Source organism: Amycolatopsis decaplanina DSM 44594, assembly GCF_000342005.1.
Taxonomy (GTDB): Bacteria; Actinomycetota; Actinomycetes; order Mycobacteriales; family Pseudonocardiaceae; genus Amycolatopsis; species Amycolatopsis decaplanina.
Genome location: NZ_AOHO01000055.1, coordinates 171120 through 401805 on the forward strand (window position 1 = coordinate 171120; position 230686 = coordinate 401805).

At 68.1% G+C, this 230686-nt stretch carries 211 protein-coding genes, 2 tRNA genes and 1 pseudogene (1 of these 214 running past the window's edge); 96 read left to right on the top strand and 118 right to left on the bottom strand.

Annotated elements, in window-relative coordinates:
- The first annotated feature begins 12 nt into the window (after nucleotides 1-12).
- Nucleotides 13-1023: an asparaginase gene (locus tag H074_RS17995; RefSeq protein WP_007031467.1), complete on the top strand. Its 1011-nt coding sequence runs from the start codon at nucleotides 13-15 to the stop codon at nucleotides 1021-1023.
- 38 nt (nucleotides 1024-1061) lie between these two features.
- Here the strand turns inward: H074_RS17995 and H074_RS18000 are convergent, their stop codons facing one another.
- The 3 genes from H074_RS18000 to H074_RS18010 form a co-directional block, all read right to left on the bottom strand.
- Nucleotides 1062-1541 carry a cysteine dioxygenase gene (locus H074_RS18000; RefSeq protein WP_007031468.1) on the bottom strand — a complete coding sequence of 160 codons (480 nt, stop codon included), beginning with the start codon at nucleotides 1539-1541 and terminating at the stop codon, nucleotides 1062-1064.
- 278 nt (nucleotides 1542-1819) lie between these two features.
- Nucleotides 1820-2845, bottom strand: a complete 1026-nt coding sequence (locus H074_RS18005; protein ID WP_007031469.1) for an NAD(P)H-dependent glycerol-3-phosphate dehydrogenase — start codon at nucleotides 2843-2845, stop codon at nucleotides 1820-1822.
- Nucleotides 2845-3588, bottom strand: coding sequence for a lysophospholipid acyltransferase family protein (locus tag H074_RS18010; protein ID WP_007031470.1), 744 nt, complete (start codon nucleotides 3586-3588; stop codon nucleotides 2845-2847). The genes H074_RS18005 and H074_RS18010 overlap by 1 nt, the downstream gene beginning before the upstream one ends.
- 66 nt (nucleotides 3589-3654) lie before the next feature.
- On the opposite strand from H074_RS18010, the gene cofC reads away from it, so the two are divergent.
- The 3 genes from cofC to H074_RS18025 are packed head-to-tail and all read left to right on the top strand — an operon-like array spanning nucleotide 3655 to nucleotide 7596.
- Entirely contained in the window at nucleotides 3655-4284 is a 630-nt protein-coding gene (cofC, locus tag H074_RS18015; protein ID WP_007031471.1) for a 2-phospho-L-lactate guanylyltransferase, read from the top strand.
- A gap of 58 nt (nucleotides 4285-4342) precedes the next feature.
- Nucleotides 4343-6664: an RNA degradosome polyphosphate kinase gene (locus tag H074_RS18020; RefSeq protein WP_200865790.1), complete on the top strand. Its 2322-nt coding sequence runs from the start codon at nucleotides 4343-4345 to the stop codon at nucleotides 6662-6664.
- Nucleotides 6661-7596, top strand: a complete 936-nt coding sequence (locus tag H074_RS18025) for an NUDIX hydrolase (RefSeq protein ID WP_007031473.1) — start codon at nucleotides 6661-6663, stop codon at nucleotides 7594-7596. The genes H074_RS18020 and H074_RS18025 overlap by 4 nt, the downstream gene beginning before the upstream one ends.
- A gap of 534 nt (nucleotides 7597-8130) precedes the next feature.
- Here H074_RS18025 and H074_RS18030 read toward each other — a convergent pair.
- The 3 genes from H074_RS18030 to leuC all read right to left on the bottom strand — a co-directional run bounded on the left by H074_RS18030 (nucleotide 8131) and on the right by leuC (nucleotide 11154).
- Nucleotides 8131-8847 carry an HU family DNA-binding protein gene (locus H074_RS18030; protein ID WP_007031474.1) on the bottom strand — a complete coding sequence of 239 codons (717 nt, stop codon included), beginning with the start codon at nucleotides 8845-8847 and terminating at the stop codon, nucleotides 8131-8133.
- A gap of 253 nt (nucleotides 8848-9100) precedes the next feature.
- Nucleotides 9101-9703, bottom strand: coding sequence for a 3-isopropylmalate dehydratase small subunit (gene leuD / locus H074_RS18035; RefSeq protein ID WP_007031475.1), 603 nt, complete (start codon nucleotides 9701-9703; stop codon nucleotides 9101-9103).
- A 32-nt stretch (nucleotides 9704-9735) separates the two neighbouring features.
- Nucleotides 9736-11154: a 3-isopropylmalate dehydratase large subunit gene (gene leuC, locus H074_RS18040; RefSeq protein ID WP_007031476.1), complete on the bottom strand. Its 1419-nt coding sequence runs from the start codon at nucleotides 11152-11154 to the stop codon at nucleotides 9736-9738.
- A gap of 80 nt (nucleotides 11155-11234) precedes the next feature.
- Here leuC and H074_RS18045 point away from each other — a divergent pair, with 80 nt between their 5' ends.
- A complete protein-coding gene (locus tag H074_RS18045; RefSeq protein ID WP_007031477.1) occupies nucleotides 11235-11936 on the top strand; it encodes an IclR family transcriptional regulator in 702 nt (233 codons plus the stop codon).
- Nucleotides 11937-12162: 226 nt separating this feature from the next.
- Here the strand turns inward: H074_RS18045 and H074_RS18050 are convergent, their stop codons facing one another.
- The 4 genes from H074_RS18050 to H074_RS18065 form a co-directional block, all read right to left on the bottom strand.
- Nucleotides 12163-12555 carry a hypothetical protein gene (locus H074_RS18050; RefSeq protein WP_038509490.1) on the bottom strand — a complete coding sequence of 131 codons (393 nt, stop codon included), beginning with the start codon at nucleotides 12553-12555 and terminating at the stop codon, nucleotides 12163-12165.
- A gap of 185 nt (nucleotides 12556-12740) precedes the next feature.
- Nucleotides 12741-13406 carry a winged helix-turn-helix domain-containing protein gene (locus H074_RS18055; protein WP_007031479.1) on the bottom strand — a complete coding sequence of 222 codons (666 nt, stop codon included), beginning with the start codon at nucleotides 13404-13406 and terminating at the stop codon, nucleotides 12741-12743.
- Nucleotides 13407-13513: 107 nt separating this feature from the next.
- The gene (locus H074_RS18060; protein ID WP_007031480.1) at nucleotides 13514-15163 is read right to left on the bottom strand and encodes a right-handed parallel beta-helix repeat-containing protein; all 1650 of its coding nucleotides are present in this window, start codon (nucleotides 15161-15163) and stop codon (nucleotides 13514-13516) included.
- Nucleotides 15163-15816: a helix-turn-helix transcriptional regulator gene (locus tag H074_RS18065; RefSeq protein WP_007031481.1), complete on the bottom strand. Its 654-nt coding sequence runs from the start codon at nucleotides 15814-15816 to the stop codon at nucleotides 15163-15165. Before H074_RS18065 ends, H074_RS18060 begins: the two co-directional genes overlap by 1 nt.
- 159 nt (nucleotides 15817-15975) lie before the next feature.
- Here H074_RS18065 and H074_RS18070 point away from each other — a divergent pair, with 159 nt between their 5' ends.
- Together H074_RS18070 and H074_RS18075 are read left to right on the top strand one after the other, a co-directional pair.
- A complete protein-coding gene (locus tag H074_RS18070) occupies nucleotides 15976-16641 on the top strand; it encodes a response regulator transcription factor (RefSeq protein ID WP_007031482.1) in 666 nt (221 codons plus the stop codon).
- The gene (locus H074_RS18075) at nucleotides 16638-17891 is read left to right on the top strand and encodes a sensor histidine kinase (RefSeq protein ID WP_007031483.1); all 1254 of its coding nucleotides are present in this window, start codon (nucleotides 16638-16640) and stop codon (nucleotides 17889-17891) included. Before H074_RS18070 ends, H074_RS18075 begins: the two co-directional genes overlap by 4 nt.
- Before the next feature lie 5 nt (nucleotides 17892-17896).
- Here the strand turns inward: H074_RS18075 and H074_RS18080 are convergent, their stop codons facing one another.
- The 4 genes from H074_RS18080 to H074_RS18095 are packed head-to-tail and all read right to left on the bottom strand — an operon-like array spanning nucleotide 17897 to nucleotide 25415.
- Nucleotides 17897-18367, bottom strand: a complete 471-nt coding sequence (locus H074_RS18080; protein ID WP_007031484.1) for a hypothetical protein — start codon at nucleotides 18365-18367, stop codon at nucleotides 17897-17899.
- Nucleotides 18364-24699, bottom strand: coding sequence for an NAD--arginine ADP-ribosyltransferase (locus H074_RS18085; protein ID WP_007031485.1), 6336 nt, complete (start codon nucleotides 24697-24699; stop codon nucleotides 18364-18366). The genes H074_RS18080 and H074_RS18085 overlap by 4 nt, the downstream gene beginning before the upstream one ends.
- A gap of 12 nt (nucleotides 24700-24711) precedes the next feature.
- A complete protein-coding gene (locus tag H074_RS18090; protein WP_152521439.1) occupies nucleotides 24712-25035 on the bottom strand; it encodes a hypothetical protein in 324 nt (107 codons plus the stop codon).
- A 5-nt stretch (nucleotides 25036-25040) separates the two neighbouring features.
- The gene (locus H074_RS18095; protein WP_152521440.1) at nucleotides 25041-25415 is read right to left on the bottom strand and encodes a YbaB/EbfC family nucleoid-associated protein; all 375 of its coding nucleotides are present in this window, start codon (nucleotides 25413-25415) and stop codon (nucleotides 25041-25043) included.
- A gap of 115 nt (nucleotides 25416-25530) precedes the next feature.
- On the opposite strand from H074_RS18095, the gene mycP reads away from it, so the two are divergent.
- A complete protein-coding gene (gene mycP, locus H074_RS18100) occupies nucleotides 25531-26817 on the top strand; it encodes a type VII secretion-associated serine protease mycosin (RefSeq protein WP_039922731.1) in 1287 nt (428 codons plus the stop codon).
- 60 nt (nucleotides 26818-26877) lie between these two features.
- Here the strand turns inward: mycP and H074_RS18105 are convergent, their stop codons facing one another.
- Together H074_RS18105 and H074_RS18110 are read right to left on the bottom strand one after the other, a co-directional pair.
- Nucleotides 26878-27180, bottom strand: a complete 303-nt coding sequence (locus tag H074_RS18105; RefSeq protein ID WP_007031489.1) for a WXG100 family type VII secretion target — start codon at nucleotides 27178-27180, stop codon at nucleotides 26878-26880.
- Nucleotides 27181-27191: 11 nt separating this feature from the next.
- On the bottom strand, nucleotides 27192-27545 hold the full coding sequence (locus tag H074_RS18110; protein WP_007031490.1) for a hypothetical protein: 354 nt from the start codon (nucleotides 27543-27545) through the stop codon (nucleotides 27192-27194).
- Nucleotides 27546-27676: 131 nt separating this feature from the next.
- On the opposite strand from H074_RS18110, the gene H074_RS18115 reads away from it, so the two are divergent.
- The 5 genes from H074_RS18115 to H074_RS18135 all read left to right on the top strand — a co-directional run bounded on the left by H074_RS18115 (nucleotide 27677) and on the right by H074_RS18135 (nucleotide 35242).
- The gene (locus H074_RS18115) at nucleotides 27677-31654 is read left to right on the top strand and encodes a type VII secretion protein EccC (RefSeq protein WP_007031491.1); all 3978 of its coding nucleotides are present in this window, start codon (nucleotides 27677-27679) and stop codon (nucleotides 31652-31654) included.
- 97 nt (nucleotides 31655-31751) lie between these two features.
- Nucleotides 31752-32168, top strand: a complete 417-nt coding sequence (locus tag H074_RS18120; RefSeq protein ID WP_007031492.1) for a hypothetical protein — start codon at nucleotides 31752-31754, stop codon at nucleotides 32166-32168.
- Between the two features lie 31 nt (nucleotides 32169-32199).
- On the top strand, nucleotides 32200-33585 hold the full coding sequence (locus H074_RS42075; protein WP_007031493.1) for a hypothetical protein: 1386 nt from the start codon (nucleotides 32200-32202) through the stop codon (nucleotides 33583-33585).
- Between the two features lie 11 nt (nucleotides 33586-33596).
- On the top strand, nucleotides 33597-34022 hold the full coding sequence (locus H074_RS18130; RefSeq protein WP_007031494.1) for a hypothetical protein: 426 nt from the start codon (nucleotides 33597-33599) through the stop codon (nucleotides 34020-34022).
- Between the two features lie 11 nt (nucleotides 34023-34033).
- Nucleotides 34034-35242 (top strand): hypothetical protein, encoded by a 1209-nt coding sequence (locus tag H074_RS18135; protein WP_007031495.1) that lies wholly within the window; start codon nucleotides 34034-34036, stop codon nucleotides 35240-35242.
- An 84-nt stretch (nucleotides 35243-35326) separates the two neighbouring features.
- Here H074_RS18135 and eccB read toward each other — a convergent pair whose 3' ends face one another.
- Nucleotides 35327-36760: a type VII secretion protein EccB gene (gene eccB, locus H074_RS18140; RefSeq protein ID WP_007031496.1), complete on the bottom strand. Its 1434-nt coding sequence runs from the start codon at nucleotides 36758-36760 to the stop codon at nucleotides 35327-35329.
- Nucleotides 36761-36764: 4 nt separating this feature from the next.
- Nucleotides 36765-38147 carry a type VII secretion integral membrane protein EccD gene (gene eccD / locus H074_RS18145; protein ID WP_007031497.1) on the bottom strand — a complete coding sequence of 461 codons (1383 nt, stop codon included), beginning with the start codon at nucleotides 38145-38147 and terminating at the stop codon, nucleotides 36765-36767.
- A 102-nt stretch (nucleotides 38148-38249) separates the two neighbouring features.
- On the opposite strand from eccD, the gene H074_RS18150 reads away from it, so the two are divergent.
- On the top strand, nucleotides 38250-39656 hold the full coding sequence (locus H074_RS18150) for a serine/threonine protein kinase (RefSeq protein WP_007031498.1): 1407 nt from the start codon (nucleotides 38250-38252) through the stop codon (nucleotides 39654-39656).
- Nucleotides 39657-39716: 60 nt separating this feature from the next.
- Here H074_RS18150 and H074_RS18155 read toward each other — a convergent pair whose 3' ends face one another.
- From H074_RS18155 to H074_RS18170, 4 genes are read right to left on the bottom strand one after another with little or no spacing between them, the layout of a single operon-like run.
- Nucleotides 39717-41897, bottom strand: a complete 2181-nt coding sequence (locus H074_RS18155; RefSeq protein ID WP_007031499.1) for a transglutaminase TgpA family protein — start codon at nucleotides 41895-41897, stop codon at nucleotides 39717-39719.
- On the bottom strand, nucleotides 41894-43021 hold the full coding sequence (locus H074_RS18160; protein ID WP_007031500.1) for a DUF58 domain-containing protein: 1128 nt from the start codon (nucleotides 43019-43021) through the stop codon (nucleotides 41894-41896). The genes H074_RS18155 and H074_RS18160 overlap by 4 nt, the downstream gene beginning before the upstream one ends.
- Before the next feature lie 2 nt (nucleotides 43022-43023).
- Complete coding sequence (locus tag H074_RS18165) at nucleotides 43024-43977, bottom strand: AAA family ATPase (RefSeq protein ID WP_007031501.1); 954 nt, start codon at nucleotides 43975-43977, stop codon at nucleotides 43024-43026.
- Nucleotides 43974-46118 (bottom strand): fibronectin type III domain-containing protein, encoded by a 2145-nt coding sequence (locus H074_RS18170; RefSeq protein ID WP_039922734.1) that lies wholly within the window; start codon nucleotides 46116-46118, stop codon nucleotides 43974-43976. Before H074_RS18170 ends, H074_RS18165 begins: the two co-directional genes overlap by 4 nt.
- A 129-nt stretch (nucleotides 46119-46247) precedes the next feature.
- Here H074_RS18170 and H074_RS18175 point away from each other — a divergent pair, with 129 nt between their 5' ends.
- Nucleotides 46248-47564, top strand: a complete 1317-nt coding sequence (locus H074_RS18175) for a type VII secretion protein EccE (RefSeq protein ID WP_152521441.1) — start codon at nucleotides 46248-46250, stop codon at nucleotides 47562-47564.
- On the opposite strand, the gene H074_RS18180 is transcribed toward H074_RS18175, so the two are convergent.
- On the bottom strand, nucleotides 47557-48033 hold the full coding sequence (locus H074_RS18180) for a TspO/MBR family protein (RefSeq protein ID WP_007031504.1): 477 nt from the start codon (nucleotides 48031-48033) through the stop codon (nucleotides 47557-47559). The two genes, H074_RS18175 and H074_RS18180, sit on opposite strands and share 8 nt — an antisense overlap.
- Before the next feature lie 120 nt (nucleotides 48034-48153).
- Here H074_RS18180 and H074_RS18185 point away from each other — a divergent pair.
- From H074_RS18185 to H074_RS42080, 3 genes and pseudogenes are all read left to right on the top strand, one after another.
- A pseudogene (locus tag H074_RS18185) lies at nucleotides 48154-48749 on the top strand (nucleotidyltransferase domain-containing protein); the annotation flags it as partial.
- 64 nt (nucleotides 48750-48813) lie between these two features.
- On the top strand, nucleotides 48814-49245 hold the full coding sequence (locus tag H074_RS18190; RefSeq protein ID WP_007031506.1) for a pyridoxamine 5'-phosphate oxidase family protein: 432 nt from the start codon (nucleotides 48814-48816) through the stop codon (nucleotides 49243-49245).
- A gap of 82 nt (nucleotides 49246-49327) precedes the next feature.
- Entirely contained in the window at nucleotides 49328-49453 is a 126-nt protein-coding gene (locus H074_RS42080; RefSeq protein ID WP_007031507.1) for a hypothetical protein, read from the top strand.
- A gap of 550 nt (nucleotides 49454-50003) precedes the next feature.
- Here the strand turns inward: H074_RS42080 and H074_RS18195 are convergent.
- A complete protein-coding gene (locus H074_RS18195) occupies nucleotides 50004-50192 on the bottom strand; it encodes a hypothetical protein (RefSeq protein WP_007031508.1) in 189 nt (62 codons plus the stop codon).
- A 68-nt stretch (nucleotides 50193-50260) separates the two neighbouring features.
- On the bottom strand, nucleotides 50261-50875 hold the full coding sequence (locus H074_RS18200) for a hypothetical protein (protein WP_007031509.1): 615 nt from the start codon (nucleotides 50873-50875) through the stop codon (nucleotides 50261-50263).
- Nucleotides 50876-50981: 106 nt separating this feature from the next.
- Here H074_RS18200 and H074_RS18205 point away from each other — a divergent pair, with 106 nt between their 5' ends.
- The 3 genes from H074_RS18205 to H074_RS18215 all read left to right on the top strand — a co-directional run bounded on the left by H074_RS18205 (nucleotide 50982) and on the right by H074_RS18215 (nucleotide 52671).
- A complete protein-coding gene (locus tag H074_RS18205; protein WP_007031510.1) occupies nucleotides 50982-51422 on the top strand; it encodes an Hsp20/alpha crystallin family protein in 441 nt (146 codons plus the stop codon).
- A gap of 78 nt (nucleotides 51423-51500) precedes the next feature.
- Nucleotides 51501-51881: a DUF6292 family protein gene (locus tag H074_RS18210; protein WP_007031511.1), complete on the top strand. Its 381-nt coding sequence runs from the start codon at nucleotides 51501-51503 to the stop codon at nucleotides 51879-51881.
- Between the two features lie 52 nt (nucleotides 51882-51933).
- Nucleotides 51934-52671: a maleate cis-trans isomerase family protein gene (locus H074_RS18215; RefSeq protein ID WP_007031512.1), complete on the top strand. Its 738-nt coding sequence runs from the start codon at nucleotides 51934-51936 to the stop codon at nucleotides 52669-52671.
- Here the strand turns inward: H074_RS18215 and H074_RS18220 are convergent.
- Nucleotides 52661-53512, bottom strand: coding sequence for a SigB/SigF/SigG family RNA polymerase sigma factor (locus tag H074_RS18220; protein ID WP_007031513.1), 852 nt, complete (start codon nucleotides 53510-53512; stop codon nucleotides 52661-52663). The genes H074_RS18215 and H074_RS18220 overlap by 11 nt on opposite strands.
- A gap of 136 nt (nucleotides 53513-53648) precedes the next feature.
- Here H074_RS18220 and H074_RS18225 point away from each other — a divergent pair, with 136 nt between their 5' ends.
- The 3 genes from H074_RS18225 (at nucleotide 53649) to H074_RS18235 (ending at nucleotide 55728) form a co-directional block, all read left to right on the top strand.
- Nucleotides 53649-53870, top strand: a complete 222-nt coding sequence (locus H074_RS18225; protein WP_007031514.1) for a DUF6480 family protein — start codon at nucleotides 53649-53651, stop codon at nucleotides 53868-53870.
- Between the two features lie 71 nt (nucleotides 53871-53941).
- Nucleotides 53942-54274: a hypothetical protein gene (locus H074_RS18230; protein ID WP_007031515.1), complete on the top strand. Its 333-nt coding sequence runs from the start codon at nucleotides 53942-53944 to the stop codon at nucleotides 54272-54274.
- 11 nt (nucleotides 54275-54285) lie between these two features.
- Nucleotides 54286-55728, top strand: a complete 1443-nt coding sequence (locus H074_RS18235; RefSeq protein ID WP_039922740.1) for an aminotransferase class I/II-fold pyridoxal phosphate-dependent enzyme — start codon at nucleotides 54286-54288, stop codon at nucleotides 55726-55728.
- Here H074_RS18235 and H074_RS18240 read toward each other — a convergent pair.
- Nucleotides 55680-56069: an STAS domain-containing protein gene (locus tag H074_RS18240; RefSeq protein WP_007031517.1), complete on the bottom strand. Its 390-nt coding sequence runs from the start codon at nucleotides 56067-56069 to the stop codon at nucleotides 55680-55682. The two genes, H074_RS18235 and H074_RS18240, sit on opposite strands and share 49 nt — an antisense overlap.
- A 57-nt stretch (nucleotides 56070-56126) precedes the next feature.
- Nucleotides 56127-56678, bottom strand: a complete 552-nt coding sequence (locus H074_RS18245) for a hemerythrin domain-containing protein (RefSeq protein WP_007031518.1) — start codon at nucleotides 56676-56678, stop codon at nucleotides 56127-56129.
- An 89-nt stretch (nucleotides 56679-56767) separates the two neighbouring features.
- Here H074_RS18245 and H074_RS18250 point away from each other — a divergent pair, with 89 nt between their 5' ends.
- Nucleotides 56768-57145: a VOC family protein gene (locus H074_RS18250; RefSeq protein WP_007031519.1), complete on the top strand. Its 378-nt coding sequence runs from the start codon at nucleotides 56768-56770 to the stop codon at nucleotides 57143-57145.
- 95 nt (nucleotides 57146-57240) lie between these two features.
- Nucleotides 57241-58023, top strand: a complete 783-nt coding sequence (locus tag H074_RS18255) for a GAF and ANTAR domain-containing protein (RefSeq protein WP_007031520.1) — start codon at nucleotides 57241-57243, stop codon at nucleotides 58021-58023.
- Nucleotides 58024-58096: 73 nt separating this feature from the next.
- Here H074_RS18255 and katG read toward each other — a convergent pair whose 3' ends face one another.
- Together katG and H074_RS18265 are read right to left on the bottom strand one after the other, a co-directional pair.
- Entirely contained in the window at nucleotides 58097-60331 is a 2235-nt protein-coding gene (gene katG, locus H074_RS18260) for a catalase/peroxidase HPI (RefSeq protein WP_007031521.1), read from the bottom strand.
- Nucleotides 60332-60359: 28 nt separating this feature from the next.
- Nucleotides 60360-60782, bottom strand: a complete 423-nt coding sequence (locus H074_RS18265) for a Fur family transcriptional regulator (RefSeq protein ID WP_007031522.1) — start codon at nucleotides 60780-60782, stop codon at nucleotides 60360-60362.
- A 124-nt stretch (nucleotides 60783-60906) separates the two neighbouring features.
- Here H074_RS18265 and H074_RS18270 point away from each other — a divergent pair, with 124 nt between their 5' ends.
- A complete protein-coding gene (locus H074_RS18270; protein WP_007031523.1) occupies nucleotides 60907-61872 on the top strand; it encodes an NsdA family TPR-like regulatory protein in 966 nt (321 codons plus the stop codon).
- Here H074_RS18270 and H074_RS18275 read toward each other — a convergent pair.
- From H074_RS18275 to H074_RS18290, 4 genes are read right to left on the bottom strand one after another with little or no spacing between them, the layout of a single operon-like run.
- The gene (locus H074_RS18275) at nucleotides 61848-63230 is read right to left on the bottom strand and encodes an MATE family efflux transporter (protein WP_007031524.1); all 1383 of its coding nucleotides are present in this window, start codon (nucleotides 63228-63230) and stop codon (nucleotides 61848-61850) included. The two genes, H074_RS18270 and H074_RS18275, sit on opposite strands and share 25 nt — an antisense overlap.
- Entirely contained in the window at nucleotides 63227-64285 is a 1059-nt protein-coding gene (locus H074_RS18280; protein WP_007031525.1) for a cysteine synthase family protein, read from the bottom strand. The genes H074_RS18275 and H074_RS18280 overlap by 4 nt, the downstream gene beginning before the upstream one ends.
- A complete protein-coding gene (locus tag H074_RS18285) occupies nucleotides 64282-65637 on the bottom strand; it encodes a type III PLP-dependent enzyme domain-containing protein (RefSeq protein WP_007031526.1) in 1356 nt (451 codons plus the stop codon). The genes H074_RS18280 and H074_RS18285 overlap by 4 nt, the downstream gene beginning before the upstream one ends.
- On the bottom strand, nucleotides 65628-66611 hold the full coding sequence (locus H074_RS18290; RefSeq protein WP_007031527.1) for an ornithine cyclodeaminase: 984 nt from the start codon (nucleotides 66609-66611) through the stop codon (nucleotides 65628-65630). Before H074_RS18290 ends, H074_RS18285 begins: the two co-directional genes overlap by 10 nt.
- Before the next feature lie 141 nt (nucleotides 66612-66752).
- Here H074_RS18290 and H074_RS18295 point away from each other — a divergent pair, with 141 nt between their 5' ends.
- The gene (locus tag H074_RS18295) at nucleotides 66753-68042 is read left to right on the top strand and encodes an amidase family protein (protein ID WP_007031528.1); all 1290 of its coding nucleotides are present in this window, start codon (nucleotides 66753-66755) and stop codon (nucleotides 68040-68042) included.
- A 5-nt stretch (nucleotides 68043-68047) separates the two neighbouring features.
- On the opposite strand, the gene H074_RS18300 is transcribed toward H074_RS18295, so the two are convergent.
- Nucleotides 68048-68917 (bottom strand): LysR family transcriptional regulator, encoded by an 870-nt coding sequence (locus tag H074_RS18300; RefSeq protein ID WP_007031529.1) that lies wholly within the window; start codon nucleotides 68915-68917, stop codon nucleotides 68048-68050.
- Between the two features lie 94 nt (nucleotides 68918-69011).
- Between H074_RS18300 and H074_RS18305 the strand changes: the two genes are divergently transcribed.
- The 3 genes from H074_RS18305 to H074_RS18315 all read left to right on the top strand — a co-directional run bounded on the left by H074_RS18305 (nucleotide 69012) and on the right by H074_RS18315 (nucleotide 71903).
- Nucleotides 69012-69554 (top strand): cysteine dioxygenase family protein, encoded by a 543-nt coding sequence (locus tag H074_RS18305; protein ID WP_007031530.1) that lies wholly within the window; start codon nucleotides 69012-69014, stop codon nucleotides 69552-69554.
- Between the two features lie 315 nt (nucleotides 69555-69869).
- Nucleotides 69870-70553, top strand: a complete 684-nt coding sequence (locus H074_RS18310; RefSeq protein ID WP_007031531.1) for a TetR/AcrR family transcriptional regulator — start codon at nucleotides 69870-69872, stop codon at nucleotides 70551-70553.
- A 153-nt stretch (nucleotides 70554-70706) separates the two neighbouring features.
- Nucleotides 70707-71903, top strand: coding sequence for a DUF418 domain-containing protein (locus H074_RS18315; RefSeq protein WP_007031532.1), 1197 nt, complete (start codon nucleotides 70707-70709; stop codon nucleotides 71901-71903).
- 18 nt (nucleotides 71904-71921) lie between these two features.
- Here the strand turns inward: H074_RS18315 and H074_RS18320 are convergent, their stop codons facing one another.
- Nucleotides 71922-72542: a CBS domain-containing protein gene (locus H074_RS18320; RefSeq protein ID WP_039922744.1), complete on the bottom strand. Its 621-nt coding sequence runs from the start codon at nucleotides 72540-72542 to the stop codon at nucleotides 71922-71924.
- A 575-nt stretch (nucleotides 72543-73117) separates the two neighbouring features.
- Here H074_RS18320 and H074_RS18325 point away from each other — a divergent pair.
- The gene (locus H074_RS18325; RefSeq protein ID WP_007031535.1) at nucleotides 73118-74461 is read left to right on the top strand and encodes a nicotinate phosphoribosyltransferase; all 1344 of its coding nucleotides are present in this window, start codon (nucleotides 73118-73120) and stop codon (nucleotides 74459-74461) included.
- A 461-nt stretch (nucleotides 74462-74922) separates the two neighbouring features.
- Here the strand turns inward: H074_RS18325 and H074_RS18335 are convergent, their stop codons facing one another.
- The 3 genes from H074_RS18335 to H074_RS18345 form a co-directional block, all read right to left on the bottom strand.
- A complete protein-coding gene (locus H074_RS18335; protein ID WP_007031537.1) occupies nucleotides 74923-75381 on the bottom strand; it encodes a DUF6292 family protein in 459 nt (152 codons plus the stop codon).
- A 631-nt stretch (nucleotides 75382-76012) separates the two neighbouring features.
- Entirely contained in the window at nucleotides 76013-76156 is a 144-nt protein-coding gene (locus H074_RS40760) for a hypothetical protein (protein ID WP_161630683.1), read from the bottom strand.
- 218 nt (nucleotides 76157-76374) lie between these two features.
- Nucleotides 76375-76749 carry a hypothetical protein gene (locus H074_RS18345; RefSeq protein ID WP_007031539.1) on the bottom strand — a complete coding sequence of 125 codons (375 nt, stop codon included), beginning with the start codon at nucleotides 76747-76749 and terminating at the stop codon, nucleotides 76375-76377.
- Nucleotides 76750-77129: 380 nt separating this feature from the next.
- Between H074_RS18345 and H074_RS41040 the strand changes: the two genes are divergently transcribed.
- Together H074_RS41040 and H074_RS18355 are read left to right on the top strand one after the other, a co-directional pair.
- On the top strand, nucleotides 77130-77351 hold the full coding sequence (locus H074_RS41040; protein ID WP_007031540.1) for a DUF2933 domain-containing protein: 222 nt from the start codon (nucleotides 77130-77132) through the stop codon (nucleotides 77349-77351).
- A complete protein-coding gene (locus H074_RS18355) occupies nucleotides 77348-78805 on the top strand; it encodes a multicopper oxidase family protein (protein WP_007031541.1) in 1458 nt (485 codons plus the stop codon). The genes H074_RS41040 and H074_RS18355 overlap by 4 nt, the downstream gene beginning before the upstream one ends.
- A gap of 79 nt (nucleotides 78806-78884) precedes the next feature.
- Here H074_RS18355 and H074_RS18360 read toward each other — a convergent pair whose 3' ends face one another.
- On the bottom strand, nucleotides 78885-81227 hold the full coding sequence (locus tag H074_RS18360) for an ATP-binding protein (protein WP_200865791.1): 2343 nt from the start codon (nucleotides 81225-81227) through the stop codon (nucleotides 78885-78887).
- A gap of 184 nt (nucleotides 81228-81411) precedes the next feature.
- Here H074_RS18360 and H074_RS38785 point away from each other — a divergent pair, with 184 nt between their 5' ends.
- Both H074_RS38785 and H074_RS18375 read left to right on the top strand, forming a co-directional pair.
- Entirely contained in the window at nucleotides 81412-82254 is an 843-nt protein-coding gene (locus H074_RS38785; RefSeq protein WP_007031543.1) for an MEDS domain-containing protein, read from the top strand.
- Between the two features lies 1 nt (nucleotide 82255).
- On the top strand, nucleotides 82256-83290 hold the full coding sequence (locus tag H074_RS18375) for a sensor histidine kinase (protein ID WP_007031544.1): 1035 nt from the start codon (nucleotides 82256-82258) through the stop codon (nucleotides 83288-83290).
- 75 nt (nucleotides 83291-83365) lie between these two features.
- Here the strand turns inward: H074_RS18375 and fxsT are convergent, their stop codons facing one another.
- From fxsT to H074_RS18430, 13 genes are all read right to left on the bottom strand, one after another.
- The gene (gene fxsT / locus H074_RS18380; RefSeq protein WP_235096803.1) at nucleotides 83366-85909 is read right to left on the bottom strand and encodes an FxSxx-COOH system tetratricopeptide repeat protein; all 2544 of its coding nucleotides are present in this window, start codon (nucleotides 85907-85909) and stop codon (nucleotides 83366-83368) included.
- A gap of 95 nt (nucleotides 85910-86004) precedes the next feature.
- Nucleotides 86005-87825 (bottom strand): ABC transporter ATP-binding protein, encoded by a 1821-nt coding sequence (locus tag H074_RS18385; RefSeq protein ID WP_007031546.1) that lies wholly within the window; start codon nucleotides 87823-87825, stop codon nucleotides 86005-86007.
- Complete coding sequence (locus tag H074_RS18390; RefSeq protein WP_007031547.1) at nucleotides 87822-88250, bottom strand: lasso peptide biosynthesis B2 protein; 429 nt, start codon at nucleotides 88248-88250, stop codon at nucleotides 87822-87824. The genes H074_RS18385 and H074_RS18390 overlap by 4 nt, the downstream gene beginning before the upstream one ends.
- Nucleotides 88247-88501, bottom strand: coding sequence for a lasso peptide biosynthesis PqqD family chaperone (locus tag H074_RS18395; RefSeq protein WP_007031548.1), 255 nt, complete (start codon nucleotides 88499-88501; stop codon nucleotides 88247-88249). The genes H074_RS18390 and H074_RS18395 overlap by 4 nt, the downstream gene beginning before the upstream one ends.
- On the bottom strand, nucleotides 88498-90294 hold the full coding sequence (locus H074_RS18400; RefSeq protein WP_235096805.1) for an asparagine synthase-related protein: 1797 nt from the start codon (nucleotides 90292-90294) through the stop codon (nucleotides 88498-88500). The genes H074_RS18395 and H074_RS18400 overlap by 4 nt, the downstream gene beginning before the upstream one ends.
- Before the next feature lie 69 nt (nucleotides 90295-90363).
- Complete coding sequence (locus tag H074_RS42365) at nucleotides 90364-90492, bottom strand: lasso RiPP family leader peptide-containing protein (protein ID WP_152521443.1); 129 nt, start codon at nucleotides 90490-90492, stop codon at nucleotides 90364-90366.
- Between the two features lie 662 nt (nucleotides 90493-91154).
- Nucleotides 91155-91781 (bottom strand): AfsR/SARP family transcriptional regulator, encoded by a 627-nt coding sequence (locus H074_RS18405; RefSeq protein WP_007031550.1) that lies wholly within the window; start codon nucleotides 91779-91781, stop codon nucleotides 91155-91157.
- A gap of 123 nt (nucleotides 91782-91904) precedes the next feature.
- Complete coding sequence (locus H074_RS38790) at nucleotides 91905-92708, bottom strand: hypothetical protein (protein ID WP_007031551.1); 804 nt, start codon at nucleotides 92706-92708, stop codon at nucleotides 91905-91907.
- A 17-nt stretch (nucleotides 92709-92725) separates the two neighbouring features.
- Nucleotides 92726-93202, bottom strand: a complete 477-nt coding sequence (locus H074_RS18415; protein WP_007031552.1) for a poly-gamma-glutamate biosynthesis protein PgsC/CapC — start codon at nucleotides 93200-93202, stop codon at nucleotides 92726-92728.
- A 3-nt stretch (nucleotides 93203-93205) separates the two neighbouring features.
- Nucleotides 93206-94474, bottom strand: a complete 1269-nt coding sequence (gene pgsB / locus H074_RS18420) for a poly-gamma-glutamate synthase PgsB (protein WP_338022502.1) — start codon at nucleotides 94472-94474, stop codon at nucleotides 93206-93208.
- Nucleotides 94431-96563: a cache domain-containing protein gene (locus H074_RS18425; RefSeq protein ID WP_161630684.1), complete on the bottom strand. Its 2133-nt coding sequence runs from the start codon at nucleotides 96561-96563 to the stop codon at nucleotides 94431-94433. Before H074_RS18425 ends, pgsB begins: the two co-directional genes overlap by 44 nt.
- A 151-nt stretch (nucleotides 96564-96714) precedes the next feature.
- Complete coding sequence (locus H074_RS39350) at nucleotides 96715-96912, bottom strand: DUF397 domain-containing protein (RefSeq protein ID WP_007031555.1); 198 nt, start codon at nucleotides 96910-96912, stop codon at nucleotides 96715-96717.
- A gap of 5 nt (nucleotides 96913-96917) precedes the next feature.
- Complete coding sequence (locus H074_RS18430) at nucleotides 96918-97772, bottom strand: helix-turn-helix domain-containing protein (protein WP_039922752.1); 855 nt, start codon at nucleotides 97770-97772, stop codon at nucleotides 96918-96920.
- Between the two features lie 730 nt (nucleotides 97773-98502).
- On the opposite strand from H074_RS18430, the gene H074_RS18435 reads away from it, so the two are divergent.
- Together H074_RS18435 and H074_RS18440 are read left to right on the top strand one after the other, a co-directional pair.
- Nucleotides 98503-98931 (top strand): hypothetical protein, encoded by a 429-nt coding sequence (locus H074_RS18435; RefSeq protein ID WP_051071951.1) that lies wholly within the window; start codon nucleotides 98503-98505, stop codon nucleotides 98929-98931.
- Nucleotides 98932-98987: 56 nt separating this feature from the next.
- On the top strand, nucleotides 98988-99290 hold the full coding sequence (locus tag H074_RS18440; RefSeq protein WP_007031558.1) for a hypothetical protein: 303 nt from the start codon (nucleotides 98988-98990) through the stop codon (nucleotides 99288-99290).
- 126 nt (nucleotides 99291-99416) lie between these two features.
- On the opposite strand, the gene H074_RS18445 is transcribed toward H074_RS18440, so the two are convergent.
- Both H074_RS18445 and H074_RS18450 read right to left on the bottom strand, forming a co-directional pair.
- Nucleotides 99417-100070, bottom strand: coding sequence for an RlpA-like double-psi beta-barrel domain-containing protein (locus H074_RS18445; protein ID WP_007031559.1), 654 nt, complete (start codon nucleotides 100068-100070; stop codon nucleotides 99417-99419).
- A 37-nt stretch (nucleotides 100071-100107) separates the two neighbouring features.
- On the bottom strand, nucleotides 100108-101334 hold the full coding sequence (locus H074_RS18450) for a glycosyltransferase (RefSeq protein WP_235096807.1): 1227 nt from the start codon (nucleotides 101332-101334) through the stop codon (nucleotides 100108-100110).
- A gap of 472 nt (nucleotides 101335-101806) precedes the next feature.
- Between H074_RS18450 and wecB the strand changes: the two genes are divergently transcribed.
- The 18 genes from wecB to H074_RS18535 all read left to right on the top strand — a co-directional run bounded on the left by wecB (nucleotide 101807) and on the right by H074_RS18535 (nucleotide 123545).
- On the top strand, nucleotides 101807-102973 hold the full coding sequence (wecB, locus tag H074_RS18455; RefSeq protein ID WP_338022503.1) for a non-hydrolyzing UDP-N-acetylglucosamine 2-epimerase: 1167 nt from the start codon (nucleotides 101807-101809) through the stop codon (nucleotides 102971-102973).
- Complete coding sequence (locus H074_RS18460) at nucleotides 102973-104637, top strand: polysaccharide deacetylase family protein (RefSeq protein WP_007031563.1); 1665 nt, start codon at nucleotides 102973-102975, stop codon at nucleotides 104635-104637. Before wecB ends, H074_RS18460 begins: the two co-directional genes overlap by 1 nt.
- Before the next feature lie 62 nt (nucleotides 104638-104699).
- Entirely contained in the window at nucleotides 104700-106283 is a 1584-nt protein-coding gene (locus H074_RS18465) for a DUF2334 domain-containing protein (RefSeq protein WP_007031564.1), read from the top strand.
- Between the two features lie 61 nt (nucleotides 106284-106344).
- Entirely contained in the window at nucleotides 106345-106707 is a 363-nt protein-coding gene (locus H074_RS39355) for a helix-turn-helix domain-containing protein (RefSeq protein ID WP_007031565.1), read from the top strand.
- A 103-nt stretch (nucleotides 106708-106810) separates the two neighbouring features.
- Nucleotides 106811-107395, top strand: coding sequence for a lamin tail domain-containing protein (locus H074_RS18470; RefSeq protein ID WP_007031566.1), 585 nt, complete (start codon nucleotides 106811-106813; stop codon nucleotides 107393-107395).
- 202 nt (nucleotides 107396-107597) lie between these two features.
- Complete coding sequence (locus H074_RS18475; RefSeq protein ID WP_039922758.1) at nucleotides 107598-109364, top strand: fatty acyl-AMP ligase; 1767 nt, start codon at nucleotides 107598-107600, stop codon at nucleotides 109362-109364.
- Nucleotides 109361-111160: an acyl-CoA dehydrogenase family protein gene (locus H074_RS18480; RefSeq protein ID WP_083920444.1), complete on the top strand. Its 1800-nt coding sequence runs from the start codon at nucleotides 109361-109363 to the stop codon at nucleotides 111158-111160. Before H074_RS18475 ends, H074_RS18480 begins: the two co-directional genes overlap by 4 nt.
- A complete protein-coding gene (locus tag H074_RS18485; protein ID WP_152521444.1) occupies nucleotides 111157-112854 on the top strand; it encodes an acyl-CoA dehydrogenase family protein in 1698 nt (565 codons plus the stop codon). The genes H074_RS18480 and H074_RS18485 overlap by 4 nt, the downstream gene beginning before the upstream one ends.
- A 36-nt stretch (nucleotides 112855-112890) precedes the next feature.
- Nucleotides 112891-113139, top strand: coding sequence for an acyl carrier protein (locus H074_RS18490; protein WP_039922850.1), 249 nt, complete (start codon nucleotides 112891-112893; stop codon nucleotides 113137-113139).
- Nucleotides 113136-116048 (top strand): type I polyketide synthase, encoded by a 2913-nt coding sequence (locus tag H074_RS18495; RefSeq protein ID WP_200865792.1) that lies wholly within the window; start codon nucleotides 113136-113138, stop codon nucleotides 116046-116048. Before H074_RS18490 ends, H074_RS18495 begins: the two co-directional genes overlap by 4 nt.
- 13 nt (nucleotides 116049-116061) lie before the next feature.
- Nucleotides 116062-117087: a 3-oxoacyl-ACP synthase III family protein gene (locus H074_RS18500; RefSeq protein WP_007031572.1), complete on the top strand. Its 1026-nt coding sequence runs from the start codon at nucleotides 116062-116064 to the stop codon at nucleotides 117085-117087.
- Complete coding sequence (locus H074_RS18505) at nucleotides 117084-119018, top strand: HAD-IIIC family phosphatase (protein ID WP_007031573.1); 1935 nt, start codon at nucleotides 117084-117086, stop codon at nucleotides 119016-119018. The genes H074_RS18500 and H074_RS18505 overlap by 4 nt, the downstream gene beginning before the upstream one ends.
- Nucleotides 119015-119242, top strand: a complete 228-nt coding sequence (locus tag H074_RS18510) for a phosphopantetheine-binding protein (protein ID WP_007031574.1) — start codon at nucleotides 119015-119017, stop codon at nucleotides 119240-119242. The genes H074_RS18505 and H074_RS18510 overlap by 4 nt, the downstream gene beginning before the upstream one ends.
- A complete protein-coding gene (locus tag H074_RS18515; protein ID WP_007031575.1) occupies nucleotides 119239-120009 on the top strand; it encodes a 2-oxo acid dehydrogenase subunit E2 in 771 nt (256 codons plus the stop codon). The genes H074_RS18510 and H074_RS18515 overlap by 4 nt, the downstream gene beginning before the upstream one ends.
- Nucleotides 120009-121061, top strand: a complete 1053-nt coding sequence (locus tag H074_RS18520; protein WP_007031576.1) for an alpha/beta fold hydrolase — start codon at nucleotides 120009-120011, stop codon at nucleotides 121059-121061. The genes H074_RS18515 and H074_RS18520 overlap by 1 nt, the downstream gene beginning before the upstream one ends.
- A gap of 19 nt (nucleotides 121062-121080) precedes the next feature.
- Nucleotides 121081-122271, top strand: coding sequence for an FAD-dependent oxidoreductase (locus H074_RS18525; RefSeq protein ID WP_007031577.1), 1191 nt, complete (start codon nucleotides 121081-121083; stop codon nucleotides 122269-122271).
- Nucleotides 122272-122401: 130 nt separating this feature from the next.
- A complete protein-coding gene (locus tag H074_RS18530; RefSeq protein ID WP_007031578.1) occupies nucleotides 122402-122638 on the top strand; it encodes a hypothetical protein in 237 nt (78 codons plus the stop codon).
- A gap of 160 nt (nucleotides 122639-122798) precedes the next feature.
- On the top strand, nucleotides 122799-123545 hold the full coding sequence (locus H074_RS18535; RefSeq protein WP_161630686.1) for an alpha/beta fold hydrolase: 747 nt from the start codon (nucleotides 122799-122801) through the stop codon (nucleotides 123543-123545).
- A 2-nt stretch (nucleotides 123546-123547) separates the two neighbouring features.
- On the opposite strand, the gene H074_RS18540 is transcribed toward H074_RS18535, so the two are convergent.
- The 3 genes from H074_RS18540 to H074_RS18550 all read right to left on the bottom strand — a co-directional run bounded on the left by H074_RS18540 (nucleotide 123548) and on the right by H074_RS18550 (nucleotide 126776).
- Entirely contained in the window at nucleotides 123548-124573 is a 1026-nt protein-coding gene (locus H074_RS18540; RefSeq protein ID WP_039922855.1) for a helix-turn-helix domain-containing protein, read from the bottom strand.
- A gap of 281 nt (nucleotides 124574-124854) precedes the next feature.
- On the bottom strand, nucleotides 124855-125775 hold the full coding sequence (locus H074_RS38795) for an SDR family NAD(P)-dependent oxidoreductase (protein WP_083920446.1): 921 nt from the start codon (nucleotides 125773-125775) through the stop codon (nucleotides 124855-124857).
- A gap of 512 nt (nucleotides 125776-126287) precedes the next feature.
- Nucleotides 126288-126776 (bottom strand): sigma-70 family RNA polymerase sigma factor, encoded by a 489-nt coding sequence (locus H074_RS18550; RefSeq protein ID WP_007031582.1) that lies wholly within the window; start codon nucleotides 126774-126776, stop codon nucleotides 126288-126290.
- 337 nt (nucleotides 126777-127113) lie between these two features.
- Between H074_RS18550 and H074_RS18555 the strand changes: the two genes are divergently transcribed.
- Nucleotides 127114-127542: an SSI family serine proteinase inhibitor gene (locus tag H074_RS18555; protein ID WP_051071952.1), complete on the top strand. Its 429-nt coding sequence runs from the start codon at nucleotides 127114-127116 to the stop codon at nucleotides 127540-127542.
- Between the two features lie 77 nt (nucleotides 127543-127619).
- Here the strand turns inward: H074_RS18555 and H074_RS18560 are convergent, their stop codons facing one another.
- The 5 genes from H074_RS18560 to H074_RS18575 all read right to left on the bottom strand — a co-directional run bounded on the left by H074_RS18560 (nucleotide 127620) and on the right by H074_RS18575 (nucleotide 134558).
- Nucleotides 127620-131531 (bottom strand): S8 family peptidase, encoded by a 3912-nt coding sequence (locus H074_RS18560; RefSeq protein ID WP_083920447.1) that lies wholly within the window; start codon nucleotides 131529-131531, stop codon nucleotides 127620-127622.
- Nucleotides 131532-131753: 222 nt separating this feature from the next.
- Complete coding sequence (locus tag H074_RS18565) at nucleotides 131754-132656, bottom strand: hypothetical protein (protein WP_007031585.1); 903 nt, start codon at nucleotides 132654-132656, stop codon at nucleotides 131754-131756.
- A gap of 593 nt (nucleotides 132657-133249) precedes the next feature.
- Nucleotides 133250-133696, bottom strand: a complete 447-nt coding sequence (locus H074_RS18570; RefSeq protein ID WP_007031586.1) for a hypothetical protein — start codon at nucleotides 133694-133696, stop codon at nucleotides 133250-133252.
- 13 nt (nucleotides 133697-133709) lie between these two features.
- The gene (locus H074_RS40290; RefSeq protein ID WP_152521445.1) at nucleotides 133710-133895 is read right to left on the bottom strand and encodes a hypothetical protein; all 186 of its coding nucleotides are present in this window, start codon (nucleotides 133893-133895) and stop codon (nucleotides 133710-133712) included.
- Nucleotides 133896-134093: 198 nt separating this feature from the next.
- Entirely contained in the window at nucleotides 134094-134558 is a 465-nt protein-coding gene (locus tag H074_RS18575) for a hypothetical protein (protein WP_007031587.1), read from the bottom strand.
- Nucleotides 134559-135485: 927 nt separating this feature from the next.
- Here H074_RS18575 and H074_RS18580 point away from each other — a divergent pair.
- Nucleotides 135486-136337: a helix-turn-helix domain-containing protein gene (locus H074_RS18580; protein ID WP_235096809.1), complete on the top strand. Its 852-nt coding sequence runs from the start codon at nucleotides 135486-135488 to the stop codon at nucleotides 136335-136337.
- 245 nt (nucleotides 136338-136582) lie between these two features.
- Nucleotides 136583-136846, top strand: a complete 264-nt coding sequence (locus H074_RS18585) for a hypothetical protein (protein WP_007031589.1) — start codon at nucleotides 136583-136585, stop codon at nucleotides 136844-136846.
- A gap of 340 nt (nucleotides 136847-137186) precedes the next feature.
- Here the strand turns inward: H074_RS18585 and H074_RS18590 are convergent, their stop codons facing one another.
- Nucleotides 137187-137735 (bottom strand): lamin tail domain-containing protein, encoded by a 549-nt coding sequence (locus H074_RS18590; protein WP_152521446.1) that lies wholly within the window; start codon nucleotides 137733-137735, stop codon nucleotides 137187-137189.
- Between the two features lie 397 nt (nucleotides 137736-138132).
- Here H074_RS18590 and H074_RS18595 point away from each other — a divergent pair, with 397 nt between their 5' ends.
- Entirely contained in the window at nucleotides 138133-139470 is a 1338-nt protein-coding gene (locus H074_RS18595; RefSeq protein ID WP_007031591.1) for a phosphoribosyltransferase, read from the top strand.
- A gap of 139 nt (nucleotides 139471-139609) precedes the next feature.
- Here H074_RS18595 and H074_RS18600 read toward each other — a convergent pair whose 3' ends face one another.
- Complete coding sequence (locus tag H074_RS18600) at nucleotides 139610-140029, bottom strand: CBS domain-containing protein (RefSeq protein WP_007031592.1); 420 nt, start codon at nucleotides 140027-140029, stop codon at nucleotides 139610-139612.
- 446 nt (nucleotides 140030-140475) lie between these two features.
- Between H074_RS18600 and H074_RS18605 the strand changes: the two genes are divergently transcribed.
- Nucleotides 140476-141108, top strand: a complete 633-nt coding sequence (locus H074_RS18605) for a DUF2267 domain-containing protein (protein ID WP_039922868.1) — start codon at nucleotides 140476-140478, stop codon at nucleotides 141106-141108.
- Nucleotides 141109-141607: 499 nt separating this feature from the next.
- Complete coding sequence (locus tag H074_RS18610) at nucleotides 141608-141985, top strand: nitroreductase/quinone reductase family protein (RefSeq protein WP_235096810.1); 378 nt, start codon at nucleotides 141608-141610, stop codon at nucleotides 141983-141985.
- 612 nt (nucleotides 141986-142597) lie between these two features.
- On the opposite strand, the gene H074_RS18615 is transcribed toward H074_RS18610, so the two are convergent.
- From H074_RS18615 to H074_RS18625, 3 genes are all read right to left on the bottom strand, one after another.
- Nucleotides 142598-142670 (bottom strand) — tRNA-Glu (locus H074_RS18615).
- A 131-nt stretch (nucleotides 142671-142801) separates the two neighbouring features.
- Nucleotides 142802-142873: transfer RNA gene (locus H074_RS18620), tRNA-Gln, on the bottom strand.
- 51 nt (nucleotides 142874-142924) lie between these two features.
- Nucleotides 142925-143659 (bottom strand): HAD family hydrolase, encoded by a 735-nt coding sequence (locus H074_RS18625; protein WP_039922767.1) that lies wholly within the window; start codon nucleotides 143657-143659, stop codon nucleotides 142925-142927.
- Nucleotides 143660-144214: 555 nt separating this feature from the next.
- Here H074_RS18625 and H074_RS18630 point away from each other — a divergent pair.
- Nucleotides 144215-145453 carry an FAD-dependent oxidoreductase gene (locus tag H074_RS18630; RefSeq protein WP_007031596.1) on the top strand — a complete coding sequence of 413 codons (1239 nt, stop codon included), beginning with the start codon at nucleotides 144215-144217 and terminating at the stop codon, nucleotides 145451-145453.
- Nucleotides 145454-145527: 74 nt separating this feature from the next.
- On the opposite strand, the gene H074_RS18635 is transcribed toward H074_RS18630, so the two are convergent.
- From H074_RS18635 to H074_RS18660, 6 genes are all read right to left on the bottom strand, one after another.
- The gene (locus H074_RS18635) at nucleotides 145528-146298 is read right to left on the bottom strand and encodes a fumarylacetoacetate hydrolase family protein (protein ID WP_039922768.1); all 771 of its coding nucleotides are present in this window, start codon (nucleotides 146296-146298) and stop codon (nucleotides 145528-145530) included.
- Nucleotides 146299-146317: 19 nt separating this feature from the next.
- Entirely contained in the window at nucleotides 146318-147943 is a 1626-nt protein-coding gene (cimA, locus tag H074_RS18640; protein ID WP_007031598.1) for a citramalate synthase, read from the bottom strand.
- Nucleotides 147944-148418: 475 nt separating this feature from the next.
- Nucleotides 148419-149462 carry a 3-isopropylmalate dehydrogenase gene (locus H074_RS18645; protein ID WP_007031599.1) on the bottom strand — a complete coding sequence of 348 codons (1044 nt, stop codon included), beginning with the start codon at nucleotides 149460-149462 and terminating at the stop codon, nucleotides 148419-148421.
- A 236-nt stretch (nucleotides 149463-149698) separates the two neighbouring features.
- On the bottom strand, nucleotides 149699-153103 hold the full coding sequence (locus tag H074_RS18650) for a S8 family peptidase (RefSeq protein ID WP_007031600.1): 3405 nt from the start codon (nucleotides 153101-153103) through the stop codon (nucleotides 149699-149701).
- Between the two features lie 330 nt (nucleotides 153104-153433).
- Nucleotides 153434-155032: a phosphoglycerate dehydrogenase gene (serA, locus tag H074_RS18655; RefSeq protein WP_007031601.1), complete on the bottom strand. Its 1599-nt coding sequence runs from the start codon at nucleotides 155030-155032 to the stop codon at nucleotides 153434-153436.
- 101 nt (nucleotides 155033-155133) lie between these two features.
- Entirely contained in the window at nucleotides 155134-155718 is a 585-nt protein-coding gene (locus H074_RS18660) for a TetR/AcrR family transcriptional regulator (RefSeq protein ID WP_007031602.1), read from the bottom strand.
- 101 nt (nucleotides 155719-155819) lie between these two features.
- On the opposite strand from H074_RS18660, the gene H074_RS18665 reads away from it, so the two are divergent.
- Nucleotides 155820-156761, top strand: a complete 942-nt coding sequence (locus H074_RS18665) for an NADP-dependent oxidoreductase (protein WP_007031603.1) — start codon at nucleotides 155820-155822, stop codon at nucleotides 156759-156761.
- 101 nt (nucleotides 156762-156862) lie between these two features.
- Here the strand turns inward: H074_RS18665 and H074_RS18670 are convergent, their stop codons facing one another.
- The 4 genes from H074_RS18670 to H074_RS18685 all read right to left on the bottom strand — a co-directional run bounded on the left by H074_RS18670 (nucleotide 156863) and on the right by H074_RS18685 (nucleotide 160690).
- Nucleotides 156863-157126 carry a DUF397 domain-containing protein gene (locus H074_RS18670; RefSeq protein WP_039922872.1) on the bottom strand — a complete coding sequence of 88 codons (264 nt, stop codon included), beginning with the start codon at nucleotides 157124-157126 and terminating at the stop codon, nucleotides 156863-156865.
- A gap of 75 nt (nucleotides 157127-157201) precedes the next feature.
- On the bottom strand, nucleotides 157202-158215 hold the full coding sequence (gene ilvC / locus H074_RS18675) for a ketol-acid reductoisomerase (RefSeq protein ID WP_007031605.1): 1014 nt from the start codon (nucleotides 158213-158215) through the stop codon (nucleotides 157202-157204).
- 97 nt (nucleotides 158216-158312) lie between these two features.
- Entirely contained in the window at nucleotides 158313-158819 is a 507-nt protein-coding gene (gene ilvN / locus H074_RS18680; protein ID WP_007031606.1) for an acetolactate synthase small subunit, read from the bottom strand.
- Nucleotides 158816-160690 (bottom strand): acetolactate synthase large subunit, encoded by a 1875-nt coding sequence (locus H074_RS18685; protein ID WP_039922770.1) that lies wholly within the window; start codon nucleotides 160688-160690, stop codon nucleotides 158816-158818. The genes ilvN and H074_RS18685 overlap by 4 nt, the downstream gene beginning before the upstream one ends.
- A gap of 322 nt (nucleotides 160691-161012) precedes the next feature.
- On the opposite strand from H074_RS18685, the gene H074_RS18690 reads away from it, so the two are divergent.
- Together H074_RS18690 and ilvD are read left to right on the top strand one after the other, a co-directional pair.
- Nucleotides 161013-161483, top strand: a complete 471-nt coding sequence (locus H074_RS18690) for a PH domain-containing protein (protein WP_007031608.1) — start codon at nucleotides 161013-161015, stop codon at nucleotides 161481-161483.
- A 63-nt stretch (nucleotides 161484-161546) separates the two neighbouring features.
- Nucleotides 161547-163391 (top strand): dihydroxy-acid dehydratase, encoded by a 1845-nt coding sequence (ilvD, locus tag H074_RS18695; RefSeq protein ID WP_007031609.1) that lies wholly within the window; start codon nucleotides 161547-161549, stop codon nucleotides 163389-163391.
- Nucleotides 163392-163416: 25 nt separating this feature from the next.
- Here ilvD and H074_RS18700 read toward each other — a convergent pair whose 3' ends face one another.
- The 3 genes from H074_RS18700 to H074_RS18710 form a co-directional block, all read right to left on the bottom strand.
- A complete protein-coding gene (locus H074_RS18700; protein ID WP_007031610.1) occupies nucleotides 163417-163959 on the bottom strand; it encodes a DoxX family protein in 543 nt (180 codons plus the stop codon).
- A gap of 150 nt (nucleotides 163960-164109) precedes the next feature.
- Nucleotides 164110-164934, bottom strand: a complete 825-nt coding sequence (locus H074_RS18705) for a DUF72 domain-containing protein (protein WP_007031611.1) — start codon at nucleotides 164932-164934, stop codon at nucleotides 164110-164112.
- A 32-nt stretch (nucleotides 164935-164966) separates the two neighbouring features.
- Nucleotides 164967-165872: a 2-hydroxyacid dehydrogenase gene (locus H074_RS18710; RefSeq protein ID WP_039922873.1), complete on the bottom strand. Its 906-nt coding sequence runs from the start codon at nucleotides 165870-165872 to the stop codon at nucleotides 164967-164969.
- A 62-nt stretch (nucleotides 165873-165934) separates the two neighbouring features.
- Between H074_RS18710 and H074_RS18715 the strand changes: the two genes are divergently transcribed.
- Nucleotides 165935-167158, top strand: coding sequence for a PQQ-dependent sugar dehydrogenase (locus tag H074_RS18715; protein ID WP_007031613.1), 1224 nt, complete (start codon nucleotides 165935-165937; stop codon nucleotides 167156-167158).
- A gap of 74 nt (nucleotides 167159-167232) precedes the next feature.
- Here H074_RS18715 and H074_RS18720 read toward each other — a convergent pair whose 3' ends face one another.
- The 5 genes from H074_RS18720 to gatC all read right to left on the bottom strand — a co-directional run bounded on the left by H074_RS18720 (nucleotide 167233) and on the right by gatC (nucleotide 172541).
- Nucleotides 167233-168639, bottom strand: a complete 1407-nt coding sequence (locus tag H074_RS18720; protein WP_007031614.1) for a DUF6351 family protein — start codon at nucleotides 168637-168639, stop codon at nucleotides 167233-167235.
- 84 nt (nucleotides 168640-168723) lie between these two features.
- The gene (locus H074_RS18725; RefSeq protein ID WP_007031615.1) at nucleotides 168724-169233 is read right to left on the bottom strand and encodes a hypothetical protein; all 510 of its coding nucleotides are present in this window, start codon (nucleotides 169231-169233) and stop codon (nucleotides 168724-168726) included.
- Nucleotides 169226-170731 (bottom strand): Asp-tRNA(Asn)/Glu-tRNA(Gln) amidotransferase subunit GatB, encoded by a 1506-nt coding sequence (gene gatB / locus H074_RS18730; RefSeq protein WP_007031616.1) that lies wholly within the window; start codon nucleotides 170729-170731, stop codon nucleotides 169226-169228. The genes H074_RS18725 and gatB overlap by 8 nt, the downstream gene beginning before the upstream one ends.
- Nucleotides 170728-172245: an Asp-tRNA(Asn)/Glu-tRNA(Gln) amidotransferase subunit GatA gene (gene gatA, locus H074_RS18735; RefSeq protein WP_007031617.1), complete on the bottom strand. Its 1518-nt coding sequence runs from the start codon at nucleotides 172243-172245 to the stop codon at nucleotides 170728-170730. The genes gatB and gatA overlap by 4 nt, the downstream gene beginning before the upstream one ends.
- Nucleotides 172242-172541 carry an Asp-tRNA(Asn)/Glu-tRNA(Gln) amidotransferase subunit GatC gene (gene gatC, locus H074_RS18740; protein WP_005162012.1) on the bottom strand — a complete coding sequence of 100 codons (300 nt, stop codon included), beginning with the start codon at nucleotides 172539-172541 and terminating at the stop codon, nucleotides 172242-172244. Before gatC ends, gatA begins: the two co-directional genes overlap by 4 nt.
- Before the next feature lie 244 nt (nucleotides 172542-172785).
- Between gatC and H074_RS18745 the strand changes: the two genes are divergently transcribed.
- Entirely contained in the window at nucleotides 172786-173439 is a 654-nt protein-coding gene (locus H074_RS18745) for an ACT domain-containing protein (RefSeq protein WP_007031618.1), read from the top strand.
- Between the two features lie 72 nt (nucleotides 173440-173511).
- Here H074_RS18745 and H074_RS18750 read toward each other — a convergent pair whose 3' ends face one another.
- From H074_RS18750 to H074_RS18765, 4 genes are read right to left on the bottom strand one after another with little or no spacing between them, the layout of a single operon-like run.
- Nucleotides 173512-174009 (bottom strand): GNAT family N-acetyltransferase, encoded by a 498-nt coding sequence (locus tag H074_RS18750; RefSeq protein WP_007031619.1) that lies wholly within the window; start codon nucleotides 174007-174009, stop codon nucleotides 173512-173514.
- Nucleotides 174002-176137 carry an NAD-dependent DNA ligase LigA gene (gene ligA, locus H074_RS18755; protein ID WP_007031620.1) on the bottom strand — a complete coding sequence of 712 codons (2136 nt, stop codon included), beginning with the start codon at nucleotides 176135-176137 and terminating at the stop codon, nucleotides 174002-174004. Before ligA ends, H074_RS18750 begins: the two co-directional genes overlap by 8 nt.
- A 10-nt stretch (nucleotides 176138-176147) precedes the next feature.
- The gene (locus H074_RS18760) at nucleotides 176148-176852 is read right to left on the bottom strand and encodes a hypothetical protein (RefSeq protein ID WP_039922772.1); all 705 of its coding nucleotides are present in this window, start codon (nucleotides 176850-176852) and stop codon (nucleotides 176148-176150) included.
- A gap of 22 nt (nucleotides 176853-176874) precedes the next feature.
- Nucleotides 176875-177912 carry a methionine synthase gene (locus H074_RS18765; RefSeq protein ID WP_007031622.1) on the bottom strand — a complete coding sequence of 346 codons (1038 nt, stop codon included), beginning with the start codon at nucleotides 177910-177912 and terminating at the stop codon, nucleotides 176875-176877.
- A 120-nt stretch (nucleotides 177913-178032) separates the two neighbouring features.
- Between H074_RS18765 and H074_RS18770 the strand changes: the two genes are divergently transcribed.
- From H074_RS18770 to H074_RS18780, 3 genes are all read left to right on the top strand, one after another.
- Nucleotides 178033-178839: an LURP-one-related family protein gene (locus H074_RS18770; protein WP_039922773.1), complete on the top strand. Its 807-nt coding sequence runs from the start codon at nucleotides 178033-178035 to the stop codon at nucleotides 178837-178839.
- Between the two features lie 184 nt (nucleotides 178840-179023).
- Nucleotides 179024-180061, top strand: coding sequence for an MBL fold metallo-hydrolase (locus tag H074_RS18775; RefSeq protein ID WP_007031624.1), 1038 nt, complete (start codon nucleotides 179024-179026; stop codon nucleotides 180059-180061).
- A complete protein-coding gene (locus H074_RS18780) occupies nucleotides 180058-180501 on the top strand; it encodes a GNAT family N-acetyltransferase (RefSeq protein WP_007031625.1) in 444 nt (147 codons plus the stop codon). Before H074_RS18775 ends, H074_RS18780 begins: the two co-directional genes overlap by 4 nt.
- A gap of 78 nt (nucleotides 180502-180579) precedes the next feature.
- Here the strand turns inward: H074_RS18780 and mnmA are convergent, their stop codons facing one another.
- The 4 genes from mnmA to H074_RS18800 are packed head-to-tail and all read right to left on the bottom strand — an operon-like array spanning nucleotide 180580 to nucleotide 185591.
- A complete protein-coding gene (mnmA, locus tag H074_RS18785) occupies nucleotides 180580-181671 on the bottom strand; it encodes a tRNA 2-thiouridine(34) synthase MnmA (RefSeq protein ID WP_007031626.1) in 1092 nt (363 codons plus the stop codon).
- 5 nt (nucleotides 181672-181676) lie between these two features.
- Complete coding sequence (locus H074_RS18790; RefSeq protein WP_039922876.1) at nucleotides 181677-182873, bottom strand: cysteine desulfurase family protein; 1197 nt, start codon at nucleotides 182871-182873, stop codon at nucleotides 181677-181679.
- 48 nt (nucleotides 182874-182921) lie between these two features.
- A complete protein-coding gene (locus H074_RS18795) occupies nucleotides 182922-184316 on the bottom strand; it encodes an MFS transporter (RefSeq protein WP_268744767.1) in 1395 nt (464 codons plus the stop codon).
- A gap of 18 nt (nucleotides 184317-184334) precedes the next feature.
- Nucleotides 184335-185591: a helix-turn-helix transcriptional regulator gene (locus H074_RS18800; RefSeq protein WP_007031629.1), complete on the bottom strand. Its 1257-nt coding sequence runs from the start codon at nucleotides 185589-185591 to the stop codon at nucleotides 184335-184337.
- A gap of 133 nt (nucleotides 185592-185724) precedes the next feature.
- Between H074_RS18800 and H074_RS18805 the strand changes: the two genes are divergently transcribed.
- Nucleotides 185725-186612: an NADP-dependent oxidoreductase gene (locus H074_RS18805; protein ID WP_007031630.1), complete on the top strand. Its 888-nt coding sequence runs from the start codon at nucleotides 185725-185727 to the stop codon at nucleotides 186610-186612.
- A gap of 137 nt (nucleotides 186613-186749) precedes the next feature.
- On the opposite strand, the gene H074_RS18810 is transcribed toward H074_RS18805, so the two are convergent.
- The 4 genes from H074_RS18810 to H074_RS18825 all read right to left on the bottom strand — a co-directional run bounded on the left by H074_RS18810 (nucleotide 186750) and on the right by H074_RS18825 (nucleotide 190377).
- Nucleotides 186750-187652, bottom strand: coding sequence for a lysophospholipid acyltransferase family protein (locus H074_RS18810; protein ID WP_039922775.1), 903 nt, complete (start codon nucleotides 187650-187652; stop codon nucleotides 186750-186752).
- Nucleotides 187649-188431, bottom strand: a complete 783-nt coding sequence (locus H074_RS18815) for a GNAT family N-acetyltransferase (protein WP_007031632.1) — start codon at nucleotides 188429-188431, stop codon at nucleotides 187649-187651. The genes H074_RS18810 and H074_RS18815 overlap by 4 nt, the downstream gene beginning before the upstream one ends.
- Before the next feature lie 174 nt (nucleotides 188432-188605).
- On the bottom strand, nucleotides 188606-189565 hold the full coding sequence (locus H074_RS18820; RefSeq protein ID WP_007031633.1) for an electron transfer flavoprotein subunit alpha/FixB family protein: 960 nt from the start codon (nucleotides 189563-189565) through the stop codon (nucleotides 188606-188608).
- Between the two features lie 26 nt (nucleotides 189566-189591).
- Entirely contained in the window at nucleotides 189592-190377 is a 786-nt protein-coding gene (locus tag H074_RS18825; protein WP_007031634.1) for an electron transfer flavoprotein subunit beta/FixA family protein, read from the bottom strand.
- Between the two features lie 243 nt (nucleotides 190378-190620).
- On the opposite strand from H074_RS18825, the gene H074_RS18830 reads away from it, so the two are divergent.
- The 6 genes from H074_RS18830 (at nucleotide 190621) to H074_RS18855 (ending at nucleotide 195887) form a co-directional block, all read left to right on the top strand.
- Nucleotides 190621-191472, top strand: coding sequence for a DegV family protein (locus tag H074_RS18830; protein WP_007031635.1), 852 nt, complete (start codon nucleotides 190621-190623; stop codon nucleotides 191470-191472).
- Between the two features lie 67 nt (nucleotides 191473-191539).
- Complete coding sequence (locus tag H074_RS18835) at nucleotides 191540-192313, top strand: class I SAM-dependent methyltransferase (RefSeq protein ID WP_007031636.1); 774 nt, start codon at nucleotides 191540-191542, stop codon at nucleotides 192311-192313.
- Nucleotides 192310-193821: a 1,4-alpha-glucan branching protein domain-containing protein gene (locus H074_RS18840; RefSeq protein ID WP_007031637.1), complete on the top strand. Its 1512-nt coding sequence runs from the start codon at nucleotides 192310-192312 to the stop codon at nucleotides 193819-193821. The genes H074_RS18835 and H074_RS18840 overlap by 4 nt, the downstream gene beginning before the upstream one ends.
- 12 nt (nucleotides 193822-193833) lie before the next feature.
- The gene (locus tag H074_RS18845) at nucleotides 193834-194322 is read left to right on the top strand and encodes a glutathione peroxidase (protein WP_007031638.1); all 489 of its coding nucleotides are present in this window, start codon (nucleotides 193834-193836) and stop codon (nucleotides 194320-194322) included.
- A gap of 276 nt (nucleotides 194323-194598) precedes the next feature.
- On the top strand, nucleotides 194599-195660 hold the full coding sequence (locus H074_RS18850) for a chymotrypsin family serine protease (RefSeq protein WP_039922879.1): 1062 nt from the start codon (nucleotides 194599-194601) through the stop codon (nucleotides 195658-195660).
- Complete coding sequence (locus tag H074_RS18855) at nucleotides 195660-195887, top strand: hypothetical protein (RefSeq protein WP_007031640.1); 228 nt, start codon at nucleotides 195660-195662, stop codon at nucleotides 195885-195887. Before H074_RS18850 ends, H074_RS18855 begins: the two co-directional genes overlap by 1 nt.
- Here H074_RS18855 and H074_RS18860 read toward each other — a convergent pair.
- The gene (locus H074_RS18860; RefSeq protein WP_039922777.1) at nucleotides 195875-197641 is read right to left on the bottom strand and encodes a glycoside hydrolase family 2 protein; all 1767 of its coding nucleotides are present in this window, start codon (nucleotides 197639-197641) and stop codon (nucleotides 195875-195877) included. The two genes, H074_RS18855 and H074_RS18860, sit on opposite strands and share 13 nt — an antisense overlap.
- Nucleotides 197642-197749: 108 nt before the next feature.
- Between H074_RS18860 and H074_RS18865 the strand changes: the two genes are divergently transcribed.
- A complete protein-coding gene (locus tag H074_RS18865) occupies nucleotides 197750-199003 on the top strand; it encodes a glycosyltransferase family 4 protein (protein ID WP_007031642.1) in 1254 nt (417 codons plus the stop codon).
- 379 nt (nucleotides 199004-199382) lie between these two features.
- Here H074_RS18865 and H074_RS42085 read toward each other — a convergent pair whose 3' ends face one another.
- The 3 genes from H074_RS42085 to aceA all read right to left on the bottom strand — a co-directional run bounded on the left by H074_RS42085 (nucleotide 199383) and on the right by aceA (nucleotide 202882).
- Nucleotides 199383-199514 (bottom strand): hypothetical protein, encoded by a 132-nt coding sequence (locus tag H074_RS42085; protein ID WP_268744768.1) that lies wholly within the window; start codon nucleotides 199512-199514, stop codon nucleotides 199383-199385.
- Nucleotides 199515-199866: 352 nt separating this feature from the next.
- On the bottom strand, nucleotides 199867-201471 hold the full coding sequence (gene aceB, locus H074_RS18870) for a malate synthase A (protein WP_007031643.1): 1605 nt from the start codon (nucleotides 201469-201471) through the stop codon (nucleotides 199867-199869).
- A 124-nt stretch (nucleotides 201472-201595) separates the two neighbouring features.
- Nucleotides 201596-202882: an isocitrate lyase gene (gene aceA, locus H074_RS18875; RefSeq protein WP_007031644.1), complete on the bottom strand. Its 1287-nt coding sequence runs from the start codon at nucleotides 202880-202882 to the stop codon at nucleotides 201596-201598.
- A gap of 228 nt (nucleotides 202883-203110) precedes the next feature.
- Between aceA and H074_RS18880 the strand changes: the two genes are divergently transcribed.
- Nucleotides 203111-204547: a short-chain fatty acyl-CoA regulator family protein gene (locus tag H074_RS18880; RefSeq protein ID WP_007031645.1), complete on the top strand. Its 1437-nt coding sequence runs from the start codon at nucleotides 203111-203113 to the stop codon at nucleotides 204545-204547.
- Between the two features lie 63 nt (nucleotides 204548-204610).
- Here H074_RS18880 and ilvA read toward each other — a convergent pair whose 3' ends face one another.
- A complete protein-coding gene (gene ilvA / locus H074_RS18885) occupies nucleotides 204611-205867 on the bottom strand; it encodes a threonine ammonia-lyase IlvA (RefSeq protein ID WP_039922778.1) in 1257 nt (418 codons plus the stop codon).
- 105 nt (nucleotides 205868-205972) lie between these two features.
- On the opposite strand from ilvA, the gene H074_RS18890 reads away from it, so the two are divergent.
- Nucleotides 205973-206539, top strand: coding sequence for an NADAR family protein (locus H074_RS18890; protein ID WP_200865793.1), 567 nt, complete (start codon nucleotides 205973-205975; stop codon nucleotides 206537-206539).
- A 103-nt stretch (nucleotides 206540-206642) separates the two neighbouring features.
- On the opposite strand, the gene H074_RS18895 is transcribed toward H074_RS18890, so the two are convergent.
- Nucleotides 206643-207401 (bottom strand): acyltransferase, encoded by a 759-nt coding sequence (locus H074_RS18895; RefSeq protein ID WP_007031648.1) that lies wholly within the window; start codon nucleotides 207399-207401, stop codon nucleotides 206643-206645.
- Nucleotides 207402-207454: 53 nt separating this feature from the next.
- Between H074_RS18895 and H074_RS18900 the strand changes: the two genes are divergently transcribed.
- The 4 genes from H074_RS18900 to H074_RS18920 all read left to right on the top strand — a co-directional run bounded on the left by H074_RS18900 (nucleotide 207455) and on the right by H074_RS18920 (nucleotide 211538).
- Entirely contained in the window at nucleotides 207455-208414 is a 960-nt protein-coding gene (locus H074_RS18900; RefSeq protein WP_007031649.1) for a nucleoside hydrolase, read from the top strand.
- Nucleotides 208414-209541, top strand: a complete 1128-nt coding sequence (locus tag H074_RS18905) for a C40 family peptidase (RefSeq protein WP_007031650.1) — start codon at nucleotides 208414-208416, stop codon at nucleotides 209539-209541. The genes H074_RS18900 and H074_RS18905 overlap by 1 nt, the downstream gene beginning before the upstream one ends.
- Before the next feature lie 330 nt (nucleotides 209542-209871).
- The gene (locus tag H074_RS18915) at nucleotides 209872-211032 is read left to right on the top strand and encodes a right-handed parallel beta-helix repeat-containing protein (RefSeq protein WP_007031651.1); all 1161 of its coding nucleotides are present in this window, start codon (nucleotides 209872-209874) and stop codon (nucleotides 211030-211032) included.
- On the top strand, nucleotides 211008-211538 hold the full coding sequence (locus H074_RS18920) for a hypothetical protein (RefSeq protein WP_007031652.1): 531 nt from the start codon (nucleotides 211008-211010) through the stop codon (nucleotides 211536-211538). The genes H074_RS18915 and H074_RS18920 overlap by 25 nt, the downstream gene beginning before the upstream one ends.
- A gap of 79 nt (nucleotides 211539-211617) precedes the next feature.
- Here the strand turns inward: H074_RS18920 and H074_RS18925 are convergent, their stop codons facing one another.
- Entirely contained in the window at nucleotides 211618-212973 is a 1356-nt protein-coding gene (locus tag H074_RS18925) for a carotenoid oxygenase family protein (protein ID WP_007031653.1), read from the bottom strand.
- 119 nt (nucleotides 212974-213092) lie between these two features.
- Between H074_RS18925 and H074_RS18930 the strand changes: the two genes are divergently transcribed.
- Nucleotides 213093-213617 carry a TetR/AcrR family transcriptional regulator gene (locus H074_RS18930; RefSeq protein ID WP_007031654.1) on the top strand — a complete coding sequence of 175 codons (525 nt, stop codon included), beginning with the start codon at nucleotides 213093-213095 and terminating at the stop codon, nucleotides 213615-213617.
- 1 nt (nucleotide 213618) lies between these two features.
- Here H074_RS18930 and H074_RS18935 read toward each other — a convergent pair whose 3' ends face one another.
- Entirely contained in the window at nucleotides 213619-214755 is a 1137-nt protein-coding gene (locus H074_RS18935; protein WP_007031655.1) for an FAD-dependent oxidoreductase, read from the bottom strand.
- Nucleotides 214756-214884: 129 nt separating this feature from the next.
- On the bottom strand, nucleotides 214885-215256 hold the full coding sequence (locus H074_RS18940; protein ID WP_007031656.1) for a VOC family protein: 372 nt from the start codon (nucleotides 215254-215256) through the stop codon (nucleotides 214885-214887).
- Nucleotides 215257-215309: 53 nt separating this feature from the next.
- Here H074_RS18940 and H074_RS18945 point away from each other — a divergent pair, with 53 nt between their 5' ends.
- Entirely contained in the window at nucleotides 215310-215753 is a 444-nt protein-coding gene (locus H074_RS18945; RefSeq protein WP_007031657.1) for a MarR family winged helix-turn-helix transcriptional regulator, read from the top strand.
- 1 nt (nucleotide 215754) lies between these two features.
- On the opposite strand, the gene H074_RS18950 is transcribed toward H074_RS18945, so the two are convergent.
- The gene (locus H074_RS18950) at nucleotides 215755-216189 is read right to left on the bottom strand and encodes a hypothetical protein (protein ID WP_007031658.1); all 435 of its coding nucleotides are present in this window, start codon (nucleotides 216187-216189) and stop codon (nucleotides 215755-215757) included.
- 128 nt (nucleotides 216190-216317) lie between these two features.
- Here H074_RS18950 and H074_RS18955 point away from each other — a divergent pair, with 128 nt between their 5' ends.
- Genes H074_RS18955 through H074_RS18965 form a run of 3 tightly spaced genes read left to right on the top strand, consistent with a single transcriptional unit; the run spans nucleotide 216318 to nucleotide 217793 of the window.
- Complete coding sequence (locus H074_RS18955) at nucleotides 216318-216890, top strand: nuclear transport factor 2 family protein (RefSeq protein WP_235096811.1); 573 nt, start codon at nucleotides 216318-216320, stop codon at nucleotides 216888-216890.
- Nucleotides 216781-217413 carry a transcriptional repressor LexA gene (gene lexA, locus H074_RS18960; protein ID WP_235096815.1) on the top strand — a complete coding sequence of 211 codons (633 nt, stop codon included), beginning with the start codon at nucleotides 216781-216783 and terminating at the stop codon, nucleotides 217411-217413. The genes H074_RS18955 and lexA overlap by 110 nt, the downstream gene beginning before the upstream one ends.
- 38 nt (nucleotides 217414-217451) lie before the next feature.
- A complete protein-coding gene (locus H074_RS18965; protein ID WP_007031661.1) occupies nucleotides 217452-217793 on the top strand; it encodes a VOC family protein in 342 nt (113 codons plus the stop codon).
- 2 nt (nucleotides 217794-217795) lie between these two features.
- Here H074_RS18965 and H074_RS18970 read toward each other — a convergent pair whose 3' ends face one another.
- A complete protein-coding gene (locus tag H074_RS18970; RefSeq protein WP_007031662.1) occupies nucleotides 217796-218143 on the bottom strand; it encodes a DoxX family protein in 348 nt (115 codons plus the stop codon).
- A gap of 156 nt (nucleotides 218144-218299) precedes the next feature.
- On the opposite strand from H074_RS18970, the gene H074_RS18975 reads away from it, so the two are divergent.
- From H074_RS18975 to H074_RS18985, 3 genes are read left to right on the top strand one after another with little or no spacing between them, the layout of a single operon-like run.
- The gene (locus tag H074_RS18975) at nucleotides 218300-218908 is read left to right on the top strand and encodes a TetR/AcrR family transcriptional regulator (RefSeq protein WP_007031663.1); all 609 of its coding nucleotides are present in this window, start codon (nucleotides 218300-218302) and stop codon (nucleotides 218906-218908) included.
- Nucleotide 218909: 1 nt separating this feature from the next.
- Nucleotides 218910-219566, top strand: coding sequence for an enoyl-CoA hydratase-related protein (locus tag H074_RS18980; protein WP_039922784.1), 657 nt, complete (start codon nucleotides 218910-218912; stop codon nucleotides 219564-219566).
- Between the two features lie 5 nt (nucleotides 219567-219571).
- Entirely contained in the window at nucleotides 219572-220624 is a 1053-nt protein-coding gene (locus H074_RS18985) for a sigma-70 family RNA polymerase sigma factor (protein WP_007031665.1), read from the top strand.
- 34 nt (nucleotides 220625-220658) lie between these two features.
- Here the strand turns inward: H074_RS18985 and H074_RS18990 are convergent, their stop codons facing one another.
- Nucleotides 220659-221645, bottom strand: coding sequence for an acyl-CoA desaturase (locus H074_RS18990; RefSeq protein WP_007031666.1), 987 nt, complete (start codon nucleotides 221643-221645; stop codon nucleotides 220659-220661).
- Between the two features lie 460 nt (nucleotides 221646-222105).
- A complete protein-coding gene (locus tag H074_RS18995) occupies nucleotides 222106-222957 on the bottom strand; it encodes a nitroreductase/quinone reductase family protein (protein WP_007031667.1) in 852 nt (283 codons plus the stop codon).
- Between the two features lie 399 nt (nucleotides 222958-223356).
- Here H074_RS18995 and H074_RS19000 point away from each other — a divergent pair, with 399 nt between their 5' ends.
- Nucleotides 223357-224613, top strand: coding sequence for an HNH endonuclease signature motif containing protein (locus H074_RS19000; protein WP_039922785.1), 1257 nt, complete (start codon nucleotides 223357-223359; stop codon nucleotides 224611-224613).
- 169 nt (nucleotides 224614-224782) lie between these two features.
- Here the strand turns inward: H074_RS19000 and H074_RS19005 are convergent, their stop codons facing one another.
- Entirely contained in the window at nucleotides 224783-225247 is a 465-nt protein-coding gene (locus tag H074_RS19005) for a GNAT family N-acetyltransferase (protein WP_007031669.1), read from the bottom strand.
- A gap of 3 nt (nucleotides 225248-225250) precedes the next feature.
- The gene (locus tag H074_RS19010) at nucleotides 225251-226129 is read right to left on the bottom strand and encodes an aminoglycoside phosphotransferase family protein (protein WP_085940969.1); all 879 of its coding nucleotides are present in this window, start codon (nucleotides 226127-226129) and stop codon (nucleotides 225251-225253) included.
- Between the two features lie 27 nt (nucleotides 226130-226156).
- Here H074_RS19010 and H074_RS19015 point away from each other — a divergent pair, with 27 nt between their 5' ends.
- Nucleotides 226157-226684 carry a GNAT family N-acetyltransferase gene (locus H074_RS19015; RefSeq protein WP_007031671.1) on the top strand — a complete coding sequence of 176 codons (528 nt, stop codon included), beginning with the start codon at nucleotides 226157-226159 and terminating at the stop codon, nucleotides 226682-226684.
- Here H074_RS19015 and H074_RS19020 read toward each other — a convergent pair whose 3' ends face one another.
- Together H074_RS19020 and H074_RS19025 are read right to left on the bottom strand one after the other, a co-directional pair.
- Entirely contained in the window at nucleotides 226685-227110 is a 426-nt protein-coding gene (locus H074_RS19020; RefSeq protein ID WP_007031672.1) for an acyl-CoA thioesterase, read from the bottom strand.
- A gap of 28 nt (nucleotides 227111-227138) precedes the next feature.
- Nucleotides 227139-227915 carry a helix-turn-helix domain-containing protein gene (locus H074_RS19025; RefSeq protein ID WP_007031673.1) on the bottom strand — a complete coding sequence of 259 codons (777 nt, stop codon included), beginning with the start codon at nucleotides 227913-227915 and terminating at the stop codon, nucleotides 227139-227141.
- Nucleotides 227916-227981: 66 nt separating this feature from the next.
- On the opposite strand from H074_RS19025, the gene H074_RS19030 reads away from it, so the two are divergent.
- A complete protein-coding gene (locus H074_RS19030; protein WP_007031674.1) occupies nucleotides 227982-228701 on the top strand; it encodes a hypothetical protein in 720 nt (239 codons plus the stop codon).
- Nucleotides 228702-228704: 3 nt separating this feature from the next.
- Here the strand turns inward: H074_RS19030 and H074_RS19035 are convergent, their stop codons facing one another.
- The 3 genes in view from H074_RS19035 to H074_RS19045 are tightly spaced (at most 38 nt apart) and all read right to left on the bottom strand, a layout consistent with a single transcriptional unit that may run on beyond the window.
- The gene (locus tag H074_RS19035) at nucleotides 228705-229079 is read right to left on the bottom strand and encodes a DUF427 domain-containing protein (protein WP_039922787.1); all 375 of its coding nucleotides are present in this window, start codon (nucleotides 229077-229079) and stop codon (nucleotides 228705-228707) included.
- A 38-nt stretch (nucleotides 229080-229117) separates the two neighbouring features.
- A complete protein-coding gene (locus tag H074_RS19040) occupies nucleotides 229118-229882 on the bottom strand; it encodes an HAD family acid phosphatase (RefSeq protein WP_007031676.1) in 765 nt (254 codons plus the stop codon).
- An 11-nt stretch (nucleotides 229883-229893) separates the two neighbouring features.
- Nucleotides 229894-230686, bottom strand: the 3' portion of a protein-coding gene (locus H074_RS19045; RefSeq protein ID WP_007031677.1) for a class I SAM-dependent methyltransferase. 377 nt of this gene lie beyond the right edge of the window; the window shows 793 of its 1170 coding nt (coding positions 378-1170); its start codon lies off the right edge, out of view; it ends in the stop codon at nucleotides 229894-229896.

A 230686-nucleotide genomic window follows, 5' to 3' on the forward strand; every position in this document is an offset into this window, starting at 1 on the left:
AGAATGGACGGCATGTCGAGCGATCCCCGACGGCCCCTTGTCGCCGTCGCCGCCTTGGGCGGCACCATCTCCATGGTCCCCGGAGACGGCGAAGACCACGCCGTCCCCCGTCTCACCGCCGCCGACCTGCTCGGCGACTTGGGCGGGAACCTCGAGATGGACGTCCGCGCAGAGACGCTCGCGGGGATCTCCAGCGCGTCGATGGACTTCGCGACGCTGATCAGGACACGGGACTGGGCCGCCCGAGCCGTCGATGAAGGCGCTGAAGGTGTCGTCGTGGTCCAGGGTACGGACACGCTCGAGGAGACCGCGTACTTCTTCGAACTGACGTGGGCTTCCGAGGCGCCGATCGTGATCACCGGCGCGATGCGCAACCCCAGCCTGCCCAGCGCCGACGGCGCGGGGAACCTGCTCGCCGCGCTGACCGTCGCCGCCGATCCCCGCAGCCGGGGCCGCGGCTCGCTGGTCGCGTTCAACGACGACGTCCACCTGGCGCGCTGGGTGCGGAAGGCGCATTCGAGCCACGTCGAGGCGTTCTCCTCGAACCCCGCCGGGCCGCTCGGGCTCCTCGCGGAGGGCCTGGTGCACTACTTCCACCCGGTCGCCGCCCGCCCTGCGGCGTTGTCACTGGAGGACGCGGACTTCTCCGGTCTGGTGCCGATCGTCGAGAGCGGCGTCGAGGACACCGGCGAACTCCTCGAAACGCTGGTCAAGGCCGGAGTCAAGGGTGTGGTGCTCGCCGCGAACGGCGCCGGGCACGTTTCGGCGGGGTCCGCCGACGTGATCGAACGGGTCCTGCCGGAGGTGCCGATCGTGGTCGCCGGCCGCACCGGCGCCGGGCCGACGTTCCGCGGCACCTACGGCTTCCGCGGCTCGGAGTCGGACCTGATCGCGATGGGCGCGACCATGGCGGGTTGGCTGGACCCGCGCAAATCCCGGCTCCTGCTGCACACCTTGCTCGCCACCGGAGCCTCGCGAGACCGCATCGAAGCCGAATTCCGGCTCCGCGGCGACCTCGCCTGAAGATCACTGGCGCAAGTAGGTGACCAATTGCGGGATGGTCAGTCCTGGATCGGGCCCGAGACGGGGTCCAGGTGGTACGGCCGCATGGCGCGGGGCCGGTGCCGGTAGACGTGCACGCTGACGGCGGGGTCCGGCCCGTCGTTGCGCACTTCGTGGATGTAGCCGGGACCGAAGACGCGAGACTGCCCTTCCGACAGCGAGTGCAGTTCGGTCACGGCCCGGCCGTCGACCGCGCGCCGGGCGACGGTCTCGCTCAGCCTCCCGCTGACGACGGTGAACGCGCCTGCGGCGAATTCGTGATCGTGCAGGTCGGTGTACTGACCGGGCAGCCAGCTCATCAACCAGATCTCCTGCAGTTCGTCCGCGTCGACGAGGGCGGAGAAGCGCTGCTCGGGGTCGTAACGCAGCAGGTGCCGCCAGCGTTCACGGTCCGCGGCGAATTCGAGCGCGACGCGCACCGGGTGGCGCAGGGCGGGGTTTTCGGGAATGACGAGCGTGTTGTCCGGGACGGCGAACATGAAGGTGTCCTCGCAAAAAGAAAAGATCGTGTGGGCAGGGGGTCGGGGTTGGGGTTCACCGACAACAACACTGGGCACACGAAAAACACACGCGCGCGACCGCACCAAGACCCGAGAGGCCCCGCGACACAGTCATCCCACGTGCGAACATGCCCTCAGCGAACCAGTGCGGAGCCCTGCGGTCAACCGATCTCACACCGTGGACCGTGAGTTCTGCACCTCGCGTCCATGTTCGCAGCACGAATCCACCCTGGGCTGTCGCGATCCTGCGGTCTTGCTCAGGACCACTCGTGCTTCTGCGACCGCCCCAGCAGTTCGGCTCCCGCACGCCGCGGGTCGACCCCTTCATGACATACGCGGTGCATCGCGTCGGTGATCGGCATGTCGACACCGAGGCCGATCGCGAGTTCCCTGATCGACGTGCACGACTTGACGCCCTCGGCGACCTGACCGCCGGTGGCCGCCAGCGCCTGCTCCAGCGTCTCGCCCCTGCCGAGCCGTTCGCCGAAGGTCCGGTTGCGCGACAACGGCGACGAGCAGGTCGCCACCAGGTCGCCGACACCGGCGAGCCCGGCGAAGGTCAGCGGGTCGGCGCCGAGTTTCGCGCCGAGCCTGGCCATCTCGGCCAGCCCGCGGGTGATCAGCGTGGCAACGGTGTTGGCGCCCAGCCCGAGCCCCGCCGCCATCCCGCAACTGAGCGCGATGACGTTCTTGCACGCCCCGCCCAGCTCGCAGCCGACGACGTCGGTGTTGGTGTACGGGCGGAAGTACTGGTTGAAGCTCGCCTGCTGGATCACCTTGGCGTTGTCGTGGTCGGTGCAGGCCAGCACCGCCGCCGCCGGCTGCCCCAGCGCGATCTCCTTCGCCAGGTTCGGCCCGGACACGACCACGATCTGCCCGCCGTCGACCCGCGCGATCTCGGCGATGACCTCACTCATCCGCTTGAGCGTGCCCAGTTCGACGCCCTTCGCGAGGCTCACCAGGATCGCGTCGGACGGCAGCAGACCGGACCACTCCGAGAGATTGGTCCGCAACGTCTGGCTCGGCACCGCGAGGACCACGGCCTGCGCGTCATCGAGGGCCTCGCCCGGATCGGCCGTCGCGGTGATCCGCTCCGGCAGTTCGATATCGGGTAAATAGGACGAATTGAGATGCCGGTCCCGGATTTCGGCCGCGACTTCGGGCCGCCGGGCCCACATGGTCACGTCCCGGCCGGCGTCGCCGAGCACCTTCGCGAACGCCGTCCCCCACGACCCCGCGCCGAGCACGGTGACACGCTGGACCTCGATGGCGGTCCCGGCCATCAGGCGTCGTCCTCCGGCTTCTTCGCGGGCGGTTCCTCCTGGCGGATCTCCGCGAGCAGGGTGGTGATCTCGGTCATCATCAGCTCGGTGACCTCGCGCAGTTTCGACGCGCTACGGGTGGAACCGTTCTTGTAGGCCGACAGGTCCATCGGTTCGCCGACCAGGTGCGTGATCTTCTTGCGCGGGAACGGCGTGAACTTCTTCGTGTAGCCGTTGAAGATGTGGTTCGTGCCCCAGCGGGCGATCGGGATCACCGGCACGTCGGTCTCCAGCGCGAGCCGCGCGGCCCCGGTGAACGGCTTCTTGGGCCAGCCGTCCGGGTCCTTGGTGATCGTCCCCTCCGGATAGATGACGACGACCTTGCCGTCACGCAACGCCTGGTGGGCGGCCTTGAGGCTGTCGCCGGCGGCGGCCGAACCGCGGGAGACCGGGATCTGCCCCGCGCCGACGAAGATCTTGCCGAAGACCGGCGTCCTGGTCAGGCTCTCCTTGCCGAGGAACCGCGGCACCCGCTTCTGGCGGTGCACGAACACCGCGTCCACCGCCGGATCCATGTGGGACACGTGGTTGAGCAGGAGCAGCGCGCCGCCTTCGCGGGGGATCCGCTCGGCGTTGCGGTAGACCCGCTTGCCGATGGCCGTCGCCGGGTAGAACAGTGCGGCGGCGATGCCAACCCAGATGCCGCCCTTCTCACGCCGGGCCAATTCGTCCTCCTCGAAGTCACACGTGTCGTCCCAGGCCACTGATCCTGCCGCGCGCGTGCGAGCGCGGTCCAGGGAGGGTCGGGTAAGAATGCAGATGTGGATAGTGTGGGCATCGACCTGATCGTGCCGATGAAACGCCCCGCCGAGGGCAAGTCGCGGCTTCGCGGTGCGGTCGTGCCGGAGCGCCACCCCGAACTGGTGCTGGCGCTGGCCTACGACACGTTGTCCGCGGCGATCTCGGCGGACGGGGTCCGGCGGGTGCTGGTGGTCGCCGCCGACCCGGCGTCGGTGGCGGATCTCACCGAACTTGGCGTCGAGATCGTCACCGAGCCCTCGCGCGGCGGATTGAACGCGGCCCTGCGCCACGGCGAAGAGCTGCTGCGCCGGGACACACCGTCCGGTCTCGTCGGTGCCCTGCAGGCCGACCTGCCCGCGCTGCGGACCGAAGATCTCACCGCCGCCCTCGCCGAGGCCGCCGGACATCGGGCGTTCGTCGCGGACCGGCAAGGAACTGGCACGACTCTGTTGCTCGCGGGGGCTGGCCGTGCTCTGGCACCCCGGTTCGGCACGGGTTCCGCGCGGGCGCACACCGCTTCCGGTGCGACCCCGCTCACGATCGCCGCGGAATCGCTCAGGGCCGACGTGGACACCGCGGATGATCTCGCTCACGTCCGCACCCTGGGTACCGGAAAACGCACTTCAACGCTGCTGGGAACACCCTGCGTGGTGATGTGACGAGAGTTCACCCTGCCGACCAGCGCGCGGCGCACATAATCGCCCCGAGTGGTGAACAATGAAGCCCGTGAGCACAAATGACGGCGGCACCCCGAACTCGGCAAGGAAGCGGAAGACCTCCGCCGCGAAACCGGAACCGGACAACGGCGCGGCGAAACCCGTCCGGGCGAGGAAGACCTCCCCTGCGGCGAAGACCGACAGCTCGGCCCCGCGCGCGGCCGTCCGCGCGACGCGTGGCGGTTCGGCGAGCCGTCCCGCCCAGGAGTTCCGGGCGCTGCCCGCGGCGCCTCCCGCGGTGACCTCGGCGCCCACCGCCGTCGAGACCCTGCCCGACGACCGGTACTTCAACCGTGAGCTGTCATGGCAGGACTTCAACGCGCGGGTGCTCGCGCTGGCCGAGGACGAGTCGCAGCCGCTGCTCGAACGCGCCAAGTTCCTGGCCATCTTCGCGTCCAATTTGGACGAGTTCTACATGGTGCGGGTCGCCGGGCTGAAACGCCGCGACGAGACCGGGCTCCCGGTCCGCAGCGCGGACGGGCTCACCCCGCGCGAGCAGCTGGCCTACATCGCCAAACGCAACCAGGACCTGGTCGAGCGGCACACGAACGCCTTCGAGCTGCACCTGCGGCCGCAGCTGGCCGACGAGGACATCCACATCGTCGGCTGGAACGACCTGGCAGGCGCCGACCAGCTCCGGCTGTCCAACTACTTCAGCGAGCAGATCTTCCCGGTGCTCACACCGCTGGCCGTGGATCCCGCGCACCCGTTCCCCTACATTTCGGGGCTTTCGCTCAATCTCGCGATCACCGTCCGGGACCCGGAGGCGGGCACCGAGCGGTTCGCGCGGGTGAAGGTGCCTAGCAACGTGCCGCGCCTGATGCGGATCGAGCAGCAGCCGAGGGAGAACCGGACCGCGACGTTCCTTCCGCTGGAGGAACTGATCGCCGCCCACCTCGGCGAGCTGTTCACCGGTATGGAGGTCACCGAGCAGCACGCGTTCCGGGTCACCCGCAACGCCGACTTCGAGGTCGAAGAGGATCGGGACGAGGATCTTCTCCAGGCGCTGGAACGCGAACTCGCCCAGCGGCGGTTCGGCCCGCCGGTGCGGCTCGAAGTGGCGCAGGACATGAGCGAGCACATGCTCGAACTGCTGCTGCGCGAACTCGAGGTCGACCCGCGCGATGTCGTCGAGGTCCCCGGTCTGCTGGATCTGACCTGCCTGCACCAGTTGTCCGGTGTCGACCGGAAGGAACTCAAGGACCGCCCTTTCGTTCCCGCGACGCATCCGGCGTTCGGTGAGCGCGAGACGCCGAAGTCGGTGTTCGCGACGCTGCGCGAAGGCGACGTCCTCGTGCACCACCCGTACGACTCGTTCTCGACCAGCGTCCAGCGGTTCATCGAACAGGCCGCCGCGGACTCGAAGGTGCTGGCGATCAAGCAAACGCTGTACCGCACCTCCGGCGACTCACCGATCGTCGACGCGCTCATCGACGCCGCCGAGGCGGGCAAGCAGGTCGTCGCGCTGGTCGAGATCAAGGCGCGGTTCGACGAACAGGCCAACATCACCTGGGCCCGCACACTGGAACGCGCGGGCGTGCACGTGGTCTACGGGCTCGTCGGGCTGAAGACGCACTGCAAGGTGTCGATGGTGGTGCGGCAGGAGGGTTCGACCATCCGCCGCTACTGCCACATCGGCACCGGCAACTACAACCCGAAGACCGCGCGCCTGTACGAGGACCTCGGCATCCTGACCGCCGACCCGACGATCGGCGCGGACCTGACGGATCTGTTCAACGTGCTCACCGGGTACTCCCGCCAGGACACCTACCGCAACATCCTCACGTCGCCGCACGGGATCCGCCGCGGCATCGTGCGCGCGATCGGCGAGGAGATCGAACTCGCCCGCGCCGGCCAGACCGCCGGGATCCGGATCAAGTGCAACTCCCTCGTCGACGAGCAGGTGATCGACGCGCTGTATCACGCTTCACAGGCCGGGGTGCCGGTCGACATCGTGGTGCGCGGGATCTGCGCGCTGAAGCCGGGAGTGGAGGGACTGAGCGAGAACATCCATGTGCGGTCCATCCTCGGCCGTTTCCTGGAGCACTCGCGCATCTTCACCTTCCTCGCGGGCGGCACGCGCTGGATCGGCAGCGCGGACATGATGCACCGCAACCTGGACCGCCGGATCGAGGCGCTGGTGCGGGTCAAGGATCCGAAACTGACGGCGCGACTGGACTACATCTTCGAATCCGCGCTGCACCCCTCGACCCGGTGCTGGGTGCTGAACTCGACCGGCGAGTGGACCCCGTTCCCCGCCTCCGGGGACGACGTCCGCGACCATCAGGTCGAACTGGCGAAGCGGCACGGGGCGGCGGGATGAGCGGGGTCGTGCGGGCGGCGGGAGCCGTTCTCTGGCGTCGTGACGGGGACCGGATCGAGGTCGCGCTGGTCCACCGGCCACGCTACGACGATTGGTCGCTGCCGAAGGGAAAGCTCGATCCGGGCGAGACCATCGCGAGGGCGGCGGTCCGGGAGATCGGTGAGGAGACCGGATTCGAAGCGGTGCTCGGCCGGTATCTGGTCCGGACCGAATACACCGTGGCGGGAGTGCCGAAGACCGTCGACTACTTCTCCGCGCACGCGGTCTCCGGTGCGTTCGAGCCGAACGAGGAAGTCGACGAACTGCGCTGGCTCGACGCGGAAGCTGCGGAGAAACTGCTGACGCGGCCAGGGGACGTCCGGGTGCTGCGCGAGTTCTCCGCGCTGCCGGCCGAACTCACCACGGTGATCCTGGTGCGGCACGCCAAAGCGGGTAAGCGCGACGAGTGGACCGGCGACGACGACCTGCGGCCGCTGTCGGACGCCGGCCAGCGTCAAGCCGAAGCGTTGCGTTCGCTGCTGCGGCACTACGCGCCCGGCAGGGTGCTCTCGGCGCCGCGGCTTCGTTGCGTCCAGACGGTGAACGGGCTCGCCGAAGATCTCGGGATCGAGGTCCGGCACGAGCCGCTGCTGTCTGAAGAGGGCTACTGGCCGGACCCGGTGCTCGGTGTCGCACGGCTGCTGGCCATCGCCGGTGACGGTGGGACGCCGGTGATCTCCAGCCAGGGCGGGGTGATCCCGGACGTCGTCAGCGCACTGGCGGACCGCGACGGTGTCGACCTGACAGCCGCGCGCGGCGGCGTGGTGCCGTCGAAGAAGGGCTCGTTCTGGGTGCTGTCGTTCCGGGCGCCGACCGGCGACGACGGGCCGGTGCTGATGGCCGCGGACTACTTCGCGTCGCCTTTGCCCACTCCCGCTCCCGCACATCACTGACGTTTCGATTCGCGTGATGGCTCTCTTCCTTCGGCTGGGCCGAAGGAAGAGAGCCATCACGCGCTTGGACGGAGTTCCCCCCGGACACGCGTGTCTGGAGCCGGATCACGCGTGTCTCTGGGCGGATGTGAGAGTTCCGCTTCCAGTCACGCGAGTTCGGTCTCCAGTCACGCGAGTTCGCCTGCTTTGCCACGGGGAACGTCGTGCGGCTCCCCCACGTGGGTGACGCGCTTACTCCGGCTGTGTTCTAGCGAACAGGAGCTCGTCGCTCCACTGTGGATGGCGAGCCCCGCGGTACCGGACGATGCGTCCATCGGGGTGACCGGTGAATGCCCGCGCGGACCTGCGAAGACTCGAAATCCGTGACCTCGAAAGAAGACGGCGGCCCGGGAAAATCGGGGCGAAGCGGATTCTTTTCCGCTGGCTCCGTCCCGCGGCAACGAGAACCGCATCACATTCGCCCGCAGGGCGGCCGCTGATCCGTTCCTGGCCCCATCCCTCCCCGGAGGCCGTACGCGAGCGTGACAGGGGTCATCAGGCGGCCGCAGGGGTGTTTAGCGATGGCCCCGAAAATGCGGCAGGGGCCCGCGCCGTGCGCGGGGGCCTGCCGTTNTTGGCCGGAGCCTTCTTCGCGGGAGCCTTGGCGGCGGGAGCCTTGGCGGCCGGCTTCGCGGCGGCCTTGGTGGCGGTCGCCTTCTTGGCCGTGGTGGCGCGAGTCGTGGCCTTGGCGGCGGTCTTCGGCGCGGCCTTGGCGGCGGTCGTCTTGGCCGCTGCCTTGGTCGCGGTCGCCTTGGCGGCCGGCTTCGCGGCGGCGCGCGTCGTCGTGGCGGCGGCGGCGCGGGTCCGCGTGGTCGTGGAACGCGTCGCGGCCGGGCGGCTGGCGGCCGTCCGGGTCGTCGTCGCGCGGGTGGTGGTGGCACGAGTGGTGGTGCCGGCGGTCGCGCGCTTCACAGCGGTGGCCTTCGGCAGCTTCTTCGAACCACTGATGACGTCCTTGAAGGTCGTGCCGGCGCGGAAGGCGGGCACGTTGGTCTTCTTGACGCGAACGGTCTCACCGGTGCGCGGGTTCCGCGCGGTGCGGGCGGCGCGGGCGCGCTTCTCGAACACACCGAAGCCGGTGATGTTCACCTTCTCGCCCTTGTTGACCGTCCGGATGATGATGTCGACAAGGCCATCGACGGCCTCCGACGCGACCTTCTTGTCGCCCAGGCGCTCCGACAGCGCCTCGATCAGCTGGGCCTTGTTGGCCATTCCAGTCCTCCAAGAAGAACTACTTGTACACGGCCCCGTCGGCCGACTTAGCGCACACGGTATTACCAATGCAGCACAAATTCCAAACGACGCGCGGAAATTTCCCTTGCCTCGGGGGCTGTTCCGCCTCCCGAGGGACCCCTTCAGGGCCCCTCGGGGTGCCGTTCGGTGTGGTTCCGGGGCTGTTGTGAAGACCCTCGGCCGGGGTGCGGATTCCCTGCTCAGCAAGGGAATCCGCCTCCTTCGACCTGCCCTAGGAGATGGCCGCCGGGAGGGTCACCGGCTTCCAGGAGGGGCGCCGGGTCTCGAAAGTGTCGATCTCCTCCGCGTGGCGGAGTGTCAGGGCGATGTCGTCGAGCCCTTCGAGGAGCCGCCAGCGGGTGTAGTCGTCGATCTGGAAGGGCGCGGTGAAGTCCTTGGCTCGTACCGTCTTCGACTCGAGGTCCACCGTGACCTCCGTCCCGGGCTCGTTTTCGAGCAGCTTCCACAGCAGTTCGACGTCCGCCTGCTCGACCTGGGCGGCGACAAGACCCTGCTTGCCCGAGTTGCCGCGGAAGATGTCCGCGAACCGGGAGGAGATCACGACGCGGAACCCGTAGTCCATCAAGGCCCAGACCGCGTGCTCACGGGAGGAACCGGTGCCGAAGTCCGGGCCCGCGACCAGGACCGACCCGCTTTTGAAGGGGTCTTGGTTGAGGATGAACGACTCGTCGGAACGCCAGGCGGCGAAGAGCCCGTCCTCGAAGCCGGTGCGGCTCACGCGCTTGAGGTAGACCGCCGGGATGATCTGGTCAGTGTCCACGTTGGACCTGCGCAGCGGGACTCCGACGCCGGTGTGGTGGGTGAACGCGTCCATGGTTGGGAACTCCTTCGCGGATGTCAGCGATGTCAGCGGGCGGCGGCGGGTCGCAGGTCTTCGGGGCTGGACAGCGTTCCCCGCACGGCCGTGGCGGCCGCCACGAGCGGGGAGACCAGATGCGTCCGGCCACCCTTGCCCTGCCTGCCTTCGAAGTTGCGGTTCGAGGTCGACGCGCTGCGCTCACCCGGCTTGAGCTGGTCCGGGTTCATGCCGAGGCACATCGAGCAGCCCGCCTGACGCCATTCCGCGCCCGCTTCGGTGAAGACCCGGTCCAGCCCTTCGGCTTCCGCCGCCTGGCGGACCCGCATCGAGCCGGGGACGACGAGCATCCGCACCGAATCGGCGACCTTGTGCCCGCGCAGGACGTCGGCCGCGGCCCTCAGATCCTCGATACGGCCGTTCGTGCACGAGCCGAGGAAGACGGTGTCCACCGCGATCTCACGCAGCGGCGTTCCCGGCTTCAGGTCCATATAGGACAGGGCCTTTTCAGCGGCGATGCGCTCGTTCTCGTCGCCGATCCGCTCGGGATCGGGCACCGCGGCGCCCAGCGGCAGCCCCTGGCCCGGATTCGTGCCCCAGGTCACGAAAGGCGTGAGCTCGTCGGCGTTCAGGCGCACCTCGGCGTCGAAGACGGCGTCGTCGTCCGTGCGGAGCTCGCGCCAGTTCTCGACGGCGGCGTCCCAATCGGCGCCCCGCGGCGCGTGCGCGCGGCCCTTCAGATACGCGAACGTCGTCTCGTCCGGTGCGATGAGCCCGGCGCGCGCGCCGGCTTCGATGGACATGTTGCACACCGTCATCCGGGCTTCCATCGACAGCTTCTCGATGGCTTCGCCGCGGTACTCGAGGACGTAGCCCTGTCCACCGCCGGTGCCGATCTTCGCGATCACCGCGAGGATGATGTCCTTCGCCGTGACGCCGGGGCGCAGTTCTCCGTCGACCGTGATCGCCATCGTCTTGAATGGACGGAGCGGCAGGGTCTGCGTGGCCATCACGTGTTCGACCTCCGAGGTGCCGATCCCGAAGGCCATCGCGCCGAAGGCGCCGTGCGTCGAGGTGTGACTGTCGCCGCACACCACGGTCATCCCGGGCTGGGTCAGGCCCAGCTGCGGGCCGATGACGTGCACGATGCCCTGCTCGGCGTCGCCCATCGGGTGCAACCGGACGCCGAACTCCGCACAGTTCGCGCGAAGGGTGTCGACCTGGGTGCGGGACACGGGATCCGCGATCGGCAGCTCGATGTCGATCGTCGGGACGTTGTGGTCCTCGGTCGCGATGGTGAGGTCGGGGCGGCGCAGTTTCCGGCCGGCCAGGCGGAGTCCGTCGAACGCCTGCGGGCTGGTGACCTCGTGCAGCAGGTGGAGATCGATGTAGAGCAGGTCGGGCTCGGCCCCCTCGCCGCGCCGCACCAGGTGCGACTCCCACACTTTCTCGGCCAGTGTCCGGGGCATTTTCCGGCTCCTCACATGCGGTGAAATAGGTGCTTCCCACCATCTGGACATCTCAAACTTCGGGAAGATAGTATCGGCTTGTGGGACAGCATAGCGGTATCGGAGTACTCGACAAGGCCGTGGCCGTGCTTCAGGCCGTGGCCGAAGATCCTTGTGGCCTGGCGGAACTGTGCACGCGGACCGGTTTGCCGCGCGCGACGGCGCATCGGCTCGCGGTCGGCCTCGAGGTGCATCGCCTGTTGCGCCGCGGCCCCGACGGGCGCTGGCGGCCGGGTACCGCACTCGCGGAACTGGCGGGCGGTTCGACCGACCCGCTGCTCGACGCGGCGAGTTCGGTACTGCCGAAATTGCGCGACATCACCGGCGAAAGCGTTCAGCTGTACCGCCGCGACGGCGTCCAGCGCGTCTGCGTTTCGACCGCGGAACCGCCGAGCGGACTCCGTGACACGGTGCCGATCGGTTCACGGCTGCCGATGACCGCGGGCTCCGGCGCGAAGGTGCTCGCCGCGTGGTCGGATCCGCACACGCAGCGGACGATCCTCACCGAAGCGGTGTACGGGGAGCGCACACTGCTCGAAGTCCGCCGCCGCGGCTGGGCCCAGAGCGTGGCGGAGCGGGAACCCGGTGTGGCGAGTGTCTCGGCGCCGGTACGGGATTCGACGGGCACCGTCGTCGCCGCGGTGTCGGTTTCCGGGCCCATCGAACGTATAGGGCGTAAACCGGGGGCGCGCTGGGCCGCGGACCTGCTCGCCGCCGCGGACGCGCTGCAGGAGCGCCTCTGACCTCAAGACGCGACGCTGGGGCATGAGTGGCGATTCGGCTTCCGGTGACGGAAGTGCGACGGTGTCGCGAAAGCCACTTTCGGGACACCAGACGTCGCGAAAGTGGCTTTCGCGACAAGCCTCGGCCCCGGTATCGCCAGGGACCACGTCCCGGAAACGGTGAAGGCCCCCTGCGCCGCAGGGGGCCTTCACCGTTTCCCGGACCGTCCTGAAAGGACCGGCCGGATCAGAACTCGTCGGCCTTGGTCAGCTCGTGTTCGAGTGTGTCGGCACGTGTGACGAGGGACTTCAGCGGATGTTCGAACTCGTTGACCAGGTTCAGGTCGACCAGCGGGATCGTGTGCTTGAGCAGTGCGACACCGTCCACCACCGCCGCGCCGCCGACCGAGTCACCGCCCGCCAGTTCGAGCAGGCGCCGCAGATCGATCTTGTCCGCCCAGCCGACCGGAGACGAGATCTCCACCCACTCCGCGCCGTCGTGGTCGGGCAAGTGGTGCAAGGACACCTGCTGGCCGCGGCCGTCGCCGGTGTCGACCCGGAACCGGAGCCAGCCGTCCCGCTCTTCGAGCACCTCGTACCGTGCCCGGACGAAATTGATCACGCCTGCCCAGATGGACACCCTCGTCACCTCTCGGTTTCGCCGCCTCGTGCGCTGTCGAGCATGGCACATCCGGGGCGGGTCCAGCCCGTGGGAGGGAGCTGAAGGGGACTTTCCCCGCGTCTCACGCCGCCAAGGGCGCTTTCACCACGCGGCATGCGGGGAAAGTCCCCTTCGGCCACTGTGACTCAAGTGGCGTGAGTGACTCACTGAAGCGGCGCCATCCGGTACCCGGACCCGCGCACGGTATGGATCAGCGGCGGATCCTTCAGCTTCCGCCGCAGCCGCGCGATCACGACGTCCAGCACGTTCGACGCCGGATCAGCCATCTCGTCCCACGCGTACCGGATCAGTTCCCGCCGCGAAACCGGCCGTCCGGACGCGGCCATCAGCCGCTCCATGACGAGATACTCCTTGCGGGTCACGGTGAGAAGCACGCCCGCCCGCGCGATCTGATGCCTTCCGGTGTCGAGTTCCACGTCGGCGCACCGCAGGACGACCGCCTGCCCGGCCATGTCGCGGCGGCACAGGCTGCGCACCCTGGCGATCAGTTCCGGCATCGCGAACGGTTTGACCAGGTAGTCGCCTCCGCCGACACGCAACCCGTCGATCCGGTCGGCGACGCTGTCGCGCGCGGTCAGGAACAGCACCGGCATCGGCCATCCGGCGCCGCGCCGGTTCCGCACGTACAGCAACGCGTCGCCCGAAGGCAGCATCCGGTCGAACACCGCGCAGTCGTAGGCGTTCACCATCAGCGCCTCGTCGGCGCCGGGCAGGTCGGCGGCGGTGTCCACCGCGAAACCGTCGCCGCGCAGGGCGAATTCCAGCGCCACCCGCAAGTTTTCGTCGTCCTCGGTCACCAGCACCCGCACACTGGCACCTTAGTGTCTGTGGGTGAACCCGTGTCCGCGATCGACCTCCGGCAGGGCCTTACCGGCCATAGGTGAACCCGCGTCCCCGATCGACCTCCGGCAGGGCGTCAGCGTGCGATGGCCGCCTCCACGTCGGCCACGCGCAACCCGCGCAGTTCTTCGACGGCGGGCATCCGCCCTGTCAGCCGCAAGCGCTGTGACTGAGCCGTGCGCGCCTTCTCGAACAGCAGGCGCGCGTCCCGCGCGTTGCCGAAGTTGACGTCACCCGAGACGCGCCGGAAGTGGTCGGTGAGCACCGGGCCGGCATCGGGATCGAGTTCGTAGTCCCCCGCGGACGCCATCCGCCCGAAGATGGCGAGCAGCTCGGCGGGGCTGTAGTTCTCGAACTCGATCGTCTTGCCGAAGCGGGACGCGAGACCGGGGTTGGCGGCGAGGAAGCCGGCCATCTCGTCGGTGTACCCGGCCACGATCACCGCCACCTCGTCGCGATGTTCCTCCATCAACGGGACCAGGGTGTCGATCGCCTCCTGGCCGAAGTCGCCGCCCGAACCCGCGAACCGCGTGAGCGTGTAGGCCTCGTCGATGAACAGGACACCGCCTTTGGCCTCCTCGAACACGGTCGCGGTCTTCTCCGCGGTGTGCCCGATGTACTGCCCGACGAGCTCGCGGCGGGTCACCTCGTGGAATTCGCCGATCGGCAGGACTCCCAGCGCCTTCAGCAGTTTCCCGTAGATCCGCGCGACCGTCGTCTTCCCGGTGCCGGGCGCGCCCGCGAAGATCAGATGGTGCCCGGCGGCGCCGACCGGCAGCCCGGCCCGGCGGCGCCATTCGTTGACCTGCAACTCGTCGACCAGCGCGCGGACCTCTTCCTTGACCCCGGGAAGACCGATCATCGCGTCGAGTTCGGCGAGCATGTCGTCCAGGGCGCTGTCCCCCACGGCGCCGGGATCCACGGCTTCGCTGACTGTCGGCGTCGCCCCTTCGGCGATCGCGATCCCGGGTTCCGCGGTGTTGCTGACCCGGCAGGCGGAGATCTCACCGCCGCAGCCGGACGCGAACGCGATCCCCGGACCGCGTGTGCCGGTGACCGTGCACCGCTCGATCACCGGCCCTCCGTGGTGCGCCACTGCGATCCCCTCGTGACCGGTGTGGGAGATCACGCAGCCTTCGATACTCGGCCGGGCGTACTGGTAGACGTAAACGCCGCGCAGCCCGCATCCGGTCACCGTGCAGCCTGCCACGACGGGATCGGCGCCCTGGCCGAGGGTGATCCCGTCGCCCGTCACGTCTTCGACGGTGGTGTCCTCGATCCTGCCGGGCGAGCCGTCGACGAGGATCCCCTGCTCCGCCGCCGAGATCACGCAGCCGGTCACGGTGAACGCCGTCGCGCCGCGGATCGCGATCGCCGGTCCACGCCCGCCGGAGACGGTGCAGTGCCGGACGGTCAATTCCGTGTCGTGGGACTGGATCGCGGAAGCGCCGCCCGCCAGGACCTCGATCTCTTCGAGGACAAGCGCTCCGCCGGTGGTGCGGAAAACGGGCCGGTCGGCGCCCCGGCCGTCGACGACGACGGTGGCGCCGTCCGCAGCGGCCAGGGTCACCCGAATGCCGGTCAGTTCGACGGTTTCCGCGTATTCGCCGCTTGCGATGGTGATGACGGCGTTGTCGGACGCTTCCGCCAAGGCGTCGCCGATGGTCGGATACGCGCCGGGCCGCCGCGCCACCAGGAGAACACGGCCGGGAGTCGAGGTGGTCATCAGCCCGCCTTCGCCATCAGCCAGCCGCGGTCGACGGCCTTGGCGCCGGCCTGGAACCGGCTGCGGGCACCGAGCCGGTTCATGATGTCGGCGACCATCCGGCGCACCGTGCGCACCGAGATCCCGAGCCGCGCGGCGGCGGATTCGTCGGTCGTACCGGAGAAGAGCAGCGCCAGCAGCTCCTGCTCGCGGCAGGTCAGGATCGAAGCGTTCCCGGACTCCGGGAGAGCCACCGGGACGAGCGGGGCGGCGGCCTGCCAGATGCGCTCGAACAGCCCCACCGTCGCGGTGACCACGCCGGGCAGCCGGAACACCGCGGATCCGGCCTGCCTGCCTTCCGCGGGCAGGACGACCGACGTCCGGTCGATCACCAGCGCGTCCATCGGGACCTCGGCGTCGGTCCGCACCTCGGCCCCGGCCCGCGAAAGCCGGCTGAGCGCGCCGGACATCCGCGCGGAGTCGGGGAAGAGCACCTTGTGGCGTACGCCGGGGCGCACGTTCGCGAGCGCGATCCGCTGGAACGCGGTGTCCGTTCCCGTGCTCATGACGAGCACTTCACCGGTCGCTTCGGCGAGCAGTTCGCCGAGTCCCGCCCGGTCGCTGCCCGGGCCCGCTCCCGTGACCAGGCTGAGCCGGCCGGTCTGCACGGTCATCGCAGGTACCTCCCTTTTTTCCCGGCGCGGTGCCGCCGACGACGTCCTGTTCATGCCAGTTCCCGCCGTCCGGGCGGGCGGGGCCACCCGACGCGTTAGCGTTCAGGGGCACCGCGGAACTGCACGCATCCACTTTCGCTGTCCGAACATGAGGTTTTGATGACACGGGTGATGGTCGTCGAAGACGACGAGAATCTGCGGCTCGCGCTGGTCACGCAGCTGCGCTCGGCGGGTTTCGTCGTCGACGACGCGGGAGACATCGCGACCGCGGACAGGCTGCTGCGCGGAACGCATCACGACTGCGTGGTGCTGGACCGGATGCTGCCCGACGGCGACGCCATCGAGTACGTCCACATGCGACGACAGCTGGGCTGGCGGGCGCCGGTGCTGTTCCTCACCGCCCGCGACGCGCTCGCCGACCGGGTGGCCGGGTTCGAGCACGGCGGCGACGACTACCTCGTGAAGCCGTTCGTGATGGCCGAACTGACCGAGCGGGTGGCCAATCTGTGCCGCCGGTCCGCGTTCGACCGGCCCTCCGTGCTGCACTGCGAGGACCTGGTGATGGACTGCGCGCGGCGCGAGGTGCGCCGGGCGGGCGTGCTGCTCACCTTGACCAACAAGGAGTACGCGGTGCTCGAATACCTGCTGACCAGGGCCGGGCTGCCGGTGCAGCGGGCGGATCTGATCGAGCACTGCTGGGACGCGCAGGCCGATCCGATGTCCAATGTGGTCGACGTGGTGGTGAAGCGGTTGCGCCGCAAGCTGAAGGAACCCGAACTGATCCACGCCGTCCGCGGTCTCGGCTATCGGCTGGGCACCCGGTGAACACCCACTCCTCGGCCGATCGGCTGCGCAGACTGCGCTGGACGCTGACCGCGTTGTTCACCGCGATGAACACCCTCGGGCTGGTCGTCTTCGCCTGGTTGCTCATCGACGAGGACGGTGACCAGGGTGACGAGCGGATCGACGCCGCGCTGACCCAGGTCACGTCGTCGGTCAGCAGGCTGGTCGAATACAACGGCACCGTCGGCTTCGGCCTGGTCAACACCGACGTGCTGAACGACCGCTGCCCCCAGTTCGCGATCCTGTCCGGCGGGGCGCCCGCGTTCCAGCCGCATCTTTCGCGGGCGAACTGCGTCCCGATGAGCATCCAGCTGCTGAACGGCCTCGCCACCGAGGCGGTGAAGACCGGAGAATTGGTGCAGGGGTATCAAAAGGCGGCCAACGGCGACATGGTCAAGGTCCGCGCCGAGCCCCTGCGCGACGGCGGCGGCAAGACGTTCGCTGCCGTCGTCGCGGTGCAGTCCACCGAGGCCGAGGACTCCGCGCACACCCGGTTCACGCTGCTGGTGATCGGCGGCACCGTGCTGCTGGTCGCGATACTGGGCTTCGCTGGCCACCTGCTGTCCGGCCGCTCGATCCGCCCCGCGGCCGCGGCCTTGCAGCAGCAGGAGGTCCTGCTCGCCGAGACCGCACACGACCTCCGCACCCCGGTCGCCGCCCTGCGCGCGCTCGCCGAAACCGCGATGGCCAACCCCGCGCAGTCGGCGGAACTCCTGCCGCGCACCGTCCGCCTCGCCGCGAGAATGGGCGGGATCATCGACGACCTGCTCGTCCGCGCCCGGCTCGCCGCCGGTGTGGAACAGCTGAGCATCCAGCCGATCTGGCTCGATCAGCTGGTGGTGGGCATCGTCGAGGACACCGCGACCGAAGGCGCCGAAGTCACCGTCACCGCCGCGCCCACCAAGGTCGACGCCGATCCCGCGCTGCTGCAGCGGGCGATCGGCAACCTTCTCGACAACGCCATGCGCTACGGCCGCCATCCGGGCGCGAAGGCGTTCGTGCACCTGACCGTCGCCGGCGGCACCGTGACCGTCGCGGACCACGGCCCGGGTATCGACACGACGATGGCGGACGACGCCTTCGACCGGTTCGCCAGCACCGGCGGGTCTTCCGGGCTCGGGCTGTCGATCGTGCGGTGGGTCGCGCAGGCGCACGGTGGCACGCTCGCGGTGTACAACGCCGACGAGGGCGGCGCGATCTTCGAACTGCGGTTCCCGGTCAGTACTTCCTGACCGGGCTACCCCGGCTCCTCCGTGGTGTCCCCCAGCAGGGAACCGAACTCGAACGAGGGCGGCTCCCCGGCGTCCCTTCGCTCGAACTCCTGTGCCCAAAGGCCGAAGGTCCGCGTCCACAACGAACGGAGCAGGGCGTGCTCCTCCGGTGCAAGGCGCCGCGACTCCTCGCTCGCCTTGTCGTAGACGGCCTGAACCGTGTCGTAAAGCGCGAAGATAGGCCCGTCTCCGTGGAGAGCCCGTGAACGCTTGATCTCGGTGAGTTCCACATAACCCGCCTCGTCCAGCACAGCGATGTCCTCACCCATGGCGAACAGCACTTCGTGGACGTGCGAGGCGTCCTCGTCGATCCGCCCGGTCCTCAGATTCAGCAGATGACCGGTCAGGCCACCCTCCGGTGTCCCGTCGACCCGATAGGTCAAGCCGTAGTAACGGAAGAACATCGGCAGTTCGTCCGCCAGCGGGTTCTCACTCACGAACTCTCCCCTTCGTCGTCCGCGGTCATGCCGCGGTTCGTCGCCTCCTGGAACAGTTCCCTCTCACGCCTGAGTATCAAGGCTTCGATCGCCGTCTCCTCCGGGGTGACCGCGCGCCCCTGTTCCCTGCTCACGGCCGCGAAATCCCGCCGCACCTCGTAGAGGCTGTGCTCGTAGCGTGCCACTTCGTCGATGGACTTCAGGTGCAGCCGGAATTCGGCGATGTGCCCGCTCGACAGGCGCACGGACATCTGGATGTCCCGATACCCGCTTTTCTGTGGTCCGGCGAACCGGTCGTCGAGAAAGACGATGCTGATCGGTGAGCCGTCCGAAGCCAGCCGGGCGTGCAGGATCGCCAGCGCCCGGTAGACGTCGGCCACCGTGTCGAACCGTACGAGCGCGCCGACCACGTCGGTCAGCACGGAGCCGCTGCCGTCGTCCTTCGCCAGTTTGTCCACCATGCGTACCCGGCTCTTGACCTTGTCCCGGTACTTGGCGATTCCGCCCGCTTCCGCGGCCAGCCAGTCCGCCAGTTCGTTCAGCTCGTCCTGGTTCGAGCGCCACGAACGCTCCAGGCCGTCCAAATACGCTTGGAGTTTCTCCGGCGTGGACTTGCCGGGAGGCACGTAGCCGGCTTGCCCAGGCGGAACGCGGTGGTACTGCTCGGGAATTCCCGCCAGTACGCCCGCGACGGCCTGGCGCTGGGATTCCGTCGTCTCGATCGGACCGGGCCGCGGTGTCTCCCGGTGTTCCCGGAGAATCTCCTCCGCACCCCTGGCTTCCAGTTCCTCCAGTGATTCCAGGACGATCTCGACGGCCTCGGGGTACTGGAGCACGTTTCCCAGCGTCTGCGGCCTGGCCAGCAGAGAGTTCAGGAGAAAGGGTGTCTCCAGAAGCGTTTTGACGAACTCCGGATGCCGAGGCAGCAGCTTGGCGATCGCGTCGCCGATGTCCAGTGGGACGCCGTCGATCTTGATCCGCGAGTCCGGATCCCGCCGGCTGATCTCGTTTCCCCGGCGCAGCGCGTCCTGGACGTCTTCACGGCCGAGGAACTCCGCCGTCTCGTCCCGGCCGGGGTTGATCACCGCGTCCATAGAGCTGGGCGTACCCGTGCTCTCGGGTCCCGGTGCCGTCGGCAGGTTGCCCGGTGCCGGGACCTCGACGGGCGCCGACCCGCCCGGAGTGAACCGAGCCCAGCCCTTGCCTGGGGGAAATCCGTGCACCCGCAGCGATCCGTCCGGCATCACGTCCAGCCTGGCCATCGGCGCGATCACTTCGGCGCCCAGCGCGTCGGCGTACCGCTGCGCCCAGCCGGACGATCCGGAATGGCAGGAATTCAACTGGACCGGCCGTCCGGGGGTGTAGTACGGGCTGGCCAGCGTCGCCTCGGCCACCTGCTCGGGGCTGATCATGAAGATCTCTTCGATGGCCCGCATCTGCTCTTCGGTCAGGCGGCTGTCGAGGGTCAGGCTGAGGCCGGGGATCGGATGGCCGTTCCCGCTCCCGTGCAACGTGACCACATAGGCTCGCGCCTGGTCCGGGCGGTTGGCGATCATTACCCGCATATGCGCGTTGCGGGTGGTCATGTCGTCCCCGATCGACATCCCCGCGGGCGCGTAGAGAACACCTTCGCCGGTGATCACGGCCCCGTCCCAGGGCCCCGGTGCCACGGTCCGCCGGGCATCGATCCACCGTGAGCCACCGACTTCGTCATGCCGTGACATGCCCATCGAGGCAGGACCGGGCGAATCGCCGAAGGTGATCTCCCCGGTATCCGGATCGATCCGGGCGGTGGTGAATCGGCCGTCCGGATCGCGGGGTGGCAGACCTTTCGGACGACGGCGGCGCGTGCCCCGTTCGTCCGTGTCACGTGGCCGGATCACATCGGATGGCCCGCTCTTCGGCGGTTTGAGTTCGAGCAGGCTGTCCACTGTGTTCGGAACCCCGAGAAGCCGGACGGCGAGGAGGATCCCCATGAGGACCCTGCGGCCATAGGACAGCACGGGAGCGTTGGCGGCTTCCATCGCCCGTTCGATCGCGCCGGGTTCGTTCGGACTCGCGGGAACGTCCCCGGGAGGCGCGGGCACCGGCGTCGGGCGGGCTCGCGACGTCGTCGCCGGATCCGCCGGGCGGAGTGTCTCCGTCTCGAAGAGGCCGCGGGCGAAGGTGTTTCCACGGTGGACCCGGTCTCGGCCGGGTGTGCGGCTCCCGGTGTTGAGGTCGTAGTCGTGCACGACCACCGGCTGTCCGCCCACGACGAGATCAAGGGTGAGGTTGGGGACGACCCACCCGGAGTAGTGCGACGGGCCGCCCGGTGCGCGTCCTCTCCCGTCGAGGGAATACGCCGGGGAGGTCCGCAACCGGAACCGTCCGAAGTGGTCGCCGAGAATCTCCTGCTCGTGGGCGGCGACCGCCTCGGCGAAGATCTGCTGGACGAAGATCCCCCGCAGCGCGGGAGTCATCGTGCCGTTCCTGACGTGTTCGGCGATCTTCCTGGCCCGCTCCGAGTCGGCGCGAGCGAGTCCTTCCGCCAGCTTCGCGAATTCGCGCGCCGCGTCGTCAGCGATCTCCTGCAACGCTGCCGCGATCCGAGAGCGGACCCATTGGGCCTCCAGGATCCGCGCGACGTCGCGGACCCGGGCAGGCCGCGCATCGGCGGGCAGCAAGCCGTGTTCGAGCAGCAGCAAACGGAGGTCGTTCCACGCCAGGCCCGACTCGGCCATCAGCGCCCGGAGCGCGCTTTCGCTGCGAAGACTCAGAAGCAGCCGACTCCGGGTAAAAGTGTGCTGTGGCAACGGGTGCTCGTGCCGGGCCGGATTGTCCGGGTGGTAGAACCGCTCCGCGTGCGACGAAGGGGGAACCGGTGGCCCCTGCGGCCGTCCGGGTGGATTGCCCGGCGGCCCCGCGGGTGGCGACATTTCGACGTCGACTTCACCGGTCCCCGGGGTGAACCGCGCTCGGCCCCGCCATGGTGGGCCATCGGGTTCGTCCGGCGGCGGACCGGGCCTTCGCGACTTGTCCGGGTCGGCCGGGTCCGCCTCTTCCTCGACGCGTTTGCGGACGAGTTCGACGGGGCCGCTCTTGGGCGGTTTGACCTCGAGCGCGCTGTCGATCGTGTTGGGCAGGCCGAGGAGCCGGACGGCGATGAGCACTCCCATCAGGAATCGCCGACGGAGCGAGATCGCACCGGCTGTCTCCGCCTCCATGGCCCGGCGGATGGCCTCCGGTTCCTCTTGTCCGGCATGGGTTTCGCCGGGGGCCTGATTCCCGTGACCGGCGGGCGGCAGTCCCTGGGGCCCGGGCGGGTTCGGCGCCGCCGCGGTGGACGGCCCTCCCGGGTCCCGCCGGGCGACGACGGTGAACCCCAGGGCGCTCCACTGGAAGACGGCGTCGGCACCGGCGGCGATCGCGTCGTCGACCTCGCTGGTCAGTTCGTTGCTGAACACGGCGATGATCAGCGCGCCGGGGCCCGCGTCACGCCGGTGTTTCCCGATCTGCTTGACGATCGACGTGTCGCTGTTCGCCCCTACGTGCTTGACCTCGAACCGGACCTCGACACCGCTGCCCTCCAGTACTCCGTGGACATCGATGTCGGTGTCCTCGGTCTTCACACCGATTCCGATGATCCGCAGACCCGGTAGTCCCAATTCGGCGCACTTTTCCGGGGTGAGCTCGGTGAGAGTGAGCGCGACCCGGAGTTCGCCTTCGAGCCCGGTGAGATTCGCTTGGTCGCCCCTCAGCTGTTCCCGGGTAGCCGGGTCGCCGTCGTTCAGCATGCTGAGCGCACGCTTCAGATGCGTCCGGACGCTCTCGCCGACCTTGTCGAGACCCGGTACGCCCCTGGCCTGCAGGTGATCGAGGATCTTGCGAAGGTGGGTTTCCGTCGTGAGCGGCACCTCGGCGTTCTTGCCTTCGGCCTCGGCGGCCTCCACCAGCTTTGCGCTGAGCCTGCCGAATTTCCGCAGCTCGGCCTCGGCCACCTTCCGGCCGTACGGACGGGGCTTCTTCGCGGCCACCTCGCGCACCGCCGTGACGACGCGGGCGGTGAACACCGCCATCGGTGTCACCTGCGGCGTCCCGCTCACCCGGTTCGCCAGCAACGCCCGGATCTGTTCGGCGAGCAGGGCTTTGAGCTGTTCGCCGAGAGGACGCGTGGTCCGGTCCCGGGGGATCAGTTGCGCGAGAACGCTCTTGAGCAGGCCTTCCAGTTTCCGGCCCGCGACGGCCGGGCCTGCCTCGACGACGGCCTCCCGGACGTCCGGTGGCAGAGCGTCCCAGACCTCCTCCACTTCGGGTGCCAGGTCGTCAGGGTGTTCCGGTGGCGTTTCCGCGCTTTCGTTCCGGGGCGGGGCGTTGCCTTCGCCGGACGCCCGGGGCATCTGCGCGGGGACGAAGACCGGTGCCGCCGGGAGCGCGGGCTCTTCCCGGGAAGGTGCCGGAACTGCGGGGTCGCCTTCGTCGGGGCCGTCCGGTGGCCCCTGGTCATCGGGGACCTCGGCGGGCAGCACCGGAACGTCGGGCGCGGGCTCGGACGGCGCGTCGATCGGCGCCGTGACGCCGTCCTGGTCGGGTTCCGTCCCCGGATCGGACCGGTTCGGTTCGCCCTCCGTCGGTTTAGCGTGCGGAGTCTTTCCGGGAGCGTTCGCCGGCCCAGGCTGCGCCGGAGTGGCCTGGGTGGTTGTGTGCTGGCCGGACCTGCTCTGGCCTGCCCCACTCTGGGCGGAACCCGGCTGTGCGGTCGCCGTCGACGCCTGGGCGTGGCCGGGCTGTGCCGTCGTCTGAGCGGAAGCCGCCTGTGCCGAGGCCCCCTGCCCGGTAGCCGCCTGCCCAGCACCGGAGTGCGTCGAACCCGGTGTCGTCGACGTCGACGACACCGATGTCTGGTGCGGCTGGGAACTCGTACCGCTTTGGGACGTTGACGCCACGGCGGACGTCGAAGACGAGTGGTTCGACGACGTCGTACCGGTGTTCCGATCGCCCACCGAGGTGTCTGTGGTTCCTCGGCTTTCGTTGCCGTTGAGGGCGTCGGTGCCCCGGCCGGATCCCGTCTCCGCTCCGGTGGAAGCCGAACCCGCCGAGGAAGTCTCTGTCGAGGACGAAGCGCCCGGATGAGCCGAACCTGCCTCTTGGCCGGTACCGGTCGCCTGCGGTGAACCGGTTTCCACCGCGGCCGAGGCGCCGTGTCCCGCGCCGGCCGAGGTGGTTTCCGGAGCCATCACCGACGGCGGATTCGGGCCACCGGGCGGATTCCCGCTCTTCGCCACTTCCCCCGGCCCGGGCGGCCCGTCTTGGCCGAACACCGCGTTGTGTGCCTGAGTACCGGCGAGGTGGGCGTTCGCCCGGGCGGGCCCGATCGCCCCCGAGGTGAGCCAATTGTCCTTGATGGACCGCTGGTAACCGGACACGTCGGTCAGCGCGCCCCAGTTCCCGTTCACCATGTTCTCCGCCGCGTAGCTGGAGATCGGCGAGGAGATCGCGTTGGTGGTGAAGGAGCTCACGGCCGTCGAAACGTGCTTGCCGACCGGGTTGTCCAACGCGCTCTTGCCGATGTCGGTCTTGCGGATCCCCTTGCCGAGCAAGGCTCCGGGCGCCCCGACCACCGCGCTCACCGGTGCGCCGACCGCACCCGCGACGGCATTGGTGAAGCTTTCTTTGACGTTGAAACCGTCCTGGTATCCCTGCGAGATGTTGAGACCCTGCTCGATCCCGTTCGTGACGACCTCGTCGGCCGCTTCCTTGATCGGGATCATCACGATCTTCCCGGCCTTGGCCGTCCAGTTGCCGAGACGGCCCGCCAGGCTCGCTATCCTGACCAGCTTCGCGAGCCTGAGCGCCATCCTGGTCGCGAACAACCACGGGCCGCCGGGGATGGCGAAGGTCAGGGCGAAGTCCACCGCGGCGTGGATCAGTTCCGATTTGAGCTGGTTCCGTGCCCGTGCGACCTGTTCGGCGTACTGGTGGCAGAACTCCCCGATCCGGCGCATGCTGGCGGCGAGTTCCTCGTAACCCTCGCTGCCGCCTCCGTACTGCCCCTTGGTGATCTCACGGATGAGGGCGTACATGTCGTAGCCGTTGGCATCCGGCCAGGTGTCCTTGATCCGCTGACCGGCCCCGGAGGCGGCGCCGATCGCCAGATCGAGAGCGTCCGCCCCCGCGATCCAAGCGTCACCGAGCGCTTTGGCCGTGTCCGGATCGTCGGGTGGCCAGATGTCTTCGATCACCCCTCCGAGCGCGTTCCACGCGCTGACCGTCCAGTCCCACAGGGTGCCGCCGACCCCGGCGGCCGCCTCACCGACGCCCGAGTACGGGAGATTTCCGGCCGGATAGGACATCGCCGACGCCGCTCAGGTCCCGAACCGCTGGGTCGCCTCGGTCTGGCCGTCCTCGTAGACCTTCACACCGGTTCTGCCGTTGGTCGCCACGTTCTCGTAGTTCACCGCCACGGAATCGGCGCTCTTGATCAGGAGAGGGGTGTTGGTCTTGCAGTCCTGGAACATTTCCCCCATCTTCCCGCGGCCGAGCTGCTTCGTGAGTTCCTCGATGGAACTGCGCAGAGGTGCCCATTTGGCCTGGAAACCGGACCCGGCGGCACTCAGCGCGTCCAGTTCCCGCCTCGTCTCCTCGAGATGGATGTCGATCCGGCCGTCACCGTTGCGGTCAGTCGCCACGTCGCTCACCGCCCGCCGGCGCGCTCGTCGAGCCGGTGCAGCAGCGGGCCGAAACGCAGATCCGTTCCCTCCGGACTGGACTCGGCGGGCAGGAAACCCGCTGCGATGACCATTCCTTTCTCCTGGGACTCCGCCGCGGCTCGGTGCACGGTCGCGGTGATGCTCTCCGCCAGCGCGGCGGAATCCAGGGTCCGGTAGACACGGGGATCCAGCCACAGTTCGATCAGCTCACCCGCTCCGCCGACGGTCACACTGATCAACCCGTCCTCGGAATCGGCGGTGGCCCGGATCCCGGCCATCCGTTCCTGCATCGTCCGCACGTCCTCGGCCAGCCGCTCGTAGTCGGCGTACATGTCCGAGCCGGAAAATGGTGCTTCCACGGCCCCTCCTAAATCGCGTACGGCCAGTCTTACGACGGAACGGATCCCGAAGGACCCCGTGGCCGGTTGCGGCCATGGCCCCGGCTCCGGTCATGACCGGGCCGACGATGGCGAGATGAGACGACTCCGGGTGCCCGCCGTCGCCGCCGTGGTGGTCGCGACGGCCGTTCAAACCTTCGCCGGCGCGGGGACGGCGCACGCGGCTCCGCCGCCCGGCGCCTGCCAGGATCCCGAACCCGCGCGAGCGGTGGTTCCCGCCCAGCCATGGGCTCAGCAGTTCCTTGCTCCCCAACGGGTCTGGCCGCACAGCCGCGGGGCGGGGGTACTGGTGGCGGTGGTCGACTCCGGGGTCGACGCGGACCATCCGCAGCTGGCCAGGCCGGGCAAGGTGCGCACGGGCCGCGACTTCTATTTCGCGGGTTCCCTGCCGGGAGCGTTCGACTGTGTGTCACACGGCACCGGAGTCGCGGGGATCATCGCCGCCGATCCGGCACCCGGTGTCGGTTTCCACGGGGTCGCGCCCGACGCGGAGATCCTCCCGGTGCGGATCAGCGACCGTGACATCGGCAGCCAGGGCGAGTCGTTGCGGATCGACCCGCAGGTGGTGGCCAACGGAATCCGCTACGCGGCGGATCAGGGCGCCAAGGTGATCAATCTTTCCCTCGCGGGGCACGAGGATTTCGCCGTCATCCGGGACGCGGTCGCCTACGCCGTGGCCAGGGACGCGCTGGTGGTCGCCGCCGCGGGCAACACACAGCGCGACGCGGCGACCGAACTTCCGTCCTTTCCCGCCGCCTACGACGGGGTGCTCGGTGTCGGTGCCGTCGACATCGACGGGGCCAGGATGTCCGGCTCCCAGATCGGCAGGTATGTGGACCTCGTCGCACCGGGAGCCAAAGTACTGGCCTCGACACGGGCGGGAGGGCACGCGTATGCCGACGGCACGAGCTACGCCGCGCCTTTCGTTTCCGGCACCGCCGCCTTGGTCAGGTCGGCCTGGCCGGAGCTGTCCGCGCCGGAGGTGGCGCGCCGTCTGACGGCGACCGCGAGCCCGGCACGCGGCGGCCTCGGCAGCCCGGCGTTCGGCGCCGGTGTCGTCGATCCCTATCGGGCGGTCACCGACGGGCTCGACACCGCGAAACCGGGCGCCCTGCCCGCGTTCGTCCCGGATCCACCGGACCAGGCACGGCTCGATCTGATCGCGGCGCGGGAAGAGACCGCGACCGCGGCGAAATGGCTCACCGTCGCGGTGTGCGGCGTGATCGCGATCGCCGCGCTGATGGCGTCGCTGCTTCCGCGCGGCCGCCGCCGCGGCTGGCGCTCCGGTCGCGCGGCACCCGTCTCCACCGAACCCGTGGTGGACGAACCGCCGGAACAGATCTTCCTGATCTCCGAAAGGTGACCGGAAACCCGAAGCCCCGGCGCGAGATCCGCGCCGGGGCTTCGATTTCACCGGTTACCGCTAGGAGTTGACGATGTTGCTGACCCGGCTTTCACAGGTCTGGCCGATGTTGCAGACACTGTCGTAGTCGCGGCCGCTCTGGTTCATGCCGTCGACGTGGTAGCCGGTCCGCTTCTGCATCAGGGCGAACTGCTGGCCCATCTCCTCGGCGTTGTTCCCGCCCCAGCCCGCGCCGATGGTGTTGCGCATCCGGGCGACCTGGTCTTCGGCGGCCTGCCCGATCTGCGTCGCGGTGTTCTGGATGTCGCGGCCGGCCGTGTTCATGGCCTCGTAGACGATCTTGAAGTGGTCTCCGCTGTTCATTGCCCGTCCTCTCAGACCTGGGGGTTGATGCCACCGTCGATGGCGCCGCCGTCGCCGAAGCTCTGCCTCGCGAACGTCTGCAGCGCGTCGGCCTGAGAACCACCGGTGATGTTCACCGCAGAGTTCCCCTTTTCGACCAGCGTTTGCGCGAAGGCGTGCACCTTGTCGTAGATCTCGGAGCGTTCCTGGTTCTTCGACATGGCCGCGTTCATGACGGTGCCCGCGAGACCTCCGCTGATGTTGTCGTAGTCCCGCCCCTGGTGGGATCGGTGCGCGCTGAGCTGATCCTGCTGGCTGCTGTCGGTGTTGTTGATCAGGTTCTGCACGCTCGCGAAGTCGAAATCGACCAATCCGCCGTTGCCCATCACCCCTCCGTTTCTTCTTTCGAGTTCCTGACATCGACCAGCTAACCCCTGAAACGGACGGATTCCGCCCATGCGGCACGTTCCTGCCATCGACCCCGGCGTGAGCCGTTGTTCGCGAACGATCGGCAGGTATGGCGACAGTCGTGGTGAAGAGGCCGGCCCGTAAGCCGGCGCCGGAAATGCCCGCCGGTGAACTGCTCCTGCAGGCCCCACCGGAGATCCCGCCCTCGCCGGGGCGGCAATGGACCCAGATGCTCACGGTGCTGCCGATGGTGGCCATGATGGCCGCGATGCTGCTGATGTACTCCGGCAGCATGGCGGGCTCGATGCGGTTCGTCGTCTTCGGGATGATGGGCGTCGGCATGCTCGGCATGGTCGCCATGAGCTTCCTGCAGGGCGGCAGCCCCAGCAAACGGGAAATGGGCCACGCCCGCCGCAAGTACCTGCGCCACCTCGCCCAGCACCGGGTGCGGCTGCGCCGTTCGGTGCGCGGGCAGCGCCGGACGATGGAGTACCTGCACCCGGACCCGGCTTCGCTGTGGTCACTGGCGTCGAGCTACAGGCTGTGGGAACGGCGCAAGGACGACCAGGACTTCGCCATCGCGCGGATCGGGACCGGACCGCAGGCCCCGGCCGCCACTCTCGTCGCCCCGGACACCAAGCCACTGGAGGAGCTCGAACCGCTGTCCGCGCTCGCTCTGCGCCAGTTCATCGCCACCTACTCCACCGTCGGCAAGCTTCCGATCGCCATCGCGGTCAACGGTTTCAGCCGGATCCACCTGCGCGGCGACCGTGCCACCACGCTGGGTCTGCTGCGTGCGGTACTCGCCCAGTTGGCCACCCTCCAGTCGCCCGACGACATACGGATCGCCATCTGTGTCAACGAGGAAAGCCGTCCGGCCTGGGAATGGGTCAAGTGGCTGCCGCACGCGCTGCATCCCGAGCGGACCGACGCGCTCGGCGCGCTCCGGCTGGTGGCCCCGTCCGTCCAGGCACTGGAATCGATGCTGGAAGAGGAACTCTCCAAACGACCGCGGTTCGATCCGGAAGCCGACGTCCGCGTTCCTGGTCCGCATCTGGTGGTCGTGCTCGACGGTGGCGCGGTCGCCGGTTCCGATCACCTGATGACCGGCGGTGGGGTCGAGGGGGTGACCATCGTGGATCTGACGACCATGCCGCCGAGGGCGCTGGACCGGACCACGGTCGTGCTCGACGTGGACGCCGACGGTGACCTGGTCAGCGAGACCTGCGACGGCGACGCCCCACTCGGGCACGCCGATTTCCTGGGTGTGGTCGCTGCCGAAGGGCTGGCCCGGCAACTGGCCCCGCTCCGGCTGAGGGCCGGGTCGCGGGGTGAAACGCCCATGAGCGCGGAACTCGGCCTCGCCGAGCTTCTGGATCTGGGTGACCCGTACGAGTTCGACCCGGCCGACACCTGGGAGCCTCGGCCGAACCGGGACCGGCTGCGAGTGAAACTGGGCATCCAGGCCGACGGTGTCCCCATCGAAATCGACCTGAAGGAGTCGGCGCAGGACGGCATGGGGCCGCACGGTCTGCTGATCGGTGCCACCGGATCCGGCAAGTCCGAGTTGCTGCGGACCCTCGTGCTCGCCCTCGCAGTGACACATCCGCCCAGCTCGCTGAATTTCGCCCTGGTGGACTTCAAGGGCGGCGCGACCTTCACTCGTCTCGACACGCTCCCGCACACCAGCGCGGTGATCACCAACCTCGCCGACGAGCTCCACCTCGTCGACCGGATGACCGACGCGATCAACGGTGAGCTGATCCGCCGCCAGGAATTGCTGCGCGCGGCGGGGAATTTCTCCTCCCTGCGTGACTACGAGAAAGCGCGTGCCGCGGGCGCCCCGCTCCCCGAAGTGCCTACTCTGCTGGTGATCTGTGACGAGTTCTCGGAACTCCTGTCGGCCAAGCCCGACTTCATCGACATGTTCGTCCAGATCGGACGAGTCGGCCGTTCCCTGGGCGTCCACTTGCTGCTGGCTTCGCAACGGCTCGAAGAAGGACGGCTGCGCGGTCTGGAAACCCATCTGTCGTATCGGATCGGCCTGAGGACCTTCTCCGAGATGGAGAGCAGGGCCGTGCTCGGCGTCACCGACGCGTTCAAACTGCCGCGGGCGCCGGGGCACGGATTCCTCAAGGTCGGTACCGACCAGATGGACCGGTTCCGCTCCGCCTACGTTTCCGGCGTGTACCAGCGTGCCTCCGGGGGCGGTGTCGCCGCTTCCGCCGGGGAACAACTGGTGCTGCAGGAATACACGACGACCTACCTCGGCGCCGAAATCGACGCGGACGAAGAGGAGCTCGAAGATCGAACTCCGGAGAACGACGCCGCGGTCGGCGAGACCCTTCTGGACATCCTGGTCGACCGGCTGGCTGGTCGAGGTGTGCCCGCACACCAGGTCTGGCTGCCGCCGTTGGCGGAATCGCCCACTTTGGACGGTGTGCTGCCCGGGCTGGTCACCCATCCGCACCGGGGTCTCACCGTGGACTCGACCACGATGGCCGGGTCGCTGCGGCCGGTGCTCGGCACCGTGGACCGGCCCTTCGAGCAACGCCGCGACCCGCTGGTCCTGGATCTCTCCGGCGCCGCGGGACACGTCCTGGTCCTCGGCGCCCCACAGACCGGCAAGAGCACGGTGCTGCGCACGCTGATCACCAGTCTGGCGCTCACCCACACTCCTCGCGAGACGCAGTTCTACTGCCTGGACTTCGGCGGCGGCACCCTGGCTTCGATCGCCGGGCTGCCCCACGTCGCCGGTGTCTGCGGCAGGCTCGACACCGGCGCCGTGCGGCGGACCGTCGCCGAAGTCGCGACCCTGCTGACACAACGGGAACGGATGTTCGCCGAGCACCAGATCGACGGCATCGTCACCTACCGGCGGCTTCGAGCGGAAGGACAGTTCGCCGAGCACTCGCACGGGGACGTCTTCCTGGTGGTCGACGGCTGGCAGACGTTGCGCAACGACTTCCCCGACCTGGAGGAGATGGTCGGTGACGTCGCCGCGCGCGGGCTGTCCTATGGCGTGCACGTGGTGGCCGGCTGCTCGCGCTCCTTCGATCTTCGGATGAACGTGCGAGATCTGTTCGCCAGCAGGCTGGAACTGAAGATCGGCGACCCCATCGACTCCGTCATCGACCGGCGCGCGGCGATGAGCGTCCCGCCCGACGCGCCGGGCCGCGGTATCGCGATGAGCGGGCACCAGATGCTGGTGGCCCTGCCCAGGATCGACGGAGTGGCGGAAACGGAGGATCTGGCCGGTGGCGTGAACGGGCTCGTCGAGGCTGTCAAGGCCGCGTGGCCCGGCGCGCCCGCGCCATCCGTGCGACTGCTGCCCGGTGTGTTCCCGTACGAGGAACTCCCCGCGAAGGACGAGACCACGGGAGCCGAGGCGGGGCTCGCCGTCGGCATCCACGAGCACGACCTTTCCCCGATGCGGCATGACTTCGCCGCGGACCCGCACTTCTTCCTGCTCGCCGACACACAGTGCGGCAAGACATCCTTCCTGCGGACGCTGGCCCGCCGGATCGAAACCACCTACCGGCCGGCGGAAGCCCGGATCGTACTGGTCGACCATCGGCGCGGGCTCCTGGGCGAGATCGGCGACGACTACCTTCTCGGCTACGGGACCAACGACTCACACAGTGCCGGGCTGATGACCGAAGTCGCCAGCTCGCTGGCCAAACGGCTTCCGGGACCGGACGTCACACCGGAGCAGCTGCGGGCCAGGAACTGGTGGCACGGACCGGAGATCTTCGTTCTCGTGGACGACTACGACATGGTGGCCACCCACGAGAACCACCCGCTGATGCCACTGCTCCCCCTGGTCGCGCAAGGCTCGGACATCGGCCTCCACGTCGTGCTGGCCCGTCGTTCCGGCGGGGCGGGCCGCGGGCTGTTCGAACCTTTCCTCACCAGGCTCAGGGAAGTCGGCACACCCGGTTTGATGATGTCCGGCGACCGCGACGAAGGCCCGCTGCTCGGTGGGATGCGTGCCCAGGTACTGCCGCCCGGCCGCGGCTGGCTGGTCGACCGTCGTGGGCACAAGGGCCTGGTCCAGCTCGCCTGGCTCCCGCCCCGGCATCCCTGAGGCGTGGCCGGAACCTGCCGGGGACCCCACCGGGACACGTTGGGGTGTTTGGCTTTTGGTGCACGACTGGGTTTTCACCGCTGTTCCGGGAGGGAACATGGGAAACGGAATCAACGCGTATCTGCCGGCCATCCAGCATTTCGCCGACACGGTCTCGGCTCGGGTGTCGAGCCCGCCGAGCATCGATCGGCCGCTGGACGACGGCTGCGGCGAAATGGAAGAGTGCCGGCTTCTCGCCACCGCCGACCGGGACAGCACGGAGTCCCTCCGGAATTTCCTGACCGCCGCGGAGAAAGGCGTCTGGGGGTACATCTCCATCGCACGCCAAAGCATGAGCACTTATCAGAACGCGAACGAGGCCGCCGTCTGGGAGCTGACGAAGAGGTCACGACCGGACGAATCCCGCGTACCTGTCGAAGGAATGTCGCCCAGCGCACTGGGACCGAGCCCGATTGCTCCCGTCACGCCACTGCAGCCGGGCACGGGCACCCTGATCGACCTCCTGCCGCATTGAGCCCTGTGAACCGACCTATCCGGGACTTTCGATGACCGACTATCGCAGTTACGACTTCGATCGCCAAGTCCGCGTTCTCCGCGCTGAGATCGCACACACCCGCCCCCGGCTCCAAGCCGCCAAGGAGATGTGGGAGGCGGCCGGAAAATGGATCGACCGAACGCACCTGATGCTCCGGGAAGCGGGGAACGAGGTGGCTTCCGGCTGGCTGGACCGGCCCGGGGAGGAGTTCGTGGACCGGCTCTGGGCCAACTGCATCTACTCGTTCGGATCGTGGGGAGGCTTGGAAGGTCTCTCCGGTGGAGGCCCCGTCTCTTCGATGGGACAGATGTTGCTGGATCAGCCGGCCGACGGCGGCATCACGGCATCGGGTGTGGTCGACCAGTTGGCCAAAGCCGACGCCCAGCTCGTGCTCGGCGCCTTCGTCGCGGCGGGCGAGATCTCCAATGTCGGGCGCGATGCCAAGAACGAGCCCGCGGCCCAGCAGAACCTCGGCAAGAAACTGAACGAGATCGCGGCGCAGTATCGGCTGACCGGCCAGGCCATGCTCGCGGCACGCGGCCGTGCTTGGGACGGCCCGAGCGGTGAAGTCCGCTCGGGCCTCCCGGCCAACGGCACGGCGCCTCGGGCGACCGGCACGGGCGGGCCGGACCAGAACGGCGCGCCGACCGACCCCGGTACACCCGAAGATCCCGGCGAGCCGAGTCCGCAGAATCCGCAGAACACCCCCAGCGCGCTCGAACAGGCGACGGACGCGTTGAGCGCGTTGAGCCAGGCCGCGGAGTCCGCTCAGCAGTTGCTGGGCAACGGCTCCTCCGTGAACATGCCAGACCCGAACGCGATCGATCCCGGGGATTGGGCACTCCCGCCCTACGACGGCTCCACCTATCCGGGGCTCGAAGATCCGCTCGCCGCGCCGGGCGGCTCGGGTATGCCGACCCTGGCGGGCGGTGGCGGCATGCCGGGTCCGGGCGGTGGGGCGGGCGGGTTCGGCGGGATGCCGTCCGTCGCGGACCTGAACGGTTCGCCGGGAGGGGCGATGAGCGGCATCGGCTCGATGCCCGGGATCGCTTCCGCGGGGACGGCCGGGAGCGCCGGCTCCGCCTCGGGTGCCGGAGGGATGCCGCCGCCGATGATGCCGCCCAACAACGGTGGCGGGAAGAACCCGGCAGGCGGCGTCAAACCGGGCGACGCGGAGCACCCCGGCTCGAGCAGGCAGCGAGGTCCCAAGGGCGGCGTCACCCCCGGTGTCACGCTCCTCGGCCGGTCCCGCGGCGGAGGCACGCGGCCGGCCACGGCGCAGCGCCGTTGGGACACCGGGAACGACACCGTCCACTTGCTCGACGACGAACTGTGGCAAGTGCAGGAAACGACCGATTCGCACGAGCGGCCGGCGAACTACCGCGCCGGACACTGAGGAGGGGGCAAATGCCCGGAACCGAGATCAACGGCAACATCACCGCGATGAGTGCGGTTTCCCAGCAACTCAGCGCACCCGAAATGCCGCCGTCACTGGCGAGGCTGGGCACCATGCCCAGCCTCGCCGGGCTTTTCGAGGGCATCGCCATGTCCGTATTGGACAAGGCCGCGACCGCCAGCATGACCGCGTTCATGGGGAAGGTGACCGAGGACATCGCGACCTTCTCCGGGAAGACGAGGACGGCCGCGATCACCTACAGTGCCGCCGACGTGGCGAGCGCGCTCGAACTGGCGGGCAAGGCGACCAAGATCATCAAGCAAGGTGTGGACTTCGTGAAACAGTCCGCGGCCACCCAGTCCGCGGCCACTCCTTCCGGCGAGGGCAAGTCGTCCACCACCGAGTCCGCCGGCGAAGTCCCGCCGGCCTCCGTTTGAGGAGCGAAACCATGACCGCCGTTTACAACGCGTTCCCCATGGAGGTTCTCATGGGGATGATCCAAGCCGAAATGGCGAACGTTCCCGCACTGCACGACGCGGCGAAGATGTGGACCGAAGCACGAGCCTGGATCGAGGAGGCGCAGGTACAACTCAACAGCAGGGTCAATGAACTGACTCCCGAGTGGACGGACAACAACGGCCGGCAACTCCAGGAGAAGATGCAGCGCTCGATCGCCGAGCTGAAGTTCTGGGGCGACCGCATCGACATGGCCAAACCCGCGGAGACCTTGACGACGCTGGCGTCCGGGATCACGGAGACGCACCAAACCATGCTGGGGCTCGAGGCCGCGTACTCCGCGGCTGTCTCGGCGTCTCTCCTCAACCCGTTCGCCGCCATGGAAGCCCTGGCCATCCAGCAAGCCGCCGGGAGCAGGATGACCGCTCTCGGCGGGCAGTTCGACCTGTCGATGCTGCAGGTGGTCGAGGCGTCCGGGATCAAGTCGCCCGACCACATGGTGCCGACGGTCGGCCCTGCCGCCGAAGGCAACACTCCGGCCGACTTCATCGCGGCGGCCCAGGCGGGGATGGACACGCTGAGCGAATTCCAAGGACTCGGCGAGTCACTGGGTGTCGGTGGCGGCAGCAGCGCGGACGTTTCCCTGCCGGAAATTCCCGGCTACGACGGATCTTCCAGCGTCTCACTCGCCGGACTCGCTCCGTCGCAACCTTTGGCAGGCGCGGTCCCTTCGCTCGGCGGGCTGCCCGGCGGTTCCGGTTCCGCGCCGGTCCCGTCGGGCTTGCTGGGTGGTCTCGGTGTGGCGGGTGGCATGGCAGGGCTTCCGGTGGCGGCCAAGCCGATCGGGACGAAGAAGGCGCCCAGCCTCGCTTCCGAGGTCCTTCCTGGCACCGCCACGTCGTCCGGCGCGAAGGCCGCGGCCGGTCCGATGTCACCGATGATGCCGCCGCACGCGGGTGGGCAGAGCACGGCGGGCACGCTGCGGCCCGGTTCGAGCGACCAGCCGACGGGGCGGAACGGCGCGGGCAAACGGAGGTCGTCCGGGAAGAGCGACGGGGTTCCGGTGAAGCTGCGTGGCCGGGCCGCCAAGGGCGTTCCGGACGCCGGGTTCACGCTGGCGCGCGGACGGCGGCCGGGTGAGTCGGAGCCGGATTCCGTGCAGATGCTCGACGAAGACCTGTGGCGGCCGAACTCCCGCTGAGCCCGGACGAAGCTGAAGGGAGCTTTCCCCGCATCACATGCGGGGAAAGCTCCTTCGTCGCGTGAGACGCGGGGAAAGTCCCCTTCAGCCGCCCAGGGTCTGACGCCGGGCGGCGACGGGGTCCAGGCTCGGTCCTTCGGGCAGCCGCGCCACCAGGCCGGCGGGCAGCCGCACCGGACGCGCCGACGGGTAGCCGAGCATCTTCAGCACGTCGGGTGAGGCCAGCGGATAGCGGCGCCCCATGTCGGTCACCACGGTGAGCGTTCCCACGGCCGCGGAAGGCGAGGGCATCGCCTCGACGACGATCGCGCTGCCGGGCGGTACGTGGACGCGGTCCGCGAGCGGGGTCCCGGAAGCGGTCCGGCGGGCGGTGGTCGACATCGGGTCCGCGGCGGGCAGCGTGGGATCGACGGTCAGCGAAGGGGCCGCGGAGCCGTCGCCGAAGGTGGCGCACACGGTGGCGTCCTGGTCGCGCAGGCGCGCGATGGCCGGACGCGTCGCGGGCGCCGCGCCCGTTTCGGCCTGCACCGGGTCGAGTTTCCGGGACATGGTCGCCAGCGAAGGCGGCAGCGGCACGGTCTTCGGTTCGGCGCCGGGATAGGCGGCGAGCATCTGGGCGCTCGCGCGCTGGACGTCGTACTGCAGTTCCGTGATGGGGCGCAATGCGTCCCGTTCGGCGAGGTAGTGCTGCTGTCCGCCGCCGGAGGTCTGCACCATCAGCAGCATCCCGTTCCGGATGTCGGTCCGGCCGGGCACCGCGGTGGAGACCTCGCCCGCGGCCGCCACCGGAAGCGGGCCGATCGGCGCGCCCTCCGGGAGTACGTCGAGCCACGCGCGGCCGACCCGCGCCCACGGCTCGGCGGTGAGCGCGAGCCCAGTGCCGACGGCGCCGTAGTCGTTGATCCGGTGCCGGTGCCCGCGCCACACGACGAACCGGTCGCCGGTCGACGTCGATTCCACCAGCAGTGCCTGGTCTCCCAGCTCCGCGCCGCCCGACGGGGACGCGCCCGCCAGCAGCACCGATTCCTCGATCCGGCTGCCCGCCAGGTCGCTCGCGGGCGCGGAGCACAGCGACCACGATCCGGTGAGCAGCTTTTCGGGACCGGGCAAGCCGTCCGGCGCGTCGGCGATGCCGATCCGGGGCCCTCGCGGGACTCCGGCGAGTGACTCCCGCGAAACCCGTTCCGTGGTGCCGTGTTCGCCGAGCAGCAGCAGCGCGGACGCGTAGTTCGCGACGGGGTGCAGCCGTTCGTCCAGGTAGACGTACCGGGTCCCGCTCTCCTTCTCCACGATGACGGCGGCGTTCTTGCGCCAGGCGTTGTTCCCGCCGGGCACGATCATCCCGTAGACCCCGGCGCACGCCAGCGCCACGATCGCCAGCGCGACACCGGCGAACGCGGCACCGGACGGACGGCGGAACGGCGGCTGCTCGGGGTCGGTCTCCCTCGTCACGAGCGCGGAGGTCGCGCGCTGCACCAGGAATTGGTACGCCTGCAGCTGATCCCGTTTGGACGCCATGGTTTCAGCCCCCCAGTCCGCGCACGTAGCCGTACAGGCCGAGCACCGAACACGCCACCGGGACGACGGCGATCGTCACCAGGATCTCGAAGTACTCGGCGATCCGGCCGAGGTAAGGGTTGGCGGTGCGGGTGCTCAGCACGACGCCGGAGGCGATCACGCCCGCGGCCACCGCCAAGGACAGCGGTCCGGCCAGGACCAGCAGCAGCGAGCGGTCCGCCATGAGCGGGCCCGCCAGCAGGCAGCCGGCGCCGAAGATCCCGGTCACGAGCACCAGCAGCCGCTGCCGCAGGATCGGGTACAACCGTGCCCGCACCAGGAATCCGGCCGCGAGCAGGGCGACGAGGACGACCGCAGCCTCGCTGTCGCTGCGGATCAGCTGCGACTGGCAGTACATGACGACGATCGCCGCGCCGCCCAGCATCCCGGTGAGCAGCGCGTCCGCTCTGGCCACGGCGGCGTGCACGAGGTCGAGCGGCGGCTGGGGATCGTCGCGGACCAGATCCGCGGTCGACCGCGGCAGCACCGGCATCGGCACCCGGCCGAGCCGCAGCGCCAGCGGCGCGAACGTGGTCGAGAGCAGGAGGACACCGCCGCCGATCACGGCCGCCGACCGGTAGCCCGCCAGGTCGTCGAACGTGGCCAGCCAGCCGCCGAGCACCCCGAGCAGGCCGACGGTGGCGGCCCCCGCGAACAGTTCCGGCGCGGCGGTCACCCCGAGATGGCCGACGACGGCCGCGAGCAGCAGCGCCGCGCTCGCCGTCAGCAGGTGACCGGCGGACAGCGCGCCGATCGGGTCGTCGCCCGCCGGCAGCAGACCGCCGCCGGTGAAGGCGAACGGAAGCGCGACAGCGGCGAGCACCGCCCCGGCACCGGCGTCGCGCAGTGCCCGCGCGAGCAGGACACCCGCGGCCAGCAACAGCGCGGAGACCGCCAGCGCCCAGAACGCCGGTGACGTCCACGGCGGACCGGCGCGCAGCACCGCGAGCAGGCCGAAGGACATCGCCACCGCGCCGGCGGCCAGTCCCGCCTGCCGCGTGTGCCGCGGCCCCCATGCCTTGCCGGTGCGACCGGAACCGGTGGCGATCGCGTCCACGAGGTCGTCGTACTCGGGCTCCGGCCATTCGGCGCGGCGCGGCGTCAGATGGAGGATCTCCCCGTCCCGGACCCGGTGCGCGCCCAGCGTCCGGTCCGGATCGAAGGCCGTCCCGTCGGCGCGGCGCAACTGCCAGCCGCCGCCGGCGACCCCGTCGTCGGCCATGCCCTCGCCCGCCCGCGCGAGCAGGCCGGGGAGGATTTCGGCGACGGACGCGTGTTCCGGCAGCGCCATGTCGATGCGCCGGTGCGGAGTGGTGATGGTGACCCTGACCAGGCCGGCAGTCTGCATGGGAAAAGGGTCGGCCGGCGACCGGTCCGCCGGGCCCCCGCGGCAGGAACCTGCCGCCGGGAAAGTACTCCGGATCCGGTCTTCTTGCGCGACAATGGGGTCATGAGCATCGAGTCAGGAGTCGGCGGACCGAGGTTGCTCGCCCAGGGCCCCATCGCCACCGTCTACGCGGGCCGGGATCCCGCTACGGGCAACGACTTCGCGATCAAGATGTTCCCCGGCACCTTCGACCGCGAGACCTCCGCGTGGCTCGAACGCGAGCGGAAGGCACTGGCCGCCGTGCGCTCGACGCGATCGGTCCTGCAGATCGACGACGTCCTGACCCACGCGGGCGGCCGGTCCGGTATCCGCCGCGAACTGTGCCCTGGTTCACTCGCCGGTCTGCTCGATTCCGGTGCCCGGCTGGGTGTTCCCGATGTGCTCGCCCTCGGCGCCGCGATCGCGTCGGCACTCGCCGCGGCGCACGGCGCGGACGTCCTGCACGGCGGTGTGAGCCCGCACAACGTGTTGTACCGCGCCTCCGGCGAATTCGTGCTCGCCGACTTCGGGGTGGCCCTGCGGCGGCGATTCCCGCGCGATCCGATGTACGCGGTCGAGTACACCGCGCCGGAAACCCTGCGCGACGACACGCTTTCCCCCGCGTCCGACCTTTATGGACTCGGCGCGGTGCTCTACGCCGCGTTGACCGGCACACCGCCCTTCCCCCGGCACACCGGGCAGCAGCCCGGCGAACGGATCCTCCAGGTGCTGCGGGAACCGGTGGCGCCGATCCAGGACGCGGACGTCCCGAGAGAGCTCTCCGCCACGATCCTCCGGTTGCTGGCCAAGGAACCGGCCGACCGGCCGCGGGACGTCGCGTCGCTGGCACGGCTGTTCGCGAAGCTGCGCCGGCCCGGCGGCGAAGTCGTCACCGCGGAATCCGCCGATGTACCAAGCGAAGAAGAAGACGCCGAAGTCGAATTCGACGACTTCGCCGCGGTCCATCGGCCCGCCACTCCGGTGCCGCCGGTCCAGGTGGTGCAGGCGCCGCCGCCGGGTGGCCGCACCCTGATCCGCGAGTTCAGCGGACCGCTCAAGACCGAGCGCGGGCTTCCCTGGAAGCCCATCGCGCTGGCGGGCGCCGGAGTGCTCGTCGCCGGGCTCACCGTGCTGCCGCTGGTCCTCGGCCCGGCGGAGATCGGTGGGCAGGCCGTCCCGGTCGCGGCCGCGATCCCGCCGCCCGCACCGGCTTCCGCTCCGGCGCCGGACGTCAAACTGGCCCTCGCGCCGCCACGGGACCAGAGCGATCACGTGCAGCTGACCTGGACCGCGGAAGGCGAACTGGACTTCGTCGTGATCATGGCGGGCGAGCGGCTCGAGACGAAACAACTCGTCGCCCACCGTCAGCGCAGCCTGGACATCCCGGTCGACCCGGCGCGCCGGTACTGCTTCCAGCTCAGGGCGACCGACGGCCGCCACATCTACACCACCGAGCCGGTCTCGATCCGCGGCGCCCGCTGCAACCCGTAGGTCCGTGAAGGCCTCCTTGAGGGACCCTGGGTCCCTCAAGGAGGCCTTCACGGACTTGCCTCACCCCTCGCGAGAGGCCCGCCCCTTGATCGGCACCAGGGTCCGCGGCTCGAGTGCCGCCAGCACCCGAGCCGCGAACGGCCTGGTGGCCAGGCCCCGGCGCACCTCGCCGACCTCTTGCCACGCCCTCCGGACGGCACCGTCGCCCACCGGGACCCCGGACCACAGCGTCACGTCCAGCACCTTGGCGAGCCTGGCGACCGGCTCACGGATCCCTTCCCCCGCGAGCGATCCGGCCGACTCGGCGAGATCACGCGGCGTCATCCCGATCCGGAACGGCACACCGTGCGCGCGCAACCGGTCGCGGATCTCGTCCCAGGCGCCGAGCACGCCTTCGGCGCCGGACCGGCGACGCCGCCGTCGTGCGCGGACGACCTTCGCCGCCGGAACCCCGAGAAGCCACAGAAGTCCGAAAAGGACGATCGCGGCGACGAGCGCCGGCCACCACCAGCTCATACCGGCGTCGGCGCTCTGGTCCTCGGCGGTTTCCGACTGTGTGCCCGGCGGGAGCTGGGGCGGCCGCAGTTGCTGCTCGGCGGGCAGCTGGGCTCTCGCCCGGGCGACCGCCTTGCCGGGACCTGCCTGGCTCCGTCCCGCCTTGCCCGCCGCGGCGGTCGGATCGAGCGCCACCCAGCCCGCGCCGTCGACCGCGACTTCGGGCCACGCCAGGACATCGCGGTTCCGGACGACGTGCATGTCGCCGTCGGTCTCGGCCGAACCCCGGAACCCGACGACGAGCCGTGCCGGGATACCGTTCATCCGCGCCAAAACCACGTACGCGGCGGCGAACTGCTCGCTCGTCCCCCGTTTGCTCTCCAGCAGGAAGTGCCGCAGCTGCGGCCAGCCGTGCCCGGTCGGCAGCTCCTCCGTACCCGCCGCGACCTGATAGTTCGTGCTGAGGAAGCGTTCCAGCTGCAGCGCGGACTGGAACGTCGGACGCAGACCGCGCACGGCGTCCCTCGCCACCTGCTCGACGTCGGGCGGCACCGTGCCGAGCCCGCCGAGCCCGCTTACGGCCCGCGCGTCGACTTCGCCGGAACCGAGATCGACCTCGGGCGAGGACCAGCTGAGCCGGTAGTTCCGCTCCGGGCCCGCCGATGGCGATTCCAGCATCAGGGTGCCCGCGGACTGGTCCACCAGCGGTGTCAGACCGTCCACACCGGTCAGATCCTGGTGACTCGGCAGCCAGGGTCCCGAGAGCCCGCGCACCCTCAGTTCCGCTGTGCCGCCCGCGCCGCCGGGAGCGCCGTCGAGACCCGCGCCGAGCCGGCGAAGCCGGGAATCGGACAGCCAGTTCGCGCCGTCGAAACCGTTGAGCACGATCAGGCGCCACTGATCGACCGGGGCGTCACCGCGGTAACGGAACACCTCCTCGCCGGGCCGGGTGAGCCGCTGGGCGATCTCGTCCAGCGGGTTGCCCACCCTGCTCCTCGGCGGCGGCGCGGCCTGGGTGTCCTTGAGCGTCAGCGGATCGCGGCCGACCGGATCGAGCCCGGCGAGCGCGACCGCGCCGGCGACGAGAGCGACCACAGTGGACAACGCGGGCCAGACAGCGGATCCCGCCACGCGCCAGGACGGCCGCGGTCCGCCCGGTGCCCGGCGCTCCGGCCGGACGCGACGCCCCGACCACAGCAGAAGCCCGGCGGGCAGCGCGTAGCCCAGCGCCGCTGCCACCGCGACGACACCCGTCAACGCCTGATACGCCTGTGCCAGCACGGCGACGGCCAGGCTGGGTACGAGCGCCACGAGCGGCTTCCTGAGGTGTAGCAACAGTTCCAGCCCGAGCACGACGGCGAGCAGTACCGACAGCGGGACGAACAGCAGCTGTTCGGGGACGGGCCGCGCGGGCCAGGTGGACTGCAGCGTCAGCTGCCAGCCTTCGGTGAGGCCGCGTGCCAGCCCTCGCAACGACGCGCCGGTGGGCAGGAAGGCGAGCGTGGTCGACGTCAGCACCGTCTCGATCAGCCCGAGCAGACCGAGCAGCGCGACGAACAGTGGCCGATAGGGCGTCAGCTTGGGGAACTTCGCGGTCAGTTCGACGCAGCCGTACGCGACGAGAACGACCACGAGCACCGGGACGAGCAGTTCCCCCCAGCCGAAAACGGGCGTGAACAGCAGCCCTGCGACCCCCGTCGCGCCGAGCAGCCCGGCGACCGCGAGCCGATCGAATCGGGCGCTCATGCCTTCCCCACCAAGGTATTCCACTGAGCCGCGGCACCCGCGGCGTCGACCGCGACGATCAGGCCGCCGGAGCCCGCCGACGGCCGGAGGTCGCCGAGCCGGACCACGGTGTCGGGCCGCCAGCGAGCCGCGTGGCCGAGGTCGGCGTCCGGGCCGCTGATCACCACGAGCACCCCGCCGGGGCGTTCGGCGGCGGCCAGGGCCGAGGGCAGCAGCGGCGCGTCGTCCGCCGCGTCCTGCGTGACGAGCGCGAGTTCGTCCAGCAGCGTCCTCGCCGCGCGCACCCCGCTGTCGGTCAGCGTGTCCGCGCCGGCGGAGGTGATCAGGCGGCAGTGCTGCCCCGCCGACGCCGACGCGTAGAACAGCGAGGCCGCCACCTCGACGGCTTCTTCGAAAACGGCGGGATTCATCGACGCGGGCCGCGTGTCGAGCACGGTGGTGAACCGGGGCTGGGCGGGGTCGGCGTACTCGCGCACCATGAGCCGTCCGGTCCTGGCCGTCGCCTTCCAGTGCAGATGCCGGACCTCGTCGCCGATCACGTACTCCCGCACCGCGCGCAGATCCGCCGAACCGCGCAGCGGCGGGTCGGTGATCGGGCCTTCGTGGTGGTGCCGCGGATGACCGGCCTGCGCCGCGCGCACCGCGTGCCGTCGCGGGTGCACCCACAGCCACGCGGTGCCCCCGACGGTCTGGTCGCCGCGGGCGAGGTCGAACAGGTCGGGCCGGTGCACCACGAGCGGGCCGACCCGCAGTTTCCCGCGTCTCGTCGTCGGGAGTTCGTAGTGGTACGTCGCTTCCGCGCCGGGCGCGAGCGGGCGGACCCGCAGCCTGTGCGTTTCGTCCCCGATCCCGTCCCCCGCGGCGAACCCGCCGTGCCGACGCGAACCGGTGTTGCGTACGACGAGCGAGGCCAGCGCCGGCTTCCCACGCTCGACCCGGTCGGGCTGGACGGTCCGGCCGATCTCCACCTTCGGCCGGAACCTGGTGGTGGCCAGCGCGATCAGCACCGCGCCCGCGGCGATCCCCGCGAAGGCACGGAAAAACGTGTACCCGGCCAGCTCGCCGAGGGCGTAGAACCCGGCGGCGAAGGCCAGCACGATGACGCCGCGGCGGGTGAGCCGCACGCCTACCTCCCCATCGCGGCCATGGGAGCGGCCGTCGCGCCCAGGAGTTCGTCGACGATGTCGGCGGTCCGCCGCTGGTTGAGTTCCGCGTCCGGGGTCAGCACGAGCCGGTGGTCGAGCACCGGATGCGCGACGTCCTTGACGTCGTCCGGGGTGACGAAGTCGCGGCCGAAGGTGGCGGCGAGCCCCTGTGCCGCCCGGATCAGCGCGATGCTTCCGCGCGGGCTCGCGCCGTAGCGGACGTCCGGATGCGCCCGGCTCGCCGCGGCCAGCCGGACCGCGTAGTTGACGATCTCCGGTGCCAGATGGGACTTCCGGACCTCGTCGATGACCGACTGGACGTCGGCGATGCTCAGCACCGGCTTCAGTTCGTCCGGCGTCACCCCGGCGCAGTCCCCCATCACCACGCGCATCTCGGATTCCAGATCCGGGTAGCCGACCGAAATACGCATGAGGAAGCGGTCCAGCTGCGCCTCGGGCAGCCGGTAGGTGCCCTCCAGTTCGATCGGGTTCTGCGTGGCCACCACGAGGAACGGCCTCGGCACCGCCTGGCCGACCGAATCGACGGTGACCCGGCGTTCGGCCATCACCTCCAGCAGCGCGGCCTGTGTCTTCGGCGTACCCCGGTTGATCTCGTCCGCCAGCACCACGTTGGCGAAGATCCCGCCGGGGTGGAACTGGAAGCGTTCGGCGTTCTGGTGGTAGACCATCACGCCGGTGATGTCGCCGGGGAGCAGGTCGGGGGTGAACTGGATCCGGCTCCACCGGCCGCCGATGCTGGCGGCGACGCAGCGCGCGATCGTCGTCTTCCCGACGCCGGGCACGTCCTCCATCAGCAGATGCCCTTCGGCGAACAGCGCCGCCACGGTGAGCCGGACGACCTCCGGTTTGCCGCGCACCACCGATTGCACGTTCTCGGCGATCTGCTCGTAGGCGACCCTGGGTGTGAGCGTCACAGAAGTTCCTTTTCCTTTCGCCGGCGCAGGCCCACCAGCGCCATCGGGCCGAGCCAGATCAGCGAGCCACCGGGAATGCCGCTGCGCATGCTGGGCGAACCGGTCCAGCTGTCCGAACCGGTGCCGCCGGACGTCTTGATGGTGGCGGTCACCGTGACAGCGCCGATGTAGCCCACGTTGTTGATGGGCAGGCTGGTGGCACCGGAGCAGGCCTTCGAGGCCGAGACGGCGTCGCCGTACTTCGCCTGACAGGTCGCGGACGCGCCCTTGCCGTTGGCTGTGACGTCGACGATCAGGCCGGTCCCCACCCGGACACCGGTGATGGTGATGGTCGGCGGATCCGACGGCGCCGGCACGGTGACCTTCCGGCTTCCGGTGGCCCCGGTGAGCGTGGATCCCGAACCGAACTTCGTGACCGCGCGGACGGTGACGGTCGCGGTGCCGGTGACCCCGGTGAATTCCGCGGACGAGGCCGAAACCGTGCGCTGGCCCTTGCCCGTCACGCTCACCAGGTAGTGCACCAGCGTGCCGCCGCGGAGGTCGGGCTGGGTCCAGCTCACCGACACCTTCCCGGCCGCGGTGGCGTTCGCGGTGACGACCGGCGCCCCGGCGGGCCGGTTCGCGGGTCCCGGGATGACCGCCTTGGCGCCGGCGCCCGCCCCGATGCCCGCCGAGTTCTCCGCGGCCACGGTGATCACATACGGGGTTCCGTTGGTCAGCCCGGAAATCGTGGTCCCTCGTGACGATCCGCCGACCCGGGTGGAACCGCCGGTCCAGGTCACCCGATAGGCGGTGATCCGCGCGCCGTTGTCCGCGGCGGGGCTCCACGAGACCTTGATCGAGCCGTCCCCGGACGTCGCGCTCACCTTCCGTGGCGCGCCGGGCGGAGTCGCCTTCGCCACCGGCGGAGGCGCCTGCTGGGTGTTCGGAGGCGCTTGCTGTCGCTGGTCCTGCTGCCGCGGCGGAGGCTGGTCACCGGACGGTTCCGGGTCGGCCGACGGCGCGCCCGCCGTCTGGCTGCTGGCCGCCTTGTCGACGTCGACGTCCACCACCGTGCCGTCATCGCCGTTGACCACCAGCACGTGCGAACCGTCGGAACTGTCGACGTAGATCCGGTTGTCCTCGCCCTTGGCCAGCCTCGGCGGTGTTCCCTGACCCGGCACCTTCGCGGTGGACTTCAGCTTGCCGTCGGCGTCGTAGGTCAGCACCTCACCGCGGGTTTCGTCGATCATGGCGACGACGTTCGACGAGGAGAGCGGGCCGTTGAACCGGCTGCCCTTGGCCAGCTCGACCGAAATCGGCTTCGCGGAGGGGTGGTCCTGGTCGAGGCCGCTGATGTCGATGAGGTGGAGCTGGTTGCGCTCCGGATCGGCGATGGCCAGCCGGCCACCGACGGCGCTGTTCGCGACCTGTGCCGACGGCGAGAGCTTGATACCGAGCGGAAGGGCTTCGCCGAGCCCGTCCGGGCCGACCCGGTGGAGACTGTCACCGGTGGTGTCGAGCACGACCGGTGAGTCTCCGACCAGCGTGAGCCCGCCGCCGTGCCCGGGCGGGAGCTGCGCGGGGCAGGTCATGACGGCGGCGCCCTTGGGCAGCTCGCAGATCGAGCCGCTGTCGGCGCGGTGCGCCCACACCGTTCCGTCGGTCGTCGCGACCGGCCTGGACAGTGGCCCCCCTGCGGGCACCGTCGCGGCCGGGTCCCCGAGACGCACGATCTGACCGGCGTTGCGGTAGACCAGGTACGGACCGCCCGCGATCTCCATCACGAACGGCGTTTCCGGCGCGGGGGGCGGCGTGGACTCCTCCACGCTCAGCGTCGCCTTGTCGAACTCCGTGATGCGGTTCCGCTCGACCACGTAACCGGAACCGTCCCCCTGCGCGACCTGGCTGCCGTTCGCACCGGGCACGTCCGCGCGCGCGTCGACGCGATTCGTCGAGCCATCGACGTGAAACGCGGACTGGGCGGCGTCGTTGTAGACCCAGTGGCCGACCTGGACGAACTCCAGCCGTTCCGGGGTCGCCGCCTGTCCGGTCACGGCAAGGCCGACCAGCGCCAGGCAGCCCGCGACCATTAGCGCCACGGCCATTCTCGTCCTGGCCGCCACGCTGAACCGCTTCGTGCCCCGCTCATCGGTGTTCACGCGATCAAGTTAGAGAGCGACCATGAAATTTCGATGAAACAGCCTGTCGGAGGGCCCGCGGACGCCGTGTCATCGAAACCTCATGTTCGCCGGGCAGGCTCGGGCGGACACGGTTGAGGAGGCAGGACGATGACCGATCTCGGCGCGGCCAGGACGGGCGGGCGGTACCAAGCGCCGTCCCCACCGCTTCCCCAAGTCGCACCGGCCCTACCGCGGGCCGAGGCCATGCCCGATCCGCTCGCCTACGCCGCGCCCGCCGCGCGGGCCGCCGCACGCGAGGCCGCACTGGCCGCGCTCACCGCCGCTCGCCAGGCGGAGCAGCGACCGCGATGGTCCGCGGCGGTGCCCGTCACCGCCCCGGCGCCCGGTTCGCCACGGCCGAATCCGCCGACGCCCGTTCGAGGACGGCGGCCCGGCCGTTTCGGCGGGATCGGGGTACCGCAGATCGTCTGCTGGCAACTCGTCCTCGTCGCGCTCGTCCTGGTGGCGGAGCGACCCTGGCCGCTGGTGGCCACGGTCGTCACCGCCGCCGTGGTGGTCCTCGCGCTGACCGCGGTGCGGATCCGCGGGCGCTGGCTCTACGCTTGGCTCGGCTCGGCATCCGGCTACCTGACGCGCGACCGCGACCGGGATCTCCGGAACGCGGGTGAGGCGGGCCGGGCGCTGTTGCGCCTGCTGTCGCCGGAAGCGACGGGGATCACCGGCGAGATCGGCGGCGAGACGGTGTTCATGGTCAGCCGCGCCGACGGGATCACCGCTGTGCTGCAACCGAAATCCGCCGCACGCGCGCAGCCGATGCCGTCGCCGCTGACGTTGCTGCCGCCGTCGCGGGAGCAGAACCTGGACGTCGCCGCGCAGGTCATCCACCACATCGGCGCGGACCGCTCGCGGCCACCGCGGGGCTGGGTCGCGCTGCAGGCGCTGCGCACCGTCGACGTCCACCGCGACGCCGACGTGCGACAGGCGCTCGGGAACACGGTCCGGCGCGTGCGGCGACAGCTTCGCCGCGGCGGCCTGCCCGTGCGGGCGCTCGCCGAAAACGAGATACTCGGCGCGCTCGCGTCGCTGGCGCACGTCACCGCCGGCCGGGCACGCATCCGCGAGGACTGGCGGTTCTGGCACAGCGGCCCGATTTGCCAGGTGACCTTCCGCCTCGACGGCTGGGGCTCGCTTTCCCCGGCGCACGCGGCGGATCTGTCGCGCCGTCTGCTCGCCGCCGCTCCCGGCTCCGCGGTGACCCTCGCCGTGACCGCGCGCCGGAGCGCCGCCGAGACCGGACCCCGCGTCAGTGCCGCGATCCGGATCGCCGCCGCCGGGGCTCAAGTGGTGGAACACGCGGCACGGGACCTGGAACTCACCGCCCGCCGGGGCGGGATCACGCTGGACCGTCTCGACGGCAGGCACGCCAAAGGAGTGGCCGCCACCCTGCCGATCGGGGTCAGTTGAGCGCGACTATCGCGGCGGTGAGCGCGGTCGCGTACAGCGTCCAGGCGAGGTACGGCAGCAGCAACACGGCCGAAAGCCGGGAAGACCGGCGGAAGTACAGCGCGGTGACGACGATCGCGATGTCGAGCAGGACGATGTCGACCAGGGCCAGGACGTACGCGCCGGCCGCGAAGAACAGCGGCGTCCAAGCGGCGTTCAGGACCAGTTGTACCGCGTACCAGGTCAGCGCCCGGCGTTCGCCGCCGGACTTCCAGTACAGCCAGCCCGACACCGCGATCCCGAGGTACAGGACCGTCCACACCGGACCGAACAGCCAGGCGGGCGGCGCGAACGACGGCCGATCGAGTCCACTGTAGACGGACCGGGCGTCGGCCGCGGCGAGTCCGCCGACGAGCGCGACCACCGCGACCGCGGCCAGGAACGGGAGGAACGCCAGCGGCGTGCGGAGTCGTCCTGGGATAGTGGTCATCTTTCGAGCCTAAGGCCGCGGACACGCACTCGCGCGCTCAAAACCCGTCGCGTCCGTGCGGGAACGGCCTTGGGATCGTTCTCGCGATGAACGACGAGACTTTTCTCGACCAGGTGGCCGGCAGACTGGCATTTCGCCGTCTACTACCGCGGCGGCTTCGATCCGGCGGACCTGCGCGCCGCCGGCTGGGACGGTGAGGTCTCCGAACTCGGCGTCTGGGGCGGTGGCGTGTTCAACGGCGGCGCCTGGCTCACGATCGACGGCAGGCAGGTCGACGTCCACTACCGCTGGAGCCGTTGATGTTCCACCTCGCGGGCGTCCCGAGTTACCTCCCCGTCGCCGAACTCGCCGTGAACCGCGTGCTGCGCGGTGACCTGCCTCGGCCGGACTACCCGGAAGCGTTGCGGGGAACGGCTCCGGTGATGTGGCGGGGCCGTGCGGAACTGACCCTGCGCTACACCCGCGGCGCCTTCGTCCCGCGCGGGCAGGCAACGGCGGTCGCGGGCGCGCTGGCCACCGCCGCCATGGAGACGGCGCACGCGGTCCTCGCGGCCCGCGGCGAGTGGGTCACCAACGAGAAACGGCTGCTGCCGCGCGCGGGATTGCGCGAAATGGACGCGATCGTCGCGGAATCGCGCTCGGATCCCGGTGTCCTCGCGAAGGCGGTGGACGACGCGGAGACGCTGTTCCGGACGGCGGATTTCGCCACTAAGTAGCCGGAATCGCCCGATAGGATTGTCGGACTTGGCCGGCCGGGGCCACCGGGTTCTAGTTGTCGCCATGTCCACGACCGATGTCACCGCCCTCGCGCGGACCACGCTGACGGCACACCAGTCGCTGTACCTCGCCACCTCCGGTGAGTCCGGCCCTTGGGTGAACGGGGTGTTCTTCGCCGAGTCCGACCTGTTCACCCTCGTCCTCGTGCTGGAGCGACGGGGCCGCACACTGGCCGCACTCCGGCACAACCCGGTGGCCTCGGTCATCGTCTCCACCGGCTCTCCCGCCGACCCGTTCCTCCAGGCGATGGTCCGCGCCGAGATCCTCGGCGGAGAACGGGCCCAGGCCGCTCGCGACCAGCTCGTGGCGAAGGTGCCGTACGTCGCGCCGTTCCTGGACACGCCCATCGAGACCGTCCAGCTGGCTGTGGACTCCTGGCGGGTCACCGACATCCCCAACGGGCTGCTGCCGGGCAAGGAACTCGCGGCGGTCTGAGTCCCTGTGGCGCGCGTCACGGAATGACCGGCGGTCTTCAGCGCTACAGAGAGGTAAGACCGTTCCGTACCAAGGGAGTGACATGTCCGCCACCGCCACGCCGGAAGAAACCGCTCTGGCCGTCCCCGCCCTCGACGACTTCGACTTCCCGCTCACCGACGGTGCCGCCTGCCGCATCGACGACCCGGACTGCGAAGCCTGCCAGTAGGCCTGCGGCCGGCTTACAGGGGCGTCGTGAGTGGTAGTGGCGTTCTTGAGGGTTAGGCAATCGTGGCGTGTCCTGATGGCGGGGCCGATGTCTCACGTGCCCCGCTGGTCACCCTGGTCATAGAAGCAGCGCTGCCGCGGTGTGTCGGCCGCCGGGTTTGAGTGGCACAGCCTTGATCAACGAAGGATTCGGGACGTTGAGCGTCCCGGATCTTCCGTTGATCATGGTCCGGGACCGGGATCACCTCGCGTTCATGAAGGAATCGGGACGCTGAGTGTCCTAATTCCTTCATCGACGATCCCGCTACCCGCTGGGATCGTCGACCACTCACGACCACCAGCCCCAGCCCCTGCGCTCACCTGACGTGAAGTCCGTGAAGGTCTCCTTGCCTACCCTGAAGGTAGGGAAGGAGACCTTCACTACGTGACACCAGCGGCCGGGCCATGTTGTTCGAGGCGTGTCGCGAAAGCCACTTTCGCGACGTCTGATGTCCCGAAAGTGGCTTTCGCGACACGGTCACCGGAGGGTCGTGAGTGACGACCAGGCGCCGTCAGTTCACTCGTCCGTCGACGGCCGCCACGATGAGCGCCGCGCACCGCTTGACCGGCACGCCCCGTTCCCGTGCCATCGCGTCGAGGGCGGCACGTGCGGCCTGCCCGCGCAGTCCTTGGGCGCCAAGCACTTTCAATGCCAGGCCGACGACGTCGGCGGCAGGTGCGGGATCGGGTCGGACCAGCATCGGAGGACCTCCGGCTCACTCGGCGGACGGCTCCGCATACCCGTTCCGCACCGTGTTCACACCCTGCTTCACCGTGAAGATTGGCGATCCCGCCGGTCGTCGACGGCGTCCCGCCGGACCTGCTCGGTGTGCATGCCGATCTCCCCGAGCCGTTCGGCGAATCCGGTGTGCTCGCGGGGCAGGTGGGCGCGCAGGTCGGCCAGCGGGGCCAGGAGTCCGGTGACGTCGTCCTCGCCGAGTACCGCGCTCAGCCGGTCGGCGCTTTCCCTGGCCCTGGCGCTCAACCCGTCCAGCGCGCCGGCCTGACCGGCCAGCTGCCGCAGGATCGCCGAGTTGCGCCGCGCCCACTCGGCCACCGCGCGATCACCCGCCCGCCGATCGCGTTCCGCGTCGACCCGCGCCTCCCCCGTGCTCTCACCGCTGACGGACGGCCGCAGCCGCAAGAACCGCCGCTCCGCCGCCTGACGGCTCGCGACCCCCAGTGCCGGGGCGAGCGCCGTCCAGCTGGTCCCGCCCGCACGAGCGGCCGCGATCAGCTCCGGCTCCCACGCGGCCAGTTGTTCGCGGACCTCCTTCAACGCGACCAAAGCCGTCAGAAGCCGCTCCGGTTCCGAAACGCCGGAGCGGGCCTCGACCACGACGTCGTGCACGGTGCGCACGGTCCGGGCGGGATCTTCGTCCATCATTGTCATCCTATCGACGACTCGGTGGTTGTCATCGTTTCGATGACATGGTAGAACAGTAGTGCGTGTTGACACCAGAGACAACGAACCCAGGAGGTGGAACCCGATGTTGATGCGCACCGACCCGTTCCGCGAGCTGGACCGTCTCACCCAGCAGATGTTCGGCACCGCGACCCCGGGAACGTGGTCCAAGCCGGCCGCGATGCCGATGGACGCTTACCGCGACGGCGACGAGTTCGTCGTCTGCTTCGACCTTCCAGGTGTCGCCGCCGACGCGATCGAGCTGGACGTCGAACGCAACGTCCTGACGGTCAAGGCGGAACGGCGGCCGATCCCCGGAAAAGACGTCCAGATGCAGGTTTCCGAACGCCCGCTCGGTGTCTTCTCCCGCCAGCTGTTCCTCGGCGACGCCCTCGACACCGACCACATTTCGGCCGGATACGAAGCCGGCGTGCTGACCCTGCGCATCCCGATCGCCGAGAAGGCCAAGCCGCGGCGCATCGAAATCACCGGCTCCACGTCCGACCGCAAGGAGATCCAGGCCTGAGTGTCCTGTCCGGTGCGGGGCTTGCGGACCCCGCACCGGACAGGACCGGGGAAGGAAGGGAAATCCTCTTTGCTCACCATGCCTGTCCGCCACCCTCACACCCGCGACGCCGTGTGGGGCCATCTCGCCGAAGTCACCGAGGCGCTCGGCGTCGGCCTCGAATCCTGCACCGTCGACCACGACAGCCCGATTTCGGCCTACGTCGCGCTCGACGAGCGGCTCCCCACCCACCCGGAGCGCGACGTCGCCCTGCTGTGGGACGAAATCCACGGCTGGGCCGTGGCGATCGAGACCCACTCCGGCGAGGACCTCATCGTCCTCCGCTATCTGGGCGGGGAAACCGCCACCCCGCGTCCCGCTCAGGTCGCACGCTTCGTCACGGCCGTACGCGAAGACGACCACAGCGTCGGGCAACTCACTCCGCCGGATTTCGGCGTCCTGCCTGCCCTGAACGAGTAACCGCGGCTCGCGTCGGGTACCTCCGAAGGGCTTCGACCGGAAGGAGTGAGCCGTGACCCGGATCGGCCTGCTGTACCCGACGCGGGACTGCGGCGAGGACGATTTCCTCGCCCTGGCGAGGAAACTGGATCCCGACCTCACCGTGGACTTCGCCTATGTCCCGTGGGGTGAGAAAATCGGCCGGGTCGACGACCTCGATCCGGCCGGGAAACACGAAGCCGTCCGCGAACTCGGGGCGCCGGACCGGCTCTCGGCCGCCGCACGGTTCAGCACGCCACCCGATGTCGTCAGCTGGGCCTGTTCCAGTTGCAGCTTCACGCGCGGCCTGGAGGGCGCGCTCGAACAGGCCCGCGTACTCGAAGAAAGGCTCAGCGTTCCCGCGCGCAGCACTTCCTTGGCGTACCTCAGCGCGCTCGCCCACCTAGGGGCCGGGCGCGTGGCGCTCGCCTCTGTCTATCACCGCGACACGACCGCCGATTTCGCCGACTTCCTCGCGAAGGCGGGCGTCGACACCGTTCACTCGGTCTCCGCCGACGCCCCTTCGGACCGGGCTCTCGCGACCTGGGATCGCCGCCGCATCGCCGAGCTCGCGGCAGCGGCCGACCACGCCGAGGCTGAGGCGCTGCTGATCCCCGAAACCGCCCTGCACACGACACCGCTGCTCGAAGACCTCGAAACCGGCCTCGGCAAACCCGTGCTGACCGCCACGGCGGTCACCCTCTGGGATGCCCTGCGCGCGCTGGGCACCCCACCGATCCGGCAAGGGCTCGGCAAGCTGTTCACTCGCTGAGCCTGCCGCGCAGATCCTGGAGGATCTTCGTGAGCAGGCGGGAAACATGCATCTGGGAGATACCGATGCGCTCGGCGATCTGAGATTGGGTCATGCCGTCGAAGAACCGCATCGTGACGATCGCCCGCTCCCGTTCCGGCAGCCGCCGGAGCAACGGGACCACGGTGTGGCGGTCCTCGATGTGCTCGAGTCGGGAATCCAGCCCGCCCACCACGTCGGACAGCGGAAGCGAGCCCTCGCCGTCGTTGACCGGCCGGTCCAGGGAAGACGTCTGATAGCTGTTCGCGGCGAGCAGGCCTTCACGGACGGTGTCGACGTCCACATCGAGATGCCCGGCGAGTTCGGTGGGGGTCGGCGCGCGGCCGAGGGTCTGGGTCAGTTCCGTGGTCGCCCGCGAAAGCCGGGTGCGCAATTCCTGCATCCCGCGCGGGACGTGCACCGCCCAGCCGGTGTCGCGGAAGAAACGCCGCACCTCGCCCATGACCGTGGGCACCGCGTACGCCAGGAAATCCCCGCCCTGTCCCGGATCGAACCGGTCCACGGCCTTCATGAGGCCGATCCGCGCCACCTGGATCAGGTCTTCCCGCGGCTGACCTCGTCCGCTGAACCGGACGGCGATGTGCTCGGCGATCGGCAGCAACTCGAGGATCAGGCGATCGCGTATACGTCGCCGATCCGGGTGACCTGCGGGCAAGGCGGCCATCTCGTCGAACAAGGGGCGGCAATGCGAGTAGTCGTCGTTACGCCGCGGCCTGCCGCCTCGACGGCCGCGAGGGGCCGGAACCACCTCTTCCCGCAGGGCAGGATGATCGATGTCTTCCATGAGCGTCGTCGCGTTCATCAAAGTCACCTTCGTCCCTTGTGGACTGGCATGGGTCCGCTCCCCTCGTCACTGTTCTGCTACCCGGACGACGGGTGCGGCAAACATCGGCCCGGCCGGGCTGCCGGGCCGTCGCCGATGTGTCAGCGTTGAAGTCATGACCGCACCAGGACCCGAACCCGAAGACGCCCCTGGCCTGGAGCCGGGCGGTTCCGTACCGCCCGGGGACGTTCCGCCCGACGCGGGGCAGACCTCCGGGCTTTCGCATCCTCAGCCGATCCCTTCGCGGGGTCCGGGAATCGTCACGCTCGTCGTGATCGGTGTCCTGGTACTGGTCGTGGCCGGTTTCTTCGTCCTGCGCGCGCTCGACCTGCTTTGACCTGGACGGGTGACCTCGCGATTCGCCGGTGGGCCGGAGGGGTATCCGCAGCTCACGACGAAGGAGGAACCGTGCCTGAACAGAGCTGGAGCGACAAACGCGAACGTCAGTACGAGCACATCAAGTCCTCTCAGAAGAAACGCGGCGCGAGCACCGGCCGCGCCGAGGAGATCGCGGCGCGCACGGTCAACAAGAACCGCGCACGAACCGGTGAATCCGAGACGGCGAGCAAGAGCTCGACCAAGGACACCTCACCGCAGAAGCGCGGTGGCCAACGGTCCGGCAACCGGAAGGGTCCCGGAGGGCCGACCAAGGACCAGCTCTACAACGAGGCGAAGAAGCGCAATATCAAAGGCCGTTCCGGCATGACCAAGAAGGAATTGCAGAACGCCCTCGGCCGCTGATCGGAGTCAGGATGGATCACTCGCGCGCACCGGTGCTGGAAGCCATCGAGGCCTACCGCCGCGCGGGCGGGCTGGCCTTCACCCCACCGGGTCACAAACAGGGGCGTGGCGCGGATCCGCGGGTGCTCGACCTGCTCGGCCGCGACGCTTTCGCGTCGGATCTGCTCACCCTCAACGGCCTGGACGACCGCAGGATGTCGCGAGGCATCCTCAGCCAGGCGCAGGAACTGATGGCCGACGCGGTGGACGCGGACCACACTTTCTTCTCCACCTGCGGAAGTTCGCTTTCGGTCAAGAGCGCCATGCTCGCCGTCGCCGGCCCCGGCGAGCGGCTCCTGGTGTCCCGCAACGCCCACAAATCGGTCGTCGCCGGACTGGTGATCAGTGGTGTGCATCCGGTCTGGGTCCGCCCCCGATACGACGAGGAACACCATTTGGCGCATCCTCCCGGCCCGGAAGAGACCAAGGCCGCGCTGGCGGACGCTCCCGAGGTCAAAGGCATGTTGCTGATCACGCCGACCGACTACGGCACCTGCGCGGACATCCGCGGCGTCGCCCGTGCCTGCCATGACGCGGGCAAGCCGCTGATCGTCGACGAGGCGTGGGGCGCGCACTACCCGTTCCACGACGACCTGCCGACCTGGGCGATGGACGGCGAAGCCGATCTGTGCGTCACGAGCACGCACAAGATGGGCGGCGGGCTGGAACAGGCCTCGGTGTTCCACCTGCGAGGCGACCGGGTCTCACCGGACGTGCTCAAGGCAAGGGAGGACCTTCTCGGAACCACGAGCACGTCCGCCCTGCTGTTCGCTTCCCTCGACGGCTGGCGCAGGCAGATGGTCGAGCACGGCGAAGAACTGCTGGGCAAGGCGCTGACGCTGGCCGCCCGCGTACGCGAGGAGATCGAAGGCATTCCCGGTCTGCACGCGCCGGCGGAGGAGTTCCACCCATTGGCCTTCGAACACGATCCGCTCAAGATCGTGATCGACGTCGCCGGACTGGGCATCACCGGTTACCAGGCGGCCGACCGGCTCGCCGAAGGCCATCTGCACACCGGTCTGTCCGATCACCGGCGGATCGCGGTGCAGATCACCCACGCCGACGACGAAGACACGGTTTCCGCTCTGTTGCGCGGTTTGCGAGGGCTGGTCGACCACGACTTCGAGCGACGGCCGCCGGTCGACCTGCCCTCCGGGGCCGAACTGACGCTGGAGATGCGGATGCTGCCCCGCGACGCGTTCTTCGCCGACGCCGAGCATGTGCCGCTGGACAAGGCCGAGGGACGCGTCAGCGCGGAGATGATCAGCCCCTATCCGCCGGGAGTTCCGGCGATCGCTCCCGGCGAAGTGTTCACCGGCGCGATCATCGACTACCTGCTCACCGGCGTCCGGACGGGCATGTTCATCTACGACGCCGCGGATCCCGAGTTGGGCACGGTCCGCGTCGTCGCCTGAGTGCCGGCCATTTTCAGTGTCGGCAGCAGGCCGGTGAGCTCGATGGCGCGGTGCACCACCTTGGAGGGGGCGAAACCCAGGTCGATCCCGGACTCCTCGCAGTGACGATTCAGCTGCACCAGCACGGAAAGGCCGGAGGAATCGCAGAAACCGACACCGGTCAGGTCGATCACCGCGACACCGGGACCGTCCTCCAGCAGTCTGAAAAGCTCGGCCCGGAGCCGGGGACTGGTCGAGATGTCGATATCGCCCGCCACCTCGACGGTGATCGCGTCTTCCGAGCGGGCCGCCTCGACCACGACGAGAGGAGCGGCCTGCCCGGCTTCGGTATCGATCGCCATCCATCGACGGTAAGAGGACGTGGCCAGGACCGCAACCGTCGCGGTGGGCCGGTCCGCTCAGGACGACTGGGCCACCTCGCGCGCGATCTCGTCCTTGTCCATCTTCGAAGCACCCGTCACCCCCGCGTTGCGCGCCTGGGTCAGCAGTTCTTGCCTGGTGGCCTCACCGGGCCGGTCGCCGAGGTGCGAAGTCCGGCTGTTCACGAACGCCTCGCCCAGCTCGCGACGCCGCGCTTCGTTCAGTTCGCGCCGCATCTTCGGCAGGACGGTGGATTCCTCTTCCTTCACGTGATGCGTGACGGCCTCGACGAGATCGGAGAGCACCTTGTCGAACTGCTTCGACTCGGGTTCGATGTCGTTCAGCTTCGCGAGCAGTTGCTCGGCTTCGGCATGTTCCTTCTGACCGTGCGCCACGCCCTCGGCCTCGTCCGCCTCGCCCTTGGCGGCCGGGTACACCTCGGCCTCCTCGGCCCGGCTGTGCGCGGTGAGCAGCGCCGAGAGCACCGGGACGAGCAGCGGTCGTTTCTCCGGATGCCGCTCGAGTTCGCCGAAAAGGCGCTCCACCTCGCGATGGTCCTGCATGATCAAGTCCACGACGTCGCCCGCCACGGCCGCCTCCTCGGTTGGGGATCAACTCGACGCCACCGGATACCCGATCCAAGCCGATTCATTCCTCGAAGCCGGGCTATCCTCGCCGTATGGCCTGCCGTATCACCGAACTCATCCTCGACTGCGCCGATCCGGTCCGGATGGCGGAGTTCTGGTGCGAAGTACTCGGGTACGTCGAGATCGGCAAAGAAGGCGACGACATCGAAATCGGCCCGCCCGAAACCGGGTTCGGCGGCCCGCAACCCACTTTGATCCTGAGCCGCAGCGACGATCCGAAGCCCGGCAAACTCCCCTTGCACATCGACGTGAACCCCACCGACCGCGATCAGGACGCGGAACTGGAACGGTTGCTCGCCGCCGGGGCGCGCCCCGCCGACGTCGGCCAGACCGGGGAAGAGTCGTGGCGTGTACTCGCCGACCCCGAAGGAAACGTCTTCTGCCTCCTTCGCAAGCGGGTCGGCCCCTGAGGACTGTCCACAGAGGACTCAACGAACCGTCGATTGGGGGACTTCGCCGCAGGGTATCCGATGAGGAACACCGAACCCGACTGGGATGGTCACTCATGACGGACGAACGACTGTGGCAGCGCGACAAGGCCGAATTCGGCTCCGGTGAGACCCCCTCGGCCGGACCGCTGGCCGAGCAGTTCGTCGAACTCACGCGCCGGCTTCTCGCCGCCTCGACGCCGGCCCAGGTCCTCGAACAGGTCGTCGCCGCGGCGTACCGGGTGGTACCGGGCGCGGATCTGGTGTCGGTCACCCTCCGGGCCCCGGACGGGACCTTCCACACCCCCATCTCGACCGGCGAGGTGGCGCACGAGCTCGACCAGGTGCAGTACCGCGCCGGCACCGGGCCCTGCGTCGACGCCGCCGACAGCGGAAGTCCCGGTCACGTCCGCAGCGACGATCTGGCTACGGAGAAGCGGTGGCCGGACTTCAGCCAGGCCGCCACACGCCACGGCTTCACCGCGATCCTGTCCACCGTGCTGGTGCCCGACGCGGCTCCACCGAGGCTGCCCGGGGCGCTGAACATCTACAGCCGCCGCCCCGGCGCCCTCGATGTCGTCGCTCAGGACACCGCGTTGCTGCTGGCCACTCACGGCTCACTCGCACTGGCCGCCACCAGTGCCGTGAGCCGGGCGGAGCTGGAGACGAGCCATCTCCGGCGGGCCGTCGAATCGCGTGACGTCATCGGGCAGGCGAAAGGGATCCTCATGCAACGACGCGGCCTGACCGCGGACGAGGCCTTCGATCTGCTGCGCCGCACCTCCCAAGACCTCAACGTCAAACTCGCCGAAGTCGCGCGCACCCTCGCCACCCGGCACAGGGAGCTCGACGACCTGTGAAGTACGTGAAGGCCCCCTTCACTGCGTCTAGCGCAATGAAGGGGGCCTTCACGTACAACGGCGCGGCCCAGCGTCAGGCGAGGTCGAACCGATCGAGCTCCATGACCTTGGTCCAGGCCTTGGCGAAGTCGGCGGCGAACCGCTCGCGCGCGCCCTGGCCCGCGTAGACCTCGGAGAGCGCCCGAAGCTGGGAGTTCGAGCCGAACACGAGGTCGACTGCGGTGGCCGTCCACTTCACCGCGTCCGTGGCGGCGTCGCGGATCTCGTAGACGTTCTCCTCGGACTCCGACACCTTCCACCGGGTGCCCGGCGAGAGAAGGTTGGTGAAAAAGTCGTTGGTGAGCACGCCGGGCCGGTCGGTGAGGACGCCGTGCCGGGTGTCGCCGGTGTTGATCCCGAGCGAGCGCAGGCCGCCGACGAGGACGGTCATCTCCGGCGCGGTCAGGTCGAGCATGTAGGCGCGCTCGACGAGCAGGACCTCCGGCTGCAGCTTCTCCCCGGGACGCAGGTAGTTGCGGAACCCGTCGGCGCGCGGTTCGAGCAGCGCGAACGACTCGACGTCGGTGTCCTCCTGCGTGGCATCGGTGCGACCCGGGTGGAACTCCACGGTCACCTCGGTGCCGGCGTCGCGCGCGGCCTTCTCGACGGCGGCGGAGCCCGCCAGCACGATCAGGTCGGCCAGCGAGATCTTGGCGCCACCGGCGTCGTTGAACTCGCGCCGGATACCTTCGAGGGTCTCCAGAACGCTCGCGAGCTGCTCGGGCTGGTTGACCTCCCAGTCGCGCTGGGGTTCCAGGCGGATCCGGGCACCGTTGGCGCCACCGCGCTTGTCGGTGGACCGGAAGCTCGCCGCGGCCGCCCACGCGGTGCCGGCCAGCTGGGCGACCGTGAGACCGGACTCGAGCACCTTCGTCTTGAGCGCGGCGATGTCGGCGTCCCCCACGAGTTCGTGGTCGACGTCCGGCACCGGGTCCTGCCACAGCTGCGGCTCGGGCACCCACGGTCCCAGGAAGCGGCTGACCGGGCCCATGTCGCGATGCAGCAGCTTGTACCAGGCCTTGGCGAACGCGAGGGCGAAGTCGTCCGGGTTCTCCAGGAAGCGGCGCGAGATCTTCTCGTACTCCGGGTCGACGCGCAGCGCCAAGTCCGTCGTGAGCATGGTCGGCTTGTGCTTCTTGGCCGGGTCGTGGGCGTCCGGGATGATCGCCTCGGCGTCCTTGGCGACGTACTGCTTGGCGCCGCCGGGGCTCGTGGTGAGCTCCCACTCGTAGCCGAAGAGGATCTCGAAGAACCGGTTGCTCCACTGCGTCGGCTTGTCGGTCCACGTCACCTCGAGACCGCTGGTGATCGCGTCGGCGCCCTTGCCGCTGCCGTGGCTGCTCAGCCAGCCGAGACCCTGTGCCTCGATCGGGGCGGCTTCGGGCTCCGGGCCGACGTGGTCGTCGGCGATACCCGCGCCGTGGGTCTTGCCGAAGGTGTGACCACCGGCGATGAGCGCGACGGTCTCCTCGTCGTTCATCGCCATCCGGGCGAAGGTCTCGCGGATGAAGTGCGCCGCCGCGGCCGGGTCCGCGTTGCCGCGGGGTCCCTCGGGGTTGACGTAGATGAGGCCCATCTCGGTCGCGCCGACGTCGGGCACCATCTCGGTGTCACTGGCGTAGCGCTCGTCACCCAGCCAGGTGTCTTCCGGGCCCCAGAAGATCTCCTCGGGCTCCCAGGTGTCCACGCGGCCGAAGCCGAAGCCGAAGGTCTTGAACCCCATCGATTCCAGCGCGACGTTACCGGCGAGCACGAGGAGGTCCGCCCACGAGATCCGCTGGCCGTACTTCTCCTTGACCGGCCACAGCAGCCGCCGCGCCTTGTCGAGGTTGGCGTTGTCGGGCCAGCTGTTGAGCGGGGCGAACCGCTGTCCGCCGTCGCCGGCGCCGCCGCGGCCGTCGTGGATGCGGTAGGTGCCCGCGGCGTGCCAGCTCATCCGGATCATCAGGCCGCCGTAGTGGCCGAAGTCGGCGGGCCACCAATCCTGCGAGGTGGTGAGCACCTCGACGATGTCCTGTTTGAGGGCCTCGACGTCGAGTTTGGCGAACTCCTCGGCATAGCTGAAGTCCTCGCCGAGCGGATTGGATTTCGACGAGTGGGCGTGCAGCACCGACAGATCGAGCTGGTTGGGCCACCAGTCCTTGTTGGTGCGGGGGCGGCCTCCCGACTTCGGTGTCGGCGAGTCGATCGCCGGGTTCTCGCTCTCGCTTCCGTGCGCGGTCACGGAGTCGTGGGCCACCGGGCAGCCCTTCTCCGGGGTGTCACTCAATTTCTTTCCTTCCGGGCAGACGAATTCATCACTGGACGGGTTCGGCCGCGCAGCCGGGGCAGAGACCCCAGTAGACGACCTCCGCCTCGTCGATCACGAAACCGTGATCGCCGGAGGCGGTGAGACAAGGGGCATGGCCGACGGCGCAATCGACGTCCGCGATCGCACCGCAGGAACGGCACACGACATGGTGATGGTTGTCCCCCACGCGGGTCTCGTAGCGGGCGAGCGCCCCGGCGGGCTGGATACGCCGGATAAGACCGGTTTCGGTGAGCGCCCGCAGCACGTCGTAGACCGCCTGGTGGGAGACCGTGGGAAGGTCGGCCCGCACCAGCGCTATCACCGTTTCGGTGTCGACGTGCGGATGATCGCGCAGCGCCGCGAGCACGGCCAGCCGGGGCCGAGTCACGCGCAGCGAGACCGCCCGCAGCTGTGCCTCGAAGTCGGACATCACCAAGGACGATAAGAGCCTCTCTGGAGCCGGTCAAATCAAGTCCCCGGGGAGTGACGGCGGTTTCGAGCGGGGCCGGTCCGGGTAGCCGGTGACCGAGCCATGACTTGCGTGAGGTGAGTTCATGACAACGACCGGAAAAGACGAGTCGCGGGACCACGTCATCGGCACCGAGGACGTCGAGTGCCTCGAGAACGCCGTCGATGTCCTGCGCGCACTGGATTACCGGCAGGGCGGCGCCTTTTCCCGGGACGCGGTGCACGTCGTGAAGAAGGCCGGCCTTCTGCTCAATTGGGGCACGGTGTCCGGCGCGCTCCGGTCACGGCTGCTGACCGTGCTCGCCGACCTGCACAATCTGCTCGGCTGGACGGAATTCGACATCGGCCGCCCGATTCCGGCGCGAATCCGGTTCGACCGCGCGCTCGCTCTCGCCACCGAAGCGGAGAACGACAATCTCGTGGCCAACATCTGTTACCGCCTCGGCAGGCTGGCGCTGCACGATGACGACGTCGAGGGCGGGCTGAGTCACCTTCGCCGGGGGCAGGCCGCCGCTCGCCGGTCCGGTTCACGGCGGGCACAGGCGATCCTGACGGTCAACGAGGCTTGGGCACTGGCCAAGGCCGGTGACGAGGGCGCCGCGCTCGCGAGCCTCGCGGGGGCGGAGTTTCAGTTCGGGAGTGCGGACACCTGGACGGCCGCGCGCCCCTGGGAAGCCTTCTTCGGCACCACGGACATGGCCGCGATGCGAGGGACCGTCCTGACCGAACTGGCCCGGACGGTCACCCCTCGGCACAGCCACGAGGCGATCGCGCTGCTACGCGACGCCGTCGACGGCTACGGCGCGGAAATGTCCCGCAGCCTGGCGCTCACCCTGATCATGCTCGCTCAGAACCACGCGCTCCAAGGCGATTTCGACGAAGCCGTCCGTACCGGTACCGAGGCGGTGGACCTCGCACGCGGGCTCGGTTCCACCCGGACCAAGGACCGCCTCGCGCCGTTGGCGGCACTTCTGCGCGGACGCGCGGCCGACCCCGCCTCCCGCGACCTGCTCGACCGGATCGACGGCTATCGCGCCGAACCGGGCCCGTGACCGGCGAAACGCCGTCCGAGCAGGACCGCGGTCGCCGCGAAACCGAGGCACAGACCGGTCCAGACACCCCAGCCGCCCCAAGCGAACACGTAGGCGCACAAGAACATGGCCGGCACGCCGACCGCCCAGTATCCGACGAGGGTGCAGCGGAGCCCGGAAACGGTGTCTCCGAGCCCGCGCAGCAAGCCGACGAGGATGTTCTGCGTTCCCTTGCTGTACTGCTGCGCGATGGCGAACACCAACAGGGCCGACGCGGTGCCGAGCACCACGGGGTCGGCCTCGTCGTGCAGGAAAGGCCACAACAGCACCTGTGGTACCACCAGATACGCCAGGCTCACCACCGCCATGAAGGACCAGGAAAGGGTGAGCGCCTGACGGGCGATCACCGGCGCCCGCCACCGTTCGCCGTGGGCGACCGCGCGACTGACCACGATGGACGATCCCTGCGACAGCCCGATGTTGGCCTGGTAGACGATGTAGGCGAGCTGGTTCGCGACGTTCGACGCGGCGAGCATCGCCGGGCCGAAAGCACCCATCAGCATCGTCGCGATCGAGGTGATCGCGGCTTCCGACCCGTAGGTGAAACAGATCGGTGTCCCGTGCCGGACGATGCGCCGGACCACCGCCGGATCCGCGCGCCAGAGCGCGAGCGACACCATGGGGCGCAGCCGCGGGTCCCGGTGGACGGCCGAGGCGAACACGGCGAGCGTGAAGAACTGGACCAGCGTAGTCGCCAGGCCGATACCGGCGACGCCCAGCTCGGGCAGACCCGCCCAGCCGTAGACGAACGCGCCGTCGAGAGCGGCGTTGACCGCGATCGACACGCACGTCACGGCGAGGAGGGAACCCGGACGCCGCAGCCCGACGGCGAACTGGCGCATCACGTTCAGCCACACCATGGGGAACAGCCCACCCGCCAGCGCGAACATCATCGCCCTGGCGAGCGACACGATCTCCGGCTTCTGGCCGAGCGACGGCAAAGCGGCCGCCAGTCCACAAAGGACCGCCGCGCCGATCGCCGCGGTCAGGGACGCGACGAGCAGCGCGGACCGCAGGAGCGACCGGATCTCGTCCCGCGCCCGCTCGTCGAGTTCGCCGGTACCGGTGCGGAGTTCCCCCTCCCCGGCCGCCGTGGCCACGAGGTTCCCGACGCCGGTGACCATGCCGACGCACATGGTGCGGATCTGGTTGTAGAGCAGGATCGCCAGCCCGCCCGCCGCCACCGCGGTCACGCCGAGCAGGCCGAGCATCGCCAGATCGACGCTGGTGAGCGCCACTTGTGCCAGCTGGATTCCCGCGATCGGCGCGGCCAGCGCGACGAGCGCCCGGTATCCGCGCGTCGCCACCGCCGTGCTCATACGCCCACCGCCATCGGCACCCGGCGAACCGTCCTGTCGCGCGCGGCCACTCGCACGGACTCCGCGTAGGTGGTGAACCAGCGGTCGATCCGGCGGTGGGCCAGTTCGTCGAGCACTCCCCTGGCACGCAGCCATTCGTCGTCGTAGACCGAGTCGAGGTACTTCTCCCCCGCGTCGTTGCACAGCACCACGACGACGCTTCCGGGCGGATACGAGTAGAGCCGCCGGAGCGCGACATGGATCGCGCCACCGGTGGTCCCGCCCACGAGCACGCCGGTACGCCGGGCGACTACGCGGGCCCCGGCGAAGGCGTCGCTGTCGGACACACGGTGAGCTTCGCCGATCATCGACCGGTCCACGTTGTCCCCGATCGGGAACCCGGCCGGGCTGCCCGCCCCGGTCTGGTGATAGATCCCCGGCGCGCCACCGAAGATGATCGAGCCGACGGGTTCGACCGCGACCGCGTGGGTGCCCGCCCCCGCCGCGCGCAGGGCGCGGGCCGTGCCGCACAGGGAGCCGCCGGTGCCGATCGCCGCGACGAGCACGTCGACGACACCGAGCTGCTCGACCAGTTCCCGCGCCAAGCCGGTGTAGCCGTTGCCATTGCCGGGATGGTTGTGCTGATCGGGATGGTAGGCACCGGTTTCCGCGGCGATACGGGCCGCGACCCGCCTCCGCTGGACGGAGCTGACCCCGCCGTCCGGCGGGCATTCGACGAACACCAGTTCCGCGCCGAGCGCGCGCAGCATCCGGAGCTTTTCGCGGGCGGCGTGGTGGTCGACCACGGCGGTGAACCGGTAGCCGCGTTCCAGCGCGACCAGCGCGAGCCCGTTCCCGGTGTTGCCGGAGGTGGGCTCGACGATATGCCCGCCGGGCCGCAGCCGTCCTTCGAGTTCCGCGTCGTCGATCATCTGCCTGGCCATGCGCACCTTGCACGAGCCTGTGGGGTTGAGGTGGTCGAGTTTGAGCAGGAGGCGCGTGCCGGTGCCGGTGCGCGCGAGCTCCAGCAGCGGCGTGCTCCCGATCAGATCGGACGCGCGCTGGACGATCGTCATCGGATCTCCTGGATCGGGTAGTCGGTGTCGACATGCCAGCGATCGCCGTCGACCACCACCTTCGGTGGCAGGGGAAGCTGGTGGAAACCGCTCTCGTTCTTGTCCATCTGGTAGCCGGCCGTGTTGGGGTACACGAGCAGGTCGCCGGTCCCCGGCCGCGCGGGCAGTTCCACCGCACGCCAGGTCAGCACGTCGTACTCCATGCAACTGGAGCCGGCGACGATGGTGCGCACCGGCGTGCCGCCCTGGCTTTCCCGGCACACGAGGAGCGGGTCGGGAAGGAACTCGCTGCCCTTCCACTGTTCGGACAGGCTCATGGACAGGCCCGCGACCGTGGTGATCAGGTGGTCTTCGGCCGGTTTGCAGCCCAGGACCGGGAACACCGAGAACCCGGCGCCGTCGACCAGGGCCCGGCCCGGTTCGAGCAGCAGCTCGATCCCGGCCGCGCGCAGGCGCTCCGCGAGCGGTTTACCGGCGATCCCGTGCCGCAGGATCGCGGTCACCATGGCCGCGCCGGTCGGCGCCTGGTGATACGGGTAGGTCCGGTCCGGGTTACGGCCGGCGTGGAACCAGCCGTCGTGCCTGCCGGACTCGAACCGCGCCCAATCATCGGCGTCCACATAGGACACGGCGATCCCGCCGCCGATACTGATCTTCGACGCGGGATGCCCGAGCGCGCGGGCGTCGTGGCACAGATCGATCAGGTACGCGGCCAGTTCCGCCCGCGGCACGGGATCGTAGCCGTCCAGGTGGAACGAGAAACCCCGCAGGACGACCGGGGCGTCCGGCTCGGCGCACCTCCGCACGGCCGCCGCCACCGCGTCGGGCGCGAAACCGAACCGGCTCTCCGGCGCGGACGGCGGCCGCACCCTCAGCAGCACCTCGGCCGTCTCACCGAGCTCCGCGGCCAGGCGTACGACGCGTTCCAGTTCGTCGGCCGCGTCCACCGCGAGCAGGCAGTGATGCCGCAGGGCGAGCCAGAGGAGGCCGTCCGGTTTGGCCGCGCCGGTGACCCCGATGGCCTCCCCGCGCAGACCGTTGCCGAGGGCGTGCACCAGTTCGGGCACGCTCGCGACGTCGACCCCCGTGCCGGGACGGGTGCACTCCCGCAGCCACGCCGCCGCCTTGTTCGCCTTCTTCCCGTAGTAGACGGTGCCCTCGACGCGCTCGGCCGCGAGCGCCGCGACCATTCCCCCGAGGTTTTCGGCGAAAGTGGCCGGATGGACCACGTGGAAGGGGCCGCCGCCCACACCCCGGGCGATCTCCCACAGGGTCCGCGAGGCACGCAATCGGTGCGCCCAGGGACGTTCGAGCGCGGGCAGGGGCGGGGAGAGGGTGTCGATCAGGTCCACAGTGCCACCTCGCGGCCGCGGCCCGCGGCGATGGCGCGGGCGGCCAGCGCGTGCGCCACCGGGATGTCGGTGATGATCATGCCGCTGCTGAAGGCGAACACCCGGTCTTCGCCGCCGCGACGGCCCGGCGCTCGACCGGCGAGGATCTCGGGGAGTTCGGCGTCGATCCGGAACACGCCGTCCGGACCCGCCATCCGCCGCCCGGTCACCTCGACCTGCGCGCCGCTGGTGGCCACGGTGTAGTCGGCCTCGGCGAGCGTGCCCTCTCCGACGCCCTTGCTGGCGACCGAGATCAGCAGTCCGCCCGGCGGCAGCCAGCCGAGGCGGATCTTCGGGTGGGCGGCCCGGCCCGACGCGGCGACCACGATGTCGGACTCGCGCGCCGCGGCCTCCACGTCGTCGACGAGTTCGACCTCGCGGTCCGGGAACCGCTCCTTCACCGCGGCGACGCTGTCGCGAAGACCGTCGGGATGCGTGCCGAACAACCGCAGCCGCTCCAGCTCCGGCAGCGCGGTGAGCAGGTACGGCAGCGTCCGGATCCCCTGCGCGCCGGTGCCGACCATGAGCGCGGATCGCGCACCCGGCCGGGCGCAGGAACGCGCGATCAGCGCGGTGCTGGCCGGCGTGCGGGTGGCGCCGACGCGGTGGCAGTCCATGAGCGCGAATGGCAGGCCGGTGGTGTCGTCGTAGAGGGTGATCGTCGTGTAGTACTTCTCGGCCGACGTGCTGCCCTGCCGGTAGCTCGTCTTGAACGCGGCCTGTTCGAGGGAGCCGTCGTAGCCGAGCATCGAGTACGCGACGGCGTCCCGCGCGGGATCCGGCATCGGCACCATCAGCTTCGCCGGGTTCCGCGAGGCTCCGGACGCGTAGGCCAGGTAGCCGTCTTCGACCATGGTGATCGCCTCGTCCGGCGTGAGTTCGAGGGTGTGCAGATCCGTGCGCGTGAGAATGTGCAGCGAGGGGCCGGAGTTCATGAACGATCGACCTTTCTGGTGGGCGGGGTGACACGCGCGTCCCGGATCTCGGGAGCGCGATCGGGGAAGGCTCGGGCGCAGCTTAATGAAAATGATTGTCTTTATCGTTCAGTGTGGCACTTGTCACGCTAAGCTGCGGCTGTGAGTGGACCTTGGAGCGCCGCGGAAGGCCGCTCGCGGGCGCAAGAAGCCCGGCATCTCCACGCGATCAGCCATCTCGCGCCGGAAGACGGCGCGCCGGAGCGGACCGGCGCGCTGGCCGGTGTTCCCCTGGTGGTCAAGGACAACATCCACGTCGCGGGCATGCCGAACACCGCGGGCACCCCGGCGCTCGCGAACCACGTTCCGCGTGAGCACGCGAGTGTGGTCCGGCGGCTGATCGACGCGGGCGCCATCGTCATCGGCAAGGCGTCCATGCACGAACTCGCGTTCGGCATCACCTGCGACACGACGCCGCTGGGCCCGGTGCGCAACGCCCGCGACCCGTCCCGCTTCGCCGGGGGAAGCAGCGGCGGGACCGCGGTCGCCGTCGCGGCGGGCATCGTCCCGGCCGGCCTGGGCACCGACACCGGGGGTTCGGTGCGTATTCCCGCCGCGCTCAACGGGGTCTGCGGTTTCCGGCCCACCACGGGCCGCTACCCGTCCGATGGCATGACCCCGTTGAGCGGCACCCGGGACACGGCCGGGCCGATCGCTCGCACGGTCACCGATCTCGCGCTCCTCGACGCGGTCCTCGCGGGAGAAGAGCCTCGGCCCCTGATCGGGATCTCACCGATCCGACTGGGCGTGCCACACGGCTTTTTGACCGGCGATCTGGCCGGCGAGGTCGAAGAACTGTGGGAGGCCGCGCTGACCCGTCTGCGCGCGGCAGGGGTCACCCTGGTGCCGATCGACGACACGCCCCTCGCCGAACACGTCGCCGATCAGGGAATGCCGCTGGTGATCCACGAAGCAGGCACCGGTCTCCGGTCCTACCTGGCCGAGTACGTGCCCATGGTCTCGTTCGAGCGGCTCGTTCGCGAGGTCGCCGCGGCCGACGTCCGGGCGATCTTCGCCGAGTCGGTCGTGCCGGGCGTCGGGCCGGGCGTCTACGAGGCGGCCCTCGCCACCCGCACGGCCTTGCGCCACGCCTACTCGAAGATCTTCGACGAGAGCGGCATCGACGCGCTGGCCTTTCCCACGACACCGGCGACGGCCCAGGACTTCTCGGCCGTCGAGAAGTTCGTCCACCGTGGGCGCGCGGTGCCGACCTTCCCGACCTTCATCCGCAACTGTCAGCCCGGCAGTGTCGCGGGCTTCCCCGGGTTGACCGTCCCGATGGGGCGCGCACGCGGCGGCCTGCCCGCCGGGCTGGCACTCGACGGCGCGAGCGGCGAAGACCGGAAACTGCTGGCCGTGGGGGCCTCCGTCGAACGGGTTCTGACCGCCTAGACCGCCTATGTCCCTCGGATGCTGGTCTGAAGGGCGTCGATGAGCGCGGCAGCGGCGGGCGGGTCGGGCGGGTCGCCGTAGGTGACGGCGTAGATCTGGCGGGGATCTTCGGCCAGTTCGGTGGCGTGGACTCCCGGCATCCGGTGAGCGCGAAGGGCCAGGCGGGGCAGCGTGGTGACGCCCATCCGAGCCGCGACCAGCGCCTGCATGACGACCATGTCGTCGCTGACCAGCGAAATACGCGGAGCGAACCCGGCCCGCCCGCAGATCGTGACGAGTTCGTCCTGGCATCGGGCGCAGCCGCCGATCCAGGTCGAGTCGCGGTGATCGGCGATGGTCTGCCCCGGTTCGCTGGTGAGCAGATAGATCGGGTCCTCCAGAAGGTGCACCAGCCGGAGCCCCTGCTCCTCACGCGGAGTGTCGGCGTACCGGAAGATCAAGGCGACGTCGATCCGCCCTTCCCGCAGCATGCGCAGCGCCTCGCCCGGATGTTCGTCGACCAGCCCCAATTCGAGTCCGGGATGGTCGCGGGCCAGCGCGGCGGCCGCCTCGGGAACGATGGTGCTCAGGATCGACTGGAACCCCGCCATCCGGACCCGTCCGGCACGCAATCCCACCTGCGCGGCCAGTTCGGCCTCGGCGCCTTCGACCCGGCCGACGATCTCGGCCGCGCGGGCGGCGAGCAGTTCCCCTTCGGGAGTGAGCCGGATACCGCGGCCGATCCGCTGGACCAGCTTCGCGCCCGTCGCGGCTTCCAACCTCGCGAGATGGTGGCTCACCGCCGGTTGCGTGTAATGCAGTTCCTTCGCCGCCGCGGTCATCGAACCGTGCCGGGAGACAGCCGCCAGCACCGTGAGCTGCACCAGATTCAGCATGGATAAAGAATACCTATGTGAGCGAAAAAACGTCGTCATTGGACGCGGCGCGAACAACGGACCACGATGGGAAGCGACGAGAAGGAGAACACAAATGGCCGTCGCGTCCGATCCGCCCGCCACCGCTGTCAGACCCGGACTCGCGGAGCTGATAAAACGACTTCGCCAATGTACCGGGAGAGCGTCCGAACCCCTTGTCACCGCACAGGCCGTGGCAGCCGTTCTCACCGAACTCCGGCCGACCCCGCGACTCCTCACCGCGGCGGAACGCGCGGGGTCCGCCGACGGATACACCCGCACCACACTGCACGCCGAGTCCGCCTTCTCGATCACCGCCCTGGTCTGGCGGCCCGGCCAGCTCACCGAGATCCACGATCACCTGGTGTGGTGCACATTCCTTGTCCTTCAAGGAACCGAGACCGAGAACATCTTCGACATCGACGGTGACCGGCTGGTCCGGACGGCCCAGCGGCAACGCCCGGCCGGCTCGGTCAGCGGTGTCGCGCCCCCCGACGACATCCACCAAGTGCACAACGCCGGTGACACCGTCGCCATCACTTTGCACGTGTACGGCGCCGACCTCAGCAAGGGAACCAGCGTGCGCCGCAATTACCGGATGCGCGCCACCGCGCGGTAAAAGGCGTAAACGTTGGGTCCATTTCGCCTATTGCGCCCGCATGCCGATATCTACCGGCCAATTCTTTGGGGCATCGTGAAATGACATACCCCGCGAGGTCTTTATCAGGTGTTCCGGTCGAGCGCCGATTCGGTGAGACCCGCCTCGCGGCGCAGACGCAGGTAGTCGCCGACCGCCGGGGAGCCCGCTTCCAAGCGATAGGAGGCGTCCATGACGAGCTGGCCCTTTCTTTCGAACCGGCAGGCCTACGGCGTCGCACTCGGTGCGTGCGATCGTAGACTGCATCCCTGACGGCGACAGGAAGGAGTGCCGGTGATGACAGGCCGGCGGCGCTGGTCCGGCGACGACATCCTCGACGCGGCGGGAAAACTCCTGCAGGGCGGCGATGCCGAAGCGTTCAGCGTGCGCAAGCTCGCTGCGGCGCTCGGCACCGATTCCTCGAGCCTGTACCGGCATTTCCGGAACAAGACCGAACTCCTGCGCGCCGTCGCCGACCGCGCCCTCCTCACGGCCATGGAAGGCTTCGATCCCGAAGGCGACTGGAAACAGTGCATCACCGACATCGCGTTCCGGCTCCGCGACGTCTTCTCCCGGCAGCCGCAGATCGCCACCGTCTGGGGGCGCCACGCCTCGAGCGGCAGTGGATCGCGCGCCGTCATGGAAGCGATCCTCCGGGCACTGCGGGCATCAGGCCTGCCCGATGAGCGAATTCCCACCCACTATCACCGGATCGCGGTACTCCTGGCCGCGCTGAACGCCTCCGACGGCGGCATCAGCACCCTCGCCGAGGAAGAGCACGAACACGGCATGGAGTCGTTCCGAGTCGCCGTCCTCGGGGCCGACCCGGCACGATTCCCCACGCTGGCTCATTTCGCCCGCGACCTCCTCCCGCTGGGCGCCGACCGTCGAGACGCCTACGCGGACATCCTCGCCGCACACCTCGATCAGGTCGAGGTCGAGGCGAGTGCCTCGCGAAGGAACCCGGATATCTCCGCCTGAGCGGCTTCGGCCCGCGGTTCCACGTCCCGCCGTTGTGCACGCAGTGCGTGCAGCATGAAGTGCACCACCGATCGGGTGTGCTACGAAGTGACCAGGGCTAGATCGTTCCAACGACGGACGAGGCCGGATGCGGACGGTGACAGGCTCGACGACATGACCTACCGGACGTCGGCAGTCGCTGCCGCGCGGCACTCCCGCGGCGGGCGGATTTCCTCTCTCGACCTGCTCCGGGGGGTGGCGATTCTCGGCACGTTCGGCACGAACGTGTTCCTTTTCGCGCATCCCGGCGGGCCCGCGGGTTTCTTCCAGGACTTCGTCGGCACCGCGACGAGCTTCGTCGAGCGAGCCGAAGTCGGCCTCCGCGTGCTGACCAACGGCAAGTTCCTCGCCCTGCTCACGATCCTGTTCGGCGTGGGCCTGGAGTTGCAGTACCAGTCCGCCCGGCGGCGTGGTGTCCCCTGGCCTGGCAGGTATCCGCTCCGGGCGGGCATCCTCTTCCTGGAAGGTGTCGCGCATTTCCTGCTGGTGTTCGAAGGCGACGTGCTCATGGCCTACGGGCTCACTTCGCTGCTTGTCGCGTACCTCGTCGGCCGGAGCGATCGGGTCGTCCGGAACGTCGTCGTCGTGGTGGGCGGCACGTACGCCGCACTGCTACTCGCCGCGACCGCGTCGCTCGTAGCCGCGCCGGAAGTCTCCGGCGAGCCGGCTCCGGTCGATCCCTCCGCGACAGCCGGCTGGCCCGCGCAGGTGGCCGTCCGGCTGAACGAGTTTCTGCTGCTGCGAGCGGAGATCGTCCTGATCGTGCCCTCCGCCGTCGTCCTGTTCCTGCTCGGTTCCCGCCTGCGCAGGGCGGGCGTTTTCGACGACACGGTGAAAGGCGGGCGACTCCGCGCGCGACTGCTCATACTCGGCTTCGCCGTCGGCCTGCCCCTGAACGTGCTGACCGGTTTCAGCGGGCCGGACTGGCTGCTCGTCGACCGGTATCTGCTGCCCCCGCTCGTCGCACTGGGCCTGCTCGCCCTGGTCACCCACCTCACCCTCCGGATGCGCGGCGAACCCGGGTTCGTCCGAAGTGGACTGATCGCGGTCGGCCGTACCGCCCTCTCCTGTTACGTACTCCAGAACTTGCTGGCCGGCGCCCTGTGCTACGGCTGGGGGCTCGGCCTCGCCGAACGTTTCGCGGACGCCCGTCCGTGGTGGATCGTCGGACTCTGGGGATTCGTCGGACTGGTGAACGTCGCCTTCGCCGTCGCATGGCTCCGGCGCTTCGAACGCGGCCCGCTCGAACTGCTCATGCACCGCCTCTACGCACCACGGCCGGCGGACCGTCGTGGGCCTCGTGAGTGGTGAGGACGGTTCTAACCATCCTTACCACTCACGAGACTCGGCGCCGTCTTCCTGACGGTTCACTTCCGCCGCCACGACACCGGGAATCCCTTCCGCGATGACCTTCGCCACGTGATGGTCTCTTTCGTTCCCGTACTGATCGCCGATCCGGCACACGCCGTCGCGGACCTCGACGGTCCATCGATCAGGGCCGCCGTAGACCGCGAGGTGCTGCCGCACACTGGCGGCGATCGCGGTGTCCGCGCGGGCGAACGCCCGCACGAAGTCTCCGCGAGTGAGAATGCCCACCACCCGCTCCCCGTCCACAATGGGCATCGCCCGGATCTTCCCGTCGAGCAAGGCCCTGCCGACCTCCGCGAGGTCCGCCCCGGCACTCATCGCGGTGGCGGGTACCGTCATCACCGCCGCCACGGTGGCACCCGGCTCCGTCCGGCCCTCCGGCAGGCCCGCGTACCGGATATCCCGCGGGAACCGGTCGCGGATGAGGTCCGCCTCGGTCACGATGCCGACCAGACAGTCGTACTCGTCCACCACCGGCAACGCGGTGAACCCGTGTTCGGCCAGCACTTCGGCGGCGTGTTTGGCGGTCGTCTCCCGGGTGACGGTGACCACCGGCCTTGTCATCAAGTCCCTTGCCCGCATGTTCTCTCCCCGTTCACACGTCCGCCGCCCGCAACACCACGAAGACCCGCTGCTCCTCGCAGGCACGCATCGAGCCGATCCCCTCGGGCCCGCTGCCCGGTCCGCTCCCAGTCTCGGCTTGCGGGACCTCCTGACCGCAGAGGACGAAGTCCCACCACCCCAAGCCTCTGGGGCCTGTTCGCGCGGCCGGGTGGCCCCGCACGAAAGGACGAAAGTCCCCGCAGGCGCGGAACAGGGTCGAGGGCAGCATGCCGGATCAGCCGGCCGGAGCACCGCGGGCCGTTGGTCCCGGCTCGCTGGTTCTTCGGGCTCTCCCCATCCGGGATTCCAGCGCGCACAGTCAGCGGATGGAGAACGGCATCGGCGGAACGGACCGGCCCACGGTCACCGGAGCACGGTTGTGGGCACCATGCCGCGAAGGCGCTTGGCTGGATCATGGTGCTGCTCACGGCGATCATCGACCTGGTCATCGGGCTCGCCATCACCATCACCTTGTCCGGCGTGGCGGGGTCGGCTCTCCGGACACACCGGACAAGGTGATGGCCCGGTTCATGCGAGCATGAATCACCCGAGCCATGACGGGAACTCACACGGACCTCTACGAAATCAGGATGGCGGCGAGTTATCTGCGTCGCGGGATGACCGCACCGGCGACCTTCAGTCTCTTCGCCCGTGACCTTCCGGCCGATCGCGGGTTCCTGATCGCGGCGGGACTCGCCGATTGCCTCTCCTTCCTCGAGGACCTTCACTTCGACGAGTCCGAATTGGACTATCTGCGCACCACCACCGATCTGCGGGACGAGGATTTCGATGCGTTGGCCCGCCTACGGTTCACCGGCGATGTCATGGCCGTTCCCGAGGGACGAGTCGTGCTCGCCGAAGAGCCGCTGCTGGAGATCACCGCACCGCTGCCCGAGGCACAGCTGGTCGAAACCGCGATGCTCAACTCCCTCACGTTCGCGACCGCCGTGGCCACCAAGGCCGCCAGGTGCCGGCTCGCGGCGGCGGATGCGCGATTGATCGACTTCGGCGCTCGCCGCACGCAAGGGCGCGATGCCGCCTTCATCGCGGCGAGGGCCTCCGCGATCGCCGGCTTCACCGCGACCAGCCATGTCGCCGCGGCCCGGCGATACGGCCTGACCGCGGCGGGGACGATGGCGCATTCGTATGTCGAGGCGTTTCCCAGCGAGAACGCGGCCTTTCTCGCGTTCGCTCAGGATTTCCCGCAGAACACCGTGTTTCTGGTGGATACCTACGACACGGTTGCCGGTATCCGGGCGGCGATCGACGTCGCGCGGCACTACGGGATCCCCGGCGACAAGCTCGGTGTCCGGCTCGATTCGGGTGATCTCAGGGCACTCGCCCAAGTCGCGAGAACGATGCTCGATCACGCCGGGTTCCCCCAAGCGCAGATCGTGGCGAGTGGCGGGCTGGACGAGTACGCGCTCGCCCGGTTGACCGCGCTGAAAGCGCCCATCGACGTCTACGGGGTCGGGACCAGGATGGGTGTGTCCGCGGATGCCCCGTCCCTCGACACCGCGTACAAACTCGTCGAGTACGCGGGACGTCCGGTCATGAAACTGTCACCGGGCAAACTGACCACACCAGGCGCGAAGCAGGTTTACCGGGGCGATGTGGACTTGCTCGCGCTCAGAACCGAATCTCCGCGCGAGGGCTACGAGCAGCTGTTGCTCCCCGCCATGCGCGCGGGCAAGCGAATCGGCCCCCCGGACACCTTGACCGCGGCCAAGAAGCGGTGCGGCCGGGATCTGGCCCGTTTGCCCGCCTCGGCTTCGAGGCTCCGTGACCCGAGACCACAACGAGTCGTCCGATCCGGTGCGCTCCGGCAGCTCACCGAGAAGCTCGCGCGCGACACAGGAACAACCGACCGAGATCGGCGGAACCGAGCCTTGCCTTGAGAGGTAAGACCAAAGGTGGCGTGGCGGGGTTGGCGGCGGGAGCGGGCTCGCCACAGCGAGCCGGCGCGCACTTCGCGTGGCTTCGTGCGGGTCGTGAGTGGTAAAGAGCGTTCTAACGCTCTTTACCACTCACGCCCCCCGGGCGGAACCGCACATATAGCCATCAACCAGACACTCCCCCGGAGAGCGACGTCCTTTGTGGACAGCCAGGGAACGCGCCCGTCTCTACCGCTCAGGTCGCCTGAAGTACGCCCAGCGCCGTACGGCACCGAAGGACCCGTCATGACGGCCGTCCGGTTCCGGGTCGGGTTCGTCCTCCTGACCATGGGTACGTGCTGTTCTTCGGTCTGGTCCCTGCCGTCCGGAACGCTGGACCTGACCACCGGCGCCCTCTCACTCCTGAACCTCCTGAAACGCTCGCATCGGATGATCGCCGCGGCCGTCCGTTCCGCGGCTGACGGTCAGACCGCCTGGGGCAGGAGCAGGGCATCGGCCGGCCGATCCCGGCGGTAGCAGGCCAGGCGGGACAACACGCCGTCCGGGTCGCTGCGGGAAACCGGGGGTACCGGGGCGGGGATCGGGCCCTCGAACGAGCAGATCGCGGCCACGAAATCGGCGACCCGTCCGGGAGTGGGCACGAGGTCACCTCCGAGATAGGCCAGCACCAGCAGGTCCTCGCCGGAGTGCGTCTCCATGGCGAACGACCATCCGTGCCGTTCATCCCACAGCAACGCGGTGTCGCGGTCGGGGTTGCGGGCCAGCCGCCCGTCCAGCGCGATGTATGCGGACACAGGTGTGTCGACGTCCGCTGTGCACGACTCTTCACCGACGCCGAGGGCGGCTCCGACAGCGGCGAGGTAGCCGTCCAGTGCGCGCAACAGGTCGTGTTCACGGTCGATATCGGTCAGCAGGGGAATCACCGTCCGTTGTTCCGGGGCCGTTTACCGGTCACGCCTTCGGCGCCTCCGGCAGTGTCCCGAAGCTACGGTCGAAGTGCCGTGACCGGCTGTCGGCGTTCGTCCCTCCGGGGAGGGACTTTTGTCACCTGCCCACGTCAGACCGAAACTCCGTTCGACCGGGGTCGCTCCGTCGTCGCGCTGTCGAGGAATGACCGGCTCGACCGTGGTGCGATAACCGGTGAAGCGGGCGATCCGGATTCGCAAGCCGTCCTCGAAGGACCCGGCTCTTGCCTTCCGGACGGCGAGGTTCGTGAGGTGATTCGAGTACGTCATGGGGTACGCGATCCCCGTGCCGGTGATGGTCCAGCCGCCCGGCTCGTAGCGGTCGATGTGCAGGAATTCGACGGTCACGGGCTGGAACGCGGCACCATGGAATATCGCCGGGACTTCCCCGCTGGAAAAGAGCAGATCCCCGTTGTCGACCATGAAGCAAGGCATGGCGACCGGGGAACACCCGTTGATCGAAATGAGCGCCTCCCGGCGCCGTTCGGGAGTTCGGATGAGCTTGACGCATTCAGAATGTGCCAGAGGAACCAGGTTCATGCGCCCGCGTCCTCTCTCTGATCGGTTTCGCATGTCCGGTAGCGGATGTTCACCGCGCAGGTCGTGCCCCGACGCCGAGCACCACGAACGCGATCGCCCGGAGTTCACGCCCCAGGGCCGGCACTCGCCCACCGATCGCCGCGATCGTCAGGACACCGAGCCCGGGTGCGGCGAGCATTCCGAACGCGGACATGGCACATGCTTTCCTTTCACCCTCACTTTCTCTGGGAATCCAGCATGTGTGCGAGCACAAGGCCGGGGATAGGGACCAAGGTCGATCCGACCGGGGCCCTAGGGCGTGTTGCGGCGTTCCTCATGCCGGCCCGGTCGCGCGGTGCTCTTCGCGCCCTGATCGGACGACACGCGTGGTGTTCGGGCACCGGGCAAGAGCCGGTACGACCAGGTCGGGCGTCAGTTGAGGATCATCGACTTCTTGTGGCGAGCGATCGTCTGGCGCAGAACGGACCGGGAGATCCTCCGGGTGCCGCATTCGCACCAGGCAGGGACCAGGTCACCACCGTTCCCCACGAGACTGTCCACGTACTCCCGGCCACGGTCGTGGGCGCCGTGCGGAACGTCGACGAAATCGCGTGAGCCGTGTGCGTGCGGTCCGGTCAGGACGACGAGAACCGGGCCATGCGGCGTGTCGTAAACCGCGGCGACGTGGTGGTTGGCCGAGCAGCGCACCCGTAACAGCAGGCGGCTGTCGCGGTGTGCGCCGAGTTCGGCGATGTCCTGTTCAGCCCGCTTACGCCGGTCAGCGGGGGAAGGGTACGCGCTGCTCACAGTTCCTCCCGGTTACGCCGCGCGGTGGAGCTCCTGAGGCTTCTCCAGCGTTCGCGCCTCATCGGTGTGCTTGCGCGAAAGGCCTACGAAGAGCAGGAGGACCACCTGCCGGAAAGGGCCGGAACCCGCGATCGCGATCCCGATTAAACGATGCCCAGTCCGTGGTCGCGATCCAGCATTCCGAAGGCGGGTCGTACCTTTACAGAGTCGGAAGTCGTTTCCTGCCGGGACCATCGCGTCCTTGACCGACCAGGGAATTCCAGGATTCCGGACCTGGCCTGAGGACGTGGGCCCTTCGGCGTCCCATCCGGGACGTGCTGCCCTCACCGCGCCGGCGCGGGCGGCAGACCCTGGACCACACCCGGGAAGGAGGCAACGTCATGAAGCGTCGACATCTGCCGCTGTACGCGATCGCGTTGGCGATCCTCATCGTCGGCCTGATGCTCACCGGGGTACCGGCGCAGCTGATCCTGTTCGGCCTGCTCGTGCCGGCCTGCCCGCTGATGATGCTGCTCATGATGGGTGGGCACGGCGGACCGGGCCGGCACACCGGCGATCGCGGCGATCACCAGAGTGGTCACACCGACCGGCCCGCGTCATGAGCGTCATCAGCCGACGTGCGTTCCTGGGCGCGACCGCACTCAGCGTCCTGGCCGCCTGCACGGCCACGTCCGGCGCCGACGGCCCGCTCGTCCTGCCCGGTGACCGACGGATCGGGCAGGTCGAGGCAGGCCGCCGGGTGACCGGCCGGATCCGGCCGGTCACCCTGACCGCGATGGCGGGCCAGGTCGATCTCGGCGGGCCCGTGGTCACCACCTGGACCTACGACGGCGTGTTGCCCGGCCGCGAAATCCGTGCGACCGCGGGCGATGTGATCGAGGCCCGGCTGATCAACCGGCTCCCCACGGACACCTCGATCCATTGGCACGGCGTCGCGCTGCGCAACGACATGGACGGCATGCCCGGACTCACCCAGCCCCCGATCGCCAGGGGAACCGAGTTCACCTACCGGTTCACCGCCCCAGCACCGGGAACGTACTGGTTCCACCCGCATACGGGAACCCAGCTCGACCGTGGCCTGTACGCGCCACTCATCCTCGACGACCCGGACGAACCCGGACGCTACGACACGGAGTGGGTGGTCGTCCTCGACGACTGGATCGACGGCACCGGCAGCACTCCCGACGACATCTTCGCCGCGCTCCGCCGGAGTGCCGGACACAGGATGTCCATGCACGGCACGGACGACGCCGGCGACCGGTCGCTCGGTGGCCACGCCGGAGACGTGACCCACCCCTACCACCTGATCAATGGGCGGATCCCTACCGCACCAGTGACTTTCACCGCAAAACCTCGCCAGCGGGTGCGGATCAGGTTCATCAACGCCGCCGCCGATACCGCCTTCCGGGTCGCGCTGGGCGGCCATCGCTTGACCGTCACGCACACCGACGGTTACCCGATCACGCCGGTGGACACCGACGCGCTGCTGATCGGCATGGGCGAACGCTACGACGTGCTGGCCACGCTCGGCGACGGCGTGTTCCCAGTGGTGGCGCTGGCCGAAGGCAAGGGCGCCGGCGCCTTCGCGCTCGCGCGTACCGGCGCCGGCGCCCCTCCCGGTCCAGAGTCCCGGCCGCCAGAGCTGGCCGGCACCATCGCCGGCTATCCGGACTTCGAATCCGCCGCCTCGGTCGCCTTGCCCGCCAAGCCACCCGACGTCGTGCATCGCCTGGCACTCACCGGCGGCATGATGCGCTACGACTGGGGCATCGACGGCCGCGCAGGGGACCTCACAACGCGAGAGCGAATCCAGGAAGGACAACGGGTCCGCATCGAGTTCGCCAACACGACCATGATGTGGCACCCCATGCACGTCCACGGCCATACCGTTCAGCTGAGCGGTCACGGCCCGCGCAAGGACACCGCCATCGTCCTGCCTGGCAAGACCCTCGCCGGTGAATTCGACGCCGACAACCCGGGCCAGTGGATGATCCACTGCCACAACGCCTACCACGCCGAAGCCGGCATGACGACCGTGCTCGGCTACCACACCTGACCGGCAGGGCCACCGTCACCTCGGGCCCAAGTCGATGTCGTGCACGGCCTGCCCCGAGGCGGCGTCGCCGTGGCCAGGGTCATTGGTCTCGGTTTCCCCGTCGTCCCGCCATCCAGGCCGCGAGTTGCGCACGCTTGCTGAAGCCGAGTTTGGCCAGGCTGCGTTCGACATGCCCCTCGGCGGTGCGCTGGGCGATCACCAGGCGGGCAGCGATCTCCTTGTTGGACAGGCCTTCCGCGACAAGTTCCGCTACCTGCAGCTCGCGCCGGGTCAACGTCACCGCAGGCGCGCGACTCGCGGGCGCGGGGAGCGACGCGCGGGTCGTGATGGTCTCATTGTCGCCGAGCGCGTATGCGACCGCTTGGTCCGGGCTCAACTTCTCGCCATCCCGAAAAGCGGTGTGGAAACCCTGCGCGCGTCGCACGCGCTGCTCGGCGTTCTCGCGATCACTGAGCAAAGAGGTGATTCCGGCCAGCGGCACACCGACCGTGTGCCAGATCGCCGCCGCCGCTCCGAACAGCCTGGCGGCACGACCGCACCGATGCCCCGCGTCCATCCAGGCCAGTAGCTCCAGACTCCGGCCGATGCCCACCAGGTCGTTGAGAGCATGGCTGAGCCGCAGGCTCTCCGTCACCTTCGTCCTGGCCGCGCCGTATTCGTTTTGCTTCCACAGCGCGAGACCGTGCACGTACAGCGCATAGGAGCGGCACCAGCTCTCGCCGACAGCGGAACAGCGTTCGACGCACTCGTCACACAGGGCTTTCGCGTGGTCGAGATCGCCGTGCGCGGCATCGCTTCGCAGGCAATAACAGAAGGCCAGCATGACCAGCAGGGATACGACACCCACTTTGTCGCCCAGGACACGGTGACGCGTCAGGGCGTCCTCGAACAGGGTCAACGCGCCCGAGTGGTCCCCCTGTGCCATCGCGGCGCAGGCCGCATAGCGCACGCTATAGGCCAGAGCCGCTTCGTACTGCAACTGTTCGGCCAGAACGCGGCACTCCCGCAGCGCGGCGGCCGCCCCGGTAAAGTCACCCCGGGTCTGGGCAGCCCACCCGGCGATCCACAAGGCTTTCGCGCGGATCGGCGTCGGCTCGGGAGCGAGCGCTAGTGCGTGGGTCAACCAGTGATGGCCTTCACTCACCGCGCCGCAGGCGATCCAGTAGGTCCACAATGCGGCGACCATGGCGAGACCGACCTGGTGTTCGCCCGGCTCGGTGAGACAGAAGTCCAGTGCGATCCGCACATTCGCGTGGTCGAGGCGCAGCCGCTCGCATCCGGCGACCTGGTCCGGCCCGAGCCATCCGGCCTCGACCCGCGCCACGAGCCCGTGATAGTAGTCCCGATGCCGTCGGCTCAGTCCCGGTTCCTCGCCGGTGCCGCGCAGCATTTCGCGCCCATACAGGCGGAGGGTTTCCAGCATCCGGTAGTGGACCGACCGGCGGCGGCCCACCTCGGTGAGGATCGACTTGTCCACCAGCGCGGCCATCAGATCGATCACGCTCGACCGTTCGATACCACCTCCGGCACAGACCGCTTCCGCGGCGTCGAGGTCGAACCCATCGGCGAACACCGAAACGCGGGCCCACAGAATCCGTTCCAGCACCGTGCACTGGGCGAAGGTCCAGTCGATCGAAGCCCGCAGTGTCTGGTGCCGGGGCACCGAACGGCTACCCCCGACGAGGAGCCTGAACCGATCGTCCAACCGCCGCAGAATCTGCTCCGGTGCCAGCACCCGTATCCGGGTCGCCGCGAGCTCGACGGCCAGCGGAAGCCCGTCCAGCCGATGACAGATCCGGGCGATCGTCGCCCGCGTGGCGGCATCGGGCTCGAAATCGGGCAGGACGGCCGCCGCTCGCTCAACGAACAGACGCACCGATTCGACCCGGCACAGCTCCTCCGGCCCGGGCATGTGGTCAGGGTCCGGGGCCGGTAACGGAGGCACCTGAAAGACTCGTTCCCCTGTCGTGCACAGGGTGTGCCGGCTGGTGGCCAGGATCCGCAGCCCGGGCGCCACCGCGAGCAGTTCGGCGGCCAGCCTGGCACACGCGTCTCGCAGGTGCTCGCAGTTGTCCAGCACCAGCAGCAGCCGCTTGGCCGCAAGTACCCCAGCCAAGGCGGCCAAAGGTGACCGAGCCGAATAGTCGCGGACCCCCAACGCATCCGCGACCGTCTGCTCCAGCAGCGCCGGATCCCCCAGGGCGGCGAGCTCGACGAACCACACCCCGTCCGGGAACACCCGCCGGACCTTTTCGGCCACCTGCAACGCCAGTCGCGTCTTGCCCACCCCGCCCAGACCGGTCAACGTCACCAAGCGAAAAGCGGTCAAGTCCCGCTGCACCTGGAGCAGCTCATCGCGGCGCCCGACGAAACTGCTCACTTCGACCGGCATGCTGCCCAGGCGCTTCAGTGCAGGACCCACACCGGACAAGTTAGCCCAAAGTTCGCCTTACCCGAGCAAAACATCGGCGAGAAGCCTTGGCGCATGTCCGCCAATGCCCATCCATGGACAACGCGCACCGTCGGTCGCGGCCTACGATTAGTGCTTCTCCGACCTCATGTGAGGAGAGGGAATCATGGTCAGGCCATGGGTGACAGGAGATCACGTGTGCATCTGGTACGACACCGACCACGAATACCGGCGACTGGCGCAACTGCACTTCCTCGCCGCGGTGGAACAGGGCCAGAAGATCACCTACCTCACCAACTGCGCTTCTCCCGAGACGCTTTTCACCTGGTTGTCACTGACCGGAGCGGAATTGGACGCGTTGACCCGGCGAGAACAGCTCGTCATCTCGTCCGCCGACGAGTTCTACCGGGCGGAAGAGGGGTTCGAGGCGGATCGTGTGATCAGCCGGCTGCAAGCCGAGACCACCGCGGCGACACGTGCCGGTTACCTGGGTCTGCATATCTGTGCGGATATGACCTGGGCCTCACATGTGCTCCCGGACAGCGAGCTTTTTCTGGCCTACGAGAGGCAGATCACGGAACTGACCACCACGGGCGAATTGCCGACCTTGACGGGATTCTGTCATTACGACCGGCGGCAGTTCACGAATGAGCAACTGGACGTCGTGCGCCAGGCCCATTCCACGGCGCTGACCGCCGAACAGGCCGCACAGCGAGAACCCCTGTTGCGGACGGCGCCGTTGGAAGGACGATGCGGGTTGCGGCTGTCCGGTGAGATCGACCGGTCGAACCTCGCCGAGTTCGCCGCGACACTGGAAGCGGCATACCGCGACGACGACGATTTCCATCTGGATGTCGGAGAACTGCGCTATGTCGATGTCGCCACCGTCCGGCTTCTCGCCGACACCGCGGCCAACCTCCGCAACGGGTACCGGTTCGTTCTGCGATCACCGGGACCCATCATCCGCACGATCCTGCGGAACTACGGCTGGGACCAGTTGCCGTCGCTGACATCGGAGGCCACCGAGGAGGCGTCGTGAGATGAGCGCGCAGGAAAGCCCGGCCGTCGGCGCGTCATTCGTGCATCAGGCCTGTATTTACAGCTCTGACGCGGAATTCCTCGACATGGCGATACCTTTCATCGAAGACGGGCTGGCACGCGAGGAAGCCACGCTGGCCGTGACGACGCCGAACAACATCGAGATGCTCAGCGGCACGCTCGGCGCGGACGCCGGCCGGGTCCACTTCGTCGACGCATACGGCTGGTACCGCCGCCCTGCGGCGACGTTGCTCGGTTACCACGACTATTACGCGGCCCGCCACGCCGAGTGCCCAGGGCACGTACGCATCATCGGCGAACCGATCTGGACCGGACGGTCGGACCGCGAGACCGTCGAGTGGAGGCGATACGAGTCGATACTGAACGTGGCCTTCGCGGCATCGGCGGCCTGGATCGTATGCCCGTACGACGCCCGGGTGCTGGCCCCGCCCATCGTCGCCGACGCCCTGCGCACTCACCCCGCTCGATTGACCGGGCGCGAGGCGAGCCCATGCTCCGACTATCTCGACCCCTCGATCTTCGTCGACACCGGCGACGAGAGCCCGCTGCCGGCTCCCCCGCCGGATGCCGCGGTACTGCCCTTCATGGGCGACTTGTCCAGCGTGCGGCGGTTCGTCGCCGCGCACGCTGCGCTGCACGGGCTGCCTGGACAACGGGCCACCCTGCTCTCAGCAGCGGTCGGCGAGGTCAGCAACCACGTCGTGCAGCACGGAAGCGGCCGCGCGACCATCCGGCTGTGGACGGAATCCGGGAGCATCGTGTGCGACGTCCATGAACCTGCCGGGCGCATCACCGACCCGTTCCTCGGCTACCTGCCACCCACGCTCGACCCGGCACCAGGCGACGGCCTGTGGCTCACCCGCCAGCTCTGCCACCTGGTCGAGACCCGATCCGGATACCACGGTGCCACGGTTCGCCTGCGCGTGTCCGGCCCGCGGGCCGTGACCGCCTCTGATGCCGACGTATTTCGGGGCGGCTCCACGTCGAGGGGGAGGGGACGTGGAGCCGCCCCCTGAATCCTGGCACGATCACCGGCCCACGTCAGTGTTCTTGACCGAAGTGGTGGTGGTTCAGTCGCCGACCGGGTTGAGTCACATCAGGATCGGGTCGATGTCGCAGTTGGCGCGGGCGCCGCGGCCGGCCGCCTGCGTTCCCGGGTGGGCCTCGCCCAAGATCCGGCGGTACCGCGCCAGGATCGGGGCGCTGAACGGCGCGGCCTCGTCCGTCCGGCCGAGCGCGGCCAGGTCCAGGCCGAGGTTGAACGACGCGGCCAGGACCGTGGGATGGTCCTCGCCGAGCACCTGCGTGCCCCGCTCGACCGCGTCCCGTCCCAGCTCGACCGCCCGGTCGAGCTCCCCCAGTTCCGACAGATCACTCGCCAGGTTGATCGTGGCGATGACGGCATAGGGATGATCCGGGCCGATGATGGCCCGGAACTGCTCGAGCGCCCGCTCGTCAAGCACACGCGCGGCCGCGGCATCCCCCTGCAGCCTCAAGGTCACCGCGAGGTCGGCATTGGCCGCCAACGTGTGCGGATGATGCTCGCCCAGACCACGCCGATACCGCTCGAAGGTCTCCTCACCGAGCTTCCTGGCCGCGGCCAGATCACCCGAGTGACGGAGATCGATCGAATGGGCCAGCGCGGAGGCCATCGTCGTGCCGTGGTCGTCGCCGTAGGCGAGCCGGAACCTCTTGAGCACGTCCGTGGACAGGCTCAGCGCCCCGGGGTGGTCCCCGTCCTTCCTCCTGGCCACCGCGAGCAGCAGCGAGTTGCCCGCCGAGTCCAGCTGATCCGCGCCGAAACGGGCGATGAAATTCTCCGTCAGCCGCTCCTGCTGAATTCGCGCCTGCCCGTACTCACCCGCCTCCCGCAGATCCACGTTCCGCGCGCTGTTGACACTGAACGTGCGGACATGATCACGGCCGAGGACCTCGATCCGCCGCCGCAGCGTGTCCTGATCCAGCTCCAGCGCCTCCCGATACGCGCCGCCCAGCCGGAGACTGATCGCGTGCTGATACGCCGCGTGCAACGTCTCCGGATCATCCTCCCCGAACATCCGCTTGGCCTTGTGCAGGATCTCCTCACTCAGCTTCGTCGCCGCAGCGAAATCACCCTGCGCCCGCAGATCGATCGTGATGTTCCGCTGCAGCGCGAACGTCTCCTCGTTCTCCTCACCCGAAATCTGCAGACGCAACGCGAGCGTGCGCTGATTCAGCTCCGCCGCCTCCGCATACCGGCCGATCGCCCACAAATACAACCCCAGCCTCGACGACACCTCCAGCGTCTGTGGATGCGTCGGACCCAGCACATCGGTGAACCGCTTCCGCGCCTCCAAACCCAGCCGCGCCGCCTCCTCATGATCCCCATACTCGAACAGATACCGCATCAGATTGATATAAAGCTGACGCGGCCAATCATTATCACAATCCAGCACATTCGCCGCATACGCATGCGGCAGCAGCTCGCGGTAGCGCGACCAGTGCCTGCTGGACTCGGGATCATTCGGATCCAGCGCGGCCAGCAACTGATGCGCACCATGCTGCATCCGCGCATGCACCTGCCGCGCCATCACCCGATTACGCAACACCAACTGCACCAACCGGTGCAACTGCAACGTGTTGTTACCATGATCGATCTTCGCCAGACCATACCGGTTGATGTCACGAATCGCCCGCGCCAGCTTGATCGGATCCCGCAACGCCGCATCCAGCTCCGGCGAGATCGACACCCGATTCACCCCGGTCAGCAGATCACGCGAAATCGGCTCCGGCGAAAAGAACGCACAAATATGCAAAATCTGATGAGCCGCCGGATTACGCGTCTTCAACTCCTCGAACGAAACATTCCACGCCGCGGCGACGGTGTCGAGAATCTCCTCCACCGACTCGTCGAACAGGCGCAGGTACTCCTGCACCGGCATCCCGGTCACCGCGCGCCAGGCCGCCGCCTGCTCCACGGCCAACGGCAGATCCCCGAGCTTCTCGGCGAGTTCGTCGGCGTCGGCCGGGTCGATCTCCGGACCCCGGCGGCCGAGCAGCTCGACGCTTTCCTCGCGTTTGAACACCGCCAATTCCAGCGGACGTGCGATACCCGCCCAGTCGGAGCTCCGCGAGGTGACCAGGATTTCGCCGGGACCGTTGCGCGGAAAGAACGGCAACACGGTCTCCGCGCTCTCCGCGGCGTCGAACACCAGAAGCCAGCGACGGAACGGCCGTCCGGTCCGCAGCGCCTCGATCACGGCAGGCACCGCGGTATTCACCTCGGACGCACCTGTGACACCAAGGATACCGGCCAGTTCCGTCAGACTGGCGCGGATCTGGGTGGTGTGCGCCGCATTGATCCACCATACGAGGTCGTAATCCTGGAGATGCCGATAGATGTACTCGGTGGCGATCTGGGTCTTGCCGATACCGCCGAGACCGTGCAACGCCGACCGGAGCACAGCCGTCGTACCGCTGTTCAGCCGTTTGGCCAGTTGCTTCAAGAGCTCGCCACGACCGGTGAAAATGGGATTGCGTGGCGGGACATTACCGAACACCCAAGGCGGATCGTCCGCCTGACGGGCCGGAAAACTGCCTGCCACGTCCGATGTCGTGCACGTCGAGGCAGTGGGACGTTCGGCAGTCTCAGGCATCTTGGGCTCACAGTCTTGCTTGATTCAAATTCGGGTACGACCCGTGACGCGGTTGGCGTTCCAGGCCGATCACAGGACTCTTTCTTCGCTCTCCACTACAATCGCGTCGTTTCCGCCTTTCCTGCCAGGGTGTCGGGCTCAGGATCCGGGCCGGCGGAGAGGAGCCGCCGGTAGAGCGCGCTCGTCCGGAGCAGATCCTCGTGGGAGCCGACCGCCTCCACCCGGCCCTCGTCGAGCACGATGATCTGATCCGCCGCACGGACCGTGGACATCCGGTGGGCGATCACCAGAAGCGCACGGTGCGTGGAAACCTCCCGCATCGTTTCGGTCAGGGCCCGCTCATTGAGCATGTCCAGCTGCGAGGTCGGCTCATCCAGCAGCAGCAACGCCGGTCGGGCGAGCAAGGCCCTGGCGATGGCGATACGCTGCCGTTCTCCGCCGGACAGCAGCGTGCCGTGATCACCGACCTCGGTATCGAGGCCTGCCGGCAGCCGTGCCACCAGCTCTTTGAGGCATGCCTCGTTGACCACCCACCGCACCTCGTCCTCCGTCGCTTCAGGCACGGCGTAGGTGATGTTGTCGCGGAGCGTCCCATGCAGCACCGGTGCCTGCTGCTCCACAAGATTCACCAGAGTGCGGGTGTCCGCCCGGGTCATCGAACCAGCAGGCCGCCCGTCGATCTTGATCTGTCCACGGTCCGGATCGTAAAAGCGCTCGATGAGCTCCAGCACCGTCGACTTGCCCGCCCCGGACCTGCCGACCAGCGCGACGTGACCACGGCTGGGCAAGGCGAAGGAAAGTCCTTTCAGGACAGGACGATCGCCGTAGCCGAACCAGACGTCGCGAAACTCCACCACCGGAGTCTCACGCACGCGCTGGAGTGACACCACCGGACTCACCTGGCCACCCCGTGGTGCCCGGTCATGTTCGCGTGGCATCGTGAAGACCTCATTCACGCGATCCAGCGCACCCAGGCCTCGCTGTGCCGTGGACAAGGCGTTGAACAGTGACGACAGTGGCATCACCAGATAGGTGACATAGAGCAGGAACGCGACGAGATCGCCCAGCGACGTCGTGCCGTCCGCGACCCGGAGCCCGCCGATCAGCAAGACGACCAGAACCGAACCGTTGACCGCGAACTCGATCGCCGGCGCCACCGTCGAGTCCAGCCTGGCCAGCCGCACTCCGGCTCGATAGGCGTCGCGGGCATGAGAACCGACGCGTTCGATCTCCCTCCGCTCGGCCTGACAGGCACGGACCGTGCGGATCGCGCTGAGCGCGCGCTCGAGTGCCGCGGTCATGTCGCCGACGCTGGTCTGGGCCTCGTTGGCGGCACGGCGAATGCCCGCCAAGACCGTCAACACAATGGCACCGGCTATGGCGACGGCGGCCAGCACGAGCAGGAACAACTGAGGGTCGAGCCACACCATCAGGCAGACCGCGCCGGCAACGCCGAGAGAGTTCGTGACGATATCGGAGAAGCTGTGTGTCGCCGCCTCACGCACCATCGACGTATCGGTGTTCGCCCGGGAGATCAGGTCACCGATACGCTGACGGTCACAGACCCGCATATGCAGACGCATCAAATGGGACGTCAGGCGTAACCGGAGACCGAGAAGGATCCCTTCGCTGGTGCGGTCCAGGAGAAAACGGCCGACGGCGTCGACGGCGGCTTGGGTGACGAACACCGCGAGAAGGGCGACCACCAGCCAGCTCGCGACCGCGCCGGTCTGCGCGACGTCGATCACCTTCTTCACCAGCACCGGCTGAACCAGCCCGACGAGCGTCCCCAGCAGGGTCAGCAGGGTGGCGGCGAAGACCTGCCGCCCGTGACCGCGGAGCAATCGCCACAACTGAGGCAGGCGAGTCAGCGATTCACCGCTGACCTGGTCGGCACTCCGGCTCTCCTCGGTCACGAGGCCGCCGGGGGAACGGTCATCAGACGCTGAAAGTAGTCGTCGGAGAACTCTTCCCCCACGAGGACGCCGTCCACCTCGACCCACGCGTGCGCGGCGAACGGGCCGACCGTTCGCGCGCCCACACACCACGTCGGCCAGACGCCCCAGGCGCGGCAGAGCAACGCGGTGGCGATGGACCGGGGAACACACCCCTGCGCGCCCCGGCACACCAGGCTCACCGACGTGACCGCGTCACGGGCGGTCGACGTGGGGCCGAGGCCCGCCGGACGAGCGCCCCTGCGGACGATGCCGAGTACCGTCCGGATCCGCGCGGGCGGCAACAAGGCGAGCATCCGGGCGAACGCGACGGCTGCCCGCGCCAGCAGCCGCCGCGGCAATGGGATTCCCTCGCCATGCCGGGGCAAGGTCATCGGCGTGGTCATTTCTCCTCCACAAGGCCTGCTTCATGGAGCTGATCCAGAAGGTTGCTCACGTCAGTGGAAACGATGTCGCGGGACGCCGGATAAAGTTCGACCACCGCTTCGACGGCGTCGCCCTTGTCCTTGCCATCGAGCAGCACGCCCATGGCCAGCGCACCGGTCGGGTTGAGCGTCCAATACAGACCGCTCGCCTCGTCCAGCAGCACGGCACCGTATTCGGTTTCGCAGAAGACGACGTTCTTGGCCAGCTTCACGATCGCGATCCTGCCTGTACTGACTGGGTTTCGAGCCGTCGAAGCCAAGCCTCGGAAGTGAAAGTCTGCTGAAGCGACTCGTGCGGCCGGGTGAGCGAGGGCGAGTAATGACTGGCTGCCCGCAACCGGTCGGCGTCGACGAGCCCCAGGTCCGCGAGCCGGGAGTCCTCACACAACGCCATCAGATCAGGATGGTTGGCGCGCAACCCTGCCTCCTCCTCGGCGGAACTCTCCGCCTTGGTCGTGCGTTCGAGCGAAGCCGCGGGAACGATCCCCCGCATGGCCTCCTTGATCAGCGGTTTGTACTCCCAGGGCGTGGACCGCTCATGCGCGCGCACCGCCAAGCACGCCTCGACGACCTGATCGTCGAGAAAGGGCGTGGCGAACGGCACACCGGTCGGTCCCACCAATTGCCCGAACGATCGAGCGATCCGCGCACTCGACCGGATCCCGAGGAGATCGGCATGCTTGCTGGGGTCACCTGCCAGCGGGCGTACGGAATCTCGCCTCACCCGAAGCACCCGGCGGACGAGATCGACGCAGTCGCGACTGACCCAAGGCGGCAACCGTGGTGGCTCGTCCCAGTCGAACCTCGGAGACCGCAACGCCTGGCGCGGATCGGTGATCCCCCCCGCGGTACCTGCCCACCAAGAACCGTACGAACGTGGTCGAAGCAGCTGCCACGCGACGTTCATGAGCGGCCAACGCCCCTGGGCGTGGTATGCCCGAAGCCGGGGCAACGCGGTCCATGGCGCCCTGCGAATCAGGGACCGCAGATAGTTCAGGTCGCCTTCCAAGACCTCGTCGCCCCCGAAGCCGGTGAGGTGGATCCGCGATCCCAGCGCGGCCATCCGTTCGAAGGCCACGAGGATCTGAGCCCGGTCTATCTGCCCGATGAAGGGCCGGTCCAGGCAGTCGTCCGCGGTAGCGATGCCCTGGTAGACCAAAGGGAGTTCGCCTCGGGGCAAGATCTCGTGCCCCACCCCTGGCAAGGCGAAGATCGCCCGCATGGCCCACGGCACGTCGTCATCAGCCGGGTCCAGGCCGACCGTGGTGTAGGCGATCAGTTCAGCGGAACTGCCCGCCGCGAGAAAGCATATCGAGGTCGAGTCGAGGCCGCCGGAAAGGTCGCAACTCACCTTTCCGCCGGCGGACGTCCTGACCGCGACCGCGTTGTCGAGTGCGAGGCGAAGCGCGCGTGCGCCGTCCACGAGCGGCACCACCGGCTCCGGCGGCGACCACCAACGGAAGGTCGCCGGTCGTCCGGCCTCGTCGGTCAGCAGGAAATGATCCGGTGGAACCGCCTCGACGCCCTTCCACATGGGGGCGTCGTCGAGTGGGTATGGCGGCATCGGGTCCAAAAGCGACAGTGCCACGGCCTCGATGTCCAGTTCGGTATCGAGCAGCCCGGCGAGCACGTCGGCCCGGTCGGCGGCCAGCACCTGCCCGTCCACCCTGGTATAGAGGACCTGGCGAACACCGGCCGCCGTCCCCCGCACCAGTGATCGGCCCTTGACATGCGCGACCACGTGATAACTGCCGGACAGCGAGGACAGCATCGTGCTGACAGCGGTGACATCGCCTGCTCTCGCCAGGATCCCGGCGAGACGGGTGGCGGTGACGGACACACGCCCGATCACCGCCACCCGCGAATTCCCCGCCTCGGCCACGACGATCTCGTCGTCACTCCAATTGCCCACCAGCCAGGGCCGGCCGGAGTTGTGCGGCACCGACACCCGCCCCTGGGCGCGTAACAGCGTTGTGACCGTGCTCGTCACGTCGGCATCCGGCATGACGACGAACCATGGAGTGTCGCGCGCCAACGCAGGGAAATTCATCATCTGGCTAGATACCTATGCCTCTCACCAGCACCAGTGGTGGTGGCCGCGCCGGCAGTAACGATCACGACCCCAGCCGCACTTGCCGCAACCAGTCACCTTCGAGAAGGCCCCAGCGGCCTGCAGCGCAGGGGACTCGTAAACACCCTTCACATTTACTCCTTACATTTCTGTCGAATTGCGAGAGCCGACCGGAACCATCCGGCGCGACGAATATGATTCTGCCCCAGCGGTAACTATTTCCGGTACATTCTCGGCACAGCGAGCTACGGGCGATTTCACACCACTGGGTATTTGGTCCGGATCCACCGATACCGTGCCGCGGGACTGTGTCACAGACGGGGACGCGCCCGCCGCCTCGGGATGACTCAATAGAGCGGTACCGAATCTCGGTGGACACTCGCGGGAGCGGGCGTGGTCTCGCGGCGCTTGGTCGGCCGAAGTACGTGAAGGCCCCCTTCACTTCGCTAGACGCTAGGGTCCCGGCAAAGTCGCATAGCCGCTGGCCAGGTGAGTCAAGAGTGGCGATCCGGGCTCTGGCGACGAGAGCGGGGTCATCAACCGAGAGCGGAGTCATCAACGATGCCCCAACGCTGCCAAGGGGGTCGTGAGTGGCAAGTCGTGTTCTAACGCTACTTGCCACTCACGACCCAGCTCGCAACCGTACATAGGCACCAAATGGACACTCAGCTGTCCGGTTCGAATCACCAAGAGCGACACTGACCAGCAGTTATGCGACTTGCCGGGACCCTGGCGCTAGACGCAGTGAAGGGGGCCTTCACGTACTGAGCAACTGGTGGACCCAGGCTCCGTGTTCACAACGTGTCGGCGAGCATTTTTTCATGCAGCCGGCGCAGCTCGGCACCGGGTTCGATGCCGAGCCCGTCCGTCAGCGATCGGTATGCCGATTGGTACGCGTCCAACGCGTCAGCCCTGCGGCCGGAACGGTGCAAAGCGACAAGAAGTAAACACCACAGCCGCTCTCGCGTCGGATGTTCGATCGTCAGCGCACGGAGGTCCGGGACGACCGTGTGGTGTTGCCCCAGCATCAGCCGCACATCGATCAGCTCCTCGCGTGCGGTCCAGCGCAGCTCTTCCAGGCGTGCCGTCACCGGGCGCCTGATGGACAGCGGAAGATCCTCGTACGGTTCGCCACGCCATAACCCCAGCGCCTCCCGGAAATGCTCGACGGCCTCGCCATCGGCGGACCGATGTCGCGCTTCCCGTCCCAGACGTACCGACTCCTCGAACCGGAAGACGTCGAGTTCCCCGGGGCCCACGCTTATCCGGTATGCGCCGACTCGATTGGCGATCCTGCCGTGCCCGTCCCCCAGCGCCGTCAACGTCCGCCGCAACTGCGAGACGTAGGTCTTGATATTCCCTGGCGCGGATCGTGGCGGCAGCCCCTCCCAGAGCGCGTTCTCGATCACCGCGTTGGACACCCAACGATCCGCATGAAGAAGCAACAGTGCCAGGAGAGTCCGCGGCTTGTGCGGCCGAACACATACCGGTCCTTCGGCCTGCCCGCTCAGCTCCAAACTCCCCAGTACCCGGAACAACATTCGTCAGATCCGTTTGGCGACGCGAAACCCCTGAAACAGTCTGCCACCCTGCGCCACAGCCGGCGCGGAACCGCGGAAGAGAACGCGGTGGCGGCCACCGGTGTCCCTGCCGAGATACACGCCCACGCGGTCGATCGGCCCGCTACCTTTCGCATCGGGAGCGAAGAGCAGGAGATCACCGGGCTGAAGCAGACTCTGTTCACGCGCCTCGGTCGAGATCACCACTCCTCCGGTATCGGATTTGATCACGGCGACCGAGATCTTACGCGATAACCCGTAAACGAGCTTGATCAACCGGGAGTCGCTGATCTTCGGAGCGTCCCCCGCCCAGTGTCGCCGGGCGGTAGCGAGCACGTCTGGGCTCCGGTCGGCGAGCGCGGCGTCAAGCCAGGCGCGGAACCACTTGCCACCTTCGGCACCCTCTTTCCACGGCTGCGGCAAAAGACGTACCCACGCTTCACCTCTGACGACGGACGATCCAGACCGCGAGACAGGGAAATCCCGAGCGGGGCCGGCCAGCACGACGCTACGGGCGCCGTCGGTGAACGTCGCCACGACCGCCCCCGTGTCGCTCCGTACCACGGTCCGCGCAGGACGTGACAAGCGTTCATAACGGTACTCGGCCACCCGGTAGGGCCCGCCCATGATCCGGACCGCGAGGGCGTTCACCGGCGGGACACTGGTCACCGTACGCACACCCGGCCCGAGGTGAATGGTCACCACGGACAAGACGACCACGGACAGCCAGATCGCGATACATAGATTGCGGACCCACTTCTTCCGTGGCGAAATCCAGGATTTTCGCATGTCCGATCCTCTTCTTGTCAGACTGTGGAAACGAAACCGGCGAGAACGCCGCTCGCCAGCACCGCGCCGGTGACCAGGCTGACCGTCGCCGTTGCCAGCATGGTGGCGACCGGTGGCTGGCGGATCAACTGGTAAGCGATCAACCCTGGCACCACGAAGCCCAGTGTCTGATGGGCGAACAGCAGTGGATAGTCGTGCTGCAGAAACAGGAAGAGCGTGCTCTGCAACAAGACTGCGAGCAGGACGATGGCTGAGAAGAGGCGCTTCCCGTACAAGATGGTGAGTCGTTGGAGCCCCTTTGACCCCACATAGGCGAACGCGGTCATCACTACCACGATCGCGGCGCGCCGATAGTCCTCGACCAGCGTCAGCGCGAGCCAGCCCGGACTGATCATCCCACCGGGCGACAGATTGGTGAGCAGCACACAGGCCAGCGACAGCAGGAGGCCGATGGCCAACCCCAGTGTCGCGACGCCAGGCAACAAGGTTCCCATCGGTTACGATTCCTCCCTTCCACATTCCGCGGTCCAGACGACGGCGTCGGCCGGTATCCGCTCCAAAGCCTGGAGCTCCTCCAGGAGTCGCTCTCCCTGGCCATGGATGCTGCCGATCGCGACGACGGACGCTTCACCTTCGATCCCGTCGACGACTCCGTCGAGAAGCTCCGATGAGCTGCGACGACCGCCGAGGTCGCATACCCGGCCCTGCCATGGGCCGGGAATGGGTGTCCTCGCGCTCCTTGTCGGCTCCCCGATCAGGATCACTCGCTCGGGGTCGAGCTGCGGGATCAGCGAACCTATTTGGCGATTGCGCTCGACACGGTCGGGACGGCATCCGATCACCACATGCAGTGGGCGGGTGATGAGTTTCTCGGAGATGAGCTCCTCGATGTTCATCAACGTGGATTCCGGATCGTTGACGGCGAGAAGGTTGGCGAATCTCAGCTGCTTTCCGCCCACTCGGAACCGATCGACTCTCAGTGCTCCCGGATCGGGGGGTGCGGACCACATTCCTCGCAAGGCATCCCCGCGATCAACCCCGAGCAGCTTCGCGACGGCGAGGCCGATGGCGACGTTCTCCTTGAAAGTGATCCAGCCGAAACCCTCCATTTCCTCATCCGTCACGGTCTCCGGATCGACCACCACGAGGTCGCAGTTTCGCCGAGCGGCCTCCTCCTTCAGCACGGAAAGCCGCTCGCGCTCGGCGGTGACGCAAACCCCTCCTTCCGGCATCGACCTGCTGAGTGAGCGCGCGATGTCGTCGATCGTGGGGCCCATTTCCTGGACGTGGTCGAGGCGCACATTGGAGATGACACCGATTGTCGAGGAGATCAGCTTGGTCTGGTTGATCTCCTGCAGCTCTGGCATCACCGCCATGCACTCGACGACCAAAGCGTCGGGTGAGTAGGCGACCGCGCGGCGCACCACGCCGATCTGCTCGATGACATTGGCGATGCCGAACTTCCGGTAAACCGGGTCTTCATGTGCGTCCGGATGCACGAACCGGGCGGCTGTTCCCGTCGTCTTGGCGACGGTCACCAGATCGCCGCCGCGCAGCGCACCCGCGCACAATCGGGTTATCGAGCTCTTTCCACGAGTACCGTTGACCAGCACTCTGGCCGGAATGGCCCGCAGGTTGGCGTGGTGGCGGCGCTGCTCGAGAAGGCCGGCCACCAGGATAAGGACACAGGCAACGACATATACGACATAACAGAAAAGCACATCAGTTCTCTCGCCGGGCGAGCTCTTTCCGATGCTCGGACTCACTCGCTGTTTTCCTACAGATCTCGAGGCAGAAGGTGATCGTGCCGATCTGGTCTTGTCTCACCGGGTGGATTCCGGACACGAGATCTCCGGATGCCAACCGCTCCGCGAGCGTCGCCGTCCGTCGCAACTGCCGTACGACAATGAACTCATGCCAGCCGAAGTTCAGCAAGGCGATGACGAGACCGATGAGACCGGCCGCGAGGTTGCGCCGGTTCAATTCGTTCTCCGGAAGACCCAGCGTGGTGGTCTTCTGTTCGGAGACCACACTCCATCGCAGGGCGGCGGCCGGACCCGGTGCGCCGATCGCGGCGGACGCGATCACCGACTCGCCGCCTCGGGATCGCCCTATCTCCGCGCGAGACCGCCCCGCGAGTGCCTCACCCGCACTTCGACGGAGAGATTCCCCGGACAGCGCATGGAACGCGAGATACCCCTCGGTGTCGGCGATCGTCCGGAAACCGGGATCGACGATCCTGACCCGGCCTGCGCGCTGGTGCAACAATTGCGAAAGATGCTCCACATCGAGCTCGGCCACGATGCCATGACCGGAATCCGGCAGCTTCGCGTAGGCGAAGATCACCGGGAGACTGCCGGCGGTGTTGTGCTGACGTACCCCTTCGCCTGAAGGCGGCCGTTCCTCGGCCCGCAGCGGTGGCCGCCCGGCCCGGACGCCTATCCGGCCCGCCGGATCCACCACATAGATACTCCGATATCTGGACTCTCTGGCCATCAGCCGCTCCATGAGCGGGAGTACGGACGCAGCGTCCTCCCGTCCCTTGGATCTCACAAGCAGTTTCAGGTCCGCGACCGCTCCATTCAGGCTGCGGCGGACCGTGTCGGCGATACGCGAAACCTCCATTCCCCGTTCACGCACGACGAGTTCCGGCACCGTGGGCGCCGAGCCACCGGCGACCACCAGCACAGAACAGGACCAGGCCAGCGTCGTCGCCGCGGCGACGACGATCACCAGCCGAGCCGACGGCACCCACCACCGAGGGCGTTGCCGAGCTCCCGCCGGGCGACTGAACCACTCGAACGCCGCGGCGATCCGGCGCACCTCACGCACTCCCGAGCCACGTACCGTCGGCGCACCGGCCCCGGAGGCGACCGCGAGCGCGCCGTTTCGCAGCCGGTGAACCGGACCGACGACGGTCCTGCGGACCAGCACGAAACCGAAGAACGCCGCAACCACCAGGGTGACGACGGTCGCCGGGTGGCGACCTGTCTGCGTGCCCCCTTGCACCGGCACTTGGGCCATCGACACCAGCGAGAGCTTCCAGGCTCCGGCCAGACCCGTTACCGTCAGCGGCGCGTAGGCGGCCACCAGCGCCGTCTCGCGAACACCGTCGGGTCCCGATCCCGTCTTGACGACAAGGTTCACGCTCCCGGCGCGTCCCACGGCCGATTCGGTCGCGGCCTTGCCGATCAGCCCCTGGCTGACCCGGGCGTCCACAGTGGGAGCAGGACCTCGGGAATCAAGGAGGCGACCGTCGTCCGTGACCACCGACACACTCTGCCCGAGTCCCGGGTCCAACGGAATCTCGGAATTCACCAGGTCGGTGAACGCCACCAGGACCCGCTGTTCGCTGCCTGCCGGCACCGGAACGGTCGCGACCATGACGACCCCTTTACCCGCAGATGCCACAGGACGAACGCTCGCCTCCTTCATGGATCCACTGTCCAGAGCCGCGAAGGGCAAGGGTTCTCCACGGGCGGCGAGCAATTGTCCTGTCGAGCTCCGCATGAGTGCCATCCCACGCCATCGCGGGTAAACCTCACCCAGCGAATCGAGCAAGTCCTCCGGCGCTCGTCCCTGAGCATTGCCGGACTGCGTCACCCCGAATCGGAGATCCATGACGGACTCCGCCACTGTCTTCGCCAATGCGTGCGCAGTCGCTTCGACGAAACGTTCCTGCGACTGCGTGACGACACCTGGAACCGGTTCCGCCGAAGGAGGATCGAGCAACAGAACACAGGCCGCGGCAAGTAATAAGGTCAGCGCCAGAACCACGGCGGAAGGGACACCGACGCCTCTGGGAAATCCAGCCTCGGCAAGGTGCTTCTCCATTCGGATTGTGCGCTTCCGCACGAAATGTTTCCTCTCGAACTGAGCGCGGCGGTTTCATCAGCCCAACACGCTGAAGGCATCATTCCCCTTCACCGGCCGCCGGTCCAGGAGCCACCCAGCTGGCCACCGGGCGTGGAGTCGCACCATGCCGGCACCGCGGATCACAGCAGGCTCAAGAGTGATTCAGAGAGTCCATCAAGGACGCCCATGCCGCGGTGGTCATCACCAGCGCGGGTCCCGAACGGTCCTTGGAGTCACGTACAGCGACGTGCCTTGGCAATATGGCGACCTCAACACACGCGCCTTGACCGACGCTGCGAAGCGGCTTCCGCCAGACGGCGTCCGACGGAATGATGTTTCCCTGCTCCACTCCCGCTACAACTCCTTAATTATCTGGCCGACAAAATGGACGGTCTTCTCCGGAGACAAAGCCAGCTCCTTGAGACGCCCGAAAACACAGGTGTACCCGGCGATCTCACTCTCGCGCTCCATGTACAGCCCACCCACCGGAGTCTCGACGTAGACGACGTCGGGATCGGACTCCTCATGGAACTCCAAGACCGTGAACGGGCCTACCATCGCCGGGTGTTCGCCGGCCGCGATGGGCAGTACCTGCACCGTGACATGAGGCAGTTCCGCTATCTCCAGCAGGTGCGTGAGCTGGTCACGCATGACGGCGTTGCCGCCGACCGGCCGCCGCAAAGCGGCCTCGCTATGCACCGCCCACAAGCCGATCGGACGACTGGAGTGCAGGCGTTCCTGACGTTTCATGCGCAGCATGACCTGCCGGTCGACCTGGTCTTCCGTACGGGGAACCACGGTCGCCGCCGTGACCGCACGGGCATACTCCTTGGTCTGCAAAAGCCCGGTAATCACTTCACCTTCGTATGTTCGACTCATGGCGGCTTCAGCTTCCAGCCCCACGTAAGTCGCAAGCCACTCGGGTAGCACGTCACCATAACTATGCCACCAACCCCGAACGCGAGATTCTCTCGCGGCCTGGACAAGACGATCCGCTTCCACACCGTGCACTCCGTACAAATCCAACATCAAGCGGACGTCGCCTGGACTGATGCTCCCGTGGCCGTTCTCGATACGGGAAATCTTCGAGTGCCGGCATCCCAGATACTCGGCGACTTCGCCGATCTTCTTGCCTGCTCTCTCCCGATGACGACGCAGTTCGCTGTCCAAACGCCTGCGACGGACAGTGGGACTGTAATCAGCGGCCAATTCTTACTCCTTTCATTGCCGGGTAGCTTCCACCAGTCGTGCTCATCTTCGATAGGCCCAGACAGAGTAACGCCCTAACAACACTGTCGGCGGATGTACAGATGTGTACGTACAGACGAAGCTGTTCGCATGAGCAATCCGGCAAAACCCCACGTGATGACCCCGATTCAACCACACCGGACAGGTACGTGAACAGGATTCACAACTACCACCTCGTCCATCTGGCGGTAATCACATCGGCCTACATTCGCCGGAACATGAAGGATCATCGCCATTCTTGCGGGCCACCCGGAAATGATCAGCCGCGACTCGTGACGCGGCAGGGATCAGTTCTTCTGGTGTCGGAATCTTTTGTCAGCCAGACCGATACCAGTACCGCCGGGCGGCGTGCGCGACGCCTTCCTCGAGCGCGCGCCGCCGCCCGGCATCCAAAGCGGCGGTGAGGCTGGGAAACCCTCCCCGACATACCAGCCTCACCGCCTCCCCACATAACGCGCAGAAACTACGCGCCGCCGCGCCGCACGCGCTGAGTGCGCATCACCGCGCTCCCCGTCATCGGCATGGTCGGGCGATATCTCCCCACGCCCCCGGTTACCACCAGGCGCCATCGGGCATCAACTGCCCGAGACCACGGTCGCCGGCTCTGCCAGACAAACAAGGAAAGCGGGTTCCAGACATGCCATCTCAAAGTGTTGCGGAAACGTTGACGCACAGCTCCAACCTGGACCACATGCTGGCGACAGCTCGCGCCTACCGGGATTTCTACGGCTGGCCGACCAGTGTGGACCACGCGACCGGGCAGGTCGTGCTCACCGTGTCCGGTGAGGTGAGCGCGATCGTAGCGAGGAAGGAACTCGGCGAGGCCGCTCAATCGCTGCTCGCGATCCGGATGCTCGCCGGCCCCGCCGTCGAGCTGCCCGGCGGGGATTGCGTGTTCCTCACCGGCCCCAGATGCGACCTCGGCCCGGCCACGGTGGCGGATCTCGAACGCCTCGGGGTCCGCCTGCGGGACAGGGGTTCCTTGATCCCCTTGCCTCCGTCGGGAAACGGCGACGACGCGGTGCGGTGGTTGTGCGGGCCGAAGCCGACCCGGCCGCTTCCCCCCTGCGCCGCGGTCATCGGCGCCCTCCGCGCCTCCTCGGCGATGTGCCCGGCCTGAGCGTGCCGCCGGGAAGAAGGTGCTTATCCATGCTTGCGGAAAGGAAGACTACTGCTGTGTTCAACTACACCGCGACACTGTCGGCCGCGGAGAACTGGGCGGGCCTGATCCCACGACGGCCGCTCTGGCACAACACGGATGTCGAGTGGCAGTTCGAACCGGTCATCCAGAAGACCGCCGGTGTCCTGAGACTCACGTTGAGCGCACCGGATAGACCCGCCAAGGTCAAAGCCGTGCAGATCGCCGATGTCCGGGATACGGCCAACGCACAGGGTTCGGTCATGGCGGTACTGGACGACATCTACATGAAGATGTTCGAGATCTCCGGAATTCCGGCTCCCCCGCTACCGGTCCGCTAGGCCGGCCTCGTAACAGCTGGCAAAGGGTCACCTTCAGGACTCTGAGTCCTGAAGGTGACCCTTTTGCCTCGCGCCACCCCTACGGCTCACCGGGTGTGAGAGAACGCCGGAACAAGCACACCCCTGTCAGCCGACCACGATGCTCGCGTCCCGCAGCGACGTGTACCACACGTCGGATCTGAACTCCGGCCCGCTCTCCTCACCGATGTAGAGATCGATGTGCCGGGAGCCGCCGAGACCAGGGGTGAACTCATCTCGAATCTGCCACTTCGCCGCGCCGATCTTGGCGCAAACCACACTCGGAGGGGTTCCGCCCGACTCGGTCGTACCACACTCGACAACGGAGAATCGCGTGCCGATGGCCAGCACATCGCTGTCGGCCGCGGCACTCACGAACGGCTCCAATGGTTCGCCACGACTGTCCAATGGAGCATCCTCGAGCCAGTACCCGATATTGTACGACCAATTCAGATAACGGCCCGTATGCGAGCCGGCGGTAATTCGTCCCGTCCCCTCGTCACGCACGACGTCGACGAATTCCAGTGGATAGCGACCCAATGATTGCTCGCCCGAGGCGCAGTCACTGTCCGGGCAGCCGAACACCTCCGTGGAAGGACCCGCGTGAAAAGTTTCGACAGCGGTGTAGTAAACGGTGATCAACCATCCCCTGGACGGCTCTTGGCCGGCCTGCTTGCATCCGATCAAGCCGAAGACGATCGAGAAGACGATCGAAATGATCCCGATGTCATGATGACCTCCCTTGCCGCCGGGTCCTCGCATACCCGTTCACTGCCCTTCGTCCACAGTGCGTCGTATCTCAACTCGCCCGTCGCCCCTCGACCACGGCAGGCTCGGCCAGCCGTTCCGTCTTCATCCAGTCGGCACGGCCGCCGACATGCCGGACGACTCCGCGGCACCCCGCGAGCGAACCGAGCACCAGGAAGACAGGATAGGTCATCGAGGTGGCCACACATCGCCACAAGGGCTCATCGCGCGACCTCAGCCGATGGGTGATTCCCCAGACGGTGCCGGGCAACAACAGGGCACCCAGCCACGTCAGCCATGCCGACGCCGCATCGGCCGTGCCGCTCGCGATCGGGAACAGGGCCGTCCCGCCGAGCCCGACCTGAATGGCGATGCCGAGGAACAGGAGCGCCAGCAGGGTGAAAAGCGGTACGAACCAGGGAACGATCAAGTAGTGCAGCAGGTCGACCAGCCCCAGCGCGGAAATGTGACGGGAGGCGAGCAGCCCGGGAAGATGACGAGCGCACTGGAGATTCCCCTGTGCCCACCGGGCACGTTGCCGAACCAGCCGCCGGATGTCGACGACAGCCTGCTGGGTCACGACGGCACGCCTCACATAGCGGACCCGGACCCCTGCCCGATGCAGGCGTAGTCCCAGTTCGGTGTCCTCCACCAGACAGGACGACCACGGGTCGTTCCCGAAAGCCATGAGCACCGAAAGCTTGACGAACTGGCCGTTCCCGCCCAGTGCGACCGTGCCGACGGTGTCACGCACCGTCTGGGCCGCGTCGGCGACACAGCCGAACTCGATGTCCTGCAACAAGCCCAGCAACTTGTGACGATTACGAATACGGACCCTGCATTGCACCGCACCGCTTGTCCCGTCGGCGAGATATCGATCGACTTCCGTGAGCAGATTACGGCTGACCCGGCCATCTGCGTCGACCACACCCACCACGGTCTCGTCGGCCGTGCCTTCTTCCCGCGCGAGGTCGCGGATCAGCCGGTAGGCGGCGTTGAGTGCGGCACCTTTGCCTTGTCGCGCCTCCGGCGGATCACGCCGCAGGACCATCATCCGATCGTCGTCGACGGCCTTGAGCACCGTCGAGGTCCGGTCGTTACTCCCATCGTCCACCACCAGCACCCGCAGCCGATTTTCGCCGTCCGCCAAGGTGAGGAGAGACCGGACGGTGTCAGCGATCACCAGCTCCTCGTCAAGCGCGGGGACGACGAGCCAGAAACACGACGAAGGCCTGCCGGCCCCGGTCGCGCCCGGCAGGGGAGTTCTCAGACTCAGCAAAGACAGAATAATATTGTAAATCGGCCATCCGAGAAGGAGTGCCATCATCAACGAGTAGATCTGCATTGTTACTACTTGACCGCCCGTCGCAAATATAGACCGAGAGATCGTAGCGCGAGCAAGGAACAGGCGACCACCAGTACATGCACGGCCACTTGCACCACCTCGGACGATCCGAAAAGAGCAAATCCCATGAATAATGGGACTCCGGTCGCCCGAATCGATGTAACAGACATCTTGACAATCCTTTTGAAGGCGTGCGATACATTAAACACCAGCTGCAGAGCGCGGAAGCGGCCACTCCCATTAACACTGAACCCACCCTGCACAGTCTGGGCAACAGTCCAATGAAAATTCGCGCGGGGTTCACCGAGTGGGAGTATTAATGGATTGCACTATTCGGAGTAGCTCAGGGGCCAATCACCGGGACGACGTCGAAATCGAGTCGGGTACACCGCGAACGGCACCCGACGTGGTACTACTGGGCGGCACCCGGCCAGAGGCGGTGAAGCTCGCACCGATCGTGCAAGCAATGCAGGTCCAAGGCCGGATGCGACCGGTGCTCGTCGCGAGTGGACAACACGAAACGATGTTCGGCCAAGCCTTGTCTTCATTCGGGCTGCGCCCCGATGTCCGGCTGCACATCGAACGCCCGACAGGAAGTCTGTCCGAACTGCTGGGTGAACTGGTGAAGGCCCTCGACGTCCACTTTGAACAGCTTCGGCCTGCCGCTGTCGTTGTTCAGGGCGACACGACTACGGCACTCGCTGGAGCACTGGCGGCCTTCGCGCGTCAGATTCCCGTAGTTCACGTCGAGGCAGGACTTCGTTCCCACGATCTGCGGGCTCCTTTCCCCGAGGAGGCCAACCGCAAACTGGTGGCCCAGCTCAGCACGCTGCACCTGGCGCCGACGACTCGCGCGGTGAACAACCTGCTGGAGGAGGGCATCGCGGGCTCCGAGGTGCTGCTCACCGGTAACACCGTGGTCGACGCGGTGCTTTCGATCGCGCGAATGCCGACGGCGTACCACGATCACCGGCTTCCCGACGTCGAGCATCGGGCAACTGCCGGCAAGTCTCGCCTGCTTCTCGCCACGATGCACCGCCGGGAATCCTTGGGAGCTCCCCTGGCCGGAATCCTCGCCGGCCTGCGCTCGATAGTGGAGGACCACCCGGACGTCGAAGTGGTCTTGCCGGTCCACCCGAACCCTCATGTCCGTGACCAAGTGGTCGCCGGCCTCCTCGGTGTGGATCGTGTCCATATCACCGGGCCTCTGCATTATGCGGAGTTCTGCCGGTTGCTCTCCTGCGCACGGCTGGTTCTCACGGATTCCGGCGGCGTGCAGGAGGAGGCGCCCAGCTTCGGGGTGCCGTGCATCGTGCTGCGTGAGGTCACCGAACGCATGGAAGCCGTCGAGGCCGGCGTCTCGGTGCTGGCGGGGCCGGATCCCGTCCTGATCGCGCACCATGCGGCGCGGCTGCTGGCCGAGAGTCCGGACGAGGGCGCGAACACCCGCGCCAATCCGTTCGGCGACGGCAGGGCGGCGGTCAGGGCTGAGCAGGCCATCGCACGACTGCTCGGACTCACCTCCGACTGTCCCGCGGCAGTGCCGCAAGCCGTACTGGCAGGGGGAAGTTGATGAGCGTTCTCATCACCGCCGCGCACCGGCGTTCCCGTTCATGGCCCGCGTGGTTCCGGCTGGCTTGCGCGTTCGCGCTCGTCGGTTCCGTCGCCGTGGCCGTGTCCGTCGTGGGCACCGACACCCCGATCACGCCGTCGGAAACGCCGTCCGTGCCCGGCAAGGCCGGCGATCCGGCCCCGGGCGCCCAGCCGGGCTGGAGCACGCTGGTGCTCTACGAACCGGGTGCGGGTGAGTCCAGCGGTGAAGTCCTCGGAGTGCAGGCGGCGAACCTCGTTTCCCATGGAGGCTCGTTCGCATTGCGTCAGGCCGACAGGTACCGGCCGGGCGATGCTTCCAAGTTCTCATCGATCGTGTACATCGGTCATCGCGGCGCCACTCCTGTTTCCGATGGTCTGCTCGCCGATCTGGCCATCGCGGGCAAACCCGTCTTGTGGGTGGGATACGGCATCGAGCGCTGGTTCGACCGGGACCCGGCCCGCGCGCACGAGCTCGGATGGCGGCCCGCCGGCCGTGACGAGCAGGCCATCGCCGGTATCGACTACAAGGGGGTCCGGCTCGGCCGGGACGACCGCGCAGCTCCGCCGACGCGGGTCGAGCTCATGGACGCTGCCAAAGCCCAGGTGCTCGCCGAGGTCGTTCACGACGACGGCGGCCGGACTCCTTGGGCCGTGCGCTCGGGCACTTTGACCTACATCGCGGAGATCCCGTTCAGCTATGTCGGGCAAGCCGATCGGTACCTCGCCGCCGCGGACCTCCTGCGCCCGCCGGTGTCTCCGGCACGGGTTCCGCGAGCTCTCGTCCGTCTGGAGGACGTGGGCCCGGTAACCGATCCCGGTACTCTGAGGGCGATCGCGGACCACCTCGCGGAACACCGGATTCCTTTCACCGTCGCGGTATATCCCCGCCATCGGGACCCGCGAGGAGTGACGAACAACGGTGTTCCCCTGGATATCCGGCTGACCGACCGGCCGGATCTGGTCGACGCGTTGCGCTATCTGATCAGCCGTGGCGGCGCGCTCGTGCTGCACGGCTACACCCATCAGTATGGCGACGAACCCAATCCACAAAACGGTGTCAGCGCGGCGGACTACGAGTTCTATCGCGCCCGTCTCGGTGCCGGCAACGCGACCGAACTGGTCGGGCCGGTACCGGACGACTCTTTCGGATGGGCACGGGACCGGATCGGTCAAGCCCTCTCCGAGATCGCCCGAGCCGGCTTACCCCGGCCGACGATGTTCGAGTTCCCGCATTACACCGCTTCCGCGGTGGACTACCAAGCCGCGACAACGACATTCGGTACGCGATACGAGCGAGGAACCTACTTCCGCGGGTGGTGTGAACCTGCCTGTGGCCGCACTGGTCCGGTCGATCCGGCGGGGATCTACCTGCAGACGTTTCCCTACCTCGTCCGCGACGTCTATGGTGCCGTGGTCGTCCCCGAGAACCTCGGCTATCTCCCGGCATGGCAGGACGATTCAGGACGCGACCGCGCGATAGCCGCGGTTGTCGCCGAGGCCCGAGCCCTTCGCGTCGTCGACGATGGAGTCGCCAGCTTCTTCTACCATCCCGCTCTCGGTGTCGAGGCGCTCGGGAAGGTCATCGACGGCATTCAGGCTGCCGGCTACCGGTTTGTGCCTGCCGCGGAGATCGGGCGCGGTTGAGGCGAAATCACACAGATACGGAGTTCTTCTTGACTAGAAAGCTTGGCGTCCGGCGCATCCTCATGACCCTTCTGGTGCTGAGCACCACACTGGTGATCACTTCCCCCGCCGCGAGTTCCGCGACCATTCGCCTGCACCCCGCCGCTCCCGGTGCGGAGCCGGCCAGGCGGACGCTCGTACTTTACGACGCCGACGGTGAATACGGCTGGCTCGGGGAGTCGTACGCGATCATGGCGGGTAATCTCCTGTCCCACGGCGGCGCCTGGTCCATGCTCCCTGTCCAGCAGCATCTTCGGACAGACTTGCGCGACTACACGGCCGTGGTCTACATCGGCACCAGTGACCACAGACCGCTGCCCGGTACGTTCCTCGACGCCGTATTGACCACACGTACGCCGGTGCTGTGGATAGGCCGGAACATCGGCCAGCTTTACGACAGGAACCGCGGCTTCTCGACGAGATTCGGCTGGCGGCCTGCCGGGATCGACAAGAGCGTGACGATCCGCGTGGACTACCGCGGCGTATCCTTCGACCGTGATCGTGCCGCGGCTCCGAGCGGCATCGTGCGCTCCGAGATCACCGACCCCGCCCGCGCGACCACAGTGGGCGAGGCGGTTCGCCCGGATGGCAGCCGATTTCCCTGGGGAGTGCGCTCCCGGAACTTGACCTATCTGGGTGAAGTGCCTTTCTCGTTCACCGGTCTCGACGACCGTTACCTCGCCGCCGCCGACGTTCTGTCCCGGCACGCGGGCCCATCCCGGTCGAAGAACAAGCGCGCCCTGGTCCGGATCGAGGACGTCGGCCCGGACGCCGATCCCGTGCGACTGCGAGCGATCGCGGACTACCTGCACGCGCGTCGAGTCCCCTTCTCAGTGGCGGTCTACCCCCGCTACCGCGATCCACGGGGTCGTTACAACAACGGCAAACCGGTGGACAAGACGTTGGCGGACACGCCCGCGGTCGTCGACGCCCTGCGTTACATGACCGCGCGGCGGGGAACGTTGGTGATGCACGGCTACACACATCAATACGGCGAGGACTCGAATCCCTACACCGGCGTGAGTGGTGACGATTACGAATTCTATCGAGTGGGGCTCGACAACCACGGCGGCCTGCGCCACCAGGGACCGGTATCAGCCGACTCCGAGACCTGGGCCGATCAACGGCTCACGGCCGCGGCCCGGGAGTTCCGCCGGGCCGGGCTACCCGTGCCGACCATTTTCGAGTTCCCCCATTACGTGGGCTCGGCGATCGACTACACGGTGGTGAAAGAGCGTTTCCATGCCCGATACGACCAGGGTTTCTTCGCCGCCGGATGGTGCCGGAACGGCGCTTGCGGCTCCGAAAAACCCGACTACTCCCATACCACGAGTCAGCGTTTTCCGTTCCTGGTACGAGATATCTACGGATCGGTTGTCATTCCCGAATCGCTCGACCATGTATCTCCGACGACGGGGCCTGATGAGCCACGCCGGCTTCCGGAAGACATCCTGGCCACAGCCAAGCGGATCGCGGCGATCCGCGGCGGCGTGGCGAGCTTTTTCTACCACCCGTATCTGGGGACCAGCTACCTCAAGCAGGTGGTGACCGGAATCCAAGACCTGGATTTCACGTTCGTCGACGCGGCGGACATCCAATCTGGCTGAGCACGTTGTGCGAGACGCTACGTCGCGCACGTGCCGCGCACCTTTCGACAGAGGAATCCAAGTGTACGACCGGGAACCACCTGAATCGATTGCGGAGCTGATCAAATGGATCAGGGAAAGGCGTGGGATCAGTCAGCGCGAACTAGCCGAGGCGCTTGTCGCGGCGTCCGGCCGCGATACCGTGACCCGTGGCGACATATCCCGATGGGAACGAGGGAAACGCATTCCCACCAGCCATTGGCTGCACTGGCTGAGCCATGTTCTCGAGATACCGTTGCCCACCCTGCAGTATGCGGCGTCGCTCGCCAGGCGAGAACGCCTGCTGGCGACGATGCTGCGGCCACAGCCGTGGACCCTGCTGCCATTCGAGCTCGATCGGCGGGGTCCGGAAGCGAACGACCGACAGGATTTTCGGGAGCCATGATGATGGCCTCTTTTATCAGGCCACTCACATTGACAATATCTATCTCAGGGTCTCTACGAGAACCCTGATTCATCAGAAACCTAATGCAGGAGATTCTATTATTATGAAGCGTACGATTTCCGTGATCGCGACGGCCGTCGCGGCGATGTTCAGCATCGGCGTCGGCAACGCGGCCGTTGCCGCGGAGCAGGCTGAAGTGGCGCCGCGCAGCGTTCACATCAGCGAGTTCTCCACCCAGGGCGTCGGCCCCGATGCGACGTTCAAGGAATTCATCGAACTGTCCAACCGCGCCGCCTACACCGTGAACATCGGCGGTGCCCGACTGCTGGCCAATTTCAGCAACGTCGAATTCGAGATCGCCCAGATCCCGACCGGTACCCGACTGGCGCCGGGACAGACCTACCTGCTGGCGAGCCAGCGGCTCGCTTCGTCGGTACAGCCGGACCAGATCTTCTCGACCACCAGGGACATCCCCAACTCGGTGGGGATCTCCCTGCAGACCGTCATGGGCCGGCAGCTGGACGTCGTGGGGACCACGTATAGGACGACGTTCCGGTCGGGCACCCCGGCCGTGCCGCTCACCCAGCAGGACGCGGTGCAGCGGAAGTCGCTCCACCGAGTGCTCTTCACCGGCATCAACCGTGTCGACTTCCAGAAGCTCCCGGCCACTCCGGGCCGCCCTGGCTGAGTTCGCGCACGACACCGCTGATCCGGGGGCTCGGGCCAGGTTCTGGCCCGAGCCCCTCTATAACTCCACTCGCCATACGCGACCAGGGGGCCGCCCGGGTGGCCTCTTTTTCGATTCCGCTGCGGACAGCAGACTGTGACGGCCCGACGCCACAGTCCGTGCCTTTCGGCACCCGAACCGGGCGTGAAATACCGACGCAATTATGGAAAGGTCTTCCCTGTTGAGCGACGGACTCGATTTTGTCACTTTGTTCCGTAACCGGGTTGCCGAACACGCCGACAAGCGTGCGCTCGTCTTTCTCCGGGAATCAGGGACCAGCATGGCCGAAGAGAGCGTGACCTATCGCGATCTCGATTCGAGGGCCAGGCGTGTGGCGATCTGGCTGCAGGACAACACCGCCCCGGGAGAGCGAGCGATCCTGTTGTTCCCGCCAGGGCCGGAATTCGTGGTCGGCTTTCTGGGATGCCTCTACGCCGGCGTCATCGCGGTACCCGCGCCGCTCACCGCCGCGGGCGGGAATGGCGCCGCTCGTTCCAGGGCCCTCGCACTCGACGCTCAAGCGAGCGTGATTCTCACCGAGAGCAGCCACGCCGCCACCATTCGCGACTGGATCGATCACCACGTCCTGCCCCGCCGAATGCATCACGCCGCCACGGATCTGCTTCCCGCGGTTTCGCCGCGTCCCTGGCGCCCCGTCAAACTGACCTGGCGGACGACCGCATTCCTCCAATACACGTCGGGCTCGACCGATCTCCCCAAGGGAGTCGTGGTCACGCAGGGAAACCTGATGAGCAACCAGAACCTCCTCCAGCAGGCGCTGGGCACCGGGCGGGACGTTTCAGTGGTCGGCTGGCTTCCCCATTTCCACGACATGGGTTTGATCGGGCAGCTACTGCATCCGCTCTATGTGGGTGGCACCACGCACTTCATGTCCCCCATGACGTTCTTGATGCGTCCGCACCGGTGGTTGTGGGCGGTCAGCCGGTACCGCGCCACCGTGAGCGTGGCACCCGACTTCGCATTCGACTTGGCCGCGGACAGGGTCACCGACGAGCAACTCGCCGAACTGGACCTGTCTTCGCTGCGCGTGCTCTGCAACGGGTCCGAGCCCGTACGGCACGACTCACTGCGAGCCTTCATCGAGCGGTTCCGGCCCGCCGGGCTTGACGAACGCGCGATTCTCCCGTGCTACGGGCTCGCCGAATCGACTCTCTTCGTCTCAGGTACCAAGGGCCGGGGAATGGTGACCCGCGCGGTGGACACCCAAGCACTGGAACGGAACGAACTGAAAGAGGCCGATTCGTCGGCGAACAGCAGTGTTCTGGTGAGCTGCGGAATTCCCTCGGGGGTCACGATCCGAATAGTCGACCCACTCACTCGCCGGCCCTTGCCGGACGGCCAGGTCGGTGAGATCTGGGTACGCAGCGGCAGCGTGGCGGCCGGGTACTGGAACCGGCCGATGGAGAGTGTGCAGACGTTCCGCGCGACGGCGACCGACGGCGACTACCCCTTCCTCCGTACCGGAGACCTCGGCGTGCTGGACGGCGGCGAACTCTATGTGATCGGCAGGCTCAAGGAAATGCTGATCGTCAACGGCCGCAACCTATACCCCTGGGATATCGAGCGAACCGCGCACCTGGCCCATCCCGCGCTGGTCAAGGGAAAGGCCGCGGCCTTCGCCGTCGGCGAGCGCAGCGATCAAGTGGTTCTCGTGCACGAAGTGAGCGCGGCGCGGTTGCGGGAAGCCAGTGCCGACGAACTCGCCGGGCTGGTGCGGCAGAAAGTGCGAGCCGAGCTGGACGTCCACTTGGCACACGTGGTCATTGTGCGCGCAGGCGCCATCGCGAAGACGACCAGCGGCAAGGTACAGCGGCGGCTGATGCGGGAGAAGTTCCTGTCCGGGCAGCTGAAGCCCCATCCGACGTCCGCGCCCGCCGTGGCCTTCGCCGACTCGAAGGTGAGTCGATGAAACACCAACCTTGGGAGCCCGTACAGCGTTTGGAGCCGGTCCTCGGAAATCCTGAGGACCGGTGTCTGGATTTCGGCTACGCGCGGCTCGCCGCACTTGACCACTCCGGTGAGTTCCCGCATGACGTCTGCCGCCACTTGAACGAGCTCGGTCTGGGCAGGTACTACGTTCCCGCGCACCACGGTGGCCTGCTCACCAGCTACGAGACCACCGCGCACCTGGTGCGGATGCTGGCGAGGCGTGACATGGGAGTCGCCGTCGCGCACGCCAAGACCTACCTCGGTGCCGTCTGCGTCTGGATCGCCGGGCAGCAATGCCAAGCGACTTCCCTCGGCCGCATGATCACCGCCGGCGTCCCGGTGTCCTGGGGCCTCACCGAACGGGACCACGGGAGCGATCTGGCGGACGGTGATCTGGTCGCGGAGAAGATCGGCACCTCCTACCTGCTGCGGGGCGAGAAATGGCCGATCAACAACGCGACCCGGTGTGGTGTGATGTGCGTACTGGCGCGGACCGATTCCCGGGGTGGACCGCGAGGTTTCAGCCTCTTCCTTGTCGACAAGTCCACACTGTCCGGCAGCTACCGATGCCTGCCGAAAGTACGCACATTGGGCAATCGTTGCGCCGACGTCAGCGGAATCGTCTTCCGTGACGCCGAAGTGCCGGCGGACGCGCTGATCGGTCCCGAGGGTTCCGGACTGGAAACCGTCCTCAAGGGACTACAGGTCACCAGGACGTTGTGTTCCGCGCTGTCCCTCGGCAGCAGCGATCACGCGCTCCGGATCGCCGTCGAATTCCTGGAGAAGAACAGCCGGTACGGTCGTCCCGTCGTCGATCTCCCGCGAGCGAGGAGGACCATAGCGCTCGCCTATGCGGATCACCTGCTCTCCGAAGCACTTTCCGTCGTGGCTGTTCGCGCCGTCCACGCGCTCACCTCCGAACTCGCAGTGATCGCCGCCGTCACGAAGTATCTCGTCCCCACCCGCACGGAGGCGGCGATCGCGCGCCTGCGGCGGTTGATGGGACCGGTCGCGCTTCACCAGGACGACCAGCGCCGGGGCAGCCTCGGCAAGGTCGAGCGCGACCATCGCGTCGTTTCGCTGTTCGACGGCAACACCGTGGTCAACCTGCATTCGCTGATCAGCATGTTCCCACTCCTTTCCCGGGCGCGCGACAAGCGGCTCGCACCGGACCACGAAGGGATCGCGGCATGCTGTGAGCTGTCGCGGCCGATACCGCAGGCCAAGTTCGGCAAGCTGTCCCTGATACCACGGAACGGAGCAAGCTTTCTGCTCGCCGCGGAATCGTCGATCTCGAAAGTCACCGCGCTCGCGAAGGGCAACCCCCTGCTCATACCGCTCGCCGCGGCAGCAGAACGGCTGGGAGAAGCCTTGGACGAGCTCTGGATGGACATCGCCGAGGAACCGCCGACCGGACAGGACATCTCAAATCGCCTCTTCTCCATCGCCAAGCGTTCCGCGCTCTATTTCGCCGGTGTGGTCGCGATCGAACTGTGGTTGCGAAACCATCAAGAGGTACCGGCCCGGCGACCCGCGGGACGTCCGAGGCACGCCGAAGATCTGTTGTGGAGCAACGGTGTCTGGCTTCATGCCGCGCTCTACCGGATCCTGGCCACGACCGGCGACCAGCACGGCGCAGCCGCCCCGCCGTTCGATCTGCTCTTCGACGTCTTGGCCGACCAGGTGAAGAACGAGCGGCTTCCGTCGCTCTTCGGTTTCCAGCTCGCCGAGGCGACGGCCACAGGGGCCCCGAACAGTTACGGCAAGGTGTCATGACAGTGGATCTCGAAAAAGAGTTCGGGGATCCGTACCTGCCCGGAAACCCGCTTGGACATCACGCCATCATCGAAGCGGACGAACGAGGCGAGGTCTTCGAAGCCGGTGAGAAACTCCTCGATTCCTTGTCCGTCAACGCCGAGTTCGTGCCACGGCGGCTGGGCGGCAGGCTGGGCACCGCGGACGAATTCATCAGGCGCTTGCGACCGGTGTTCCGGCGCGATGCCGCCCTGGGCATCGGTTACGGGGTGCCGACGCTGCTGGCGTCTCTCAACGTGTGGCTCGCGGCGGACAACGCCCGGCAGCAGGATGCCCTGGCCGTGAAGATCCTCGGCGGGAGCAAGGTATGCCTGGCCCATGGGACACCGGGAATGTATCCGGACCCGGCCGCGCTCGAGGTCACGGCTCGTGAGCGAGGCGGCCGCCACGTTCTCGACGGGCACGCCGGTCTCGTCTTCAATTCCGACCGTGCCGACAACGCCGTCGTCATCGCGCGGACGGCCTACACCGAGAACCGGCACTCGAGGTCCCTGCTGCTCGTCGACCTGACGGCTCTTCCCAACGAGAGCCGGCGGAGATCACCCAGGGTCCGCACCCTCGGGCTGCGCGATTGTCATCTCGGCGGCCTGGAGTTCAGCATGTGCCCCGTCCCTCAGGACAGCCTCATCGGCTCGGCGAGATCTGGAGCCGATCTCGCGCGTCGCTCTTCCGAGATCGGCGGCTGCCTGACCATGGGGCTGTCGCTCGGCATGCTCGACGCCAGTCTCTTCACCGTGATGCGTTTCGCGCTTCACCGCCGGCTGTACGGCCGGACCGTCAGCGACATTCCCCATGCCAAAGCGACCATCGCGGGCGCCTTCGCCGATCTGCTGATCGCCGATTGCCTGGTCACGACGGTGGCCAGGGCCCTGCATGTCCTGCCCGGTCATTCCAGGGCCTACGCGGCGGCCAGCCGGTATCTGGTTCCGTTGTTGCTCGAAAACGCGATGAACGAGCTTTCGGTGGTCCTCGGCGCGAGGTATTACCTTCGCGAGGGCGAACATGCGATCTTCGGCAAACATTTCCGCGATCTTCCCTCGTTGAGCTTGCTCTACCCGGACCGCACGCCCGAGATCACCATCGCGGCACACCTGCCCGCCTTCGCCCACGCGCAGCGCTATCCCTCGAGTTCGGCCGCATCGGCGTCGATCTTCACCCCGGAGATGGAACTGCCGCCGCTCGAGCACAACGAGCATCCGGCCCGGGCGCAGGGTGATCCCCTGCTCGCCTGCCTTGAGCCCTGGTTGGACGAGTTGCGCGGAGAGGCGAAGACGGCCACCGATCTCTCGACCATCGCCACCCTCCTGCTCACCGAATTGGAACACCTCGCGACGCACGTCGGCCAGGCACACGTCTGGCAACTGGATCCGGCGAACAGTACGGACAGCGACTCGCTGGCGGAACGCTATGCGGTCTTGCTGGCCGCGACCGCGTGCCTCGGCATCTGGCGGCACAACCGGGATCGGCGTGTGCTGGCCGGCCCGGCTTGGATCCGGGTCGCTCTGCGACGGCTGCTCGGCCGTCTCATGCCCGGAACCCCGCCCAGTGCGAGAGAGCTGGACGAAGAGCTGTTCACCGAGCTGCTCACCCGCGCGGCCGAAGGGACCAGCTTCTGCCTCGACGAAGACCCGGTCCACCGGACGCTGCCTCGCTGAGCGGTGATCCACCCTCCCCACGACAAGGACAAGATCATGCCCACAACCGATATAGCCGCGTGGCTCATCCAGAAGGTCGCGAGCTATCTCGCGATAGAGCCGGACCGGATCGACGTCGCCCGTCCACTGGCCGAGTACGGGCTCACCTCGGTGTACGCGCTCACCCTGTGCGGAGAAATCGAAGACCACTTCGGCGTACCGGTCGAACCGACGCTGGCATGGGACTACCCGACCGTGACGGCCATGTCCGAGTATCTGCGCACCCAGCTGGTGGCGCCGCGATGACGTGGGGAGCCGGACCGATCAGTCCCGTGGCCGTTGTCGGCATCGATTGCCGATTCCCTGGAGCGCCGGACAAGAACTCCTTTTGGGAGATGCTGCTCAAAGGCGATCATGGGATCACCGAGATACCCTCCGACCGATGGAACGCCGAGGCGTTCTATTCCGCCGAAGGCAAACCGGGAACCATGAACACCACGATGGCGGGCTTTCTCAACGCCCCGTCGTCCTTCGATCACGAGTTCTTCGGTATCGCACCGCACGACGCGCTCGAAATGGACCCTCAGCAGCGCCTCCTGCTCCAGGCGAGCTGGCGTGCCATCGAGGACGCCGCCATCGACCCGGCGTCGTTGGCAGGCAGCCGGACGAGTGTCCACGTCGGAATCATGTCCAGCGAATGGGCTGTGCTGCACATGGCGGACTACGCGGAGATCACCCCACGACGGGGTACGGGCAACGGCTATCACATGGCGGCGAACCGTATTTCCTACCACCTCGATCTGAAGGGCCCGAGTGTGGCGGTGGACACCGCCTGCTCGTCGTCCCTCGTGGCCGTACACCTCGCTATCGCCGCATTGTCCGCGGGCGACTGCGACCTCGCGATCGCGGCGGGCGTCAACATCATCCTCACCCCCGCGCTGTCCATCTTCTACACGCAGGCGGGTCTGTCCGCACCGGACGGGGAGTGCAAACCGTTCAGCGCTCACGCCAACGGGATCGGCCGCGGCGAGGGCGTCGGCGTGGTCGTGTTGCGGCGGCTGAGCGACGCGATAGCCCACAAGCAGCCCATCTACGCGGTCATCGAAGGGTCGGCGGTCAGCCACGACGGCCGGAGCAATGGCGTGACGGCACCGAACCGATGGTCACAGCAACAGGTCATCGGTAACGCCTACGCCCGTGCCGGAGTAAGGCCCGCCGAAGTCAATTTCGTCGAAGCACACGGAACGGGCACAACCCTCGGCGACATGATCGAAGTCCAGGCTCTCGGTGCTGTGCACGCGGGCGAACGGGAACAGCCCTGCGCGCTCGGCTCGGTGAAGGGGAACATCGGGCATACAGAGGGAGCGGCCGGCATCGCCGGATTGATCAAGACCTGCCTCGCCCTGGATCGTCGCATTCTGCCGCCCAGCAGGCACAGTAACGAAGAGAACGCCGATCTGCGCTTGGACCAGCACGGGCTGTGGCTGGCCCGGCTGCCGATGCGATTGCCCGCCGAGGGCACGGTTCGCGGCGCGGTGAGCAGTTTCGGCTTGGGGGGGACCAATTCCCACCTGGTACTGGCGACTCCCCCGCCCGCGGACCGTCGTCCGGAACGAGGTGGTGTCGGCGTGCTGACCGTCTCGGCCGGCACGGTCACGGCGCTACGGCGCAACCTCGCCTCCATCGCCGAGATGATCGATCGCGAGCCGTCGGAACGTCTGCCCCAAATCTGCCACAGCACCAACCTCGTGAAGACCTCCCTCAAGCACAGGTGGGCCTTGCCTGCTTGGAACCGCGAGAAGCTCAAAGCCGACCTTCGCGCGCAGATCGCCGATCCGCGGATACCGACCGGCAGCGGATACGCCACCCCCAAGGTGATCTTCCTGTTCACCGGTCCCGGTGCCCAATACCCCCGGATGACCCGCGCGCTGTATGACAATCTTCCCGCTTACCGCGATCGGTTCGATGAGGTCGACTCGGCCATGCGGCCGCATTTCGGCCGGTCGATAGCCTCCCTGGTCATTGACGACATGTACCCCGACGGTGTCTCCGTTCACGACCCCGCGCTGGCCCAGCCCGCGTTGTTCGCGGTCGGGTATGCGCTCGGCGCCACCCTCCGGGACCTCGGCGTCTGGCCGGAAGCGATGCTCGGGTACGGCACCGGCGAGTACGCCGCCGCCTGCCTCGCGGGAGTTCTTCCCCTGTCTGCCGCCTGCGAGATCGTCGTGGCGCTCGCGGCGTCGACGCAGAAGCTGACGGACTACGGTGCCATGGTCGCCGTCGAAGCGACGGCCGCTCAGGTGAAACCGCACATCGATGCCGAACCGCTTGTCACGATCGCCGGGTACAACGGCCCTCGCGATCTGGTCATCTCAGGTGACACCGACGCCGTCGCCCGGGTCACCGGCGCGCTCCGTGAGGCCGGCGTGGCGACAAAGCCGGTACTCGGTACTCCCGCCATGCATTCGCCGTTGATGCGGCCGGTGGTGGCCGAGTTCAGCAGAGCCGCCGACGCTGTCGCCGCCTATCGCCCGGTCGTCCCGATCGCGTCGACCCTGCACGGCCGTCTGATCACCGACGGGCTGGACTCCGCTTACTGGGTCGAGCAGATCACCTCCCCGGTCCGGTTCGATGCCGCGCTGAGCGCGGTGCGTGAGCTGGGCCCGACCCACCTGATCGAGGTCGGTCCCGCACCGACGACCCTCGACCTGGTCCGGCGCGCCGATCCTGACCACGAGATGACCGTGCTCACGCCGTGCCCTGGTGAAACGGCCGCCGGCCACGAGGTCGCCGAGGTACTGGCCGCGTTGTATCGCGATGGGCTCACCCCACGCTGGCAACGGTTGTACACCAAACAACAGCAGATGCCCTGGCGTCTGCCGCCCTATGTTTTCGACGATCACGCCGCTTCACCTGTCACGGCCGTCCAGCAGGCGAGCACCGAAGGCCTTCCTGCTGCCTCGGCCACGGAATCGGTCGTCGAGCGAACGCTTGCGGCGCTGGCGGAGGTCGGTGGCTACTCGACGGACGATCTGGTGATGGACGCCCGGCTGCTCGACGACCTCGGGTACGACTCGCTCACCCTGATCAGGCTGAGTGACCGGCTCACGACGCTCCTTCGCATCGACGGACCGATGGATCTCTCCGAACTCCCCCAGCTCGAAACCGTGAAGGACGTCGTCTCGTACGTCTCCGCACGGCACGACGCGTCCTAGAGAGGAACAATCATTGCCTGCGGCACACATCGTGTCCACCGGGACGGCATTGCCCGGTGACGCGATCGACAACGAGATCATGGCCGGGAAACTCGGCATCAGCGCCGAGTGGATCGAAATGTTCATCGGCACCAGGAAACGGCATTTCGCCATCGATCTGGAAACCGGCAAACCCACGCACACACTGGCGGATCTGGGCGCGCAAGCGGGAGCTCAGGCGCTCGCCAGGGCTGGTATCGAGCCTGAAGAGCTGGACTTCGTCATTCTGGCCACGGCCACTCCCGACACGCTGATGCCCGCGACGGTGAACCTGATCGCCAGCAGGCTCTGCGTCAACCACGTTTCCACGTACCAGCTCCAGTCCGGCTGTGCCGGCGCGGTGCAGGCACTGGATCTCGCTCGACGGCTACTCGATGACCAGCACCGCCTCGGACTGGTCATCGGTGGCGACGTCAGCGTGAAACACTTCGTCGCCGACCGGGAAATGCAAGGCGTTTCCACCGCCGAACTCGTCAACTACGTCCTGTTCGGCGACGGCGCGGGTGCCATCGTGGTCACGGCGGATGCCGTGCCAGGATCGCTCCTGCTGCGCCAGGTGCTCAACCGGTTCACCGGGCTCGGCCGCGCACCCGGCCAAGTCGTGCGCTGGTTCGGTGCGGGAGATCTGGCCCGTACGGAGTCCGAACCCGACCCGCCGTTCGAAGAGGACTACAAGGCGATCGAGGAGCGGGTACCACCGCTGGCCAAGGAAGCCCTTGACGAGGTCCTGTCGTCGACGGGCTGGGATCGCGAGTCGGCGTCCTATCTGCTGCCACCGCAGCTGTCAGGACGGATGACCAGCCGGATAGCCGCCGATCTCGCCCTGGGTCACGCGGCGGAGATCAGTTGCGTCGCGGAAACCGGCAATACCGGCAACGCCACGCCTTTCTTCCAGCTCGATCTGCTCTACGACCGCATCCGGCCCGGCGAACGTGCCGTCGCGATCGCGATCGAGTCCAGCAAATGGATCAAGGGCGCGTTCACCGTGGAGGGAATGTGACAGCCACCGGCACGACCCAGTTGCTCAGCAGATGCCCGGCGCCGGGCGACGTCCGCCTCAGCCACCTGCACGCCACCGGAGAACTCGTCGACAGCTACACCGCGGTGCCGGAGCTGCTGGCGGGTTTGGACGAGGCGGCCCTGCTTCGCGCCGGGACCGTGCTGTCCCAGGTACACCCGGACGCCCTGCTTCGACGTCATCCCGGCCTTCCCGAGGCGACCGTGGCGATCACCGGCAGCTCGACCGTCCGGCCGCTCGTGTCGCCGTTGAGCGCTCAGCTGGCCCGGCATGGTTTCATTCCGCGCATTCAGGTCGGCGGTTACGGCCAGTATGCGATCGAACTCCGGGAAACACACAACGAGCTGTTCGCGACCGAACCGGATGTCACGGTGTGCCTGCTCGACGCCGACGCGATGTTCCGGCGGCTCCGGACTCCCTGGACTCCGACGGACGTCCGGTATGCGCTGCGGCAGCTGAGCTCACTTCTCGAGGAGATTACCGACGCGTATCAGACCCGGCACACCGGCACGCTGGTCTTCAACACCGTTCCACTGCCTTGGTACTGGGCCTCACAGCTCATCGACCATCGTTCGCGTGCGCTGCTCGGCGCCACGTGGCGAGAATTCAACGCGCACCTGCTCAGGTTCTCCACGAACCGGCCCGGGGTGCTCACCGTGGACACCGAACCGCTGCTGGGCGAGTCCGGTGTCCTCGCCGATCCCCGGGCGAGCAGCTACGCCAACGTACACTTCTCGGACGAATTCTTTTCCGCCTATGCCAGGGAAATCGGTCATGTGGTGCGGTCGCTCACCGGGCGCGCCGGCAAATGCCTCGTGGTCGATCTCGATGGCACGCTGTGGGGTGGAAACCTCGCCGACGACGGCCCCGACGGTATCGAAGTCAGCGAAGGTTTCCGAGGCGAAGCCTTCCAGGCCTTCCAGGCGGCCGTGAAGCAGCTCAGCTCCCAAGGCGTGCTGGTCGCCGTGTGCAGCAAGAACGACGAGGACCAGGTCCTCGATGTCTTCAAGCAGAAATCGGACCTGGCACTGCGTGCGGACGACATCGTGGCGATGGCCGTCAACTGGGGGGCCAAACCGGACAACCTGGTCGAGATCGCCGACAAGCTGGGCATTGGCGTGAACAGTCTCGTGTTCGTCGACGATTCGGCGACCGAACGCGGTGTGGTCCGCGACGCCTTGCCCACGGTCCCGGTGATCGAGGTCGACGCCGAGGAACCCGCGCTGCATGTTCGCCGCCTTCTCGCCGACCGGTGGTTCATCACCGACGAGATCACCCAGGCGGATCGAACCCGCGTCGAGCGCTATCTGACCGAGCGGAAACGCGTGAAGCTCCGCGAACAGGTCGCATCGAAAGCCGAATACCTGGCCGACCTCAAGACCACGGTGGAACTGTTCCGGGCCGGTCAGGCCAACGCCGGGAGGGTCGCACAGCTGACCCAGCGCACCAACAGGTTCAACCTCACGGCGGACCGCCTGGACACCGCGGCCGTGCTCGAGCTGATCGCGGGCCAGGACACGGAAGTGATCGCGGTCCGCTGCACCGACCGCTTCGGCGAATACGGAACGGTCGGCGCGATCTTCACGCGCCGGCGAGGCCCAGTGCTGCATATCGACAATTTCGTCCTGTCCTGCCGCGTCCTGGCGCGAGACGTCGAGACCGCCTGCCTGCGGACGGTCCTCCGCCAGGCAGCGCAGGCGGGTGCCACCAAGGTCACCGCCGCGTTCCGGCTGACCGGTATGAACGACAAGGTCAAGGACTTCTATCCGATGAACGGTTTCACCGCCGATCCCGACAGTGAAGACGACGAAACGGTGTTCTCACACGACCTGAGCACGATTCCACCGAACCCACCTCATCTCGAACTCGTCGTGCGGCTGAACGAACGCCTCGGTGATCGGGTGGCCGAATGAGTATCGACGAATTCTTGGAAATCGTGGCCAGGGAATGCGGTCTGTACCTCACCCAGGACGATCTGCGGACCGATTTCGACCAGCTCCCGCGGTGGGATTCGTTCCACCTGCTGAAACTGCTGTCCGCGTTCGAAGCCGCGACCGGCAGGCCCCTGTCCGCCACGCGCTTTCTCGAATCACGCAGCCTCGCCGACCTCCACGCACAGGTGGGAACCACCGAATGACGACGATCCGGTCGCTGCCCGCGGCGCGACGGCACACCTGGCACTTCCTCCGATTCGCCCGCGCCGCCAGCCCCGTCTACCTCGACACCGAAGTGGACGCCACGAAGCTGCTGGCGCACAAGCAGGCGGCGAACCGGCAGTACTCCGTGGTGAGCTACGTGATGCGCGGCGTCAGCCGTGCCGTCGCCGAGTACCCCGAGGCCAACGCCGCCTGCGCGGGCGGTCTCCGTCCCCGCATCGTGAACCACGGTTCCGTTGATGTGAAGCTGGCCCTCGACAAGGAGATCGCCGGCCAGCGGGCGGTGCTTTCGGTGGTGGTTCCCGACATCGATCTCATGAGCCTCGATGCGATCCAGGACACCGTGGACCGCCTGCGGGACACGCCCAGTGAAGAGATTCCCGAACTTCGCGGCGCTCGCGCCCTGCAGCGGCTTCCGGTCCCCATCGGACGTGTCGCCTTCGGCTGGGCCAACCGGCCGCGAAGCCGCCACCGGCGGATGGGAACCGTCGCGGTCACGTCCTTGGGCCACCGGCCGGTGGCCCGGTTCTTCTCCTCGGGTGGCACCACACTGACCTTCGGACTGGGCAAGATCACCGACCGGCCCGCCGTGCGCGACAGGGAAATGTGCATCATGCCGATCCTCCCGGTCTCGCTCACCTTCGACCACCGCGTCATCGACGGCGCCGCGGCGGCCGACGTCCTCGGCAACCTCAAGGACCGGCTGGAAACCCTCACCAGCCCGAACGCCGGCGGGCCGGTTCCCTGATGTCGTACCTCACCGAACTGAGCGATCTCGTCCGGTTGCACGCACGGGTGCAAGGCCTTCCCGGCGCGCTGTGCCGGGAGATACTCGAACGCATCGAGCACACCGACGGCGAGGGACCCGGCTCCTGGTGCGGGGAATGGGCGCTCGCCGCCGACCGGATGGCCGGGACGGGACGTCATCTCGACGCCTGCAAGCTGAACAACCTGGCGCGCTTTCCCTTTCCGGCGAACCCGGCGCAGGAGCGCGCCGCACACCGTTGCGTGGCCCAGTTCGATCAATGGCGGTCGGACCGGGGAGGGATCGATCGGCTCGAGCTGGAGCTGTCCGGGCACCGCGTGCCGGTGTGGGCCACCGGCCTCGATCCCGGTGCGTCCCGTCCGCTGCTGTTGTTCATCGGCGGGATCGTGAGCGTCAAGGAGCAATGGGCACCCTCACTGCCGGCGGCCAGGAAGCTCGGCATGGCCGCGGTCGCCGCGGAAATGCCCGGTGTGGGGGAAAACCCGATGACCTACGACCACGACAGCTGGCGGATGCTTTCCGGCCTGCTCGACAAGATCAGCGAGATCGCCCCGGTTCGCGAGGTATACGCGGTCGCCATGAGCTTCAGCGGGCACCTCGCGCTGCGCTGCGCCGCACACGACCCGCGGCTGCGCGGCCTGGTGACCGTCGGCCCACCGGTATCGGCCTTCTTTCAGGACCGCACCTGGTGGACAGGGGTACCCGAAACCACGAAGCGGACCCTTGCCCATCTCCTCGGAATCCCGAAAAGCGAGGTTCCGGGACGTCTCGACGCCTTCGCCCTCCGGCCCGACGAGCTCGCCCGGGTCAAGGTGCCCGTGTATTCCGTGGTCAGCCTCCGGGACGAGATCATTCCCTCCGCCGACACTCGCCTCCTCGAGCGGCACCTGGCGAAGTTCAAGTCGATTCGGTTCGACGACGTACACGGCTCACCCGGTCATGTGCTGCGGACCAAGCTGTGGATCGTCCGTTCCGTCCTCCGCCTCCGTACTGCCGGATACTCGGCCTCGTTCATCAAGGGGTTCAATGGATAAGCTATCCGTGGATGTCTGTGTGGTCGGCGGCGGCCCGGCCGGGATGACACTCGGCCTGGAACTCGCTCGCCGCGGATGCGACGTCGTCGTCGTGGAGCAGACCGGTCATTTCAACCGATCGTTCCGAGGGGAAACGATTTCCCCGGACGCCGTATCACTGCTGGCTCGTCTCGGGATCCTGGAGAGCATCACGGCCGCCGGCGCGCTGGTGAATCGGAAGATGAAGCTCACGGAACACGGGCGAACACTTCTGGAAGTCGATTTCGACGACTTTCCCCATCGCCATCGTCACCCGCTGGATGTACCTCAGCCGACCTTGCTGGCCATCCTGGAGCAGGAAGCCGATCGGCACACCGGCTTCGCACTGCTGCGGAACACTTCGGCGATCGGCCTCGTGGAATCCGACGGGGCAGTCGTGGGCATTCGCAGCCGAGGTCCGGCCGGCGAGCAGGAGATCCGGGCACGGCTGACCGTCGGAGCCGATGGCCGGTACAGCAAAGTGCTCGAAATGTCCGGCCTTCGTTATCGCCGGACACCGCTGGAGCGCGATGTCGTGTGGCTGAAGCTTCCCGCTCCACCGGACTGGACGAGCGACACTTACCACATCCGGATCGCCGGTGGCCGCCACGGCCTCTTCATCCCGACCTATCCGGACCTCGTGCGAATCGGCTTCAACATCCCCAAGGGCGGGCTCCAGACCCTTCGACGAGCAGGTCTGACGGGTTTGCATACCAGGCTGGACGAACTCGCTCCCGAGCTCGGCGACCTGGTCCGCGGCAGTATCCAAAGCTGGTCGGACACCTCGGTTCTGGACATCTTCACGAGCGTCGTCCCCCAGTGGTCCCGGCCGGGCCTGCTGCTCATCGGGGACGCCGCGCACACCCTCTCGCCGATCTTGGGCCAAGGGGTGAGCCATGCCTTGTTCGATGCCATGACACTCGCACCGCTCCTCTCCGAGGTGCTGAGCAAGGGGCGGGATGAAGTGACGATGGCGGCCAGGCAATTCCAGCGGATCAGGGAGCCCAGCGTACGGCGTTCCCGTTCACTGCAACTTCAACAGGAAAGAATGTTCACCTTTTCCGACCCGCTGAGGGTGCTCCTGCGGTCCACGTTCTACCGATCACTGAACCGAAACCCCTGGCTGAAGCGAAGGTTACTGAACAACGCCTTCTTCCAACTCCAACAATCAGCGGGGAGCTCCGTCACATAGCCCGTCTTCACCCATTCTGCCGCGCACCATATGCCACAGGGGGAGCCAGTCAGCTGGCTTCTTCCGGCCTACCGCAAACCCCGGAAAGAATCGCTGCGTCCTGAACAAATGCAGAAAGGTAGGTATCAGCGTGCGTCGAATCTTCTCGGCTCTACTCGTCACCGCGACCGTGATCGCGGTCCCCGTCGCGGCCTCCACGGCCGCCACCGCGGCCCCGCTGCCGGAAGCCGTGGCGGCGAGCGGCGTGGACCTCGGGGTACGGCTGGGTGGGCTGGCCGGGATGGTCCATGTCGACCGCGGATGTGTTTCCGAAGAGCTGACCGGGAAGCTCTTGCGCCTCGATCAGTATCTGGCCATCGGCTGCTGAACCGCGACAGGCGTTGATCCCGTGGTGCCGCCCGGTCGCCGGTCCGGGCGCCGGGCGGCACCCTCTTCGAAAGGCTCCAATGAACGGCAGCAGTACTCGTTTTGTGGAACGACCCGGCGGAAAAATCGCCTGCACGGTGATCGGGGAAGGCCGGCTTGTGGTGTGTTCCCCCAGTCTCGGCGATCTCAGGAGCACCTTCACCTATCTCGCCGAAGATCTGGCGTCCGCCGGCTTCAAGGTGATCTCGGCCGACTTGCGGGGCCATGGTGGTTCGACCGTAAGCTGGCCGTCCTATTCGGCCGATGACGTCGCCGACGATCTGCTCGCCATCGCCCGCGCGCATGATGCGGACTCGGTGGTATTGCTCGGAAACGGTTTCAGCGGCGGCGCCGCCGTCATCGCCGCCAGCAAGGCGCCCGAACTGGTCTCCGGGGTGATTCTCAGTGGCGCCGTCGTCCGGGACGTGCAGCTCGGCCCGGCCGAGAGGGCGATGATGCGGCTGGCGACCTTGCCGCGGCTGGGACAGACCTTGTGGATGTCCTACTGGCCCAAGCTTTTCGGCTTCGAGAAACCGGACAATTTCGAACTGCGCCGTCAGGAACTGGCCGACAACCTCGCTGAGCCCGGCCGGTTCGCGGCCGCCAGGGAAATGCTCAGGAGCAGCCGGACCTCCGCGGAGAACGCGCTCGGCCAGGTCACCTGTCCCACGCTCGTTCTGATGGGCGACCAGGATCCGGACTTCCGGGATCCCACCGTCGAGGCGCAGAACACCGCGGCTCGTCTCGGTGGTCCGGCGACCGTCGTGATGGTCCCGGGGGCCGGGCACTATCCGCACACCGAGGACATGGAAACCGTCGTTCCGGTGGTGGTCGACTTTCTCGGCACCGTGGCGCCCGCCAGGTCCTGACGTCAGGGCTCCTGCGGCGCTCGAGAGACGGATCGCTGGGCGCTGTCCGCGACCGGGTTGGGAACCAAGCCACGGAAGGCCACCTGAAGGCCGGCCTGGAACCGGGTCCGGGCACCCAGTGATTCGATCAGGGAGACCAGTCTGCGCTGGAACGTGCGATAGGACAATCCGAGTTGCCGCGCGATGGCCTGGTCGGGAAGTCCGGCCGTGAGCAACCCGATGAGACGGAGATCTTCGGTGCTGATCGAGTCCGCGGACAGCTCCCCCCTGTTCGCCGCCGACAGCGGAACGGCCGATCGCCACAACACCTCGAAGAACGCACCCAGCGCGTCCAGCAGAGCCGAGGGATGAACGATGACAACGCTCTCGATCATGGTCGGATCCGACTGAAGCGGCAGCATGGCACGGCGGCTGTCCGACAAGATGAGTTTGACCGGCGCCTCGGGAAGCACCCTCGCCTGCTCCCCGCGCGCGATCGCGGGTTCGACCTCGGTCTGCAGACTGCGCGTCTCCAGTCCGGCCGTGTCATAGAGCGCGCGGAACACGACACCTCGTTCCAGCATCTGCGCCTCGACCGGGGCGAGCACCTTGGGTGCCACCACATAGGGATGCTTGTCGACGAAGCGAATCTCGTTGCTGGTACCGCGGAGGAACTGTTCGACCCGTTGCGCCACCGCGTCCGCGCCGGTGATGACCTCGACCAGTTCGGAGGGCTCCCAGCCGACGGCGGTACGGAGATTGCGAGCCGAGAGTTGCTCGGCATAGATCCGGGCACGCTTGATCCGTTCCTGTTGCTCGAGGAGCAGTACTTCGAGCGCGGCATCGGGGGCGGGAGTCGTGAACGCCGGCGGGCAGTGCTCTGTACGGATGACCAGGCTGAGGGCCTCCAGCCTGTCCAACAGTCGCCGAAGCTGCTCCCCTCCAAGCCCGGTTTGACCACGGATGTCTTCGAAGGTGACCGGCGGGCTGTCGACGAGGAACTCATAGACGGTCTGCGCGGCTGCGTCCAAACCTACAATCTCAAGCATCATTCGATCCTCTCGCTTACCTCACCTCGATCTGACGGCAAGACCTGGCGAGAAGTCGAAACTGGCCAGAATGCGCCATAGCTCGAGATTGACGATTCGCGTGTTCATCCAGAATTATAGGACCCACGGCAGCGCATGGATCGAGCGCAGGGATAGGTACGAAATCGTCACAAGGAGTGCGAAATAGTCGCCCGGGGACGGCGACAGGAGAGGGAAGCCGGGTGGAACAAGTGGCGCAGCACTGTTCCACCCGGCACTTCCTTATCCATATCCCGATTTCGTCAGCAGTATGCCGAAGACGGTCCCGCCTCTGATGTTTCAGCCCAGGGAAGCTGCCTGCCGAGCACATCCTCGGTCATCTCTTCGAGTGCTCGCCGAACGGGGGCACGCAGCAGCTCGGGTTCCGGCTGTACGATCTCTTTGCCCTTGAGATAGAATTCGCGTGCCTTCGGCCGCATCGTAGCGGCATACAGCACGTTGTCGGCCGCCTCGGAAACCACGCCTCCCGGCAGCACCACCAACTTTCGCCGCAACTTCGTTTCGGCGACGCCAGGATCAAGACAGACTGCCGTACATCGGCTTTCCGCGAAGGCTGACGCCAGCGACGCGGTGTGCACCGCCAAAGCGAACTTCGACTGCGCGTAGGCGATCAGGGGATGATAGCGCCGGCTGTCGGCAAAGCCCGGGCCTATCGTCCTCGCCTGCCGATGTATGTCGCAGACAACGTTGACAACGCGACAACAACGAGCCGCCAGCAGCAGGTCGTAGAGTTCGGCGACCAGCAGAACCGGAGAAAGGTAATTCACCTGGAAGATCGACTCGTTACCGTCCTCGGTCAGCGTGCGTGGATGCTGACCGGCGGTAGCGGCGTTGTTGATGAGAATGTCGATGTGGTCGAAGGTCGTCCGAATCGACGCGGCCATACGCCGCACGTCGGCAAAGGAACGCAGGTCACCCAAGATCGGAACGATACTGGTGCCGGGGTGAGCCGGAGCCAGCTCGGCGGCGAGCGCACTCAGCAGAGAAGCCGACTTGCCGTGCACCAGCAGAGTATCGACGATCCCAGCGAGACGATGCGACACCGCTTCGCCGATACCGTCCGTCGCCCCGGTGACGAGTGCCAATAGCCTTCGCCCGGACGATGTGGCGATTCTCCGTTCCGACCGGCCACGAGCAACCGAATTGATTTCCACTGATTCCATGAATCACAACCTTCTATCCACTGGCGACCCTTGCCATCGTGCGCAGAACCGGCAATTCCCAGCCGATCAATCCCACGTCGCTAGGCAGCTATCCAAGGCGCGCACCATGCCCCGACCAGCCAAGCCCGGCATAACCAGACCGTCAGCGAACAGAGGCACAACTCATGAGAAAACGTCGCATCGCAGAGTCACGGCCTCAGGCTTCGATCACCCCCCCATCTCGCCCGACCAGCGGTCAGCGCGCGACCGATGCTTAACGTCATGCAATACTGGCGCGAGCACAAATTAGACACAACACCCGATCGTGTGGTTCGATTACATCCTCCGAGTAGGATGCGAATTGTCTTCGGCTCCGGTTTTACCTGCACAATTGAGCTGCAACGTCCAGGTGACCACCACCTGGACGCATCGCCTCATCACTCGAATGGCACAGCAGGAAGTCCGGCCCCCCTCCGGCCGAACTCGGCCGAAGAAAATCCGTGACCGAACCGGCCGCGAGCACGGATCAGGCGCTAACCCGTGTAGCAGTTGTTGATCCGGCGGCGAATGCGGTAAAGAGCCGAATACGTTCCCTGCGGAGTGGTATGCAGAACTTTCGCGATCTCCGCGGACGGCAGGCCATCGGTGACCATCGACACCAACTTCCGGTCACGCTGCGGAAAGTTGGCAAGTCGGCGCACGAGCCAATGCGCCTCGGCTCTGTCACATACGGATTCGGAGGGATCTTGAGGACTGGCCGGGAACAGCCGTCGGTCCCGAGCCATTCGTACGGCCACCGTGGTACGGCGGTTCTCGTCGATACACAATCTGATCACGACCGTGACGAGAAACTGCGGTAGTCGCTCCAGATCGAGGTCGGGATAACAGGCTCCGCGAACGAGCGCCTCATGCACGATGTCCTCCGGGTCGGCGCTCGGGGAACACCTGCTCGCCGCCACTCGGATCAGAAACTCGCGCAATTTGACGGATTCCCGCCAGTAGGTGCTGGGCGAGTCGATCATGACGCTCCCCGGACCGGCATCTGAGGTCGCTCCCGTACAGAGACTTTCGGCCAACGTATTTGTTCCACGAACGGCCGCGCACAAGACGGGACCGCTTCATGAAGGAACGCTAACCTTACCTGGATGACAAGACCAGGGTCTTAGGACCTCGTCCGCGCGTCCGTTGGACTGTGTGGTGGCAGGCGCGACGGCCATACGATTCAATCGCGTGAGATCTGACGACGCACCGCGAAAACATGATAGAGGCGATGCACCGGATGACTGCGTACCCATTGCCCGGGATGTCTTCCGATCGTCAGACGCGAACACGTAGACGGAAAGAAGGCGAAGATTCGAAGTGATCCACAAATACGCTCTTTGGCCGTTGCTGGCCATGATCCTGGTCGTGCATGCCGGAACCGCCGGCGCGACAAGCGCCGCTACCGTGGCAGACCCACCGTCTCAACAGCCCAAGCCGTTCGCACAAATGGAACTGAAGGTATCCGACGGGCCGACCGGGTCGGTCGTCGCGCGCACGCGGTACCTGTACTGCGACCCGACGGGCGGCAACCATCCCCATGGAACCGGCGCCTGTCATGATCTCGATGTCGCCCACGGTAATCTCGAGAGTTTGCCAGGCGCACCCGGCAAACCCTGCCCCGGGCTTTACGCGCCGGTGAAGGTCACCGCGTTGGGCGACTGGCGAGGTCAGCCGGTGTATTTCAACCGCACCTACCGGAACCAGTGCGTTCTCCGCATCAGCACGGGGCCGGTGTTCCAGTTCTAGGAGTTCACTGGGGCCTCAGCACGCCGATCGCCGCGCGAGGAGATCACTTCTCCATCGCGCGGCGATCGGATAGAGCCTTACTGGGCAGGGTGTTCCGTAAGCGCGTACGCGCGTTCGAGAGTTTGACTCATCCGGTTTCCGGCGGTGTCCGAAGCTTCGGCACGAAGCGAGACGAACCCCGATGTGTCGCCGAGCTTAGGATGGGCAATCCGTACTGTGTAGCGGCCGTCACCGGTGCGAGCCACCTCCGCTTGGTTCCAGCCGGCGCCGTCATTCGTCGAGTACCAGAGCCGGAACTCGTTGATCCGGCCCGCTCCCTGTGCACCGTCATGGTGACCGACTGTGACGTCGAAGGTGTTGAGCTGTCCGGCGGGGGCCTGGTTGAGCAGATCAAGCCGGAGCTGGTAATCAATGGTGATGAGCGGTTGGTAGCTACACTTCCGCCAGCCGTCGAGGCATCCGTACCCGGAAGGGAGGGTCCCCGGTCCGGCCGACCCGAAAGTCGATGCCGTACTGATCCGCGGCGTCAGGCGGTGCACCGCCTTGTTCGGCCAGCCGAACGCCGGACGGTCCGGCACCGTGTCCTCCGACTCCAGCCGGTAAGTCCCGTTTCCGGGGCGGAGCGGGAACAGCGGAATGGCCAGTCCTGGGCGCCACACGGCAGGAATCTCTTTATCACCCTGACGCAAGGCGACCTTGCTGAGGTACTCCCCGGACTGCCACGGTTCGCTGTAATGCCCCGGCGTGGAATCCATCCACTGGGCGGCAGGCAGGAACTCACCGGTATCGCCGCGGCACAGCGAACACAGTACGGGGAAGGCGCCCGTATTGTGGCTCGCCGCTCCACCGCGAATCGGCGACTGGAACCACCGTTCCTCTGATCCGCGTCCCGCGGTGGCGAAGATGTTCTCCGCGATCATGGTGAAGGTCGTCGAAAAGTCCGGCACGCCGTCCTTGCCCGGTGCCATCTGAGTCACGTATCGCTTCCAGAACACCGTGTCGTCGGCGGGCCCGACGTACTCCGTCCATTTGCCCGGCCCCTGGAACTGGGTCCCGCTGAGCGCGATGCTGGACGGGGCGTCCGTGGGCAAGGCGAACCACTTCTTCCGGTAGATCAGATCGGCGCGGTCACCGTGATAGCGGGTGTCGATAGCCACCATCCGTCGTTGCTCGACCTTGTTGACGTGGCGTGCGGGCACGCCGTTCCGGTCACGGAAGTAGACGTTGTACATGTATTCCGGCTGATTCCGCACGTTCAGCAGAAGCACGGCGTCGCCGCCGCGGATCAGCTGCCCGAGCCGATCGCTTTCAACCGGGTCCAGTGACAGCTGAGCCGCGTCACCGGTCAGCATGCCGAGAACCTTGGTGGGCTCGAAGCTTGGCACGGCCATCGAAGACGGCACCGCCACCTGCCGCTCGCCGGCGAACTTCCCGGCGATCGCGGCGGGATCGTACTCGGGGTGCAGGATCTGCTCGCCGGCCCGGGTCCGGACGCGCAGGCTGACGAGGGCCTGGCCGAGCGTCAGATGGTCCTGGGATCCCACTGTTCCGCGCCCGGCAGGAGCGGCAGGGGTGACGAACATCTTCCAGCCGGTTCCCGACGTGAGAACACCGCTCGCGAAGGCAACCGGTGCGCCGGGAATAGTGCGCTGTACCGCTGTGAACCGCTCTCTGGTGTCGGTGAGCTCCTGAGTCTCGATCTGCATCGGCACGGTGGCGCGCGCGTCCAGGGCGATGGTGCTCGGCTTGTCCACGGGGACACCGGCCGCGACCAGGAGGCTGGCACGCCGCGTCTGTCCCCTCTTCTCGGCGATCGTGCCCGTCACCGAATAGTGCCCCTTCGGCACGGAGATGACGCCGGCGCCGCCCTTCACCGTCACCGGATAGACCGGCGGAAGGAACGGATCGTTGTTCTTCAGATTGATCCAGTCGAAGTCGTCACGAATGACGGTCAGCGATTGCGCCGCAGGCGCCTTGCCCTGGGAATCGATCAGCTTCACGGTCAAGGAGACCATGTCAGGCTCTTTGTAGAAGCTGATCGGTGTCCTGACTTCGGCCTTGCCATCAGCGGTTTTCGCCGTGACCACGCCGCCATAGGCACCGGACGGGCCGGTGCCGGGATCGATCGTCACCATGGCCGTGGCTTTTCCGGCGCCCGGCACGACGAGGGTGTCGGAATCGAGCACGGCCATGCCGGCAGGCGCCGGCTCACCTTTCCACGTCGTCAAGGAAGCCTTGAGCGAGACCGTGACGGCCCGATTGGAGAGGTTGGTGTAGGTCACCGGGCGCTTCACTTTCGCGCTACCGGTCGAGCCAGGCAAGCGTCCGAAGGAGATCGACGTCGGTGCGAGCACCGTACTCGCCAGTGCCTTGGGAATGTCGACTCGGCCCGCGCCTTGTTCGTACCAGGTGGCCCCGATCTCCTTACTCGTCGCGGTGAGCATCGCCTTCAGTTCGCTTGACCGCCACTGCGGATACTTCTGGGCGAGAATGGCCGCCGCGCCGACGACATGCGGCGTGGCCATGGACGTACCGGAGAGCCGGGTGTAACGGTCTCCCACCGGTGTCCCGAGATTGGTTCCCGCGGCACGGGCGGCGGCGATGTCCACGCCCGGCGCGACGATCTCGGGTTTCACCATCGCATCGGTCAGCCGCGGTCCCTTGCTGGAGAATTCGGCCAGTTTGTCCGTCTTGTCCACCGCGCCCACCGCGAGCGCCGTACCCGCCGCCGCCGGTGCTTCCACCATGGCGGTCCCACCTGTGTTACCCGCGGCGGCCACGAAAAGCGCGCCGGTCGCCGCGGTCAGCTTGTCCGCCATCTCGCTGAGCGGGTCGCTGCCATCTGAAGGCCCCGCGCCGAGACTCAGATTGATCACCCGGGCGCCGGACTTGGCCGCCCACTCCATACCGGCCAGGAGCTGTGATTCCTCGCCATAACCGGTGTTGTCGAGAACCTTGGCGTTGAGCAGCTTCGCCCCCGAGGCCACGCCGCGGTACTTGCCCGCCGACGCCGCGCCCGATCCGGCGATGATCGAGGCCACATGCGTGCCGTGGCCGTACCCGTCGTTCGCGTCCGGGTCCGGGGTGAAGTTCCGCGAACCCGCGATCCGGCCCGCCAGGTCAGGGTGCGCGGCGTCGATACCGGTGTCCAGCACCGCCACGGTGACACCGCTGCCGTCGAGCCCGGCCCGCCAAGCCTCGGGAGCACCGATCTGCGCCGCACTCTCGTCATCGCTCACCTTGACCCTTCGGTCGAGGCGGAGCTTCACATCACCACTGAACGCCTGCGGGTCGCCGCCTTGGCCGATCAGTGCCCGCCAGAACGCTCCCGCCTCGGCGCGATGGACTTTCACAGCCGCCGCGTTGATGGTGGGGAGGGTCAATGTCCGGTCGCTCGCGGGAAAGGCATCCGCCTGTCGGGTGACGACGTCGGCAGGGGTGTCTTGCCGGTAGCTCATGATCACCGGCAGCTTGTCGCTCTTCGCATCGGTCAGGCCCTCCCGGACGAGTTCCTTGACGTCGAACAGCTCCGGGTCGACCGCCCCGGACGCCAGGTAGGGCGCCACATCCGAGGGGATCACCGAGAAGCCGTCCGAATCGGTCCTGGTCTGAAAGAGGGGTGGCTCCCCAGACCTGGGAGCCGCCTCGATCGACACCCCCGCTTGGCCGCCGGCACGTTCGAAATACGTGACGACGTCACCGGTCAACAAGGTCACACGGTGCGACTGCTCACCGCCGTCGGCGAGCTTGTCCGTGTGGTCGGCACCGGACTGCTCTGCCGACGCTCCACCTACGAAGACCATGGCGAAGAGGACGCTGAACACTGTCAGGAACAGACATGTGCGGCTACGTAGAACACCACCAGTCAATGGATTCGAATGGGCCTGCATGACACCCTCACTTCCGAGAAGCACAGAGAATATGGATCGGGCGTCGTCAGCAGGCTCTACCGCCTTCATCCGCCCGGCACGTTCGCGCTCCTTTGCCATCCGTCGTTCGTTTTCGCTAACGCATGATGACCTGGTTTTCTGGCCCCTGGTTATATGAATCGTCGGCGGAACCTCGTCAATGACGACTACTCGCCGTCATGCGCCAGGAAGGGAGGCACGTCCAACAGGGCAGACCTGCTCAGCATGCCGACGGCCTCAGCAGCCACCTCACTAACCAGCGGCGGGTGCGCGTGCGAGTCCGGCCGGCACGGTTCCGTGGTTTCAGTAGCTCGCAGCGCGTGCGGCGACGAGGGCGCGCACCACGGCCTCTCTGCTGCGCTCGTCGGCGCGAATCGTGCTACTCACCTCGATATGCATGAAGGCCGTACCGTTGGCAGCCGCCATTTTCCCCTGCACATTGGCGTTACCCTCGAGGCCGCGGCACGATTCCGCCCACGCATGACACAGCGTGAATCCGGCCACCGTCAGCCGGTCGGCCATGCGCCACGCCGTGTCATCGACCCTGGCCGCCCCCGCGGAGAGCACGATATCCTTGCCGGGCTGGCTCGAGTCGTGAAATCCGTGGAACTGGATTTGACCGTATCCGCGTTCGGCCAATTCTGTGGCAATCGCGTGGAACATCGAATTCTCCCGGTGCGCGACATCCGCCTGTGTACCGGCACGCCGGTGAGCTCCCGCCATCAGGAGCACCGCACCGGGAACCATTCTGAAATAGGACAATCCCATCTGTTCGGTGCGCAGGTCCGAGTTGGGATGCGGTATCTCGACAACGATCGACGGGGGTGCCGAACGATCGATCAGGTAAAGGCCCCAGGCACGATCGGTTCCAGGTTCGTTCATCACGAGCGTGTAACGTCGGCCGGTCGCCGAGTCGACACCGTCCTGAATGGAGAATCCCAGCTCCTGCAGCCGGGTTCCTGCCGCGTTTCCGCCGTCGAGGAGCACAGTGAACCCCTCGGCCCCGGCACGTCGTTCCGCCACATCCGGTGGCCGGTACGGTCGTTCTGGATCAAGCCCGGCCGCGAAGGACGAGATACGCGGGGCCAGATCGAGGGCCTCTGGCGTTTCTTGGGATCCACGACCGAGCATGAGGATCAGCGCCAGGACAATCACCAGCGCGAAAGCGACACTGATAACCGCGGCGATTCGGGATCTGATGCGCATTCGGGAAGTGTATTACCGAAGATCGTTCAGCAAAAGGTCCCGGCGCTCTCATCAGGAATGACGCATACCCTGACTTGGGTACTGGAAACGGGATTATGTCGATACCCGGCAAGTTCGCCCGAGCGCTCAGGTGAACCCGGAACACAACAACGATCTCCGGACAGCTCTCAGTCGAGCACACGCTCAGGCGTCACGATGGCACCGACTTCCATGATCGTGTCCTTGACCATTTTCCCTCTACGGGGACTCTGCCGGTAGCCGCCATCCACGGCCAACCGGTCGACGTGAGGCTCCTGACGAACAACGTCCGAGAAGCTGGAAGCGGCGACGTACGGCCACTCGGCGATCTCGGTGTCGTCGAGTCCTCGCGCGAAGGTGCGGGATGCGCGACGACATCGCGTCGCAGCATCCGCCGCTCGCGTCCTTGAGCAAGACCCCCCGACCCGCGTCCGTCCTGGTCGCGGCGAGAACGCGGTCGTCGAGGCCGAAGGCGGCCGGGCAACGCGGCAACAGTCCCCCAGTTCGAAGTGGCCCCGGAAGGCATCGGCCAAGTGAGGCGCGAGTCCCCGCCGTCGGAGACTCGCGCAAGGGGCCTACAGCTTCGGTTTCCGGCACAAGTCGACGAAGATGACCGTGGTGGTCCTGTCCCTCTCGACCTTGACCACGGCGGTTGCGTTCTTCACATTGATGCGCTCGAAAGGTCCTTGCACCCTGATGTTGACGACCTCGCAGTCCCTGGGCATGTCCTGTTCCCGCACCCGGTAACTGCCGACCGCAAGTCTTGACTCCGTGCGGCACTCCCAGCCACGCAACAACCACTCGGCGATCTTTCCCTCGCCAGGTTGACGGATGATGAATCTGAACTTCTGCTTCACGTCTTCAAAGCCACGAACCTGCTTGCAGATCCTGATTTCCCCGACGTCCTTGCGATCAGCCGCCGACGCCTCGTGCGCCACCAGCGCCGATCCGCCCGACAGGAGAGCGACACCAGCCGTGAGCGCGACAGCCGAACGGCCGCGAACTTGCCATTTCGTCTGCATCGATCCTCCCGCATCAGATTATTTTCCGTACGGCTTTAGCAGCATCGCAGCCTTCCATGAACAGCTGAAGGTATCGCCATGGCGCATAGTCGCCACTGGCCGACGTGAAACATTCCGCAAGAAGGAAGCCGGCGCCGAGAAGATCGAGCGCATGGGCGACCTTGCCGCCCACGTCGCCGACACGGCTCGCTCCAGCCACCCGCCCATGCTGTTCCCACCGAACTGGAACCCCTGTTCACGGACATGAGCACCATCGCGGCAGGCATGGCCGAGCGAATCGCCGGCCTCGCGTTGCCGGCAAGGTTCTTCGCTCCCTGGCCTGGCCGTTCGCCGTCGCCGGTAACGGCTATGGCAGGCGTGGGTTCGGTGGCGTTCGCTCGGTCAGCACAGTCCGGCCTCAGCAGTCCGGCACCACGTACGGCGTCGACGCCTCGCCGCCGTACATGGCGACGAGGCTGCTCCGGCAGGAGAAGACCACTTCCCGGTTCGCGACGGTGTCAGGTGGGACACCACAGCCGTCGCAATAGAGCTCGACCGAACCCGGCGCGGTCTCGTCGATCTCGACGTCGACCGTGCGATCGCAGCGCCGGCACCAGCGGTGCCCGGTGACGACCAGCACGTGCAAGGGATCGGAGATGCACTGGTGCACCCAGCATCGGTGCACGTAACAGGTGGTGCGCACATGCGCGCTCAGCCCATATTCTTCGGCCACGTCCTCGGCGGCGAGGATCGCGGCCAGCCGCCGGTCGGCGATCCCGCTGTAGCGGTCCTTGAGACCGCTCGCCGACCCGGTCGTGGCCGCGTCCTCCGGCGAGACCAGCCGGAGACGGGCTCGCGAAGGTGGTGAAACACTTGGCACCATGTGGGTCTCGACCTTTCCGGGTCCGCTGAAAGCACCTATCAGGTTGCCTCTGTTCCGCCGGGACGACACCCGTACAAGTACCTGTCTACATACCTGACGCGCGCTGCCGTTCGGGACGAGACGCCCGGGGCGGCCGGCGGCCCGGGTCACGCCTTCAGGCCACGAATGTCGCGCTCAGCTTGCGTCGAGGGGTTCGCGACCAGGACGATCCTGAAGCCACCGCTCGCCGCCAGGTCGCTCCGGGCGGAGCGGGGAGGCCGCCTGGCCTCCGAATTCCCACCGCCGGATTCCGTCCGAGCGCGCTCTTGCGCCGGCCGAAGTCGTGCTGCGCTCGTCACCTGACCACGCTGCCCGGGGACCTCGAGCAGGCGGTGATACTCGCTTCCCACCGCCATCCGGCCCCCTGGCAAGTCAAGTGCATCCCCGCTACTTTCGAACGATGAATGGACCTCCGTGCCTGGCGTGCTCGCTCACGCAAGCCCTGTCCCGACCAGGAAGGCCGGCTGTCCATCAAATCCGACTGACACTCCATCTCGGCATCTGTCAACGACGCTTTTGACGAACCCCGCGCAGGCACAGAGACAGGCACATGTGCACAACAGTCCAGCCGAACTCAACGCAAGACTTGACGTTCACGCCGTTCGATCGCCCTGACAGGGCGAAAGTCACGAGTGGCGAGGCCGCGCTGCGCCAGGACGACGGTCCCGGCTTCCATGTCCGGGAACACGACCGGCATGTCAAGCCAAGAGCGCCCAGGAGTTCCCATTTCCCTCCGAGGTCAGCGGAATCACCCCAGCCACGAGCGGAGTCGATCATGAGCTCATGCAGGAAAAACCGCCGCCCGTCGTTGCCGGGCGGACATCGGCACGGTGATACGCGGGAGACGCCTGGAATGCTGAACGACCAGAACGCAGGTCGACGCGGCCGGTGACATCCGACGCAAACCACAACCGCGACGCGCACGACAACGACATGGCGCGGGGAAACATGAGGACAGCGTTCATCGAGGCGTGGCTCGATCTGGAGATTCCCGTTCCCGAGATTCAGAAACGGTTCCACATCGGCCAGAAGAGCCTTTACCGGCATGTGTTCGTTTATGGACTGCCGAAGAGGTCCCTGCTACAGCCGGCCGGGAGACGGCAACTCCGTCAGATGTACTGCGAGGACGGACAGACCGTCAGCGAGATCGCAACTGTCCTCAAATGCAGGAAAGTCGAGGTCATGCGAGCCTTGGCGTTCCACGGTCTTCTGGACAAGAGGCACCGGCCCGAACACGACGAAGCGCCGCTCGCCCCTGAAGACGAATCCGCGGAGGGCACCTGCAGCGTAGAAAAGATCTTGGGTCAGGAGCTGAAGAAGGTCCGTCAGGCGAATGGCTGGACGAGGAGGATGCTCATCCAGCACATGGGCGCCAAGATGTCGATACAGACGCTCGCCTCGTACGAGTTGGGTACCCGGCAACTCTCAGTGGCACGCCTTTTCGAGTTGTGCATGCCGATGAACGTCCTCCCCGCCGATCTGATCACGAACGTCCAGCGCCGGGTGGGGGCCAACGCCCCGGTGCGGATCCAACTGGATCTCCAGCACGTCGCCGCCGACACGCGACCGGAGCTCGGTCCGCTGCGACAGTGGGCCGAAACCCTCCTGCACCAGGAGAAACCTCCCAAGACCGTAGTACTGGAGGGGCTGGCCTTGGGCCTGCTCGCGGACCTGTGCGGAATGCCGGTCGACGAACTGGAAGCGATTCTCCGATCGATGTCCACTCACCGTGCCCGGTGAAGGCCCCCAGTGCCGGTGACCCCTCCCTGACCTCCATATGACGACGAACGGATGGGAACAACGACATGAGTGGCCCGGCGCGACACGCCGGCGAGCGATGACCGCCGATGACGAGCGCCGCCGACAGACATACCGTGCGTGGTGTGTCCTGGTGGCGAGCCTCGTGAGTGGTAAGGACGGTTAGAACCGTCCTTACCACTCACGAGCCCCACCACCGACCATTTCCCGGCGACCAAGAGAGCACCATGAGCAGCGACGACACCAAACGCGATCTGGAAAACGTGCGGCAGACGATCACCGACGATATTCAAGCTTCCCAGAAGGCGATCGAGTACAAATGGGGCGAGGCGCAAACATTCTTCGCGGCGTCGGTCGCCGGATACAACAATCTGGCAGGCGTGGAGCAAGTCCACGACCTCTTCCGCAGAGGAAACGAAGTCCTGACCGATTTCATCGCGGTGCAGACAATGCTCAGTGTGACCTTGATGGGCATAAAAGGGCGACTTTGACCGGGAGTCGGCCTCAGACCCTTTGCCGGTCCCTCACCAACCGACTTTCGCCCTCCACCGACAACGCGCAGCGGAGAACTCTGAGCCACGCTGAAGAACATCCGTACGCGCGGGGATACCGGCACGGAGCTGACGGCCGTGACGGCCTGACGGCAAGAGCCTTCGCCGGGATGCCGACAAGGTGATTCCCATTCCGGCAATTCTTGTGACCGTGAACCACGAACACCGGCGCCGCGTCCACGTAGTCGACATTGAACGCCTCTTCGAGGCCTCGTCCGCGCCATCGACGGTCCGTCCACGCCGGCCGAACAGTGCGACTACGAGGAAGTTCGACGCGTATTCAGTATACGCCTGGAGTGCACCTCGCCACGGCCCAATCCTTCGAATTGTCGCCGGTGAACCGGACCCGCTTGAGGCAAAGCCCGTTCGGGGGACGGGGCGCGGGCGACCCGCAGGGAGGCAAGGTCCGCACTGTCGTCACGACATCCACGGCCTCGCCCCTGGGGGTGACGAGCGTCATCGTGAACACTTCCGGAATATCCTCGGCAATGCTGAAGATCTGGTCGGGCGGGGGGCCTCCCACGAACCGCGCGCTCGCGAGCAGATACACCGCGCCCGGTCGCAGCAGGGCGTCGTCCGGAATGCGCGCGAGCTCCACCGCGTGGGAATGAAGCGTCGCCAGCACCCGATAGCCACCGAGGGGCAGCACCCGGGGGCCGCGATTGGCGATCTCGACGAATTCAGCATGAGAATCATATGCGCCGCGCGTGCCGATCTCATGCAAATGGGTCTCGAACGTCGGTTGAGCCCCCTGGACGTGTCTATCGGCTTCGGCCGCATTGCCGGCACCGCCGGCCGCCAGCCCGATCACTGCGGTAATGACGGCCACCACGCACGCCCTTTTCATGACTTTACCTCCCGCGATTGCGTCCATTCAGCCGTTTCAGGGAACACCGGGAGCAGACCCCGGCGTCAGGGCCTCCCTGCCCGAAGCACGGGAGACCAAAGACCTTCTCGTGGAAACCACCGACCGCGCGGACCACCATCGGACTACCGCACTCGCACCAGACGGGACCAGGTCACAGCCCTGGCAGAGCAGCGCGCCCACGGACGCCGCTCGTGACCGGCCTGCCCGCTCAAGCGGCGGGAACGGAAGGCCGAACGGCCCCACCCGAGGCGACCGTGGACTCTGCCGATGACGCCTCGCGACTGCCAACCTCGGTTGTCGTGCCTTTCCCGGGCCGTCTGAGCAGGAGAACCGGAGGCAGGAGAACCGGAGGTTCGCGATGACATACGCCGATCGCGCCGATGCCGGACGTCGCCTGGCCCGGCGCCTGGAAGCATTCCGCGATGAGGACACCGTGGTTCTCGGGTTGCCTCGGGGTGGCGTTCCGGTCGCGTTCGAAGTGGCGCGTGCGCTGTCCGCCCCTCTCGACGTGATCATGGTGCGCAAGCTCGGCGTGCCCTACCAGCCGGAGCTCGCGATGGGTGCCATCGGCGAGGACGACGTGCGGGTCGTCGACATGGAGGTCGTGCGCTGTGCGCGCGTGTCCGGTCAGGAACTCGCGGCGGTCGAGCGAGCCGAGCGGGCAGAGCTGCGACGCCGGGTCGAAAGATTCCGCGCCGGACGAGAACGAATTCCGTTGTCCGGCCGTACCGCGCTGGTCATCGATGACGGGGTGGCGACCGGCTCCACCGCCCGCGTCGCCTGCCAGGTCGCCCGGGCGCAGGGCGCGGCGAAAGTCGTGCTGGCCGTGCCGGTGGGCGCATCCACCGCGGTCGTCTCACTCCGCCGCGTCGCCGACGAGGTGATCTGCCTCGAAACACCCACCTGGTTCGTCGCCGTGGGCCGGTGGTACCGCGATTTCCGGCAAACCTCCGACGATGAAGTCGCGGACCTGCTCCGCCGCGCCGCCCTGCCGGCCCCGGAACCTGCCGCCACCGCGATGGGCGCGGCGGATCCGATCATGCGCGACGACGATGTCGAGATGGTCGTGGGAGGGGTCGGTCTGGCCGGGCATCTCACCGTTCCCGAAAACCCCGTCGGCGTCGTCGTATTCGCCCATGGCAGCGGCAGCAGCAGGCACAGCCCGCGCAACCGTTACGTGGCCGCGACCCTCAACGACGCGGGCTTGGGCACCTTGCTGTTCGACCTGCTGACCCCACGCGAAGAACTCGACCGCACCCACGTCTTCGACATCGAACTGCTGGCGCATCGCCTCATCGAGGTCACGCGTTGGCTGACGACACAGCCGGACACCGCTCACCTGCCCGTCGGCTACTTCGGCGCCAGCACCGGGGCCGGCGCGGCGTTGTGGGCCGCGGCCGACTCCGGGGTCACCGTCCATGCCATCGTCTCGCGCGGCGGCAGACCCGACCTTGCCGCACAGCGGCTGGGCTCTGTCCACGCACCGACATTGCTCATCGTGGGCGCACACGACGAAGTCGTACTCGACCTCAACCGGCGCGCGCGGGCGGCCATGCCATGCGACTGCGAAATAGCGGTCGTGCCCGGTGCCACCCACTTGTTCGAGGAACCCGGCACGCTCGAACGGGCCGCGGCGCTGGCCCGGGACTGGTTCGTCCGATATCTCAGGCTGACGTCCGGCAGCCCGGCTGAATGAACGCCTGGCACCTCGTGCCGTGACCGCATGTGGGCGCCAACCGACGGATCACACGTTCGTAGCTGTCGAAAACAAGGAATCGCCGTCCACGACGGCTGAAACCGTGTGCCACGGTTCGCCCTTGTTCCCAGGCCGGCCTTCAGCTCGCCGCGCAAATGGCTTCGACGAAGCGCCCCACCGCGGCCTCGGGGAGGTGGCGGGCCAGGTCGGCCTCGCTGATCATCCCGACCAGCCGGTGCTCGTCAAGGACCGGCACCCGCCGAACCCGATGCCGTTCCATCACCTCGAGCACATCTTCCACTTCGGCGTCGGCACGCACGAGGTGAGGGGTCCCCTGAGCCAGTTCGACGGCGGTCATGACGCTCGGGTCACCGCCGATGGCGACACATTTGATCACGATGTCGCGGTCGGTGATGATGCCGTGAAGCCGGTCGTCGTCACCACAGATCGGCAGCGCGCCGACATCGAGTTCCCGCATCCGCTGTGCGGCCACTTTCAGGGTGTCACGCTCTCCGATACACGTAGCACCCGCATGCATGATGTCCCGTGCGGTCGTCATCATGTCCTCCTGTCGGCTCTCGTGTTTCCCAGGCTTCGTAGTGTGCGCCGCGGTGTCCCCGGTCAGAAGAGACCAAGGTCCCTGAGGCACCCATGACACACCGGATCGAGCCCCGCGGTGGCCAACGACCCGGGGAATACGGGACTTCGGACCTCTGGCCCGAGGGTGCGAGCGCGGCCATGCTGGATACCGGCCTGCCCGAGGGCAGGACGTCAAGGCGCGCGACCGGACTGGTTTCGGGAACGCCGGCAGGCCGGTTGGCTCCATTGCGAGAGGCCGAGGCGATGACGATGGCAGTGCGAACCGGGAGCATGGTTCCTGTCACTCGCACAGTCCGAAATGGATCGGCACCGCGGATGGCGTCGGCGCCGAGGACCTTGCTGACGCCGACAGATCCTCAGGAACCGCTGCTTGGAACGACCCACCGAACCGGCTGGGAGGTACTCGTGACACACCGGACGATCCCATTCGCCCACGCGGAGCAGAGAGCACACGAGTGGCTGGCGGCTGTCGCGCACAGCCTCGGCACCGAAGACCGCCGCTACGCCTTTCGCGTGCTGCGCACATGGCTGCATCTCGTGCGCGACCGGCTCACCGTCGACAGCGCGGTGCACTTCGGTGCTCAACTGCCCGAGTTGTTGCGCGGTATCTATTACGACGGATGGACACCCCGCCGGGTGCCCATGCGGTATGACAACACCTGGTTCACCAGCCGCTTCGCCGACGAAGCCGGCATCGAACCCGCTGACGTGCCCGCGACCGCGGGCGCCGTGTCCGCGGCGCTGGGTGCGTTGTGCTCACCGGGGCAGCTCGAACACGTCCTCGCGCTCATGCCCGCGAACCTGCGCGGCGAGCTCCAAGGCGAGGCTCACGCCCCGGCCGATCGTCCCCGCGTGGCCGGGGAGCATGCGCGGATCGACGAACTGGAGGACAAGGTGCGGGCGATCTCCGAAGCCGTCGGCGCGCTCGCCCGCGGGCTAGAGCAGCTCCCCACCAGCGAACCCACGACCGACCACGCCGCCAAAGCCGCTCAGGAAGCCCATCGCATCCTGTTGGAGCACGACGCCGTCGAACAGTGACGATCGCTCGAGAAGACCCTCACAAGCGCGGCCGAACATCCCGTATCGCCGAGGCAACTCCGTCCGGAATGAGCAGAGCTCCGTTGTCGAGCGCGAAGCGGGGAAGATTCCGGACGCTGAACGCCCGGAATCTTCCCCGCCCACCCGCACCAGCTCCACCGCGGCACCAAGACGAGGTCAGGTCCAGCAGGCAAGGGAATACCGGCCCGCTCCAAGCCGAACCGCCACTCACGACCACCGGGACCTGCGCCGTACCCCTCGATAGAACGAAAGAGTTGGTAATCCATTGTGGACACCGGGCTAATACGACAAGCCTTCGCTCTTTCTCTCGGTCGCGGATACAGTGCGCCGGCCTCGGCCAGCGCAGCCAGAGGTCCCACGGTCAAGGGGCTTCGGCCCCTCACCGGCGCCGGGACGGGCCGGGAACATCGCCTGTGCACATACGGAGCCAGGGAGGCCTGAAATGGTGACAGGAAAGCACATCCGGACCAGGAACACCGTGCGTACCTTCAACAAACGTGTCCTGAATCCGGTGATGCTGCGGCTGGCCGGCCGGAAACACTGGTATGCCGCCGTACTCCGGCATACCGGACGTCACTCCGGGAACCCCTACGCCACACCGGTGGTGGCGGAACGCACCGAGAACGGCTTTATCATTCCCCTGCCGTACGGAACGAAGGTCGACTGGTTGCAGAACATGCTCGCCGCGGGGCATGCCACCATCGAGACGAAGGGCGAAAGCCACGAGGTGGTGGATCCCACGATCATCGACGCCGACACCGCTTTGCCGCGGATCTCTCGCAAGCGCGGCCGCGCGTTGCGGCTTTTCGGCATCCGGCGGTACGTACAGGTGCGCGACCGCGTTACGCAACCCTGAGCGCCACCAACGGGATCATGAGCCGGATCCCCGGTTCGCGAACCGGCCGGTACAAGCCAACGCCGCATCAACCAGTCTCGCCGGGTACGAAGTCCTCAACACCCTCGAGCAATCCTGGGGCGGGCTCTGCGCCCACGTACGAGACGGCTGGAACATCTCGAACCGGGACGGCCGCCAGGCCGAGACCGTCACGCAGATCTCGAGCACCATCCACCGCCGACCGCGCCCGGCAAGGCGCGAACTCGGGGGTGCTGGGGCAGGAGCGCGGTCTGCGACATCGACATCAACCCCGAGTCCACCGGCTAGCAAGTCTTCAACCGGCGGGCCACGAAGTCTCGGCGCGGCAAAGTCAACGAGCCGTACAAGTCGGCCTGGTCGCCGAAACCCGTCCATGAGCCACCGGTACCCAAGTGGATGTTCTGCGAGCCTACGGCCCGACGAGCGGCAAGACGTGGCCGGACTGGCCACTGTGGACGGCACCCTGCTCCGGACACTCTTCGAGGTGACACAGCTCACCGTGAATTTGAACTGCCGGCAGATCAGGTATCGGCTCCCGAAATAGCAAAGAGCGCCGATCAAAATGATCGGCGCTCTTTGCGCGATACCTGTATGTACCCCCGATGGGATTCGAACCCACGCTACCGGCGTGAGAGGCCGGCGTCCTAGGCCGCTAGACGACGGGGGCTAGGATCTTTCTCCTTCAGGAGGAGATCTTCAGTTGTTCACCTGCTGTGTTGCTGTGGAGAAACTTACCAGACCGGGTTTCCCGCCTTCGCAGGGGGGTCACTCTGTGTTTCACTCCGGAGAGTTCTCCAGCTGGGGTACCAGGACTCGAACCTAGACTAACTGGACCAGAACCAGTCGTGCTGCCAATTACACCATACCCCAGTGAGGTACCGTTCCGATCTTGACCGGCTCGGTGCCGCACGAGAAAGAATACTAGAGCACGCTGTTCCGCACCGTGAAAGCGGGGGTCTCCGTAGCGCGCTGGACGGGGACGCCGAGCTTCGCGAACTCGGAAACGAGCAGCTCAGGCAGCTCGTCGAGGCCGGCGATGGTGTGCACGCCCGCCGGGGCGCGTTCGGCGATGCCGTCCCGGTCGAGCCAGACGGCGCCCAGGCCGGCGTCGCGTGCGCCGATGGCGTCGGTGTCGAGCTTGTCGCCGACGTGGACGGCCTGCGCCGGGTCGCAGCCGAGGCCGAGGCAGACCGAGTGGAACATCGCCGGGTCCGGTTTGGCCACTCCGAGTTCACCGGCGATGGCCACGTGGTCGAAGAACCGGGCGAGTCCGAGGTCGGCGATCTTCTTGCGCTGATGCGCGCCCGAGGCGTTCGTGACGGCCGCGACGAGGACGCCCGCGGCGCGCAGCCATTCCAGGCACGGGAGGACATCTTCAAACAATTGCCACGAACGGGTGAGAATTTCACGGCGGCGTCTTTCGAAGCCGTTGACCTGGTCTTCGTCGGCCAGAATGCCGATCTCGGCGAGGAAGCATTCAGTACGCTTGTGATGCATGGTCGCGTAATCGATTTCGCCCGCGACCACCAGCGCGACGTGCTCTTCGGTGATGAGATCCCACAGCGGCCAAAGGTCGCCCTGACCGGTGAGCGCGCGCAGGCTGAGCCGGATCGCCGCCGTGCAGTCGATCAACGTGTCATCGATGTCAAGGCACACCAACCGTAACTCCGGAGGCTCCCACGGGGCGCTGTCCGGAGCGTCCGGCGTGGTTCGTGACAAGGTCCAGGGCACGAGAGCGGAATCCACCAAGTGAGGCTAGGGCACCCAGCGCGATCGCGACTCTGCCGATGAGGTGATTAAGGCTGCTCTGTTCCGGCGCGGGCACTCTACTCCCAGTTGGTGAGAAGACGTGTTTTAGTTACCGGACAACGGCAGACGCGAGCGGGCGGGTGAAATTTCAATACCCGGCGTCCGGCTCGATTCGCCGCGCGCACGCCCTGTGACGACACCGGAATCCTTACGCGGCTTCGAGTCGCGGACCGTCCACAAGGGCACTTCCGCGAACGCCGTCCTTCCGAGACCACCCCGCCCTCTCCTAGTCCTTTTTGGACAGATGTCTCGACCGCAGGGAGGCTCACGCGAATCGGTGAGACCCGGGTCATAGCCCGAACGACACGGCCGCCCGGATGGCGCTTGACTCGCCGTCCGGGCGGGTGCATGCTGATCTTATTCAACGAGTGATGAATAAGGGTTTCCGAAGGGGTGGGACGGATGAACGAACGCACGAACTGCGTGGTCGTCGGCGGTGGCCCCGCCGGCATGGTCGCCGGATTGCTGCTGGCCAGGGCCGGGGTCGAGGTCACGGTGCTGGAGAAGCACAAGGACTTCCTGAGGGACTTCCGCGGCGACACGGTGCACCCGTCGACGTTGACGTTGCTCGACGAACTGGGTCTCGGCGCGAAGTTCCTCAGCCTGCCGCACAGCGAGATCGCCTACGCCGGCTTTCCCACCGAGGACGGCACGATGATGCGCCTGGCCGACCTGACCCGGCTGAAGGTGGCGCACCCGTACATCGCGCTGGTCCCGCAGTGGGACTTCCTGGACCTGCTCGCCGACGCCGGCGCGAAGGAGCCCACGTTCACGCTGCGGCAGAGCACCGAGATGACCGGACTGATCCTGGAACAGGGCCGGGTGAGCGGGGTCCGTTACCGCGACGCCGACGGGAAGACCGGCGAACTGCGCGCCGACCTGGTGATCGCCGCCGACGGGCGCTGGTCGCTGGCCCGGCGCGAGGCCGGGCTGATGACGAAGGAGTACGCCATCCCGTTCGACGCGTGGTGGTTCCGGATCTCGCGGCGGGACGGCGAAGGTGAGGGCATGCTGAACCCGAAGATGCGGGATCGCCGCTTCGCCGTGCCGCTGCCGCGCAAGGGCTACTTCCAGGTCGCCTACCTCAGCCCCAAGGGCGACGACCTCCGTGAGAACGGTATCGAAGCGTTCCGCGAGAACGTGGCCGCGATCCTCCCCGAGCTGGCCGACCGCGTGGACGAGCTGAAGACGACCGACGACATCAAGTTCCTCGATGTCAAGATGAACCTGCTGCGGAAGTGGCACCTCGACGGGCTGCTGTGCATCGGTGACGCGGCGCACGCGATGTCACCGGTCGGCGGTGTCGGCATCAACCTCGCGGTGCAGGACGCGGTCGCGGCCGCCACCCTGCTCGCCGAGCCGCTGCGCCGGGGCAGGCCGTCGGTGGCGGACCTGGCGAAGGTCCGCAAGCGCCGTCTCGCGCCGACGATGCTGGTGCAGGGGCTGCAACGGCTGTTGCACAAGAACGTCATGAAGCCGGTCATGGAGGGCAGGCGCAACGGCCCGCCCGCCCCGATGGTGAAGCTGTTCAGCCGCTTCCCCGTGCTGTCCTACGTCCCCGCACGACTGCTGGGCCTGGGCCTCCGGCCCGAGCACGCCCCGGCCTTCGCGCGTCGGGCGATGGAGCCGGCGGGGAGCTAGCGGGCGGCTCCGGATGCCGCGAAAGGGCCGTTCAGGACGTTTTTGTCCTGAACGACCCTTTCAGCACGCTCGAGCTAGATGTCCTGCACCGGGTTGGTCAGGGTGCCGATGCCTTCGACGGTGATCGAGACCGACTGGCCGTCCTCGATCGGGCCGACGCCCTCGGGCGTGCCGGTCAGGATGACATCGCCGGGCAGCAGGGTCATCACCCCGGACACGAACTCGACCAGCTCGGGGATCTTGTGCACCAGGTCCGACGTCCGGCCGTCCTGCTTGAGCACACCGTCCACCTCGGACTTGAGCGCGAGGTCACCGGCGTCGAGCGAGGTCTCGATCCACGGGCCCAGCGGGCAGAAGGTGTCGAAACCCTTCGCCCTGCCCCACTGACCGTCGGACTTCTGCAGGTCACGGGCGCTGACGTCGTTCGCCACGGTGTAGCCGAGGATCGCGCTCGCCGCACGGGCGGCGGGCACGTTCTTGACCGGCTGGCCGATGACGATCGCCAGTTCGCCCTCGAAGTCGACGCGGCCGACGCCGCGCGGACGGCGGATGGGCGCGTTCGGTCCGATCACCGTGGTCGACGGCTTGATGAACAGCATCGGGTCCTTCGGGACCTCGTTGCCGAACTCGGCCGCGTGCTTGGCGTAGTTCCGGCCGACCGCGATCACCTTCGACGGCAGGATCGGCGCGAGCAGCCGGACGTCGGCGAGCGGCCAGCGCTTGCCGGTGAAGTTGGGGTTGCCGAAGGGGTGCTCGGCGATTTCCAATACCTGGGCGTCGTCGCCGTCCCCTTCGATCGAAGCGAACGCGACACCACCGGGATGAGCAATTCGGGCTAGACGCACTCCCCCACTGTACGACTCCTCAGGCCGGGCCCTCTCTGAGGGACTTGTGCACGAGCGCGTCGCACAACGCCAGCCAGCTCGCCTCGACGATGTTGCCGTGCACGCCGACGGTGGTCCATTCCCGCTCGCCGTCACTGGTCTCGACGAGCACACGCGTGACGGCGTCGGTGCCCGGATGGCCGGGCAGGATCCGCACCTTGTAGTCGGCCAGCTCGACACTGTCCAACCAGGACAGATGCGGGCTGAGCGCCTCGCGCAGCGCGGCGTCGAGCGCGTGCACGGGGCCGTTGCCCTCGGCGGTCGCGATCACGCGCTGCCCGGCGACGTGCACCTTCACCGTCGCCTCGGAGACGACCTCGCCGTCGGACCGGTGGTCCAGCACGACCCGGTACGACTCGAGTTCGAACGGCGGCTCGTCGAGGATGTCGCTCTGCGGGCCGTCGACCTCCCGCCGCAGCAGCAGTTCCAGTGAAGCGTCCGCGGCTTCGAAGGACCAGCCTTCGGATTCGAGCCGCTTCACCTTCCGGACGGCGCTCGTCAGCGCCTCGGGCTGGCCGGCAAGGTCGACCCCGAGCTCACGTCCCTTGAGCTCCAGGCTGGCCCTGCCGGCCATCTCGGTGACCAGTACCCGCATGTCGTTGCCGACGGAAGTTGGATCGATGTGGTTGTACAGCAACGGATCCACCTTGATCGCGCTCGCGTGCAGTCCCGCCTTGTGGGCGAAGGCCGACGCCCCTACATAAGCCTGGTGGGTGTAGGGGGCGATGTTCGCGATTTCGGCAAGGGCATGGGAGACCCGGGTGAGCTCGGCGGCACCTCCGGTCGGGAGGACCTCCATTCCGAGCTTGGTCACCAGATTTCCCGTCACGGCGAACAGATCGGCGTTGCCCGCCCGTTCGCCGTAACCATTGGCGGTGCACTGGACGTGCGTCACGCCGGCCTGCACGGCGGCGACGGAGTTCGCCACCGCGCAGGAAGTGTCGTCCTGACAATGGATTCCGAGCCGGAATCCGGTCCTTTCCTTGACCTCGCGGACGGTTTCCGCGAGGCCGAGCGGCAATTGGCCGCCGTTGGTGTCGCACAGCACAGCGACGTCCGCGCCCGCGTTCACGCCCGCGTCGAGCACCTTCAAGGCGGTGTCCGGGGAGAACGCGTAGCCGTCGAAAAAGTGTTCCGCGTCAAGGAAGACGCGACGTCCCTCGCCGACGAGGAACGCGACGGTGTCCCGCACCATCTCGCACGCTTCGCCGACATCGACCCGCAGCGCGCGTTCGATGTGACGCAGATCCGATTTGGCCACCAGGGTGACCACCGGCGCCTGGGAATCGAGCAGGGCCCGCACTTGCGGATCCTGCTCGGCCTTGGCGCCCGCCTTCCGCGTCGCGCCGAAGGCGACGAGCGCGGCGTGGCGCAGTTTCAGTTCGCCCGAAGCGGCGCGGGCGAAGAATTCCGTGTCCTTGGGCAGCGCGCCCGGCCATCCGCCTTCGATGAAGCCGACCCCGAGATCGTCGAGCAGCCTCGCCACCGCCAGTTTGTCCGTGACGGAGTAGGAGATCCCCTCGCGCTGCGCGCCGTCGCGCAACGTCGTGTCGTACAGGTGGAAAGCGTCGCCGAGCGGTGTATCGGCGGGCTCCTTGCGGGTCACGGGAATCTCCTTGTGGTGGCAAAACGTGTTCAGGCAACAAAAAAACCTCCCGCATGGGTGCGAGAGGTTGCGCGCCGGGGCTCTTGTGGAGCGGTTATCCGGCGCGCTCGGCGATAATGATGATGCAGAAGGTCACGGACGCATCATGGCACACGCTCCGCCGGGCGTCCACAAACCGGTCGATACTTCCCACTTCCTGAGAGTGGCTGAAGGCGCCGGGTGACGCGAATCGACTCTCCGCGTGATTAATGACGTAACTCGCGTGATCAGGGACGGGACTCGTGTGATTGGGGACGTAACTCGCGTGATCAGACGCGGAACACCGTGTGCCGCGTCCAGTCACCTGAGTTCGCCGCCCGATCACGCGAGTTACGTGTCTGATCACGCGAGTCACGACTTTCCGCGCGTCTACGCAGCGAAGGGGCCCTTCACCGCGTGAGATGCGGTGAAGGGCCCCTTCAGCCCGTCATGGAAACTACTGCGTGACCGGGCGCACGTTCGACGACACGAGAGCCGCCAGCCGGTCGCCGATCGCGTGCGTCGCACCGGGCGACGCCTGGTCGCGGGTCGCGAGGTCGAAGGCCACCGAGGCCTCGATCCGCCGCGCCGCTTCCTTCTGTCCCAAGTGGTCCAGCAGCAGCGAAACCGACAGCACCGCGGCGGTCGGGTCGGCGAGCCCCTGGCCCGCGATGTCCGGCGCGCTGCCGTGCACCGGCTCGAACATGCTCGGGTTCCGCCGGGTGATGTCGAGGTTCCCACTCGCCGCCAGCCCGATGCCGCCGGTCACGGCCGCCGCCAGGTCGGTGATGATGTCGCCGAACAGGTTGTCCGTCACCACGACGTCGAACCGGGACGGGTCGGTCACCAGGTGGATGGTCGCGGCGTCCACATGGGAGTAAGCGACCGTCACCTCCGGGTGCTCCAGCGAGACCTCTTCGACGATCCGCGACCACAGCGAGCCCGCGTACTCCAGCACGTTCGTCTTGTGCAGGAGCGTCAGGTGCTTGCGCGGCCGCGCCTCGGCCCGGTTGAACGCGTCGGTCACCACGCGCCGGACGCCGAACGCCGTGTTGACGCTGACCTCCGTCGCGATCTCGTTCTCGGTGTCCTTGCGCAGCAAGCCGCCGTTGCCCGCGTACGGGCCCTCGGTGCCCTCACGCACGACGACCATGTCGATCTCGCCCGCCTCGGCGAGCGGTCCGCGCACACCCGGGTACAACCGGGCCGGGCGCAGGTTCACGTGGTGGTCGAGCTCGAACCGGAGGCGCAGCAGCAGACCGCGCTCCAGAATGCCGCTCGGCACCGTCGGGTCGCCCACCGCGCCCAGGAGGATCGCATCGTGCTGACGGAGTTCACCGAGTACCGACTCCGGAAGCAGCTCGCCGGTGGAGTGCCACCGGGCGGCGCCGAGGTCGTAGTTCGTGATCTCCGCCGTCGGTACGACCTCACCGAGCACCTTGAGCGCCTCGGAGACCACTTCGGGCCCGATCCCGTCTCCTGGGATCACCGCGAGCCGCATCCACACACCTCCGTAGACCAGGCCACCGGCAGTCCGGATGGCCCATCCGCAAGAAAACGCCAGCAGCGGAAGGTTACCGGCTGTAGCCCGGTAGCCGTAGCCGCACCACCCTTATGCCGGAGCCTCCCACAGAGCGAGACAGCCGAAAGAGTGAAAACAAGAAGGGACGCCCTGGCGGAAAGCATGCCGCCAGGGCGTCCCTCACCTCATCGAACGCGGGTCAGCGCACTATCGCGTCAGCCCACACCGATCGGCTGACGTCCGGTGTGCCGCCCGCCGTTGCCCGGCCGGTCGACACCCGAATTGCCGCCTCCGGCGTTCGTCTGGATCTTCACCACGTTCGCCCGGCTGCCCGAGGCGTTGTGGTGCTCGATCGCCAGGAGACCCAGCACGGTGTCCTGCGCGGCCGCGTTCCGGTTGACCACCAGCGCCGTGCCCGGCTTCGCGACGTAGCCCAGCGCGGAATCGCCGCCGCCCTGGACCGAGTACGCGGGAGCCAGTGCGTCGAACGAAAGCGGCGTGCCGACGTAGTCGATCGTCGACGAGCCCGCACCCGGTGCCGCGTAGAACCCGGAGGTCCCGACCGTGTAGCTGATCTTGTGCGACGCGGCGTTGGGGTCGATGTCCAGCGCGGCGATGCTCACCGGCAGCACGACGACGTTGGTGTCGTACACGTTCGTGTCGACGTCGCCGAGCTGGCCGTTGACCGGCTGGATGTCCACCTGCGGGAAGCCCGGCTTCAGCGCCACGGTGACCGCCACGAGGACGTCGGTGGACGTCACCTTGGTCACATAGGTCTCGAAGTCCGGCTGCCCGTCGCCCGTGGTGTCGATGTCCACGAACGGCGAGGTGTTGCTGCCCAGGTTGGCCAGGTCGCTCCAGGTGGTGAGACCGAAGGCCAGCAACGCGTTCTCCGGCTCACCCTGCGCCTTGGCCAGCGGAGCGGTGGACGCGGCGCCGATGTAGCGCAAGTCGGCGCCCTTGGCGGTCTGGTTCAGCGTGCAGTCGGTGGTGACGTCGCCGTCGCACTCGGGCAGCTGCGGGGATTCCGCCTGCAGTTCGAGCACGCTGATCAGCGAGCGGTACCGCTGCGAGCCGGTGCCCTGGTCCACACCCTTGCCGGTCAGGTTCAGCACGGCCTGGTTCTGGCCCGCGCCGAAGTTGACGTTGCCCGGGGTACTGATGGACGAGACGGGCTTCGGCGCGGAGTACACCGAGAGCCGCAGCGGGACGGTCGTGCCGCTCTTCGGGGTGAACGCGATCCGGCCGGAGGCGTCCGCCACGAACTGCCGGGCGAGGCCGACCTGCGTCGCCGCCATGGTCGGGTCCATGACCTTGCGGAGCGCCTTGGGGTCGGCGATCTTCAGGGTCACCTTCACCAGCGCGATGCCGCGCGGGCTCAGCTTCACGGTCGGCTTGTCCACTGTGTACTCGACACCGGGGAGCGCGTTCACGGCTTCGTAGCCCACCGAGTACTCGACCGGCTTGATGCCCTTGTTGACCACCTTGACCGTCTTAGTCAGGGTGACCGGGCCGCCCGCTTCGACGACACCGAAGTTGACTGAGACGAAGCCGGGGTTGTCGACGACGTAGGCCAGCACCTGGTTGTCCAGCGCGGCCTTCGCGTCGATCCGGCCGCTGCCGACGCGCTGCGGCCCGTAGGTGCGGCCCGACGCGTCGTGGATGTCGTGGCCGGCGGTGTTGATGACCGAGGCCTTGACCTCCTCGACCGACCAGTCCGGGTGCGCCTGACGGATCAGGGCGGTGATACCCGAGGTGTGCGGAGCCGCCATCGACGTGCCGGAGATGACCAGACGGCCCGCTCCGCTGCCCGCCAGCGCGGACGAGATCGTGTCACCGGGCGCCGAGACGTCCGGCTTGACGGCCGGGCCGCGCCCGCCACGCGAGGTGAACGAGCTCGGGGTGTCCACAATGGACTGGTCGAAGGTCGGCACGGACACGCGGCCCTTGCCGGTCATGCGGATCTGCAGCGTGCCCGCGGTCACCGCCGGGCGGACCGAGGCGGTCGCGCTGCCGGTCAGCTGGAACGTCGGCGTGGCGGCGTTGCCCGCGATCCCGGCCGAGAAGTGCTCCAGCGTGGACGAGAACAGCGCGCCCTTGGCACCGGCGGCCTGCGCGTTGTTCGAACGGGCGCCCGAACCGCAGGCACGGGTGGCGTCGTTGTCGTCCCATTCGAGGAACACGATCTTGCCCGCGGCCTTGGCCTTGTCGGCTTCGGAGTACGGCTTGCAGCCCGCGGCGTTGTCGGCCGACAGCGTGACCACCGGCGCGGTGACGTCGAGCGTGTCGTAGGTCGCGTAGTTCTGGCTGAACTGACCGGTCTTCGCGCCCTTGACACCGTCGGGAGCGACGGCCTCGACGGCATCGCGCAGGACGGACGCGTCACGGCTGCTGGCGACGGTCAGCGCCTCGGGTGTGTTGCCCGGCGCGCCGCCGACGTCGTTGAGGTCACCTCCGTTGCCCGCGGAGAACACCGGGACGACGTTGTTCGCGGCGATCTTGCGCACGAACAGCGAGTCCGGGTCGTCCGGGGTGGCGAAGTCGCCGCCCAGCGACAGGTTGACCACGTCGAGGTGGTCGGTGAAGTCGCCATCGCCGTCCGGGTCGAGCGACCAGTCGAGCGCCTGCGAGGTGACGTTGGTCGAGCCTTCGCAGCCGAAGACCTTGATGGCGTACAGCAGGGCCTTGGGCGCGGTGCCCGGGCCGATCTGCATCGCCTCGATCTTCTTCTTGTTCAGCTTCTTGTAGTCGCCGGTGAAGGTCTTGCCCGCTTCGTCCACACCGAATCCGGCGACCGTGCCCGCGACGTGCGTGCCGTGGTGGCCGCAGGCGAGCGGGTTGGGGTCCGGCTTCGGGGTCTTGAGGGCCGGGTCACTGCTGCCCGAGTCGTAGGCGTCGCCGACCAGGTCGATACCGCCGACGACCTTGTCGGTCGGGAAGGCGGGGGTGGCCTGGTCGCGGTTGATCGCCTTGTACGCCTCTACCGTGCCCGGGCCGCCGAAGTCGGCGTGGGTGTAGTCGATGCCGTCGTCGATCACGCCGACGCGGATGCCGTCGCCGTAGCGGCCGGTCTGCTGCCACGACGCGAGCGTGTTGGTCAGCTGGACCGCGCTGGAGTTCGTGCGGGTCTTCGGCACGACCTTCTTGACCGAGACGACGTCCGGCCGCTTCGCCAGCTCGCGGATCTTCGCCGCGTCGGCCGTGACGACCGCGCCGGCGACCGCGTTGGCGGTCTGGGTGACCAGCTGGGTCCCGGCGTCGGCGGCCTTGAGCTGGCCGACGACTGAGTTCACCGTCGCGGCGGCGTCCGCCTTGGCGTCCTTCGCGGCCTTCTTCGCCTTCTCCTTGCCGGCGCCCTTGTTCTGCTCGGCGTTGAAGGCGTCGACGGCGGGCTGCTTGGCCAGCTCGACGAAGGCGGTGATCTGCCCCTGGGCGGCCTTGAGCTTCGGCTCGACCTTTCCCTGGAATCCGTTACGGTCGATCTTCGCCGGCGTGACGCCGTCCGCGAGGGGGACATCCTGCGCGGCTGCGGTCGCCCCGGTCACGGACGTCGCGAGCAACGCGGCGAAGACCGCGGCCGATGAGCGGATCGCCCACCGGGGTACGCGGGATCTGTTCATGAGTACGTGCCCTCACTCGAGGCCTGGACTCGGAACCTGCCTGCCGCTCGAACACACCCCCGACGGTGAGCCCCGGCGCCGCGCCGTGCCCTTGACGGCGCGATGGTTCGGCCTCGCCGGAAGAACCTATCCGGGGACCAGCCCGACTTCAGTAGGCATTTTTCACCGTTATTGAATCTTGCTCTTCGCGAATGGTCGACTACTCGCGAAGCGTGGAATCAACTTGTTGGCCGGTAACGGAAATCGGGGCCCTTTCTCGCCACGGTAGTACATGAAGGCCCCCTTCCTTGCGCCTGGCGCAAGGAAGGGGGCCTTCATGTACTACTCGGGTCAGCCGAAGTTGACCGCGCGGATCGTGTGCGCGCCGACCGTGGCGCCGATCGGCTCCAGCAGGTGCGAGTCGACGGAACGGTCCACGCGCAGCAGCATGACCGCGTCCGCGCCGTCGGTGGTCTGGCTGATCTGCGCGGCCTCGATGTTGAGGCCCGCCTCGCCGAGCAGCGTGCCGACGCGGCCCATGATGCCCGGGCGGTCCGGGTACTCGAGCAGCAGCACGTTGCCCTCGGCGCGCAGGTCGAAGTGGCGGCCGTTGACCTCGACCAGCTTCTCGACCTCGTCCTTGCCGGTGACCGAACCGGACACCGAAAGGGTCGTGCCGTCGGCGTGGACCGCGCGGACGGTGACCAGGCTGCGGAATTTGGGGCTTTCGGGCTCGGTGACCAGATCGACCTGGACACCCAGTTCTTCGGCCACACGCGGCGCGTTCACGAAGGTGACCTGGTCCTCGACGACGCCGGAGAACACGCCGCGCTCGGCCGCGAGCGGCAGCACGCTGACGTCCTCGTTGGCCAGCTCGCCCTTGACCACGACGGTGACGGAGGCCGGGGCCTTCGGGTTCAGCGCGGTCAGCACGGTGCCGAGCTTCTGGGTGAGCGAGAGGTAGGGCCGGACGTACTCGCCGACCGTGCCGCCACCCGCGACGTTCACCGCGTCCGGCACGAAGTCGCCGCGCAGCGCGAGCAACACGGACTTCGCGACGTCGGTGCCCGCGCGGTCCTGCGCCTCGGCGGTCGAGGCGCCCAGGTGCGGCGTCACGACGACGTTCGGCAGGCCGAACAGCGGGCTCTCGGTGGTGGGCTCGGTGACGAACACGTCGATGCCGGCACCGCCGACGTGGCCGGAGCTGACCGCGTCCGCCAGCGCCTGCTCGTCGATCAGGCCGCCGCGCGCGGCGTTGACGATGATGACGCCCTGCTTGGTCTTCTTGAGCGCCTCGGCGCCGATCAGGCCCTTGGTCTCCGGGGTCTTCGGCAGGTGGATGGAGATCGCGTCGGCGCGCTCCAGCAGCTCGTCCAGCGTGACCAGCTCGATGCCGAGCTGGGCGGCGCGGGCGGCCGAGACGTAGGGGTCGTACGCGATGAGCTTGGTGTCGAACGCGGCGAGCCGCTGCGCGAACAGCTGGCCGATCTTGCCGAGGCCGACCACGCCGATGGTCTTGCCCTGGATCTCGACGCCGGAGTAGGCGCTGCGCTTCCACGCGCCACCCTGGAGGCTCTGGTCCGCGGCCGGGACCCGGCGGGCGACGGCGAGCAGCAGCGCGACGGCGTGCTCGGCGGCGGAGACGATGTTCGACGTCGGCGCGTTGACCACCAGCACACCGCGTTCGGTGGCGGCGGGGACCTCGACGTTGTCCAGCCCGACACCGGCGCGGGCGACGACCTTGAGCGAGGTGGTGGCGCCGAGGACCTCGGCGTCGACCTTCGTCGCGGACCGCACGAGCAGCGCGTCCGCCGTCTTCACGGCCTCGAGCAGCGCGGGACGGTCCGTGCCGTCCACATGCTGGACCTCGACCTCGTCGGAGAAGACACTCAGCACGGAAGGCGCGAGCTTCTCGGCGATGAGGACGACGGGCTTGTTCGGCTTGGTCACGATACGGCTCCCACTATCTGGTCTGTGCCTGCGACTCACTGTTGACGGTCACGCCGTTGTGCCCGGTTGCGCCGCAGTTTAGACCTGGTGACAGGGGATTGTTAACTCGCCCGTAATCCCGCGAAAACGAGATCGAGGAGCCGTTCGAGACCCTTGTCACCCGAAAGGTGTTCGCCGGCCCAGGAAAGCGCGTGCAGCAGCACCAGTAATTCGTGCACTGTGACATCCGCCCGGAGCTCACCCGAGGCCTTCGCCCTTTCCACTAGCTGGGATACCTGGTCCCGCATGGCGTGACAGGACGCATACAGCGGCGAGGTCTCGTCGTTGAGGACGTCGACCATCAGTTCGGGCAGGCCGCGGTAGCGCGCCGACTGTTCACCCATCCCGGCGAACCAGGCTTTCAGCGCGTCCACCGGCTCCGGGGAGTCCAGGAGTTCGCGGGCCACCTCGGCCTGCGTGTCGAAGCCCTCGCGAAGCACCGTCTCGACCAGCGCTTCACGTGTCGGGAAGTGCCGGTAGAGCGTTCCGATGCCGACGCCGGCCCTGCGGGCGATCTCTTCCAGAGACGCCTCGACCCCGTGCGCGGCGAAGGCGTGCCTCGCCTCTTCGAGGAGGCACTCGACGCGGGCGCCCCGGTCGACGTCCCGACACGGGTCCTCGTGAGTGGTGAGGACGGTTCTAACCATCCTTACCACTCACGAGGCCTCTGCGAGGTTGTCCCGATCCTGACGGCCCCTGGCCCGACCGAGCCTCGCCGAAAGTACGACGTTCACCGAACAATGGCCCCATGCGAGCGATCAGCCAAAACCGCCTGGGCGGCCCCGAAGTCCTCGAACTCGTCGACGTCGAAAGACCTGCCCCCGGCCCGACCCAGATCCTGGTCCGGGTGCACGCCGCCGGCGTCAACCCGGTCGACTGGAAGACCCGCGAGACCGGCGGCATCGGTCCGATGGGCGATCCGCCGTTCATCCTCGGCTGGGACGTGTCCGGCGTGGTCGAGGAGGTCGGCGCGGGCGCATCCTTGTTCTCCCCCGGCGACGAGGTCTTCGGCATGCCGTCGTTCCCGTTCCAGGCCGGGGCGTACTCCGAGTACGTCGCCGCGCCGAGCCGTCACTTCGCACGTAAACCGTCCACTTTGGACCACGTGCACGCGGCCGCGGTGCCGCTCGCGGGGCTGACCGTCTGGCAGAGCCTCGTCGACACGGCGGACATCCAGCCCGGGCAACGGGTTCTGATCCACGCGGCGGCGGGTGGGGTCGGACATCTCGCGGTCCAGATCGCCAAGGCGCGCGGCGCGTACGTGATCGGGACGGCAAGCGCGGCCAAGCACGAATTCCTCCGCGGTCTCGGCGCGGACGAGCTCGTCGACTACCGGACGGCGGACTTCGCCGAGGAGGTCCGCGACGTCGACGTCGTCCTCGACACGATCGGCATGGAGTACGGGCCCCGGTCGCTAAAGACGCTGCGCCGCGGCGGCAGGCTCGTCCAACTCACCCGCACGAACGACGAGCGACTGCCGGAGCTGGCCGAAGCCGTCGGAGTCACCGCCGGGTTCACCCTCGCCGAGCCGGACCGCACCGGACTGCTCGCACTGGCCGAACTCGTCGGCAGCGGACGGCTCAAGCCGGCCATCGACACCGTGTTCCCGCTGGAAGAGGCCGCGAAAGCCCAAGAACTCGTGGCCGCGGGGAAGACCACGGGGAAGGTCGTGCTGTCCGTCGCGGACTGACCCGGTGGACACATGAACGCGAGAAGGTACAGGGCGGATGTCCTGATTCACGGGACAACCGACCCATCAGCCAAGCAGGATCACGCAACGCCGGTCACGGTCTAAGACGGCAGGTCGAATTCGCCGTCCCGTACGCCTTTCACGAACGCGTCCCATTCCGCCGGAGTGAACACGAGCAGGTCGCCGTCCGGTTCGACGACCCGGCGCATCGCCGTGTAAGTGACGCCGTCGGTGTGCGGCACCAGCGCGTACTCGACGCAGTCCTCGAGGTCCGCGCCTTCCGGTTCTCCGCGGATCCACACCACGTCACTCAAGTCCAGTTCGGGCCGGACATGGGCCTTGTCGTCCACCGGCTGCTCACTCATGGTGCCCACGCTATCGCTTTCCGACGCGCAAAACGAAGGGGCCCTTCGCGGTGAAGGGCCCCCTCGCGGTGAAAACTAGGCGGTTTCGGTGATCGGCCGGTCCACCCACGACATCAGGTCGCGCAGCTTCTTGCCGGTCTCCTCGATCGGGTGCTGGTTGCCCTGCTCCTCGAGCTTGGTGAAGTTCGGCCGCCCGGCCTCGTCCTCGGCGACCCATTCGCGGGCGAAGGTGCCGTCCTGGATCTCGCCGAGGATCTTCTTCATCTCTTCCTTGACCGCCGGCGAGATGACGCGCGGGCCGCGGGTCAGGTCGCCGTACTCGGCGGTGTCGGAGATCGAGTAGCGCTGACGCGCGATGCCGCCCTCGTACATGAGGTCGACGATCAGCTTCAGCTCGTGCAGCACCTCGAAGTAGGCGATCTCCGGGGCGTAGCCGGCCTCGGTGAGCACCTCGAAACCGGTCTGCACCAGCGCGGAGGCGCCACCGCAGAGGACGGCCTGCTCGCCGAAGAGGTCGGTCTCGGTCTCCTCGGTGAAGGTCGTCTTGATGACACCGGCGCGGGCGCCGCCGATGGCGGCCGCGTAGGAGAGCGCGAGCGCCTGCGCGTTGCCGGAGGCGTCCTGCTCGACCGCGATGAGCGCCGGGACGCCCTTGCCGTCGACGAACTGGCGGCGGACCAGGTGGCCCGGGCCCTTCGGCGCGACCATGGCGACGTCCACGCCGCCCGGCGGCTTGATCAGGTCGTAGCGGATGTTGAAGCCGTGGCCGAAGAACAGCGCGTCGCCGTCCTTGAGGTTCGGCGCGATGTCCTGCTCGTAGATGAAGCGCTGCTTGGTGTCCGGCGCGAGGATCATGATCAGGTCGGCTTCGGCGCTGGCCTCGGCCGGGGTGAGCACGCGGAGACCCTGCTCCTCGGCCTTGGCCCGCGACTTCGAGCCCTCGGGCAGCCCGATGCGGACATCGACGCCGGAGTCGCGCAGGCTCAGCGAGTGCGCGTGACCCTGGCTGCCGTAGCCGATCACGGCGACCTTGCGACCCTGGATGATCGAAAGGTCCGCGTCGTCGTCGTAAAAGATTTCCACTGCCATGAGGGGTACTACTTCCTTTCCTGACTTACAAACTTAAATGCACCCTGCGAAGCGAAGCTTCTCCATTGAGAGTGGTGGCGGGGGCATGGATGGATGACTAGCGGGCGGAGGTGGCGGTGATCGAGCGAGAGCCCCGGCCGACCGCGACCATTCCGGACTGGACCAGTTCGCGGATGCCATAGGGCTCCAGCATCCGCAGCAGGGCACCGATCTTGTCCGAGGTCCCGGTGGCTTCGACGGTGAGCGCCTCGGGAGACACGTCCACCACCTTCGCGCGGAACAACTGCACTGTTTCGAGGACCTGGCTGCGCACGGTGGCGTCCGCCCGGACCTTCACGAGCAGCAGTTCACGCTGCACGGCTGTGGACTTTTCCAGTTCCACGATCTTGATGACGTTGACCAGCTTGTTGAGCTGTTTGGTCACCTGTTCGAGCGGTAGCTCTTCGACGGCGACCACGATCGTCATCCGGGACACCTCGGGATTCTCCGTGGGCCCGACGGCGAGGGATTCGATGTTGAAACCACGCCGGGAGAACAGTCCGGAAACCCGCGCGAGGACACCGGGCTTGTTCTCGACCAGAACGCTCAGGGTGTGCACGCTCATCGGGCGTCTCCTTCTGTCGCGGCGTTCAGCTCCGCCTCGGCGGCGACTTCGTCGTCGTCGAAGAGCGGGCGGATCCCGCGCACGGCCATGATTTCGTCGTTACCGGTGCCCGCGGCCACCATGGGCCACACCTGGGCATCCTTCCCCACCACGAAATCGATCACGACGGGGCGGTCGTTGATCTCCATGGCCCGCCGGATGGTGGCGTCGACGTCCTCCTTGGTCTCACAGCGGAGCCCGGCGCAGCCGAGCGCCTCCGCGAGGAGGGTGAAGTCGGGGATGCGGTGCTTGTGGGTACCGAGATCGGTGTTGGAGTACCGCTCGGAGTAGAAGAGGTTCTGCCACTGGCGGACCATGCCCAGGTTGCCGTTGTTGATGACGGCGACCTTGATCGGCGCGCCTTCGATGGCGCAGGTGGCCAGTTCCTGGTTCGTCATCTGGAAACAGCCGTCGCCGTCGATGGCCCACACCTGCTTGTCCGGCACGCCGAACTTGGCGCCCATCGCGGCGGGAACGGCGAAGCCCATCGTGCCGAGACCGCCGGAGTTGATCCAGGTGCGCGGGTTCTCGTACTTCACGAACTGCGCGGCCCACATCTGGTGCTGGCCGACGCCCGCTGTGTAGACCGCGTCCGGGCCGACGAGCGAACCGATGCGCTCGATGACGTACTGCGGGGAAAGCGTCCCGTCCTCGGGCCACTCGTAACCGGCCGGGTAATCGTCGCGCCAAGCGCTCGCCTGAGTCCACCAGTCCTTCAAATCCGGCTTCGCGGACTTGTCGGTCTCGGCGCGGACGGCCTCGATCAGCTCGGTGATGATCTCCGCGCAGTCGCCGACGATCGGCACGTCCGCCTTGCGGTTCTTGGAGATCTCGGCCGGGTCGATGTCGGCGTGGACGACGGCTGCGTCCGGCGCGAACGAGGACAGCTGGCCGGTGACGCGGTCGTCGAAGCGGGCACCGAGTGCGATCAGCAGATCCGCCCGCTGCATCGCGGCGACCGCGGCGACCGAACCGTGCATCCCCGGCATGCCGAGGTGCTGTGGGTGCGAGTCGGGGAACGCGCCGCGCGCCATCAGCGTGGTGACGACGGGGATCCCGGTCAGCTCGGCCAGTTCCATCAGCTGGCGCGAGGCGTTGGCCTTCACCACGCCACCGCCGACGTAGAGGACCGGGCGCCGGGACTTGCCGATCAGCCGGGCGGCCTCGCGGACCTGCTTGCCGTGCGGGCGCAGCGTGGGCCGGTAACCCGGCAGCCGCAGCTCCGTCGGCCAGGAGAAGGAGGTCATCTCCTGCAGGACGTCCTTGGGGATGTCCACCAGGACCGGGCCGGGGCGGCCGGTCGAGGCGAGGTGGAACGCCTCCGCGATGGTGCGCGGGATGTCCGCCGGGTCGGTGACCAGGAAGTTGTGCTTGGTGATCGGCATCGTGATGCCGCAGATGTCGGCTTCCTGGAAGGCGTCCGTGCCGATCAGCGCGCGGGACTGCTGTCCGGTGATGGCGACGACCGGGACCGAGTCCATGTTCGCGTCGGCCAGCGGGGTGACCAGGTTGGTCGCGCCGGGACCCGAGGTGGCCATGCACACACCGACCTTGCCGGTCGCCTGCGCGTACCCGGTGGCGGCGTGGCCCGCGCCCTGTTCGTGGCGGACCAGGACGTGGCGGACCTTCGTCGAGTCGAGCAACGGGTCGTACGCCGGGAGAATGGTGCCGCCGGGAATACCGAACACGACTTCCGCGCCCACCGACTCGAGCGAGCGGACGAGCGACTGCGCGCCCGTGACCCGCACCGGGGTCCCGGCCGGCGGCGCCGGCTTGGGACGTGCTCCAGAGGTTCCGGCGTTCGCTTCAGCTCGCGAGGTGGCACTAGTCATCGCTTGTCTGCCTCGTCTTGTCTAGTCACTCGTTCGGGTATTCATTGGCTGGTCGGGCAAGTGAAATTGTTCCAGGCAACAAAAAACCCCCGCCGACCGGAGTGGTCGCACGAGGGTCGCGCGTCGACGCAGCGGAGACTTCCCTAAGCGTCGACGCGCTTGGGAAGTACGAGGCCGGTCTGCGTTGTCACGAGAGTGAAGCTAGCCGCTCGCCGTCAAGAGTGTCAACTCTGCGGGACGGCGATTCCGCATACTGGACACCTTCGACGCATGGCGCGACCCGCGTTCGGGGCCGGGAAGGCGGCGGTGCACCATCTTTGACGTGGCAGAAGAAAAGCAGCGGGAACAGGCGAACGAGGACCGCAAGGCCGTCTTCAAAATCCCGAACACGGCGTTGCTGGCGATCGCTTTCCTCGTCGTTTGTGTGACGCCTGTCGCGTTCGGCGACGTGCCGTACCTCCAGTGGCTCTACCTCTTCCCGATCGCGCTGGCGGTGTTCGTCATCCGGACCCGCACGACGGCGACGGCCAAGGGGCTGGAGGTCCGCACGATGTTCGGGCGGCGGGACCTGCCGTGGGCCTCCCTCAAGGGCCTCGCCATCACCGACAAGGCGAAGGTGCGGGCGGTGCTCAAGGACGAGACCAAGATCGCGCTCCCCGCCGTGCGCACTCGCCACCTGCCGGTGATCTCCCTGGTCAGCGCGGGTCACATGGCCGATCCTTCCGGGCTGACCGACGACGTCGGCAAGGCCGGGGAGAAGGCTCCGGAGAAGGGCGCGGATTCCGGGGAGTAGGATTGGTAGGACCAGTTTGGCGCTCGTTCGCCCTGGTCCCCATCCCGAACCTTGGAGTCAGCCGTGCCTCAACTCCGTTCCCGGACCACCACCCACGGCCGCAACGCGGCGGGCGCCCGCTCGCTCTGGCGCGCCACCGGAATGACCGACAGCGACTTCGGCAAGCCGATCGTCGCCATCGCGAACTCCTACACCCAGTTCGTGCCGGGGCACGTGCACCTCAAGGACCTCGGCGAGATCGTGGCCGGCGCGGTGAAGGAGGCGGGCGGTGTCGCCCGCGAGTTCCACACGATCGCCGTCGACGACGGGATCGCCATGGGGCACAGCGGAATGCTCTACTCGCTGCCCTCGCGCGAGATCATCGCCGACTCCGTCGAATACATGGTGAACGCGCACCAGGCCGACGCGCTGGTCTGCATCTCCAACTGCGACAAGATCACCCCGGGCATGCTGAACGCCGCCATGCGGCTGAACATCCCGGTGGTCTTCGTCTCCGGCGGGCCGATGGAGGCGGGCAAGGCCGTGGTCGTCGGCGGTGTCGCGCAGGCGCCGACCGACCTGATCACCGCGATCGCCGCGTCGGCCAGCAGCGAGGTCGACGAGGACGGGTTGTCCATTGTGGAGCGTTCGGCCTGCCCGACCTGTGGATCGTGCTCGGGCATGTTCACCGCGAACTCGATGAACTGCCTCACCGAGGCGCTCGGGCTCTCCCTGCCGGGCAACGGTTCCACCCTCGCCACGCACGCCGCCCGCAAGGCTCTGTTCGAGGACGCCGGGCGCACGGTCGTCGAACTGTGCAAGCGCTGGTACTCCCACGACGACGAGTCCGTGCTCCCGCGTTCGATCGCGTCGAAGAAGGCGTTCGAGAACGCGATGGCCCTCGACATGGCGATGGGCGGTTCGACCAACACGGTGCTGCACATCCTCGCCGCCGCGCGGGAGGGCGAGGTCGACTTCACCATCGACGACATCGACGCCATCGGCCGCCGCGTGCCGTGCCTGTCGAAGGTCGCGCCGAACTCGGACTACCACATGGAGGACGTCCACCGGGCAGGCGGCATCCCGGCCATCCTCGGCGAACTGCACCGCGGCGGGCTGCTGAACACCGACGTCCACTCCGTGCACTCGCCGGACCTCGAGTCGTGGCTGTCCACTTGGGACATCCGGGGGAAGGAAGCGTCGGAGCGGGCGATCGAGCTGTTCCACGCCGCGCCGGGCGGGGTCCGGACCACGGAGGCGTTCTCCACCGAGAACCGCTGGTCCTCTTTGGACACCGACGCGGCGGACGGCTGCATCCACGACGTCGAACACGCCTACACCAAGGACGGCGGGCTCGCGATCCTGCGCGGCAACCTCGCCGAGAACGGCGCCGTCATCAAGTCCGCGGGCATCGACGAGGAACTCTGGCACTTCGAGGGCCCGGCCAGGGTGCTGGAAAGCCAGGAGGAGGCGGTTTCGGCCATCCTCAAGAAGGAGATCCAGCCCGGCGAGGTGCTGGTGATCCGCTACGAAGGTCCCGCGGGCGGCCCCGGCATGCAGGAGATGCTGCACCCGACGGCGTTCCTCAAGGGCTCGGGGCTGGGCAAGAAGTGCGCGCTGATCACCGACGGCCGGTTCTCCGGCGGCTCGTCGGGCATCTCGGTCGGGCACATCTCGCCCGAGGCCGCCGCCGGCGGGACGATCGGCCTGGTCCAGAACGGCGACCGGATCCTGCTCGACGTCCACGAACGCCGTCTCGAACTGCTCGTCGACGCGGACGTGCTGGCCGAGCGGCGCGCGAAGATGGAGGCGAGCGAGCGGCCGTGGCAGCCGGTCTCGCGGGACCGGAAGGTGACCGCCGCGCTGCGGGCTTACGCGCGGATGGCGACGTCGGCCGACACCGGCGCCGTGCGGGACCCCAGCAAGTAAGCATTTAGTCGACTGAATGCGGTGGTCAGCGGCACAGGACGATCACCACGACCGAGGCGGCCGCGGCCAGCAGCAGTCCGATCAGGCCGAACGAAAGCGGCCGCTTCCGCCACGGGGTGTTGACGTCCAGCGCGATCCGCCCGGAGCCCGCGAGCAGCACGGTCAGCGAGGCGGCGCCCAGCAGGAGTTCGAACTCGAAGCCCTGCCCTTCCTTCTGGAAGAACCCGCCGCCGAACTTCACGTACACGATGTTCGCGCAGACCCCGAGCAGCGCGGCGGCGCCGATCGGGGTGAACAGGCCCACCAGCACGAGTGCGCCGCCGAGCACCTCGCTGATCCCGGTGATCCACGAAAGCAGCGTGGTCTGGCTGGTGTAGCCGAGGCTGCCGAGCACTCTGGCGAAACCACCGACCCCGGGCCCGCCGAAGGCGCCGAAGAGGTGCTGGAGCCCGTGCGCGCCCATGGTCACGCCGAGCACCACTCGCAGGACGAACAGACCGAGATCGATCCCGCCCCTGGTCTCCGCCGGGCCGGGGCCGGTGTCGGCGTCGGCCACGTCCGAGATCATGCTGGTCTGATAGTCATCGCTCACGCGCGAAGGTTAGGGGAAACGAGCCCGTCAGGCGACCGGTGTCCGTGTTCCCGTGTCGATACGGACGACACGCGCCGTCCCGCTGGTCACGCGAGACCGGGCAAGAGGCCGCTCCGGTGCGACGGCTCAGAACAGGGTCGCGGGCTCGACCGGTTCGGGCTCGGGCAGTGGGTCGAGCCCGGGCACCTGGGCGCGCACGTCGTCGTGGAACCGGCGGGCGAGCGCCGGCGCGTCGTCGTTGTCGGGGGTGTGCACGAAGACCGTCGGCGACCGGCCGTCACGCAGCCACTCGGCGACCACCTCGGTCCACGGTTCCCATCCCTGGACGGTCTCCTCGGTCGAGTCGCGGCCCAGGTAGCGGACGATCGGCCGGTCGGTCAGCGCCCGCGTCCGCCGCGGCAGCCGGGGTTTCCTGGTCCAGGCTTCCTGCTCGGCCTCGCTGACCGGCGGGCTCCGGAAGAAGACCGTGGTGTCGAACGGCACCCACTCCGCGTCCGCGTCGGTGAGTGTCCTCTCCAGCAGCGACGTCGAGCGGGCGTCCGTGTGGAAGCCGGGGTGACGCACCTCCACGGCGCGCCGGAGGCCGGCGGGGAGACGGCGCAGGAAGCGACCGAGGGCGTCGACGTCCGACGGGCCGAACGAGCCGGGCAACTGGGTCCACAGGACCGCCCGTTCACCGAGGGGTTCGATCGCGTCCAGGAACGCCCGCATCTCGGTCTCGACACCGGCGAGCCGGCGCTCGTGTGTGACGATCTTGGGCAGCTTGACCACGAACCGGAAGCCGGTGCCGGTCTGCCGCGCCCACGTCGCGACGGTGTCCCTGGCGGGGGTCGCGTAGAAGGTCGTGTTGCCCTCGACCGCGTTGCACCAGCTTGCGTAGGCCCGCAGGCGCTCCCCTGCAGGCAGCGACCGCGGCACGAACCGCCCGGCCCATGCCTTGTGCGTCCACATCGCACAGCCGACACGAAGACTCGCCACGCTGATCAGTACTCGCCGTGGACGATGTTCTTCGGCAGCTCTCCACCCAGATAGTGGCTCAGCTCCCGGGCCACCACCGCGTAGGCGCGCTGCCGTCTCCCGCTCACGGCGCCCGCGACGTGCGGTGTCAGCAGCAGTCCCGGCACCTCCCACAACGGATGCCCGCCGGGCAGCGGCTCGGGGTCGGTCACGTCGAGGGCGGCGCGCAGCCGTCCCGACGCGAGTTCCGCGACGAGCGCGTCGGTGACCACGACCGGTCCTCGCGAGACGTTCACGAGAATCGCCTCGTCCGGCATCGCGGCCAGGAATTCCGCGTCGACCATGCCCCGCGTGTGCTGCGTGAGCGGCACCATCAAGACCGTGACGTCGTGTTCGGGCAGCAGGGCGGGGAGCTCGTCGGCGCCGTGGACGCCCTCACGAGCGGTCGTTCCCACCATCGTGCAGCGCACGTCGAACGTCTCCAGCCGTCGGCGCAGATGCCTGCCGAGGTCGCCCGCGCCGATGATGAGGGCCCGCTTGCCCTGCAGGGTGTCGGTGGTCCGGCGCTCCCAGTGCTTCCGCCGCAGGCCGTCGGCGAAGCCGTCGAGACCTCGGTAAATCGCCAGGAGGACCGCGACGACCCATTCGGCCGAGCTTCCGCCGTGCGCGCCGCGACAGGTCGAGAGCAGGACGCCGTCCGGCACCTTGCCGATCCAGTCCTCGGCACCCGCCACCAGCAGCTGCACGAGTTTGACGTTCGGCAGTTCGCGCCAGAGTTCCTCGCTGGGCTGGTCACCGCTCACGAGGACTTCGGCCTCCGCGGCTTCGGCGGGCACCGGCTCCCCGCGGCGGTACACCACCGGGCGCACGCCCTCGATCTCCGAAAGCGCGGCCACTCCCTCTTCGTCGGGTACGAGAACGGTTACGGTCATGATCACCACGGTATCCAGTGCCGCTTACCTGAGGCTCACGTATGCCCACCTAGGCTGGGCCCGTGCGTACCCGGTACCGGCGGAAATGGACCGCGCCGCTGGCCATGCTGGCCTGCGGCGCGCTGATGCTTTCCGGTTGCGCCGAATTCGACAATACCGCCGCCGGCCAGAAATTCACCCCCGTCAACCCGCCGTCCCCCGAGGTCCCGCCGCAGATCGGGCCGGGCGGTGAAGCGGGTGACGCCGGTCCCGGCCGCGGCAACGGGCCGAACCAGACGCCCACGCCGGTCCCGCCGCCGCAGGGGTGCAAGGACTTCGACAAGGCCGTCATCGCGACCTGCCTGGACACCATCGCCGCCGTCGCCGCGATTCCCGGTGACGGCAGCGCGCCCAGCGCCCTCGCGGGCGAACGCAAGAGCGGACGGATCCTGCTCGCCGCCGCGGAGAAGGACCCGGCCGACTGGGCGACCATCTCCGTGGACGGCTCCGGCGACGGCGGCCTCACCTCGCTCGCCCTCTCCCCCGGCTTCGCCGAAGACCAGCTCGTCTTCGCCTACATCACCACCCCGACCGACAACCGGGTCGTCCGGCTGGCGAAGGGCCAGGCGCCGAAACCGGTGCTGACCGGCATCCCCAAGGGTTCCACCGGCAACCGGGGCGCGCTCGGCACCGACGCCAAGGGCGCGCTCCTGGTCGCCACCGGTGACGCGGGCAACCCCGGGCTCGCGGCCGATCCGGCGTCGCTGGCCGGGAAGGTGCTACGCATCGACACGTCGGGCAAACCGGCTCCGGGCAACCCCACGCCGGGTTCGGCGGTCTTCTCGACCGGTGTGCACTCCCCCGGCGGGATCTGCCGCGACCAGGCCGGTTCCCGGCTGTGGCTGACCGACAGGCTGGCGGACAAGGACGTCCTGTACCGGCTTCGCGGTGGCCAGCCGCTCACCACCCCGGCGTGGAGCTGGACCGACAAGCCCGGTGTGGCGGGTTGCGCGGACTTCATCGGCGCCACCGGCTATCTCTCGATCACGACGTCGATCGCGGGCAACCTGCAGAATCTGCCGGTCACCCCGGACGGAGCGGTGACCGGCAAGCCGAACGTCGTCATGGACGGCAAGGTCGGCAAGCCGCCGAAGACCTTCGGCAGGCTCTCCGCGATGAGCATGGTCAACCCGCAGATCGCGCTCGCCGGGACGATCAACAAGGACGGCGGTGCACCGGTTTCGAGCGACGACCGCGTCATCATCATCACTCCGTCGGCCAGTTCCGGCGGGGGCGGCAAGGACTGAGCGACATGCGAAAAGGGGCTGGGCCGATATCCGGCTCAGCCCTCTTTCGATGCCGGATCAGCCTCCGATCGAGTTCACCGGGATTCGCTGGACGGCCGCGGATGGGCCGGCGGTGTGAACCGCGTGAACAACGGCGACATGGCCTTTTCCCCGCCCTGCGGGTCGAACAGATCCGGCACGAGCCGGTAAGCGGACCCGAGTGCGGTCGCGGCGGCGGTGAGCCGGCGCGGATCGGTGGACGGCCAGCGGCCGTCGTCCACCCGGGACAGCAGGGTGCGCAGCAGGACGATCTCCTCGGCCGCGTTGAACGAGCAGTGACCGCCCCGGCTGACGTAGGTCTGCCGCAGCAGGCCGGGGTCACCATTCCGCCGGACCTGGTCGCCGTACCACCGGGCCTGCCCCGCGACAGCGCCGCCGTCGCCCGTGGTGTGCGCGGTCAGCACGGGTGACGGCGTGGTCCCGCGCGCCACGGTGTGGCGGTGCAGGTACGCACGTGCCTCCGGGTCCGCCGAAATCCGCGGGGCCGCGGCGAGCCGGTCCAGGTCGGCTTCCGGATCCATGCCTCCCGCCCGGTAGGCGTGCCGGACCAGATCGAGCCCGGTGGAGCGGGTGAGCTGACGCCGATAGTCGATCCCGGTGTTCGAGGACGGGTTCCCACCGGCCCGGCGCTCGATTTCGGGACGTGCGGCCGGTCCGTAGCCGTACAGGTAGGCCCCGGTGACCCACAGCGCCTGCTGGGCGAGGCGGTCGGCGGGCACCGTCGGCTCCGGTTCGTGCGCGAGCGCCCAGCCCGGGATGGCGCCCAGCGCTCCGGCCAACGCGATCCGAGCCCGGCCGGCATCGGTCTTCTGCGCCTCGGCCACGACGGCTTCGAGCGCCGCCTGCGCGGCCTGCGGATCACGAGGCCGGACCAGGTCGATGTCCGCGTCCGGCGCCAACAGGGTCTTGAGCGCGAAAAGCATGTCCAGCGCGCTGTTCCACGTGCCGTTCACGTCGTACTCGCCGCATTGGGTCAGTACGCCGTCGAAACGGCCTGGGTTGTTCTCGGCCAGCTTCAATGAGATCACGGCGCCCATGGACATCCCGCTGGTGACGGTCCGGCGAGGTCTGCCCACGGTGGCCTGGAACCAGTCCAGCAACGCGATCTGATCGGTCAGCGCCTCCTCGATCGCGTGCCCGAAGACGCCTTTGTAGTTCGACGCGGCCAGCGCGTAGCCCTGGCCGAGCAGCCATTCCTCGGTCTCGGGCCGGGTGGCCAGCATGATCCGCTCGGGCTTCCACGGTTCCACATAGAGCCCATGGCTGTAGAGCACCAGCGTGCCGTTCCAGCGTTTCGGCACTTTGACCAGGAAGTCCGCTCCGTCGATCGTGCCCTCGTGGGTACGCCAACGGTTTTCGGCGGCCGCCGGAGCGGCGCTGAACAGCGCGCCGAGAAGGAGCGCGACGAGCACGGTGACGAGTGTCCTGCGCAGGTAGGTCATACCGGGCAAATTAGGTGACCAAATGGTCACATGTCAATGCGGTATTCCGCCCTTCGCAACCAGGTGACTACTTGCGGGGGATGATCAGGAGCGGCGGGTGCGGGTCTCGGCACGCAGGAACCGGACGTCGAAGAACGCGACGACGGTGGAGCAGACGGCCGCCACCAGACCGAGGTAACGGCCGAGGCCGGACCCGATCTCGATGCCGGCGGCGGAGAGGATCCCGCGCTGGTCGGCGTCGAACTGCCAGTCGAGGGTGGTCCAGCCGAGCACCATCAGCAGTAGCGCGCCGATGGCCGCCATCAGCCACAGATGCGGCAAGCCCGCGCGGCGGACGGCGTCGACGCGGCCGAACAGCACGACGGCGAGACCGGGCAGGAACAGGAGGAAGAGTGGCGCCCAGGCGAGGAAACCCGAACGCCACGCGTCACGTGTGACGTCGCCGGCGGGCAACGTCGTCAGCGCGTCCTCGATCTCCGGGCGCGACGCGGTCAGCGTCGTCCACGGAAGGAACAAGGCCACCAGCGCGAGCAGCCCGGCCGCGAGGCCGAGCCACTCACGCCAGGTGACCTTCTTCAAAGCGAGATCAGGCACCGACTCGCTCGACGATCAGTTCGCGCACGCGCTTGGCGTCGGCCTGGCCCTTGGTGGCCTTCATGACCGCGCCGACGATCGCCCCGGCCGCGGCCACCTTGCCGCCGCGGATCTTCTCGGCGACGTCGGGCTGCGCGGCCAGCGCCTCGTCGACCGCCGCGATGAGCGCGGAGTCGTCGGAGACGACCTTCAGGCCGCGCTTCTCGACGACCTCGGACGGCGAACCTTCGCCGGCGAGAACGCCCTGCACGACCTCCTTGGCCAGCTTGTTGGTCAGCTCGCCGGCGTTGACCAGCGCGATGACCTCGGCCAGCTGTGCCGGGGTGATCGCCAGCTCCGCCAGTTCGATCTCACGGGAGTTGGCCTCCTGCGCCAGCGTGTTGACCCACCAGCTGCGGGCCTCGTCCGGCGTCGCGCCCGCCTCGACGGTGGCGGCGACCAGATCGACCGCGCCGACGTTGAGCAGGTCGCGCAGCGCCTCGTCGGTCAGGTTCCACTCGCTCTGGATGCGCTTGCGGCGCTCCGACGGCATCTCCGGCAGCGTCTTGCGCAGCTCCTCGACCCACTCACGGGTCGGCGCGATCGGGACGAGGTCGGGCTCCGGGAAGTACCGGTAGTCCTCGGCGGTCTCCTTGGTGCGGCCGGACGACGTGGTGCCGTCGGCCTCCTGGAAGTGCCGCGTCTCCTGCTTGATCGAGCCGCCCTCGGCGAGGATCGCCGCCTGGCGGGTCATCTCGTAGCGCACGGCGCGCTCGACGCTGCGCAGCGAGTTGACGTTCTTGGTCTCGGTGCGCGTGCCGAACTCGGTCGCGTCCTTGGCCATCAGGGAAACGTTCGCGTCGCAGCGCAGGGAACCCTGGTCCATGCGGACGTCGGAGACGTCCAGCGCGCGCAGCAGATCCCGCAGGGCGCTCACGTACGCGCGGGCGACCTCGGGGGCACGGTCACCGGTGTGCTCGATCGGCTTGGTGACGATCTCGATCAGCGGCACGCCGGCACGGTTGTAGTCGAGCAGCGAGTGCTCGGCGCCGTGGATCCGCCCGGTGGCGCCGCCGACGTGCAGCGACTTGCCGGTGTCCTCTTCCATGTGCGCGCGCTCGATCTCGACGCGCACGACCTCACCGTCGTCCAGTGTCACGTCGAGGTAGCCGTTGAAGGCGATCGGCTCGTCGTACTGCGAGGTCTGGAAGTTCTTCGGCATGTCCGGGTAGAAGTAGTTCTTCCGGGCGAACCGGCACCACTCGGCGATCTCGCAGTTGAGCGCCAGCCCGATGCGGATCGCGCCCTCGACCGCCTTGCCGTTCACGACCGGCAGCGAACCGGGCAGACCGAGGCAGGTCGGGCAGACCTTGGTGTTGGGCTCGCCGCCGAACTCGTTGGCGCAGCCGCAGAACATCTTGGTGTTCGTGTTCAGCTCGACGTGCACCTCGAGGCCCAGCACCGGGTCGAACCGCTCGATGACGTCGGCGTAGTCCATCAACTCAACCACGGCGGTCACTTCTTTCCTCCCAGCTCCGGAACCTCGTGCACCAGCGAGCCACCGTTGGCGGCGTCGCGCGCGACCTCGTAGGCGGCGCCGACGCGGTACAGCCTGTCGTCGGCCATCGCGGGAGCCATGATCTGCAGGCCGACCGGCAGGCCGTCCTCGTGCGACAGTCCACTCGGGACGCTCATCGCGGCATTGCCCGCGAGGTTCGCCGGGATGGAGCAGATGTCCGACAGGTACATCGCCATCGGGTCGTCGACGCGCTCGCCGATCTTGAACGCGGTGGTCGGCGTGGTCGGCGAGACCAGCACGTCCACCTTCTCGAAGGCGGCGTCGAAGTCGCGCGTGATGAGCGTGCGGACCTTCTGCGCCGAGCCGTAGTACGCGTCGTAGTAGCCCGAGGAAAGCGCGTACGTGCCGAGCATGATGCGTCGCTTGACCTCGGGGCCGAAGCCCTTCTCACGGGTCAGCGACATGACCTCTTCGGCGCTGTGCGCGCCGTCGTCGGACACGCGCAGGCCGTAGCGCATGGCGTCGAACCGGGCGAGGTTCGACGAGCACTCGCTCGGCGCGATCAGGTAGTACGCGGGCAGCGCGTAGGTGAAGTACGGGCACGACACCTCGACGACCTCGGCGCCGAGCGCGCGCAGCTGCTCGACGGCGGCCTCGAACGACCGCAGCACGCCCGGCTGGTAGCCGTCGCCGGCGAATTCCTTCACCACGCCGACGCGGACGCCCTTGAGGTCTCCGGTCAGGCCCTGGCGGGCCGCGGCGACCACCGGCGGGACCGGCGCGTCGATGGAGGTCGAGTCCATCGGGTCGTACCCGGCGATGACCTCGTGCAGCAGGGCCGCGTCGAGCACCGTCCGCGCGCAGGGGCCGGCCTGGTCGAGCGACGACGAGAAGGCGACGAGACCGTAGCGGGAGACACCACCGTACGTCGGCTTCACGCCGACGGTGCCGGTGACCGCGCCGGGCTGGCGGATCGAGCCGCCGGTGTCGGTGCCGATCGCGATCGCGGCCTCGAACGCCGCGATGGCCGCCGAGGAGCCACCGCCGGAGCCACCGGGGATTCGGGCGTGGTCCCACGGGTTGTGGGTCGGGCCGAACGCGGAGTTCTCGGTGGAGGAGCCCATCGCGAACTCGTCCATGTTGGTCTTGCCGAGCACCACGACACCGGCCTCGCGCAGCTTGCGCGTCACGGTGGCGTCGTAGGGCGGGATCCAGTTCTCCAGCGTCTTCGAACCGACGGTGGTGGGAATGCCCTTGGTGGTCAGCACGTCCTTGAGCGCCAGCGGGACACCGGCGAGCGCCGACTTCGGCGCCTTGCCCTCGGCGACGTCGGCGTCCACCGCGCGGGCCGCTTCGAGCGCGCCCTCGGTGTCGACGTGCAGGAACGCGTGGATGTGGTCGTCGACCTCGGCGATCCGGTCCAGGTGGGCCTGGGTGACCTCGACGGCCGAGACCTCACGGGACTGGATCTTCTCCGCCAGTTCGGCGGCGGTCAGCTTGATGAGTTCGGTCACTGTTCTTCTCCCAGAATCCGCGGCACCCGGAAACGCCCCTCTTCGCTGGCCGGCGCACCGGCCAGCGCCTGCTGCTGGGTCAGCCCCGGTCGGACCGTGTCCTCACGGAACACGTTGGTCAGCGGCACGGCGTGCGACGTGGGCGGGACATCCTCGCCCGCCACCTCGCTCACCTTGGCCACCGAGTCCAGGATCTGGTCGAGCTGGCCTGCGAAGACGTCCAGCTCCTCTTCGGTGACGGCAAGCCTGGCCAGCTTGGCGAGGTGTGCGACCTCGTCGCGGGAAATGTTGGGCACGCGGGTGACTCCCGGGGTGTGCTGTGCGGGTTCTGTCGGAAGCTGCAAGTCTATGGTGGCGGCGTCGGCGAACTCGACTGGGTTATGCCGCGGCCTGCGCTCCCATGTCGGGTAAGGAGTGCCTGGTTCGTTATCCCGCGCCCCGGACGTCGGGTCCCATTACCTCGTCCGGTCTGTCACAATCGGCGCCCGGCGTAGCGCGTTCCACGGCGAGGCTGGAACGCCTGAGGCGAGAGGGGCGCGTGTGTCGTTCCTGATCCGGGTCCAATTACCGGACACCCCGGGGACCCTCGGCGCGGTCGCCACCGCGCTCGGCACCGTCGGCGCCGACATCCTGAGCGTGGACGTGGTCGAACGGGGCGGCGGCGTCGCCATCGACGACCTCGTCGTCGAAATCCCCTCCGGCAGGCTGCCGGACGCGCTGATCACCGCCGCCGAAAGCGTCGACGGTGTCGAGGTCGACGCCGTCCGCCCGTACGCCGGGGTCCTGGACACCCATCGCGAGCTCGAACTGGTCGAGGAGATCGCCGCGAAGCCCGCTTCGGGGCTGGAGATCCTCGCCGAAGGTGTGCCGCGGATCATCCGGGCGGGCTGGGCCGTCGTCGTCGAGCACGCCGAGTCCGGCGCGGTGCGGCTGGCGTCGTCCAACGCCGCGCCCGAGACGCCGATCACCGACCTGCCGTGGCTGCCACTGGAACGCGCCACCATCCTCGACGCCGAGGAGGCGTGGGTTCCGGAGACGTGGAAGGAACTGGGGACCGAACTCGCGGCGACGCCACTGGGGAAGCCCGGGAAGGCGCTGCTGGTCGCGCGGCCGGGCGGGCCGAACTTCCGGGCCGCCGAGGTGGCGCGGTTGGCGCACTTCGCGGGAATCGTCGCCGTCGTGCTGGACAGCTGACCTTCGCGTTTCGTCCTCTGAATGCGGTGCTTGCGCGTGCGACCACAGCATTCAGAGGACGAAACGCGGTACCTACGTAAGCTCCAGGCGGTACGCGATCAGGGTCACCCCGGGATGCGGTTCCCAGTCCCGCTCGGACAGCCGCACGAAGCCGAGCCGCTCGTAGAGCCGGTGCGCCCGCGTCATCGTCACCAGGCTGCACAGCACCACCCTGTCCGCGGCCAGTTCCCGCGCCCGCGCGATGACCGCCCTGGTCAGCGCCTCGCCGATGCCGCGTCCGGTCGCCGAGGGGAGCACCCCGAGCATGCGGAACTCCAGTTCGCCCTCGCGGGACAGCTCGGCGAACTCGGTCCCCGGCCGGGCGATGGTGACCGTGCCGACGAGCGTGCCGTCCCCGTCCACCGCCACCAGCAGTTCGGCCAGCTCCGCCCGCCGGGCGGCGTCAAGGAGTTCAGCGGCGTAGCCCACTCCGTCGACGAGGTTCCGCTCCGCGGAGTACGCGGCCAGCGTGAGTTCCCCGACCGTCTTCAGTTCCCCGGGCCGGGCGGGCCGGATCTCCAGGTCACTCACCGCTCTCCTCGTCGCCGGTCGGCAACGCGAGCTCGGCCGCGGCCTCGGGGCCGCTTTCCAGCAGCACGCGGAAGCCGTTCTCGTCGAGCACCGGCACCTTCAGCTGGACGGCCTTGTCGTACTTCGTGCCCGGCGCGTCGCCGACGACGACGAACGCCGTCTTCTTCGACACCGAACCGGCGGCCTTTCCGCCGCGGGCCATGATGAACTCCTTGGCCTCGTCACGGGAGTAGTCGTTCAGCGACCCGGTGACGACGATGGACAGGCCTTCGAGGTTGCGCGGGACGGACTCGTCGCGCTCCTCCTCCATCCGCACGCCCGCCGCGCGCCACTTCTCGACGATCTCGCGGTGCCAGCCGACCTCGAACCACTCCTTCGCGGCCCGCACGATGGTCGGGCCGACACCGTCGACGGCGGCGAGCTCTTCTTCGGAAGCGTTCTCGATCCGTTCCAGCGAACCGAACTCCCTCGCGAGCGCCTGCGCGGCCGTCGGGCCGACGTGCCGGATCGAAAGCCCGACGATGACCCTCCACAGTGGACGGTCCTTGACGGTTTCCAGGTTCTCCAGCAGTTTGCGCCCGTTGGCCGACAGCTCTCCCACCTTGGTGCGGAACAGCTCGACCTGGAGCAGCTTCTCCTCGTCCAGGTCGAAGATGTCCCCCTCGTCGTGCACGACACCGGCGTCCAGCAGCGCCGCCGCGGCCTCGTACCCGACCACCTCGATGTCGAAGACGTTCCGGCTCGCCAGGTGGAACAGCCGCTCCCGCCGCTGCGCCGGGCAGAACTGGGCGTTGGGGCAACGGATGTCGATGTCGCCCTCCTTCTGATACGCCAGTTCGGTGTCGCAGCTGGGGCAGCGCAACGGCATGACGAACTCGTGCTCTTCACCGGTGCGCGCGTCGGCGACCGGGCCGAGCACCTCGGGGATGACGTCGCCCGCCTTGCGGATGACGACCTTGTCCCCGATCAGCACGCCCTTGCGTTTGACCTCTTCCTGGTTGTGCAGCGTCGCCATCGCCACCGTGGAGCCGGCCACCTTCACCGGCTCCATCACCGCGAACGGGGTGACCCGCCCGGTGCGGCCCACGTTGACCTGGATGTCCAGCAGGGTGGTGATCGCCTCTTCCGGCGGATACTTGTAGGCGATCGCCCAGCGCGGCGCGCGCGAGGTCGTGCCGAGGCGGCGTTGCAGCGCGACCTCGTCGACCTTGATGACGACGCCGTCGATCTCGTGCTCGGCGTCGTGGCGGTGCTCGCCCCAGTACCGGATGTGCTCCAGCAGTTCCTTGCCCGAACCGAGCACCTTGCTGTGCGGCGAGACCGGCAGGCCCCACGCGGCGAGAGCGTCGTACGCCTCGGACTGGCGCTTCGGCTCGAAGCCTTCGCGTTTGCCGAGACCGTGGCAGATCATCCGCAGGTTGCGGGACTTCGTGATCTTGGGATCCTTCTGCCGCAACGATCCGGCGGCGGTGTTGCGCGGATTCGCGTACGGATCCTTGCCCGCCTCGACCATCTTCGCGTTCAGCGCCAGGAAGTCCTCGACGCGGAAGAACACCTCACCGCGGACCTCGACCAGCGCGGGCACCGGGAACTCGTCCGTCCCGGTCAGCCGCTCCGGCACCTGCTCCAGCGTGCGGACGTTGAGCGTGACGTCCTCGCCGGTGCGGCCGTCGCCCCTGGTCAGCGCGCGGGTCAGGCGGCCGTTCTCGTACAGCAGGTTGATCGCGAGCCCGTCGATCTTCAGTTCGGCGAGGTACTTCGTCGCGCCGATCTCCTTCTGGACCCGCTCGACCCAGGCTTCGAACTCCTCGGTGTCGAAGACGTTGTCGAGGCTGAGCATGCGCTCGAGGTGGTCGTGCGCGACGAACTCGGTCGAGAACGTGCCGCCGACGTTCTGCGTCGGCGACTCCGGCGTCACCACCCCCGGATGCTCGTCCTCGATGGCCTGGAGTTCGTTGAGCAGCTCGTCGAACTGGCCGTCGGACACGATCGGTGAATCCAGCACGTAGTACCGGAACTGGTGGCCGCGGATCTCCTCCGCCAGTTCGGCATGCCTTTCACGGACGTCGGCAGGCACGTCGGTGACGTCCTGCGCGGGCTCGAGGTTTTCGGGAAGTTCGCTGCTCACGGGGGTAACCCTAGTCGGGGGTACCGACATTTCCGGACGTCGGCGAGCCGAGTCGGCCGATCACTTCGCGCAGTTCCAGCAGGGTCAGCTGCCCGTCCTCGGCCTCGCTCACCAGCTCGACCTTGCCCAGCCGTTCGGCCGCGACACGCTCACCCAGCGTGGCGTCCAGCGGCAGGAAGGTCATCGTCGTCCGGGTCTCCGGCGCGAGCTCCTCGATCAGCGGATGGAACACGGTGACATCCACCCGTCCGGCTGATTCGTCCACCTTCGCGGTCACCCGGACGTCGGCGAGCGCGATACGGGTCTCGCCGAGGTTGACGGTGACCTCACTCGGATCGGGGACCGGCGGCACGGAATCGTGGTACTCCCAGATCGCGTCCTCCGGCGGCGCCGCGGCCTTCCACGCGTCTGTGTACGGGCGCAGTTCCGGATCCTCCTGACCGGTCAGCACCAGCGAGTAGATCGCCCGGTGCCCACGATCGAGGGAGAAATGCAGCCTGGGATGCAGCGCCTCGACGATGGTGCAGAGGTCGTGTTCCACCCGGTGCGGTTCGCGGTCGCCGAGGGCGGCGCTGACCTCCGGCAGGAGCGCGAACCAGGCCTCCCAGAACGTCGCCGCCGCGGCGGCCGCGTCCTCGGGGACCGGCTGCTCCGGCCAGGCGGTGCGGGGGTCGGGAACGTCCTCGGACTTGCGGGAACGGCGGAACAAACGCATGACGGGCACGCTACCGCGCCGCTCACCAGCCTTCAGGCGGTTCGGTGAATGCCTTGCCCGACTCACGGCTGAGCGTGAGCGCGCGGCGCATCCACTCGGGAGTGGCGCCCGCGAGCCCGCACGCGGGAGTCGGCACGACGCGTTCGGCGAGGATGTCGCGGCGGAAACCGAGCCGGTCGACCAGTTTGAACACGGGCGAGACCACGTCACGCAACTCCACCGGCGCGCCGGGGTCGGTCGTGGGGACGAGTCCGAGCATCAGCGTCGTGCCGGAGTCCAGCGTCTCGCCGATTTCGTCGAGCAGCGCGGGCGAAGCGCCCTTCAGCAAGGCGAAGTCGAACGCGATCGCTTTCGCCCCCGCCGCGCGCAGCAACGAGATCGGCGGCTTTTCGGCGCAGCAGTGCACCGCGACCGGCTGACCGGTGATGCGCTCCGCACCGGAAATCACCGTCGACAGCAGTTCGCGGACCTCCGGCGCGGGCACCGCGGGAACGGTGCCGTAACCGGACGCCGTCGGGAGATCGCCGCCGAGGACCGCGGGCAGCGAAGGTTCGTCGAACTGGAGCACCACCGGCGCGCCGATGCGCGACCTCAGTTCCGCGACGTGCCCGGCCAGCCCGTCGAGCAGCGACTCGGCGAAATCGCGCAGCGCGCCCCGGTCGGTGAGGATCCGGTGCCCGCGCGGGAGTTCGACGTTCGCCGCGAGCGTCCACGGACCCGCGACCTGCGCCTTGAACACCGGCGGCGCGGCACCCGCCTTCTCCCTCGCCTCCTGGACCGCGTCGAGGTCCCAGCTCATCAGGTCGAGCGCCCGGCGGTGGTCGTGCCCGGGACGGGCGGTGACGCGGTAGCCGCTCGGCACCACCTCGACGGCGAGGTCGACCAGCAACGCCGCCGTCCGGCCGATCATGTCGGCGCCGACACCGCGGGCGGGAAGTTCGGGCAGACAGGGAAAATCGGGCAGTTCGCCGAACACGATCGAAGCGGCCTCGACCGGTTCGGTGCCGGGCAGGGAACCGATCGCGGTGGCCGCGCCAAGGGGCCAAGGTCGTTCGTTCACACCCGGATTCTCCCCTTGGTCCGACCTGACGAGGAGGCGGGGCACGGGAGGACACGGACATTCGACGCAATTGCCGTCGACAAGCCCGAGACGGCACCGAGCGCATTACGCTGACCTGCCATGACGAGCTCTCCACAGCCCGCCGGCTGGTATCCCGACCAGCAGAACCCCCGGATGTACCGGTGGTGGGACGGGCAGGCCTGGACCGCGAACACGCGGCCGTCGCACGACGCCGAGATGATCGAGCTGGACATCGAAGGCGCGGCCGACCCGAACAAGATCCGGGCGCAGGCGGCGAGGGGGACCCAAGGCCGTGCCACCGGGGTGGTCGGTGGCGGAACGCTGTTCTCCGAACCCGTGCTGGTGGTCAACCAGCGCGCGAAACTCATCGAGATGTCGAACGAGTTCGGCGTGTTCGACCAGAACGGCAACCGCCTGGGCGGCGTCGTCCAGGTCGGGCAGAGCACGTTGAAGAAGGCCATCCGGCTGCTCACGAACTACGACCAGTTCCTGACCCACCGCTTCGAAATCCGCGACGCGAACCACAGCACCGTGCTGAAGGTGACGCGGCCGGCGAAGGTGTTCAAATCCCGGTTCCTGGTGACGAAGGCCGACGACTCCCCCATCGGGGAGATCGTGCAGGAGAACGTCTTCGGCAAGATCCGGCTGGGTTTCGTGGTGAACGGCCAGAAGGTCGGCGGGATCTTCGCGGAGAACTGGCGGGCGTGGAACTTCGTGATCAAGGACCACGCCGACGTCGAGATCGCGCGGATCACCAAGACCTGGGGCGGTTTCGTGAAGGCCGCGTTCACCACCGCGGACAACTACGTCGTCGAGATCCACCGGCCACTGCGGGATCCGCTGGCCTCGATGGTGGTGGCGTCGGCGTTGACCATCGACACGGCGCTGAAGCAGGACGAGGGCTGACACGCCCGCAATTCGTCATCTGGTTGCGGTGGTTGCACACGCAAGGACCGCAATCAGATGACGAATTGCGCGTCGGGGCAAGTGACGCGGGTCTCACCTCACTCAAGTGGACACTCGGCTTCCGGCGGCACAAAGTGGAGGGACTGGGGCGGCACGCTGGAGTGCGTCCGGGACGGAGGTCACCATGGAGCCGTTGCCCGAAGACGGCGAACGGGACTGGGCCGAGCCAGGCGTCTACACGGTTTCGCCGGGAGTCCACCGGATTCCGCTTCCCCTGCCGCAGGACGCGCTGCGCGCGGTCAACGTCTACGTCGTCACCGACGGCAGCCGCCTGGTCCTCGTGGATTCGGGCTGGGCGCTGGAGTCGGCGCGCGAACGGCTTTCGCGCGGTTTGAAGGCGCTTGGTGCCGACCTCGGCGACATCGACGAATTCCTGATCACCCACGTGCATCGCGATCACTACACCCTCGCCGTGGAACTGCGCCGCGAATTCGGCGGCAAGCTCGGGCTCGGGAAGCGGGAAGAGGCGTCGCTGGTGCGCTCCGGCGATCCGGACCGCTTCCCGATGGAGGCACAGGTCGGCCTGCTCGAACGCTGTGGCGCGGGTCCCGTCGTCGAGGAACTCGCCCGCGCCTTCGGCGGTGCCCGGCACACCGAGGCGCATCTGTGGGAACAGCCCGACGAATGGCTCATCCCCGGCAAACGCGCGATCGTGCCCGGCCGCGAGTTCGACGTCGTGCACACGCCTGGCCACACGGACGGACACGTCGTCTTCGTCGACGACGCGGCGGGGCTGGTGTTCTCCGGCGACCATGTGCTGCCGCACATCACGCCGTCCATCGGGTTCCAGCCCGTGCCCACCGACCTGCCGCTGAGCGATTACCTCGACTCCCTGCGCCTGGTTCGCGAGATGCCGGACCGGCGCATGCTCCCCGCGCACGGCCCGGTCACCGACAGCGTCCACGCCCGCGTGGACGAACTGCTGGAGCACCACCGCGACCGGCTCGAAGTGATGGGCGGCGAGATCACAGCGGACGTCACGACGGCGTACGAGGTCGCGCTGCGACTGGGCTGGACACGCAAAAAACGCAAGCTCGACGAGATGGACCCGTTCAACCGGATGCTCGCCGTCCTCGAGACCGGTTCGCATCTGGATCTGCTGGTGGCCCAAGGGAAACTCACCGCGACCGAGGCCGAAGGGGTGCGACACTACACCTCATGATCATCCGTCAAGCGCGCCGGGAAGACATCGCGGCGATCGTCGGGATGCTCGCCGACGACCAGATCGGCAGCACTCGTGATTCGGCCGACGACCTCACGCCGTACCTCGAGGCGTTCGAACAGATCGACGCCGATCCGGCGCAACTGCTGATCGTCGCCGACGACGGCGGGGAGGCCGTCGGCACGCTCCAGTTGTCGATCATCCCCGGCCTGGCCAGGAAAGGCGCGCTGCGCGGGCAGATCGAGGCCGTGCGGGTGCGGGCGAGCCATCGCGGCTCCGGCCTCGGCGGCGAGCTGATGACGTGGGCGATCGACGAGTCGCGGCGGCGGGGCTGCGCCCTCGTCCAGCTGACGTCGGACGTGAAACGCGAGGACGCGCACCGGTTCTACGAGCGCCTCGGTTTCGAGGCGAGCCACACCGGCTTCAAGCTGAAGTTCTGACTCCCTCGCCGCAATTCGGCACCTGAATGCGGTAGTTGCACGCGCAAGGACCGCAACCAGGTGCCGAATTGCGAGGGGTCAGCGCGTCCCCGAGATCTTCGCGCTTCCCAGCACGAGATCGCCTTCGGTCGCGTCGGTGCGGTACAGCACGACGACCTGCCCCGGCGCGACCCCGCGCAGTGGCTCGCGAAGCTGGATGGTCACCTCGTCACCGGAAACCTCCGCGACGGCCTCGACGATCCCGCCGTGCGCGCGCACCTGCACGACGCATTCGGTGGGGCCGTCCAGCGGCCGCTCGCTCGGCCAGATCGGGCGATCAGCCTCGATCACGTTCACGCCGAGGTCCCGCGCGGAACCGACCTTCACGGTGCCCGAAACCGGCTCCAGCGAGAGCACGTAACGCGGCCGTCCGTCCGGCGCCGGCGCTTCGATGCCGAGTCCCTTGCGCTGCCCGACGGTGAAGCCGTGCACGCCGGTGTGCTCACCGAGCACGGCGCCGGTCTCGGCGTCGACGAGCTGCCCGGGACGCTGACCGAGCCGCTTCTCCAGGAAGCTCTTCGTGTCGCCGTCCGGGATGAAGCAGATGTCGTGGCTGTCCGGCTTCTTCGCCACCGACAGACCACGGCTCGCGGCCTCGGCGCGCACGTCGGTCTTCCATGAATCGCCCAGCGGGAACAGCGAATGCCGCAGCTGCTCCGGGGTCAGCGACGCCAGGACGTACGACTGGTCCTTGCCGGTGTCGACGCTGCGCCGCAGCTCCGGGACACCATCCACAAGGGACAGACGGGCGTAGTGCCCGGTGGCGACGGCGTCGAACCCGAGCGCCATCGCCTTGTCCAGCAACGCCTCGAACTTGATCTTCTCGTTGCAGGTGACGCACGGGTTCGGTGTCCGGCCGGCGGCATACTCGCCGACGAAGGTTTCGATGACCTCTTCGGTGAAGCGCTCGGCGAAGTCCCAGATGTAGAAGGGGATTCCGAGGATGTCGGCGGCGCGGCGCGCGTCGCCGGAGTCCTCGATCGTGCAGCAGCCACGGGATCCGGTGCGTAGCGTGCCGGGCTTCGCCGACAGCGCCAGGTGCACGCCGACGACCTCGTGCCCGGCGTCCACGGCGCGCGCGGCGGCCACCGCCGAGTCCACTCCCCCGCTCATCGCGGCCAGTACGCGCATCTTCCTCACACCTCTTGCTTCTGCGTCTGCTTGCGCATTCCGGCGAGTCCCGCCTGCCTCGCCCTGTCGACGACGCCCGCGATCTCCCTCGAAACCGCTTCAACGTCTTCCGGTGCCGAGGTATGCCCGAACGAGAACCGCAGCGACCCGCGCGCGGCCGCGGGTTCGGCACCCATGGCCAGCAGCACGTGGCTCGGCTGCGCGACACCCGCCGTGCACGCCGATCCAGTGGAACATTCGATGCCCTTCGCGTCCAAGAGCATCAACAGGCTGTCACCCGCGCAACCGGGGAAGGTGAAGTGGGCGTGCGTCGGCAGGCGCTCGCCCTCGCCGCCGTTGAGCACCGCGTCCGGCACCTCGCGCCGGACCGCCTCGATCAGGTCGTCCCGCAGCTCGGCGACGCGTTTGGCGTACTCCTCGCGGCCTTCGACAGCGGCCTTCACCGCCGTCGCGAACGCGATCACCGCGGGCACGTCGAGGGTGCCCGAACGCACGCTGCGCTCCTGGCCTCCACCGTGCAGGACCGGCACGCACGCGGTGTCGCGCCCGAGCAGCAGCGCGCCGACGCCGTACGGGCCGCCCAGTTTGTGCGCGGTGAGGGTCAGCGCGGCGGCGCCGCTCTCGGCGAAGTCGACCGGCACCGCGCCGACGGCCTGGACGGCGTCGGTGTGCAGCGGGATCTCGTGCTCGGCGCAGACCGCGGCGAGTTCGGCGATCGGGTTGACCGTGCCGACCTCGTTGTTCGCCCACATCACGGTGACCAGCGCGACCGTCTCGGGGCTTTCGCCGATGGCGGCGCGCAGCGACTCCGGGGTCACCCGGCCCGCCTGGTCGACCTCGACCCAGACGATCTCGGCGCCCGCGTGCTGCTCCAGCCACTCGACCGACTCGAGGACGGCGTGGTGCTCGACGGTGCTGCACAGCACCCGGCGGCGCTCCGGGTCCTCGCCGTTGCGGGCCCAGAAGATGCCCTTGACCGCGAGGTTGTCGCTCTCCGTGCCACCGGCTGTGAAGATCACCTCGGACGGCCGGGCGCCCAGCGCCTCCGCGATCACCTCGCGGGCTTCTTCGACCCGGCGGCGGGCCCGGCGTCCCGAGGAATGCAGCGCGGAGGCGTTGCCCACTGTGGACAGCGCCTCGGACATCGCCGCTACGGCTTCGGGCAACATCGGGGTGGTCGCCGCGTGGTCGAGATAGGTCATCGCCATATCAGGGTAGACCGCTCCGGGGCGTGACGAAGCCCACCCTGGTCACCGGGTGGCGGCGCTCATATCGGACGGCCACCGGCCGGTCAGCCGCATCCCGAGCAGCGCGATGCCGGTCAGCAGCACGGAAAGCACCAAGATCGCCACCGAAGGCTCCTTCGCCGACGCCAGCGAAGCGAGCAGAACCCCGCCCAAACCGATGGTCAGGGCCGATCCGACCCAGTCACCGAGCTGCAGTGCCGAGGTGTTGAACCCGCGTTCGGCCTCCGGCGAGTAGCGGAGCAGCAGGACCGAGATCGCGGGCATCGCGATGCCCATCCCGGAGCCGCCGACAGCCGACGCCACGAACGCCATCCAGCCGGGGAACGAAGGCAGCGTGACGAAGACGAAGATCGCCAAACCGGCCGCGACCAGCGCGAATCCGGTCCGCAGGGACGCTTCACGCGACCAGTCGAGCATGCGGCCCTGCAGCATCGACCCCGCGGACCAGCCCAGCGCGGTCACCGTCAGCGGCAGCCCGGCCAGCGCGGGGCTGTACCCGTGGACCTCGGTCATCGTGAGCGGCAGATAGGCCTCCATCCCGGCGTACGCGCCCGCGATCAGCGCGCGCGACGCGATCACTGTCGGCAACCCCGGCCGCGACGTCAGCGTCCCGGCGGGCAGGAGTTTGCGGAGCGCGTACGCGAGGGCGACCAGACCGGCGCCGCCATAGACCAGCGCGGCGAGGGACGGGTGCTGCGCCGCCCAGGTGAGCGCGGCGACGCCGAGGGCGGCGACCACCCCGGGCACGACCCCGGCGCGGCGCGCGGACTCGCCCGGCGCGTGCCGGGGCAGCTTGCGCGTGACGACGACCAGCAGCGCGAGCCCGATCCCGGTCAGCGGGATCAATCCCAGGAACACCCAGCGCCACCCGGCGCTCACGGTCACCACTCCCGCGATCGAGGGCCCGATCACCGCGGGCAGCACCCACGCGGCGGCGTTGGCGGCGTAGATCACCGGGCGTTCGCGGTCGCTGAAGGTGAGCGCGATCAGCAGCGACACCGACACCAGCAGGAGACCGGAACCGAAGCCCTGCAGGCCCCTGCCGAGCAGGAGCAGCGGCATGTCGTGCGCGAGCCCCGCGACCAGGAGCCCGGCGGCGAACAACGCGGTACCGGCCAGCAGCGCGGGCGCCGGGCCCTTGCGGTCGCCGAGGCGTCCGGAAAGGACGGTCGCGACCACGCTGGCGACCAGGAACGTGGTGAACGGCCAGGCGTACAGCGCGAGGCCGTCGAGGTCGGCCACCATCGTCGGCATCGCGGTGGCGACGCCCATGCTCTCGAACGCGATGAGCGTGACCATGAGCAGCAGCCCGATGGTGGTCACGCGGTGCTCAGGTGTCCAGAGCACGCCCTTCGGCTTGGCCTTGTCCCCAGTGATCGTCATGCGACGAGCCTGCAACCTCCAGCTCGGTGGAGGTCAAGCGCCGACGGACTCCAGCCGCAGCTCCCGCGCCAGCACCGCGGCCTCGCCACGTGACGTGACTTCCAGCTTCCCCAGGATCTTCCGCACGTGGAACTTCACCGTGTGCTCGGTCAGTGCCAGCTCTTCGGCGATCTGCCGGTTCCGCTTCCCGCGCGCGATCCCGGCGAGGACTTCGAGTTCACGCGGGTTCAGCCGGTCCAGCGGACGGAGTTCCGGCGTTTCCTGGACGCCCAGCGGCAGGACGGCGGTGATCGTGGCGCCCCAGCCGGGTACCGCGTCGACCTCCCAGCTGCCGCCGAGCGGGGTGATCCGCTCGGTGAGACCGGTGGCGGGCACGGCTCGGGCGACGTCCGGGCCGTCGTCGCGCACGGTGACCCGGAGACTCTGCCCCTCGATCCGCCAGGACGCCCGGACGCGGGTGCTGCCCCGTTCCAGGGCGGCGAGCACGAGACCGCGGGAGACCGTGCGCGCGGTGTGCGCGATGTCCTGCGGGAGCGGGCGTTCGTCGCCGGGCCCGGCGAGGTCGACGGTCACGTCGTCGTGGCGCACCAAGGGATCCAGCTGCACGACGAGGGTGTCGAACGCCGACGACGCCGGTTCCGCCGAGAGTTCCTGATCGCGGTCGGCGACCGAGCGCAGTTCGACCAGCGCGGCCGCGGCGAGGTCGGTCGCGGTCTGCCGGGCGGCGGCGTCGCCGAGCCTCCGGGACCGGAGCACCGAAAGCAACGACGTCAGGGTGGTGGCGTGGGTCTGCCCCAGATCGGTGATCGCCCGCGCCCGCGCGGTCGCCGCCGCGATGTTGCTCTCCAGGACGGCGGGCTCGGGGTCGGTGGCGCGCTGGGCGGCGTTCACGCTGACGATGTCCCACAGCTTGGCGACGATCTCGAGCGCGCTGTCCGCGGGCGCGTCCTCGGTGGGGACGAGCGCGATCATCGCGCCCTTGCCGATCACCGGCGCCGAGGTCAGGACGACGAGTTTCCGGCGTTTCCCGCCGAGCGTCTCCTCGGTCACCACGGCCTTCCCTGGGACGCCGAGCGCGGCGAGCCGCTGAAGCTCGGCGCTCGTGACCGCGCCGGTGATCGCCGGGTCGCCGTCGACCTTGATCGGCAGGCGGGAGCAGTCACCGGTCTCCATGGCGGCGGCGCGGTGCGGCAGGACGGCCGCGGCCGTCGCGGAGAAACGCGGCAGGAGTTCGGGGCGCGGAGCGGCGAGCATGTACTCGACCTGGCTCAGCACGTGCAGCGGATCCATGACTCCACAGTAGGCGCGTCCCGGCGCGGGGACGCTGCTCTCCCGGCTAGTGAACACTGCTCGTCCGACTGGTTCGGGCGGGGCTGGGACGCCGGTTGACTGATCGCAGCGAAGAAATCCGATAGGAGTGCACATGCGAGCGATCACCATCACCCAGTACGGCGAACCGGACGTCCTGCGGCCGGCCGAGGTCCCGCTGCCGGAGCCCGGCCGGGGTCAGGTGCGGGTCGCGGTCAAGGCGGCTGGCGTCAACCCGATCGACTGGAAGATCCGGTCAGGGGCCATGGCGGAGGTCCGCCCGGTCGAATTCCCGCACATCCTCGGCCTGGAACTGGCGGGCGTCGTGGACGCGGTGGGCGAAGGCGCCGGATTCGCCGTCGGGGACGAGGTCTTCGGCTGGTCCGACACCGGGGCGTACGCGGAGTACGCGCTGGCGACCAACGTCATCCGCAAACCCGCCGGGCTTTCGTGGCCCGAAGCCGCCGCGCTGCCCATCGCCGGTGAGACGGCGTTGCGGGTGCTGGGCGAACTCGAGGTCAAGCCGGGCGAGACGGTCGTGATCCATGGCGCGAGCGGTCAGGTCGGCCGGATCGCGACGCAGGCCGCCGTCGCGCTCGGCGCCACGGTCGTCGGGCTCGCCGGGTCCTCGTCACTGGACGAGGTGAAGGCACTCGGCGCGAGGCCGGTCCAGTACGGCGACGGCTGGGTGGAACGCGTGCGCGCGGTGGCCCCGGACGGCGTGGACGCGGTGTTCGACGCGGCCGGCTTCGGCGTGCTGGGGGATTCCGTCGCACTGCTCGGTTCACCCGGCCGGCTGATCACCATCGCGGACCCGGCGGCTTACGCCCAGGGGCTGAAGTTCTCGGCTGGCGGGGAGGAAAGCGCGGCGGTGCTCGAGGATCTCGTCGCGCGGGGGCTGAAGCTGAAGCCGGGGTCGAGTTACGCGCTCGCCGACGCCGCCGAGGCGCACCGGGAGAGCGCGACCGGGCACGCGGGCGGGAAGATCACGCTGACGCTCTAAAGCCTCGTGAGTGACGAAGGGCGTGACTCGCGTGCTTGGAGCCGGAACTCGCGTGGCTGGGCGCCGCACTCCGAGTTCCGGCTTCGATCACGCGAGATCCGGCTTCCATCACGCGAGTGCGGTGTCGCGCCACCCGCTCAGGGGCCGGGCACCTTCGCGACCGGGGCGGGAGCGGGCACCGGAGCCGGGATCGTGACCGGACGGCGGCGCCGCTGCGCCGGGATCTGCACCCGGCCGAGTGCCGCCTGCACCGCGGATTCGGACAGCGCGGCCAGTTCCCGCCGGTCCGAAGCGCGACCCGGCGCGATCTCCGGGCACACGTGCACCTCCAGCACCAGTCCGCGCAAAGCGGCGACCCGCCGCAGCGAGGCGATGAGCGACTCCGGCCCGATGAACGCCGGCCGCGTCGTCTCCCGCCCGTCGGCGAGCCGGAACCGCAGCGCGAGCGGCCGCACCGGGACACCGCCGTCGATCGCGGCCTGGAAGGTCGCCGGGCGGAACCGGCCCGAACCCAGACCGCACCAGGTGGTGCCTTCCGGCGTCACGCTGACGAGTGACCCGCCGCGCATCGCGTCGGCGAGTCCGTCCATCGTCGCGGGCAGGCTTCGCAGGTTCTCCCGGTCGAGGAAGATGCTGCCGCCGCGGCGCACCAGCGGGCCGAGCACCGGCCAGGCGCCGACCTCCTTCTTGGCGAGCGCCCGCATCGGCTGGACGGCGTTGACCGCGATGATGTCCAGCCACGAGATGTGGTTGTTCACCACGAGCGCGCCACGGCCGGGCACGGCACGGAACCGTTCGTCGCCGAGGACGCGCAACTTCACCCCGAAGGACTTCAAAATGCCCGCGAAAAGCAGGCGCACCAACCGTTCCCGGGATTCGCCGCGCAGCACGAGCACCAGCGGCGCGGTCAGGAAGGCGCCGAAGATGACACCGATCGCCGCGGCGAACCGCAGGACGCGCCGGGGGAACGCCACAGTCGGCGCCCCTTCGGTCAGGCAGCCGTCACCGCACGGCGACTTCGGCATCCAGGCGTGACTCATCCCTGCACTCCCAGGAAGAACTTGAGGTACCGCTCGTCGACGTTGTGCAGATCCAGCAGGACGAAGAAGTCCGCGACACCGAAATCCGCGTCGAGCGCGGGCGGGCCGTAGATTTTCGCGCCCAGGCGCGTGTAGCCCTTGATGAGCGGCGGGAGAATCGCGCGGGCGGGCCGCTCGATCCTTTCGGTCGGCCACGGGTTCAGTGGAGTCACGCGGAGCGACTCGTCCGCGTAGTGCTTGGCGCGCAGGACATCCCAGACGCCCGCCGCGTATCCCCCGCCGTCGGTCAGCGGCACGGACGCGCAGCCCGCCAGGTACCGGTGACCGGCCAGCAGCATGTAGCGCCCGATCCCCGCCCAGACGAGGCTCACCACGGCACCACTGCGATGGTCGGGGTGCACGCACGAACGGCCCGTCTCGACCAGCGAAGAACGTAGTGAATCGAGCGCCGTGAGGTCGAATTCGCTGTCGGAATACAGCTTTCCCGCCCGCGCGGCCCGGTCGGGCGGCAGCATCCGGTACGTGCCCACGATCTCGCCGGTGTTGTCGTCCCGCACCACGAGGTGATCGCAGAACTCGTCGAAGTAGTCGACGTCGAGGCCGGGTTCGGGAGAATTGAGCGTCGCACCCATTTCCTCGGCGAAAACCTGATGACGAAGACGTTGCGCGGCAACGACTTCTTCGTTTCCGTTCGCCACGAGGAGGGAGTAACGCGGCGAGTCGGCCGGGAGTTCGACACCTGCCTGGTCAGTACTGACGAGGAGCTGTGACGTCGTCATGACCCAGGTCTACCGCCCGGGGGATACCAACGACGATGCGCCCGATGGCCGAATAGTGCACGTTCAGTTAATTGCGGGTTCTCAGGCTTCTCTCAGGGTGAAACATCACTTCCGGGTCACAGAAAAGGGGCCGCCCGGGAAATGATCCCGGGCGGCCCCGCTTCGAACGAGGACTCAGCCCTTGCGCTTCTGGACCTCTTCGGTCAGCTGCGGCGCGACGTTGAACAGGTCGCCGACCACACCGAAGTCGGCGATCTCGAAGATCGGTGCCTCGGCGTCCTTGTTGACCGCGATGATGGTCTTCGAGGTCTGCATACCCGCGCGGTGCTGGATCGCGCCGGAGATGCCCAGCGCGATGTACAGCTGCGGCGAGACCGTCTTACCGGTCTGTCCGACCTGGAACTGCGCCGGGTAGTAGCCCGAGTCGACGGCGGCGCGGGAAGCACCGACGGCGGCACCGAGCGAGTCGGCGAGCGTCTCGACGACATCGAACTTGTCGGCCGAGCCGACACCGCGGCCACCGGAGACGACGACCGAGGCCTCGGTCAGCTCCGGCCGGTCGCCGCCGACGATCGGCTCGACGCCGGTGATCCTGGCGGACTTGGCCGGGTCGCCCGCGGGTACCTCGACGGTCTCCTCGGCGGCCGCGCCGTCGGCCGGGGTCGCCTCGACCGCGCCGGGGCGGACCGAGATGACCGGGGCACCCTTGGTGGCCTTGGACTTGACGGAGAACGCGCCACCGAAGATGGACTGGTCGACGCTGCCGTCGCCGTTCACGCCGACGGCGTCGTACAGCAGACCGGAGCCGAGGCGGACCGCGACCCGGGCGGACACCTCCTTGCCCTCGGCGCTGGCCGCGACGAGCACGGCGGCCGGGGAGGTCCGCTCCGCGAGCGCGGTGAGGACGTCCACCTTCGGGGTGACCAGGAAGCCGGTGGCGTTGTCGCCCTCGGCGACGTACACCTTGGCGGCGCCGTGCGCGGCGAGGGCTTCCTTCGCCTTGGCGGCGGTGCCGGTCGGGCCGACGACGACCGCGGACGGCTCACCCAGTTCACGAGCGGCGGTCAGCAGCTCGAGAGTGACCTTCTTGACTTCACCGTCGACGTGGTCGACGAGGACGAGTACTTCAGCCATTTCCCTATTCCTCCTCGAAACCTGTCTCAGATGAGCTTCTGCGCAACCAGGTAGGCGGCCACCTTGCTGCCGCCGTCACCCTCGTCCTCGACGCGCTCACCGGCGGTGCGCGGCGGCTTCGGGGAGGCTTCGAGCACGGACGACCAGGCGTTGCCGAGGCCGACCTCGGCCGCGTCGACACCCAGGTCGGCGACGGTCAGCGTCTCGACCGGCTTCTTCTTGGCCGCCATGATCCCCTTGAAGGAGGGGTAGCGCGGCTCGTTGATCTTCTCGCCGACGCTCACCACCGCGGGCAGGTTCGCCTCGAGGTGCGTGACGCCGTCCTCGGTGTAGCGGTCGGCCTTGATCGACGTGCCGTCGACGGTCAGCTCGTTCACGTGGGTCAGCTGCGGCAGGCCGAGCAGCTCGGCGATGATCGCCGGCACGGCGCCACCGCGACCGTCGGAGGCCTCGTTACCGGTGATGACGAGGTCGAAGCCTTCGACCTTCGAAATCGCGGCGGCCAGCACCTTGGCGGTGGCGATCGCGTCGGAGCCGTGAAGAGCCTCGTCGGAGACGTGGATGGCCTTGTCGGCGCCCATGGACAGCGCCTTGCGGATCGCGTCGGTCGCACGGTCGGGACCCACCGAGACGACGGTGACCTCGCCCTCGCCGGCTTCCTTGATCTTCAGGGCTTCTTCGACGGCCTTCTCGTTGATCTCGTCGAGCACGGCGTCGGCGGATTCGCGGTCAAGAGTGTTGTCGGCACCGGAGAGCTTCCGCTCCGAGTAGGTGTCCGGTACCTGCTTGACCAGGACAACGATGTTCGTCATGGGTCTACTTCGACCTCCCGTTAGTGGCCGGCGTCGGCCACGGGGCAACAGCTCTACTGGCCGGTAGATTAGGGCCATTTCAGCGCCGCGGCCCGCCGAGGTGACCTCATTCACCTGGATGCACGTTTTAATGGGACCATCGTCCAGGTATTTCACCCGGAAGTGAGTGTAACCGGCCGACTAACCCGAACGGCCGTATTCCGGGGTACTCCCCGCGAGGGTGACGGGCTAACCTGCCCCACCATGCGTTCCATGCCCGGCTCCGTCGCCGTGATCACGGACTCGACCGCCTGTCTTCCCGCCCCGGTCGCCGAACGCTGGGGAATCGGCGTCGTTCAGGTCCAACTGCAGGTCGGAGACCAGTTCGACGAAGAGAACCGCTACGACCGCGAGGAAATCATCGGCCATCTGCGTGCCGGAACGCCGGTGAAGACGGCGCCACCCGAGGTCGCCGCGTTCTTCTGGGCCTTCCAGGACGCCGCGAGCAAAGGCGCCTCCGCGATCGTCAGCGTCCACATCTCGGGGCGGATGTCGGAGACGGTGAACGCCGCCCGTGAGGCCGCCCAGCAGGTGAACATCCCGGTCCACGTCCTCGACAGCGGGACCACCGGGATGAGCCTCGGTTTCGCGGCGACCTCGGCGGCCAAGGTCGCCGCCGCCGGCGGGCAGGCCACCCGGGTCATCGACGCGGCCGAACGCCGGTTCCGCGGCAGCCGGGAGATCCTCTACGTCGACACGCTGGAGTTCCTGCGCCGCGGCGGCCGGATCGGCGCCGCGCAGGCGTTCCTCGGTTCGGCGTTCTCGATCAAACCCCTGCTGACGCTGAAGAACGGCGAGGTCGCCCCGCTGACCAGGGTGCCCGGTCAGCGGCGGGCGCTCAACAAACTCGTCGACCTCGCGGTGGACTGCGCGGGCGACCAGGACGTCGAGATCGCCATCACCCGGTTCGGCCCGGACGAACGCGACCTCGAAATCGGCGGGCGGCTGCGGGCGCGGCTGCCGCATATGGTCGACAGCACCCTGGTCGACGCCAGCATGATCCTCGGCGCCCACCTCGGTCCGGGCGCCATCGGCATCACGGTGTCGCCGGTCTAGTACCTGGCAGCGCAAGTAGGCGACCAGTTGCGGGCGAGCCGAAGTAACCGGCCGGTAGGGTCGCGGCGTGACCACCCCAGCCACCAGGGCCGAAGCGCTGCACCTCACCGGTGAACGCACCGTGCCGGGCATCGCCGAGGAAAACTATTGGTACCGCCGCCACGAGGCCGCGTATCAAAAGCTCCTGCCGCTGTGCGAAGGCAAGACGGTCCTGGAGGCGGGCTGCGGCGAGGGCTACGGCGCCGGGCTCATCGCCACCGTCGCCGAGCGGGTGCTCGCCCTCGACTACGACGTCCCCACCACCGAGCACGTCGCCCGCCGCTACCCCGGCATCGGCGTGGCCAGGGCGAACCTGGTGTTCCTGCCACTGCGGGACGCCTCGGTCGACGTCGTCGCCAACTTCCAGGTGATCGAGCACCTCTGGGACCAGGGCGCCTTCCTCGCCGAATGCCGGCGCGTCCTCTCCCCCGGCGGACGGCTGATCGTCACCACGCCCAACCGGCTGACCTTCACCCCGGACAGCGACACCCCGCTCAACCCGTTCCACACCAGGGAACTCGCACCGTCCGAATTGGACGAACTGCTGCGCGAAGCCGGTTTCGAGGTCGAGACGCTGCACGGTCTCCACCACGGTGAAGGCGTGAAGAAGCTCGACGCCAAGTACGGCGGCTCGATCATCGACGCCCAGCTCGACGTCGTCATGGGGCAGCTGCCCGGGCAAGCGACCTGGCCCGCGGAGCTGCTCGCCGACGTCGAAGGCATCCAGGCCGCGGACTTCGCCGTCCACGGCGAAGACCTCGACGCCAGCCTCGACCTCGTGGCCGTGGCGGTGCGCCCATGAGCGAGTACGAGGGCACGTTCTGCCTCGTCGTGCACAGCCATCTGCCGTGGCTGCCGCACCATGGGTCCTGGCCGGTCGGCGAAGAATGGCTCTACCAGGCGTGGGCGCATTCCTATCTGCCGATGGTCGATCTCCTGCGCCGCTTCGCCGACGAAGGACGCGAAGACGTCCTTACCCTCGGGATGACGCCGATCCTCGCCGCCCAGCTGGACGACCCGTACTGCATCGACGCCTTCCACGACTGGCTCGGCCACTGGCAGCTGCGCTCCTGGCACGCGTCCACGCTGTGGCGCGGCGATCCGTTGCTGCGCGAACTCGCCGCGAGCGAGTACCGGACGGCGCTGAAGGCATCGGAAGAACTCGAAACGCGCTGGCGTCACGGATTCTCACCGATCCTTCGGTCCTTTGTGGACAAGGGGACGATCGAACTGCTCGGCGGCCCGCTGGCGCATCCGTTCCAGCCGCTGCTCGACCCGGCGGTCCGTGACTTCATGCTGCGCGGCGGCCTGGCCGACACCGCGCTGCGGATCGGACGGCGCCCCGAAGGCATCTGGGCCCCTGAATGCGGTTACGCGCCCGGCATGGAAGCCGGGTACGCGGCCGCGGGAGTCCAGCGGTTCATGGTCGACGGGCCGTCCCTGCACGGCGACACCTCGGCGGCGCGGACCGTCGGCGATTCCGACGTCGTCTGCTTCGGCCGGGATCTCGAAGTCACGTACCGCGTCTGGTCACCGAAGGCCGGGTACCCCGGCCACGCCGCCTATCGCGACTTCCACACCTGGGCGCACGAAGTCGGCCTCAAGCCGTCGCGGGTGACCGGCAAGACCGTCGAGCCGCCGGACAAGGCACCCTACGACCCGGCGATGGCGGCGGGCACGCTCGGCGGCCACGTCCAGGACTTCGTCGACACCGTCGTCGCCCGCCTGCGCTCGCTCAAGGCCGAGCACGGACGCGAGTCACTCGTCGTCGCGGCCTACGACACGGAACTGTTCGGGCACTGGTGGCACGAGGGACCGGCCTGGCTCGAAGGCGTCCTGCGCGCGCTGCCCGAGGCGGGCGTCCGCGTCACCACGCTCAAGGGCGCGCTCGAAGCCGGCCACCTCGGCGGGAAGGTGGACCTCCCGGCGTCGTCGTGGGGCTCGGGCAAGGACTGGCGGGTCTGGGACGGCGAGCAGGTCGCCGACATGGTGCGGGACAACACCGCGCTGCAGCACCGGATGCTCGACATGGTCTCCGGGATGGACACCACGACGCGGGACTCCGTCCGCGACCAGGCCGTCGCCGAGGCGATGCTGGCGCTTTCGAGCGACTGGGCGTTCATGGTCACCAAGGATTCCGCCGCCGACTACGCCCGGCGGCGGGCGAGGGTGCACACCGAGCGGTTCGACACGCTCGCCGGGATGCTCCGCGAAGGAGCACTCGACCGGGCGCGGGAGACCGCGTCCGCGTTCCGGCGCGACGACGGACCGTTCGGCCACGTCGACGCGCGTGACCTGCTGAGGAAATGACGAAAGGGAATCATGGGGATCCACGACATTCCACTGAAGACGCTCGCCGGTGAGGACACGACGCTCGGCGCGCTCGAAGGCAAGACGCTGCTGGTGGTGAACGTGGCGTCGAAATGCGGCCTGACACCGCAGTACACCGGACTGGAGAAGCTGCAGGAACGTTACGCGGACAAGGGTTTTTCCGTCGTCGGGTTTCCGTGTAACCAATTCGCGGGCCAGGAGCCCGGCACGGCCGAGGAGATCCAGACCTTCTGCTCGACGACATACGGGGTTTCGTTCCCGCTGTTCGAAAAGCTGGACGTGAACGGGGAAACCCGTCACCCGCTCTACGCCGAACTGACCAAGGCGGCCGACGCGGAAGGCGCCGCCGGCGACGTGCAGTGGAACTTCGAGAAGTTCCTCGTCGCCCCGTCCGGCGAGGTGGTGGGACGATTCCGCCCGCGCACCGAACCCGAAGACGAAGTGATCACCAGGGCGATCGACGCCGCGATCGGCGGCTGACTTTCGATTTTCCCGAGACGGGCGGGTTTCCGGAGACTCCGGAAACCCGCCCGTTCCCTTTCCGGAGAAGCAGGGACCAAGTCTCTGATATACCCCGGCCCGCTCGCACGATGGACAGTGGATCGATCACAAAGCCTTGCCACACAAGGAAAACTTTGCGACCGACAGTGAAGCGGTCTACCCGTTTGCACTATGGCGCCACCACGGGAACCGGAGAAGACTCGCTCGGCGGGGCTCCCTGCAATCCATCCGAAATCGCGGGAAAGTGTGGCCGACGTGATCGAAAACAATATGATCCCGGATGAATTCCTCTCACTGGCGAGTGTGCAGGCGGCCGAGGAGGACGCACTGCTCTCGAAACAGAACGTCGTGGGTGTCGCGCTCGGCACCAAATGGGCGGGCGGGCGGGACACCGGTGAGAAGGCGATCACCGTTCTGGTCGACACGAAGATGCCGCACGAGATGCTCCGTGACGACGACCTCGTGCCCGCGACACTGGCCGGGGTACCCACCGACGTCCAGGAAGTCGGGGTGATCCAGGCGGGCCGCAGCATCGCGGCGCCGAGAGTGAACGGCGCCGCCACGATGGTCGACGAGCCACCGGCTCCGACGCTCGCCCGCCCCGACGAGCTCGCCCGTGAACAGGTCGGCCCGTTCACCCTAGCCAGGCGGTTCCGCCCGGCGTTCGGCGGGCTGAGCGTCGGCCACTTCAAGATCACCGCAGGCACCTACGGCACCGCCGTCTACGACGCCACGGCGCTGCCCGGCAAACCGCCCAGGTACTACATCCTGAGCAACAACCACGTGCTGGCGAACTCCAACGCCGCCGCCATCGGCGACCCGATCCTGCAGCCCGGCCCGTTCGACGGCGGTGCCGTCCCCGCCGACGTCATCGCCAGGCTGAGCCGGTTCGTACCGATCAAGTTCATCCAGCCCGGGCAGCCGGTGCCGGTGAACTTCGTCGATGCCGCGATCGCGGAGGGCCAGTTCCACGACCTCGACCGGCGGATCTTCTGGGTCGGCGAGCTCAAGGGCACCAACGTGGCACCTCCGGTCGGCACGCTCGTGCAGAAGACCGGCCGGACCACGAACTGGACGACCGGGCGGATCACGAACATCAACGCCACCGTCGACGTGAACTACGGCGGCGGCAAGGTGGCCCGGTTCGCGCAGCAACTGCTGACCACCGACATGTCGGCCGGTGGCGACTCGGGCAGCCTCGTGGCGGACCTGCGCGAGAACGCCGTCGGCCTCCTGTTCGCGGGTTCACCGGTGGTCACCGTGATCAACCGGATCACGCTGGTCGAGGCCGCGCTCGGGATCAGGGTGCATCCGTAGTGGCCGACGACGTAGCCGATGTCGACGCCGCTCTGGCCGCAGCGTCGCGGTGGCTCGACGACGTCCCCGGAGTGGTCGGGGTCGGGCAGGGCGAGGCCGAGGGAGCACCCACGATCGACGTGTGGATGACCCCCGGCCACGATCCCGCCCGGCTGCCTTCCCGGCTGCTGGGGGTGCCTGTCCGGGTCCGGGACTCGGGCGGGCCGGTGGCGGCTCAGCCGGACTGACCCGCCTCGATGACCGCGCGATTGCGGGCGGCGACGGGCGCCGAGTCCGCCTTCACCACCCGCCGGTCGTAGGTGAGCAGGCCGTTGACCTCGTTCTCGACGTCGGTGATCTGGGTGTAGATCGCGCCGGAAAGGCCGGTTCCGGGAATGAGCCGTTCGAGGTGTTCGCTGACCTCGGCATAGCGCTTGGTCAGCTGTGCCGAGGTCAGTGTCATTTCGTAGGCTTGGGGTTCCCCCGGCCAACAGTGCTCGTCGAGGACCAGGCCGAGGCCGCCGTACTCACCGTCGACGATCACCCTGTGGTCCTTCACCGCGGGTTTTCCCGGCCCGACGTAGGTGTGGTCGTCGTAGACGTCACCCGCGCCGGCGTCCGGCCGGGAGAAGCAGCAGTTCACCCCGCTGTTCGCGACGACGTGCCTGGTCGGGTCGAGCTCCTTCACCAGTTTCGCGATCCGCGCCGTGTCGAATTCGCCCCAGCCCTCGTTGAACGGCACCCAGCCGACGATCGAGGTCACCCCGCGCAACTGCTCGACCATCTCGGTCAGTTCCGCTTCGAACCTCGCCCGCGCCTCCGGGACCGGGTCGGGCGCGATGCCGGGCGGGCCGTCGAAGGAGACGGTGAGCGACGGCATGTCCTGCCAGACGAGCAGGCCCAGCCTGTCCGCCCAGTGATACCAGCGCTCCGGCTCGACCTTGACGTGCTTGCGGACGAAGTTGAAGCCGAGTTCCTTGGTCTTCTCCAAGTCGAACCGCAACGCCTCGTCGGTAGGAGCGGTGTAGATCCCGTCAGGCCAGTAACCCTGGTCGAGCGGGCCGTGGAGGAAGGTGATCCGGCCGTTGAGCGCGATCCTCGGCCTGCCTTCGGCGTCGGTGACCGTCCCGATCGTGCGGAGTCCGGTGTAGGACCCGACGACGTCGAGCCGGTTGCCGCTCTCGTCGAGCAAGCGGACCTCGAGGTCGTAGAGATACGGGTCGTCCGGCGTCCACAGACGCGGCGAAGGCACCTCCGCGCGCAACCGTCGTCCCGCGTCCCCCGCGACACGTGTCACCTCCGGGCCATCCGGTTCGCTGACGATCAGCTCCACGCGGGCGCCGCCTGTGACCTTGGGCACAACCGTCACTCCTTCGAGATCCGGGGTCACCTGGAGATCCCGGACGTGCGCGGACGGCACCGGCTCCAGCCAGACGGTCTGCCAGATACCCGACGCGGGGGTGTAGAAGATCCCTTTCGCGTCGTTCCGCTGCTTGCCGACGGGGTGTGTCGAGGCATCGGTCCGATCCGTCGCGCGGACGGTCAGTTCCTGCGATCCCGAGGGGCGCAGCACGTCGGTGATGTCCGCGCTGAAGGCCGTGTACCCGCCTTCGTGGACGGCCACCTCCTGGTTGTTGACCCAGACCGTCGCGGACTGGTCGACGGCGCCGAAGTGGAGCACCACGCGCTGACCGTCCCATCCGGACGGGACCTGGAAAACCTTGCGGTACCAGAGGGTTTCGTCGTGCCGCCCGATTCCGGAGAGCGCCGACTCCGGCGGGTACGGCACCAGGATCCGCTCGCCGTATCCGTTCCCGCCGGGCGAGCCGTCGCCCGCGTACTCCCAGACGCCGTTGAGGTTCAGCCAGCGTTCGCGGACCAGCCGCGGACGCGGGTACTCCGGCAGCGCGTCGCCGGGTCCGACCTTTGCGGACCACGGCGTCGACAGCACCGGTTCGACGGGCTTGAAGGCCGGTCCGGCCGCGTTCACCGAGGAGGTCATCGACCCGATGGTGGCAAAGATCGCCGCCCCTGTCGCCCTCGCCCGGCTCCACCGGTGGGCGTGATCGCCCCGTCCCGGCGACGACCGACTCACGAGTAACCTCCACCCATGCGCGTGCTGATGTTGTCGTGGGAGTACCCACCCGTGGTCGTCGGCGGACTCGCACGGCACGTCCACGCCCTGGCCAGGCATCTCGCCCGGCAGGGGCACGACGTGGTCGTCCTGTGCCGTCACACGGCGGGCACCGACGCCGAGACCCATCCGAGGACCGATCGCGTGGTCGAGGGCGTCCGGATCATCCGGGTCGCCGAGGATCCGATGCACGTGACCTTCGAACGGGACCTCGTCGCGTGGACGCTGGCCATGGGACACGCGATGGTCCGCGCCGCCACCGACCTGCTGCGCACCTGGCAGCCGGACGTCGTGCACGCGCACGACTGGCTGGTCACCCATCCCGCGATCGCCATCGCGGAGGCCGGGCGGGTGCCGCTGGTCGGCACGATCCACGCCACCGAGGCCGGGCGGCACTCCGGCTGGCTCTCGCATCCGCTGAACCAGCAGGTTCACTCCGTGGAATGGTGGCTCGCGAACCGCTCGGACGCGCTGATCACCTGTTCGCAGGCCATGCGCCGTGAGGTGGCGCACCTGTTCGAGGTCGACGGCGACGCGGTGACCGTGATCCACAACGGCATCGAGGAACGCACGTGGCAGGTGCCCGCGGAAGAGGTCGCGCACGCGCGCGAGGTCTACAGTCCCTCCGGCGCGCCGCTGCTGCTCTACTTCGGACGGCTGGAATGGGAGAAGGGCGTGCAGGACCTGCTCGCCGCGCTCCCCCGGATCCGCCGCGCCAAACCGGGGACGCGGCTGGTCGTCGCGGGCAAGGGCAGGCATCTGGAGGAACTGGTCGGCCAGGCCCGCAAGCTGCGCGTCCGCCGCGCGGTGGACTTCGTCGGGCACCTGTCCGATCGCGAACTGCGTGCCGTGCTGGCCGCGGCCGACGCCGTCGTGCTGCCCAGCCGGTACGAACCGTTCGGGATCGTCGCGCTGGAGGCGGCCGCCGCGAAGGCGCCGCTGGTGGCTTCGACCGCGGGCGGGCTCGGCGAGGTCGTCGTCGACGGCGAGACCGGCCTGGCGTTCAGCCCCGGCGACGTCGACGCCCTCGGGGACGCCGTCGAAGCGGTGCTGGACGACGAGGTCGCCGCCGCCCGGCGAGCGCTGACCGCGCAGTCGCGCCTGGCCGCGGACTTCGACTGGGGGCGGATCGCCGAGGCGACCGTCGCGGTCTACCGGCGGGCGCGGGTCGGTGAGCCGGTGGAACTGGGGCGGCCGAAGATCGCGACGGGCAACGCCTTCGAGCCGTAAACCTCCGCATTCAGGTGACTAAACGCGGTGGGGCGCGTTGCGATTCGGGCTCGCGCCGAACGCCGACGAGAGGTGAGTGGGGAAGATTCCGGACGTTGAACGTCCGGAATCTTCCCCACTCGGCGGTCTGCCCCGGGGTGCTTTATCCGCCTGAGGTACATGAAGGCCCCCTTTCTTGCGCCAGGCGCTGTGAAGGACCCCTTCATGTACTCGGGAAGGCATGAAGGCCGAGTTTCTTCGGGAAAGCCATCGCATTCAGGTGACTAAACGCGGTGGGGCGGAGGGGGAACCCGGTACGTCGGGGGAACCGGATCCCCCCTCCACGCATGTCGCGGGTCGCGAGGGGCGCGACCCCCGGGTCTGCTTTAGGTGACGAAGATCAGAAGTGGCAGGGCCGGACACAGTCCGGCTGCACCGAGACCCCGGCCGAGGCGGACACCGCGGGGGCGGCGAGGGCGACGGCGAGGACGGCGAAGGCTGCGGCCAAGACGGTTCTCAACTGCTTCTTCATGGTGGCTCCTCGGGGAAACGGGCGGAATTCCCACCCGGCGCCGAGCATCCACGCGACCCGTCGTCGAAACAACGGGGGTATCACCAGGTACCCCTACCTATTCGCGGTCCGTGACCGGTTCGACCCTTTCCGCGCGGGATTCAAGTCCGTGAAGGCCTCCTTGAGGGACCCTGGGTCCCTCAAGGAGGCCTTCACGGACCAACGCACGCCCGACAGCGCTACCGGAAGAGCGCGCGCGTGAAGCGGGTCCGGTGGCGGGGAGCCTCCGCCACCGGACCCGTTGGGCCACACCGTCCCAAACCGGTGTGGAACCCGGCCGCCCCGCGTCAGGTAGGGGCGGCCGGAGCCTGAATCAGTGCGTGGTCAGGTATCGCGCGTACGCACCGGTGGTGAGGAAGCTCGGCAGCTTCTCGCCCAGCGCGGTCTCGGTGAAGATCTCGTAGGCGTCGCCGAGCCGGTTGCCCTCGCCCAGTTCGGACTGGACCGACGCCAGCTCTTCGTCCAAATAGGACACGGCGAGTTCGCGCGTGAGCGCGGTGCCGTCTTCGAGCTTCGTGCCGTTGCGGATCCACTGCCACACCTGGCAGCGGGCGATCTCGGCGGTGGCGGCGTCCTCCATCAGGTTGTGGATGGCCGCCGCGCCGGTGCCGCGGAGCCAGGCGTCGATGTAGCGCAGCGCGACGTTGATGTTGGCGCGGACACCGGCTTCGGTGACCTCGCCGCCGGCGCTGGCGACGTCGAGCAGGTCCTCGGCGGTGACGACGACGTCCTCACGGAGCTTGCCGAGCTGGTTCGGCCAGCCGCCGAGCACCTCGTCGAACACCTCGCGGCAGACCGGGACGAGGCCGGGGTGCGCGACCCACGAGCCGTCGAAACCGTCGTTCGCCTCGCGTTCCTTGTCCTGGCGGACCTTCTCCAGTGCGGTCGCGTTGATCTCCGGGTCCTTGCTCGGGATGAACGCGGCCATGCCGCCGATGGCGTGCGCCCCGCGTTTGTGGCAGGTGCGCACCAGCAGTTCGGTGTAGGCCCGCATGAACGGGACGGTCATCGTCACCTGCGCGCGGTCCGGGAGCACGAAGTCCGCGCCGTGCGAGGAGAAGTTCTTGATGACGCTGAAGATGTAGTCCCAGCGGCCGGCGTTCAGCCCGGCGACGTGCTCGCGCAGTTCGTAGAGGATCTCCTCCATCTCGAACGCGGCGGTGATCGTCTCGATCAGCACGGTGGCACGGACGGAGCCGCGCGGGATGCCGAGTTCCCGTTGCGCCAGCAGGAAGACGTCGTTCCACAGCCGCGCTTCGAGGTGGTTCTCGAGCTTCGGCAGGTAGAAGTACGGGCCGCTGCCGCGGGCCAGCAGCTGGCGCGCGTTGTGGAAGAAGTAGAGGCCGAAGTCGACCAGGCTCGCCGAAACCGGGCGGCCGTCGATGCGGATGTGCTTCTCCACCAGGTGCCAGCCGCGGGGGCGGGCGACGATCGTCGCGGGCTCGTCGCCGATCGTGTAGCGCTTGCCGGCCTCGGTGGTGAAGTCGATGTTGCGGCGGATCGCGTCGAACAGGTTGAGCTGGCCGTCGATCACGTTGTGCCAGGTCGGCGAGGTCGCGTCCTCGAAGTCGGCGAGCCAGACCTTCGCGCCGGAGTTGAGCGCGTTGACCGTCATCTTGCGGTCGGTCGGGCCGGTGATCTCGACGCGGCGGTCTTCGAGACCGGGCGCGGACGGGGCGACCGACCAGCTGCTGTCGTCGCGGATGGCGTGCGTCTCGGGCAGGAAGCCCAGCGGCTCCTCACCGGACTGCAGCTTCTCGCGGCGCAGACGGCGGGCGTCGAGCAGTTCGCGGCGGCGGCCGGCGAACGCGTTGTCCAATTTGGCCACGAAGTCCAGTGCGGCCGGGGTGAGGATCTCGTCGAACCGGTCACCGGCGGGTCCGCAGACGTCGATCCGGTAGTTCAGCTTCTCGACCATGGTGTGCCTCCGCTGGGCTTCGCGAAAGAAAGTTCGTGGGGGAAGTGGAGGAATGAGGGGGTAGGGGTCAAGCGGCGGTCTCCCGGGGTCGAAAGACCGCCACCTGGCACCTACTTGCGAGGGATCAGAACTGCTCGGCCTCGGTGGAGCCGGCGAGCGCGGTGGTCGAGCTCTCCGGGTTCAGCGCGGTCGCGACGTTGTCGAACCAGCCGGTGCCGACCTCGCGCTGGTGCTTCGTGGCGGTGTAACCGCGGTCCTCCGAAGCGAACTCGCGCTCCTGCAGGTCGACGTAGGCGGTCATGCCTTCGCGGGCGTAGCCGTGCGCCAGGTCGAACATCGAGTAGTTCAGGGCGTGGAAGCCGGCCAGGGTGATGAACTGGAACTTGTAGCCCATGTGGCCGAGCTCGCGCTGGAACTTCGCGATCGTCGCGTCGTCCAGGTGCTTCTTCCAGTTGAACGACGGCGAGCAGTTGTAGGCCAGCATCTGGTTCGGGTACTTGGCCTTGATCGCCTCGGCGAACTGGCGGGCGACCTCGAGGTCCGGCTTGGAGGTCTCCATCCACAGCAGGTCGGCGTACTCGGCGTAGGCCAGACCGCGGTCGATGCAGGGGTCGATGCCGTTGGTCACGTTGTAGAAGCCCTCGGCGGTGCGCTCGCCGGTGACGTACTTGCGGTCACGCTCGTCGACGTCGCTGGTGATCAGCGTGGCGGCCTGCGCGTCGGTGCGGGCGACGATCAGCGACGGCACGTTCAGCACGTCCGCGGCGAGGCGGGCGGCGTTCAGCGTGCGCTCGTGCTGCTTGGTCGGGATCAGCACCTTGCCGCCGAGGTGACCACACTTCTTCTCGGAAGCGAGCTGGTCCTCCCAGTGCACACCCGCGGCACCGGCGGCGATCATGCCCTTCATCAGCTCGAAGGCGTTGAGCGGGCCACCGAAGCCCGCCTCGGCGTCGGCGACGATCGGGGCGTACCAGTCGATGTCGGTGTTGCCTTCGGCCCAGTTGATCTGGTCGGCGCGGCCCAGCGCGTTGTTGATGCGGCGGACGACGGCGGGCACCGAGTTGGCCGGGTAGAGGCTCTGGTCCGGGTAGGTCTGGCCGGAGAGGTTGGCGTCGGCGGCGACCTGCCAGCCCGACAGGTAGATGGCCTTGAGGCCGGCGCGGACCTGCTGCACCGCCTGGTTACCGGTCAGGGCGCCCAGCGAGTGGACGTAGTCCTCGTTGTGCAGGAGGTCCCACAGCTTCTCGGCGCCGCGGCGAGCGAGCGTGTGCTCCTCGACCACGCTGCCGCGCAGCTTGACCACGTCAGCCGCGGAGTACGACCGCTTCACGCCCGCCCAGCGGGGGTCGGTCTCCCACTGCTTGGCCAGTTCGGCGGCCGCCTGCTCCAGCTGCTGCGCGTGCTGAGTCATCGGATTCTCCCGGTGTTGCGAAGTTTGCGAGTGATCGCCTTTCCTGATTCGACCCTGACATGACAGGGGAAATCCGATCCAGGCCTCCAATTTGCCAATTTCTGCGAAGCTTCCGTAGCCTCTTGCAAAGGTTGCGAATCGCAGGTTCGCAAGCGGAGCGAAAATTCACGGGCTTGACCGTTCACTGAATCGTTCAGGCCCGGAAACCTTGCGGACAGAGAGGCCTCAGTGGACAAAACCTTCGCCGGAGCGAAGCTGCGGCATCTGCGCGAAAGCCGGTCGATGAGCCAGGCGGACCTGGCTCGTGTGCTGGAGATCTCACCCAGTTACCTCAATCAGATCGAGCACAACTCGCGTCCGCTGACCGTCCCCGTGCTCCTTCGCATCACGCAAGCGTTCGGAGTGGACACCGAGTTCTTCGCCAACAACGACACCGCCCGGCTCGTCGCGGACGTGAAGGAAGCGCTGCTCGACGAGGTGCTCGGCGGCAGTGGCTTGACTGCCACGAACAGCGAGCTCAACGATCTCGCCACGAACCTGCCGACGATCGCCCAGGCCCTGGTCAAACTGCACCGCAGCTACCGCAACGCCGTCGAGAACACCGCCGCGCTGACCACGGAAAACGGCCTCGGCCTGCACGGAAGCGCCGCCACCGCCCTGCCGCACGAAGAGGTCCGCGACTTCTTCTACGAGCGGGAGAACTACGTCGCCGAGCTGGACGAACGCGCCGAACGGATGGCGCACGACATCCCGCTGCAACGCGGCCAGGTGCTCGCGGCGCTGAAGGAAACCCTGATCCAGCGCTACGGCGTCGACGTCACGAGCGAGGGCATCGACGAGACCAACGGTGAACAGCACCGGTACGAACCGGGGCCGCGAGTGCTGCGGCTGGCGCCGAGCCTGCGCGTCGGGCAGCAGGCGTTCCGGATGGCTTCACAGATCGCCCTGCTCGAATACGACGACCTGATCACCGAACTCGCCGACTCGTGGGCGTTCTCCGGGCCCGCCGCCCGTTCGCTGGCCCGGGTCGGGCTCGCGAACTACTTCGCGGGCGCGCTGATCCTCCCCTATGGACCGTTCCTGTCGACCGCGGAACGCTTCCGCTACGACATCGAGCGGCTGTGCGACCACTTCGGCGTCGGCTTCGAGACCGTCTGTCACCGGCTCTCGACGTTGCAGCGCCCGAAGAACCGCGGCGTGCCGTTCTCGTTCGTGCGGGTCGATCGGGCCGGGAACATGTCGAAACGCCAGTCCGCGGCCGGTTTCCACTTCTCCCGCGTCGGCGGCGCGTGTCCACTGTGGAACATCTACGAGGCGTTCACGCAGCCCGGCAAGATCCTCACGCAGATCGCGACCCTGCCCGACGGCAAGAGCTACTTCTGGATCGCGCGGACGGTGTCACGCAACATCGGCGGCTACGGCAGCCCCGGCAAGACGTTCACCGTCGGCCTCGGCTGCGAACTGCGGCACGCGAAACGGCTGATCTATTCGACCGGGCTCGACCTCGACGACCGCGCCGCGGCCACCCCGATCGGCATGGGGTGCAAAGTCTGCGAACGCCCGGCCTGCTCGCAGCGCGCGTTCCCGACGATCGGCAAGCAGCTCACCGTCGACGAGAACACCAGCACCTTCGTCCCGTACCCGGCGGTGCCCAAGGCGCCTTGAGCCGTCCTGATCTCCCTGGCAGGGTGACCGGCTGCCGCAAGTAGGTGACTAATTGCGGGGTCGTCAGACCAGGAAGTGGAAGAGCGGGCTGCCCGGCTCCACCCGTTCCACCTGCAGCGGGCTCACCTCCAGCCGGTGCAGCAGTCCTTCCAGGTCACCGGGCCGCGCGAGTTCGACGCCGATCAGCGCCGGGCCGGTCTCGCGGCTGTTGCGCTTCACGTACTCGAACCGCGTGATGTCGTCGTCCGGCCCGAGGACCTCGTCGAGGAACCGCCGCAGCGCGCCGGGCTCCTGCGGGAACCCCACCAGGAAGTAGTGCTTCAGCCCTTCGTGGATCAGCGACCGTTCGAGCACTTCGCCGTAGCGACTGACGTCGTTGTTGCCACCGGAGACGACGCACACCACGATCTGACCGGGGTCGATCTTCACCGTCGTGCCCAGCGCGGCGGTCGCGAGCGCGCCCGCGGGTTCGGCGATCACGCCGTCGGACTGGTACATCGCGAGCATTTCCGTGCAGATCGCGCCCTCGGCGACGTCGGTGAGTTCGACGCCGCCGTCACGGATCAGCGGATACGTCACCGATCCGGCCAGCGCGACCGCCGCGCCGTCCACGAACGTGTCGACGCTCTCGAGCCGCACCGGCCCCCCGGCCGCCAGCGCCGCCGCCATGCAGGTCGCGCCCGCCGGTTCGACGCCGACGATCCGCATCTCCGGCGCCCGTTCCGCGGCCCACGCGGCGATCCCCGCGAGCAGTCCGCCACCGCCGACCGGCACCACCATGACATCCGGGACGAACCCGAGTTGCGCGACGACCTCCATCGCGACCGTGCCCTGCCCGGCGACCGTCTCCGGCGCGTCGAACGCGGGGACCAGCGTCGCGCCGGTGCTCTCGGCGTCGCGCTTCGCGGCGGTGAAAGCGTCTTCGTACGTCTCCCCCACGACGATGACCTCGATGTGCGAGCCGCCCAGCGTCGCGATGCGCTCGCGCTTCTGCCGGGGAGTCGTGCCGGGAACGTAGACGCGGCCGTTCGCGCCGAGGCGGCGGCACGCGTACGCGACGCCCTGCGCGTGATTGCCCGCGCTCGCGCAGACGACGCCGCGCTCCCGGTGCTCCGCGTCGAGCTGGACGATGAAGTTGTAGGCACCGCGGATCTTGTACGAGCGCACGGTCTGCAGGTCTTCGCGTTTGAGCCAGACCCGGGCGTCGACCCGCGCCGAGAGCCGCTCGTTCGGTTCGAGCGGCGTGCGGGTCACCACCCCGGCCAATCGCTTGGCGGCCTCTTCGACCGTTCGGGCGCTCACCGTTTCGATCCCTTGCACGAATGCTGAATGTACTGACCGCCCCCGGCCACGACGGAGAGTGGTCTGCGCGGGGCGCTGGATCCAGTTCACAGGTTGTCGGTGGCCTGTGGTCCACTGGTCGCCATGGTGAGCAAGGTCGACGGAGTCCGGAGTCTCGATGCGCTGCGCGAGCTGGTCCACAGTGGCGTGGAGCCCGGGTACCAGCTCTTCTACGGCCACACCCCGCTCAAGAGCGGCCGGGTCAACGCGGCCTGCCTGAGCCAGTGGTGGCTGGCGCCGTTCGTCGTGGATGGCGAGCGGTATCCGACGGCCGAGCACTACATGATGGCGAGCAAGGCGGAACTGTTCGGCGATCACGAGGCCGCGGCGAACATCCGTCAGGCGCCGGATCCCAAAATCGCCAAGATCCTCGGCCGCGAGGTCGCCGGTTTCGACGCCGAGGTGTGGGAGCGGCACCGCTTCGACATCATCATCGACGGCAACCTGGAGAAGTTCCGCCAGCACGCCGAGGAGCGGGAGTTCCTGCTGAGCACGGGCGACAAGGTGATCGTCGAGGCGTCGAAGATGGACCTGGTCTGGGGCAGCGGCGTCGCCCGCGAGGACAAGAACGCCACCCGCCCCGACTACTGGCGCGGGCAGAACCTCCTGGGCTTCGCGCTCATGGAGGTCCGCGAGCAACTGCGCGGCTAGTTTTCGCGTGACTCGCGTGATCGGAAACCGCACTCGCGTGATTGAAAACCGAACTCACGTATGCGGCTTCCAGTCACGCGAGTCACGTCTCTGATCACGCGAGTCAGGAATCGACGCCCAGGGTCTTCTGCAGCGCCTTGTTCGCCTTGCGCGCCATGTCCGCGACAGCCTCGCGGCGAGCGGCGTCGGCGGCGTAGTCGTCCTGCCGGTTCCGCACCACGCGCGCCGGCGAACCGACGGCGATCGAGTAGTCCGGGATCTCGCCCCGCACCACGGCGTGCGCGCCGAGCACACAGCCGCGGCCGACGCGCGTGCCCTTGAGCACGGAGACCTTGGTGCCGATCCAGGTGTCCGGGCCGATCCGCACCGGCGACTTCACGATGCCCTGATCCTTGATCGGGACGGTGATGTCGGTGGTGACATGGTCGAAGTCGCAGATGTACACCCAGTCCGCGACGAGCGTGGCCGCGCCGAGTTCGATGTCGAGGTAGCCGTTGAGGACGTTCTGCCGCCCGAACACCGCCTTGTCGCCGATGCGCAGCGAACCCTCGTGGCAGCGGATCGCGTTGCCGTCACCGATGTGCACCCAGCGGCCGATCTCCAGCCGCCCGTAGCCGGGACGGCAGTGGATCTCGACGTCCTTGCCGAGGAACACCATCCCCCGCAGGATGATGTGCGGATTCGCGATCCGGAACTTCAGCAGCCGCCAGTACCGGACCAGGTACCAAGGCGTGTACGCGCGGTTTCGCAGCACCCAGCGCAGCGAGTCCTTGGTCAGGAACTTCGCTTGACGCGGATCACGACGGGCCTGGCCCCAGGCGCGGAGCCGCGACAGCGCGGGCGCACCCCACATGGACGTCATACCGGTGACCGTAACCTGTGATCAGGCCGCCGACCGCAAAGGGGAGCACGCGCATGGGCACCAAGCTGATCATCGACACCGACCCGGGGGTCGACGACGCCTTCGCGCTGGCGCTGGCCACGCAATCCGAGGACGTCGACCTGCTCGGCGTGACCACGGTGTTCGGCAACGTCCCGCTGAGCCACACCACCGCCAACGCCCGCCGCTTGCTGCAGCTCTTCGGCCGTGACGACGTCCCCGTCGCCGCCGGCGCCGCGCGGCCGCTGGTGTACGACAACGCCAAGCCCGCCGGGTTCGTCCACGGCGAGGACGGCCTGTCCGGCCACGCCGGGACGCTGCCGGAGGCGAAGCGCCCGCTCGACGAACGCGGCGCCGTCCGCCTGCTGGTGGATCTGCTGGAAGCCGCCGACGAGCCGGTGACCATCGCCCCGATCGGCCCGCTGACGAACATCGCGCTGCTGCTGGCGGCCCATCCGGACATCCGCGAGAAGATCGGCCGGATCGTCGTCATGGGCGGCGGGGTGACCAAGGGGAACTCCACCACGGCGGCCGAGTTCAACATCTGGAGTGATCCCGAGGCCGCGCGCCGGGTGCTGGTCGACGAGGACATCCCGACGGTGCTGGTGCCGCTGGACATCACGCACCAGTGCTCGGTCGACACGGATTGGCTCGGCAAACTCGCCGCGTCCGGGCCGCTCGGGGCGGCGCTCGAAGCGCTGACACCCACCTACGTCGAGCACTACACCCCGATCCTCGGCTTGCCCGGGATGGTCATGCACGACGCGGTCGCGGTGGCCGAGGCGATCCGGCCGGGCATCCTCGACATCGAGTCGTACCCCGTGGACGTCGAGTGCGGTTTCGGCCCCGCGCGCGGCGCGACACTGGTGGACCGGCGAAGGCTGCGAAGCACCGATCCGCAGGCCGTGCCGGGCCGCACCATCGACGTCGCGCTGACCACCGATGTCGACGCCTTCCGCGAGTTCGTGCTGGGCCGGATCATCGGGGGCCGATGATGGAACAGGAAACCTCCCGCCGCCGCAGACTCCCGGTGATCATCGCCGCCGTCGTCGTCGCGGGCGCCGCCCTGGTCGCCGCCATCACCTTCGCGCCGAAAGACGAACCGAAAACGGAGGCCGCCGCCGTCCAGTCCTCGGCCCCGCCCGCGCCGCCGCCGTCGTCGTCCGCCCCCGCGGAAATGCCGAAGGAACAGCCGAAGGTCCCGCAGCAGATGGGGCAGGAGTTCGACGCCTGGGTGTCGAAGACCAGCGGCTGGCTCGACATCCCGCTTCGCGCGATGACCGGATACGCGAAGACCACCGTGGCGATGGGCAAGGAAACGCCGGGCTGCCGCCTCTCCTGGGTGACGCTGGCCGCGCTCGGGAAGATCGCCTCCGATCACGGCCGCGCCACCGGTTCGGGCCTGAACGCCGACGGCGTGATGACCGTGCCGCTCGGCGCGGTCGAGGTCCGCGACTTCTACAACAAGGTCGTCTCGTCCGCGAACGCGAGCGGCCCGCTGCAGCTGACGCCGTCGGTGTGGAACCAGTTCCAGGCCTCGGCGAGCGGCGGGAAACCGAACCCGCAGAACATCGACGACGCCACGCTCACCGCCGGACGCGCCCTGTGCGCGGGCGGACGCGACCTCGGCCAGGGCCAGACGTGGTGGAACGCGGTGAGCACGCTGCAGCCCGCGCCGCTGCTGATGCACCGCACGCTCGCGACGGTGAACGTCTACGGCACGGTCGGCCAGAGCCCGCAGCCGCCGAACGCGGCGGCCTTGAGCGCGGTCAACTTCGCCATCGACAAGATCGGGCTGCCCTACGTCTGGGGCGGCAACGGCACCGGCGGCAGCGACCCCGGATTCGACTGCTCCGGTCTGACGACGGCCGCGTACGCCAGCGCCGGCGTCAAGCTCATGCGCACCGCCCACACGCAGTACCACAGCGTGAGCAAGGTGACCGATCCCCAGCTGGGCGACCTGATCTTCTACGGCGAGCCGAACACGAAGATCCACCACGTCGGGCTGTACATCGGGAACCAGCAGATGATCGACGCTCCGCAGACCGGGCAAGCGGTGCAGGTGCACACCTACCGGAAGCAGGGCGACGATTACGCCGGAGCGGGACGTCCGACGAATTAGGCTTTGTTGCATCTGTATGGCGCTCGACGGCTGCTGACGTATTTCGCCATTGACGGTAGGCCGCCATCTCGCCATGTCGTGCCGCGACGGTGGCTGTATCAGCATGAGTGTGACCGTGGACCGACGAGCCAAAGAAAAGGATGGTCGTGGCGACACGACGTCGCACTGTCCGCATGCTGCCATCGTAGGTGCCGGCGTGCTGCCGGCCGGGTGCGGCGGAGGTTCACTCAGATCAGAGCACCCAGCTCGGTAAGGACTTCCTCGATAGCCATGCGCCTTTTTCGACTTCGCCCCGCAGGCCGGCTCCACGGGAGGCGGAAGCGCCGTCACGTGCTGACCGTCGCCGCCGCGTTCGCCGGCTTTCCCGCGATCACCTACGACGTACCGGCTGCCGCGGCGACGCCATGCATCGCGTCCGGCACCGAGGCCGCGATCAACGCCGCGCTCGTCGGCCCCGGCGCGAGGGCGATCCTGTGCCCAGGTGCCACGTTCTTGCTGTACAACCCGGTGACCTTCACCGCCCCCGATCAGCAGCTCTACACCCAGGACCTGCCCGCCGACTCCCGCCGGGCGATCCTCCGGCTGGCGAGCGCGCCGGTGACAACCGCGGTGATCGCCTATCGCCAGTCCGGCGTCGCTGTGCGGAACATTCAGGTCGACGGCAACCGGTCCGCGCTCGGGCACGCCAACGGCGGCGCGCTGCTGGAGATGGGTGCCGCGCGGGACCAAGCGGTCGAGGACACCTACGTGCACGACACCCGGTCCTGGTCGAGCATTCATTTCATCGAAGGTGCGGTCGTCAACGACACGCCGGAGTGCCAGAACGGGCGGATCGCGGGCAACACCGTCGGTCCTTCGGGCGATGACACCTTCCGAATGTGGGCCGACGGGATTTCGCTCGCTTGCGGCCACAGCCTGGTGGAAGACAACACCGTCATCGATGCCACCGATGGCGGGATCGTCATCTTCGGCGCACCGGGCTCGACCGTCGCCCACAACACCATCACCGCGCGAACTCGCACACTGCTGGGCGGCATCAACATGGTCGACCATGCCCCGTTCCACGGCAATTTCTCCGGGACCACGGTGCGCGACAACGTCATCGACGCCCAGGGGGCGTTCATCAAAGTGGGGATCGCGATGGGGCAACAGGTGTGGTCCTGCGACCCCGGCGTCGTCTACGGCGGCACCGTGCGGAACAACGCCCTGAAAGGGGCATATTTCGGCTACGGCTACGCGGTCAACGGTGTGCGGAACTGGACCGTGTCGGGCAACGAGGACGAGGCCCGGCACGTGGGTATCGCGGGCCACGGCTGCCGAGGTTTGAACGCACAGCCGACCGGTTTCCAGTACCAGTCGGAGTCGGCGAGCACTCTCCAGCCGCAGTTCCGGCCGGCGACCTTGACCGATGTCCTGAACGTGTCGGCACCGCCGGACGCCGTGCCTGACCGGCATAGAGTGACCGCGTGTACTCACCGATCCCCGTCCTGAACGAGCTGAAGGACCTCTACGACTCGACCCGCGACTACCTCGCCGACGGTTTCGAGTTGTACGACTACGACGACAAGGGCCGTTTCCCCCAGGAACTGGACGACCCCGAGTTCCTTTCGCGGTTGATCCCTTTCGCCCAGGCGAACGGGAGCGGCTCGACGTACGCGATCTGGCGATCCGACGACGAGACGGACCTCGCCCTGTCGCCTGTCGTGGTCTTCGGCGACGAGGGCGGCGAGCAGGTCGTCGCCCGCGACTTCACGGATTTCCTGCGGTTGCTGGGTTACGACGCCGAAATCATGGTCGACCACGACTCGGCTTACTACTACCGCGAGGAAGACGACGACCACAGCGGCTCACACGAGAAGTTCGTCGAGTGGCTTCAGGAACGCGGCCTGGCGCCGGCCGAGGATCCGGACGCCGTCGTGGCCGCTGCTCAGGAGGTTTTCAGGGAGCGGTTCCGGGTGTGGATCACGCCGTTCTACGAACGGATCGGCTGGGCTTGAAAAATTCGATACCGGTGAGACGCTCACGCAGGCGGGGCTTCAGGTCCTGGCCGGTGAGCATGGGCCGGATCCGCCGGACTCAGGCGGCGGGGATCCAGCTGCCGTGCAGTCCCAGCGGGACACGGACGGGCAGGTGGACTCTCGCCAGCGGATCGCCGGTGAAGTCCTGCGCCGCGAGGATCACCAGGTCCGCCGCGCCCCGGTCGCGATCGTGGACGTAGACGAGGTTGTAGCCGTCGTCCTCCTCCGCCGCCCGGGCCGACGGGACGAACACGGTCTCCCCCGCGTTCGCGTCACGGCCGAACTCATGGGCTTCGGTGACCCCGGTCAGAAGGTCGTGTTTGAGGAGGGCGCTGCTGAAACCCTCGTCGGGGCGGTCCGGTTCGGTGACGCTCGGGGTGGCGTACAGCTCTGCCGCCGCCGAATAGCCGTAGCGGTGGGGCTTTCCGCCGAACCGGCCGTTCAGGCGCGGGAAGTCCTGCGGGCGATCGTGCAGCAGCGCGCGCGTGGCCCGGCCGGCCGCGAAGTCCGCAGTCCAGCGTTCGAGCACGGGCTTCGAGGCACCGACGTCGCCGAAGTCCACCGGCCTGGGATGCACGACCACGTCCGCCACCACCTTTCCGTTGTCCTCGAAGGCGTTCAGGGTGTGGCCGACCATGACGGGCGCGGTCTCGAACCACTGCACCGTCCCGCCCGCCCTCGGCAGCAGTCCCAGTCGTGACGGCAGATCCCGGTTCCACTGGAACGGCACCCCCGTCGCCAGACGCTCGGGCGCGAAGACCATCGGGGACTCGTAGAGCACCACGTAGTGCTCGGTGAGCGCGAAGTCGTGCATGTACGGCAGGGTCGGCGCCTTGATGTCGGTGACGCTCCGGTTGCGCCCGTCGGGGCCGATCACGATGTGCTGCACGAAATCCGCGCCATACCGGAAGGCCAGCGAGTGCAGTTCGCCGGTCTCGTGGTCGTACTTGCTGTGCGCGTTGGCGGAGAAGCCCTGTTCCGTGACACCGAGGGAGGCGGGTCCGACGGTGTCGAGTTCGCCGGTCAGCTCGTATGGAGCCAGACCTCCTTCGATGAGCGCGTAAAGGCGGCCGCCGTGTCCAGCGATCTGGACGTTCGGCGCGAAGTCCAGGCGCTCGTCGGCGACCCGCCCGCGACGCGGTTCCCCGAGCCGGTCGGCCACGGAGGCCGACCTGACCCAGCGGTTGCGGTACCACTCGGCGCGGCCGTCGCGCAGGCGCACGCCGTGGACCATGCCCTCCCCGAGGGTCCAGATGTGCGCCGCCGCGTCTTCCAGGCCGAGCGGATTCGGGCCGATGCGCAGGTAGCGGCCGTCGAGGTCGTCCGGGATCTTCCCGGTGACGGGCAGGTCGAAGGCGGTGATCTCCTCGGTGACCGGGGCGAAGTTCCCGAGGACGTAGCGGTTGGGGTTCATCGTCTTTCCCTTGTGCGAGGCCGGCTCGTTCCGGCAAGACCGATCATACAAACGTATTGAACATTTGTATAATACGCTTGTATAAGACGCCTGTCACAGCGGCCGTCTAGGATCGCCGCATGGGACAACGAGAGGACCTCCTCGACGGGGCCAAACGCTGCCTGGTCGAACGCGGCTACGCGCACACCACCGCGCGGGATATCACCGCCGCTTCGGGCGCGAACCTCGGCTCCATCGGGTACCACTTCGGATCCAAAGAGGCCCTCATGAACGAGGCCATGATCGAGCTGTCCACCGAAGCGGTCGAGCGGCTGCGGGAACCGGAGGGCACTTCGCCCACCGCCATCTGGCAGAGCCTTGTCGGCTCCTTCACCGAGCAGCGCGACCTGTGGACCGCCGTTCTGGAGAGCGCCACCCAGGCCATCCGCTTCCCGGACTTGCGCGAACGGCTCGCCGACGCCCAGGACGAAGCCCGCAAGGTCCTCGGCGAACGCCTGTCCCCCACCGACGCCGACGCGGCGGGCGCCGTCCAGCTCGCCCTCATCGTGGGCGTGATGATGCAGCACCTCGTCGCCCCGGATCGGGCCCCCGGCGCGGAAACGATCGTCCGCGGCCTGGAGGCCCTCGCCGGCGACACGGCCTGACTCAGGCCTTCCGCTCCTCGATCCCGAACAGGTGCAGCAGTCGCTCAGGGATGCCGTCTCCGAAGATGCTTTCGAGCAGGAAGTCCTCCTTGATGGGCGTTTCACAGCGGACGAACATGGCTTGTTCGTACTCGGTGAGGGCGGCCTCGACGTCGTCGGGACGCGCCGCGAGGGCCTTGCCGAGTTCGGCGCCGTCGAGCATCGCCAGGTTGGCGCCTTCGCCGTTCGCCAGCGCGAGATGCGCGGCGTCGCCGAGCAGGGTCGCGCCGGGAACACGTTCCCAGCGCAGCCCGAACGGCAGGGTGAAGGCAGGGCGGTGGATCGGCGCGATGTCGCTTTCGGTGATCAGCGCGGTGAGCTCCGGCGACCAGCCGTCGAACTCCGCCGCGATCCGTGCCTTGGCCGCTTCGGCGTCGGTGAAGTCGATGGCGTCGAACCACTCCAGCGGCTTGTTGAGCTCCACATAGGCGTGCAGGGTGTCGCCGCTTTCCCGGTGGGCGTTGATACCCATGCCCTCCGTGGTCCCGTTCCCGAACATCGATCCGCCGCCGACCGTCTTCGCCACCGCGGCGTGCCGGGTGTCGGCGTCGTACAGATAGGTCTCGACGATCGACGTGCCGGAGTACTCGGGAACGGCGCCGGTGAGCAGCGGCCGGATCCGTGACCAGGCGCCGTCCGCGCCGACCAGGAGACCCGCGACGACGGTGGTGCCGTCGTCGAAGGTCACCTCGTGGCGGCCGTCGTCGAGCGTCCGGGCGCCGACGGCCTTGCGTCCCCAGTGGACGGTGCCTTCGGGGAGCGAGTCGAGCAGCATCCGCCGCAGGTCCCCGCGCTGCGCCTCGGGGCGGTCGCCCGTGCCGTCGTCGCCCCGCTCGAACAGGACGGTCCCGTCCGCGTCGAGGACCCGCAGCGCCTGACGGCCCTCCAGGACGATGCCGCGGAACTCGTCCATCAGCCCGGCGGCTTCGAGGGCGAGCTGGCCGTTGTAGTCGTGGATGTCGAGCATCCCGCCCTGCAGGCGCGAGGTCGGGGACGCTTCCGCTTCGTGGACCGCGGACGGGATGCCGTGGACGTGCAGGACCCTGGCCAGGGTGAGGCCGCCGAGTCCGGCGCCGATGATCGTGACAGGTGTGTGCATGATGACCCCTCGATCGCTTCTGGAATGACATTCCAGAGACTGTCGAGGGCCACTGACAGGCGGCGCACACGACGCTGACTCCGGTCTGGCAGGCGCTGTCAGCCGAAGAACGGAACCGGGCAGGCGGGATCAGGCCTTGTCGTGCACGGTGATCGCGTAGCCGTCCGGGTCGGAGAAGGCGAACGTGCGGCCGAAGGGCCCGTCGAACGGCTCCGTGAGGATGGGGACGTCCGCCTCGGCCAGCCGGTCGTGGAGGCCCTGCGCGTCGTCGGCGTGCAGCCACAACGCGACTCCCGACCCCGGCCGCGGGGAGATGGCGTCGAGATCCGTCCCCGGCACGGGTTCCCGCACCGCGAACGGGATGGTCTCGGTTCCGAACACCACCGCGTGCGGCGGTGCGACGGGCAACCTGCGCAGTCCGAGGTGGGTCTCGTAGAACGCGGCGGCACGGTCGAGGTCGCGTACCTGCAGCGAGAAGAAATCGGGTCCGGTCACGGTCATGTCGTCCTCCATGTCAGGGTGTTGACATAGCGAAGGTATGTCATGATGCTGACATGAGTCAAGGCGAGACGGTCGGCCCGCTGGACCTGTCGGTGGGGTACATGCTGAAGCGAGCGGCCACGGCGCTTCGGACGGCGATGGACACCGCGTTGCGCCCCCTCGATCTGACCGTGCCGCAGTACTCCTGTCTCGAAGTGCTCTCCCAGCGACCGGGGCTGTCGAACGCGGAACTGGCCAGGGCCGTGTTCGTCACCCGGCAGTCGATGAATCTGGTCCTGCGCGGCCTCCAGGACCGCGGACTGGTCACCCGCCCGACGACGGCGCCTCAGGGCCGCGCCCTGCCCAGCACGCTCACCCCCGCCGGACGCGAGCGGCTCCGCGCCGCCAGCGGCATCGTGCGCACGGTCGAGGACCGGATGCTCGCGCCGTTTTCGGCGGCCCAGCGGGGCAGGTTGCTGCACGACCTCGCCGCCTGCACCGACGCGCTCTCCGAGTGACTCAGGATCGCGTGCTCACCGACGTCTCCGGTTTGAACGCGAACACGTCGGCGCCTTGGACCAGCACGTGCCATTCACCGCAGACCTTGTCGGTCCTGCTCTCCTGTCCCTGCGGCCACCACTCGGCGGCGAGCGTGGCCGCCTGTGCCGCGGCCGCCCCCGGCACGCAGACGGCGGGCAGCGTCCCGCCGGTGAATCTCAGGAGCCGCTCCGAACCCGTGGTCCGGATGACCTCCGTGATCGACGCTGCCCCGTCCGGCACCCATTCCGGCAGCCGGGCATCCTTGTCACGCTTGCCCTCCGCGCCGGTCGCGTAGCCGACCGTCTTGACGTGTCCGTTCGCCTTTTCGGTCAGACCTTCCTTGAGCCCGCATCCGGACAGGGCGACCGTGGCCGTCGCGGCGGCAAGGACCGCCGCGGTGATCTTCGTGTTCATACGATCGAGTCAACCCTGCGGAAACGGTCGCGGGATCGGACTTTCGGCCCGGCCGGGCCGCCATCCGGCCGATCCCCACGGCGGATAACCGCCAGCGGCCAGGTTCGCCGCGCATCACAGTGGTCGTCGTGACAACGACAACAGACGCCCTGTCCGTACTCAAGGGCATGTACGCGGCCGAAGCCGAGTACCTCGCCGCGGGCGGTCCCGGCGAGGCGACCTTCGCGCCGCTCGCCCCGTTCTTCTCTCCCGACGTGGTGCTGCACCAGGCGGAAGGCCTGCCCTACGGCGGAATCTGGCGCGGACACGAGGGCATGGAACGGTTCTTCGCCGCCATGAGCGGCACCTGGGACGTCTTCGACATGGTGTCGCAGAACTTCCTGAGCGAGACCAGCCCGCTGGTCGTCCTCACCCACGTGCGCGCCCGGGCCAGGGCCACCGGCCGAGAGCTGGATTTCCCGATCCTGCAGACGATCACCGTCGAGGACGGGCGCATCACCGAGGTGCGGCCGTTCTACTGGGACACCGCGGCGATCGCGGCGGTCTGCACGAACTACCATTCCGCTGATGACCGCCTACCACGATCTCGAACTGTTCGAGGAAGCCGCTTCCCTGCCGGAGCGGCAGCAGAAGATCCTGCTGACCATCCGCGAATGGGTGGTGGAGTACGGCTACTCGCCGAGCACGCGCGAGATCGGTGAAGCGGTCGGGCTGCGCTCGACGTCCTCGGTGTCGAAGCATCTGGCCGCCTTGGAGGAGAAGGGTTTTCTCCGCCGCAGCAGCTCGATCTCCCGCCCCATCGACGTCCGCGCCTTCCTGCACGGCACCACGTCGAAGAAATCCACAGAGGACTCCGTACCGGTCCCCGTCGTCGGTGACATCGCCGCGGGGACACCGATCTCGGCCGTCGAGCACGTCGACGACGTGATGACCCTTCCGCGTGAACTCACCGGGCGCGGCAACGTCTTCGGCCTGCGGGTGCGCGGTGATTCGATGATCGACGCGGCGATCTGCGACGGCGACATCGTCGTGGTAAAGCAGCAGCAGGAGGCGCACTCCGGCCAGATCGTCGCCGCGATGATCGACGAGGAGGCCACGGTCAAGGTGTACCGCCGCCGCGACGGCCACGTGTACCTCGAACCGCGCAACCCCGCCTACGACGTCATCGACGGGGACCGCGCGACCGTGCTCGGTGTCGTGGTTTCCGTGCTGCGCAGCGTCTGACGCGTTTCTGTCGGTGGCCGGGAGTAGCTTCGGCGCCCATGTACGAAATCGACTTCGTCGAGTTCCCGTCGAGTTCGGCGGCGGACTCGAGCAGGTTCTTCGAAAAGGCCTTCGGGTGGACGGCGACGTCGTACGGCCCGACGTACTCCGATGTCCAGAGCGGCGGCGCGGTCTCGTTCGGCTTCCAGCAGGACACCGCGGAGCAGACGGCCGCGCCGCTGGTGACGATCCGCACCGGCGACCTCGACCAGGCGAGGGGTTCCGTCGAGGCCGCGGGCGGAGTCGTCACGGTCGAGCCTTTCTCGTTCCCCGGCGGCCGCCGGTTCCACTTCCGCGAGCCCGGCGGCGCCGAACTCGCCGTGTGGTCCCCGGACTCCTGACCTCAGGCGGCGAATCCGAGCACCAGCGAAGCGGCGACAGGCGCCAGGTACATCAACGGGAACGCGACGTGCGAGGGCCAGTGCGCGCGGAGCACGGTGATCACGGCACCGGTGAAGTAGAGCACCAGGCCGATCCCGGCCGCGACGCCGAGCACGGGCACCCACAGGCCGGCGATCAGGCCGAGCGCGCCCGCGGCCTTGGCGACCCCGAGCGGAGTCCACCAAGTGCGAGGAACGCCGTAGTCGGCCAGCGGCCGCACGACCCACTTGGCGCGGAAGAAGATCGAGGCGGCCGAGAAGGCGGCCATGAACGCTCCGACGACGGTGACGATGACATAGGCGGTGGTCATTTCGGTTTCTCCTCGGCTTCTCGGTGGTTCGTCGGATTGACCCCGGCCACCGGCCCGATGTGACAGCACGTCGCGTGAAGCACGTCACGCCCTGATGCGGCGCGTTCCCGTCACCATGTCACCGTTTTAGAACAAGCGCTCTGTTACTCTCGCGCCATGGCCCGCCCCCGCGTGCACGACCTGGACCGGCTGCTCGACGCGGCCGAGCGCCTCGTCGTCGAGGTCGGCGCCCCGGGCGTCACCGTCCGGTCGCTCGCGACCGCCGCGGGAGTGTCCAACGGCTCGATTTATCACGCCTTCGGCTCGCTCGGCGCGCTGCTGGCCCGTGTCTGGCTCCGCGCGGCAGGCGCGTTCCTCGACCTTCAGACCGAACTGGCCGACCAGGCGGAAAACCCTGCCGCGGCGGTCGTCGCCGCCGCGAACGCACCGGCCGTGTTCGCCGGCCGAAGGCCGGAGGCCGCCCGCCTGCTCATCACGGTCAAGAAGGAGCACCTGCTCGGCCCGCAAGTCCCCCAAGACCTCGCCGGCGACCTCCTCGCACTCGACAAACGCCTGGTCGCGCTCCTCGTCATGCTCGCCGAACGGCTCTGGGGCAGGCGGGACGCACAGGCCGTCGAGGTGCTGACGACCTGCGTGGTCGACCTGCCGACGGCCCTGTTCCGCCGCGCCTTTACCGCGGGTGAGCCGATCTCCGAAGACTCCCGGGCCCGGCTCTCCGCCGCGGTTCACGCCATACTCCTGCTCCCACCCCCACGGAAGGACTGACATGCCCACTCTTCGCCACGACGCCCCGGTGTTCCTGCTGGACCTCGGCGATGACGAGAACCGTTTCTCGCCGTCCTGGCTGGAAACCGTCCACTCCCAGCTGGACACCGTCGTCGCCTATCCGGATCCGGCGGTGCTGGTCACCGTCGGATCCGGGAAGTTCTACTCGAACGGCCTCGACCTCGACTGGCTCACCAGCAACCCCGCCCAGGCCGCGCAGTACGTCGCCGACGTCCACGAACTGCTGGCCCGTGTGCTCACCCTCGGCGTGCACACGGTCGCCGCGATCAACGGGCACGCCTTCGGCGCCGGGGCCATGCTGGCGATGGCGCACGACTTCCGGGTCATGCGCGCCGACCGCGGGTTCTTCTGCTTTCCCGAAGCGGATATCAACATCCCGTTCACGCCGGGGATGGCGGCGCTGATCCAGGGCAAGATCACCCCCGCCGCCGCGGTCGCGTCGATGACCACGGGACGGCGGTTCGGCGGCACGGACGCGCGGGATCTGGGGCTCGTGGACGCCGTCGCCGAGAAGCCCGTGCTGCTGGAGTACGCCGCCGACCTCGTCCGCCCGCTCGCCGGGAAGGACCGCGGCGCACTGTCCGCGATCAAGACGACGATGTTCACCACGGCCGTCACCGCGCTTCGGGCCAAGTAGAAGTCGTGCGCACCGACGACACGGCGTTCGATCGCCTCGTCGAGCCGCTGCGCCGCGAGCTGCACGCCCACTGTTACCGCCTGCTCGGCTCGGCCCACGACGCCGACGACGCCCTGCAAGACGCGCTCCTGCGAGCCTGGCGGGGGATGGACCGGTTCGAGAGTCGCAGCTCCATGCGCACCTGGCTCTACACCATCGTCACCCGCACCTGCCTGGACATCGCGGCCGCACGCGGCAAACGGGCCCTGCCGATGGACCTGGGCCCGTCGAGCGAGCGAGTCGCGCTCGACGACGCCCCGGCGACCGAGGTGGCGTGGCTCGGTCCGTACCCTGACGCGCCGGACGTCCGGTACGAGCGGAGAGAGGCCATCGAGCTGGCGTTCGTCGCCGCGCTGCAGCACCTGCCGGGCAACCAGCGGGCCGCCCTCGTGCTCTTCGAAGTCCTCGGCTTCTCCGCCGCCGAAATCGCGTCCATAATGGACACTTCGGTCGCGGCGGTGAACAGCGCGCTGCAACGCGCGCGGGCGATCGTGGCCGAAAAGGTCCCGTCGCCCGGGCGGCAGCAGACGTCGCGGAAGCTAGAAGACACCCGGGTGCGCGAGATCGCTGCGGATTTCGCCTCGGCACTGGAACGTGGCGACGCCGACGCGCTCGTGGCGTTGCTGACCAAGGACGTCACCTGGTCCATGCCACCGCTCAGGCGGTGGTACAGCGGCATCGACGCCGTGTCCGCCTTCGCCGTCGCGGTCCCGCTCGGCCGGTGCCCGAGCTGGCGCACCGAGGTCATCACCGCCAACGGGCAGCCCGCCGTCGCCTGCTACCTGGGCGAATCGGCCGACACCATCCACCGCGCCTGGTCCATCAACGTGCTGTCCTTCCGAGACGATCGGATCCGCGAGATCACCTCGTTCCTCGACGCGGACCTGTTCGCGAAGTTCGATCTTCCCCCGGCGAAGGCCGTACAGAGCCGTGACGTGGCGCGGGCGGCCGGTGCCAAGGCGATCGAAATCCCGGGCGCCGATCACAACGACCCGGCGTTGTCCACGGGCCGGAGCTGATCGACGTCATCGCGGGCGCGATCCGCTGAGGGACTCAGGCCCGCCGCGCGCTCCGGCGCAGTGACAGGGAATGGCCGGGGTTGAGTTTGCGGCCGAGGCGGTCGGCCTTGGGCCACCGGACGTCGGTCGCCCAGCCCGCTTTCTCGAACAGCCAGATCAGCCGCGCGGAGATGTCGAGCTGGCCGCGGCGGACGCCGTGCCGGGCGCCGGTGGGGTCGGCGTGGTGGGAGTTGTGCCAGGATTCGCCCATCGAGGCGATGGCGAGCGGCCAGAAGTTCGCGGATTTGTCGCGGGCGGCGAACGGACGGTCACCGATCAGGTGACACAGCGAGTTCACCGACCAGGTGACGTGGTGCAGCAGCGCCACGCGGACGAGACTCGCCCAGAAGAACGCGGTGACCGCGCCCCACCACGACAAGGTGATCACGCCGCCGAGGACGGCGGGCGCGAGCAGCGTCACGACGGTGAGCAGCGGGAACAGGCGGTCGACGCGGGCGATGTCGCGATCGGCGAGCAGGTCCGGGGCGAACCGCCGCGCGTTGGTCTTCTCGCGCTCGAACAGCCACCCCATATGGGCGTGCCAGAAGCCGCGGGCCAGCGCGGCCGGGCCGGTGCCGAACCGCCACGGGGAGTGCGGATCGCCCTCACGGTCGGCGAAGGCGTGATGGCGCCGGTGGTCGGCCACCCAGCCGATGACCGTGCCTTGCATGGCCATGCTGCCGGCGACCGCGAGGGCGATCCGCAGGCCACGGTTGGCCTTGAAGGCGCCGTGAGTGAAGTAGCGGTGGAAACCGATGGTCACACCTAGGCCGGTGAGGAAGTAGAACCCGGCCGCCAGGCCGAGATCCACCCAGCCGAGGCCCCAACCCCACGCGAAGGGGACGGAGGCTGCCAGTGCCAGCAGGGGTACTACCGCGAACAACTTGACGAGAAGGTTTTCGGTACGGGACTGCTCCCCGGACAGGAGGGGCTGCGGCGTCTGCCGTTCTTCACTGTCCGGGGGTCTGAGAACTGAGGTCATGTCGCCGTTTCTTGTCGATGGCCGAGGCATGTGCCCGGCTGCGAAAGCCTGGGGCACGACGCGGCGCACGAAGGCATGCCCGCGACGAATTCTGCGCGAGCGTGCTGGGACAACACGACACCCAAAACGTTGGACTGGCCCGTTCAACGAACGGCGTCGGCCGATGGTTCCGGTGCGGGGTAAGAGGGTTCGCGAAAAAGATCCACGTATCGCTCGCCCTGGGGAGCGGTCGGGTCGTATCGCTCGGTCTGTGCCTCGAGCGGATGACTGAACAGCGCACTGTCCGTGCTGTGAGTTTTGACGGTGAAACCTTTCGAAGGGGACCGCTGGTTCGCGGTCTTCGGCGAGGCCCGGGGACGATTTCCCGCCGCCTCGCACTGGATCGGCGTCACGCTGTGACAGCGCCGCCACCGACCACGGTACACGCCCCGGGGCCGAAACCCCAGGGCGTCCACCCCGATCAGCCGGGAGCCGTCACGTTGAGCGCCGCCACGACGGCTCGCTCTTCGTGGGCGAAATGCGCTTCGAGCTTCCCCGCGAGCACGTCGAACTCGTCGCGCAAGCGCACAGGGTCGCTCTCGCCGTGGACGTAGGCCTCCACGAGCTCACGGATCCGCTTCTGCAGCTCCGCGACGACGACGTGGTCCTCCCCGAGCTTGGTCAACACCGGCGCGAGGGCGGGAAAGCGTTGCGCCAGCATGGGAAACGCGCCCATGTCCTCACCGGTGTGATGCTTGGTCAGCGCCTCACAGAATGAAACACAATGCGCCCGCAAGGATTTCTCCATGGTGAGCACGCCCGCACGACCGGCCACGAGGTCGTCCACCCCGGCGCGCAACGTCTTGAGTTCCTCTCGCAGCCACTCGTGGACCTCCACCAGGAAATCCCCCATCCCCCGCACCCGGTCGTCGATCCGGTGCAAGATCACGACAGGCAGCTCCCGAGTCGTTTTCGCCTGATACTCGGCGAAACCCGGCTCCGCGGCGACGACCTTCACGAACAACGCGTCACGCTCCGCCGCGGGCGGAATGGCCGCGATCGCCTCATAGGTCTCGGTCCCCGTCTCGATCGTGACCCGATGGTCACGCCGGATGTTGTGGTACCAGCCCGGATGCGCCGGCGCCCCCATGTTCGAAGCGACGACGACGGTCTTGCCGTCGATATCGAGATACCCCAACGGATTCGTCCGCCGCCTACCGCTCTTGGCACCGGTGGTGGTGAGCAGGATCAGCTTCCATCCCTCGAACATGCCGCCGAGCTCTCCGTTACTTCGCCTGAGTTCCTCGATCACCTGGTCGTTGAAGCCGGTCAATGCGTTCCTTTCCCATCGATGTGTCGACAGGAGGGCGCGGAACCACCACCGGAAGAGAGCACACGAGCCTGGACGCGCCCGGCTTTCGAGCGCACCGCACGGAGGCGTCATCCCACGACGTGGGGATGAGTGAATGCGAGAGACGGTGTGTGCCGATCTCTGGTGGCCGAGTAGCCGCTACCTCCATGCGTAGGCCCATACGGGGCTCGGGAACGACGTTAGCACGGGGCCGGGCTGACGCGCACCTGCCTTGCTTCCTCAACGCTCTTCGCGGCTTTAAAGGCGCTTCGCCGCCTTAAGAATACTTCACATTCTTCGCTTCGCTTCTATTTCATGCATTTTTGCCCACTAGGCCGATAGGGCTAGCGCAGGTGTTCGATTCGGAGTAATGTCGATGTCGTGGCCAGCGACAACAGACCCGAGACGACGTGCACCGAGTGGTGGCGTGTCGATACGGCGACGCTGCATGCCCGTAAGCAGGAATTGGAAGTGCTGAAGCGTCAAGCGGATGCCGAACAGAATGCGATCCTGGCGGAAATCAACGCGCGCGGGGTTCGGGGATGTTCAGGTCATTCGACGTTGGCGGCGATGATTTTCGAGGATTTCCATGTCACGGACAAGGAAGCCAGTGCCCGCGCCGACCGCGTGCTGGCGCTGCATCCCGGCGTGGAGGTAGGCGGCGGTGTCGTTCCACCCCTGGCGCCCCTCACCGCCGAAGCCGCGGCCGAGGGCGCGATCGGCGGCAGCCAGATCGACGCGATCATCCGTACCCTCGCGCGGATTCCTTCGAGCGTGCCGGAAGAGGACGTGCGGAGCGGGGAGAAGATCCTCGTCGACCTCGCCCGGCAGGCGGGGCCACGGCAGATCGCCCGCGCCGGGCGCCGTCTGCTGGACAAACTCGACCCGGACGGCAAAGAACCCCGCAACGAGGACCCGAAGGACACCCGACCGGAGCTGCGGTTCGTCACACACCGCGACGGCACCCTCGGCCTCAAAGCGCGACTCGACCTCGAAACCTACGCACGCCTGAAGTCCGACCTCGACCCCATGGCCAAACCACACAAAGCCATCGACGGCGTCCGGGACTCCCGCACCCAGGACGAACGCTACGGCGACGCGTTCACCGACTACGTCCGGTTGAAAACCACCAGCCGGAATCTGCCCGGCCAGGCCGGGGAAGCGACGCACATCCTGGTCACCATGTCGTATGAGGACCTCATGCGCGATCTCGGGGAAGCCCACCTCGACCTCGTCGGGCCGATCAGCGCCACCGACGCCCGCATCCTCGCCTGCGACGCCCGCGTCCGCCCTGGCGTCCTCGGCACCGCAGGCGAACCCTTGGACATCGGCCGCTCGAAACGCACCGTGTCGCTGGCGCAGAAGTACGCGCTCACCATTCGCGACGGCGGCTGCGCGTTCCCCGGCTGCGACATGCCGGTACCGCGCTGCACCGCCCACCACATCGTTTTTTGGCGCCACCACGGCGAAACAAAGATCGACAACCTGGTGTTGTTGTGTACTCGGCATCACCGGTTGATCCACCACAGCGAATGGAAAGTCCGCATCGCCCAAGACGGACTCCCCGAATTCACCCCACCCGCCTACCTCGACCCCACCGGAACCCCAAGACGCAACACCATGCACCTCCGGACATAAGCCGACCCCGTTGGGCTCAGTTGGTCGTGAGCGGCGAGCCTCGTGAGTGGTAAGGACGGTTAGAACCGTCCTTACCACTCACGAGGCGAAGGGACTCACCTCGCATCGAATGCGGGGAAAGTCCCTTTCCCCGCCTGTCCCGAACGAACCGCGGCATCCGGCGGAGTCCCTAATCCAAGGCCAACTCCCCGACCACCTGATCCCCGCTCTTCTCTCCTGTCAACCGGAACCCGAGCCTCAGGTAAAAGCGCTCGGGCCCGTCCTCGCCCGGGTGCCAGGAGGCGGTGAGGCGGTTGCCGCCCCGGCGGCGGATCTCGGCGGCCACGGCCCCGACCGCGAAACGGCCGTAGCCCCGGCCCTGCTCGACGGCCGCGATGTTGAGCCGCCACAGCCCTGAGCGGATGTCGGTGCCCGTGCCGTCACCCGCGAAGTCGATGCCCAGGAAGGCCATGAGGAAACCCACCAGCCGGTCGCCGTCGAAAATGAGTCGAGGCCAAGCGATGCCGGGGTACACATAGGCCTCGGCGAGGGACTTCACGACCGGCGCGACCAAATGGTTCTGATCCGGGTGGACCTTCAGCTCGATCGCGGCGTCGAAGTTGGCGGCCGTGACCTCGGCCAGCCGGAGTGTCATGCCCTAACCCCCCTCGTCCACCACGGCCCGGATCACGTGCCGCGCGTTTCCCGCCATGGCCTCGTTCGTCTCCCGGTAGTACGGCAATGCGATCAGCGCCTGCGAAAGAGTCCTCACGCGGCCGCGGCTCCAGGTCACGTCGTCCACGCCCAGGGCCTCCCGGAAGACTTCCCGCGCATCGGCGGGCAAGAGATTCCACGCCGGGAACAGGTCGCAGGCCGGATCGCCCGCGCCCATGCAGCCGAAATCGATCACTGCGGAGAGCCGATCGCCGTCCAACAGGAGGTTGCCCGGCATCAGGTCGGCGTGCAGCCACACCGGCGCCCCCTCCGGCTCCGGCGTCCGCAACGCGTCCTCCCAGAGAGCGAGGACGGCGTCGCAGTCGACGTTCTCTTCCGGAATCGTGCGCAGGTGTTCGATCGCCGACCGCGTCTCCGCGTCCAGCGTCGCGAGCGGTCCGCCGCGGTGTGCCTTCGGCGCCCGCGTCGGCGGAATGCGTCGCATCGCCAGCACGAACTCGGCCAGGTCTTCGGCAAGCGGCACGGGCAAGCCGAGCGCATCCGGCCGCGGATTCTCACCCGGCAGCCAGCGATATACCGACCATGGCCACGGGTAACCGTCCGCGGGCAGTCCTGCCCCGAGCACCTCGGGGATCGGCGTGGGCAGCCGTGACGCGATACGGGGCAGCCACTTCTGCTCCAGCGCCACGTCCTGCGCACCGCTCTTTGTCAGCGGCAACCGTACGACCATGTCGTCGCCCAGCCGGAACATGGCGTTGACCGTGCCACCGGACGGCCACCGTTCGACCGCCTGCCCATCCCACCGAGGGAACTGTGCCGCGATCAACTTCCGTACGAGGTTCTCGTCGACCACGACGGACATCCAACCACCGCCGGGCATCATCGAGCCATGCCGATCCTCACCGGCCCGGAGCCGCTCACCCCGGAGACCACCATCCGTCCGGCCCGGCCGGGCGAGGAGGACGCCGTACTCGACCTCCTCGCCGAGGCCGCCGCCTGGCTGGCGGGCCGCGGGATCCATCAATGGCCGCAACGCTTTCCGCGGGAATCGGTACGCCACCAGATCCAGGTGGGCGAGGCGCTGCTGATCATCGGACGCCGCGAGCCGATCGCGACCTGCGTGGTGACCGAGGCGGATCCGGAACTCTGGGGCGTAACCGCGGAATCGGCCTACTATCTGGGCCGCCTCGCGGTGGCGCGGAAAGCGGCCGGGGCCGGGCCCGGGAACCGGATCATCGACTGGATCGGCGAGAAAGCCGCCGCGCGGGGCAAGGCCTTCGTCCGGGTGGCGACCACGAGGGACCACCCGGCCTTGCGCGGGCTTTACGCGCGTGCGGGCTTCGAGCACGTGGCGGACCCGCCCGCGGCTGAATGGCCCACCAGCCTTTACCAGCGGCGAGCGGCCGTCGGCCCGTGATCACGGCAGACCGAGGATTTCCGGCCGCGCCGCGTATTTCCGCCAGTGTCGCCCCGGTTCCGTGACCAGACGTCGTCGTTCGAGATCCAGCAGCCCGGAGACGCTTTCCACCTCGGCGACGACGGCACCGTCCGGAGCCACGAATTCCTGGACGACGCGTGACACTTTGCCCGGCTCCCAGGTGAACCGGGTCAAGACGTCGATCCGCGCGCGGGCGCGAAGCTCGCGGCGGAACCGGATCGTCGTTTCGAGGTTCACGGGGCCGAGGTTCCCGGCCTTGAGCGCCAACGGGTCCACCCCGGCCGCCCACACGCATTCCCAGCGCGCGTGATCGGCGTACGCGAGGTAGGCGGGGCCGCGTACGTGACCGTTGATGTCGAGATCGTCCGTGCGGATGTCGATGGTGACGCGAAAAGGTTCGAGCACTTCCCGATCTTCGCCTCGGCGGGTCACCTCAGTCTGGAACGTTTCGGCCAGTCCAGGACCGCACGAGCGCGCCGGGCGAGGCGCCCGCCAGCCGTCGGCACTCCCGTCCGAGGTGAGACTGATCCGCGTAGCCCACATCGGCGGCGACGCCGGCGAGCGACGCATGGTCCCGTGCCACGGCCTCGACCCGATTGAGGAACCGGTGGAACCGCAGCACCCGCTGCAGTTCCTTGGGACCGACGCCGACGTCGTGCCGCACATGCCGCCGAAGGCCACGCTCGCTCACACCGAGCTCCGCCGCCACCCGGTCGGTGCGGGCGCCGGGCGCACGCAACGCGCGAGCGGCCGCGACCGACAGCCCGTCCGGCTCGACGTCCCGGATCCGCTCGGCGACCAGCGCTTCCAGCACAGACCGCGCCTCGCCAGGCGTCCCGGACCCGGCCAGCCTGGATTCCGCACGGCGTGCTTTCGCGGCCCACACGTCGCGCAACGGGGTGGCGCCCGCGGTCAGCTCCGTCATCGGCAGGCCCAGCACCGCACCGCCGGCGCCGCATCGCAGGCGGAGCCCGACGGTCCAGTCCGCCGACGGCAGGTCATGCCGCAGCACACCGTGCACCGTGGTGACCGCGGCGAGCACCCTCCCGTCCCAGACGAGGTCCACACAGCCGTCCGGGAACACCGTCAGCGGACGGCGGCACCCCACCAAGCCCGTCCAGGCGCTCTCGACCACGCCGGCCACCGCCGCGGCCGGCGTGCTTTCGCGGTACACCGAACGGCCCGAACGGCGACGCAGCGGAACACCCACGCCGGCAGTATGCCCCCGCCCACCGACAAGATGCGCTCCACTTGATCATGCTGAAGACTTGCCGTCGTGCTGCGGCCGGTGCTCGACCCGTCCCCTGCCGAGTGGATCTCCTCCAGGCTCGGCGGGGCTTTCGGCGCGGCAGGCCGCACGGTCCCGCGTGGATACGCCGCCTACGCGCGCCTCTGCCACCCCGCCGAACGCGACCGCGGCGGCTGGGCGAGCTGGCGCGAAGCCGCGGCCGAAACGGGACGCCGGGCCCATGGCGCCATGCAGTGGCACGCGCTCGTCGGCTCCCCGGATCCGGTGAATCTCACCGGCGCGCTCTGGCGGGGCTCCCCGCCGGGACGCGGCACCCTGCCGTCGCACAGCCTCACCGCCCTGCTGGCCGTTCTCGGCGAGCACACGTCCGCCTCGGAAGCCTGGTTCTGCCTTTGGGAAGGTTACGACTGGGCCGACGAGGCGACGTTGTCCCGCGAGCATCTCGACGCGCCGCGCCTGCGCCTTCCCGGCCGGGACTACCTGCTGTTCAGCGGGCCGCTGAAGTCGGCGGCCGAACTCGGCTGGCGGCCCCGGCCGAACTGGTTCGAGGCGCAATCCCCCAATCTGTTCTGGCCGGACGATCGCGCGTGGTGCGTCGCCACCGAGGTCGACTTCGATTCGACCCTCGTCGCCGGGGACGAGGCCCTGATCGACGCGCTCCTGGAGACACCCGGCCTGGAGGCATGGCGGATCGAATCCGACACCTCGCTCGCGGCCGACGGGGACCGGATCAACCGGCTCCCCTGAGGGTCAGCGCTCTTCGATCGCGTCGACCTTCGTCGGGTAGAACGCCACGTGGTCCTTGATCCCGGCGACCGCGTCGTGCGGCGCCTCGTAGGTCCAGACGGCGTTCTCGGCGAGGCCGTCGCCGGTGCGGATGCTGTAGTACGACGCGTCGCCCTTGAACGGGCAGTACGTCGAGTGTTCCGTCCGCTCCAGCAGGCCGAAATCGACGTCGGCACGCGGGATGTACTGCACGGGCGGGTAGTTCGCCTCCCGCAGCGTGAGCACGTTCGCGCTGTCCGCCACGACCTTCCCGCCTGCCGTGACGACCACCCGCGCCGGGTTCGGCGCCACCGTGATCGGATGGGCCGCGCTGGGCTTCAACACCTTCTTGTCAGACATACCGGGCACAGCGACGCCGAACGCGCGGATATTCCCCGTCAGGGCAGGTAGTACATCGGATTCGGCAGCTTGACCGGGAACTCGGCGTAACCGCCTTCGAGGTCGCTGAACTGGTCGCCGAAGTTGGCCAGGATGGTCGCGCCGGTCGCGGCGATGTGCTTCCGAGTGCCCGATTTGTACTGGACGGTGGTGCAGGTCAGCCCGCACGGCAGGTAGTCCGGCGCGGTGGTCTTCGGTTTGAAGAACGCCCCCGCCGGCGCCGGGTAGCCCTCGTTCGCGAGGTTCTTGAGCGACTGCGGGCCCTGGAACTCGTTGCGCCCGGTCAGGAAGTAGATCTTCACGCCGCGCTGCGCGGCCCAGTTCGCCAGTTCCAGCACCGGCTTGTTCGCGACGAACGTACCCTTGTCGATCGCTTCCTGCTGCTTCACCGGGTCGAAGCCGAAGTCGTTGTCCGCTTCCCAGCCGTAGGTGACCTCGGCGGTGTCGTCGACGTCGAACACGACGGCGGGGTTCTCGACGCCCCGGTCCAGCCTCCGCGTGAGGTAGCGCTTGGCGTCCTCGACCTGGCGCTTGGTGTCGGTGACGAACCGGCTGCCCTCGGAGTATCGGTGCTTGCCGTCGCTGCCGACGACATCGCCGTAGTAGGCCTTCACGTCGAGTTTGACCTGGCCGATGTTGGCGGGCTCGTGACCACGCCGCCAGGTGGCGTCGTCTTGATTCGCGACGGCGGTGGCACCGCCCGCGAGGACGGCTCCGGCGGCCGCGGCGGCGGCCAGTTTCAGCAGACCGGTGAACCGGCTCATGGAAATGCTCCTCACGTCAGCTGTGCGCGGCAAAGGAACGCTACTCCAGAACGACCGATTCTGGTCAGTACCAAAGTAGCTTCTTCACCGCCGCGCGGTTTCAGCTTGCGGCGCAAGGCATCCGGGTCTATGTCGAGACCGCGGACGAGGATCTCCAGCCGACCGATATCGTGTTTTCTCAGCAGTACACGAAGATTCTTCTCGCTGTACGGTCCGTGCTCGAACACCCGGAACGCCCGGATTCCCGGTGGCGGACTGTCCCCGGTCAGGTACGCGATGCGTTCGTCGAGCTGCCACAAGCCATGTCGCGCCGCGTAATGCCGCACGAGTCCGGCCCGGACCACGGCGCCGTCGGGGTCGACGATCCATTCACCCGGCTCACGGACGGGAATCTCGTCGGGGTCGGCGTCGGTGACCGTCCACTGTGCACCGTCCGAACGCAACACCGTCGCCCGACGCGACACCGTCGAACCCACTCCGCGCCACAGGCACGCCTCGCGGACCTGACCGTCCAAAGAGACCAGTTCGACCTCGTCCGCCCAGGGCGCGATGGAGAAATCGAGACCGGGCGCGCATTTGACCGAGAGTTCGCGTCCCGGATACGCCTCGACCAGGCCGTCCAGCGGCGGCAGGAAATCGGCGGGCTTCCACGCCCGGCGTCCGGCGGAGTCGCGGCGGGCGGGATCGGCGACCACGACCGAAGATCGGCTGACCGGCCGCAACGCGTCGGCACGCACCAAACCGGGCGAAACCGTGGCTTCGAAAGCGTTGTGCCGCGCCATCGCCAGCCGGACGTCGTCCAGA

Excerpts from the sequence above, each read along its gene's own strand:
- H074_RS18890 (WP_200865793.1), top strand. The coding sequence starts at position 205,973 with ATGGTGAGCAAGGTCGACGGAGTCCGGAGTCTCGATGCGCTGCGCGAG.
- H074_RS40760 (WP_161630683.1), bottom strand. The coding sequence starts at position 76,156 with ATGTCCGCGTTCGGAATGCTCGCCGCACCCGGGCTCGGTGTCCTGACG.
- mnmA (WP_007031626.1), bottom strand. The coding sequence starts at position 181,671 with ATGCGCGTACTGGCCGCGATGAGCGGGGGAGTGGACTCGGCGGTGGCC.
- H074_RS18235 (WP_039922740.1), top strand. The coding sequence starts at position 54,286 with ATGGATCACTCGCGCGCACCGGTGCTGGAAGCCATCGAGGCCTACCGC.
- fxsT (WP_235096803.1), bottom strand. The coding sequence starts at position 85,909 with ATGCCTGAGACTGCCGAACGTCCCACTGCCTCGACGTGCACGACATCG.
- H074_RS18225 (WP_007031514.1), top strand. The coding sequence starts at position 53,649 with ATGACCGCACCAGGACCCGAACCCGAAGACGCCCCTGGCCTGGAGCCG.
- H074_RS18195 (WP_007031508.1), bottom strand. The coding sequence starts at position 50,192 with ATGCTGGTCCGACCCGATCCCGCACCTGCCGCCGACGTCGTCGGCCTG.
- H074_RS18060 (WP_007031480.1), bottom strand. The coding sequence starts at position 15,163 with ATGACCACCTCGACTCCCGGCCGTGTTCTCCTGGTGGCGCGGCGGCCC.
- H074_RS18670 (WP_039922872.1), bottom strand. The coding sequence starts at position 157,126 with ATGAGTGAGCAGCCGGTGGACGACAAGGCCCATGTCCGGCCCGAACTG.
- H074_RS18825 (WP_007031634.1), bottom strand. The coding sequence starts at position 190,377 with ATGACGAACATCGTTGTCCTGGTCAAGCAGGTACCGGACACCTACTCG.
- H074_RS18490 (WP_039922850.1), top strand. The coding sequence starts at position 112,891 with ATGCCCACAACCGATATAGCCGCGTGGCTCATCCAGAAGGTCGCGAGC.
- H074_RS18310 (WP_007031531.1), top strand. The coding sequence starts at position 69,870 with ATGACAGGCCGGCGGCGCTGGTCCGGCGACGACATCCTCGACGCGGCG.
- H074_RS18515 (WP_007031575.1), top strand. The coding sequence starts at position 119,239 with ATGACGACGATCCGGTCGCTGCCCGCGGCGCGACGGCACACCTGGCAC.
- H074_RS18585 (WP_007031589.1), top strand. The coding sequence starts at position 136,583 with ATGAGCAGCGACGACACCAAACGCGATCTGGAAAACGTGCGGCAGACG.
- H074_RS18470 (WP_007031566.1), top strand. The coding sequence starts at position 106,811 with ATGAAGCGTACGATTTCCGTGATCGCGACGGCCGTCGCGGCGATGTTC.
- H074_RS18815 (WP_007031632.1), bottom strand. The coding sequence starts at position 188,431 with ATGACGACGTCACAGCTCCTCGTCAGTACTGACCAGGCAGGTGTCGAA.
- H074_RS18495 (WP_200865792.1), top strand. The coding sequence starts at position 113,136 with ATGACGTGGGGAGCCGGACCGATCAGTCCCGTGGCCGTTGTCGGCATC.
- H074_RS18940 (WP_007031656.1), bottom strand. The coding sequence starts at position 215,256 with ATGACCGTGACCGGACCCGATTTCTTCTCGCTGCAGGTACGCGACCTC.
- H074_RS18630 (WP_007031596.1), top strand. The coding sequence starts at position 144,215 with ATGAACGAACGCACGAACTGCGTGGTCGTCGGCGGTGGCCCCGCCGGC.
- H074_RS19015 (WP_007031671.1), top strand. The coding sequence starts at position 226,157 with ATGCCGATCCTCACCGGCCCGGAGCCGCTCACCCCGGAGACCACCATC.
- H074_RS18250 (WP_007031519.1), top strand. The coding sequence starts at position 56,768 with ATGGCCTGCCGTATCACCGAACTCATCCTCGACTGCGCCGATCCGGTC.
- H074_RS18780 (WP_007031625.1), top strand. The coding sequence starts at position 180,058 with ATGATCATCCGTCAAGCGCGCCGGGAAGACATCGCGGCGATCGTCGGG.
- H074_RS18945 (WP_007031657.1), top strand. The coding sequence starts at position 215,310 with ATGAGTCAAGGCGAGACGGTCGGCCCGCTGGACCTGTCGGTGGGGTAC.
- H074_RS18485 (WP_152521444.1), top strand. The coding sequence starts at position 111,157 with ATGACAGTGGATCTCGAAAAAGAGTTCGGGGATCCGTACCTGCCCGGA.
- H074_RS42080 (WP_007031507.1), top strand. The coding sequence starts at position 49,328 with ATGTCCGCCACCGCCACGCCGGAAGAAACCGCTCTGGCCGTCCCCGCC.
- H074_RS18510 (WP_007031574.1), top strand. The coding sequence starts at position 119,015 with ATGAGTATCGACGAATTCTTGGAAATCGTGGCCAGGGAATGCGGTCTG.
- H074_RS18705 (WP_007031611.1), bottom strand. The coding sequence starts at position 164,934 with ATGTGGACGCACAAGGCATGGGCCGGGCGGTTCGTGCCGCGGTCGCTG.
- H074_RS18150 (WP_007031498.1), top strand. The coding sequence starts at position 38,250 with ATGAGCATCGAGTCAGGAGTCGGCGGACCGAGGTTGCTCGCCCAGGGC.
- H074_RS18935 (WP_007031655.1), bottom strand. The coding sequence starts at position 214,755 with ATGCACACACCTGTCACGATCATCGGCGCCGGACTCGGCGGCCTCACC.
- H074_RS18020 (WP_200865790.1), top strand. The coding sequence starts at position 4,343 with ATGAAGCCCGTGAGCACAAATGACGGCGGCACCCCGAACTCGGCAAGG.
- H074_RS18645 (WP_007031599.1), bottom strand. The coding sequence starts at position 149,462 with ATGCGGCTCGCGGTGATCCCAGGAGACGGGATCGGGCCCGAAGTGGTC.
- H074_RS18570 (WP_007031586.1), bottom strand. The coding sequence starts at position 133,696 with ATGCAGACGAAATGGCAAGTTCGCGGCCGTTCGGCTGTCGCGCTCACG.
- H074_RS42075 (WP_007031493.1), top strand. The coding sequence starts at position 32,200 with ATGACCGACTATCGCAGTTACGACTTCGATCGCCAAGTCCGCGTTCTC.
- H074_RS18595 (WP_007031591.1), top strand. The coding sequence starts at position 138,133 with ATGACATACGCCGATCGCGCCGATGCCGGACGTCGCCTGGCCCGGCGC.
- H074_RS18820 (WP_007031633.1), bottom strand. The coding sequence starts at position 189,565 with ATGGCTGAAGTACTCGTCCTCGTCGACCACGTCGACGGTGAAGTCAAG.
- H074_RS18860 (WP_039922777.1), bottom strand. The coding sequence starts at position 197,641 with ATGACCTCCTCGGTGAACGCGGCCGGACCGGCCTTCAAGCCCGTCGAA.
- H074_RS18435 (WP_051071951.1), top strand. The coding sequence starts at position 98,503 with ATGCTGGCGACAGCTCGCGCCTACCGGGATTTCTACGGCTGGCCGACC.
- H074_RS18135 (WP_007031495.1), top strand. The coding sequence starts at position 34,034 with ATGACCGCCGTTTACAACGCGTTCCCCATGGAGGTTCTCATGGGGATG.
- H074_RS18210 (WP_007031511.1), top strand. The coding sequence starts at position 51,501 with ATGCCTGTCCGCCACCCTCACACCCGCGACGCCGTGTGGGGCCATCTC.
- H074_RS18700 (WP_007031610.1), bottom strand. The coding sequence starts at position 163,959 with ATGATCTCGGACGTGGCCGACGCCGACACCGGCCCCGGCCCGGCGGAG.
- H074_RS18085 (WP_007031485.1), bottom strand. The coding sequence starts at position 24,699 with ATGTCCTATCCGGCCGGAAATCTCCCGTACTCGGGCGTCGGTGAGGCG.
- eccD (WP_007031497.1), bottom strand. The coding sequence starts at position 38,147 with ATGCAGACTGCCGGCCTGGTCAGGGTCACCATCACCACTCCGCACCGG.
- H074_RS18710 (WP_039922873.1), bottom strand. The coding sequence starts at position 165,872 with ATGACCGTAACCGTTCTCGTACCCGACGAAGAGGGAGTGGCCGCGCTT.
- H074_RS18865 (WP_007031642.1), top strand. The coding sequence starts at position 197,750 with ATGCGCGTGCTGATGTTGTCGTGGGAGTACCCACCCGTGGTCGTCGGC.
- H074_RS18990 (WP_007031666.1), bottom strand. The coding sequence starts at position 221,645 with ATGACCTCAGTTCTCAGACCCCCGGACAGTGAAGAACGGCAGACGCCG.
- H074_RS18800 (WP_007031629.1), bottom strand. The coding sequence starts at position 185,591 with ATGGATCCGCTGCACGTGCTGAGCCAGGTCGAGTACATGCTCGCCGCT.
- H074_RS18000 (WP_007031468.1), bottom strand. The coding sequence starts at position 1,541 with ATGTTCGCCGTCCCGGACAACACGCTCGTCATTCCCGAAAACCCCGCC.
- ilvC (WP_007031605.1), bottom strand. The coding sequence starts at position 158,215 with ATGGCAGTGGAAATCTTTTACGACGACGACGCGGACCTTTCGATCATC.
- H074_RS18220 (WP_007031513.1), bottom strand. The coding sequence starts at position 53,512 with ATGAACGCGACGACGCTCATGGAAGACATCGATCATCCTGCCCTGCGG.
- H074_RS18770 (WP_039922773.1), top strand. The coding sequence starts at position 178,033 with ATGACGAGCTCTCCACAGCCCGCCGGCTGGTATCCCGACCAGCAGAAC.
- H074_RS18560 (WP_083920447.1), bottom strand. The coding sequence starts at position 131,531 with ATGGCAAAGGAGCGCGAACGTGCCGGGCGGATGAAGGCGGTAGAGCCT.
- H074_RS18520 (WP_007031576.1), top strand. The coding sequence starts at position 120,009 with ATGTCGTACCTCACCGAACTGAGCGATCTCGTCCGGTTGCACGCACGG.
- H074_RS18240 (WP_007031517.1), bottom strand. The coding sequence starts at position 56,069 with ATGGCGATCGATACCGAAGCCGGGCAGGCCGCTCCTCTCGTCGTGGTC.
- H074_RS18900 (WP_007031649.1), top strand. The coding sequence starts at position 207,455 with ATGGGCACCAAGCTGATCATCGACACCGACCCGGGGGTCGACGACGCC.
- H074_RS18665 (WP_007031603.1), top strand. The coding sequence starts at position 155,820 with ATGCGAGCGATCAGCCAAAACCGCCTGGGCGGCCCCGAAGTCCTCGAA.
- H074_RS18930 (WP_007031654.1), top strand. The coding sequence starts at position 213,093 with ATGGGACAACGAGAGGACCTCCTCGACGGGGCCAAACGCTGCCTGGTC.
- H074_RS18155 (WP_007031499.1), bottom strand. The coding sequence starts at position 41,897 with ATGAGCGCCCGATTCGATCGGCTCGCGGTCGCCGGGCTGCTCGGCGCG.
- H074_RS18925 (WP_007031653.1), bottom strand. The coding sequence starts at position 212,973 with ATGAACCCCAACCGCTACGTCCTCGGGAACTTCGCCCCGGTCACCGAG.
- H074_RS38790 (WP_007031551.1), bottom strand. The coding sequence starts at position 92,708 with ATGCGAAAATCCTGGATTTCGCCACGGAAGAAGTGGGTCCGCAATCTA.
- H074_RS18905 (WP_007031650.1), top strand. The coding sequence starts at position 208,414 with ATGGAACAGGAAACCTCCCGCCGCCGCAGACTCCCGGTGATCATCGCC.
- H074_RS18775 (WP_007031624.1), top strand. The coding sequence starts at position 179,024 with ATGGAGCCGTTGCCCGAAGACGGCGAACGGGACTGGGCCGAGCCAGGC.
- H074_RS18270 (WP_007031523.1), top strand. The coding sequence starts at position 60,907 with ATGACAACGACCGGAAAAGACGAGTCGCGGGACCACGTCATCGGCACC.
- H074_RS18720 (WP_007031614.1), bottom strand. The coding sequence starts at position 168,639 with ATGACCTACCTGCGCAGGACACTCGTCACCGTGCTCGTCGCGCTCCTT.
- H074_RS18565 (WP_007031585.1), bottom strand. The coding sequence starts at position 132,656 with ATGCGCATCAGATCCCGAATCGCCGCGGTTATCAGTGTCGCTTTCGCG.
- H074_RS18830 (WP_007031635.1), top strand. The coding sequence starts at position 190,621 with ATGCGTTCCATGCCCGGCTCCGTCGCCGTGATCACGGACTCGACCGCC.
- H074_RS18810 (WP_039922775.1), bottom strand. The coding sequence starts at position 187,652 with ATGAGTCACGCCTGGATGCCGAAGTCGCCGTGCGGTGACGGCTGCCTG.
- H074_RS18575 (WP_007031587.1), bottom strand. The coding sequence starts at position 134,558 with ATGGTGCCAAGTGTTTCACCACCTTCGCGAGCCCGTCTCCGGCTGGTC.
- H074_RS18070 (WP_007031482.1), top strand. The coding sequence starts at position 15,976 with ATGACACGGGTGATGGTCGTCGAAGACGACGAGAATCTGCGGCTCGCG.
- H074_RS18065 (WP_007031481.1), bottom strand. The coding sequence starts at position 15,816 with ATGACCGTGCAGACCGGCCGGCTCAGCCTGGTCACGGGAGCGGGCCCG.
- H074_RS18130 (WP_007031494.1), top strand. The coding sequence starts at position 33,597 with ATGCCCGGAACCGAGATCAACGGCAACATCACCGCGATGAGTGCGGTT.
- H074_RS18415 (WP_007031552.1), bottom strand. The coding sequence starts at position 93,202 with ATGGGAACCTTGTTGCCTGGCGTCGCGACACTGGGGTTGGCCATCGGC.
- H074_RS19040 (WP_007031676.1), bottom strand. The coding sequence starts at position 229,882 with ATGAGCCGGTTCACCGGTCTGCTGAAACTGGCCGCCGCCGCGGCCGCC.
- H074_RS18355 (WP_007031541.1), top strand. The coding sequence starts at position 77,348 with ATGAGCGTCATCAGCCGACGTGCGTTCCTGGGCGCGACCGCACTCAGC.
- H074_RS41040 (WP_007031540.1), top strand. The coding sequence starts at position 77,130 with ATGAAGCGTCGACATCTGCCGCTGTACGCGATCGCGTTGGCGATCCTC.
- H074_RS18445 (WP_007031559.1), bottom strand. The coding sequence starts at position 100,070 with ATGCGAGGACCCGGCGGCAAGGGAGGTCATCATGACATCGGGATCATT.
- H074_RS18115 (WP_007031491.1), top strand. The coding sequence starts at position 27,677 with ATGGCGACAGTCGTGGTGAAGAGGCCGGCCCGTAAGCCGGCGCCGGAA.
- H074_RS18950 (WP_007031658.1), bottom strand. The coding sequence starts at position 216,189 with ATGAACACGAAGATCACCGCGGCGGTCCTTGCCGCCGCGACGGCCACG.
- H074_RS18305 (WP_007031530.1), top strand. The coding sequence starts at position 69,012 with ATGGCCGTCGCGTCCGATCCGCCCGCCACCGCTGTCAGACCCGGACTC.
- H074_RS18840 (WP_007031637.1), top strand. The coding sequence starts at position 192,310 with ATGAGCGAGTACGAGGGCACGTTCTGCCTCGTCGTGCACAGCCATCTG.
- H074_RS18110 (WP_007031490.1), bottom strand. The coding sequence starts at position 27,545 with ATGGGCAACGGCGGATTGGTCGATTTCGACTTCGCGAGCGTGCAGAAC.
- H074_RS18315 (WP_007031532.1), top strand. The coding sequence starts at position 70,707 with ATGACCTACCGGACGTCGGCAGTCGCTGCCGCGCGGCACTCCCGCGGC.
- H074_RS18255 (WP_007031520.1), top strand. The coding sequence starts at position 57,241 with ATGACGGACGAACGACTGTGGCAGCGCGACAAGGCCGAATTCGGCTCC.
- H074_RS19005 (WP_007031669.1), bottom strand. The coding sequence starts at position 225,247 with ATGACACTCCGGCTGGCCGAGGTCACGGCCGCCAACTTCGACGCCGCG.
- H074_RS18465 (WP_007031564.1), top strand. The coding sequence starts at position 104,700 with ATGACCCTTCTGGTGCTGAGCACCACACTGGTGATCACTTCCCCCGCC.
- aceA (WP_007031644.1), bottom strand. The coding sequence starts at position 202,882 with ATGACTCAGCACGCGCAGCAGCTGGAGCAGGCGGCCGCCGAACTGGCC.
- aceB (WP_007031643.1), bottom strand. The coding sequence starts at position 201,471 with ATGGTCGAGAAGCTGAACTACCGGATCGACGTCTGCGGACCCGCCGGT.
- H074_RS18265 (WP_007031522.1), bottom strand. The coding sequence starts at position 60,782 with ATGTCCGACTTCGAGGCACAGCTGCGGGCGGTCTCGCTGCGCGTGACT.
- H074_RS18120 (WP_007031492.1), top strand. The coding sequence starts at position 31,752 with ATGGGAAACGGAATCAACGCGTATCTGCCGGCCATCCAGCATTTCGCC.
- H074_RS18375 (WP_007031544.1), top strand. The coding sequence starts at position 82,256 with ATGAGCGCGCAGGAAAGCCCGGCCGTCGGCGCGTCATTCGTGCATCAG.
- eccB (WP_007031496.1), bottom strand. The coding sequence starts at position 36,760 with ATGGCGTCCAAACGGGATCAGCTGCAGGCGTACCAATTCCTGGTGCAG.
- H074_RS18650 (WP_007031600.1), bottom strand. The coding sequence starts at position 153,103 with ATGAACAGATCCCGCGTACCCCGGTGGGCGATCCGCTCATCGGCCGCG.
- H074_RS18965 (WP_007031661.1), top strand. The coding sequence starts at position 217,452 with ATGTACGAAATCGACTTCGTCGAGTTCCCGTCGAGTTCGGCGGCGGAC.
- H074_RS18460 (WP_007031563.1), top strand. The coding sequence starts at position 102,973 with ATGAGCGTTCTCATCACCGCCGCGCACCGGCGTTCCCGTTCATGGCCC.
- H074_RS18005 (WP_007031469.1), bottom strand. The coding sequence starts at position 2,845 with ATGGCCGGGACCGCCATCGAGGTCCAGCGTGTCACCGTGCTCGGCGCG.
- H074_RS18550 (WP_007031582.1), bottom strand. The coding sequence starts at position 126,776 with ATGATCGACTCGCCCAGCACCTACTGGCGGGAATCCGTCAAATTGCGC.
- H074_RS19035 (WP_039922787.1), bottom strand. The coding sequence starts at position 229,079 with ATGTCTGACAAGAAGGTGTTGAAGCCCAGCGCGGCCCATCCGATCACG.
- H074_RS19010 (WP_085940969.1), bottom strand. The coding sequence starts at position 226,129 with ATGTCCGTCGTGGTCGACGAGAACCTCGTACGGAAGTTGATCGCGGCA.
- H074_RS18275 (WP_007031524.1), bottom strand. The coding sequence starts at position 63,230 with ATGAGCACGGCGGTGGCGACGCGCGGATACCGGGCGCTCGTCGCGCTG.
- H074_RS18190 (WP_007031506.1), top strand. The coding sequence starts at position 48,814 with ATGTCCACGACCGATGTCACCGCCCTCGCGCGGACCACGCTGACGGCA.
- H074_RS18280 (WP_007031525.1), bottom strand. The coding sequence starts at position 64,285 with ATGACGATCGTCCAGCGCGCGTCCGATCTGATCGGGAGCACGCCGCTG.
- H074_RS18205 (WP_007031510.1), top strand. The coding sequence starts at position 50,982 with ATGTTGATGCGCACCGACCCGTTCCGCGAGCTGGACCGTCTCACCCAG.
- H074_RS18025 (WP_007031473.1), top strand. The coding sequence starts at position 6,661 with ATGAGCGGGGTCGTGCGGGCGGCGGGAGCCGTTCTCTGGCGTCGTGAC.
- H074_RS18180 (WP_007031504.1), bottom strand. The coding sequence starts at position 48,033 with ATGACCACTATCCCAGGACGACTCCGCACGCCGCTGGCGTTCCTCCCG.
- H074_RS18975 (WP_007031663.1), top strand. The coding sequence starts at position 218,300 with ATGGCCCGCCCCCGCGTGCACGACCTGGACCGGCTGCTCGACGCGGCC.
- H074_RS42085 (WP_268744768.1), bottom strand. The coding sequence starts at position 199,514 with ATGAAGAAGCAGTTGAGAACCGTCTTGGCCGCAGCCTTCGCCGTCCTC.
- H074_RS17995 (WP_007031467.1), top strand. The coding sequence starts at position 13 with ATGTCGAGCGATCCCCGACGGCCCCTTGTCGCCGTCGCCGCCTTGGGC.
- H074_RS18290 (WP_007031527.1), bottom strand. The coding sequence starts at position 66,611 with ATGAACTCCGGCCCCTCGCTGCACATTCTCACGCGCACGGATCTGCAC.
- H074_RS18845 (WP_007031638.1), top strand. The coding sequence starts at position 193,834 with ATGGGGATCCACGACATTCCACTGAAGACGCTCGCCGGTGAGGACACG.
- H074_RS18600 (WP_007031592.1), bottom strand. The coding sequence starts at position 140,029 with ATGACGACCGCACGGGACATCATGCATGCGGGTGCTACGTGTATCGGA.
- H074_RS18320 (WP_039922744.1), bottom strand. The coding sequence starts at position 72,542 with ATGCGGGCAAGGGACTTGATGACAAGGCCGGTGGTCACCGTCACCCGG.
- H074_RS18760 (WP_039922772.1), bottom strand. The coding sequence starts at position 176,852 with ATGCGTTTGTTCCGCCGTTCCCGCAAGTCCGAGGACGTTCCCGACCCC.
- leuD (WP_007031475.1), bottom strand. The coding sequence starts at position 9,703 with ATGGACGCGTTCACCCACCACACCGGCGTCGGAGTCCCGCTGCGCAGG.
- H074_RS18480 (WP_083920444.1), top strand. The coding sequence starts at position 109,361 with ATGAAACACCAACCTTGGGAGCCCGTACAGCGTTTGGAGCCGGTCCTC.
- H074_RS18895 (WP_007031648.1), bottom strand. The coding sequence starts at position 207,401 with ATGACGTCCATGTGGGGTGCGCCCGCGCTGTCGCGGCTCCGCGCCTGG.
- mycP (WP_039922731.1), top strand. The coding sequence starts at position 25,531 with ATGAGACGACTCCGGGTGCCCGCCGTCGCCGCCGTGGTGGTCGCGACG.
- H074_RS18970 (WP_007031662.1), bottom strand. The coding sequence starts at position 218,143 with ATGACCACCGCCTATGTCATCGTCACCGTCGTCGGAGCGTTCATGGCC.
- H074_RS18175 (WP_152521441.1), top strand. The coding sequence starts at position 46,248 with ATGACCGATCTCGGCGCGGCCAGGACGGGCGGGCGGTACCAAGCGCCG.
- H074_RS18660 (WP_007031602.1), bottom strand. The coding sequence starts at position 155,718 with ATGGTTAGAACCGTCCTCACCACTCACGAGGACCCGTGTCGGGACGTC.
- leuC (WP_007031476.1), bottom strand. The coding sequence starts at position 11,154 with ATGCCCCGGACACTGGCCGAGAAAGTGTGGGAGTCGCACCTGGTGCGG.
- H074_RS18475 (WP_039922758.1), top strand. The coding sequence starts at position 107,598 with ATGGAAAGGTCTTCCCTGTTGAGCGACGGACTCGATTTTGTCACTTTG.
- H074_RS18300 (WP_007031529.1), bottom strand. The coding sequence starts at position 68,917 with ATGCTGAATCTGGTGCAGCTCACGGTGCTGGCGGCTGTCTCCCGGCAC.
- H074_RS18790 (WP_039922876.1), bottom strand. The coding sequence starts at position 182,873 with ATGACCTATCTCGACCACGCGGCGACCACCCCGATGTTGCCCGAAGCC.
- H074_RS18540 (WP_039922855.1), bottom strand. The coding sequence starts at position 124,573 with ATGCTTGAGATTGTAGGTTTGGACGCAGCCGCGCAGACCGTCTATGAG.
- H074_RS38795 (WP_083920446.1), bottom strand. The coding sequence starts at position 125,775 with ATGGAATCAGTGGAAATCAATTCGGTTGCTCGTGGCCGGTCGGAACGG.
- H074_RS18105 (WP_007031489.1), bottom strand. The coding sequence starts at position 27,180 with ATGAACAGCGGAGACCACTTCAAGATCGTCTACGAGGCCATGAACACG.
- H074_RS18400 (WP_235096805.1), bottom strand. The coding sequence starts at position 90,294 with ATGCCGGATGCCGACGTGACGAGCACGGTCACAACGCTGTTACGCGCC.
- H074_RS18325 (WP_007031535.1), top strand. The coding sequence starts at position 73,118 with ATGACGGGAACTCACACGGACCTCTACGAAATCAGGATGGCGGCGAGT.
- H074_RS18200 (WP_007031509.1), bottom strand. The coding sequence starts at position 50,875 with ATGGACGAAGATCCCGCCCGGACCGTGCGCACCGTGCACGACGTCGTG.
- ilvN (WP_007031606.1), bottom strand. The coding sequence starts at position 158,819 with ATGAGCGTGCACACCCTGAGCGTTCTGGTCGAGAACAAGCCCGGTGTC.
- H074_RS18980 (WP_039922784.1), top strand. The coding sequence starts at position 218,910 with ATGCCCACTCTTCGCCACGACGCCCCGGTGTTCCTGCTGGACCTCGGC.
- H074_RS18685 (WP_039922770.1), bottom strand. The coding sequence starts at position 160,690 with ATGACTAGTGCCACCTCGCGAGCTGAAGCGAACGCCGGAACCTCTGGA.
- H074_RS18805 (WP_007031630.1), top strand. The coding sequence starts at position 185,725 with ATGCGAGCGATCACCATCACCCAGTACGGCGAACCGGACGTCCTGCGG.
- H074_RS18390 (WP_007031547.1), bottom strand. The coding sequence starts at position 88,250 with ATGACCACGCCGATGACCTTGCCCCGGCATGGCGAGGGAATCCCATTG.